The following is a 226,595-nucleotide window of genomic DNA, read 5'->3' as shown; positions in this document are numbered from 1 at the left end:
GCAGAGCACCGCAGCGAAGCGGTACCAGAAGCCGATTCTCCGGCGGGGCACGCGGACACCTTCCTCTTGGGCCTGGGGGGCCGCACAAGTGTCGCCCCAGGCCGCCGGTCTGTCGAGAACACCGTACGCCTCGGCGCCGCGACCGCCAGATGGCCGAGGTGACGGCTGAGTGACAATGGCCGCGACAAGAGAGGGACGGAACGCTCGTGCAGTGGACGTTGGTCATACCCCTGAAACCCCTGGCGCGGGCCAAGAGCAGGCTCTCGGACACCGCGCACGACGGGATGCGCCCGGGCCTCGCCCTCGCGTTCGCGCAGGACACCGTGGCAGCGGCGCTGGCCTGCCCGGTGGTCAAGGATGTGGCGGTAGTCACGGACGACGCCCTCGCGGGCCGTGAGCTGGCCGCGCTGGGCGCCCGCATCGTCGCCGACGAGCCCTCCGGCGGCCTGAACGCGGCGCTGGCGCACGGCGCGTCCGCGGTACGCGCCGAGCGCCCGGAATGCGCCGTAGCCGCCCTGAACGCCGACCTCCCGGCCCTGCGCCCGCTGGAATTGTCCCGGGTCCTGGACGCGGCCACGGAATTCCCCCGCGCTTTTCTCGCCGATGCGGCCGCAATCGGCACCACACTGCTGGCCGCGACCCCGGGCCGGGAATTGCTCCCGGCATTCGGCCCCGATTCCCGGACCCGCCATCGCGCGTCGGGTGCGGTGGAACTCCTGCTCGACGCGGTGGATTCGGTACGACAGGACGTGGACACCGGCGACGACCTGCGCGCGGCCCTTGCACTCGGGGTGGGCGCCCGGACGGCCGCCGTGGCCGCGCGGTTGCTGATCCCCGGGCAGTAGGCTGCCGGGCATGCAGGCGACCTCGTACACCTACGACCCCGAAACCCGCAGCGGACAGGTGCTCCTGGACGACGGCACACCCGTGCCCTTCGACGCGGCGGCGTTCGACGCGGGCGGTCTGCGGCTGCTCAGGCCGGGCCAACGGGTGCGTATCGAGACGGAGACCGAGGGCGGCGCCCTGCGGATCACCCTCGTAACCCTTCAAACCATGTAATTGCCCTTGCACACGCCGCGGGCCGGACTCCGATGCGGAGTCCGGCCCGGCGCGTGAGTGCCCCTGTGCGCTTACCTCTTGCGGGCGGTGGCCTTCTTGGCGGTGGTCGTGCGAGCCGTCGACTTCTTGGCGGGCGCCTTCTTGGCGGTCGCCTTCTTCGCCGGGGCCTTCTTGGCCGTCGCCTTCTTCGCGGTGGTCTTCTTCGCCGCGGTGGTCTTGGCGGCGCCCGTGGCCTTCTTGGCCGTGGTCTTCTTCGCGGTCGCCTTCTTGGCGGTGGCCGTGGTCTTCTTGGCCGTCGTCTTCTTGGCGGTGGTCTTCTTCGCCGCGGCCGTCGCCCGCTTCGCGGGGGCGGCCTTCTTCGCGGCCGCCTTCTTCACGGTCGCGGTGGCACCGCCGGTCAGGCTGCCCTTGGGCGCCTTCTTGACGGCGACCTCGCCGCCGCGCGGCAGCTTCTTCGAGCCGCTCACCAGGTCCTTGAAGCCCTGGCCCGCGCGGAAGCGCGGCACGGAGGTCTTCTTGACCCGAACCCGCTCGCCCGTCTGGGGGTTGCGGGCGTAGCGGGCCGGACGGTCGACCTTCTCGAACGAACCGAAGCCGGTGACCGAGACCCGGTCCCCCGCGACGGTCGCGCGGACGATGGCGTCCAGGACCGCGTCGACGGCCTCGGCGGCCTGCTGCCGGCCACCGACCTTGTCGGCAATCGCTTCTACGAGCTGCGCCTTGTTCACGTCTTCCCCTTCGGAGACATTGCCAGAACGAAAGTGTTCAAGCTTTTTCGCACGTTAGGCAGATATATACCGCAAATCAAACACGAAACGGGCTTATCACCCATGCGCCGCAACGAACTCGGCTGTCTCGGCTGCGTTCAGCGGTCCTCTTCGGGGAATCGACCCTCGTCGAGGTCTGTGCTGAACGCCTCCAGTCGCCTTGCCGCGTCGGCGAGATCGTGCTTGGCCGCGGCCGTAATGACCAGCAGCTTCCGGGTCAGCGCCATCCGTACGCCCTCCGGGACTTGCAGTGCGCGCACTCTTGTGTGCGCTTCCTTGAGTTGGACCGCGACCGCCGCATAGAGCTCGAGTTGGCCGTCGTGTTCCATGCACAGATTGTGCCATCTGGGGCGAGTTGTCGCCTGCGGGGGTCGCAACTGTGCCCTCAAACGGCCTTCCGGGCTCTGCCGGAAGTACCGCCCACAACCCACGGCTACCCCCACAACAGCCTTCGTAACGTGGGAAGTTGGGAGAACATCCGCGCGCCCGCAGGGCCGTTCGGGTGCAGACACGGCTGTACCCCCGATCGGGCTGATCGGGGGTACAGGAGGGGTGCTTCGGTGGCCGAAACCAGTCGCGTTCCGGCCGCGTGGGTCAGCTCTGGAGCGTCCGCGGCTTGTACGAGGGGCGCTTGGCCTCGTACGCGGAGATGTCGGCCTCGTTCTGGAGGGTGATGGAGATGTCGTCCAGCCCGTTCAGCAGCCGCCAGCGGGAGTTCTCGTCCAGCTCGAAGCTCGCGGTGACGCCCTCGGCGCGCACCTCGCGGGCCTCCAGGTCGACCGTGATCTCGGCCTCGGGGTCGTTCTCGCTCAGCTCCTGCAGCGCTTCCACGATCTTCTGGTCCAGAACGACCGTGAGCAGGCCGTTCTTCAGCGAGTTGCCGCGGAAGATGTCGGCGAAGCGGGAGGAGATCACGGTCTTGAAGCCGTAGTTCTGCAGCGCCCAGACGGCGTGCTCACGGGAGGAGCCGGTGCCGAAGTCGGGGCCGGCCACCAGGACCGTGGCGCCCTTGCGCTCGGGGCGGTTGAGGATGAAGTTCTCGTCCTTGCGCCAGGCCTCGAACAGCCCGTCCTCGAACCCGTCCCGCGTGACCTTCTTGAGCCAGTGAGCAGGGATGATCTGGTCGGTGTCGACGTTGGAGCGGCGCAGCGGGACGGCCCGGCCGGTGTGCGTGGTGAATGCTTCCATGACTCTCAGACTCCAGCGGCGACAGGGGCGTCGGACAGGTCGGCGGGCGAGGCCAGGTGGCCCAGCACGGCGGTCGCGGCGGCGACCTGCGGCGAGACCAGGTGCGTACGGCCACCCTTGCCCTGCCTGCCCTCGAAGTTGCGGTTGGAGGTGGACGCGGAGCGCTCACCCGGGGCCAGCTGGTCCGGGTTCATGCCCAGACACATCGAGCAGCCCGCGTGCCGCCATTCGGCGCCGGCCTCCTTGAAGACGACGTCCAGGCCCTCGGAGACGGCCTGGAGGCCCACCCGCGCGGAGCCCGGGACGACCAGCATCCGTACGCCGTCGGCGACTTTGCGGCCCTTGACGAGCTCGGCGGCGGCACGCAGGTCCTCGATACGGCCGTTGGTGCAGGAGCCTACGAAGACGGTGTCCACCTTGATGGAGCGCAGCGGCTGGCCGGCCTCCAACCCCATGTATTCCAGGGCCTTTTCGGCGGCGAGGCGCTCCGAAGCGTCTTCGTACGAAGCCGGGTCGGGGACGTCCGCCGAAAGGGGCGCGCCCTGACCGGGGTTGGTGCCCCAGGTGACGAACGGCGACAGTTCGGCGGCCTCGATGACGACCTCGGCGTCGAACTCGGCGTCCGCGTCCGTCTTCAGGGTCTTCCAGTACGCGACGGCCGCGTCCCAGTCCTCGCCCTTGGGCGCGTGCGGGCGGCCCTCCAGGTAGTCGAAGGTGGTCTGGTCGGGGGCGACCATGCCCGCGCGGGCGCCGGCCTCGATCGACATGTTGCAGATGGTCATCCGGGCCTCCATCGAGAGTTTCTCGATGGCCGAGCCCCGGTACTCCAGGACGTAGCCCTGGCCGCCGCCGGTGCCGATCCGGGCGATGATCGCCAGGATCAGGTCCTTGGCGGTGACGCCCTCGGGCAGTTCGCCGTTGACCGTGATGGCCATGGTCTTCGGGCGGACCAGCGGCAGCGTCTGGGTGGCCAGCACGTGCTCCACCTGGGAGGTGCCGATGCCGAAGGCCAGGCCGCCGAAGGCGCCGTGGGTGGAGGTGTGGGAGTCGCCGCAGACGACCGTCATACCGGGCTGGGTCAGACCCAGCTGCGGGCCGACCACGTGCACGACGCCCTGCTCGACGTCGCCCAGCGAGTGCAGGCGCACGCCGAACTCAGCGGCGTTCTTGCGCAGCGTCTCCAGCTGGACCCGGGAGACCGGGTCGGCGATCGGCTTGTCGATGTCGAGGGTCGGGGTGTTGTGGTCCTCGGTCGCGATGGTGAGGTCGAGACGGCGCACCGGGCGGCCGTTCTGGCGCAGGCCGTCGAAGGCCTGCGGGCTGGTCACCTCGTGCAGGAGGTGCAGATCGATGAAGAGGAGGTCGGGCTCGCCCTCGGCGCGCCGGACGACATGGTCGTCCCAGACCTTCTCCGCGAGTGTCCTACCCATCGCTTTCCCTCCGGCCGGCAAACGTCCACCGGCCCAACTAGAGATCTTGTGGAGGCGACGCCCTCGGCCCCTGTTCCCGGGCACCCGCCGCCAGGCCCGTCGGTCTGCGGGCCGCTGTGCATACAAGGGTTGCGCGTCTCACGGAAAAATGAACTTGCGTTTCACAGAGTGAGACGTGAGTATCGTTGCATGGACAACAGTAGCGGCGTCGGCGTTCTGGACAAGGCAGCCCTTGTCCTGAGCGCCCTGGAGTCCGGGCCCGCCACGCTCGCAGGATTGGTGGCGGCCACCGGACTGGCACGACCAACGGCCCACAGACTGGCCGTGGCCCTGGAACACCACCGCATGGTGGCACGTGACATGCAGGGCCGTTTCATTCTCGGCCCCCGTCTCGCGGAGCTGGCCGCGGCGGCCGGCGAGGACCGCCTCCTCGCGACCGCGGGCCCGGTGCTCACGCATCTGCGGGACATCACGGGCGAGAGCGCCCAGCTCTACCGCCGCCAGGGCGACATGCGCATCTGCGTCGCCGCGGCCGAGCGCCTGTCCGGCCTGCGGGACACGGTCCCGGTCGGCTCGACGCTCACCATGAAGGCCGGCTCCTCCGCGCAGATCCTGATGGCCTGGGAAGAGCCGGAGCGCCTGCACCGCGGCCTTCAGGGCGCCCGCTTCACGGCCACCGCGCTCTCGGGCGTACGGCGCCGCGGCTGGGCCCAGTCCATCGGCGAGCGGGAGCCGGGCGTCGCCTCCGTCTCCGCGCCCGTGCGGGGCCCCTCCAACCGCGTGGTGGCCGCCGTCTCGGTCTCCGGCCCCATCGAGCGGCTGACCCGGCACCCGGGCCGGATGCACGCCCAGGCGGTCATCGACGCCGCGGCCCGCCTCTCCGAGGCCCTGCGCCGCACCGGCTGACTTCCGGACCACACGGGAACGTCAGCGGGGAGGGCCCGCCCCAACGCCGCGGCAGGCCCTCCCCGCTCCCCCGATCCCCCCTGGTCACCCGGTCTTCTCGGCCGCCGCCTCCGGCTGCGAGCGGTGCGCGAACCGGTCCTTGGCGTACCGGCCCCGCTTCTCCAGCGGGATCTGCCCGTGCGCCGCCGCGAGGCCGAAGGCCGGCATGTCCCCGTAGATCGCCTCGTACGACCCCTCCGGCACCACGTACGCCTCGTGCCAGATCCCCACCTGCCCCCGCAGCTTCCCGTCGCGCTCCTTGCGGTTGAGCGCGCCCCAGGCCTTGTGGTGGAACGCGTCCGGCGCGGTCGCGTAGGCGTACAGCTTCTCCTTGGACTCCCAGTACTGCACGACGTAGTAGGTGCGCGGCGAAGCCGTCAGCAGGACCTTGCTGCGCAGCCCGCGCGCGGGGTCCTTCTCCAGCTCCCGCAGCATGCGGAGCATGCCGAGCATCACCGGCCCCCACAGATGGACGGCCCAGAAGCGGTTGATGCGCATGCCGATCAGCAGGACGACGACATCGCCCTTCGCGTCGGCGGTCGTACGGGACACCATGGCGACTTCCCCTTTGTTGGCGAGCGGCGCTATCCGAGCGGCGATGATGGGATAGTGCCGGTATCCGAGAAGGAGCGCAAGACATGCGGCTGGCCGAACTGAGCGAGCGCAGTGGGGTGTCCACCGCGACGATCAAGTACTACCTGCGCGAAGGCCTGTTGCCGCCGGGCCGCCAGATCAACACCACGACCGCCGAGTACGACGAGGAGCATCTGCGCCGGCTGAAACTGGTCCGCGCGATGATCCAGGTCGGGCGCGTGCCGGTGGCGACGGTCCGGGAGGTGCTGGGGCATGTGGACGACGACTCGCTGCCCCGGGTGATCCGCCTGGGCGCCGCCCTGTGGGCACTGCCACAGGTGCCGGAGCCGGACGAGGACGACGAGTACGTCCGGACCGCGCACCAGCAGGTCGACGCGCTGCTGGACCGGCTCGGCTGGGAGAACGCCAAGCAGCTCACGACGATCTCCCCCGCGTATCGCTCGCTGGTGGTGTCGGTGGCCGCGTTCCGTCGGCTCGGCTACGACTGGGGTGCCGAACTACTCGCCCCGTACGCCGAGTTGATGCACCGGACGGCCGTCCTCGACATGGACAACATGGAGACGCATCCGTCGGAGGAGGAGCGGATCGAGTTCGCGATCCTGGGGGCGATCATCAACGAGCCGATCCTCCAGTCGCTGCACCGGCTGGCACAGGAGGAGGAGTCGGCGCGGCGGTACGGCTTCGAGTGAGCGGGACATGCGAAAGGCCCTCCAGCTTCACGCTGGAGGGCCTTCGATCGAGTACCCCCGACCGGATTCGAACCGGCGCTACCGCCTTGAGAGGGCGGCGTGCTAGGCCGCTACACAACGGGGGCGTGGATCTTGCGAGCGTTTGACTTACAACGCCGCAGATCCGAGCTGGTCTACCTGGACTCGAACCAAGACTAACTGAACCAGAATCAGTCGTGCTGCCAATTACACCATAGACCAATGTGGTTTAGACCAGTTCGTACCCCCGACCGGATTCGAACCGGCGCTACCGCCTTGAGAGGGCGGCGTGCTAGGCCGCTACACAACGGGGGCCCTAGCGATCCCGAGTTGACCGGGACCAGTACCCCCGACCGGATTCGAACCGGCGCTACCGCCTTGAGAGGGCGGCGTGCTAGGCCGCTACACAACGGGGGCTTTGCGGATACTGCGTTTGATTCAAAGCATCCGCGGCGCAGATGAGCTCTGCGAGCTGGCCTACCTGGACTCGAACCAAGACTAACTGAACCAGAATCAGTCGTGCTGCCAATTACACCATAGGCCACTGGAACGCAAGCCCCTGCGGGGATCTTGTTCTAGTTCGCTCCCCCGGTTTCCGGCCTTTCGGCCCGCTCCCCGGCGGCGCAGGAAGAACATTACCTGAAGGTGGACGGGGCTCCAAAACGGGTATCAGCGCCGAGGATCGCGGGGAGTTCGGCGAGGGAGGCGATCCGGCGGGGGCCCGTGGGGGCGCCGTCACCGGTGTGGACGCCCAGGCGGTCGATCCACACCGACAGCAGTCCGGCGTCGGCGGCACCGCGCCCGTCGATCTCCGGGTGGTCGCCGACGTAGGCGACCTCGTGCGGTGCGAGGTCCAGGGCCTCGCAGGCGGCCAGGAAGGCGCCGGCCTCGGGCTTGGAGACGCCGAGTTCGGCGGCGCAGAGGATGACCTCGAAGCGGTCGTGCACGCCGAGCGCACGCAGCTTGCGGTCCTGGACGTGGATGCTGGAGTTGGACAGCACGGCGTGCCGGTGGCTGGCGGCGAGGGCGTCCAGGGCGGGCATGACGTCCGGGAAAAGGGCCCAGGCGGCCTCGTAGTACGCCTTGTAGCGCCGGAACCAGTCGTCGGCCTCGTCGTCGGTCAGCTCCCGCTCCAGGAACAGCCGCACCCGGTCCCGCCGCTGCCCCTCGAAGGAGACCTCGCCGGCCGAGAACCGCGCCCAGTTGACCTCGGTGGCCACCCGCCACCGCTCAAGCGCCTCCGGCACGGCCTCGTCCTGGTCGAGCAGCCCCTCGACGACCAGGTACTCCCGCATGGCCGCACGGTCCGCCCCGCTGTAGTCGAAGAGAGTGTCGTCAACGTCCCAGACCACGGCGCGAATACTCATGATCCGACGGTAACCCGGAGCGGGCGAACAGTGTGAGGGGCGGCACCCGGCTGTCCGGGTGCCGCCCCTCACACTGTTCGGCGTTACGCCGCGAGCTTCGCCAGTGCCGCGTCGATCCGGGCCAGGGTCTTCTCCTTGCCCAGGACCTCCAGGGACTCGAAGAGGGGCAGGCCGACCGTGCGGCCGGTGACCGCCACGCGGACCGGGGCCTGGGCCTTGCCGAGCTTGAGGCCGTGGGCCTCGCCCGCCGCCAGGACGGCCTCCTTCAGGGACTCCGCCGAGGTCCAGTCCGCGGAGTCCAGCTTCTCGCGGGCCGTGGTGAGGAGCGCGTCGCTGCCCTCCTTCATCGCCTTGGTCCAGGACGCCTCGTCGGAGACCGGCTCCGCCAGGAACAGGAAGTCGACGTTGTCGGTGATCTCCGAGAGGACCTTGAGGCGGGTCTGGGCGTGCGGGGCGATCGCGTGCCACTTCGACTCGTCGAAGTCCTCCGGGGCCCAGGGCGCGAACGGCGCCCGCAGCCAGGGGGCGCAGCGCTCCGTGAAGTCCTTCACGTCGAGCATCCGGATGTGGTCGCCGTTGATCGACTCGCACTTCTTCAGGTCGAAGCGGGCCGGGTTGGGCTGGACGTCCGCGATGTCGAAGGCCGCGATCATCTCGTCGATCGTGAAGATGTCCTGGTCGGCGGAGAGCGACCAGCCCAGCAGGGAGAGGTAGTTGAGCAGTCCCTCGGGCAGGAAGCCACGCTCGCGGTAGAGGTTGAGGGAGGACTCCGGGTCCCGCTTGGAGAGCTTCTTGTTGCCCTCGCCCATGACGTAGGGGAGGTGCCCGAAGTCCGGGGTCCGCTTGGCGATGCCGAGCTCGGTCAGCGCCTTGTAGAGCGCGATCTGCCGCGGGGTGGAGGAGAGCAGGTCCTCGCCGCGCAGGACGTGGGTGATCTCCATCAGGGCGTCGTCGACGGGGTTCACGAGCGTGTACAGGGGCGCCCCGTTCGCTCGTACGATCCCGTAGTCCGGCACGTTCTCCGGGGTGAAGGTCAGCTCGCCGCGGACCAGGTCGGTGAAGGTGATCGTCTCGTCGGGCATGCGGAAGCGGACGATCGGCGTACGGCCCTGGGCCCGGTACTCCTCGACCTGCCCGGCGCTCAGGTCGCGGCAGTGGCCGTCGTAACCGGACGGCTTGCCGGCGGCGCGGGCGGCGTCGCGGCGGGTGTCCAGCTCCTCCTGGGAGCAGTAGCAGTGGTACGCGTGACCGGCGTCGAGGAGCTTGGCGGCGACGTCCTTGTAGAGGTCCATGCGCTGCGACTGGCGGTACGGCGCGTGCGGGCCGCCGACCTCGGGGCCCTCGTCCCAGTCGAAGCCCAGCCAGCGCATCGCGTCGAGCAGCTGGTTGTACGACTCCTCGGAGTCGCGGGCGGCGTCGGTGTCCTCGATACGGAAGACGAGGGTGCCCTGGTGGTGGCGGGCGAACGCCCAGTTGAACAGGGCGGTGCGCACCAGGCCCACGTGGGGGTTGCCGGTGGGGGAAGGACAGAAACGGACGCGTACGGGTGCGCTAGCCACGCTTGACAACCTTGTTGGTGAGAGTGCCGATGCCTTCGATGGTGACGGCGACCTCGTCGCCGACGGTGAGCGGCCCGACGCCTGCCGGGGTGCCCGTGAGGATCACGTCGCCGGGGAGCAGCGTCATGGCCTCGGTGATGTTGACGATCAGGTCCTCGATCGGGTGGATCATCTCGCTGGTGCGGCCGAGCTGGCGCTGTTCGCCGTTGACCGTCAGCTGGACGGTCAGGTCGGACGCGGTGGCGAGGTCGAGGTCGGTCTCCACCCAGGGGCCGAGCGGGCAGGAGGTGTCGAAGCCCTTGGCCCGGGCCCACTGCTTCTCGCGCTTCTGGACGTCACGTGCGGTGACGTCGTTCGCGCAGGTGTAGCCGAAGATCACGTCCGCCACACGCTCGCGCGGGACCTCGCGGCACATCCGGCCGATCACCACGGCCAGCTCGGCCTCGTGGTGCAGTTCCTCGGAGAAGGAGGGGTACTGGATCTCGTCGCCGGAGCCGATCACCGAGGTGGAGGGCTTGAAGAAGGCGAAGGGTGCGTCGGGCACCTCGTTGCCCAGCTCGCGCGCGTGCTCCGCGTAGTTGCGGCCGTAGGCCACGACCTTGTTGGGGAGCACCGGCGGCAGCAGCCGGACCTTGCTCAGCGGGACCTTCGTACCGGAGAGCTCGAAGTCCGCGAACGGGATGCCCTTGATGATGTCGAGGACGAGCTCGTCCGGCCTGTCGCCCTCGACCGCGCCGAAGGCGACGTTCCCGTCGATGGAGAATCTGGCGATGCGCACGGGATCCTGGCGCCCCTCACTGAAGCCGGTGGAGTCTGACGCTCCAGGCTAACGCGGGAGGGGGCCGCCGACTTGCGCATTACCTGCTGCGGGCGGCTTGAGTGATCAGCGCGTCCGGCGCGTATCAGTCGGCGACGGAGGCGGTGACGGGGATGTCCATCAGTACGGTGCGCCTGGGGTTGGCGGTCTGGGCGGGGAGGTCGAGGGGGTGCTCCTGCTCGGGGGTCTGCAGTGCGTCGGCGTCCTCGAGGTGGGCCAGGGTCGTGCGCCGCGGGTTGGCTATGTTGTGGAACATCATCGTCGTCTTCACGGTTGTACTGACCCTGTCGTCTGTGTGTGGGTTGGCAGTTGCCGACTTCTTGTAAAGCGTCAGGCTAAACATCCAATTCCCATGCGAAGCCGTGAAGCCCCCTTGATCAGCATGTGAGTTTGCTCACTGAGCGGCAGGCAAACCGGTCAATTCCGGCCCGCAACTCACCCCAACGAAACGGACATTGACCCCCTGAAGCCATCATTCCGCTCCTGATCATGGCGACTGGGACACCGCCCGATCCCGTCCAACTCGCGCGGATACGCCCGTTATGGGGAAGATCCCTTTCTACGCCTGGTGACTCCGCACTCACGTGCTGTCACATAGGTCACGGCATGACCCGTGAGCCTTGTTGGAGATCCTGCACTGTGCTGGAATGCCACGGACCGCCGCAGGATCGAGCCGGCGCACAGGGGGCGCAACGAGCGCCGGGTGGCGGCGAGATAGGGGGAACCAGCGCCGGTCACTCAAGACCACCTGGGGGGCGCGTTCAGGGCGCTCCCCAAACGCCGACACCGTGTCTTTCCGTTCACGCGGAGGGGCGCCTGGTCCAGAGGTTGCGACGCTAGTGCAGGGACGTTTCAAGAGGGATGGCAGTGCTTCGGCGGAGCCGGAGCCGCACGGCGGGACTGGCCCCGTAAGCGGCAGTTCCTCGCCCCAGCACGCCCAGAACCCGGTTCCGGCCCCGACCGGCGACGGCGGTGAGCGCTCCGGGCGCCCCGGCGCGTCGGCATCCGCCGGTTCCCCGCCCCCCGCTCCGCCGGTGAAGCCGCCCAAGGGCCCGAGCGGCCCCGGGACGCGCCTGGCGCTGCGCAACTGGCGTATCTCCACGCGCCTGGTCTCGCTGCTCGCGCTCCCCGTGGTCGCCGCCACCTCGCTGGGCGCGCTGCGCATCAGCGACAACATGGACGACATCCAGCAGCTCGACAACATGAAGCTGCTGACGGAGATGACCAAGCAGGCCACCGAGCTGGCCGCCGCGCTCCAGGAGGAGCGCGACCAGTCCGCCGGTCCGCTGGCGCACGGCTCCAAGGCGAGCGACTACACGGTCAAGGGCTACCGGGACAAGACGGACCGGGCGAAGCAGAACTTCATCGACGCCGCCGAGGAGATCGACACCTCCAACAACGACGGTTCCCTCCAGGGCGTCCGGGAGAGCCTCGTCGGTGTGGTCAGCGACCTGGAGGGGCTCTCGAAGATCCGCTCCACCGCGTACGAGGCGAAGCTCAACTCCTCGCAGACGGTCGAGGCCTACCACCGGCTCATCACCCACCTGCTGGACCTCTCCCAGGACATGGCGGAGGCCACCAGCAACCCCGAGATGATCCAGCGCACGCGCTCGCTGTCCGCGTTCTCCTCCGCCAAGGAGTACGCGTCGATGCAGCGCGCGGTCCTGGCGGCGGCGCTGCCCGCGAACAACTCGACCTTCGGCAGCCTGTCGGAGAACGACCGCCTGTACGCCGACTCGGCGCTCGAGAGCCAGATCTCCGAGCTGCGCAGCTTCAAGAGCATCTACGGCACCGAGGGCGCCGCCTCTCTCCTCAAGCCCATCGAGGAGAACAACGCGACCATCAAGGCCACCGACACCTACGCCAGCCGCGCGCTGGCCGGCCAGGGCGGCCTTCAGGACCTGCAGAAGCGGTCCTACCAGGACTGGGTGGACGACAGCTCCACCAAGATCGACCAGATGAAGAAGATCGAGCACACGCTGCTCGAGGACATGGAGCAGAAGGCCCGCGAGCTGCGCTCCGCCTCCGAGCGCGAGGCGATCATCTCCGGTGCGCTGATCCTGCTCGTGCTCGGCGTCTCGCTCGTCGGCGCCTTCGTCATCGCCCGCTCCATGATCCGCTCGCTGCGCCGCCTCCAGGAGACCGCCAACAAGGTCGCCCAGGATCGCCTGCCCGAGCTGGTCAAGCAGCTGTCGGAGTCGGACCCGCAGGACGTCGACACCTCCGTCGAGTCGGTCGGTGTGCACTCCCGGGACGAGATCGGCCAGGTGGCCGCGGCCTTCGACGACGTGCACCGCGAGGCGGTCCGCCTCGCCGCCGAGCAGGCCCTTCTCCGGGGCAACGTCAACGCGATGTTCACCAACCTCTCGCGCCGCTCCCAGGGTCTTATCCAGCGCCAGCTCTCGCTCATCTCCGAGCTGGAGTCGCGCGAGGCCGACCCGGACCAGCTGTCCTCGCTCTTCAAGCTCGACCACCTCGCGACCCGTATGCGCCGGAACGGTGAAAACCTTCTGGTCCTCGCGGGTGAAGAGCCCGGCCGCCGCTGGACCCGCCCGGTCCCGCTGGTCGACGTGCTCCGCGCCGCCGCCTCCGAGGTGGAGCAGTACGAGCGCATCGAACTGGCCGCCGTGCCGACCACCGAAGTGGCCGGCCGCGTGGTCAACGACCTCGTGCACCTCCTCGCCGAGCTGCTCGAGAACGCGACCTCCTTCTCCTCGCCGCAGACCAAGGTCAAGGTCACCGGTCACGCGCTGCCCGACGGTCGCGTCCTGATCGAGATCCACGACACCGGTATCGGCCTCTCCCCCGAGGACCTCGCGGCGATCAACGAGCGGCTCGCCTCGCCGCCCACCGTGGACGTCTCGGTCTCCCGCCGCATGGGTCTGTTCGTGGTCGGCCGGCTGTCGCAGCGCCACGGCATCCGCATCCAGCTGCGCCCGTCCGACTCCGGTGGTACGACCGCGCTGGTCATGCTTCCCGTGGACGTCGCCCAGGGCGGCAAGAAGCCGCAGGGCAAGCCCGGTCAGGGCGCCGGCGGTGCCGGTGGTCCGGCCGCCGCGCAGGCCGCCGCCGGTGTGGCCGCTGCTCGCCGTCAGGCCGCCGGTGCCGGTGCGCCCGGTGGTCCCGCCCTCGGCGCCGGTGCGCCGGGCGGTGCTCCCGGTGGTGCCCTCGGTGCCGGTGCGCCCTCCGGGGGCGGTCGGCTTGGGGCCGGTCAGGGGCCGCGGGCCGCGCTTCCGGGCGCCGGCGGCGGCAACGGCCGTCCGGGTGCGCCGGGTGGCGCGCGTGGACCGCAGTCTCCGGGCGCCGCGCCGCAGGGCCGGCCGGCTCCCGCGGGCGCGGGTGCCTTCGGTCAGGCGCCGGGTGCGCCGCAGGGCCTCCAGGCCGCGGGCCAGGACGCCTTCGGCGGTCAGGACAGCTTCGGCGGCGCCCGTGGTGCCGTACCCCCGCAGTCCTCGAACAACTCCGAGCCGCCCAAGGAAGGCCGCGGGCGTCGCGGCCGTATCCCGCAGCTGCCGGGCCGCGGTGGGCCGCGGGCCGAGCTGCCGGGCGGCAACCAGCAGCCGCGCACGCCGAGCTGGAGCGACGAGAACGCGCAGCCGCCGGTGCCGCGGGCCTCGCTCGACACCCCGCGCGGTCACGACGAGACCTCCCGGATGCCGCGCATCGACGCGACCTCCGAGATGCCGGCGATCGGGCGCACCGACGAGCGCCAGGCGCCGGGCTCCACCTCCGAGTTCCCGCGCCCCGACTTCGGCGCGGTCAACAACCCGCAGCACACGGGCCAGTTCGCCCGTCCGGGCACGGACTCGCCGCAGAACACGGGGCAGTTCGCCCGCCCCGGCTCGGAGTCGCCGCAGAACTCGGGCCAGTTCGGCCGTCCCGGTGCGGACCCGGCGCAGAACACCGGGCAGTTCGGTGCTCAGGACTTCGCGGTTCCGCAGCCCGGTGCCAACGGTTCACAGAACTCGGGTCAGTTCGTCCGCTCGGACGTCTTCGGTTCGCCGAACGGCCAGAACGGTCAGAACAACCCGAACAACCCGGCGAACACCGGTCAGTTCGCGAGCCCGACGGCCTACGACCCCAGCTCCACGGGCCAGTTCGCCACGCCGGGCTACGACGGCAGCTCCACCGGACAGCACTCCCTGCCGGGCCGTCCGAACGGCAGCAGCAACGGCCAGTTCGAGCGTCCCCAGGGCGACTTCGGTGCCCAGCGCCCGCCGGTCCCGCCGCGTCCGCAGCAGCGGCCCGCCCGCCAGGAGCCCGAGGCGCTGCCGCCGGCCTCCGGCCCGGGCGACGGCCGTACCCCGCTGTACGACACCCTGGAGACCAACTGGTTCCACGGCGGACCGGGCGGTGGCCGGCCGGGCAACGGCAACGGCTCCGCTCCCGCCCCGCAGCAGTCGCAGGCTCCGGCCGCGCCCGCTGCCCCTCAGCGTCCCGCGACCTCCAGCTGGCGCAGCTCGCCGAACGACGACCTCGTCCGGCAGGCAGAGCGCGTACGGCAGCCGGCCGCGGGCGGCGTCACCACCTCCGGCCTGCCGCGCCGGGTGCCCCGGGCGAACCTCGTCCCGGGCACGGCTCAGCAGCAACAGCACCAAAGCGGTCCGGCTGTCTCGCGTGCGCCTGACGACGTACGCGGCCGGCTGACCAATCTCCGTCGGGGCATCGCGCAGGGTCGGCAGGCCGGTACCGGCCAGACCGGCAGCTTCCCGGGCCCCACTCACCAGCAGGAGCGTTAGTTGAGCCAGATGAGCCAGGCGGCACAGAACCTCAACTGGTTGATCACCAACTTCGTGGACAACACCCCCGGTGTGTCCCACACCGTCGTCGTCTCTGCCGACGGTCTCCTTCTGGCGATGTCGGAAGGCTTCCCGCGGGACCGCGCGGACCAGCTCGCGGCTGTCGCGTCCGGGCTCACCTCGCTGACCGCCGGGGCCTCCCGGATCTTCGAGGGTGGCAACGTGGCGCAGACGGTCGTCGAGATGGAGCGGGGATTCCTGTTCCTGATGTCCGTCTCGGACGGTTCGTCCCTGGCCGTGCTCGCGCACCCCGAGTGCGACATCGGCCTGGTCGGCTACGAGATGGCGCTGCTCGTCGACCGTGCAGGTGCGGTCCTCACACCGGACCTGCGTGCCGAACTACAGGGCAGTCTGCTCCACTGACCGGCTAGGATCCACCCCCCTCACGACATCACCGTCCGGCCGACACAATCCCCCACCGGCCCTGTCAGACGGCCAGCCCGACCGACTTGCTGTCCCGCCCGGAGGATTCATGACCCCGCCCACCGCCTCTCATGATCCGTACGCGGAGCCGTACGAGGATGAGGGCGACCAGCCGCTGGTACGTCCGTATGCGATGACCGGCGGCCGGACCCGGCCGCGCTATCAGCTCGCCATCGAGGCGCTGATCAGCACCACGGCCGACCCCGCAGCACTCATGGGGCTGCTCCCGGAGCACCAGCGCATCTGCCACCTGTGCCGTGAGGTCAAGTCGGTCGCCGAGGTGTCGGCGCTCCTGGCCATGCCGCTGGGCGTGGCCCGCATTCTCGTCGCGGACCTGGCCGAGGCCGGGCTCGTCGCCATCCACCAGCCGGGCGGCGACGAGACGACCGGTGCGCCGGACGTGACACTGCTCGAAAGGGTGCTCAGTGGACTTCGCAAGCTCTGACGGAGGGCGGGCCACCACCTCCGCGAAGATCGTGGTGGCGGGTGGTTTCGGCGTGGGCAAGACGACCTTCGTCGGCGCCGTCTCCGAGATCAACCCGCTGCGCACCGAGGCCGTCATGACGTCCGCGTCCGCGGGCATCGACGACCTCACCCACACCGGGGACAAGACCACCACCACGGTGGCCATGGACTTCGGCCGTATCACGCTCGACCAGGACCTGATCCTGTACCTGTTCGGTACGCCGGGTCAGGACCGCTTCTGGTTCATGTGGGACGACCTGGTACGAGGCGCGATCGGCGCGATCGTGCTCGTCGACACCCGGCGCCTGGCCGACTGCTTCCCCGCGGTCGACTACTTCGAGAACAGCGGACTGCCGTTCGTCGTCGCACTCAACGGCTTCGAAGGGCACCAGCCGTACGCTCCCGAGGAGGTGCGCGAGGCCCTGCAGATCGGCCCCGACACCCCCATCATCACCACCGACGCCCGCCACCGGGCCGATGCCAAGAGCGCGCTGATCACTCTGGTCGAGCACGCCCTCATGGCACGGCTGCGGTAGATCGTCACCAAGTCGGCAATGTCGTACGGCAGTTGTCGTAGAAGCACCGGAGCCGGCTGTGGCCTTTGACACGGTCGGCCCCGGTGTTCATAACGTTTCGGCAGAGGAATCGGGTGGTACGGCCACAGGTCGTTGCCAACTGGTGTCGCTGCGCACACGAAGGCCCCGTCTTTTGACGGGGCTCGCTCTTTATGACCGTTTTATCTGGGGCTTACATCACACGGAATCCTCGCTTTCCACTGTTTGGAAGAGCGCAGGTCGTCGTGCTGGAATGCCTGAACTGCCCAATAGTCAAAGACGTACTCAGTAGTACTGCGTACTCAGTGGCGAACTGGGCTCTGAGACACTGCGGCACAAGGTTCGTGCCCGCCGCCGAGAGGTTGTTGGTCGAGTGAGGCGAAGCAAGAACGGTCCCGAGCCGTCGGCCCGGGGCAACTTCACCCCGCCGCCGCGCGGAGCGGCGCCCGCCCCTGTGCCCGGATCGGAACCAACGGCCGCGCCGGCCCCCAGCGGCGGCCGTCTCTCCCCGCGCAACTGGCGCGTTCCGACCCGGCTGAACGCGATCCTGCTCATACCCGTGGCGGTCGGCCTGGTGATGGGCGGCTTCCAGGTGAAGGGCTCGATCGACACCTGGCAGGACGCCAAGGACGCCGAGAACACCGCCCGTCTGGTGCAGGCCGCCCTGACCTACAGCAACGCGGTGCTGGTCGAGCGTGACGGCACCGCCGCGCCGCTGCTCAAGGGCAAGAGCATGACCGCCGCCGACAAGGCGACCGTCGCCAAGCTGCGCAAGGACACCGACGAGGCCGCCGACGCCTTCGACGAGGCCGCCCAGAACATGCCGGACCGCCCCAACCTGGTCCGCCGCCTGGAGCGCTTCCGCAAGGTCGAGCCGGAGCTCGCGACCATCCGCGAGAAGGCCTACACCAACAAGTTCTCAGGTGTGGAGACCGAAGAGACCTACGTGGACATCGAGCACCCGCTGCTCGAGTTCTCCAACGAGCTCGGCCTCGGCACCGGAAACATCACCAGCTACGGCCGCTCCGTCTATGCGATCGCACTGGCCAAGGGCGCGCTCTCGCTGGAGCGCGCCATCGGCATGCACCTGCTGGTCAACCCGGGTCCCAAGGAGACCGACCTGGCCAAGCAGCGCGTCGCCCTGACCTCGTACGCCTATCTGGAGGGCATCGCGCTCCAGGAGTACCAGGCCGGTGGCACCGACGAGGACCTCGTCAAGCTGAACACCCTCACCACGCAGATCAAGGCGGACGGCGCTGCGCTGGCGAAGCAGGCGGCCGCGAAGGCCGCCGCCGCGGGCCAGAAGTACGTGCCGCCGCCGTCCGACCCGACCACCATGATCCAGGGCATGGCGTCGCTGCAGACCACGGCCCCCGCCGCGCGCGAGGCCCTGGCCGAGCAGGGCATCACCGCCGAGAACTGGTGGGCCGTCACGACCCTCAAGTTCGACGCCTACCGCAAGCTGGAGAAGGCCAAGGCCGACACCGCGGTGAGCGAGGCCTCGACCATCGCGGACAACGCCAAGCGTGACGCGCTGATCACCGGTGCCGTCGTCGTGGTCGCCCTGCTGCTCGCGTTCATCCTGGCCGGTGCCGTCGCCCGGCAGATGTCCCGCTCGATGCGCCAGCTGCGCAACGCCGCCTTCGGCATCGCCGAGCAGCGGCTGCCGATGCTGGTCGACCAGCTCTCGCGCACCGACCCCGGCCGGGTCGACACCCGGGTCGCGCCCATCCCGATCAACACCCGGGACGAGATCGGCGAGGTCGCCCGCGCCTTCGACCAGGTCCACCGCGAGGCGGTCCGACTGGCCGCCGAGCAGGCCCTGCTGCGGGGCAACATCAACGCGATCTTCACCAACCTGTCGCGCCGCAACCAGTCGCTGATCGAGGGCCAGCTGACCCTGATCACCGACCTGGAGAACAACGAGGCCGACCCGGACCAGCTGGAGAACCTCTTCCGCCTGGACCACCTCGCGACCCGCATGCGCCGCAACGGCGAGAACCTCCTGGTCCTCGCCGGCGAGGAGCCCGGCCGCCGCTGGGACCAGCCGGTCCCGCTGGTCGACGTGCTCCGTGCCGCCTCCTCCGAGGTGGAGCAGTACGAGCGCATCGAGCTCTCCGGCGTCCCGGAGGCCGAGATCCACGGCCGCGCGGTCACCGACCTCGTGCACCTGCTCGCCGAGCTCCTGGAGAACGCCACCACGTTCTCCTCGCCACAGACCAAGGTCCGCGTCACCGCGACCCGTCTCCCCGACGGCCGCGTGATGATCGAGATCCACGACAAGGGCATCGGCCTCACCGCCGAGGACTTCGCGGACATCAACCACAAGCTGGCCAACCCGCCGACCGTGGACGCCGCGATCTCCCAGCGCATGGGCCTCTTCGTGGTCGGCCGGCTGTCCGACCGGCACGGCATCCGGGTCCAGCTGCGCCCCTCGGGCGAGCAGGCCGGTACGACCTCCCTGGTCATGCTGCCGGACGCGATCACCCACGGTGGTGGCGGCGGCGAGCAGCAGCCCTCGCAGGACGAGTTCACGGTCTCGCAGATCATCCCGGAGCAGCAGTTCCAGGGCGAGGACTTCAACAACGGCCTGCCGATGCGCACGGCCGCGGAGCTCGGCTTCGACGACACCCGCTACGCCGAGGTCCCGGACGACATCCGGGAGCTGGACCCGGTCGGCCGCTCGCTGATGCGCGAGGAGCGCCGGGCGGCCCTGGAGGGCCGGCAGGAGCACGGCCAGCCCGGCCAGGACTCCCCCGAGATCCCGCCGTACGCCGACGCCTTCGACGGCCCGCAGGCATACGACAACGGCCGCGGCGGCTTCCAGGAGCAGAACACCGGCTCCTTCGACCCGCGCCCGGCGTACGAGGAGCAGCAGCAGACTCCGTACGAGGAGCAGCAGCGCCCGGCGTACGAGGAGCCGTACTTCGCGCCGAACGGCGGCCTGCCGCAGAACGACACGTTCTCGTCGAACGGCGGCTACCCCGAGCCCTCGTATGCGGAGCCGGTCCAGGAGGAGCCCGGGGTCGCCCGCGGTGGCGTACCGGAGTCCTTCCCGGCCTTCGAGGAGCGCCGCTACCAGGACGACTGGCCACAGCAGGACGGCTACCAGAACGGTTACCAGGACCAGTACGCTCCGGAAACGGAACCTGTGCAGGCCGCTGACGTCAGTGAGCGCGACCGCGTAGGCTTCGAGCGTCCGGGACCTGCTCCCTCCGCCGCCCACGCGCTGACCGACGCCGGGCTTCCCCGCCGCGGATCCTTCGCGGGTGGTACGAACGGTTCGAACGGCACCCGGCACGTGAACCAGGAGACGCCGGCACCGGCGCCCGCCGCCGCCACGCCGGAGACCAACGGCAGCGGCAACGGCGACTGGCGCTCGGCCAACGACGAGCGCTGGCAGCAGGCTTCCGCGCTCCGGAAGCCCAAGGCGGGCGGGGTCACCTCCTCCGGCCTGCCGCGGCGGGTACCCAAGGCCAACCTGGTCGAGGGAGCCGCCAGCAGCACCCCCCAGGGAGGCCCACAGGTCTCCCGCGCCCCGGAGGACGTCCGGGGCCGGCTGAGCAACCTGCGTCGCGGTGTACAGCGCGGACGCAACGCCAGCAGTGAAACGAACGGCCAGGGCTTCGGCTCTGACAGCACCTACAACCAGGAGCGTTAGTGTGAGCCCGATGAGCCAGGCGGCGCAGAACCTGAACTGGTTGATCACCAACTTCGTGGACAACACCCCGGGGGTGTCCCACACGGTGGTGGTCTCCGCCGACGGACTCCTTCTGGCGATGTCCGAAGGGTTCCCGCGTGACCGTGCCGATCAGCTTGCGGCCGTCGCGTCGGGTCTGACCTCGCTGACCGCCGGTGCCTCGCGCATCTTCGAGGGCGGCAGCGTGAACCAGACGGTTGTGGAGATGGAGCGGGGATTCCTCTTCATCATGTCCGTATCCGACGGTTCCTCCCTCGCGGTTCTCGCTCACCCCGAGGCGGACATCGGCCTCATTGGGTACGAGATGGCCCTTCTGGTGGACCGTGCCGGTACGGTCCTGACGCCGGATCTGCGTGCCGAACTCCAGGGCAGCCTGCTCAACTGACAGACAGACGGTGCGTTTTGGCGTCCCGGGGCCGTAAGGTTTCGGGACGCGGCTCCACAGGGATGGGTGCTCGGCACAGTCGGAGGAGGAGAAAGTGGCAACACCCCCAGGCGGTTCGAATTCGGGTAACTGGTCGTACGGCCCTGCCCAGGGCCCGAACGACGGTTCCCAGAACCCGAACCGTTACAACTTCCCCTCCGCCCCGAGCCAGCGGCGTCAGCAGCCGTACGCGCCCCAGGGTCCGCAGGGTCCCGGGCCGTCGCCGTACGACCAGCCGCCGGCGCCACGTATCCAGCCCGTGCAGCCGCAGCGACGCTCCCCTGAGCCTTCCCCCGCGGGAGGCGCCAGCAACCCCCTGGTGCGTCCGTACGCCATGACCGGCGGCCGGACCCGCCCGCGCTACCAGCTCGCCATCGAGGCACTGGTGCACACCACCGCGCAGCCGCACCAGATGCAGGGCCAGCTGCCCGAGCATCAGCGGATCTGCAACCTCTGCCGGGAGATCAAGTCGGTGGCCGAGATCTCGGCCCTCCTGACCATCCCTCTCGGCGTGGCCAGGATCCTCGTCGCCGACCTGGCGGAAGCAGGACTGGTCGCCATCCATCAGCCCGGCGGCGACGAGAACGCCGGCGGCCAGCCAGACGTGACACTGCTCGAAAGGGTGCTCAGTGGACTTCGCAAGCTCTAGCGGCGGTCCTTCCCGCTCCACCACCTCAGCGAAGATCGTGGTGGCGGGCGGCTTCGGCGTGGGCAAGACCACGTTCGTCGGCGCCGTCTCGGAGATCAACCCGCTGCGCACAGAGGCCGTGATGACGTCCGCGTCGGCCGGCATCGACGACCTCACCCACACCGGGGACAAGACCACCACCACGGTGGCCATGGACTTCGGCCGTATCACCCTGGACCAGGACCTCATCCTGTACCTGTTCGGCACCCCCGGTCAGGACCGCTTCTGGTTCATGTGGGACGACCTGGTACGAGGCGCGATCGGCGCGATCGTCCTGGTCGACACCCGGCGTCTCGCCGACTGCTTCCCCGCGGTCGACTACTTCGAGAACTCGGGCCTCCCCTTCGTCATCGCCCTCAACGGCTTCGACGGCAACCAGCCGTACAACCCCGACGAGGTCCGCGAGGCCCTGCAGATCGGTCCCGACACCCCGATCATCACCACCGACGCCCGCCACCGTGCGGACGCCAAGTCGGCCCTGATCACGCTGGTCGAGCACGCCCTGATGGCCCGCCTGCGCTAGCGACAACCGCCGTACGACGAAAGGGCCCCCTCTTCCCGAGGGGGCCCTTTCGCGTCAGCGACCGGCCGCGTTCCGCAGGATGTCCCGCATGGATCCCATCCCGAACCTGTCCTCGGCGCTGGAGAGTTCGGCGACCTCCAGCAGGATCGGCCGCAACTCGACCCCGGCCTCGCGGGCCTCCTCGCGCAGGTAGTGCAGGGTCACCAGCTCGTCCCGGGTGTCGTGCCCGTGATCCGCGACGGACATCTGGAGCAGCCGCAGCCGGAACCCCTCGGGGGTGGCCTCGAAGGGCAGCTGCGCCGCCCAGCGGAACGCCGTGTGCCGGCTCAACAGGGCCCGCACGGCGGCCCGTTCGGGCTCGCCCCCGCGCTCGTAGCATCGGACAAGGTCCCGCAGCGCGTCCTCGGCCTCCGTACGGACGCCCGCCTCGTCCAGCGGATGGCGCCGCTCCCGCATCCTCCGTTCCCAGTCGGGATCGGACGTGTCCACCGGCCGCTCCGCGATGGGCTTGAGCCGCGCGTCGACGAGCGCGACCCGGTCCCCTATCTCCGTCAACTCCGTCATGGTTCCCCATGATGCGCCACGGCCCCGCCCTCCCGGTGGGGAGGGCGGGGCCGTATGCGGGGCTGTGGGGCTCAGTGCCAGCTGTGCGGGGCCCGGAAGCCACCTTCGCGCTCCAGGCGGCGCCAGCCGGCCTTGGGGCCTCGGTGGGCCGGGGTCTCGGAGGGCTGGGCGGCCGCGCGGGCGAGGAGGACGGCCGTGATGGCGGCGACTTCCTCGGGGTCGGCGTGGCCCTTCTCGACGCGGATGTCAGGGGTGTTCATAGGTCTCAGTCTCCGTGAGAGAGGTTTCCGCGGGGGTAGCGCGGAGGGTCCGCTGGGTTACTGCGGGGGGTTGCCGTGCTTGCGCGAGGGCAGGTCGGCGTGCTTGGTCTGCAGCATGGCGAGGGAGCGGATCAGCACCTCGCGGGTTTCGGTCGGGTCGATGACGTCGTCGACCAGGCCGCGCTCGGCCGCGTAGTACGGGTGCATCAGCTCGGACTTGTACTCCTTGACCATGCGGGCCCGCATGGCCTCGGGGTCCTCGGCCTCGGCGATCTGCCGCCGGAAGATGACGTTGGCGGCACCCTCGGCGCCCATCACGGCGATCTCGTTCGTCGGCCAGGCGTAGGTGAGGTCGGCACCGATGGACTGGCTGTCCATGACGATGTACGCACCTCCGTAGGCCTTGCGCAGGATCAGGGAGATCCGCGGCACGGTCGCGTTGCAGTAGGCGTAGAGGAGCTTCGCGCCGTGGCGGATGATTCCGCCGTGCTCCTGGTCGACGCCCGGGAGGAACCCGGGGACGTCCAGGAAAGTGACGATCGGGATGTTAAAAGCGTCACACATCTGGACAAAGCGCGCAGCTTTTTCGCTGGCCTCGATGTCCAGGACGCCGGCGAGCGTCTGCGGCTGGTTGGCGACGATGCCGACGACCTGGCCGTCCAGCCGGCCCAGCGCGCAGATGATGTTCCGCGCCCAGCGCTCGTGGACCTCCAGGTACTCGCCGTCGTCGACGATCTCCTCGATGACCTTGGCCATGTCGTACGGGCGGTTGCCGTCCGCCGGGACCAGGTCGAGCAGGACGTCGCTGCGGCGGTCGGCCGCGTCGGCGGCCTCGACCCGCGGCGGGTTCTCCCGGTTGTTCTGGGGCAACAGGCTGAGCAGGTAGCGGACTTCGGCGATGCAGGTCTCTTCGTCGTCGTAGGCGAAGTGGCAGACGCCGGACGTCTCGGCGTGCACGTCGGCGCCGCCCAGGCCGTTCTGGGTGATCTCCTCGCCGGTCACCGCCTTGACCACGTCCGGGCCGGTGATGAACATCTGCGAGGTCTCGCGGACCATGAAGACGAAGTCGGTGAGGGCGGGCGAGTAGGCCGCGCCGCCGGCGCACGGGCCGAGCATCACGCTGATCTGCGGGATGACCCCGGACGCCTTGGTGTTGCGCTGGAAGATGCCGCCGTAGCCGGCGAGCGCCGAGACGCCCTCCTGGATACGGGCGCCCGCGCCGTCGTTCAGCGAGACCAGCGGGGCACCGGCCGCGATGGCCATGTCCATGATCTTGTGGATCTTCGTGGCGTGGGCCTCGCCCAGCGCGCCGCCGAAGATGCGGAAGTCGTGGGCGTAGACGAAGACCGTGCGGCCCTCCACCGTGCCCCAGCCGGTGATGACACCGTCGGTGTACGGCTTCTTGGCCTCCAGGCCGAACCCGACCGCCCGGTGCCGGCGCAGCTGCTCGACCTCCTGGAAGGAACCCGGGTCGAGGAGCAGCTCGATGCGCTCCCGGCCGGTCAGCTTGCCCTTGGCGTGCTGGGCCTCCGTCGCCTTCTCGCTCGGTCCGGCCAGCGCCTGCGCACGGATCTCGTGCAGCTCGGCGACTCGCCCGCGCGCGTCCGTCGGCTCACCCGTCGACTCACCCGGCGCCTCATCCAAAACGGTCATGTAGCGACCTTACGAAGCCCATCGAGGAAAGCGAGCCGTCGACTCCGCACAGTCTCCGGCCCGTTTTCCTGGTACCACTGAACAGAACCTCGGCGGCATGCAGCCTTTCCGACTGCTCAGGGGGCTTCCCCCTTGTCGGGGTCGCACAAAGACGTCACCCGAGAGACACCTCACATTGGTGAGTCGCACATGACACGCCTGGGGTAACCCGGACCGTCAGACGGCGTCCGACGGACAGCACCTCGACCGACGCGTCCGCCCGCACCACCCCGCGCACCGGCTGCTCCCAGGAGACCTCGACCGGCTCACCCGTGCGGCTCGGCTCGCTGACGCAGAGGGTAGCGGTACGTCCGTGCCGCCGGACCAGCACGCTCGCGGGCGCCGAGGCGGTGAGCGGACCCGCGCTGCCGGCCGCCCAGAAGTTGGCGGCCGTGAGCCCCAGGGAGGGGACACGGACGCCCTGGCGGGCGGAGTCGTTGGCGAGGACCGACAGCCAGTGCCGGTCGACGGCTCGGGCGACGACGGTACGAAGGGACGCTCCGGGCAGCAGGACATAGACGTACGTGGCGTCGACCGGGTCGGTGCCGTGGTCGAGCCAGAGGGTCTGCCAGCGCCGGGTGGCCCGTTCGGCCGTACTCGTGGTGTTGATGTCGGCCCAGGCGCCGGTGCGGTCCTCGCGGAGGGAGTGCAGGTCGCCTGCGACCAGCCAGCCGCCCTGGCCCTCCAGGTGGGCCCAGCCCCGCCCCCGTACGAACTCCTGGGTCCCGCCCTCCCCCAGGTTCCGGTTGTCGACGACCGTCTCCACCGGGACGCCGTCGGTGCAGGTGATGCCGGCGCCCAGGCAGATCACCGCGTCCGGCACGCAGAACCAGGACTTGCGGGCCTCCAGGGTCGAACCGAGGCCCTTGAGGTGCTGGCCGACGGCCGCGTACTCGCCGTCGGTGGTGCCGCCGACCCAGCGGACATCCGGCTTGGGGGCGCCCCACTCGCCGCCCGCGCGGTCGGGCAGGCGGACGGTGGAGACCGTCGTGCCCGGCAGGCGGTACCAGTCGACGGTCGGCCAGTACCAGTCCGTGTACTGGTCGCCACGGCCGCCCGTGGGCCACCAGGAGAGCAGCCCGGCGCCCGTGTGCCAGCCGCGCGGGTTCTCGCCGTTGCCGCATTCGTAGTACGTGATGCGGTCGCTGCACATCGAGATGCTCGCGGTGAAGGCGGGGCCGCGGTGGACGGCGCGGTCCATGGCCGGGAAGAGACGGTGGCCGAGGGGTTCGGGGGCGGCGGGGGTCGACGCGTCGGCGACCGCGTGCAGCCGGGCCAGGTCCGCCACGCCGAACTGAGGGGCCGTCAGGATCGGTGTCACCGTGTCCCGTTCGATCCAGCCCTTCACATACGACTGCCAGCGCTCGCGTTCCGCCGCGCTCGCGCCGCCGGCCAGCAGGGGGATCGCGGCGATGATGCCCTGGCCGTGGAAGTGGTCGCTGCGCATGACATGGAGGTCGTCGCTCTTGAGGTAACCCCGGCTGATGGCGCGGCCATTGACGCAGTCCATCACCAACCCGTCGTGGATCAGGGGCGCGTAGGCGTGCTCGACGCTGTCGAGGACGATCTGCCGGTTCGGATCGGTCACCTCCCATTCCGACCCCGCGAGGAGGGTGAAGAGGCGCCCGAGGCCGTCGAGCATGACCTGTCCGTACGTCCCCGAGTAGGCGACCCAGGTGTGCTGGACGAAGGAGCCGTCGGCGTAGAGCCCGTCCCCCTGGGTGACGTAGGGGAAGACCGGGGAGAGGGCGTCGCGGGCGAGGGCGATCTTCGCCGGGGTCCGCCCCAGGATGCCGCGGAGGGCGACGGAGCGGCACAGGTCGACGCGGTTGGCGCCGGTGGACGTACCGGAGTAGTCGGTGAGCATGGAGTCCGGGATGAAGTGGTCGACGGCGGCGCAGGCGGACTCCCGCTGGGCGTCGGTCAGTTGACCGTACAGGGCGGCCGTGATGTCCATGAGGAGACGGGGGCTGCCGATCTGCCATTCCCACCAGTTGCCGTAGCGGGTGGTGGCGGGGTTGTAGACGGTGGCGGCGAGGTGGTCGAGGCCGCGGAGCACGTCCGCGAGGAGCGCCGGGTCGCCGGTGGAGCCGGTGCCCTGCTGGAGGTGGGCCTGGGCCATGGTCCACAGGCGGCTGTAGCTCTGGGTGATGCCGGCGGGCGGGTCGTAGGGGTAGCCGGGCCAGAGGGAGGTCGGGGTGGGGGCCATGGCGGCCTGGGCGGCGCGGGCGAGTTCGCCGGTCCGGGCGAGGCGGGAGGCGTACGGCTCCGCCGTCGGGTCGTAGCCGGTGCCGAGGGCGAGGTCGAGCCAGCGCAGGCGGAGGGCGGTGTATGGATCGGGGTCGGGGTCGGGGTCGGCGGCGCGGGCGGCCGGGGTGGTCACGGCGAGGAGCGCGGCGGTGAGTAAGACGGCTCGGCGGGTGGGTCTCACAAGGGCCCTGCTGGGAGATTTCATGTCATGGGCATCTACCACCTCAGAGTGACCAGGCCAACACTCGCGGATGATGTTGAAACTTGAAAGGAATAGGTCTACGGTCATTCCCGTTGAGTAGTTCAACATTCAACATCACGCATTCCACGTCACTCCGAAGGAGCCTGTGATGACGACCCCCGACCTGACCGCACTGACCGGCGACTACACGATCGACGCGGCCCACTCCTCGATCGGCTTCACCGTCCGCCACGCCATGGTCACGAACGTCAAGGGCAAGTTCCTGGACTTCAGCGGAACGCTGCACCTGGACGGCGGCGACCCGTCCGCGTCCACGGCGTCCATCGACGTCAAGATGGACAGCATCGACACGGGGGCGCCGGACCGTGACGGTCACCTGAAGAGCGCGGACTTCTTCAAGATCGAGGAGTTCCCGACGATGACCTTCCGCTCCACCAAGGCGGAGGCGCTCGGCGACGAGGACTACCGGATCACCGGTGACCTGGAGATCCTCGGCACGACCAAGCCGATCACCATCGACCTGGAGTTCAACGGCGCCGCGAAGGACCCGTTCGGCAACGAGCGCGTGGGCTTCGAGGGCAAGGCCGAGATCAAGCGTTCCGAGTGGGGCCTGACCTGGAACGCGGCGCTGGAGACGGGCGGCGTGCTGGTCTCCGACAAGATCAAGCTGAACTTCGACATCTCGGCGATCAAGAACGCGTGACGTATCGCGACCAGTGACGTGTCGCCACGCATGATGTCTCGCGACTCGTGAGCGCCCGTCCCCTGAACAGGTGTTCCCTGTATCAGGAGGGCGGACGCTCGGTCATGTCCGTGAGGGCTTGAGACCCAGGGGGACACATGACCGAGAAGTCAGGACCACAGCACTATCCGCATGCCGACCGCACCCACTGGTACCAGCAACGCTTCCCGGGCGACGCCATGGAGGTCAACGTCGTCGTCCTGCACACCACCGAGGGCCGTACGCTGCCCGGTTACGACGGCGGCGCCATCGCGCCGAACCTCACGGCGGTGCCGGACCTCACCACGCGCAAGCTGAAGTGGTACCAGCACTTCGACATCGACATCTCCTCACGTGCGCTGCGGAACCTCTCCGGCGGCGTGGAGACGAACACCCTCAACGTCTGCCAGGCCGAACTGGTCGGCACCTGCTCCCCCGACACCCACCGGAAGTGGACGGACGCGGGCCACGCACACGTCTTCTGGCCCGAGGCCCCCGCGTGGGCGCTGCTCGAACTCGGCCGTTTCCTGGCCTGGATGCACGAGGAGCACGACGTGCCGCTGCGCGGTCCCGCGCTGTGGCCGCCGTACCCGAAGTCCTTCGGCAGCAAGGCCGGGCAGCGGATGAGCGGGCGGGAGTGGAACGGCTTCAAGGGCGTCTGCGGTCACACGCACGTGCCTGAGAACGACCACGGGGACCCCGGCGCGATCGACTTCAGCGGCCTACTGAAGGTCGCGCGGGAGGTACTGGACGACTGAGCCGGGCGAGGGCGGCGTCCAGCCGGGCGGCCCGGCCCTTGGTGGTACGGGCGGTGAGCAGCCCGTGGATCACCTGGTAGCGGTCGGTCCGCCCGAGGCGGTCGAAGGCGGCGCCGGCCTGCGGGTTCCGCTCCAGGGCGGCGGCCAGGTCGGGGGGTACGACGGCTTCGCTCTGGGACGCGTAGGCGGCGGCCCACCTGCCGTCCGCCTGCGCGGCGGCGACCTCCGCGAGCCCTGCGGGCCGCATCCGCCCCTCGGTGGTCAGCTCGGCCACGCGCCGCACATTCACCATCGACCAGACGCTCCCTCGCCTCCGCGGGGTGATCTTCTGGAGGTAGTACGACGCGTCAAGTGCCTTGCGCTGTCCGGTGATCCAGCCGTGGCAGAGAGCGACATCGTTGACCTCGTCCCACCCGACGGACGCGATCCCGGACCCCTTCTTGGCGACCTTGACCCACAGTCCGGGGTGGGGAACGGGGTGGGCTGCCAGCCAGGAGTGGAGTTCGGTGACGGTGGCGAAGGCCCGGGCTTCCAGGGCGTCGGAGGAGCTCATGGGGAGACCGTAGGAGACAAATAGGCCAGTTTCTGTCCTCTATCTCTCGCTCTACGCGTGCTCGGACGGCTACGGGCATCGGTCATAGACTTGAGCCGCCGGGAACGGGGGACGAGCTACCGACCCCAGGAGGACCGGATGTTGCGGCACACCCGACTGGCCGGAGAGTCGGCGGAGTACCTCGCCGCCCGCGAGGAGCTGCGCCTGGCCGAGATCGAGCTCATGCGTCACCGGGAGAAGGTCGCGGCGCGGCGACGGGCACTGCCGCCGGGGCCGCCGGTGGACGACTACGTCTTCCTCGAAGGCCCGGCCGACCTGGACGCGGGCGACACCCCGGTCCGCGAGGTGCGCCTGAGCGAACTGTTCGGCTCGGTCCAACGCCCGCTGATCGTCTACCAGTTCATGTACGGCAAGAAGCAGACCGACCCGTGCCCGATGTGCACGCTGTGGATCGACGGCTTCAGCGGAATCGCCCGACACGTCACCCGCAACGCCGACTTCGCGATCGCGGCGGCGGCCGACCCGGCGACGCTCAGGCAACACGCTCGCGCGCGGGGCTGGCACGGGCTGCGGCTGCTGAGCTGCGGGGACAGCACCTTCAAGTACGACACGGGCAGCGAGGACGAGGACGGCGAACAGGACTCAACGGTCTCGGTGTTCACCCGGGACGGCGACGGCACGGTCCGGCACTTCTACTCGGCGCATCCGCGAATGGCGGGCGACATCCAGGAACGCGGCATCGACCTGCTGGCACCGGTGTGGCATCTGCTGGACCTGACGCCGAGGGGGCGTGGGGACTGGTATCCGGACCTCGGCTATTGAAATCAGCTGAGGTCGTTTGAGGTCGATTGAGGTCAGTCACCGTCGTACAGACGCTCCAGGTCCACCAGCACGACGTCGCCCCGGTCCCCGGCCGCGCGCAGCTCGTCGGTGAACCCCGCTCCGCTGTAGCAGGCCAGTCGCACGGCCGACGTATCGATCCCGCGACCGGCCAGCAGCGCCTCCGCACGGCGCAGCCTCTCCAGGTGGGCCACGCCCATGATCTGATCCCACTTGGCCTCACCGAGGGAGAGCAGCACACCGTTGTCCTGGCCCACCGCACCTCGTACCACGACGTCGATCTCGTGCTGTGTGCGCTCCGCCTGGTCGGGGACCGTCCCGTACGAAACGTCGATCGGCATGCCTCCGAAGGTCTCCGGTGCCGCGAAATGGGCCACCCACTCACGACAGATCTGCTCGAAGTGCGGTCCGACGACGCCGGAGAGGAAGCGGGTCCGGGAGCTCTCCCAGACCTGTTCGGCCATTCCGCGGTCCAGCAGGGCGAGTCTGGGCCGTGAGATGGCGTGGTCGAACGCGATGAGCGGCTCACCGACGCGGTACACGCTCCGGTTCTTGCGGAAAGCGTCCACTTCCTTGCGTACGAGTCCGCAGTCTTGCAGGACAGTGAGGGGATGCGTGATGTCACTGATGGGACGCTCCAGACAGCCGGCGATCCGGCCGGCCGTGGCATTGCCGGACGCCAGCGCCGCAAGCACCGAGTGGTAGAGCGCCCGGTCCCGGAGGTCCGACTCGTCGGCCAGGAGGTAGCGGGCTTCGCGGTAGAGCGGCGATCGGGGCGAGAGGGCGGTACGGCAGACCCACGCGTCGAAGTCGCCGAGGTCTGCGGGACTGTCGTCGCGCACGAACTCCCTGCGGTAAGCGGGAGTTCCGCCGACCACGCTGTGTACGAGCAGCGCGAGCCGTGGGTCGTAGATGCCCCAGAAAGCCGCGGCCTGCCTGAAGTCGAGGGGATGAACGACGAGTTCGAGACCGGCGCGCCCGCGCAGGGGTGATGTGCCGCTCAGCAGCTTCCCCATGAAGGAGAGCGAACTACCGCACAGCAACAGGCGGGTACGCGAATCCAGCCGCTCCGGCCGCCTGGGGCCGTAGGCGACCTGGATGACGGAGGGCAGGGAGGGCGTGGCCCTGGCCAGGTACGGGAACTCGTCGATGACGACCGGGAGGGGGCGGTCCTTCCCGAGGGCGAGCAGCGCGTCGACGGCCTGCTCCCAACGATCGAACCGTACGGGTCCGACGCTCCCGGTGAACTGCCCCAGTTCCTCGCCGAACCGGCGCAGCGACTCGGCCTCGGTCGCCTCGTACGCACAGAAGTAGAACCCCCCGGCGGCCCGGGCGAGCGAGTCCAGAAGGAATGACTTCCCCTGCCGACGCCGCCCAGAGACGACGGCCATCGTCGCCTCGGGTCCTTCGTCGGCGGCGAAGGCGGTGAGTTCGCTCCATTCCCAGTCGCGGGCGAACATGTCGGCAGGCTTGGCGAGGTGGGGGCGGCGGCGAGGGCCGGGCATTGGACGCCTCCAGTGGTTAGGGAAGTACGTTTCCCGGAAGTACGTTTCCTCTAACGAGGATCGGGGGATCCGGTCACGGCGCCTGCCGGTTGAGCCACCATGGACCTGAGCGAGTGCGGCCTGGGGACGGGTGGGTGGGGCCAATGGTCGACGGGGATCACGTCAACCTTTCGCACGGTGAGTTCCACGGGAACGTCGTCGGCAAGGAGGTCCACATCCATGCGGCCCCGTCACCCACCGCGCTGTCCGCGCTGCCGGCGGCGCCCGCGGTCTTCACAGGTCGTGCGGCGGAGGTCGCCGAGCTGTCCCGGGCGCTCGATCCCGACATCGGCGATGGCTCCGAATCCGTCGTCATCTCCGCCGTCGCCGGCCTGGGCGGAGTCGGCAAGACCGCGCTCGCGCTGCACGTGGCGCACAAGGCGCGGGGGAAGGGATGGTTTCCCGGGGGTGCGCTCTTCGTCGATCTGCGGGGGTACGACAAGGTGCCGGTGACGGCCGAGCAGGCCGTGTCGTCGTTGCTGCAGGCGCTCGGGGTCGCGGATGCGGATCTGCCACCCACGCCCGAGGAGCAGTACGGACGCTATCGGGCCGAACTGAGTTCACGCGAGCCGGTGTTGATCGTGCTGGACAATGCCTGCGATCCCGCTCAGATCGCGCCGCTGCTGCCAGGAGAAGGGGCTGGACACCGAGTCCTCGTCACCTCCCGGGACGTCCAGGACTCCCTTCCCGTACGACAGTTCCGTGTCGACGCGCTCACGCCGGAGGCCTCCCGGGAACTCATCGACCGGTCGCTGCGCCGGAACGACCCCGACGACGACCGGGTCTCGAAGGAGCGCGCGGCCATCGATCGGCTCACGGAACTGTGCGGTCGCCTGCCCCTCGCCCTGCTGATCGCGTCCGCGCTGCTGCGGAAGCGCCGCCGGCGCCAGGCCTCGACCCTGACCGCCGAACTGCAGGGCGCGACGGATCGCGTGCTTGCACTGCACTTGGAGCGCGGCGTCGACCAGTACGGGAAACAGCTGAGCCTGCGCCCGGTGTTCGACCTGTCGTACGCCCGCCTTGAGCCTGAACTGGCCCGTGTCTTCCGACTGTTGGGGCTGGCACCGGGCGACGACATCGGGGCCGGTCCAGCGGCGGAACTGACCGAATTGCCTCCGGAACACCTGGAACCGCTCCTCGACGAACTCGTCGCCGCCTCGCTGCTCACCGCGCTCCCGGGTGGCGATCGCTGGCGAATGCATGACCTCGTCCGCGAGTTTGCCCGGGCCGTCGTCGCCGAGGAACCCGAGTTGCGCGATGAGGCCGATAAAGCTCGGATCAGGCTGCTGGGCCACTACTTCGTACGGACCTTCAATGCCACGGCCCTCTTCCCGCAACCGTCCGCCAACGCCCCCGACGACTACTTCGACGATCCGGCCCGGGCCGAGAGTTGGCTCGATTCCGAGATCACGGGCCTCGTGGCCGCCGCTCAGTGGACCGATACCGAAAACGATGTGCTGGCCTGGACAGCCATGCTGCTTGGCCTCCATCTGGACGGTTACCTCCGCCATCGACGCGCTTTCCGCGTCATGGCCACCGTGTCCGCAGTCGCATGCCACGCCGCTCACAGACTCGGCTACGCCGAGGGGGAGGCCCAGGCGTACAACGCTCACGGCAACGCCCTCCGTGGTCTGTGGCGATACGAAGAGGGAGCCGAGGCCTTCCGCCAAGCGCTGGCCCTCTACGAACAACTCGGCGACCTCGACGGGCAGGCCATGACGTGGAACAACCTGGGGCTCACGCTACGCGCGCTGGACCGGTACGACGACGCCATCGACGCCTATGGCAAAAGTGCACGCCTGTACGCCGAGTTGGGCGGACAAGCGCGAGCCAACGTCGTTCGAGGCAATCTCGGCCTCGCGCTGGAGGGCTCCGGGCGCCTTGACGAAGCGCACGCCGTGCTCCAGGCGGCCCTCGCCAGGCACTTGGAATCCGGTGACAGGAACGGCGAGGCAAGAGTTCAGGCGAGCTTTGGCGTCCTCTACGGCAGCTTGGGCCGCCACACGGAATCCCTGGATGCCATCATGCGCAGCCTGGCCCTCTACGAGGAACTCGGGGACTGGTACAGCAGGGCCCAAGCCTTGCCCTTGCTGGGGTTCGCCTTGTCGGACCTCAAAGCGCACGAAGAGGCTCTTGCCGCCCACACGTATGCCCGGGATTGGTTCAGGCGCTTCAACGACGGCCATAAGGAGGCCACGGCCTGGGACTGCATGGGCGCTGAGCTCATGCTTCTCCGCCGTATCCCGGAGGCGATGTCGGCTGCCCAGCGTGCCCTTCAGCTGTACGAAGCATGCGAGGACCTGGACAGTGCGGCGAGACTGCGGAACTACATCGACACCGTCCACGAGCTCCTGAGGATCGCCCAGGCCTAGCCCACCGCGAACTCGCACCACACCGTCTTGCCGGGGTTCCGCTCCCCCACCCCCCACTTGTCCGCGAGCAGCGTCACGAGCAGCAGCCCCCGGCCGTGTTCCGAGTCCGGGGACATGTCGCCGAAGCGGAGTTCGCCGGGGCCGCTGTCGTGGACCTCGGTTCGGAGGACTCCGTCGGGGTGGAGGGTGAGGCGCAGGGCGAAACCTCGGCCCGGGGGTGCGCCGTGGAGCAGGGCGTTGGTCGTCAGTTCGCTTACGCAGAGGAGTACGTCGTCCGTGCGGGCGTCCAGGCTCCAGGCCGTGAGGGTTTCGCGCGTGAACTCGCGGGCTCGGCGCACTGATCTGCGGTCCCTTCGATAGAACGCCTCGCGGGTTCGGGGGTGTTGGGGTTCCGGGTTCATGAGGTCAGTGTCACTGTGCGTGACTACAGTGGGTCAGTGAGTGAAGTCGTAGTTCTGATTACTACGAGTCCACTACGAGGGGTTCGGGCTCGCACGGGGGAAAGGGACACGCATGCACGTGGCGAAGAAGCCCAAGAAGTTCGGTTCGTGGCACGCGGTCGGGGCGCTCGTCGCCCACTATCGGAAACAGGCGCGGCTTACGCAGGAGCAGTTCGCCGAGTTGGCGAACCTGTCGGTCGACACGGTGGGGTCGATCGAGCAGGGGCGCATGGCGCTTCAGCCGGATCGGGCCGAGCAGTTCGACGAACTGCTGGGGACGGGTGGGGCGTTGTCGGTGCTGGTCGCCAAGATGCCCGTGCGGGAGCGCATCGTTCAGTTCGCGCAGGGGCTGGTGGATCATGAGCAGGAGGCGCTGAGCGTCCTCTCGTACCAGAGCCAGGTCGTCCCGGGGCTTCTTCAGACCAGGGACTACTGCCGTGCCGTATTCGGCTACCGGTATCCCGCGATCGGGAGCGAGACAGCCGAGCAGTGGGTGAACGCCCGCATGGAGCGGCAGTTGGTCTGGCAGCGGGACCGGCCGCCCGTGGGGCACTTCGTGCTGGAGGAGAGTGTGTTGCGGCGGGCAGTCGGCGGCACGGAAGTGATGCGCGAGCAGCTCCGCCAGATTCTGGAGTACACCGAGCCCGTCCACATGAGCTTTCAGATCATGCCTGAGGACCGGACCCCGCACGCTTGCCTCGATGGCCCCATGGTGCTGCTGGAGACGCCCGAACACGAACGGCTCGTCTACCTTGAGGTCCAGCGCGCCAGCTTCCTCGTCGATGATCCCGACGAGGTCAGCGATTACCACCTCCAGTATGGAATGCTGCGGTCACAGGCCCTCTCACCTGACGAGAGCGTGCGCCTCTTGAACGGACTGCTTGGAGAGTCATGAACACCGCAGCATTCACATGGTTCAAGTCGAGCTACAGCGGCAGCCAGGGCGGCGATTGCCTCGAAGTGGCGTGCGTCTGGCGCAAGTCCAGCTACAGCAGCAACGAGGGTGGCAACTGCGTCGAAGTCGCCCCGCACCCCTCCGCCATCCACATCCGCGACTCCAAGACCCCCGACGGCCCCATCCTCACCGTCTCCCCCGCCACCTGGTCCGGTTTCCTCGACTTCACGCGTCCCGCATCCTGAACAGCACTCCCCCGACCGCCAACAGGCCCCCCGCGTAAGCCGCCAGCACCCCCAGCCCCGGCCACGGGGCGATCGGCAGGCGGTCTAGGTTCTTCGTGGCCTGGATGGAGAGGGCCGCCGGGATGGGGGCCCAGCGCTGGAGACGGTGTTGCCAGGTCGGGGAGTTGATGATGTCCGTGAGGAGCGGGACCACGAAGAGGAGGCCCAGGCCCAGGGTGATGGCCGCTGCCGTGTCCCGGAGGGCCGTGGCCAGGGCCAGGCCGAGCAGGGCCACCAAGGTCAGGATCAGGATCGAGCCGACCGCGGCTCGGAGGGTGGGGGCGTCCGTCAGGGACGGGGCGTCGAAGCCGTTGCCGGGGAGGATCAGGCGGGCGGTGAGGAGTGCGATCGCCACCGCCACGAACCCCGTGCCTGCCGTCACGAGACACAGGGCCGTCGCCTTCGCCGACAGGGCCCGCCAGCGCAAGGGGATGGCTGCGAGAGTCGCGTGGATCGTGCCCGTGCCGTACTCCGCGCCCATCGACAGCGCGCCCAGGACCAGGCAGACCGCCTGGCTCAGCCACACCCCGGTCAGGCTCAGTTTCACCGTGTCCTCGTGACAGGCATCGGCGGACGGGCAGACGTGTGACGTGAGGGACGAGGTCGCCGCCGCTCCCACCGCCACCGTCAGCAGTACCGTCCCGGCGATCAGCCACCACGTGCTCGGCAGCGTGCGGAGTTTCGTCCACTCCGCGTGCAGGGACCTCATACGTCCCTCCGGCGCAGACGCCAGGCCGCCAGGAGGAGGGCGGCGACCGTGTAGGCGGCGAGGACGGACAGGCCGTTCCACGGGGTCAAGGGGTAACAGCCGCTCTCCGGGAGGCAGTTGTGCTGCACCTGGGGGTAGCGGGTCACGCCCTGTTGAATCGCGAAGGCCGCCGCCGGGGTCACCCGCAGCAGCCATTGCGCGGCCGGGAGCGGGAAGGCGAAGGACAGGATCTGCGGGAGGATCACGAGCACCACGACCGTCGCGATCGCGCCCGCGCTGTTGCGGAGGATCACGCCGATCGCCAGGGCCAGCACCGCCACCAGGGAGAGCAGGATCGCGCTGCCAACGACCGCGCGCAGGGCCGGATTGTCGAAGAGGGAAAGCTCCGGGAACTCGGGTGGGCTGAACCCGTTGGAGCGCAGGGCGCGTTGGGCGAAGGTGAAGCCGATGGCGACGGCGATCAGGGCCGTGGTGAAGGTGGCGGCCGCGATGACCGTCGTCTTCGCCGCCAGGACCTTCAGCCGGGACGGCGTCGCCGTGAACGTCGTGCGGATCAGGCCCCGTTTGTATTCGGCGGTCACGAAGAGCGCGCCGAGGGCGGTCATGAACAGGACGCCGACGAAGACTCCCTGGAAGCTCATCTGGAGCATGTCGGGGCCGTCCTCGACGGGTGCGATGTCGCCGTGACCGGTGAGGGTGTACGTGCCGTTCACGGAGACCGAACTGGTGCCGGGATTGGGAGTGTTGTGGGGTGCCGGGCCGCCCCCCTCGGTGCTCGCGCCGACGTCCGTGCTCTGCCAGGCAGTGGTGGCGGAGGTGCCCTGGAAGGTGAGGTGGTCGTAGGTGGCCTTCACCTCGCCGCCGCCGTACGTCTCGCTCGTACCGCCGAAGGCGCGGTGCACGTCCTGGTGGGGCGGGGTGCCGGCGATCAGGCCGACCTGGACGGTCCGCGGGAGGCCGGACAGCCGTACGTCCTTGATCTTGGACCAGGTACGGCCGTCAGCGGACTCGTAGCCGACGAGGTGGTCGCCGGTGCGGGTCAGGCGGAGCCAGAGGGGCGTGGTCGTGACGTCCGTGCTCGGACCCGCCGTGTCGTGGGTGAAGTTCCACTGCATACGGGTGCCGTGGCCGGGGGTGGCCAGGACCGCCGCATACGCGGAGCCCGGGGTGAGGCTCTTCTTCACCAGGAGCCCGGCCTTCGCCCAGGGTTCGACGCCCTGGCCGTCGTTGCTCCGCAGGCCGGTGACGCGGACCGTGACGGTGCCGTCGCCGGTCAGCGGGCGGTGGTAGTAGCGGAAGACGTCGTTGACCTGCTCGCCGCCGGGACCGTGGACGATCTCGGGGCCGCCGCCGCTGGTGGTGGAGCCGCTCGCGCCGAGCTCGCAGATCACCACGGTGACCACGGCGGCGACGGCCAGCACCAGCGGCCAGGCACGGACCGTACGGAACTTGGTCCACTCCGCGTGCAGCAGGCGGGCGAAGCCGGCGCGGGCCGGGTGGAGGCGGGAGCGGTACGGGGTCAGGGTCGGCGTCGTCACGAGGCCACCTCGTCGGGGTCGGCGGAGGACGTGAACTCGACGGCGTTGCGGGTGAGTTCCATGTACGCCTCCTCCAAGGTCGCGCGGTGGGCTCCCACTTCGGTGAACGGGATGTCGGCCGAGTTGAGGAGTTCGACGATCCGGCGGGCCGGGAGACCGTCGACCGAGAGGGTGTCGCGGTCGTTCACGGCGACGGTGGCGCCCTCGCGGGAGAGGAGTTCCATCGCCTCGGTACGGGCGTCGGTGCGCAGGCGGACACGGTCCCCGGAGGCGGCGGCGAGGAGGTCGGCGACCGCGGTGTCGGCGATCAGCCGGCCGCGCCCGATGACCACCAAGTGGTCGGCGGTGTCCTCCAGTTCGCTCATGAGGTGGCTGGAGACCAGGATCGCCCGGCCCTGCGAGGCCAGGTGGCGCAGGAGGCCGCGGATCCACTGGATGCCCTCGGGGTCGAGCCCGTTGACGGGCTCGTCGAGGAGGAGGACGGGTGGGTCGCCGAGCAACGCGGCGGCTATGCCGAGGCGTTGGCGCATGCCGAGGGAGTAGCCGCCGGCCCGGCGGCGGGCGGCGCTGTCCATGCCGACCTGTTCGAGGACGTCGTCCACGCGCCGTGCGGGCAGGCCGTGGGAGTGGGCCAGCCAGCGGAGGTGGTCGCGGCCGCGGCGGGCGGGGTGCAGGGCGGCGGCGTCCAGCAGGGCGCCGACCTCCAGGAGGGGGGTGCGCAGGGCGTGGTAGGGGCGGCCGCCGATGAGCGCCTCGCCCTCGTCGGGGGCGTCCAGGCCGAGGAGGGCGCGCATGGTGGTGGACTTGCCGGCGCCGTTGGGGCCGACGAAGCCGGTGACCGTGCCGGGATCGACCGTGAAAGTGAGGCCGTCGACCGCGAGGGTCCGGCCGAACCGTTTGCGCAGACCGCGGACTTCGATGGTTGCGTCGCTCATGTCGAGGGACGTTAGGGCGCGGCGGGTGCGGGTGTCGTCCCGCCGGGGGGGTCCCTCGCGGGAGGGACGCCGGGCAGGGCGGAGGTGGGGACAATGGCCAGGTGGGTGAGGAGAGATGGGTATCGGCCGGTTCGGCACCGCCGGACTCCGCCGTGGGGGTGCTCGCCGTCGCGGCGGGGCAAAGGTGGCGGACGGCCCTGAGGAGCGGCGTACGGTCGCCGGTCGTCGACTCCGTCGGCCTCGCCCTGCTCGCCGTCGCGGAAGGGCTCGTGCGGAGTGGGGATCCCGGGGCCAGTCTGGCCGTCGTGTTGCTGCTCGCTCTCGCCACCACCCTGCCGCTCGCCTTCGTGCTCGGGGGTGGGCGGAACGGCAGTCGGGGCCTGGCCGTCGTTGCCGTCAGCGCCGCCTGCGTGTTGGCACTCGTGCCGTTTCAGGCGCTCACCGTGGGGGCCGGATGCGCGCAGCTCGTGTGCGTGTACGTGTCGGCACGGGCCGGGCGGCCCCTGTTCGCCGGCGTGCTCGTCGTGCCGTACGTCGTCATCGCGCTGTTCACCCACGAGGACGTCACCCGGATCGTCGCCGTGCTGCTCGCCGCCTTCGCCTCCGCCGCCGCGGCCACCGGCATCAACCACCATGTGCGCAGCACCGCCCTCGCCCACAGCGCGACCGAGCGGGCGTTCGCGGACACCCTCCTCGAACATGCCGCCCGGGGTGAACGGGCCCGGATCGCCCGGGAGTTGCACGACGTCGTCGCGCATCACATCTCGATGATCGCCGTACAGGCCGAGAACGCCCGGCTGACCACCGCCGGTCTGCCGCCCGAGGGCGCCACCCGCTTCCTGGCCATCGGCGACACCGCGCGCACCGCCCTGACCGAGATGCGCCGGCTGCTCGGCGTGCTGCGCGAGGACGCGGACACCGGTGTGCAGCGCAGGCCGCAGCCGGGGCTCGGGCAGTTGCTGGAACTGCTGGACGAGGCGCGGGACGCGGCCGGTTCGGCGACGCGGCTGATCGTCAGCGGGCCGGTCGCCGCGCTCGACCCGGGCGTCGAGGTCACCGCGTACCGGATCGTCCAGGAGGCCCTGACCAATGCGCGCCGGCACGCGCCGGGGGCGGCCGTGGACGTGGAACTCCACTACGGGGAGGAGGAGTTGGCGGTGCGGGTGCGGGACAACGGGCCCGGTTCGGCCACCCCGGGCACCACCGGTCACGGCCTCCTCGGCATGCGCGAACGCGCGGCGACCGTCGGCGGCACCCTGCACACCGGCCCGGCCCCCGGCGGCGGCTTCCTGGTCGAGGCCCGCCTCCCGGTCCACGCGGAGGCCATCGCGTGAGCGCCGACGGCATTCGCATAGTCGTCGCCGACGACCACGAGATCGTGCGGGTCGGATACGCCGGACTCCTCGCCACGCAACCGGACTTCACCGTCGTGGGTACCGCGCGCGACGGCGCCGAGGCGGTGCGGGTCTGCCGGGAGCAGGGGCCCGACGTGGTCCTCATGGACGTACGCATGCCGGTCATGGACGGCATCCAGGCCACCGCGCGACTCCACAGCGACCCCGACGCACCGCGCGTCCTCGTGCTCACCACCTTCGACCTGGACGAGCACGTGTACGACGCGCTGGCCGCCGGGGCCAGCGGGTTCCTGCTCAAGGACGTGACCGCGGAACGGCTCTTCGAGGCGGTCCGGGTGGTCGCCGCGGGCGAGGCGCTGCTCGCGCCCGCGATCACGCGGCGGCTGATCGCCGAGTTCGCCCGGATCCGGCCGAAGGCCCCCGCCCGCGGCACGCTCGCCGCGCTCACCCCGCGCGAGACGGACGTCCTGCGGCTGCTCGCCCAGGGCCTGTCCAACCCGGAGCTCGCCCAGCGCCTGCACGTCGGCGAGCAGACCGTGAAGACGCACGTCAGCCGGATCCTGTCCAAGCTGGGGCTGCGCGATCGTACGCAGGCGGTCGTGATGGCGTACGAGACCGGGCTCGTCGTCCCGCGGACGGGGTGACGCGCCTCAGTTCGCGCAGGCCTGGCGCACCGCGCGAACGATGCTGTCGAACTGACCGGCGGTGGGCACCACTTGGGCCCGGCCCTCGCCGTGACCGTTGCGCAGGGTCACGAACAGGAGGGGTGTGCCGCGCGGCGGGAGCGGGGAGCGGCAGGTGCAGACGATGGCGCGGGCGTGCAGGGTGCGTGCCTCGCCGGCGGTCAGCGAGGTGCCGGGCACGGGTGAGACGTACAGGACGAGGTTGCCGTAACCCTCGCTCGTGCCCACGAAGGTCACGGGGGAGGTGGCTGCGGCGCGGAGGGTGATGTCGAAGTCCGAGGTGCCGTCGGGGATGCGCACGTCGGTGATGCGGATGCTGGTGGCCGCGACCGGGTCCGGCGGCGGGGGCGGCGGGCGGTTGGCGACGACGTAGCCGAGGGCGCCGGTGAGGGCGATCGCGCAGGCCGAGGCGGTGACGAGGACGCGGTTGCGGCGGGACAGCGCCCGCCAGCGCTCACGGAACAGGGGGCGCTCGGTGCCGAGGACCTCCACGGTGCTCCGGTCGTCCCCCTCGGGTGGACTCACCATGACGAGAGCGTAGGAGCCTGGGGCGGCCGGGCGACATCGGTCGATCGGCCCCTTTTCCCACCATCACATCGGCCCCTTTTCGGCCATCACCGCGGCCGTACGCCTGCGCGGCACCGGCAGCACCCACCAGGCCGACGCCACCGACAGGACCGCGCCGACCGCGATCCCCTCCAGGCGGGTCGGGAGGAGGTGCTGGGCGTTCTGGCCGAAGTAGCCGAGGAGGAGGGAGAGGGCGCAGGTCATGCCGGCTGCCCAGTAGGCGTAGCTGAGGGGGCGCAGCCACAGGGCCACGGCCAGGACGGTGAACATCAGGGCCACGGCGGTGTGCCCGGTGACGCCGGCGGCCGCCACGCCGGTGGCCAGCAGCGTGCCGACGGTGGCCCCGGCGAGCCGCTCGATCCCCTTGCGGAGTACGTCGGTCCGGCCGCGGTTGCCGCTGGCGGCGACGTACGCGGTGAGGACCACCCACGGCCAGTGGTCGTCGAAGAGGAGCCGCCCGAGGGCGAAGGCGACGGCGATGCCGGCCGCCATCTGGAGGGCCATGCGGGTGCTGGGGCGGGGGTGCAGGCGGGAGCGGCGGGGCGGCTGCTCGGCAGCCGGTGCCGCGCCGGGCCAGGGGCCGTAACGGTCCCCGGCTGCCTGCACCAGCCACACAAACCCGCACGCCAGCGCCCCGACCGTCGCCGACCAGAACCACGTCACCAGCCCGCTCTGCGCCTCCCGCGGCAGCGCGGGGCCGGGGACGACGAGCAGGGCGACGAGCGGGAGGGCCAGCAGGGTGCCGGCCTTGGTGGCGGCGGGGCCGTAGCGGCGGATCCAGATGGCGAACGCCATCCCGGCGGTGTAGACCGCGGCGCCGATCGCGTAGTGGGAGGCGATCAGCCGGCCGACGAAGATCGAGGCGCCGGCGGTGACCGGCAGCACCACGAGCGAGGTGAGGCGGCGGCGGGTGTCGGCGGTGCGCTGGGAGGAGGAGAGGGTGAGGGTCAGGGCGACGGCGAGGACGAGCACGTCGGTGTGGAGTCCGGCGGCTCCTTCGAGCGCGAGGGCGGCGGCCCAGGAGAGGAGGACGGCGGTCATAGTGAGGGCCGCTTCGTACGCGTTGCGTATTAGGTTGGCGGGCACTTGCCTGATGGTACGGCGATTTCCGACCGGTAGATAGTAAGCAACCCCTTATAATATGTCACATGACACAGGCCCTCCCCGAAGCCGCCCGCCTCCGGCACGCCATCGTCCGGCTCAACCGTCGGCTCCGGCACGAACGCGGCGACGGGGCCCTCAGCCCCACCCAGCTCTCGGTCCTCGGCCACCTGCACCGCAACGGCCCGTCCACCCCGGGCGAGGTGGCGACGGCGGAGCGACAGCGCCCGCAGTCCCTGACCCGCGTCTTCGCCGAACTGGAGGCGGAGGGCCTGATCCTGCGCTCACCGAGCACGACGGACCGACGCCAGTCGGTGCTGTCCCTGACGGAGGAGGCACGCCGGGCACTGGTACGCGACATGGCGGAGCGGGACGCCTGGCTGGCCGGCGCGCTCACCCTGCTCAGCCCGACGGAGCAGGGGGTGCTGGAGCTGGCGGCCGACATCATGGAACGGCTGGCGGACGCGGACGTACCGCAGGAAGCGGCTTCGGACGTACGGCGGGAAGGCGCCTGAACGCCTCAGAAACCTCCCCCGAAGTCCCCGCCGCCCCCGCCGAAGTCCCCGCCGCCTCCACCGCCGTCGCCGAAACCGCCGCCGAAGTCGCCGGCGTCGAAGTCCGCGCCGGACACGTCTCCGCCCTCGTAGCCGCCACCGAAGTCGCCGTATCCCGAGCCGTAGTCGGCCGCGTAGGTCGGGGTGGACATCATGCTGCCCAGGAGGGTGCCGACCAGGAGGCCGGGGAGGAGGCCGCCGCCGAAGTAGCCGCCCGCCCAGGGGCCGTAGGCCGGGCCCGCGTCCCAGTAGGGGCGGCGGCCGGCGTCCGTGTCGACCTCGCGGACGACCGGGTCGCGGCCGTCGGCGAGGCGGGTGGCGTCGGCCGCGCAGACCGGGACCTCGCGCGGGGCGCCGGCCGGCGGCGTCCAGGTGGCGTCGGCGACGGAGGGGCCGTGGCGGGGGTCGAAGAAGCAGGGCGGACGGCGTTCGGGCAGGGGACGGCCCTCGCGGCGGGCGCCGAGCTGGGCCAGGGAGAAGCGGCCGTCCTCCAGGGCCTGGGTGACGGCTCGGACGTCCTCGGGTTTCGTGGCGGCCGTCATGTACGACTTGGCCTGTTCGTAGGCGTCCAGCGCGCGTTCGTAGTCGGCTCGCATGGCGTCGTCGGCGCCCGCCTCGGCGGGGTGGAAGTCCAGGCGGTCCAGCTCCTCGCCGAAGGCCGTGATGTCCTCGTCGACGACGACCCGGAGCCGTTCCAGGGCCGCCCGCTGCTCCTCCGCGTGCCGGCGCCGGTTCCGTCGTACCAGCGTGAACGCGCCCGCGCCACCGGCCACCAGCACCGCGCCCACGGTGATCAGCGCGGTCGTCGAGACCCCGCCGGAGTCGCCGGTGGACCCCCAGCTCGACGGGGCCGAGCCGCCCATGTTGACGAGCGCGCGGTCGGTGAAGTCGGTGAGCTGGGCCGCCGCGTCCTCGCCCTGGACGCTGGTGACGAGGTTCTGCCGGGCCGTCGCGGACATCACCGAGGAGTCGGCGCGGGCGTCGAAACGGCTGCCGAGGCGCACTCCGTACAGGCCGGTGATGCCGGTCGCGGTGCGCAGGTCGGTGAAGAGGTTCGCGGTCGGGTAGTCGGCGGGCAGCACCGCGATGAACAGCGGCTTGTCGGCGTCCTTGATCTTCTTCGCCAGGGCGTCCGCGTCGGCGGCGGACAGCTGGGCGGAGGCCGCCGGGTCGACGTAGACGGGGCTCTCGCGCAGGGCCTCGGCGATCGTCGAGACGCTGGTGACGGCCTCGGCGCGGGGCGCGGTCAGGGCCAGGAGCGCGAGCGCCAGGGCCAGCAGCAGTCCTGGGAGGCTTCGGGTCCGTACGACGGCCTTCATGTATCGAAGCTACCCGAAGCCACCCAAAACTGGTCATCCAAGCAGGTCAGACATGCTCAGGCAGCCTTCCACGCCTCCAGGAGCCGCTGGACGGCCGCCCCGTACCGTCCGGTGAGGGAGAGGTGGTCCGCGTCAGCGAAGGGCTTCGCGTTCGCCGACGTGATGTTCTCCCCCACCTTCTGCTGGACGATCAGCCGCGCCTTGGTGACGAGTGCGCGGCCCGCTTCCCCTGCCCCCGCCTTCTCGGCCGCCTTGGCCGCGACCGCGAGCGCCTTCAACGTGGTCGCGCCGCCCTCCGGCACCTTGGTCAGGGTGGTCAGGCCCCAGCCGTACGGGAACTGCGGGTCGTACGAGGCGTCACCGACGTTGATCGGCAGCTGGGCCTCCGACTTGGGCCAGGTGACCGGGAGCCGGCCGGTGAAGGGCCGCTTGCCGTAGAGGACGTCGGCGACCCCGTCGCCCTCGGTGCCCGGCAGCCAGGAGGCCACCAGGGCGTCGATGCCGCCGAGCCGGTCGCCGATCAGCTGGGGCCGTCCGGAGACGATCAGCACCGCGCACTTCATGGCCGCGCACACCTTGTCGACGGCCGCCTTGTCGGCGTCGGTCGGCTGGAGGGTGTGCCCGTTGCCGACGTCTCCGACGCCCTCGGCGTACGGGGTCTCGCCGACCACGACCACGCCGACGTCGTAGCCGGTCGTGGGCGCGGAGGCGTCCTTGGAGTAGGTGACGTCCCCGTCCTTGCGCATCCCGGCGAGGATCGTCGTGCCCTGCGTGTGGGTGCCGGACGCGCCCTGCCAGGTGACTGTCCAGCCGCCGGTCTGGTTGCCGAGGTCGTCGGCGTTGGACCCGGCGACGTACACCTTCTGGCCCTTCCTGAGCGGGAGTACACCCCCGCTGTTCTTCAGCAGCACCTGCGACTCGGCGGCGGCCTGCCGGGCGACGGCCCGGTGTTCCGCGGAACCGATCGCCGCTGCTCCGCTGGTGTCGGCGTACGGCTTCTCGAAGAGGCCGAGCCGGAACTTCTGCGTGAGGATGCGCGATACGGCGTCGTCGACCCGCTTCTCGCTGATCCGACCCGCCTTCACCTCGTCGGTCAGGGTCGCGGTGAAGTCCTTGTAGGAGTACGGCACCATCATCATGTCGACGCCCGCGTTGACCGAGGTGTCCACATGTGCCTTGTAGTCGCCGGGGAGTTGGTCGATGGCGTTCCAGTCGCTGATGACGAAGCCGTCGAAGCCCATACGGCCCTTGAGCACGCCGTTGATCATGTCGGCGCGGGCGTGCATCTTCACCGGGCCCTGGCCGTCGCCGAGGATGTCGAGCGAGGAGTACGAGGGCATGACGGTGCCGATGCCCCGGTCGACGGCGGTCTGGTACGGCGCCAGGTGGACGGCCTCCAGCTGTTGCCGGGTGACCTTGGTGACGCCCTGGTCGATCGTGTACGTGCCGGTGGTGGAGGAGCCGTACTCGGTGCCGCCGTCGCCGACGAAGTGCTTGGCGGTGGCGAGGACCTTGTCGTTCCGGCTCAGGTCCCGTCCGTCCGCGCGGCCTTGGAGGCCCTGGATGACCGTCTCCATGTCCTGCACGAGGGCCGGGTCCTCGCCGAAGGACTCGTAGGAGCGGCCCCAGCGTTCGTCGCGGGTCACGCAGAGGCAGGGGGCGAAGTCCCAGGGGATGCCGGTGGCGCGGACCTCACTGGCCGTCACCGCGCCGGTCTTCTGGGCGAGTTGGGGGTCGCGGGTCGCGCCGATGCCGATGTTGTGCGGCATGATCGTGGCGCCGACCAGGTTGTTGTGGCCGTGGACGGCGTCGACGCCGTAGACGAGCGGGATCTGGAACCGCGTTGCCTGCGCCCGGAGTTGGAAGCCGTCGATCATCTTCGCCCAGGCCTCGGCGGTGTTGGGCGTGGGTGTCGAGCCGCCGCCGGAGAGGAGCGAGCCGAGACCGTAGGCCGCGACGTCGGCTCCTTCCCCGACCGCCCCGCGCTCGGCCTGGGTCATCTGGCCGGCCTTCTCCGCCAGGGACATCCGGGAGAGGAGGTCGGCGACCCGCTTCTTCACGGGCAGCTTCGGGTCCAGATACGGCAGTCCGTGCGCGTCGATGACGACCTGCGGGGTCTCGGCGGGGGACTTGGCGCCGGTGACCGTGAGCTTCAGCGGGATCGTCTCGGCGGACTCGGCGGACTTGTCGCGGAGGGTCGGGACCTGGATGGTCCGCGAGGCGCCGGAGGCCGTACCGGCCGGGAAGGTGAGGGTGCCGGAGACCGGGGTGTAGTCCTTGCCGGGGTCGGCGGTGCCGCCCGCGCTCTCGTAGGTGACGGTCACCGGGTCGTCGATCGGGGCGGCGCCGGTGGTGGCGACGGTGAGCTTCACCTTCGCCGTCCCGCCCTCTTTGACCGGGTAGACGGCCGAGTCGGTGGTGACGGAGGCGCGGAGCGACTGGTCGGCCTTGCCGTACAACTCGACGTCGTCCATGGCGAATTGGGCGTGCACGCCGACGGGGAGCGTGACGGCGTACCCCCACATCTGGGTCAGGCCGAGGACGTGGTCGATGCCGCCGACGGGCTGGTAGTCGGTGCGGTAGACGAAGTCCGTGAAGGGGATCTCGATCTGCTTCCAGCCGGTGAAGTCGTCGGTGAAGGAGGTCGTCCAGAGCTCGGAGGCCTCGCCGTTCGCGCCGCCGTCCTTGATCTCGAAGGCGGTCCGCCTGCCGTTGTTCCGGCCGTCCCACCAGAAGCGGATGCCCTTGTGGGCGGACCAGTCGTGGGCGGGTTCGGTCGCGGCGAAGTCGTGGGTGAAACCGCCGTAGCCGCTGATGTCGTAGGTGCCGGCGAGGACCTTCTCGCCCTCGGGGGCGTCGGGGCGGGCGGTCAGCTGGAGGGCGGGTGGGTCGTCACTGTCGCCGCCCCAGGTGAAGATGCCATCGGCGGGCTGGGCGGCGAAGGGGACCTCGCCCTCGAAGCGGTCGACGGGGGTGGGGGCCGGGTCGTCGGCGGCGTGCGCCGAGGACAGCGGCAGCGCGGCGGCCAGGAGGGCCGCGGTGACGAGCAGAGCGGTTCTTGGCACAGACCATCTTTCCCTTGGCATGGACCATCCCTCGACTCTCTGATTCACTCAGGACTTAGATCACGCCGTGAGTTAACTAACGGCCCACAGACCCGTCAAGACGCCACGTCAGACATTCCGGGAAGGGCCTTCGTTCCTGCGCAGTCCGACGGGGATCGCAGGCGAAGGTGCAGTTGTACGACTGCAACGGGACCGGTGCGCAACGGTGGTCGCGCAACGCGCCGACCGGTGATGTCGTGAACACGGCGGCGAAGGGCGGGCCGTGTCCCGCCGGTGAGGGGGCGGGGCATGAGACGTACGGGAGTCGCGGCGGTCGGGGCGGCGGTGGGGAGTCTGCTGCTCGCCGGGTGCAGTCCGGCCGAACTGCCCCTCGCCGCCGCGTCGTTGGACGAGGACGGGAAGCCCGTGGTGATCGTCCGCCCGTGCGGGGACGACCGGATCGGTCCGCTGCACCTGGTCAGCGGCGCCGGGGACGACGGCGTCGATCCGGGCACCTCGTGGTTCCAGACGACCGACGCCCGGGTCGGCAGGACGACGTTCCCGCTCTTCTCCCCTCCCGGCTCGCTCGGGGTGAGGGCGTACGGTCCCCAGCACCTGTCGACCGGGGCCGGTTACCACCTGGACATCTCCGGCGGCCGGGGCTGGGACGCGTACAACGTCTCGCTCTCCTTCACCGCCGAGGACCTGGCCGGCCTCAAGCCCGGTCAGGTCTGGGCCGACCGCCGGGCGATGAGCCGGGACGACTTCGACGACCTGGTGGGTGACAGGTGCTGAGGCGGATGGTGGTTTCCCTGGTGGGGGTCGTCGGCGGCGCGCTGACGCTTACCGGGTGCGGGGCCGTCGATCTGCCGCTGGCCGGGGTGCGGATGGGGGGCGACGGGGTGCCGTATGCCCTGATCCGGCCCTGCGGGGGCGACCCGTACATGAAGCCGTCGCTCGACGGGTGGGCCGGGGCCGCCGACGACGGGCCCTCCGTCACGGGGTGGGGGGTGAAGAAGGAGAACCTGAAGGGGGACGCCGACTTCCCGCTGTTCTCGCCGCCGACCGCGTGGCAGGCCCGGCAGCACGGCGCCCGGCGGCTGCTGCCGAAGCACCACTACACGCTGGTCTTCGCGCACTACGTCACCGGCGACTCCTACAACGGGGTCGTCGACTTCTCCACCGAGGACGTCGGGAAACTGAAGCCGGGGCAGGTCTGGGCCGACGGCCGGGTCATGAGCCCCGGCGAGTTCGAGGAACTCGCCGAGGACTCCTGCTGAAGCTGAACCACCCCTGAAACGCGCGGAGTTACTGCGCGGGCTGCACCCCGGCCCGCAGCAGGCCGTACGTGTACGCGTCCTCCAGGGCCTGCCAGGAGGCGGCGATGACGTTGTCCGCGACGCCCACCGTCGACCACTCCGCGGAGCCGTCGGACGTGGAGATCAGGACGCGGGTCGTGGACTGGGTGCCGTGCACGCCTTCGAGGATGCGGACCTTGTAGTCGACCAGGTCGAGCTTGGCGAGCTGGGGGTAGATCTTCTCCAGGGCGACGCGCAGGGCACGGTCGAGGGCGTTGACCGGGCCGTTGCCCTCCGCGGTGGCGACGATGCGCTCCCCCTTGGCGAAGAGCTTCACCGTGGCCTCGTTGGCGTGGCTGCCGTCGGGGCGGTCCTCGACGATGGCCCGCCAGGACTCGACCTGGAAGTAGCTGAGCGGCCTGCCCTCGACCTCGCCGCGCAGCAGCAGCTCGAAGGAGGCGTCGGCGGCCTCGTAGGTGTAGCCCTTGAGCTCGCGCTCCTTGACCCGCTCGACAACCCGGCCGACCAGCTCGCGGTCGCCGCCGAGGTCGACGCCGAGCTCCTTGCCCTTGAGCTCGACGGAGGCGCGGCCCGCCATGTCGGACACGAGCATCCGCATGGTGTTGCCGACCTGCTCGGGGTCGATGTGCTGGTACAGGTCCGGGTCGACCTTGATCGCGGAGGCGTGCAGGCCGGCCTTGTGCGCGAAGGCGGAGACACCGACGTACGGCTGGTGCGTGGACGGCGTGAGGTTGACGACCTCGGCGATGGCGTGCGAGATACGGGTCATCTCGCGGAGCTTGCCCTCGGGCAGGACCTGCTTGCCGTACTTGAGCTCCAGGGCGGCGACGACCGGGAAGAGGTTGGCGTTGCCGACGCGCTCGCCGTAGCCGTTGGCCGTGCACTGGACGTGGGTGGCGCCCGCGTCGACGGCGGCGAGGGTGTTGGCGACCGCGCAGCCCGTGTCGTCCTGGGTGTGGATGCCGAGCCGGGCGCCGGTGTCCGCGAGGACGGTCGACACGACGGCCTGGACCTGCGCCGGCAGCATGCCGCCGTTGGTGTCGCAGAGGATGACGACGGAGGCGCCGGCCTCGGAGGCGGCCCGTACGACGGCCTTCGCGTACTCCGGGTTGGCGCGGTAGCCGTCGAAGAAGTGCTCGCAGTCGACGAAGACGCGGCGGCCCTGCTCGCGCAGGAAGGAGACGGTGTCGCGGACCATCTCCAGGTTCTCGTCCAGCGTGGTGCGCAGGGCGAGCTCGACGTGCCGGTCGTGGGACTTGGCGACCAGCGTGATCACCTCGGCGCCCGAGTCCAGGAGCGCCTTGACCTGCGGGTCCTCGCTCGCCTTGGCGTTCGCCCGGCGGGTGGCGCCGAAGGCGACGAGCTGGGCGTGCTTGAAGTCGATCTCCTGCCGGGCGCGGGCGAAGAACTCGGTGTCCCGCGGGTTGGCGCCGGGCCAGCCGCCCTCGATGAAGCCCATCCCGAAGTCGTCCAGGTGCCGTGCGATCGCGAGCTTGTCGGCGACGGTGAGGTTGATGCCCTCGCGCTGCGCGCCGTCGCGCAGGGTGGTGTCGAAGACGTGGAACGAATCGTCGAGCTCGCTGGTTTCGGTCATGGTGTCAAGGCTCCTGTGTTGGATCTCGGTCTGTACCGGATTGACCGGCTCCACCGTCCTCCAATGATCCCTCGCGCTGCGCTCCCGGCTGAAGGTGGGCCAGAAAAGCGAAAAACCCCTCGCGGGTGCGAGAGGTCTGCGCGCGGGTCGAGGACGACGGTGTCCGCCCGTACCTGGTCGTACGTGGCGGTCACTGCGGACCGGCGCGCCTGCTGCCAATAATCATGGCGAACGAGAGCACGGGGGCAGTCTGGCACAACCCGCCCCCGCGCGAACCCTCGTCTCAGAATGCGAACCCTCCGGGGGTTCAGTGGATGTGGTCGAGGAACACGTCCGGGACCCCGTTGGTGTCGTCCGGCACCAGGGCGTCGGACGCGGAGGTGAAGGCGACGGCACGCCCGCCACGGGTGACCGAGCCGGGTACGGCGATGGAGCCCGCCGGGGCGACCGCCTCCCGCCGGCCGGTGCGGCGGTCTAGCAGGGTCAGGCCGTCATCGCCGCTCAGGAGGACGTGACGGAGGCCGGCATCGGCCGCCTCCGCCTCGACGTCGGCGACCCGGCGGTCCCGGCCGGTGCGCAGATCGTGCACGTAGGAGACGTAACCCCCTTCCTGTGCACGGGAGTTGTACAGCACCCGGCGTCCGTCGGCGGAGACCTGGACGACGACCGCCGACGTGCCCGTGGCCACGAGGCGGGTCTCGCCGGTGGTGCGGTCCTCGACGTACAGGGCGGAGTCGGTCGTGGTCTGCACGCCGTACGCCACGAACCGGCCGTCCGTGCTGAGCCGGCCGCCCGTGATCCAGCCCGGGTGGTCCACCGGGTCGATCATCTCGTCCGCGCCGGTGGTCAGGTCGCGGACGAACAGGTGCAGTGAGCCGTTGTTCCCGCTGCGGTTGCCGATGGTGTAGGCCGCGTGCTCGCCGTCGGCGCTGAGCGCGGTGAGGTCGCTGCGCTCGTAGCGGGTGTCCGTGGGCGGATTGGCCGGCCACAGCTCCTGGGTCGCGCCGCCGTGGCGGTCGTACACCATGGCGTGGAAGAAGTGGTAGACGCCGGAGGTGTAGCCGACGATCCGGCCGTCGGCGCTGATCGCCGGGCCGGTCACGTCCGCGTGCGCGTTGGGGAGGTGCTGTGTCCCGCCGGTGCGCAGGTCTTTGAGCAGGGCGCAGCTGAGGCCGTAGCCGGTGCAGGCGTCGCTGCGCGCCACGAAGACGGCGTACCGGCCGGTGGCGCTGACCACGCCGTCGGAGGACGGTGCGGTCAGCTGTGTGCCGTCCGCGGCGAGGCTCACCCGCTGGACGCCGGCCGGTGCGGCGTGCGCCGGGGTGGCGGCCAGGACGAACGCGCCGGTCAGGGCGGCGGCGACGCAGAGGAGCCGTCTCACCGCTTCGCCTCCGGCCGTCGTACGAAGATGTCGGCGACGCCGTTCGAGTCGCCGGGGACGAGGTTCGTGGCCGTGGAGGTGAAGGCGGCACGGCCGCCGGCGCTCAGGGACACGGGGCCGGCGGGGCCGTCGGACTGGGCGCCGTCGGCCGCGAGGCTGATCCGCTCGACGGCGCCGGTGCGCAGGTCCTTGAGGAAGACGTCGGCCACGCCGTTGGTGTCGCCCGGCACCAGGTTGTCGGCGGAGGAGACGAAGGCGACGCGGCTGCCGTCGGCGGTCAGGCTGACGCCGCCGCTCGGTCCGTCCGCCTGGGTGCCGTCGGCCGCGGTGCTCACCCGCTGCGTGGTCTTGAGCCGCCGGTCGAAGAGGAAGGCGTCGCCGGTCTTGTTGGTGTCGCCCGGGACGAGGCTGTCGACGTTGGAGGAGAAGGCGACATAGCGGGCGTCGGCGCTCATCGACGGGCCCCAGGAGCTGGACTTGTAGACGAACCGGGCGGGGATGCTGACCTGCTCGGTGGTGCCGGCGACGCGGTCGCGGACGTACACGTTGGTCGCGTGGGTCCAGTCGTGCGCCGGGTCCAGCTGGGCCGCGGTGGTGAAGGCGACGTAGCGGCCGTCCGCGCTGAACGAGGTGAGGAACGAGTCGCTGTCGCCGAGGGTGCCGTCGGTGGCGTAGGCGACCAGCTCGTCCTTGCCGGTGCGGCGGTCGTGGACGATCACGTCGTCGCGGCCGTTGGTGTCGCCGGGTGCGGCGTCCGGGGCGGCGGTGCTGTAGGCCACGTAGCGGCCGTTCGCGCTGATGGTGGGCTCGTAGTTGAGCGCGAAGGTCGGTGTGGTGACGGCGTGGCCGTGGCTGATGCGCTGGGTGTGGTGGGTTCTGCGGTCGACGAGGTAGATGTCGTCGAGGCCGTTGTCGTCGTCGCGGGTCAGGGCGGCCTTGGTGGCGAGGACGACGTAACGGCCGTCGGCGCTGAGCTGCGGGTCGGCGGCCGGGCCCGCGGCGACGCGCTCGGTGCGGCCGGTGCGCAGGTCCTTGACGAAGACGTCGGCCACGCCGTTCCGGTCGCCCTTGACAAGGTTGTCGGCGGACGAGACGAAGGCGACGTAACGGCCGTTGGCGCTGATCGAGGGCGTCGAGGAGGCACCGTCGGCCTCGTGCCCGCCTGTGCTGGTGCTGGCCCGGAAGGTCCGGGGCAGTGCGGAGTCGGTGTGGGCGGCGGCCGGGAGAGCGGTGGCCGAGAGCGCGGCGACCAAGGTGGCGGCGCCCAATATGGCTGTGCGGCTGGCGAGTTGCATGGAATGTCCCCCTGAAGTGTGCGGTTTCAGCGCATACGACGGACGAAGCCGTCCTGGTGACCGTTGGTGTCGTCCGTGACCAACTGGCCGGAGGAGCTGCCCAGTCCGATATGGCGGGCGCCCGCGCTCACCGAGTACAGCGACACGGACTCGTCCGTGACGGGGCCGCCGGTGGTCGACCGGCTGACCAGGCTGGTGGAGCCGGTGCGCAGGTCGCGGAGGTAGACGTTCGTCGGCCCGGTCCACCCGTCGGGCAGCCGCGGTGCGGCCTGGTACGCCACGTACCGTCCGTCCGGGCTGAGCAGCGGGAAGCCGGGCACCGACTCACCGGCTGGCCCGGGGTCGATGCGCCGGGTGACGTCGGTGCGCAGGTCGCGGACGTAGAGGTGGGTCTGGCCGTCGGGGGTCTCGCCCGGGACCAGGCCGTCGCCCCAGTACTGGAAGACGACGGTCCGACCGTCCGCGGAGAGCCTGGGCCCATTGGCGGCGTGGTCCACCGGGGTGCCGTCCGCCCCGACGTTGACGCGTTCCTCGGTGCCGGTGCGGCGGTCGTGCACCCAGGTCACGCCGTTCGCACTACGTGGCACGAGCTGCGTGTACGACACGTAGCGGCCGTCGGCGCTGATGTCGCCCAACAGCGCCGGGACGGTCGGTCGGTCCCGGTTGGCGACGCGCCGCACGGCGCCGGTGCGGCGGTCGAAGACGTACACCGCGCCGAAGAGGTCGCCCGGATTCCGCTCCATGCGGTCGGCCTTGGCGTTGAAGGCGACGAAGCGGGCGTCCGGTGTCATGACGGCGGCGGCGGTGAAGGCGGAGCCGCCGTCGAGGGCTGCGCTGATCCGCTTGGTGCTGCCGGTGCGGCGGTCGTGCAGGTAGATGTCCTGGGCCGATTCGCTGGTCGGCGGGTTGTCCCAGTGGACGAGGTTGTGGGCGTTGGAGCTGAACAGGACGTACCGCCCGTCGGCGCTGATCCCCCGTGCCTCCGACATGCCGCCGTCGGCCTGGGTGCCGTCCGAGGCGACGTCGACCCGCTCGACGGTCCCCTTGCGCAGGTCGCGCACGAAGACGTCGGAGCTCCCGTTGGTGTCCCCCGGCACCAGATTGGACGCGTCCGCGGTGAAGACCGCGAACCGCCCGTCGGCGCTGAGCTGAGGCCCGTACGCGTTGCCGTTCCCCTGCTCTCCCGTCGCCGACACCGTGACCCGCTCGGTCCGCGCCGGCCGCGGCGCCGGCAGCGCCGAGGTGGCCGTCAGCGCGACGACCGCCCCCGCGACCGCCACGACGGACACCCCACGCATGGCTTTGTGCACGATTCCCCCTGTGTTCCCCGTTGGGCGCTGGTCCCCCGGCCCCGCGCCGAGGGCTCCTTCGAGACAAGCGCACCGCTCGACACAGGGCAATCCCCCGAATTGAGTACAACCCGGGCGTGTGGTCAGTCGTCCGCGAGGAGGCTGTCGTCGAGGAACTCCCGTACGTGGCCGAGAACTTGCGTACGATCCGTGCCCCGCAGCCCGACCGCCACATGGATGGAGAAGCCGTCGAGCAGGGCGCGCAGGCGGGTCGCGAAGCGGTCCGGGTCGACCGGTCGGAACTCGCCCCGGGACACCCCTTCGGCGAGCAGCGCCACCAGGTCGCGGTGCCAGACGCCCTCGATCGCCGCCTGCCGTTCGCGGGCATCCTCATCGGCGTTCTGCGAGCGGTTCCAGACCTCCAGCCACAGGGTCCAGTGCGGGTCGCGGTGGCCGTCGGGGACGTACAGGTCGACGTACGAGTCGAGCCGTTCGCGCGCCGTGCCCGCGCGCGCCAGCAGCCGGCCGCGCTCGGCACCCAGCCGGCCCTCGCTCCACTCCAGGGTGCGCAGCAGCAGCTCGTCCTTGGTGCGGAAGTAGTAGAGCAGGTGCCCGCTGCTCATCCCGACCTCGCGGCCGAGCGCCGCCATGGTGACCTTCTCCAGACCGCGCTCGGCGATCATGTCCATGGCGGCGGCGAGGATGCGCTCCCGCGGCGGGGCCGGGGTGCGCCGGGACGTGCTCATACGGCGGCCACCCGCACCGCGTCGGGCAGGAAGTGGGTCGCGTACGGCGCGCTGCAGTCGGCGAACAGTGTGGCCACCACCGCCCCGCACCCGGCGCACACCATGTTGGGGCCCTCGCGTCCGGGCGGACCGCAGCATCCGATCTCCTGGAAGGCGGGGTTGCCGGACAGGTACCCACGTGCGTCCTCGGGGTGGACCACCAGGGTGTCGCGCGGCCCGGCGGACATCAGGAACCCCTGCCCGTCGGGGTCTCCCATGCACCCGTTGCCCGGGTGGGCGGCGTCGCACCAGTCCGGGTCGGGATGCGGCACGTACGGCGCCCCGCACGGCTCCGGGTCCACCGCGTACGTCCCGAGCGGCACGGTCGGCGGGGCGTGGCGCGAGCCGTCGGGGTTCTTGCGGCCGTCGAACTCCGGACAGGGCGGCAGCTCCGGCAGGACACGCAGCGGCTCGGTCAGCCGGGCTCCGCAGGCGGCGCACATCAGCACATTCACCCGTACGTTCTACCTGACGCCCGCCCGCGGCTGCTGTTGAGTAATGCAGTGAACGCCGCCCCCGCCCGCGAAGATCGTCCGGGCGTCCACCAGCGTCACCGTCCGCTCGGGGAAGAGGCGGCGGAAGATGCCGACCGCGATCTCGTCGTTCGGGTCGTCGAAGGCGCAGAGCACCACGCCGCCGTTGCAGAGGTAGTGGTTGATGTACGAGTAGTCGACCCATTCACCGTCCTCGTCCTGGAGGACCGTGGGGGCGGGGATCTCGACGACCTCCAGGCGGCGGCCCTTCGCATCCGTCTGACCGCGCAGGATCTCGACGTACTCGCGCGAGCGGGCGTGGTCGGGGTGGGCCGGGTTCCGCTGGCTGTGGACGACCACGGTGCCGGGCCCGGCGAAGGCCGCGACGATGTCGACGTGGCCCTGGGTGCCGTAGGTGCCGTAGTCACCGGTCAGACCGTGCGGGAGCCAGATCGCCTTGGTGGTGCCGAGTCTGGCGTGGATCTCGGCCTCGACCTGCTCGCGGGTCCAGCCGGGGTTGCGGCCCGCGCCGAGCTGGACGGTGTCGGTCAGCAGGACCGTGCCCTCGCCGTCGACGTGGATGGCGCCGCCCTCGTTCACCAGCGGTGACGACAGCACCGGCACCTCCACCAGGTCCGCGACCCGGCGGGCGATCTTGGAGTCGTGCTCCCAGCGGGCCCACTCCTGGGCACCCCAGCCGTTGAACGTCCAGTCCACGGCGGCCAGTTCACGTCCGTCGGTGACGAAGGTGGGGCCGATGTCCCGCATCCACGCGTCGTCGAGTTCGCGCTCCACCAACTCCACGTCCGGGCCGAGCAGTTCACGCGCCGACCCGCCCTGCCCGGGTCCGTGCACCATCGTCACCGGCTCGAAGCGGCGCACGGCACGGGCCACGTTCGCCCAGGCCGTACGGGCCGCCGCCAGCTCCTCGTCGTCGGTGAAGGTCGGGTTCGGCCCCGGCCAGGCCATCCAGGTGCGTTCGTGCGGGGCCCACTCGGGGGGCATGCGGTAGGTCATGCGAAGTCCTAGAGGAAGTAGAGGCGGTTGAGGGAGACGGAGTCGGCGGGCTCCGAGTGCAGCGGCTCTCCGTCGAGGGTGACCAGGCCGGTGCGCTGGTCCACGTCCACCGCTCCGGTACGGGAGTTGAGCCGCAGGTCGGCGGGGCCGATACCGCGCGTGCCACGGACGGCGACCCGCCTGCGCCGGGTCGGCATGGTGTCGTTGCCCTGGTCGAGGGCGGCCTGCGCGACGAAGGCGACGGAGATGTCGGCGGGCGTGGCGCCGTGCGCGCCGAACTGGGGCCCCAGGACCAGGGGTTCGCAGGTGTCCGTCGCCGCGTTCGGGTCGCCGACCACGCCGTACGCCGGGAACCCGGCCTTGAGGACGAGTTGCGGCTTGGCGCCGAAGTACTCCGGCAGCCACAGCACGATGTCGGCGAGCTTGCCGACCTCGATCGAGCCGACCTCGTGCGAAAGGCCGTGCGCGATGGCCGGGTTGACGGTCAGCTTGGCCATGTACCGCAGGACGCGCTCGTTGTCGTGGCCGACGTCCGGGGCGCCGAACTCGGCCTTCATCTTCCCGGCCATCGCGAAGGTACGGCGGACGGTCTCGCCCGCCCGGCCCATGCCCTGCGCGTCGGACGAGGTGATGCCGATCGCGCCCAGGTCGTGCAGCACGTCCTCGGCGCCCATCGTCCCGGCGCGGATCCGGTCGCGGGCCATGGCCGCGTCCCCGGGCAGGTCGGTCTTCAGGTCGTGGACGGAGACGATCATCCCGTAGTGCTCGGCGACCGCGTCCCGCCCGAAGGGCAGGGTGGGGTTGGTGGACGAGCCGATGACGTTCGGGACGCCGGCCATCTTGAGCACGTTCGGGACGTGCCCGCCGCCGCACCCCTCGATGTGGAAGGCGTGGATGGTCCGCCCCTCCAGCACCCGCAGGGTGTCCTCCACCGACAGGCACTCGTTCAACCCGTCGCTGTGCAGGGCGACTTGGACGTCGTGCTCCTCGGCGACGCGAAGTGCCGTGTCCAGGGCGCGGGTGTGGGCGCCCATGTCCTCGTGCACCTTGAAGCCGGACGCCCCGCCCTCGGCGAGGGCCTCCACCAGAGGCGCCTCGTGCGAGGACGAACCCCGGCCCAGGAAACCGATGTTGACCGGCCAGGCGTCGAAGGCGTCGAAGGCATGGCGCAGCGCCCAGGGCGAGTTGACGCCGACGCCCCACACCGGCCCGAACTCCTGCCCGATGACCGTGGTCACGCCGGAGGCCAGCGAGGCCTCCATGATCCGCGGCGACAGCAGATGGACATGGGTGTCGACGGCCCCGGCGGTGGCGATGAGCCCCTCGCCGGACACGATCGAGGTGCCTGTACCGACCACGACGTCGACCCCGTCGAGCGTGTCGGGATTCCCGGCCCGCCCGATCCCGCAGATCCGCCCCTCCCGGATCCCGATCGACACCTTGCGGATCCCCTGCACGGCGTCGATGACGACGACGTTGCTGATCACGACGTCACAGGTGTCCCGCACGGCGGCGGCCTTGAGGTGCAGCCCGTCGCGCGCGGTCTTCCCGAACCCGGCCAGGAACTCGTCGCCGTACCGCTGCGAGTCGGACTCGACCCGGACGACGAGCCCCGAGTCGCCGAGCCGGATACGGTCGCCGGCGCGGGGGCCGTGGGTGGCCGCGTACTCGTAAGGGCTGAGCCGCCGGGCTTCGGCGGGGTGCCCTCCTGGCCTGCTCATCGCAGCTCTCCTTCCGTTTCCGCGCCGACCCCCAGATATCCGCAGGCGGCGGCCCGGCGCAGCGCCTCGTCCTTCGCGCCCGGCGCGTCCAGCGCCCCGTCGACGAGCCCCGCGAACCCGACCGCGATCCGCTCGCCGCCGATCGGCACGAGCCCGACCTCGGCGCTCTCCCCCGGCCCGAAGCGCACGGACGACCCGGCGGGAACGGCGAGCCGCATCCCGTAGGCCGCTGCCCTGACGAAGTCCAGGCGCGGGTTGGCCTCGAAGAAGTGGAAGTGGGAGGTGACGGAGACGGGGACGGTCGCGGTGTTGGTGACCGTGAGCCTCAGGACCGCCTCCGGCTCGGCATGCTCGGGCCCCGGCAGCAGCGCACCCGGGGCATCCGCGCCCAGCCCGCCCCCGATGGGGTCGGAGACGACCGCGAGCCGTGAACCGTCGTCGAAAACGGCCTCGACATGCACCTCGGTGACGACGTCCGCGACGCCGGGCAGCACGTCGGCGGGCCCGAGCACGGAGCGTGCGGCCTCGACGGCCTCCGCGAGCCGCTTCCCGTCGCGGGCCGCCTCGCACACGGTGTCCGCGATGAGCGCGGTGGCCTCCGGCACGTTGAGCCGGAGACCGCGGGCCCGTCGGGCCCGGGCCAGCTCGGCGGCCCCGAAGAGCAGCAGCCGGTCGCGCTCCGTGGGAGTCAGCCTCATCTCACCCTCCTCATTTAGAGCAACACTCTAAACAATAGATCCGCGCCCCGAAAGTCTTGACGCGCGGCAATGAGCAAGGACACATTGGGTGTCGATCCAAGATATTGAGTGCCACTCCAAAAGAGGCAGAGCCCCAGCCATGCCGATGGAACAGCGCGGAGTGGACACCATCCCCGAGGAGGAACGCACCAGCGATCGGCGCGGTGCCGTCCACCTCGCCCTCACGGTGCGCGGGACAGCTTCCGGTACCCCTCCTCGTCGGCCTCGGGGCCGAGGACGACGAGGATGCCGGTGACGGTGTCCTGGAGGACGATGGGGCGTGCAGCGACGGCGGGGGTGGGGCGCCGGACGAGTTCGCGCAGCCGGCGGTACGCGTCCTCGGCCAGCCTGCCGCCGACGCCGCCGAGGAAGGCACGCTCGGGCAGGGCGACCGGGAACAGCCAGGCCTTGCCGCCGCCGACGGTGGCGAGGTGGGTGCCGTCGGGGCTGAAGTCGGCGGCGAGGACCATCGGGTGGTAGCGGATGCGCGGCCGCTGCTCGCCGGTGCCGATGTCCCACACGTGCACGAAGGAGTGGCCGGCCGTGCCCAGGCGGCGGCCCGCACAGCAGGGGGAAGGCGAAGCCCGCCGCGACGGGCGCGGCGGGCTTCGGGGCCTGGTGGGCTAGCCGAGCCTGTGCATCCAGCCGTGCTTGTCCTGTGCCGTGCCGCGCTGGATGTTCAGCAGCGCCTCGCGCAGCCTGAGAGTGACCTCGCCCGGCTCACCAGCCGTCTGCTGCCACTCCGCCCCCGTCCGCTTCACCGTCCCGACCGGCGTGATCACCGCCGCCGTACCGCAGGCGAAGACCTCGGTCAGGGAGCCGTTCTCGGAGTCGCGCTGCCACTGGTCGACGGAGATACGGCCCTCCTCGGCCTCGTAGCCGAGGTCGCGCGCGACCTTCAGCAGCGAGTCGCGGGTGACGCCCTCCAGGATGGAGCCGGTGAGGGTGGGGGTCACGATCACCGGCTTTTCACCGGGCGCGGCGCCGTACACGAAGTACAGGTTCATGCCGCCGAGTTCCTCGACCCACTTGCGCTCGACCGCGTCGAGGTAGCAGACCTGCGCGCAGCCCTCGGCCGCGGCCTCGGCCTGCGCCAGCAGCGACGCCGCGTAGTTGCCGCCGGTCTTCGCGTCGCCCATGCCGCCGGGGACCGCGCGGACGTGGTCCTCGGAGACCCAGATGGAGACGGGCTTGACGCCGCCGGGGAAGTACGCGCCGGCGGGGGACGCGATGACCATGAAGAGGTACTCGTTGGCCGGCTTCACGCCCAGCCCGACCTCGGTCGCGATCATGAAGGGGCGCAGGTAGAGCGACTCCTCGCCGCCGTGCGCGGGGACCCACGCCTCGTCCTGCTTCACCAGCACGTCGCAGGCCTCGACGAACGTCTCGACCGGCAGCTCCGGCATGCCGAGCCGGCGGGCGGAGGCCTGGAAGCGCTTGGCGTTGCGGTCCGGGCGGAAGCTGGCGACCGAGCCGTCGGGCTGGCGGTACGCCTTCAGGCCCTCGAAGATCTCCTGCGCGTAGTGCAGGACCATGGTGGCCGGGTCGAGGGAGATCGGCGCGTACGGGACGAGCTGGCCGTCGTGCCAGCCGCGGCCCTCCGTCCACTTGATGATCACCATGTGGTCGGTGAAGTGGCGGCCGAACCCGGGGTTCGCCAGGATCGCGTCGCGTTCCGCGGCGGAAAGTGGCGAGGCCGAGGGCTTGAGCTCGATCGTGGGCGTCGTCATGAGTGGTTGTCCTTCACCGGTTGTGTAGTGACGGGCCGCGCTCACGCCCGCTACTGCCAGTGGCCAGTGTTAGGACGTCCGAGCATTGCCTCATGCCGCGGCTCCGCGTTCGATTATCGCGCGCGCGGAGCCGTGGAGGAAAACGGCGTGAATGCGGTCCGGGGATGATGGTGGCACCCGGCGGGGACACAGGGGAAGCCGCCGGGTGCGGATGCGACCCGGCGGCTTCGAGGAGCAGCGGGGTCAGCCGGCTACTCGTACGGCCAGCGCGTCGCCGATCTCCGACGTGCTGCGGGCGGGCTTGCCGGTGCGCTCGGCGAGGTCGACCGAGACGGCCTCGTCGATGCGGGCGGCCTCGGCCTCGTAGCCGAGGTGGCGCAGGAGCAGGGCGACGGACAGGACCGTGGCGGTGGGGTCGGCCTTGCCCTGACCGGCGATGTCCGGGGCCGAACCGTGGACCGGCTCGAACATGGACGGGAACTCTCGGCCGGGGTTGATGTTCCCGGAGGCCGCGACGCCGATGCCGCCGGAGACGGCCGCGGCGAGGTCGGTGATGATGTCGCCGAAGAGGTTGTCGGTGACGATCACGTCGAAGCGGCCGGGGTCGGTGACCAGGTAGATGGTCGCGGCGTCGACGTGGATGTAGTCGGTGGTGACCTCGGGGAACTCCTCGGCCACCTTGTTGAAGGTGTTCGTCCACAGGTGACCGGCGAAGGTCAGGACGTTGTTCTTGTGGACGAGGGTGAGCTTCTTGCGCGGGCGGGCCTGGGCGCGGGCGAAGGCGTCCCGGACGACGCGCTCGACGCCGAAGGCCGTGTTCACGGAGACCTCGGTGGCGACCTCGTGCTCGGTGCCCTTGCGGATGGTGCCGCCGTTGCCGGTGTACGGCCCCTCGGTACCCTCACGGACCACGACGAAGTCGATCTGCGGCTCACCGGCGAGCGGGGTCGCCACACCCGGGAGCAGCTTCGAGGGACGCAGGTTGACGTGGTGGTCGAAGGCGAAGCGGAGCTTGAGCAGGAAGCCGCGCTCCAGGACGCCGGACGGGACGCTCGGGTCGCCGATGGCGCCGAGCAGGATCGCGTCGTGCTGCTTGAGGGAGTCGAGGTCGGCCTCGGTGAGGGTCTCACCGGTGGCGTGGTAGCGCTTGGCGCCGAAGTCGTACTCCTGGGTCTCCAGCTTCACATCCTGCGGAAGGACGGCGGAGAGGACCTTGAGACCTTCGGCCACGACTTCCTGACCGATGCCGTCACCGGGAATCACTGCGAGATTGATGCTGCGAGACATGTCGGCACCCTACTCCTCGTCCCATGGGATGACATGCGCTGTCCGCGATACGGACACGCCGTCGACCACCGGCGTCAACAAGTCGCCACCCGTTCACCCCTATGTATGGCGGCCGTTGGGATTCGCTGGGAACTTCACAGTCATGACCCTCCTTTCCAGGGGGACACCCCCCGGACCCCCCGTACCCGACTTCGGCATCCCCCCGCAGCTCGCGCGCCGGATGAGCATGGCCGAGCAGCACGAGTACCTGCGGACGAAGCTGATGCGCCGCCGCACGCTGGTGACGGCGGGCGCGGTGGCGGCGGGCGGGCTGCTGGCTGGCTGCGGGGGCAGCGGATCGGGCAGCGCGCGGGGTACGGCGACACAGTCGCCTGCGACCTCGAAGGTGCCCGGCTCGGCCGTCTCCCCCTTCGGCCGCCATCTCGCCTTCGGCGCCGACCCGAGGACGCAGATGCGGGTGTCCTGGCAGGTCCCGGCCGCGGTGAAGAAGCCGTACGTCCGGATCGGCCTGAAGCCGGACGACCTGAGCCGGAAGGCCGAGGCCGAGATCCGCGACCTGCACACCCCGGGCGTCACCGGCGTACGCCTGGCGCTGGAGCAGTACTACGTGCACGCGGCCGTGGACGGCCTCCGCCCCGGCACCACGTACTACTACGGCGTCGGCCACGAGGGCTTCGACCCCGCCTCCCCCGCTCACCGCTCGACGATCTCCAGCTTCCGCACCGCGCCGGCCACCGCCGAGAAGTTCGTCTTCACGGCCTTCGGCGACCAGGGCGTCAGCCAGGCGGCGGCCGCCAACGACCACGTCCTGCTGCGCCAGAACCCCGCCTTCCACCTCCACGCGGGCGACATCTGCTACGCCGACGGAAACGGCCGGGGCCAGAAGTCGGACGGCTACGACCCCTCGTACTGGGACCTGTTCCTCAAGCAGAACGAGTCGGTGGCGAGGACCGTCCCCTGGATGGTGACGACCGGCAACCACGACATGGAGGCCTGGTACTCGCCGGACGGCTACGGCGGCCAGCTGGCCCGCTGGTCCCTCCCGGACAGCGGCTTCGACGCGCGGACGGCGCCGGGGGTGTACGCCTTCACGTACGGCAACGTCGGTTTCGTGGCGCTGGACGCGAACGACGTGTCGTACGAGATCCCGGCGAACCTGGGCTACAGCGGCGGGCGCCAGACGAAGTGGCTGGACGGAAAGCTGGCCGAGCTGCGGTCGACCAAGGGGGTCGATTTCATCGTCGTCTTCTTCCACCACTGCGCGTACTCGACCTCCGCGCACGCCTCCGACGGCGGGGTGCGGGCTCAGTGGCTGCCGCTGCTCGAGAAGCACCAGGTGGATCTGGTGGTCAACGGCCACAACCATGTGTACGAGCGCACGGACGCGGTGAAGGCCGGCGGGGTCGGCAGGGCGGTGCCGGTCGGGGCGTCGACGGACCCGACGAAGGACGGGACCGTGTACGTCACGGCGGGCGGCGGCGGGAAGGACCTGTACGGCTTCCCGTCGGGCGTGCAGGAGAGCTACGAGGGTCACATCACGCGCCACGACACCATCAGGACCTCGCACTGGACGAAGGCCCAGTCGGCCGAGGCGGAGACGGCGGAGTGGTCGCGGGTGCGCTACCGGGGCTTCTCGCTGCTGTCGGTGGAGGCGGAGGGCGGCACTCGGCCGGTGCTCAAGGTGTCGGCGCTCACGGACAGCGGCAAGCGGATCGATCACTTCGAGGTGCGGCGCGGGGTGTGAGTCCGCCACTTCGAGGTGCGGCGCGGGGTGTGAGTCCGCGCCGCACCCCTGCGGGTGCGGCTCCCGGCTTGTAGGTGATGCCCGGCTCAGTGGCCGGTCGAACCGCCGTTGTCCCTGCGGTCCAGGGCGCGCTGGAGGGCGGCTGCGGCGTTCTTGCGGTCGGACTCGCTCGTGCGGGACGTGTGACGGACTCGGCGGCGTGCGGTCGTCTCGGCCATGGGAAATCGACTCCTTCGAAATCCGGGAGTGCGGAAAGGGGTTACGAGACGCCGGAGTGGGCGGGGAGCGGTGCCGCAGGGGTTGCCTGCACGGGGCCCGGCTCACGACCGCCATTCGCTTGGTCGAGCGAGACGTTCGGCTTCTACAAAGCTAAGGGAGGAGTCCGGGTCTGTCTCCACAATTACTCGGACTTCCTACTATCTGAGACGGTGGATTGGGTCACACACCTCTGAGCTGCGCTTTTATGGGGACGGTCCGAGGGCCACGGTCTATCGGAGCGCCACCGCGACCGCCTCACGGAAGCCCTTGGGATCCTCGGCCCACGGCAGGTGCCCGGCGCCGGGGAGCACCACCCGGCGCACCCGGGGCAGCGCACGCTCCAGCGAGTCGACGGCGGAGCGCGGGCGGATGTCGTGGGCGCCGTCGACGATCACCACGGGCACGTCGAGGGCGGCGCAGGCGTCGTACAACTCGGATGTGCCCCAGGTGCGCCGGGTCTCGTCGTTGAGTTCCCGGCTGCACTCCTGGTTTATCCCGAACCAGGGGTCGGCCATCCGCCCGGCCAGTTCCATGGCCCGCGCGCGTTCCTCGAACTCGGCGGACCACTGGATCACCGCCCGCTCCCGATCGTCCCTGCCCAACTCCCGCCAGCGAGCGAGCCGTTCAGGGTCCTCGCTCAGCCGGGCGAGGAGGTTCTCCTCGTAACCCCCGTGCCACTCCGCGACCGGCCCGATCCCCGTACCGGCCACGTACACCAGCGCCCGCACCCGCTGCGGATGGGCCAACGCATAGCTCAACGCCAGCTGCGCACCCCAGGAGTGCCCGAGCAACGCCACCCGTTCCACCCCGAAGTGCCGCCGCACGGCGTCCAGATCCCCCACGAACCGCTCGCTCGTCCACGGCCCGTCGGACCGCTCCGAACGCCCGCACCCCCGCTGGTCCCACCGCACGACGGACGTCACGTCGGCCAACAGCTCGGCGACGTCAGCGAACATGTCCCACAAGCCGGGCCCGCCGTGGCACAACACCAGTGGCTCGCCAGCCCCTTCGGACCGCGAGGCCCACAGTCGTACGCCGTCGTCCGCGATCACCGTCTCCATGGCGCCAGTCTGCCGGGGCGGGCATGCGAACGGGCCAGGTCGGCGAGACCTGGCCCGTTTCCGCGTCCGTGGGTGTCAGCCCATGTGCGGGTACGCGTAGTCGGTCGGGGCGACCAGGGTCTCCTTGATGGCGCGGGTCAGGGTCCAGCGCAGGAGGTTCTGCGGGGCGCCGGCCTTGTCGTTGGTGCCGGAGGCCCGGCCGCCGCCGAAGGGCTGCTGGCCGACGACGGCGCCGGTCGACTTGTCGTTGATGTAGAAGTTGCCGGCCGCGTAGCGCAGCTTCTCCATCGTGTACGCCGCCGCGGCACGGTCGTTGGAGACGACCGCGCCGGTGAGCGCGTAGTCGGAGACCGATTCCATCTGCGTCAGCATCTCGTCGTACTTCTCGTCCTCGTAGACGTGCACGGCGAGGAACGGGCCGAAGTACTCGGTGCGGAACACCTCGTTCTCCGGGTCGCTGCACTCGACGACCGTCGGGCGGACGAAGTAGCCGACCGAGTCGTCGTAGGAACCGCCCGCGACGATCGTGCAGGTCGGGTCCTGCTTGGCGCGGTCGATGGCGGCCTTGTTCTTGGCGAACGCGCGGTCGTCGATGACGGCCCCGATGAAGTTCGAGAGGTCGGTGACGTCGCCCATGGTGAGGTAGTCGACCTCGGCGGCGAACTCCTCGCGGAAGCCGTCGTTCCAGATGGACGCGGGGATGTAGGCGCGGGAGGTGGCGCTGCACTTCTGGCCCTGGTACTCGAAGGCACCGCGGGTGAGGGCGGTCTTCAGCACCGCGCGGTCGGCGCTCGGGTGCGCGACGAGGAAGTCCTTGCCGCCGGTCTCGCCGACCAGCCGAGGGTACGAGCGGTACTTCTCGATGTTGTTGCCGACCGTCTTCCACAGGTACTGGAAGGTCTTGGTGGAGCCGGTGAAGTGGATGCCGGCCAGGTCGCGGTGCTCGAGCGCCACCTTGGAGACCTCGATGCCGTCACCGGTCACGAGGTTGATGACGCCCTTGGGGAGACCGGCCTCCTCCAGCAGCTGCATGAGGAGGACGGCGGCGTGGGTCTGGGTCGGCGAAGGCTTCCACACCACCACATTGCCCATGAGCGCCGGAGCCGTCGGCAGGTTGCCCGCGATCGCGCTGAAGTTGAAGGGCGTGATCGCGTAGACGAAGCCCTCGAGCGGGCGGTGGTCCAGGCGGTTCCAGACGCCCGGGGAGTTGGCCGGGGGCTGCTCGGCCAGGATGCCTCGGGCGTAGTGGACGTTGAAGCGCCAGAAGTCGACGAGCTCGCAGGGGCTGTCGATCTCGGCCTGCTGGGCGGTCTTCGACTGGCCGAGCATGGTGGAGGCGGCGATCGTCTCGCGCCACGGGCCGGACAGCAGCTCGGCGGCGCGCAGGATGATGGCCGCGCGGTCGTCGAAGGCCATCGCGCGCCAGGCGGGGGCGGCGGCGAGGGCCGCGTCGATGGCGTCCTGCGCATCCTGCCGGGTGGCGTGCCGGCCGGTGCCGATGACGGCCTTGTGGTTGTGCGGCTGGACCACCTGGAAGGGCTCACCACCGCCCAGCCGCTTCTCGCCGCCGATGGTCATCGGCAGCTCGACCGGGTTCTCGGCCAGCTCCTTCAGCCTGGCCTCCAGCCGGGCGCGCTCGGGCGAGCCGGGGGCGTAGCCGTGCACCGGCTCGTTGACGGGGGTGGGGACCTGGGTCACAGCGTCCATGAGATCCGTAACTCCTTGTACGTGAGCGGGTGTTGAGGCCTGCTGGGGTTCAGCCCTTGCTGACCATGGAGCGGAGGAAGAACCGCAGGTTGGCGGGCTTTTCGGCGAGCCTCCGCATGAAGTAGCCGTACCAGTCGGTGCCGTAGGCGGTGTAGACGCGCATGCGGTGGCCCTCGGCCGCGAGCCGCAGGTGCTCGTCGCCGCGGATGCCGTACAGCATCTGGAACTCGTACTCGTCCGGCTTGCGCCCCGCCCGGTGGGCGAGTTCCTGGGCGATGGAGATGAGCCGCGGGTCGTGCGAGCCGACCATCGGATACCCCTCGCCCTCCATCAGAATCCGCAGGATCCGGACGTACGCCTTGTCGATCTCGTGTTTCTGCTGGTAGGCGACCTCGGCGGGCTCCTTGTACGCGCCCTTCACCAGCCGCACCCGGCTGCCGGCCGCGGCGAGCCGGCGGGCGTCGGCCTCGGTGCGGAAGAGGTAGGCCTGGATGACGCAGCCGGTCTGCGGGAAGTCGCGGCGCAGCTCCTCGTGGATGGCGAACATCGAGTCGAGGGTGGTGTGGTCCTCGGCGTCGAGCGTGACGGTGGTCCCGATCGCGGCGGCGGCCTCGACGACGGGCCGGACGTTGGCGAGCGCGAGCTCGTGCCCGCCCTCCAGCGCCTGCCCGAACATCGACAGCTTGACGGACATCTCGACGCGCTCGCCGAGCTCCAGGTCCTTCAGCCGGTCGATGAGCGCCAGATAGGCGTCACGGGCGGCCGCGGCCTGCTCCGGGGTGGTGATGTCCTCGCCGACGACGTCCATCGTCAGCTCCAGGCCCCTGGCCGTCAGGTCCTGGACGATCGGCACGATGTCGGCCACCGACTCGCCCGGGATGAAGCGGTCGACGACCTGCTTGGTCACCGGGGCCGCCGAGATCAGGCGTCGCATCCGGTCGCTGCGCGACGCGGCAAGAATCACGGGACCCAGCACGGGGCACCTCCACAAACCAGCAGATAGAACCACCGTGAAACCTAAGGATCCCTCCGATCGTCGGCCATCGACAGCTGTCACGCATCCGTGCCGCAGATCTCAGACAGATGTATGAAGGGGCCGGTGGGATGCGGGAGAATGCGACCGTGACGACGTCCGAGCACAGGTCCGACCACCAGGAACTCGTCGACGAGATCTCCGAGCTCCTCGGCGCACCGGCGACCCTGGAGAACCGCGACTTCGAGCTGATCGCCTTCGGGGCGTACGACAGTGAGGGCGACCTGGACGCGTCGGCCCTGGACCCGGTGCGCACCCGCTCGATCCTGACCCGGCGCTCCACGGCCGCGGTCCGCTCGTGGTTCGAGGGCTTCGGCATCACCAGGGCGACGGCCCCGGTCCGCATCCCGCCGACTCCGGAGGCCGGCGTCTACCGGGGCCGCATCTGCCTCCCGGTACGCCATCGGGGTGTCGTCCTGGGTTATGTCTGGCTGCTGGACTACGACCCCGGCCCCACCGAGGCCCAGCTGACGGCGGCGATGGAGGTGACGTCCCGCATCGGCGCGCTGCTGGCGGACGAGGCCCAGCACGGGGCGGACCTGAGCCGGGAACTCCGGGCGGTCCTGGTCGCGGACCGCGACTGGCAGCGCGACATGGCGGTGTCGGACCTCCGCACGGCCCTCGGCCCCCGCGCCGACGTCCCCCACACGCTGATCTGCGTCGCCCCCTGGCCCTCCGCCGACCCGGACGACGCCCCTTCCGTCCGTACGGTCCCGGGGGCGACGGCCCTGTGCACGGTCCCCTGGGGGCCGGCATCCCAGTCCCTGGCCCTGCTGGTCCGCCTCCGCTCGACGGACGTACTGACTCCGGCCGCTTCGGCGGCGGGGCGGCTGGTGGAGCGGGGGCGGTCGCTGGGCGGGGGCGGAGGCGAAGGCAACGCGACGGCCGCCGGGATCGCCGCCGCGCGGGCCGGCCTGGCCGAGCTGGGCACGGCCTGGCAGGAGGCATCGGCGGCGGCACGGGCCGCGCTGGCGGAACCACGCTTCGGCCCGGTGGCCGAGTGGTCAAGGATCGGCCCGTACCGCCTCCTGACGGCCCTCCCCCCGGACACGGCCCACGACCCCACCGTCCAGCCCCTCCTCTCCCCCACCCACCGCGAACTGGCCCGCACCGCCGAGACCTACCTGGACTGCGCCGGCCAGGCGGCCCGCACAGCCGCCGAACTCGGCATCCACCGCCAGACCCTCTACTACCGCCTGTCGAGAGTCGAACAACTGACAGGCCTCGACCTGGACGACGGAGAGGACCGCCTCCTGCTGCACATGGCCCTGAAGGGGGCACGGCTGTAGGCATGCCGCTGCTGATGATCGACCTCGACAACACACTCGTCGACAGGGACGCCGCGTTCAGGGAGGCGGCGTCGGCTTTCCTGGGGGCCCACGGGCTGCCCGCCGACGACCTCACCTGGCTCACGACTCTCGACGCGAGCGGCTACACGCCACGGCGGGAAGTCGCCGGGGCCATGGGCCAGCGTTACGGCAGCGCAGTCCCCGCGCCCGACATCCACACCCTGCTCGACCGGGGCGCCGCCGACCACGTCATCCTCCCCGGGCCCACGCGCAGCGCCCTCACCCGGGCCCGCGCCGACGGCTGGACCTGCGTGATCGTCACCAACGGCCGGGTCGCCCAACAGGAGACGAAGATCCGCCGTACCGGACTGGACCGGCTCGTGCACGGGTGGGTCGTATCCGAGGCGGTGGGGTACAAGAAGCCCGCACCGGAGGTCTTCGAGGCGGCGGCGGCCGCTGTGGGAGCGACGTTCGATGGCGCCTGGGTGGTCGGCGACTCGCCGCATGCCGACATCCAGGGCGCGGTCGGTATCGGCGTGCGGAGCGTCTGGGTGTCCGGGGGCCGGCCGTGGACCGAAGCCGCCTATCGCCCCACGCGGATCGCCTCCGACACCGCGTCCGCGCTCGGTCACGTGCCGGCGAACTAGCCCGCACCGCCCAGGAGATCCGCCACCGCAGCGATCCCCTCCACGATCGCACGCTCCGTCACATTGCCGAATCCCAGGATCAGTTGGGGCGGATTCGTCGCCCCTGAGGCGCGGCACGCGCTCATGCCGTACAGGCCGACTCCCCGGGTGCGGGCTTCCCGTACGACCGTCGGTTCGTCGGCGCCGGACGGAAGGTGGGCCACCGCGTGGAAGCCTGCCGCCAGGCCCGACAGGCTCACGGCGGGGGCGTGTTGGGTCAGGGACGTGAGCAGGGCGGTGCGGCGGGTGGCGTAGGTCGTGTGCATGCGGCGGAGGTGGCGGTCGTATCGGCCGGACTCGATCAGGCGGGCGAGGGCGAGCTGGTCGAGGGTGGGTGAGCCGCGGTCGGCGACGCGTTTCAGGTCGGTCAGGGGGGCGGCCAGTGCCGGTGGGGAGAGGAGCCAGCCGAGGCGTAGGGCTGGGGCCAGGGACTTGCTGACCGTGCCGATGGAGATCACCCGGTCCGCGGCCAACCCCTGGAGCGTGCCCACGGGTTCGCGGTCGTAGCGGAACTCGGCGTCGTAGTCGTCCTCGATGACGTACGCGTCCCGCTGCGCCGCCCAGTCGAGCAACGCGTGGCGACGGTCCGGGGCCAGGACGACTCCCGTCGGCCACTGGTGGGCCGGAGACACGATCGCCGCCCGGGCGCCGGTGGCGTCCAACGCCCGTACATCCACGCCGAGTTCGTCGACCGGCACCGGCACCGCCGTCAGGCCCGCCGCCTCCGCCGCCGCCGTCGCGGTGTCCGGGCCGCCCGGGTCCTCGTACGCCACCACCCGCACCCCGGCGCGGGCCAACGCCCGTAGCGCCAGGTGCAGTCCCTGCGCGTAGCCGGAGCAGATCACGGTGCGGACGGGGTCGGCGGCCGCCCCGCGGACCCGGCGCAGATAGCCGGCCACCACCTCGCGCAGGGCCGAACTCCCGCGCGGATCCCCGTAGTCGAACTCCGCGGTGGGCATGGCCCGCGCGGCCTCCCGCGTCGCCCACAGCCAGTCGGCGAGCGGGAAGGAGGTCAGGTCGGGGACGCCGTGCCGGAAGTCGGCGATCAGGTGCGGCCTGGTGTCCCCAGGAGGTGGTGCGGGGGCCTCCTCGACCTGCGCGCACGCCGCCACGCGGGTGGCCGAGCCGACCCGGGTGACCAGGTAGCCCTCGGCCTGGAGCTGGGCGTAACAGTCCTGGACGAGCCCGCGGGACAGGCCCAGGACGCGGGCGAGCTCACGGGAGGACGGAAGGCGTTCGCCGGCCCTCAGACGACCCGTGCGGATCGCGTCCCGCAGCTGCCGTTCCAGCTGGGCGCACAGACGGTCGCCGCTGTCCCGGTCGACCGTCAGAAGCAGCTCGGGTGACAAACCGGCCCACTGCACTGGCATGGAATTGGAGCTTAGCGGAGGGCCGGTCCATCTCTAGCGTCGTAACCATGACGACGACCACGACGAACTCGATGAACACGACGAACTCGACGAACTCGACGAACATCCCGAGCCCGGCCGGGAGGACATCCCTGCTGTCCCGCCCCCTGCTGCTCCGCTTCGTGAGCCTGGTCGGCGCGAGCCTGAGCTTCTTCCTGCTCCTGTCGGTGGTGCCCGCCTTCGCCGCCGAGGCGGGCGGCGGGGGCGCGGCGGGCCTCGCCACCGGCTCCCTGATGCTCTCCACGGTCCTCGGCGAACTGGCCACGCCCCGCCTCGTCGCCCGCTACGGCTACCGGACGACCCTGCTGGCCGGCCTGTTCCTGCTCGGCGCCCCGGCCCTGGTCCTCACCGTCTCCGGGGACGTCGTCTGGATCGTGGCCGTGTGCCTGGTGCGGGGCCTGGGCTTCGCGCTCACCATCGTCGCGGGCGGCGCACTGACCGCGACGCTGATCCCAGCCGAACGGCGGGGCGAGGGCCTGGCGTTGGTGGGCGTGGTGTCCGGCGTGCCGTCGCTGATCGCCCTGCCGCTGGGACTGTGGCTGGCCGGGCAGGCGGGGTACGGGACGGTCGCGGTGATCGGCGGCACGGCATCGCTGGCCGCGATCGTGTCGGTACTCGGGCTGCCGAACCACGGCACGGGGTCGGCGAAAGCAGAAACAGAACCAGGGGCAGGGGCAGAGGCAGGGGCAGGGGCAGGAACAGACGCAGAAGCTGGAGCTGGAGCTGGAGCACCGAAAGGCGCCCAGCCTCCGCTCGGCGTCCTCCGCGGCCTGCGCACCGGCCAACTCCTCCGCCCCATCGCCGTGTTCGCCACCACCGCGACCGCCGCCGGCATCCTCGTCACCTTCCTCCCGCTGGCCGTCCCCACCGCGTCCTCCGGCGTCGTAGCGGTCGCCCTGTTCGTGCAGCCCGCCGCCTCGACCGTGACCCGTTGGCTCGCCGGCCGCCACGGCGACCGGCACGGCAGCGCCCGCCTCGTCCTCCCCGGCCTGCTCCTCGTGGCCACCGGTGTACTGATCACCGCCGCGACCGCCGACCCGATCGCCGTCGTGACGGGAACCGCCCTCTTCGGAGCCGGCTTCGGCATCACCCAGAACGCCACGCTGACCCTGATGTACGCCAGGGTCTCCCCCTCCTCGTACGGCACCGTCAGCGCACTGTGGAATCTCGCTTACGACGGCGGCATGGGCGTCGGCGCCGCGGGCTTCGGCGTCCTGGCCGGCCTGACCGGCTACCCGTGGGCCTTCGCCACAACCGCCGCGCTGATGCTGGCCGCGCTGGCCCCGGCTCTCCGCGATCGCAACCGCATCAGCTGTCCTTGACGCCCGCGATGACGCGGCGCAGACCTTCGGTGAGCCGTTCCGCGCTCGTGGCCGAGTCGGGGTCGAAGAGCCACTGGACCATCAGGCCGTTGAGGAGGGTCTGGTAGAAGCGGCCTTCGGTGTCGACGGTCTCCTTGTCGAGCTCGTCCTCGGGGATGCCGTTGAACATGGGCACGATCCCCGAACGGCCCTGCTCCTGCGCCTCGGCCAGCAGCTTGCGCACCTCCGGTAGCCGGTCGCCCTGGAAGATGAGCTCGAAGCTCAGCATCCAGATGGCCCGCGTCTCGGGCAGTGAACCGATGATGTTCGCCCACACCTCCTGGAAGCGTTCCAGCGACCCGGGCGCCGCGGCCATCTCGCCACCCGCGCCCCAGCCGGGGTCGAAGTCGTCCCCGGCCCCCTCCACCAGGGAGACATAGGCCTGCACCAGCAGCGCGTCCTTCGACCCGTAGTGGTAGCCGATCGACGCGAGGTTGGTCCCCGACTCCTTGACGACGTCCCGCGCGGTCGTACGCAGGAACCCCTTCTCCAGCAGGCAGCGCTTGGCGCCCTCGAGCAGATCCTCACGGTGTCCCATACCCGCCACCCTACTCCCGATCCATACAACCGTCCTAGACGACCGACTTATACAATCGTTCTAGACAAGCGTTTAAGACGCGCGTACATTCCTCGGCATGACGAACTCGACGGGCACCACCACAACCACCCCGCCCGGCCTCGCAGGCCGTCGTGAATGGACCGCACTGGGCGTGCTGATGCTCCCGCTGCTGCTGGTCTCGATGGACGTCTCCGTCCTCTACTTCGCGATCCCCGCGATCAGCGCCGACCTGGAGCCGAGCGGCACCCAGCAGCTGTGGATCTTCGACATCTACGGCTTCGTCCTGGCCGGCCTGCTGATGACGATGGGCTCGCTCGGCGACCGCATAGGCCGCCGCAAGCTCCTCCTGATCGGCGCCGCGGCCTTCGGCGCCGCCTCCCTGACCGCGGCCTACGCCAACAGCGCCGAGACCCTGATCGCGGCCCGGGCGGTGCTCGGCATCGGCGGCGCGACCCTGATGCCGTCGACGATGGCACTGCTGCGCACGATGTTCACCGACCCCGGCCAGCGCGCGAAGGCGATCGGTCTGTGGTCCGGCGTGATGACGGCGGGCGTGGCACTCGGCTCGGTGATGAGCGGGGTCCTGGTCCAGTACTTCTGGTGGGGCTCGGTCTTCCTGGTCAACCTGCCCGCGATGGCCCTGCTCCTGGTCCTCGGCCCGTTCCTGCTCCCGGAGTCGAAGGACCCGAACCCCGGCCGCTTCGACTGGCCGAGCGTCCCGCTGTCGATGGCCGCCGTGCTCCCCGTCATCTACGGCCTCAAGGAGATCCCGTCCGAGGGCTGGCACGCGCAGTACGTCGTCTCGGTCACCGTCGGTCTGCTCTTCGCCGCGGCCTTCGTCCACCGCCAGCGCACCGCGGCCTCACCGATGATCTCCCCGGCCCTGTTCCGCGGCCGTGGCTTCGCCCCCTCGGTCGCGCTCAACCTGGTCGCCACGTTCGGCATGATGGGCTCGGCGTTCTTCACCACGCAGTACCTCCAGTCGGTGCTCGGCAAGAGCGCGATGGAGGCGGCCCTGTGGGCGCTGCTCCCCTCGGTGCCCATCGGCATGGCGGCCCCGCTGGCGACGGCCCTGGTCCAGAAGGGCGTCAACCGCGCCTACGTCGTCACCGCGGGCTTCGCGATCGCCGCGGCGGGCTACGCCCTGCTGGCCCTCGCCGGAACGGACTCGCTCTGGCTGGTCCTGGCCGCCTGCGGCGTCCTCGCCTCCGGCATCGTGATGGTCATCTCCCAGATCACCGACCTCGCGATGAGCAGCGCGCCGGTGGACCGGGCGGGTTCGGCATCGTCCCTGATGGAGACGGGCGCGGAGTTCGGCGGCGCGCTGGGGATGGCGGTACTCGGCTCCATCGGTACGGCGATCTACCGCCACGAGATCCCGGGTACGGCGCCGGCTCCGGCCCGCGAGACCCTGGGCGGCGCGCTGGCGGTCGCCGGTCAGCTGCCGGGGCGCACGGGAGACGCTCTGGCGGTGGCGGCACGGGAGGCGTTCACGAGCGGGATGCAGGGGGCGGCTGTTGCGGGGGCGGTGATTCTCGCGGGGGCGGGGGTGCTGGCGGCGAGGGCGCTGCGGGGGATCCGCGTCGACGCCGACAAGCCCAGTGGAATGTGACATATTACTGACGCTGCGTCAGAAAACCCGAACGCCGGCCGGACTGAGGTCTCTCAGCCCGGCCGGCGTTCACATGTTGCTTCTTCGCTCACCCCTCACCCGACCGAGTCGGGCGGGCGGGCGGGCAAGGAAGGTCAGACCAGGTTCACCGACCGGGCGAACGTCGCCCCGATCTCCACCTCGACCTCGGCCAGCACCCCGGACGGCACGGTGTCATCCACGGTCAGCACGGCCAACGCCTCGCCGCCCGCAACCGCCCGCGACACCTGCATCCCGGCGATGTTGATCCCCGCCTCGCCGAAGATACGGCCGACGGTGCCGACGACGCCCGGACGGTCCTCGTACCGCAGCACCACCATGTGGTCGGCGAGCGCGAGGTCGACGTCGTACTCCCCGACCGCGACGATCTTCTGCAGGTGCTTCGGACCGGCCAGCGTGCCGGAGACCGACACCTCCTCGCCGCCGGTGAGCGTGCCGCGCACGGTGACGACGTTGCGGTGGTCGCTCGCCTCGGAGCTGGTCGTCAGTCGCACCTCGACGCCGCGCTCCTGCGCGAAGAGCGGGGCGTTGACGTACGACACGGTCTCGTCGACGACGTCCTCGAAGACGCCCTTGAGGGCGGACAGCTCCAGCACCTTCACGTCGTGCTGGGTGATCTCGCCGTACACCTCGACGTCGAGGCGGACCGCGACCTCGCCGGCGAGCGCGGTGAAGATCCGGCCGAGGCGCTCGGCGAGCGGCAGACCCGGCTTGACGTCCTCGGCGATGACGCCGCCCTGGACGTTCACCGCGTCGGGGACGAGCTCACCGGCGAGGGCGAGGCGCACCGAGCGGGCGACGGCGATGCCCGCCTTCTCCTGGGCCTCGTCCGTCGAAGCGCCCAGGTGCGGAGTGGCCACCACCTGGTCGAACTCGAAGAGCGGGGAGTCCGTGCAGGGCTCCTTCGCGTACACGTCGAGGCCGGCGCCGGCGACGCGGCCTTCCTTGAGCGCCGAGTACAGCGCCTCCTCGTCGACGATCCCGCCACGCGCGGCGTTGACGATGCGCACGCTCGGCTTGACCTTGCGCAGCGCCTCGTCGCCGATGAGGCCGAGGGTCTCGGGGGTCTTCGGGAGGTGGACGGTGATGAAGTCGGAGACCTCGAGCAGCTCGTCCAGCGACAGCACCTTGACGCCCATCTGCGCGGCGCGGGCGGGCTGGATGTAGGGGTCGTAGGCGACGACCTTCATCCCGAAGGCGGACATGCGCTGAGCGACCAGCGCACCGATCCGCCCGAGGCCGACGACGCCCAGCGTCTTCTCGGCCAGCTCCACGCCCGTGTACTTGCTGCGCTTCCACTCGCCGTTCTTCAGCGCGGCGTTGGCCTGCGGGATGTGGCGGGCGGTGGCGACGAGCAGGCCGCAGGCCAGCTCGGCGGCGGTCACGATGTTCGAGGTGGGGGCGTTGACGACCATCACGCCGGCCTTGGTGGCGGCGGAGACGTCGACGTTGTCCAGGCCGACGCCGGCTCGTGCGACGACCTTCAGCTTGTTCGCGGCGGCGATCGCCTCGGCGTCGACCTTGGTGGCCGAGCGGATCAGGATGGCGTCGACGTCGGCGATGGCCGGGAGCAGTTCGGCTCGGTCCGCTCCGTTGCAGTGCCGGATCTCGAAGTCCGGGCCGAGCGCGTCCACGGTCGCGGGCGACAGCTCTTCAGCGATGAGTACGACAGGTTTCGAGCTCACGTGAGTCCTCACAAGTCCAATGCATGCGGACGGCCGTCCCGACGGCCGCAGGCGGTGGAGGGGTGTCGCGACCCAGAGGGCCGCTTGAGCCGCGTGGAAGACGCACGACGCTGTGGGCCTGACGCGTATGTAGTACGGCAGTGTAGTGGCGCGGCGACGGTCGTCTTGCGCCTCCGCGGAAGGATCACCCGTCCGTGACTCGACGGGTTGGACAAAGGGGCCGGAGCAGTCCGCTCCGGCCCCCGTGCCCGTAAGGCTTACGCCTCCTCGTCCACCCAGGACATCAGCTTGCGGAGCTGCTTGCCCGTGGTCTCCAGCAGGTGCTCGGAGTCGGCCGTCTTGTACTCGTTGTACTTCTTCAGGCCGCCGTGGTACTCGGCCATCCACTCGCGCGCGAAGGTGCCGTCCTGGATCTCGGCGAGGACCTTCTTCATCTCGGCCTTGGTGGCGTCCGTGATGATCCGCGGGCCGGTGACGTAGTCGCCCCACTCGGCGGTCTCGGAGACGGACCAGCGCATCTTCTCCAGGCCGCCCTCGTACATGAGGTCGACGATCAGCTTCAGCTCGTGGAGGCACTCGAAGTAGGCGATCTCCGGCTGGTAGCCCGCCTCGACCAGGGTCTCGAAGCCGGCCTTGACCAGGGCGGAGGTGCCACCGCAGAGGACGGCCTGCTCGCCGAAGAGGTCGGTCTCGGTCTCCTCGGTGAAGGTCGTCTTGATGACGCCGGCGCGGGTGCCGCCGATGCCCTTGGCGTACGACAGGGCGAGCGCGAAGCCGTTGCCGGTCGCGTCCTGCTCGACGGCCACGATGCAGGGAACGCCGCGGCCCTCCTCGTACTGACGACGGACGAGGTGGCCCGGGCCCTTGGGGGCGACCATGCACACGTCGACGCCCGCCGGGGGCTTGATGAAGTCGAAGCGGATGTTCAGGCCGTGGCCGAAGAACAGCGCGTCGCCGTCCTTGAGGTTGTCCTTGATGGACTCCTCGTAGACCTGGGCCTGGATCGGGTCCGGGACGAGGATCATGATGACGTCGGCCTCGGCGGCGGCCTCGGCCGGGGTCACCACACGCAGGCCCTGCTCCTCGGCCTTCGCCTTGGACTTGGAGCCCTCGTGCAGACCGACGCGGACGTCGACACCCGAGTCACGGAGCGACAGCGCGTGGGCGTGGCCCTGGCTGCCGTAACCGATGACCGCGACCTTGCGGCCCTGGATGATGGACAGGTCGGCGTCGGCGTCGTAGAACAGCTCGGCCACTTTGGGTTCTCTCCTTGTGTGCAGGTGTTGCGTCCCACCGTATGACGGCGGGCGGAAGTGGAGTCTCGGGGTCTCGGCATACGGGCGGCCGGTGACCGCCCGTACACAGGATTACGCGCTGCGGTCCAGGGCGCGCAGCGACCGGTCGGTGATGGAGCGGGCGCCGCGGCCGATCGCGATGGTGCCGGACTGGACCAGTTCCTTGATGCCGTACGGCTCCAGCATCTTGAGCATGGCGGACAGCTTGTCGCTGGAGCCGGTGGCCTCGATCGTCACGGCCTCCGGGGAGACGTCCACGGTCTTGGCGCGGAACAGCTGGACGATCTCGACGATCTGGGACCGCGTCTCGTTGTCGGCCTTCACCTTCACCAGAACGAGTTCGCGGTGCACGGCCTGGGCCGGCTCCAGCTCGACGATCTTCAGCACCTCGACGAGCTTGTTGAGCTGCTTGGTGACCTGCTCGAGCGGCAGGGCCTCGACGCTCACCACGATCGTGATGCGGGAGATGTCGGCGTGCTCGGTCACCCCGACGGCGAGCGAGTCGATGTTGAAGCCGCGGCGCGAGAAGAGGGCCGCGATCCGGGCGAGGATGCCCGGCTTGTTCTCCACCAGGACGGAGAGCGTGTGCTTGGACATGATCTTTTACGTCTCTCTCGCTCAGTCGTCTTCGTTGTCGCCGAAGTCGGGGCGGACGTCCCGGGCGGCCAGGATCTCGTCGTTGGAGGTGCCGGCGGCGACCATCGGCCACACCATCGCGTCCTCGTGGACGATGAAGTCGATCACGACCGGACGGTCGTTGATGGAGTTGGCCTCTTCGATGGCCTTGTCGAGGTCCTCCGGCCGCTCGCAGCGGATCGCGTAGCAGCCCATGGCCTCCGACAGCTTCACGAAGTCGGGGACGCGGGTGCCGCGGGCGTCCGGGTTGACGTCCTCGGGGCCCGAGTGCAGCACGGTGTTGGAGTACCGCTGGTTGTAGAAGAGGGTCTGCCACTGGCGGACCATCCCGAGGGCGCCGTTGTTGATGATGGCGACCTTGATCGGGATGTTGTTCAGGGCGCAGGTGGTGAGCTCCTGGTTGGTCATCTGGAAGCAGCCGTCGCCGTCGATCGCCCAGACCGTCTTGTCCGGCGCGCCGGCCTTGGCGCCCATCGCGGCCGGGACCGCGTAGCCCATCGTTCCGGCGCCGCCGGAGTTCAGCCAGGTCGCGGGCTTCTCGTACTGCACGAAGTGCGCGGCCCACATCTGGTGCTGGCCGACGCCCGCCGCGAAGATCGTGCCCTCGGGCGCGAGCTGTCCAATGCGCTCGATGACCTGCTGCGGGGAGAGCGTGCCGTCCTCGGGCAGGTCGTAGCCGAGCGGGTAGGTCTCGCGCCAGCGGGAGAGGTCCTTCCACCAGGCGGTGTAGTCGCCCTGCTGGCCCTCGCTGTGCTCCTTCTGCACGGCCTGGATCAGGTCGGCGATGACCTCGCGGGCGTCACCGACGATCGGCACGTCGGCGGCGCGGTTCTTGCCGATCTCCGCGGGGTCGATGTCGGCGTGGACGATCTTGGCGTGCGGGGCGAAGCTGTCCAGCTTGCCGGTGACGCGGTCGTCGAAGCGGGTTCCGAGGGCGACGATCAGGTCGGCCTTCTGCAGCGCGGTGACGGCGGTGACCGAACCGTGCATGCCCGGCATTCCCACGTGCAGCGGGTGGCTGTCGGGGAATGCGCCGAGCCCCATCAGGGTGGTGGTGACGGGCGCTCCGGTGAGCTCTGCGAGAACCTTCAGCTCGGCGGTGGCGCCGGCCTTGATGACACCGCCGCCGACGTACAGGACGGGCCGCTTCGCCTGGGTGATCAGCTTGGCGCCCTCGCGGATCTGCTTGGCGTGCGGCTTGGTCACCGGGCGGTAGCCGGGCAGGTCCATGACCGGCGGCCACTGGAAGACCGTCTTCGCCTGGAGGGCGTCCTTGGCGATGTCGACCAGGACCGGGCCCGGGCGGCCGGTGGAGGCGATGTGGAAGGCCTGCGCGATCACCCGCGGGATGTCCTCGGCCTTGGTGACCAGGAAGTTGTGCTTGGTGATCGGCATGGTGATGCCGACGATGTCCGCCTCCTGGAAGGCGTCCGTGCCGATCGCCTTGGAGGCCACCTGCCCGGTGATCGCCACGAGCGGCACCGAGTCCATGTGGGCGTCCGCGATCGGCGTGACCAGGTTGGTCGCGCCCGGTCCGGAGGTGGCCATGCAGACACCGACCTTGCCGGTGGCCTGCGCGTAACCGGTGGCCGCGTGGCCGGCGCCCTGCTCGTGCCGGACCAGCACGTGACGCACCCGGGTCGAGTCCATCAGGGGGTCGTACGCGGGAAGGATCGCACCGCCGGGGATGCCGAATACGGTGTCGGCCCCGACCTCCTCGAGAGAGCGGATGAGGGACTGCGCACCCGTGACGTGCTCGGGGGCGGACTGGTGTCCTCCGGATCGGGGCCGCGGCTGCGGATGGGCCCCGGTGGCCTGCTCGGTCATCGTCGGTCTCTTCTCGATGCTGAGGGTTTTTGCGAGTTTTGTGCGGGGTTCTGTTGCCGTTCGGCAGGTGCCTGTGCAACAAAAAACCCCTCGTGCCGTAAGGCAAGCGAGGGGAGCGCGCCGGGAGTGGTCGCTGGGAGTTCCGGGTCGGTCCGGACGTCACCAGCTTCAGCCGACGCGCTTTCCAAGTACGAGAATTCGGGTGCGCATGGCACTGACCCTCCCCCCGACGCGCACCACGTGTCAAGTGGGTGGGACGGGAGTCTCATTATGTGAGCGCAGTCCAGCTCCGCCTCCCAGGACGGCCGGTACACCACCTGTGTACACCGCCGCGCCGCCGCCCGCGAACGCGGGCTCGATCGGCCCGTGCGGCACCGGATAGTGGCCGGATCCGAGCGCCCGACGCAGCCGGTACTCGTCCAGCGGTGCGGAGAACGCCATGCCCTGCCCGTGCGTACAGCCCATCGCGCGCAGCGCCACGACCTGCTCGGGCAGGTCCACGCCCTCGGCCACGGACTGGAGCCCGAGGTCGGTCGCGATCCGCAGCAGCCCGCTGGTGATCTTGTGCAGCCGCGCGGACTCGACGACGCCCTCGACCAGACCGCGGTCGAGCTTCAGCACGTCGACGGGGAGCCTGCGCAGTGCGGTGATCGCCGCGAAGCCGCTGCCGAAGCCGTCCAGGGCGATCCGGACGCCGAGCCTGCGCAGGGCGCCCAGCCGCCGCTCCAGCTCGTCCAGGGAGACCCGGGGATCGGTGTCGGACAGCTCGATCACCAGCGCCCCGGACGGCAGCCCGTGCCGGGTCAGCAGGGCCTCGACCGAGCCGAGCGGCATCGACCGGTCCAGCAGCCGCCGGGCGCTCATCCGCACCGCGACGGGCACGGCGAGCCCCGTAGCGGTCCGCTCGGCTGCCTGCTCCACGGCCTCCTCGATGATCCAGCGGCCCAGCTCCTGCGTCTTGTCGCTGTCCTCGGCGACCCGCAGGAACTCGGCCGGGGTGAACAGCACCCCCTGCGACGACCGCCAGCGGGCCATGGCCTCGACCGACGTGATCCGGCCGTCCTGCAACCGGACCACGGGCTGGTGCAGCAGGGCGAACTCACCGTCGTGCAGTGCGGCCCGCAGCCGCGTGGCCAGCTCCGCCTTCCTTACGACGTCCTGCTGCATCTGTGGGGCGTACAGCTCGACGCGGCCCTTGCCGCCCGCCTTGGCGCGGTACATGGCGAGGTCGGCGTTGCGCAGCAGCTCGCCGGCCCCCAGGCCGGATTCGGCGAAGGCGACGCCGATGGACGCGGCCACCCGGACATCGTTGCCGTCGATGAGGTACGGCTGCGAGAGCGTGATCCTGAGGCGGTCGGCGAGCTCCAGGATGTGGCCTTCGCGGGCGGCGCGGTCACGGGTGCCGTCCCCGATGATCAGGGCCGCGAACTCGTCACCACCCAGCCGGGACGCGGTGTCGCCCTGCCGGACCGCGTCCTGGAGTCTGCGGGCGGCCTGGACGAGCAGCTCGTCCCCGGCCTGGTGCCCGATCGTGTCGTTGACGGCCTTGAAGCCGTCGAGGTCGATGAAGAGTACGGCCGTGCCGCGCAGGGCGGCACCGCGGTCGGAGACGCGGCGGCCGGACAGGGCCTGCTGCACCCGCCGGGTGAACAGGGCGCGGTTGGGCAGGTCGGTGAGCGGGTCGTGCTCGGCGTTGTGCTGCAACTGCGCCTGCAGGCGCACTCTTTCGGTCACGTCCCGGCTGTTGAAGATGAGGCCGCCGTGGTGGCGGCTGACGGTGGACTCGACGTTGAGCCAGCCGCCGTCGCCCGACCGGAAGCGGCATTCGATGCGGGTGGTGGGTTCCTCCCGGGGGCCGGCGGCGAGGAAGCGGCGTGCCTCGTGCACCACGCAGCCCAGGTCCTCCGGGTGGATGAGATGGGCCAGTTCGGTGCCGACCAGGTCCTCGGCGGGGCGTCCGTAGACCCCGGCGGCGGCCGGGGAGACGTACCGGAGGATGCCGTTGGGCGCGGCGATCATGATGACGTCGCTGGAGCCCTGCACCAGGGAGCGGAAGTGGTTCTCCTTCTGCGCCAGTTCCTGGGTGAGGGTGATGTTGTCGAGCAGCATGATGCCCTGGCGGACCAGGAGGGCGAGCATGACGGTGCCGCTGGTGGTCAGCACGACCTGGTCGTAACCGCGGCCGTTGAGGGGGCTGTACAGAGTCCCCAAGGTGCAGACGGCGGCGGCGAGATACGGCGCCAGTGTGGCCAACGAACCGGCGATGGGCCGGACCGCCGCGTACCGGCTGTGATCACCTCCCTGCGGGGGTGCGTGGTGCGGGTGGGTGTCGCCGCGCCGGCCCGGGAGGTGTTCGTGGACCACACGCGTGTGCCCGTCGTCCTCGCCGGGCTGCTGCGCGGTACGCGGTGCCGCCCAGGGGGCGTACACGAGGAGCAGCGAGGCGGCGAACCAGCCCGCGTCGAGCAGATGGCCCGACTTGTAGGTGCTCTGCACCAGCGGCGAGTGGAACAGGCCGTCGCACAGGACGGTCAGTGCGAGCGAGACGATGGCGGTGTCGATCGCCGCACGGTTGGCCGCCGAGCGCCGGAAGTGCAGCACGAGAACCACGCTGACCAGCGCGATGTCCAGCAGCGGGTACGCCTGCCGTGCGATGTGGGCCAGGTCGAGCTCGGCGGACCCGTCCGTCCTGCGGGGCACAAGGCTCCAGCAGAGCGTGAACAGCGAGCCGCCGATCAGCCATGCGTCCAGCCCAAGACAGACCCAACCGGCCTTGTTCACCGGCCGCTTGGCGAGCAGCAGCAGTCCCACGATGGCGGAGGGCGCGAAGCCCACGAAGAACAGGCTGGCGTAGCCGGCATCCGGCACGCCGTCTTTCAGTACGACCTCGTCCAGCCCCCAGGCCGCGTTGCCCAGGGCCGCCATGGCCGAGGAGAGGGCGAACAGCAGCCAGGCGGATCGAAAGCGGTCGTGGCGGCTGTGCGCGTAGAGGAAACAGGAGACGGCTGCTGCGGCTGCGGCCGCGCTGAGCCCGAAGTCGCCCATGATGACGGCGAGTTCGTTCGAACCCCAGTCGAGCACGGAACCGACGGTGTATCCCGCGCAGACCAGGGCCAGGACGACTTTGAGGACCAGACCGGCCCGGCCGCCGGTGGCCGGCGGACGGGGCGGCAGCGCCCCTGACGAGGACTGCGCCGGCAGCGCTCCCCCCAGCGTGGTCGTGGCAGGCGGGGAGTTCACCGGGCGCTCCCGGTCCGTGCGGCTCCCGGGTCCCTCGGGTCCCGGTGCGCTGGGTGGGCATGCCTCCGGCGGCCGCTGTGCCTGCGGTGGTGATGGCTGTGCCGGCAGCCGTGGCCGCCGTGGTGACCGCGTCTGCGCGCGGGTGTACGCCAGGGTCGCCGTCGGCGGCCCCGCCGCGTCGGATCGTTCGTCCATAGGCCGTGCATCGCCCGTCGCCCCCCTCACAGTCTGAAATATCCATCCCCGGCGCCGAACGGTGCGCGGCGCAGCCCCTGTCGGGACGATACACCAGTCTCGTCACTCAGGGACATAGTTCCTCTACGCTCCGTGACGACCAGCGGGGATGCGTACACGCAATGCGTCCGGAAGGTAGCGGAGGGTACCGGAAACGGATTGCGCGCCTGTTGCGCCCGTCCCGCGGATCGCGCGCCGGACGCTCAACTCATCGGTGTCACGCGCTGTTTGCGCCTGTCGTAAGGATCACGTTTCCGAGGGGCTCCTGGTTCACGAAACGTGTCAGCTGGTTCACAAGGAGTCGCTTCGCGCGCGGCAGGAAGGCGGACGTGGGTCCGCCGACGTGGGGGCTGATGAGCACTCCGGGCGCTCGCCACAGAGGGTGCTCGCGGGGCAGGGGTTCGGGGTCGGTGACGTCGAGGGCGGCGGTGATACGGCCGCTCTCCAGCTCGGCGAGCAGCGCCTTGGTGTCGACGACGGGGCCGCGGGAGACGTTCACCAGGAGCGCGCCGTCCTTCATGCGGGCGAGGAAGTCGGCGCCGGCCAGGCCTCGGGTGGACTCGGTGAGAGGCGTGATCAGGACGACGACGTCCGCCTCGGGGAGCAGCGCGGGCAGGTCGGTGAGTGGGTGCACGGGGCCGCGCGCCGTGGTGCGCCCGGAGCGCGCGACGCGCGCCACCCGCGCGACCTCGAACGGCGCGAGCCGGTCCTCGATCGCGGATCCGATCGAGCCGTATCCCACGATGAGCACGTTCTTGTCGGCGAGCGCGGGCCGGAACCCGCCCAGCCACTCCCCGCGCTCCTGTGCCCGCACGAAGTCGGGCACCCCGCGCAGCGAGGCGAGGATCAGCGTCAGCGCGAGCTCGGCGGTGCTGGCCTCGTGCACCCCGCGCGCGTTGCACACCTGAACGCCCGGACGCAGGTCCGAGAGGTTGGGCAGCAGGGCGTCGATCCCGGCCGACAGCGTCTGCACGACCTGTACGGAGGTCAGTTCGGGCAGCGGCCGCACGGCGATCTCGGCGGACTTCATGTAGGGGACGACGTAGTAGACGCAGTCGGCGGGGTCGGCGGGGAACTCCTCGGCACCGTCCCAGAAGCGGTAGTTCGGCCCCTCGGGAAGCCCCTCGATCTCCTCGGCCGGGATGGGAAGCCACACGTCAGCAGTCATGTAAGGAGGCTATGTCAGGTGGTCGGGGGTGCAGAGGTTAGGTTGGGGGCTCGGCAGAGGGAGGGTCACGGGCAGGTGGAGCGCAGGACGATCGGCGCGAGGGCACTCGCGGTGGGGGCCGTCGGGCTTGGGTGCATGCCGATGAGCTGGGCGTACAGCGGGTCACGGCAGCGGGGCGAGGAGTCGCTCAGGGCGGTGCACCGGGCGCTGGACGCGGGCTCGACGCTCCTCGACACGGCCGACATGTACGGCCCGTTCACCAACGAGCTGCTGGTGGGGCGGGTGTTGAAGGAGCGGCGCGCGGACGCCTTCGTGTCGACGAAGGTCGGCCTGCTGGTCGGCGAGCAGCACATCGTGGCCAACGGCCGCCCCGGCTATGTGAAGCGCGCCTGCGACGCCTCCCTGCGCCGGCTCCAGACCGAAGTCATCGACCTCTACCAGTTGCACCGGGCGGACCCGGAGGTCCCCGTCGAGGAGACGTGGGGCGCGATGGCGGAGCTCGTACAGGCCGGAAAGGTACGGTCGTTGGGGTTGTGCGCGGTCGGCGCACGCGGCGGCCGCCGCTCCGGCGGGCGGCTGCACGACGGAACGATCCGCCAGCTCCAGCGCGTCCAGCAGGTGTTCCCGGTGAGCGCGGTGGAGGCCGAGTTGTCGGTGTGGTCGCCGGAGGCGCTGGAGTCGCTGCTGCCGTGGTGCGAGGCGCGCGGCGTCGGCTTCCTCGCCGCGATGCCGCTCGGCAACGGCTTCCTGACCGGCACCCTCACCCCCGGCGAGGGCTTCGAGCCGGACGACCTGCGCGCCCGCCACCCCCGCTTCACCGCGGAGATGATGGCCGCGAACCAGCCGATCGTCGCGGGCCTGCGCCGCATCGCGTCCCGCCACGGCGAGGCCGTCACGGCCGCCCAGGTCGCGCTGGCCTGGGTACTGGCACAGGGCCGGCACGTGGTCCCGGTACCGGGCACCAAGCAGGAACGGTGGGCGGCCGAGAACGCCGCGGCGGCCGACCTGGGCCTCACGGCCCAGGAGCTGGCCGAGGTGGCGGAACTGCCGGGTGCGCGGGGATCCTGGGACTGAGAGCCGACGGCCCGCGTCCGGGATTCGCTGTCCGAGGATCGGGAACCTGCGCGGCGCGAGCGGTGTATGACAAGTAGAACCTGCCGCTGGACCGCCGCGCCGAAGGGACCAAGACCGTGCTACGACGAGCTGTGCCGGCCGTGCTGGCCGCGACCGCACTCCTGCTGACGGCCGGCTGCTCCTCCGACGGAGGAGGATCGCCGGGCGACGACGGCAGTACGCCACCGGGCAGTACGACCGCGAACTCCTCCCCTTCCGAACAGGCGGCCGAACAGGCACCGCCCGCCAAGGGCTCGGTGAAGGTGCTGCGCACGGTCACCACGGGCCTGAACACCCCCTGGGGCATGGCCCCGCTGCCCGACGACAGCGCCCTGCTCGTCGCCTCCCGGGACGAGGGGACCATCACCAAGGTCGACGCGACGACCGGCAAGAAGACCGAGCTGGGCAAGGTGTCCGGCGTCTCCCCGGCCGGCGAGGGCGGCCTCCTCGGCCTCGCCCTGTCCCCGGACTACGCCTCGGACCACATGATCTACGCGTACTTCACCTCGGCCTCGGACAACCGCATCGTCCGCATGCTGTACGACACCGAGAAGCCGGCCGGCGAGCAGCTGGGCGCCCCGGACACGATCTTCAAGGGCATCCCCAAGGGCTATATCCACAACGGCGGCCGGATCGCCTTCGGCCCGGACGGGATGCTTTATGCGGGCACGGGCGAGAGCGGCAACCGCGGCCTGGCCCAGGACAAGAAGTCCCTGGGCGGCAAGATCCTCCGTATGACCCCGGAGGGCGAGCCGGCCCCGGGCAACCCGTTCCCGGACTCCCCGGTCTACACCTACGGCCACCGGAACGTGCAGGGCCTGGCCTGGGACTCCAAACAGCGCCTGTTCGCCTCGGAGTTCGGCCAGGACACCTGGGACGAGCTGAACGCGATCAAGCCGGGCGACGACTACGGCTGGCCGGACGCCGAGGGCAAGTCGTCCGACGCCGAGTTCCACAACCCGATAGCCCAGTGGCACACGGACGACGCCTCCCCCAGCGGCATCGCCTACGCCGAGGGCTCCATATGGATGGCGGGCCTCAAGGGCCAGCGCCTGTGGCGCATCCCTCTCAAGGGCACGGTGGCCTCGGCGGCCCCGCAGGCCTTCCTGGAGGGCAAGTACGGCCGCCTGCGCACGGTGGTCCCGGCGGGCGGCGACAAGATCTGGGTGACGACCAGCAACACGGACGGCCGGGGCACACCGAAGAGCGGGGACGACCGGATCCTGGAGCTGGAGGTGAAGTAGAGGGCGCGCTCAGCCCTCGGCGGCATCGTCCTCGGCCGGGGGCGGCCGTCGTACGACGACCTTCCCGGACTCCAGGTCTATCGGCCCACGTCCGGGGTCGTTGTCCCCCACGTCCTCGCGGGTCAGCTCCAGTCGCTTCTTCTCCTCCCGGGTGTGTTTGCGGCTCGGTGCGAAGAGCTCCTCGAACATGTTGAACACGGTGCCTCCCTTGCGGGTCCCCTACCGGGCCGAGTCGAGGGCGTCGGCGGGAAACAGTCCGAGCCGGTGCGCCACCGCCGCGGCCTCTCCTCTACCTGAGACGCCGAGCTTGCCCAGAATGTTCGACACATGGACGCTGGCCGTCTTCGGGGAGATGAAGAGTTCCCCGGCGATCTGGCGGTTGGTGCGGCCGGCGGCGACCAGGCGCAGGACGTCGCGCTCCCGGCTGGTGAGGCCGAGGGCCTCGGCGGGGTCGGCGACCCTCTGGTCCGGGACGCGGGTCAGGGCCAGGCGGGCGCGCTGGGCGAGCAGGGCGACGGAGTCGGCGAGCGGGCGGGCGCCGAGGTGGTCGGCGACGGCGTGCGCGAGGCGCAGCAGCTCGGTGGCCCTGGCTCGCTCGTCGTCGTCGGCGGCGGCGGACGCCGTCAGCAGGGCTCCGGCCAGGCGGTGACGGAGGCGGGCGAGGTCGTAGGGGCGGTCCAGGCATTCGAAGGCGGTGACCACGTCCGACCAGGTGTCAGCAGTGTCGCGGCCCTCGGCGCGGGCGAGTTCGGCGCGGACCCACTGCTCGTGGGCGAGCCAGACGGGGGCGGCCGTGGCGAGCTGCTTGGCGGCCTCGCGGATGCGTTGGAGCGCCTCGGTGCGGCCCTGTCCGGCGACGGGCAGCAGCCGGGCGTCCGCCTCGGCGATCGCGGCACCGAGCAGCAGAGGCCAGCCGTAGCGGTGGGTGCCGGGCGGGAAGCCAGCGTCCAGAGCGTGCCGTACTTCGGCGCGGACGTCGAGGAGGCGGCCGTCGGTGGCGGCGACGCCGACGGCGATGGCGGCGAGCGGCAGGGACTGCTGGGGCATGGGGTCGTGTGTGCCGAAGTACCGCTCGGCGGCAGCCAGTCGGCGGGCCGCTTCGGGCACCTCGCCCCGGCCCAGGGCGACTTGGGCCAGTTTCAGGGCGCCCGCGCCCTGCGGTTTGGAGCTCTGGCCACGCCTCAGCGCCTGCTCCGCCGCCTCGACGGCCTCGTCCCAGCGACCCAGGGAGTACAGCGAGTCGGACAGGTTGGACCACACCCAGGCCTCGGTGTTCAGCAGGCCGTACTTCCGCGCGTGGGCGACGCCCTCTTCCAGGACGGGAACGGCCTCGGCGGAGCGGCCCACGGACTCCAGTTCCGAGGGCAGGTTGATGTGGCCGCGGCCGGCGACATAGTCGACACCCTCGGCCAGCGCCTGCTCCATGGCCGCACGCATCACCGTCAGTCCGGCCTCGATGTCTCCGGCGTCGACCATCAGGCCGCCGAGCGTGAGGCGGGCGTTCATCTCCGTCTCGCGGGCGCCCACCATCCGCGCGTACTCCACAGCGCGCTCCGCGGCGGACAGCGCGTCCGGCCCGGGTGCCCTCAGCATCGACCAGCCGGCGACGGCGGCCAGCACCTCAGCGTGCACCTCCGAGGGCGGCAGACCGCGCACCAGGTCCTGGGCGGTGGCGAGTTCCTTCCAGCCGTCGCCGCGGGCCTGGCTCTGCACCATCGTGGAGCGCTGCGTCCAGAACCAGGCGGCGCGCAGCGGATCGCCGTCGTCCTCCAGCAGGTGCAGGGCCCGCTTGGTGATCTTCAGGGCGCGTTCGCGTTCTCCGCAGAGCCGGCCGGCGACGGCGGCCTCGGCCATGAGGTCGAGGTAGCGCAGGGGGGTGGTGGCGGGGTCGCAGCCGCAGGGCGGGTAGACCTCGGTGTAGTCGATGGGGCGCAGTTGGTCCCGGACGGTCTCGGGGGCCGTGTCCCACAGCTCCATCGCCCGTTCCAGGAGCCGGAGTTGCTCGCTGTAGGCGTGCCGGCGGCGGGCCTCGACGGAGGCGTCGAGGACTGCGGGGAGGGCCTTGGCGGGGTCGTGGGCGTGGTACCAGTAGCTGGCCAGGCGCATGACGCGCTGGTCGGCGGGGACCAGCGTCGGGTCGGCCTCCAGGGCCTCGGCGTAGCGGCGGTTGAGGCGGGAGCGCTCGCCGGGCAGCAGGTCGTCGCTGACGGCCTCGCGGACCAGGGAGTGGCGGAAGCGGTAGCCGTCGGCGGCCGGGGTGGCGAGCAGGATGTTGGCGTTCACCGCGGCCCGCAGCGCCTCGATGAGGTCGTCCTCGGCGAGCCGGGCGACGGCGTCGAGCAGCCGGTACTCGACGGTGGAGCCGCCCTCGGCGACGATCCGGGCCACCCGCTGGGCGCTCTCCGGCATGCCCTCGACGCGGACCAGGAGCAGGTCGCGGAGGGAGTCGGTGAGGCCGGTGCCGCAGCCCTCGGTGGCGCAGACGGCGAGTTCCTCGACGAAGAAGGCGTTGCCGTCGGAGCGTTCGAAGATGTCGTCGACCTGGCCGGGGTCCGGTTCGGTGGCGAGGATGCCGGCTATCTGGCGGCCGACCTCCTCGCGGTTGAAGCGGCTCAGTTCGATACGGCGGACGGTGCGCAGCCGGTCGAGTTCGGCGAGGAGGGGGCGCAGCGGGTGGCGGCGGTGGATGTCGTCGGCGCGGTAGGTGGCGAGGACGACGAGGCGGCCGGTGCGCAGGGTGCGGAAGAGGTAGGCCAGGAGGTGGCGGGTGGAGGCGTCGGCCCAGTGCAGGTCCTCCAGGGCGACGACGACCGTGCGGTCGGCGGCGACGCGTTCCAGGACGCGGGCGGTGAGTTCGAAGAGGCGGGCCATGCCCTCCTCGTCGTGCCGTCCGCCGTTGGACTCGCCGATCTCGGGCAGCAGCCGGGTGAGCTCCTCCTCCTGACCGGCGGCCGCGGCGGCGAGCTCGTCCGGCAGTTCGCGGCGCAGGGCCCGCAGGGCGGTGGAGAAGGGGGCGAAGGGCAGGCCGTCCGCGCCGATCTCGACGCAGCCGCCGAGGGCGACGACGGCGCCCGCGCGGCAGGCCGCGGTGGCGAACTCCTCGACCAGCCGCGTCTTGCCGACCCCCGCCTCACCGCCGATCAGCAGGGCCTGGGGTTCGCCCGCGCCGGCCCGCGCGAGCGCCTCGTTCAACGTGTCGAGCTCCTCGCCTCGGCCGACGAACACGGGACTGACGGAATTGGTCTCCACGAGCCCGAGCATCGCACGGGGGTCCGACAGACGGGCACCGGTTTTCACCACGACGAGTCCCGCCCCAGCGGCGCCGGCCTGCACGACGGCGCTCCCTGCACCCCCTGCACCCGGATACCCGGCCGCCCCCGCCGCGGGCAGGTGCGGCGAGGGCGGAGGTGGGGTGAGTCTGGTTGCCGTACGGCTGCCGGGTTCCTGAGGGCGGCCCTCCCCCGCGGGGCCGCCCTCCCGGAGCCGGGGGCTCATGCGGCGCGGGAACGCAGCCGGCGGAGGCGAGGAGTATGGGACTCCTCCTCCCCGCTGTCGTGGCGGGCTGCCTCGCGGCGGGCGGCGCGGCGGGTGCGGGCGGCCTCGCGGGCCATGCGCTCCTGCTCGGCCTGCCGGATCAGCTCGGCGGAACGGATCTGCGAGATCTCGAACTCGTACATGGTGTGTCCCTCGTGAGAGTCGGTCTTCGGAGTCGCTTTCTGCGATGCCTCAACCTTCGTCTCCCAGGGGGGTGCGCCACATCGGGAGAGTTCCGCATCTTCCGAGGGGTGGGGGGCCTTAGACGCACCGAAGGGGCCCCAGGCGCTCCGTAAGGTGCTTACGGATGCCCTAAGGCCCCTCGTGACCTGCGGTGATTCAGCTCGCTGACGGCAGCGAGAGCAGGACGTCGGTGTACTTGAGGACGGCCAGGAGCAGGCCGAGGACGCCGAGGGCGACGCCGCCCCAGGAGACCGACTTGATCCAGGCGGCCTGCGGCTTGCCCGGGGCCCCGAAGGCGGGCCGGGCCAGCACCAGGACGCCGACGATCAGGCCGAGCAGGGCGAAGACCCCGCCCCAGAACGCGGTGGCGTGCCACGCCTGGCCGTAGCCCTCGTCGAGCAGCTTGGCGACGCTGGAGGACGAGGAGCTCTGGGCGTGCAGCTGGCCGACCAGCTGCTGGCGCTCGGACGCCAGGGTGCCGATCCAGCTGCCGGTCAGCGACACGAAGCCGAGCGCCGCGGAGACGACCGCTCCCGCGCCCTGGCCGACGCCGGCGGACTCGCCGGCGTCCTTGTCGACGCCGTTCTCCAGAAGCTCGGCCTCCGCGGCCTCGTCCTCGTCGATCTCCTCCTCGTTGGTCGTGTCGGCCGCCTCGGCTTCGGTGGCGTCCACCGTCTCCTCGTCGGGCTTCACTTCGGTGGCCTCGGTCACGGCCTCGTCATCAGTCTTGGTGGTTCCCATAACCTCGCACCGTACGGACGCTGGATGAGAGGTCTCTGAGTGATCGCGTGCGCGATCGCCGAGCCTCTGCTCTTACTGTTCTTCGTGATCGGCACGCACGCGGGCTGTACGCCACTCCGGGGCCAGAATCGACCACACCTCCGAGTCGTGCCGCACCCCACCATAGGGGTACGCCTCGCGGTGTACGCCATCGCGCTGGAATCCGAGCCTCCGGGCCACGTTCAGGCTGGGGAGGTTCCCCGAGGCGGCGATCCATTCGACGCGGTGGATGCCGCGTTCGTCCACCACCCAGTCGATCAGCACGCGCATCGCCCGGGTGATCAGCCCGCGTCCGGTCGCGGCGGGCTCCAGCCAGCAGCCGACCTCGGCGTTGCCGGCGGCCGCGTCGAAGTGCAGCGTCAGGACGCCGCCGACGAGCTTTCCGTCCAGCCAGATGCCGTGGGAGGAGCCGGTGTCGGCGGCGCGCATGTCGGCGTACCGCTGGAGTGTCGCGCGTGCGGAGGGCACGTCCACGGCCTGCTGCCCGAACGGGATGAACTGTCCGATGAACTCCCGTCCGCGCTCCAGGTTCGCCAGGAACTCCTCGGCGTGCCAGGGATCCAGCGGCCGCAGTTCGGCTCCGTCGTCACCCAGGGATATCGCGTACATCGCCCTGCTGCTCCTTCTCCAGTTCCGCCACGACGTCAGTGAGCCTCTCATGGCCGGCCCGGCACTCGGGCGGCTCGATGCTGATGCGGGGCAGCCGGGCGTCGAGCCAACGGGGCAGCCACCAGTTGGCGCCGCCGAGCATGTGCATGAGGGCCGGGACCAGGAGCGTGCGGAGGACGAAGGCGTCCAGGGCCACCGCGGAGGCGAGCGCGATGCCGAACATGGCGATCACGCGGTCGCCGCTGAGGACGAAGGCGAGGAAGACCGAGATCATGATGACCGCGGCGGAGTTGATGACGCGGCTGGTCTCGGCGAGGCCGACCCGTACGGCGCGCCGGTTGTCGCCGGTCTCCAGCCACTCCTCGTACATCCGGCTGACCAGGAAGACCTGGTAGTCCATGGAGAGCCCGAAGAGGACCGACACCATGATCACGGGGAGGAAGGGCTCGATCGGGCCCGCGCGGCCGAGGCCGAGCAGTTCGCTCCCCCAGCCCCACTGGAAGACCGCGACGACGATGCCGAAGGCGGCGGCGACCGCGGCGACGTTCATCGCGGCGGCCTTCACCGGGATGCCGATGGAGCGGAAGGCGAGCAGCAGGAGCAGACAGCCGAGGCCGATCACGACCCCGATGAACAGGGGCAGTTTGCCGACGATGACGTCCGCGAAGTCGTCGTACGAGGCCGTCACCCCGCCGACTTGCAGGTCCAGCGAGGTGCCGGTCTCGGCGCGCGCCAGCACCTCGGTGCGCAGCCGGTCGACGAGGTCACTGGTCTTCTGCGACTGGGGCGCGGACTCCGGGACGATCGTGAAGTACGCCGTGTCGCCGCCGGTGTTGTACGTCACCGGGGTCACCGAGGCGACGCCCTCGGTGGTGCGGATGGTGGCGTCGAGGTTGTCCAGGGCGAGCTTGTCCTCGGCGCCGTCGACGTGCGTGACGATCGTCAGCGGCCCGTTGACGCCGGGGCCGAAACCTTCCGCCAGGAGGTCGTAGGCCTGCCGGGTGGTGGACGACTTGGGGTCGTTGCCCTGGTCGGAGGTGCCGAGGTGGAGGGAGAGCGTGGGCAGCGCGAGGAGGGTCATGACGGCCAGCGCGACGATGCCGAGCACCTTGGGGTGGCGCTCCACGAACGCCGACCAGCGGTGCGCGAACCCGGTCGGGAGTTCGGGCTGCGGGCCGTGCTCGTCCAGCCGCCGCCGTTCACGTCGGCTGAGCGCGCGCATGCCGATGAAGGACAGCAGGGCGGGCAGCAGCGTCACGGAGGCGGCGACGGTCAGGACGACCGTCAACGAGGCGGCGATCGCCACCCCGTTGAGGAAGCTGAGCCGCAGGATCAGCATCCCCAGCAGGGCGATGCAAACCGTGGCACCCGCGAAGACCACGGCCCGTCCGGTCGTCGCCACGGCGCCCGTGGCCGCCTCGGTGACCGACAGCCCGCGTTTCAGCCCGCGCCGGTGTCGGGTCACGATGAACAGGGCGTAGTCGATGCCGACGCCGAGCCCGATCAGCATGCCGAGCATCGGTGCGAAGTCGGCGACGGTCATGGCGTGCCCGAGCAGCACGATCGCGCCGTAGGCGGTGCCGACGCTCACCAGCGCGGTGGCGATGGGCAGCACGGAGGCTGCGAGCGAGCCGAAGGCCAGGAACAGCACGGCGGCCGCGACGACCACACCGACGATCTCCGCCACATGCCCGCCGGCCGACTCGGTGAGAGCGACGGCGCTGCCGCCCAGCTCCACCTGGAGCCCGTCGGCCTCGGCGGCCTTGGCGGTGTGGACGACGGCCTCGGCCTCGGACTTGTCGATGTCCTCGGCGCTGTCCTCGAAGGTAACGGTGGCGTAGGCGGTGTGCCCGTCGGCGCTGATCCGGCCGGTGCCCTGGCCGTCGTAAGGACTGCTCACGGAGGCGACTCCGGGCAGGTCCGCGATCTTGTCGAGGGTGTCGGTCATCGTCTGTTCGACGTCGGCGGCGCGGACGGTGCCCGAGCCGGTGTGCCAGACAACGGTGTCGCTGTCGCCGCCGAGCCCCGGGAAGCCCTCCTGCAGCAGCTTGGTGGCGGCGCCGGACTCGGTGCCGGGGGCCTCGTAGTCGTTCGAGTAGGCGGAGCCGGTGACGGCGGCGGCCGTGCCGACTCCGACGAGGACGAGAAGCCACACCGCGACCGCGACGAGACGGTGCCGAACACACCAGCGTGCAAGGGCTGCCACGAACCAGCTCCCGGGGCGATATCTGGATCTTTGACCGGGAACAGCCCGCAAAGAACGCATGAGCAAGGTGAGAACACTCTTGCAGGCAGAAATGATCCTTTACGCCATTCGTGCGCCGATTCACAAGAGTGGGAGGCAGATCACAGGACAGTAACGACGACTCTGTCACCTCAGTCGAACTGGTCCCCCAGCGCCATCACCATCACTCCGACGATCAGCAGCCACAGCGCCCGCCGGGTGCGCCCCCGGGAGCCGAGCACGGCGGCCAGGGCACAGACGGCGGCGCCGAAGCCATAGGCACCGGGCACCACGGCGGGCGCCGACCCGGTCAGCCGGAGCAGGGACGCGGCCAGACCCGCCAGGGTCAGCAGCGTTCCCGTGCCGGCCGCCGTCCAGCGGGCCCGGCGGGCGTCGTAGGTCGTGTCCATGAAGTCCTCGACGTCCCGTATCTCGGAATCATCTCGTCCGCTCATGGCGCGGGAGCCTAGCGCGTCCTCCTGAGAAACCGGGTGCGGAGGCCCTCGTTTGAAGGTACGACGGACCTCCTACGTATCCCCTTGCGCTGCCCCGGATTCCAGGACCCAAGGAGCCCGCTCATCGTGACCGAACCCGCACTCGGCAAGTTGGACGCCCGCCTGAACCACCCGAGTTACCCGCGCAGCAGCCAGTACGACGCCCGCTGGGTCGTCGACAACCAGATGGGCCCGAACGCCCTGTGGCTGCTGGAATGGCTGGCCCCCGCCCTCGGTCTGGACACCCTGCGCCCCTGCGCACGCGTCCTCGACCTGGGCTGCGGCCGGGCCATGACCTCGGTCTTCCTGGCCCGGGAGTTCCACGCCCAGTCACCGCGGCCGACCTGTGGGTCAAGCCGGACGAGAACGCCGGGCGCATCGCCGAGGCCGGCTTCGCCGACCGGGTGCAGCCCGTGCACACCGAGGCGCACGACCTGCCCTTCGCGGAGGGCACCTTCGACGCGGTCGTGAGCATCGACGCGTACCAGTACTTCGGCACCGCCGACCTCTACCTGCCCACCCTCGCCCGCCTGCTCAAGCCGGGCGGCCGGATCGGCGTCGTCGTACCGGCCCTTCGGGAAGAGCCCGAGGGCGCCGAACCGCCGGAGCATCTCAAGCCCTGGTGGGAGCCCGACTTCTGGTGCTTCCACTCCGCGGACTGGTGGCGCCGCCACTGGACCCGCAGCGGTGCCGTGGAGGTCGAGGCGGCCGACTGGCAGCCGGACGGCTGGAAGGACTGGCTGCTGTGGTGCGAGATCGTCGCGGAGGAGAGCCCGGAGGAGTTCCACCGCACGATGGCCCGCCGGGTCGGCGAGATGGTCCGCAAGGACGCCGGCCGCACGCTGGGTTTCGTACGGGTCGTGGGACGCCGTAAGTAGACAGCCGTAAGGCGGACAGGGTTACGGCCCCGGAGGGCATCCCTCCGGGGCCGTACCGTCTGTCGCTGCTCAGCCCTCGCTGACGCCGAGCTTCTCCAGGATCAGCTCCTTGACGCGGGCCGCGTCGGCCTGGCCGCGGGTGGCCTTCATGACCGCGCCGACCAGGGCACCGGCCGCGGCGACCTTGCCGGAGCGGATCTTGTCGGCGATGCCCGGGTTGCCGGCGATGGCCTCGTCGACGGCCGTGCCGAGCGCCGAGTCGTCGGACACGACCTTGAGGCCGCGCTTCTCGACGACCTCGTCCGGGGAGCCCTCGCCCGCGAGGACGCCCTCGATGACCTGGCGGGCCAGCTTGTCGTTGAGGTCGCCCTTCGAGACGAGCTCGGAGACGCGGGCGACCTGCACCGGCGTGATGGCGAGCTCGTCCAGCGACGTGCCGGACTCGTTGGCGCTGCGCGCCAGTTCGCCCATCCACCACTTGCGGGCGGAGGCCGCGTCGGCACCGGCGTCGATGGTGGCGACGATCGGGTCCAGCGCACCGGCGTTGAGGATCGCCTGCATGTCGAGGGCCGTGATGCCCCACTCGGCGACGAGGCGGTTGCGGCGGGCCAGCGGCAGCTCGGGCAGACCGGCGCGGATCTCCTCGACCCACTCACGGGACGGGGCGACCGGCACCAGGTCCGGCTCCGGGAAGTACCGGTAGTCCTCGGCCTCCTCCTTCACGCGGCCCGAGGTCGTCGACCCGGTGTCCTCGTGGAAGTGCCGGGTCTCCTGGATGATCGTCCCGCCGCTGTTCAGCACGGCGGCGTGCCGCTGGATCTCGAAACGGGCGGCCCGCTCCACGGAGCGCAGCGAGTTGACGTTCTTGGTCTCGCTCCGCGTGCCGAACTTCTCGCGGCCGTGCGGGCGCAGCGACAGGTTCACGTCGCAGCGCATCTGGCCCATCTCCATGCGGGCTTCCGACACACCGAGCGCCTTGATGAGCTCGCGCAGTTCGGCGACGTACGCCTTCGCGACCTCGGGAGCGCGCTCGCCGGCACCCTCGATCGGCTTGGTGACGATCTCGATGAGCGGGATGCCGGCACGGTTGTAGTCGAGCAGCGAGTGCGAGGCGCCGTGGATACGGCCCGTCGCGCCGCCCACGTGGGTCGACTTGCCGGTGTCCTCCTCCATGTGGGCGCGCTCGATCTCCACGCGGAAGGTCTCGCCGTCCTCCAGCTGTACGTCGAGGTAGCCGTTGAAGGCGATCGGCTCGTCGTACTGGGAGGTCTGGAAGTTCTTCGGCATGTCCGGATAGAAGTAGTTCTTCCGGGCGAAGCGGCACCACTCGGCGATCTCGCAGTTCAGCGCGAGACCGATCTTGATCGCCGACTCGACGCCGGTCGCGTTGACGACCGGGAGCGCGCCGGGCAGGCCGAGGCAGGTGGGGCAGGTCTGCGTGTTGGCGTCCTGACCGAGCTCGGTCGAACAGCCGCAGAACATCTTGGTCTTGGTGCCGAGTTCGACATGGACCTCGAGGCCCATGACGGGGTCGTACGACGCGAGAGCGTCCTCGTACGACTCCAGGTCGGTCGTGGTGGTCACGGTGAAACTTCCCTCTCAGCCCAGCAGGACGTCGTCGTCGCCCAGTCGCTTCAGCTCGCGGTACAGGATGGCGAGGCCGGTGACGATCGCGACCGCGGAGACGGTGGCGTCGACCAGCCGGAGCGTGTCCTGCTCGGCGCGGGCCTTCTTGATCTGCTTGGCGACACCGACCGCGCCGAACACGGTGGTGGCCATCGACAGGTACGTACCGGACTTGGACTTCTTGAAGTCCTTCGCCTTGGTCAGCTTGCTCACAGCGACGGAGCCTCCTCGAGGAGCGGGTGCCCCCACTTTTCCACGAAGGCGGCCTCGACGGCGGCGCCGACCTTGTAAAGACGGTCGTCCTTCAGCGCCGGCGCGATGATCTGCAGCCCGACCGGGAGGTTGTCCTCCGGGGCGAGACCGCAGGGCAGCGACATGGCCGCGTTGCCCGCCAGGTTGGTCGGGATGGTGCACAGGTCGGCCAGGTACATCGCCATCGGGTCGTCGGCACGCTCGCCGATCGCGAAGGCGGTGGTCGGCGTCGTGGGCGACACGATGACGTCCACCTGCTCGAAGGCCTTCTCGAAGTCGCGCGTGATGAGCGTGCGGACCTTCTGGGCGGAGCCGTAGTAGGCGTCGTAGTAGCCGCTCGACAGCGCGTAGGTGCCGAGCATGATGCGGCGCTTGACCTCGGGTCCGAAGCCCGCCTCACGGGTGATCGAGGTGACCGCCTCGGCGGAGTTGGTGCCGTCGTCGCCGGCCCGGAGGCCGTAGCGGAGCCCGTCGAAACGGGCGAGGTTCGACGAACACTCGCTCGGCGCGATCAGGTAGTACGCCGACAGGGCCAGGTCGAAGGACGGGCAGTCCAGCTCGACGATCTCGGCGCCGAGGTCCTTCAGCAGGGCGACGGACTCGTCGAACCGCTGGATGACGCCGGCCTGGTAGCCCTCGCCGCGGAACTGCTTGACGACGCCGACGCGCATGCCCTCGACGCTGCCGTTGCGGGCGGCCTCGACGACCGCCGGGACGGGCGCGTCGATCGACGTGGAGTCGAGCGGGTCGTGCCCGGCGATGACCTCGTGGAGCAGCGCCGCGTCCAGGACGGTACGGGCGCAGGGCCCGCCTTGGTCGAGGGAGGAGGAGAAGGCGACCATGCCGAAGCGGGACACGGCCCCGTACGTTGGCTTGACGCCCACCGTGCCGGTGACGGCGGCCGGCTGGCGGATGGAACCGCCGGTGTCGGTGCCGATGGCGAGGGGAGCCTGGAAGGAGGCGAGCGCGGCACTCGACCCACCACCGGAACCGCCGGGGATCTTGGTCAGGTCCCAGGGGTTGCCGGTCGGGCCGTAGGCGCTGTTCTCGGTGGAGGACCCCATGGCGAACTCGTCCATGTTGGTCTTGCCGAGAATGACGACGTCGGCGGCCTTGAGGCGCTTGGTGAGGGTGGCGTCGTAGGGCGGGATCCACCCTTCGAGGATCTTCGAGCCGACGGTGGTCGGGATCCCCTCGGTGGTGAAGATGTCCTTGAGCGCGAGCGGGACACCGGCGAGGGGCCCGAGCTTCTCCCCTCGCTCCCGCTTCTCGTCGACGGCACGGGCCTGGGCGAGCGCACCCTCGCGGTCGACGTGGAGGAAGGCGTGCACCTTCTCGTCGACGGCCTCGATGCGGGCGAGGTGGGCCTCGGCGACCTGCACGGCCGTGAGTTCACCGGAAGCGATCTTCGCGGCGGTCTCGGCGGCGGTGAGCTTGATGATGTTGACGTGGTCCGTCATGGCTTCTTAGTCCTCCCCCAGGATCTGCGGCACCTTGAAACGCTGCTGCTCCTGGGCCGGGGCGCCGGAGAGCGCCTGCTCGGGGGTGAGCGACGGACGGACCTCGTCCGCCCGCATGACGTTGGTCAGCGGGAGCGGGTGCGAGGTCGGCGGTACGTCTTGGTCGGCGACCTCGCTGACGCGGGCCACCGCGCCGATGATGTCGTCCAGCTGTCCCGCGAAGTGTTCGAGCTCTTCGGGCTTCAGCTCCAGACGCGCCAGCCGGGCGAGGTGGGCGACCTCCTCGCGCGTGATGCCAGGCATGCAGCGTTCCTCTGGGGTGAGTGTGTGTGGTTTGGGCCCAATCCTAGGGGGCAGGGGCCTCCGGCCGTTAAACGGTTTCCTCTACGGCCGGAGGGTCAGGCCAGGAAGAGCAGCCCGGCGCTGATGAGTACCACCACCGCCGTGGCGAAGTGGATCCCGAAGGCCACTGCCTTCGTACCGCCGTTGCGCAGGACTATCAGGGTGTCGCCCAGGGGCACGAGCGCCACGCAGAGCATCATCCAGGCCGCGGCGTCCGCGCCGGCGAAGGCCAGCAGCGCGAGGCCCACGAGGCCGAGGGTGCCGTCCCGTGTGCCCTTGATCGTGAGGTAGGCGCCGGCGTCCCCCGCGGGGTCGGCCGGGACGCCGTAGCCGGTGGCGGCGGGGCGCGGCTGGAACAGGAACCGGTAGCCGAGGAACAGGCAGAACAGGTCGAGCAGGACGGCCAGGGTGTACGCGGTCGCAGTCATGTTCGTTTCTCCTCGCTAGCAACGCTAGGGACAAGAGCGAAGCTAGCAGAGCGCCGACAGATTGGCTAGCACTGCTAGAATCCCTCGTATGTCGATCCAGACGCGCCGCGAGCGCGAACGAGCGGACCGCGAACGGCTGATCGTCACGGCTGCGCGGGAACTGGCGGAGGCGGAGGGTTGGGACGCGGTGACGACCCGACGCCTGGCAGCGGAGATCGAGTACAGCCAGCCGGTCCTCTACAGCCACTTCAAGGGCAAGGACGCGATCATGACGGCGGTGGCGGTCCAGGGCTGCGCGGACCTGGCGGAAGAGCTGCGGGTGGCGCGGACGGCAGCGAAGGGCTCACGCGAGTCCCTGGCGGCAGTGGGCGGGGCCTACACGTCCTTCGGCCACCGCCGCCCGGCCCTGTACGACGCGATGTTCACCCACGCGGTTGACTTGCCGTTCGCCACACCTGAGGCGCCGGAGCCCCTCCAGGCGGCGTTCGGAGAACTGGCCCAGGCGGTGGAGCCGATCGCGGCGAAGGGCGAGGACGTAGGACTGCTGACGGAGACGTACTGGGCGGGCCTACATGGTCTGGTGACGCTGATGCGGAGTGGTCGACTGCCGGAGGAGGCGCACGAGCAGAGACTGGCCCTACTGATCGCCCACTTCACAACAACGCCGTAAAGGGGCGCGGGGCTGTATCGATACGAGCGACGCCCACCCCTCAGTTGGCTGTAACGGGCGGGCGCGGGTGGGAAAAACTACTCGGCGGCCGGCAACGCAGCCCGTGGCCGCTGCCAACCCCGAGACCCCCGCGCCCGCAACCACGCCGTGGTCTCCTCCGCCGGCATCGCGGCCGCGACCAGCCACCCCTGCACAGCGTCACACCCCAGATCCCGCAACCGCTCCCACGTCTCGTCGTCCTCCACACCCTCCGCGACGACGAGCAACCCCAACGAATGCGCCAGATCCACCGTGCACCGCACGATCTCCGCGTCCTCCGTGTCAACAGCCAGCCGAGCCACGAACGACCGGTCGATCTTCAGCTCACTCACCGGCAACCGCCGCAGATGCACCAGCGACGAATACCCCGTACCGAAGTCGTCCAGCGACATCTTCACGCCGTGCCCGGTCAACCCGGCCAAGGTGTCGGCGGCCCGCTGCGGATCCTCCAGCAGCACATGCTCGGTTATCTCCAACTGGAGCGCCCCCGCAGGAACCCCGTGCCGAGCGAGCCGCGCCGCCACCGACCCCGCGAAGCCCGGCGTGTGCACATCCCGCGGCGAGACATTGACCGCGACCGGCACATGCAGCCCCTGCGCCCGCCACTTGGCCACCTGCCCGAGCGCCGTCTCCAGCACGTACTCGGTCAGATGAGGCATCAGCCCGGACGACTCGGCGATCGCTATGAACTCGTCCGGCGGCACCTTCCCCCGCTCGGGATGCACCCACCGCACCAGCGCCTCGAGTCCGGCGACCTGTCCGTCGAAGCGGACCTTCGGCTGGTAGTGCAACTGCACCTCGTGCGCGTCCAGCGCCCGCCGTAGATCACCGAGCAGCCCCAGCCGGTCCGGCGTGTTCGAGTCCCGCTTGGACTCGTACACCTCGACGCCCGTACGGTCCCGCTTCGCCTGGTACATGGCGACGTCCGCCCGCCGCAGCAGCCCCTCCGCATCCAGCGCGTGGTCGGGGAAGACGGCGACGCCCGCACTCGCCTCCAGGACGAGCGTCAGCCCGTCGAGGTCGAGGGGGGAGCTGAGTTCGGCCACGAGACCGCGGGCCACCCGCGTCGCGGACGTCGTGGAGTCGGCGACGGGCAGTAAAACGGCGAACTCGTCGCCGCCGAGCCGCGCGGCCTCCGCCCCGCGCGGCAGCGCGACCCGCAGCCGGTCCGCTATCTGCAGCAGCAGCCGGTCGCCGGCGAGATGCCCGAGCGTGTCGTTGACGGACCGGAAGCGGTCCAGGTCGATGAGCATCAGGGCGGAGCGGGCACCGATCCGCTCGGCGTCGTCCAGCGCGGTCCAGATGCGCTCCAGCAGCCACTGCCGGTTGGGCAGCCCGGTCAGCGGGTCGCGCAGCTGCTCCTCGGCCCGGGCGCGGGCGATCCACAGCGTGGAGTCGAGGGCGATCAGCGGGATCGAGAACAGCGGCAGCAGCACCGGCTGGGCGACGGCGACCACGCAGACCAACGGGGCGATGCCGAGCAGCGCGACCGCGACCAGGCCGTGTCTGACCAGGGCGGTGCGGGCGACGGTGGGCAGTCCGCGGTGGCGCGGGGCGTGCACGTACCAGAGGAGGGTGCGGGTGACGAGGAGGTAGGCGGTGGCGACCAGCACCACTTCGGGGGCGGTGTAGATGGTCCAGGTGTCCGGGTTCCAGGGCTTCTCCACGGACGGCACCCGGCCGAAGACGCCGAGCACGAGGGCGCCGGCGCCGATGCCGAGGATGTCCACCGCGCCGTGCAGCACGCCCTGCCGCCAGCGGTTGCGCCGGGCTATGCCGACCAGCACGACGACGGTGAGGCTGACCATGCCGGCGGGGACCCAGCCGTAGAGCATCAGGACGGCGAGGGTGAGGGCGGCGCCGGAGCCCGTGCCGCCCCACCAGCGGGAGCGGCCGAGCATGACCAGGTGGCCGACGATGATGCCGGTGAGGACGGCGAGGGACCAGCCGACGGTGCCGGACGGGAAGAGCGCGTGGGTGCCGGTGAACGCTCGGTAGAAGCCGGCGCCGAGGACGAAGGAGGCCGCCCCGACGACGGCCGCGGGCAGCGCCGGCCAGGACGGGTGCTGTTCGTGTTCCGTGTCCGGCAGTCCGTGCGTGTGACCGGTGAGCGGTGGCACACCGCGGGTCTCCGTCACGGTGTACTGTCCGGTGCCGCGCCCCTCCGCGGCCGGACGCTCCGGGGGCCGCACGGCCCACCGGCTCGCCCGCCAGGCGCCGGTGGCCCGGAGCCGGCGCAGCCGTGAGTCCGGGGCGGCGCTCTCGGTCGGTTCCATTCCCGTCCCTCTCACAGCCGGCGGTGCCCACGCCACGCGGCCCGATGCCCGACATCCATCAACGGCGGCCGCGTTGGAAAACCCTTCCCCTTGCTCATCAGGAGCACGAGGATGCCCCAACCGCAGCTGGGCACGGCAGGCGCACACCTCAACAGTAGGCCGCAGAAGGCTTCCACGGGCAGCGGTCGTCCACGGTTGCCCGAATGCGACCCGGCCACCCGTATGCATCTGGTATGCGCCGATCGGGTGGCCTTCAACCGCTACTCCTCTGTGGGGAGTGCCACTTCGGCCGCCGCTTCCGGTCCCTGTTCCAACAGGACGTTGAACCCTTCCTCGTTCAGAACAGGCACCTTGAGCTGCATCGCCTTGTCGTACTTGGAACCAGGATTGTCACCCACGACCACGAAAGAAGTCTTCTTCGAAACCGAACCGGTCACTTTCGCTCCCCGGGTTTGCAGCGCCTCCTTGGCCCCGTCCCGCGTGAAGTGCTCCAGAGTGCCGGTGACGACGACGGTCATCCCTTCCAGCGGACGCGGGCCCTCGTCCTCGCCGGAGCCCTCCTCCTCCATACGCACGCCGGCCGCGCGCCACTTGCGGAGGATCTCCTGGTGCCACTCCTCGGCGAACCACTCCTTGAGGGAGGCGGCGATGATCCCGCCGACCCCGTCGGTGTTCGCCAGCTCCTCCTCCGTGGCCTGCTCGATGCGCTCGATCGAGCGGAACTCGCGGGCCAGCGCCTCCGCGGCGACCGGGCCGACATGACGGATCGACAGACCGGTGAGGACGCGGGCGAGCGGGCGTTCCTTGGCCGCGGCGATGTTCTCCAGCATGGCTACCGCGTTCTTCTTCGCCTCGCCCTGCTGGTTGGCGAAGACCGTGGCGATCTTCTCCTCGCCGGTCTTCGGGTCGCGCTTGGGCAGGCCGCTGTCCTGGTCGAGGACGTACGCCTTGATGGGCAGCAGCTGCTCGACGGTGAGGTCGAACAGGTCGCCCTCGTCGGTCAGCGGCGGGTCGGCCGGCTCCAGCGGCTTGGTCAGGGCGGCCGCGGCGACGTAACCGAAGTGCTCGATGTCCAGCGACTTGCGGCCCGCGAGGTAGAAGAGGCGCTCGCGCAACTGGGCCGGGCAGCTCTGCGCGTTGGGGCAGCGCAGATCGACGTCGGCCTCCTTCATCGGCTTCAGCGGAGTCTGGCATTCCGGACACTTCTCCGGCATGACGAAGGGCTTCTCGCTGCCGTCGCGCAGGTCGACGACCGGCCCGAGGATCTCCGGGATGACGTCACCGGCCTTGCGCAGCACGACGGTGTCGCCGATCAGGACGCCCTTCGCCTTGACGACGTCCTGGTTGTGCAGGGTGGCGAACTCGACCTCCGAGCCGGCCACCGTCACCGGCTCGACCTGGGCGTACGGCGTGACCCGGCCCGTACGCCCCACGCCGACGCGGATGTTGATGAGCTTGGTGTTGACCTCTTCCGGCGCGTACTTGTACGCGATCGCCCAGCGCGGGGCGCGGGAGGTGGAGCCGAGGCGGCCCTGGAGCGGGATCTCGTCGAGCTTGACGACCACGCCGTCGATCTCGTGCGCCACCGAGTGCCGGTTCTCGCCGTAGTACGCGATGAACTCCCGTACGCCGTCGAGTCCGTCGACCACCCTGTTGTGCCCGGAGGTGGGCAGGCCCCAGGTCTTGAGCAGGTCGTAGCCCTGGGACAGGCGGGTCAGGCCCTCGAAGCCCTCCAGGACGCCGATGCCGTGGACGACCATGTGGAGCGGGCGGGTGGCGGTGATGCGCGGGTCCTTCTGGCGCAGTGAACCCGCCGCCGCGTTGCGCGGGTTGGCGAAGGGCTTGTCGCCGGCCTCCACCAGGCGGGCGTTGAGCTCCTCGAACTTCTCCATCGGGAAGTAGACCTCGCCGCGGATCTCCACGAGGTCGGGAACCTTGTCGCCCTCAAGCCTGTCCGGAATCTCCTTGATTGTGCGGACATTTGGAGTGATGTCCTCGCCGGTGCGGCCGTCGCCGCGGGTCGCCGCACGGGTGAGGCGGCCGTGCTCGTAGGTGAGGTTGACGGCGAGGCCGTCGACCTTGAGCTCGCACAGGAGGTGGTAGACGGTGCCGCCGACGTCCTTGGCGACCCGCTCGGCCCAGGCGGCCAGCTCCTCGTCGCTGAACGCGTTGTCCAGGGAGAGCATCCGCGAGAGGTGCTGGACCGAGGTGAACTCGGTCTCGTACGCCCCCGCGACCTTCTGCGTCGGCGAGTCCGGCGTCCGCAGCTCCGGGTGCTTCTCCTCCAATGCCTCCAAAGAACGCAGGAGTTTGTCGAAGTCCGCGTCGCTGATGACCGGAGCGTCGTTCACGTAGTACCGGAAGCGGTGCTCCTCGATCTGCTCAGCGAGCTGCGCGTGCTGCTCCCGTGCCTCGGCGGGCACCGTCGTCTCCGCTTGCTTTTCGCCGGCCACCGTCATGTCCTCCCGTTACTCTGGGTTGTCCGCGAGTGATCTCGCCGCCCGGACGCAGTGGGCGAGGGCCCGGCGCGCGTAGTCGGGGGAAGCCCCCGCGAGTCCGCACGACGGCGTGAGGGTCACCGCTTCCGCGAGAAGTCCCGGTTGCAGCCCCAGCCTGCGCCACAGCGTCCTGACACCCATGACGCTACCGGCAGGGTCTGACAATCGGCCGTCCGTGCCCGGCACGACACCTGCGAAGAGCCGGGTACCCCCTTCCACCGCCTCGCCGATCGTGTCGTCGTCACGCTCGGTGAGGAGTGCGAAGTCGAAGGAGACCGCCGCCACGCCCGCCCGGCGAAGCAGGGCGAACGGGACGTCCGGTGCGCAGGAGTGGACCACGACGGGGCCGTCGCCGTGAACCCCCACGACGTCACGGAGGGCGGCCTCGACGAGCTGGCGGTCGACCGCGCGGTGGGTGCGGTAGCCGCTGGCGCTCTTCACCTGGCCGCGCAGGACCGCGGTGAGGGAGGGCTCGTCGAGCTGGAGCACCAGCTGGGCGCCGGGCACGCGGCGCTGCATCTCCGCCAGGTGCAGCCGCAGTCCCTCGGCGAGGGAGCCGGCGAGGTCGCGGCAGGCGCCGGGGTCGGAGAGGGCGACCTCGCCGTTCCGGAGCTCCAGGGCGGCGGCCAGCGTCCAGGGGCCCACCGCCTGCACCTTGAGCTGCCCCTCGTACCCCTGGGTGAACTCCTCCAGCGCGTCCAGGTCCTCACCGAGCCAGGACCGGGCGCGCTTGGTGTCGCGTCCCGGGCGGTCGCCGAGCCGCCAGCCGCTGGGCTCCACGCGCGCGTACAGTTCGACGAGCATCCCGGCGGTGCGCCCGACCATGTCGGCGCCGGGCCCGCGGGCGGGCAGTTCGGGCAGGTACGGAAAGTCCTCGAAGGTCCCGGTGACGGTCTTCGCGGCCTCGCGGGCGTCCCCGCCGGGCATGGAACCGACGCCCGTGGCGCCGCCGAAACGGAACTGGGTCACTTGCCCGGCCTCACCGTCAGGTCGTTGACCTCGGCGTCCCTGGGCAGGTCGACGGCCATGACGATCGTCGTGGCGACCGACTCCGGGTCGATCCACTTGGCGGCGTCGTACTCCTTGCCCTCCTGCTGGTGGACCTTGGCCTGCATCGGGCTCGCCGTGCGGCCCGGGTAGACCGAGGTGACGCGGACGCCGCCCGCGTGCTCCTCGTGGCGCAGGGAGTCGGCGAGGGCCTTGAGGCCGTGCTTGGAGGCGGCGTACGCGGACCAGTCGGCGTGGGCGTTCAGACCGGCGCCGGAGTTGACGAAGACCACGTGCCCGCGCGCGGCGCGCAGTTGGGGCAGGAAGTGGCGGGTCAGCTCGGCGGGCGCGATCAGGTTGACGTTCAGCTGGTGGCGCCAGGTCTTCGGGGTGAGCTCGCCGACCGGGCCCAGGTCGACCACACCGGCGATGTGCAGCAGGGAGTCCACCCGGTCCGGCAGCGTCTGGTGCGAGAAGGCCCAGGACAGCTTGTCGGGGTCGGCCAGGTCGCCGACGAGCGTCCGCGCGCCGGGGAACTCCGCCGCCAGCTCCTTGGCGCGGCCCGCGTCGCGCGCGTGCAGGACGAGTTCGTCCCCGCGCGCGTGGAGGCGGCGGGCGACGGCCGCGCCGATGCCGGAGCCGGCTCCGGTGATCACATGTGTAGCCATGCCGCCATGCTCGCACCCGCGAGCACCTGCCCGGCTCGCCAGGTCGGCTACTCCACCCCTCGGCTCTCTTCCAGGTACGCCAGCGCCCCCACCGGCTCCTCCGCGAAGAACACCAGGTCGGTCAGCGGGACGGGCAGGAAGCCCTCGTCCTCCATGCGCCGGAACTGCTCCTTGAGGCCGTCGTAGAAGCCCGCGGTGTTGAGCAGCACCACCGGCTTGTCCGTGTGCCCGTGCTTCTTCAGCTCCAGGATCTCGGTGGCCTCGTCGAGCGTTCCCGTACCGCCGACCATGACCACCACGGCGTCGGCCTTCTCCAGAAGCAGCTTCTTGCGCTCGGCGAGATCGGCGGCGATCACCATCTCGTCGACGCCCGGGCGGACCTTGGCGGCCAGGAACTCCACGGAGACCCCGACGAGCCGCCCGCCCGCCTCCTGCACACCGTCGGCGACGACCTTCATCAGCCCGACGTCCGAACCGCCCCACACGAGCGTGTGCCCGCCCTTGCCCAGCAGTTTCGCGAACTCGCGCGCGGGGCGCGTGTAACGGTCGTCGAGGTCGGCGGCGGAGAGGAAGACGCAGATACGCATGAGGCCACCGTACGCGGGAAGAACCGGGGCCCCGCGAACGCTTTTCCGGTATGGCCCAAGGACACACGATCACCATCGAGCAAGGCGACCAGCACGTGCGCGTGGTGCACGGCGACCAGATCCTCGCGGAGAGCGAACGGCCCCTCGTGCTCAGGGAGACGGGCAGTCCGGTGCGCTACTACATACCCGCCGAGGACGTACGACTCGATCTGCTGACCCCCTCCGAGACCCACACCTACTGCCCGTTCAAGGGCACCGCGTCCTACTGGTCGCTGCCGGACGCGCCGGACCTGGTGTGGTTCTATCCGGACCCGAAACCGGACGTCGCGGAGATCAAGGACCACCTCTGCTTCTACGAAGTCGAAGTCTCGTAGGCCGAAGTCCCGTAAACCGAAGTCCCGTAAGCCGAAGTGTCGTAAGCCGAAGTGTCGTGAGCGATTAAATCCGCGCCATGGGGGAGTCTCCTCAGGCATGGACAAGAAGACCCTTTCGCAGGACGGCACCCCCATCGCGTACCAGCGCACCGGTCAGGGCCCCGCGATCATCCTGGTGAGCGGGGCCATGTCGACGGGCGCCACCGTGGCACCCCTCGCCGGGCCCCTCGGCGGCCGTTTCAGCGTCGTCTCCTACGACCGCCGGGGCCGCGGCGCGAGCGGTGACACGGCCCCCTACGACGTGGCCCGCGAGGTCGAGGACCTCGCCGCGCTCATCGACGCGGTGGGCGGCGAGGCCTCGCTGTACGGCATCTCGTCCGGCGGCGCGCTCGTCCTGGAGGCGGCGGCGAGCGGACTGCCGCTGCGCTCCGTCGCCGTGTACGAGGTGCCGTTCACCCTCGACGACACCGCCGCCAAGGAGCGCGCCGAGTACACCCGGAACCTCACCGGGGCGCTCGCCGAGGGCCGCCCGGGCGACGCCGTCGCGCTCTTCCTGCGGCTGACCGGCATGGCCGAGGAGATGATCGAGGGCGCCCGCAACTCCCCCATGTGGCCCGGCATGGAGACGATCGCACCGAGTCTCGCCTACGACGACGCCGTGCTGGCGGGCGGCGCGGTGCCGCGGGAGCGGCTGGCCGCGATCGGCGTGCCCGTGCTGTCCGTCGCGGGCGGCGCGAGCCCGGAGTGGCTGCGCGAGGCCGCCCGGGCGGTGGCCGAAACAGCGCCCCAGGGGTCGTACCGAATGCTCGAAGGACAGACCCACATGGTCGATCCGAACGCCCTCGCGCCGGTGCTGGCGGACTTCTTCCGTAGCGGCACTTGAGGAACGGCCGAACCGACGGTGGGCGCCGGCCTTACGCCACCGAAGTCGTCGTCCTCGCGCGCGTGGTCGTCGCGATCGTCGCCGAGCCGACCACGCGCGTGCCGTCGTACAACACGATCGCCTGGCCGGGGGCGACGCCGCGGACCGGCTCCGTGAAGGTGACCTCCAGGGTGCCGTCGACCAGTTCGGCGGTGACCTCGGTCTCGCCGCCGTGGGCGCGGAGCTGGGCGGTGTAGGTGGCGAGGCCGGAGGGGGCGGTGCCGCACCAGCGGGGCCTGATCGCGGTGAGGGCGGTGACGTCGAGGGCGTCCGCCGGGCCGACCGTCACCGTGTTGTCCACCGGCGAGATGTCCAGGACATAGCGCGGCTTGCCGTCGGCGGCGGGGGTGCCGATGCGCAGGCCCTTGCGCTGGCCGATGGTGAAGCCGTACGCGCCCTCGTGCGTGCCCACCTTGGCTCCGGACTCGTCGACGATGTCGCCCTCGGCCTTGCCCAGCCGGTTCGCGAGGAAGCCCTGGGTGTCGCCGTCGGCGATGAAGCAGATGTCGTGCGAGTCGGGCTTCTTGGCGACCGCCAGGCCCCGGCGCTCGGCCTCGGCACGGATCTCGTCCTTGGTGGTGACCGTGTCGCCCAGCGGGAAGAGGGCGTGCGCGAGCTGCCGCTCGTCGAGGACGCCGAGGACGTACGACTGGTCCTTGGCCATGTCGGAGGCGCGGTGCAGCTCGCGGTTGCCGTCCTCGTCCACGATCACCTGGGCGTAGTGGCCGGTGCAGACGGCGTCGAAGCCGAGCGCGAGGGCCTTGTCGAGGAGCGCGGCGAACTTGATCTTCTCGTTGCAGCGCAGACAGGGGTTCGGGGTGCGGCCGGCCTCGTACTCGGCGACGAAGTCCTCGACCACGTCCTCCTTGAAGCGGTCGGCGAGGTCCCAGACGTAGAACGGGATCCCGATGACGTCGGCGGCGCGGCGGGCGTCGCGCGAGTCCTCGATGGTGCAACAGCCCCGCGCGCCCGTGCGGAAGGACTGCGGGTTCGCGGAGAGTGCGAGGTGGACGCCGGTGACGTCGTGGCCGGCTTCCGCGGCGCGGGCGGCGGCGACGGCGGAGTCCACCCCGCCGGACATGGCGGCGAGTACGCGAAGGGGGCGGGGGCGCTGCGGGGTGTCAGTCATAGCCCTTCAAGAGTAAGGGCCCGTGGGAACCGGAGCCCACGAGTATCCGTTGACGATCACATGGGGGACGAGCAGGACGGGAAGAAGGACCGGGAAGGCGACAAGCGGCTCGGGCGGCGGGCGCTGATCCTCGGCGGCGCGGCGGCGGCCGTCGGCTCGGCCGCGCTCGCCCGCGATGAGCTGGCCCACCTGTGGTGGCGGCTGCCCGGGGTGGAGCGACCACGGGTGGCGGGCGCGGTGGACTTCCGGGGCGCGCGCTGGATCGCCGCCTCGTCGGCGAACTACCGGCGGGCGGACCGCCCGGACGACTACGCGATAGACCGGGTGGTCGTCCATGTCACCCAGGGCGGCTACGCGAGCGCGGTCAAGGCCTTCGAGGACCCGGGCCACCGGGCCGCGGCCCACTACATCGTCCGCAAGGACGGCCGGGTCACCCAGATGATCCGCGAGCTGGACGTGGCCTTCCACGCGGGCAACCGGGGGTACAACGAGCGCAGCGTCGGCATCGAGCACGAGGGCTTCGTGGAGCGCAGGTCCTCGTTCACGGACGCGATGTACACCGCGTCGGCGCGGCTGACTGCGGGGATCTGCGCGCGGTACGGCATACCCGTCGACCGGGAGCACGTCATCGGGCATGTGGAGGTGCCGGGGACGGACCACACGGACCCCGGGCCGTACTGGGACTGGGACCGGTACATGGGTCTCGTACAGCATGCACGTACAAATTCAGGCAGCTGACTCAATTTGTTTGTCAACGAAGTTGCAAAACATCCGTGCAGACAGCATGTCCGATGCGTCCCACGCACCTCACGCGATCTGCACATCCTCAACTAAGCTTAATTTCAGGTGAGTTGAGGACGATGGGCATTCTGGGCCCACTCACAGCCTGCGCGGCGTGCTCCTAAATTCGCCTCAGTTTTCACACAGGCCTTAGGTCAAACATCCGGGCCATGACTCACACCACGGACCCCGCCTTCGAGGCGGGCAGAGAGAGCGAACACGATCGCGGCAAGGACCAGCACCGCAAGAACCGGCAGGACAAGGGCGAGCACCGCAAGGCGGCTCCCGCCAAGAGCGAGCACGGCAAGGCGAGCCAGGGAGGAGGACGCCGGGGCAAGGGCCTGCACCGGCGTCAGTTCCTCGGTGGCATGGCCGGGGCCGGGATCGGGGCGGTCGTCGCGGGCGGAGCGGTCTTCTCACTGCTGAGCGAGGCGGACAAGAACAAGGCGGGCGCGGCGACCAACACCGCGACCCTGACCATCCCGGACCTGCTGGAGGGCACCACCTCCGACAGCGTCACCACGTACACCCTGGAGGCCAAGACCGGCTCCCACGAGGTGCTCTCCGGGGTCACCAGCGACACGATGGGCTACAACCAGGACTTCCTCGGTCCGACCATGAAGTGGACCAACGGGGACGTGGTCCTGCTCAACATCACCAACAGCATCGGCGCGGACACCACCGTGCACTTCCACGGCGCCCACGTCCCGCCCAAGATGGACGGCGGCCCCCAGGTCGCCTTCGCCGACGGCGAGACCTGGTCCCCCACCTTCACCGTCAAGGACCCGGCGACCACCCTCTGGTACCACCCGCACGCCCTCGGCACCACAGCCCAGCAGGCCGTGCACGGCCTGGCCGGGATGATCATCGTCGAGGACGACACGGACACCTCCGCCGCGCTGCCCAGCGACTACGGCGTGGACGACGTGCCGCTCATCTTCCAGTGCCTCGCCGTGGACACCGACGGAGACATCAAGTACGACGCGGCCGGCTACCGCGAGTCCGACACCGCCTTCCCGCTGCTCCTCAACGGGACCAACGTCGACGACACGACACTCACCTTCACCGCCACGAAGACGCGGACCCGGTTCCGCTGTCTGAACGCCTCGCCGTCGGACATCATCACGATCCAGCGCAGCGACGGCGGCAACCTGACCCAGATCGCCACCGACCAGGGGTACCTCGCCGAGGCGGCCGACGTCACCACGATCCGCCTGGTCGCCGGCGCCCGCGCCGAGTTCGTGCTGGACCTCTCCGAGGACGTCACCCTTCAGGCGGTCGTCACCACGGGCTGGATCCGCGGCGGCTCCGGCACCTTCGACGTCCTCGCGGTCACGGCCAGTGGCACCGACACGGTGGACGACCTGCCCAGCACCCTCAACACCATCGACCGGTACGACACCAGCGACTTCACCGCCCGGACGATCACCCTCGGCAACAGCGGCGCGACCATGCTGATCAACGGCTCCGCGGGCACGAGCATGGACTCGATGGCCATGATCAGCACCACGCTGGGGTCCAAGGAGATCTGGACGATCAAGAACAGCACGCAGCTGGAGCACTCGTTCCATCTGCATGACGTTCCCTACCAGCTGATCTCCATCAACGGAGAGGATCCGACCGGCGTCCAGCTCGGCTGGTACGACACCTACGAGGTGGTCGGCGGCGGCTCCATCGTGATCGCGATGGAGTTCACCGACTTCGCCGACGACACCTACATGTACATGCTGCACTGCCACCTTCTGCAGCACGAGGACGAGGGCATGATGGCGTCCCTCATGATCACGGACGACGGTTCGACCAGTACGAGCACCAGTACCGACACGTCCGACAGCAGCGACTCCACGGCCACAGCCACGGCCAGCGCGAGCGCCTCGGCGTCCGCTACGGACGACTCGACCGCGACGGCGTCGGCGAGCGCCAGCGCGACGGACAGCTAGTCCCCCGGGTCCGGTGTCGGCCTCCCCCGTGGACGCCGGACCCCTCGTCAAGGGCCGGGGAGAGTCAACAGGCTCTCTCCGGCCCGCCGTCGGTTCGGCTCAGGTCAGTCCGGCCGCGCGCGCCCGCTCCACCGCCGGGCCGATCGCCTTGGCGACCGCCTCGACATCGGCCTCCGTGGAGGTGTGGCCGAGGGAGAAGCGGAGGGTGCCGCGGGCCAGGTCCGGATCCGTGCCGGTGGCCAGCAGGACGTGGCTGGGCTGGGCCACGCCGGCCGTGCAGGCGGAGCCGGTGGAGCACTCGATGCCCTGGGCGTCGAGGAGCAGGAGCAGGGAGTCGCCCTCGCAGCCGGGGAAGGTGAAGTGGGCGTTGGCCGGCAGCCGGTCCACCGGGTCGCCGCCGAGGATCGCGTCCGGCACCGCCGTACGCACCGCCTCGACCAGGCTGTCGCGCAGGGTGCCGATCTCGCGGGCGAACCATTCGCGCTGTTCGGCGGCGAGGCGGCCGGCGACCGCGAAGGATGCGACCGCGGGGACGTCGAGGGTGCCGGAGCGGACATGGCGCTCCTGGCCGCCGCCGTGCAGGACCGGTACGGGGGTGTACTCGCGGCCCAGGACCAGTGCGCCGATGCCGTACGGGCCGCCGACCTTGTGGCCGGAGACCGTCATCGCGGCGAGGCCGGACTCCGCGAAGTCGACCGGGACCTGACCGAAGGCCTGGACCGCGTCGGAGTGCAGGGGGACGCCGAACTCCTTTGCCACGTCGGCCAGTTCACGGACCGGCAGCACGGTGCCGATCTCGTTGTTGGCCCACATCACGGTGGCGAGCGCGACGTCGTCGGGGTTGCGGGCGATGGCCTCGCGCAGGGCGTCGGGGTGGACCCGGCCATGGGCGTCGACCGGGAGGTACTCGACGGTCGCGCCCTCGTGTTCGTCCAGCCAGTGCACGGCGTCGAGGACGGCGTGGTGCTCGACGGGGCTGGCCAGGACGCGGGTGCGGTTGGGGTCGGCGTCGCGGCGGGACCAGTACAGGCCCTTCACCGCGAGGTTGTCGGCCTCGGTGCCGCCGGAGGTGAACACGACCTCGCTGGGGCGGGCGCCGAGCGCTTCCGCGAGGGTCTCGCGGGATTCCTCGACCGTGCGGCGGGCCTTGCGACCGGATGCGTGGAGGGAGGAGGCGTTGCCCGTGATGTTCAGCTGGGCCGTCATCGCCTCGACTGCCTCGGGGAGCATCGGGGTGGTCGCGGCGTGGTCGAGGTATGCCATGGTGCGTCGATTGTACGGGGCCGAAGTAATCGGCCTCTCGGCCGTGCCCTGTCGTCCTCAGGGCCTTCGGCCGGCGTCGTTCACTGCGCTTTCCCCGGTGTCACAGGCTCCACGAAACGGTGTTGGACATCTGCATCACGATCACCAGGACCGCGAGGTCGGCGACGCCCAGGGTCAGGCCCAGGAAGGCGCGACCACGGCGCTTGGTGCCGCGCCACAGGGCCGCCGCGGCCAGGGCGATGGCGATCGGGCCGAGGAAGACGTTCAGCACGAGGAGGCCGAGGAGGCCGAGGATGAAGGACGCGACGGCCATGCCGTCGGCGTCGCGGCGGGTCGGGGCGGCGGTGGGGCGGGCGGTGGCGGGTGCGGTGAGTTGCATGACGGGTCAGCTCCTGGAGGTCGCTGGGTGGGTGGTCAGTGGGTGCGGCGGGCGTGGCGCTCGCGGAGCGCGAAGATGCCGAGCCAGGCGGCGATCAGGACGGCGGCGACGAGGGTGAAGGTGAACGGCGCGTGGGCCACGGTGCCGAGCACGGCACCGAAGAGCAGCAGTGCGGCGACGAGGAACAGCATGGGATTCGATCCCCCCTCCGAGATGCCCCGTGGACATCTCTCGTGACATCTGTCGTTACGGTTGGGTGAACAGTTGTAGTAACACTTGTTCACTGACTATGGAGTCTAGCGCGTCACGCGGCTTCCCAAATCCAGAGAACAGTTGTTAACTGGATGACATGAGTCACACCCTCGGCATCCGGCAGGCCCAGAAACAGAAGACCCGGCAGGCGCTGCTGGACGCGGCACTGGGCCTGCTGGAGGAGCAGAGCCTGAGCAGCCTGGGCCTGCGCGAGGTCACCCGCGCCGTGGGCGTCGCCCCCACCGCCTTCTACCGGCACTTCCGCTCCATCGCGGACCTCGGCGTCGCCCTGGTCGAGGAGGCGCTGGGCAGCCTGCACCCGATGATCCGCACGACGGTGACCACGGCGGACAGCAGCGAGGAACGCATAGCGCGTGCCATCGAGTTGATCGCCGGCCACGTGGACGCCTACCCGGCGCACGTCCGCTTCATCGCCCGGGAGCGGCACGGCGGGGTCCAGCCGGTGCGCGAGGCCATCCGGGACCAACTCGTGCGGTTCGCCGAGGAGGTGGGCACGGAGCTCGCCAAGGACCCCGAGTCCCAGGGCTGGAGCGAGGACGACCTGCTGATGCTGGCCCACCTCTACGTGGACCAGATGCTGATCACGGCCTCCCTCTTCCTGGAGGCCCTGGAGGGCACGGCGGCGGACCGGGAACACGTCACCCAGGTCGCGACCCGGCAGATGCGGCTGATCAGCATCGGACGCCATCACTGGCGGCACTGAGCCCACGCCGGACGGCAACACACAGGGGCGGCACCCCCGTTCACCGGGAGTGCCGCCCCTGTCGTACGACGGAACGCGTCAGCTCTTGGTCGACGCCGCCGACGGCTGGCCGCTCGGCGCGCCGCTGGGGGCCGCGCCGCCTCCGCCCGGGCCGCCCTGGCCGCCGCAGCCGCCGCCCATGCCGCCACCGCCGGGGCCACCCTGACCGCCCCCGGGGGCGCCGCTGGCCGCGCCGCTCGGCATACCGGAGGGGTTGCCGGTGGGCCGGTTGGTCGCGTTGCCGGTCGGGGCGCCCGAGGGGGCGCCGCTGGGCATTCCGGACGCGTTGCCGGACGGCGCCGAACAGGCCTGCTGCTGCCCGGAGTTGCCGTTGTTCGAGGACGACGAGGAGTCGCTCGAACCACAGGCCGCCAGGACCAGAGGCGAGAGCGCCAGCAGGGCCACTGCGGGGACGAGACGCACACGCTTCATGAGAAACAACTCCAAGGAAGATGAGGACTTCTTGAGGCGGGACTCAATCAACGGCGCTTAGGGCTTCCTTGGGGGCGGTCTGTCCCCGGCCTGTGATTCAGGTAAAGGGAATCCCAATAAACCCTTCTGACCTGCTACTTCAGGAATCCCTCAGGATTACTCGCTGGTACAAGCCCGTGACAGAAGCGGCCGCGGCGGCGAGTTCGGCACGCAGTTCGGGGGGTGTCAGGACCTCCACGCTGTCGGCGAACTGGAGGAGCCCGCGGGCCTCGCGGACGAAGCCGTACGACAGCTTCACGGTCACCCACTCCCCCTCGGCGTCCATGTCGCCCTCGATCTCCGGGAGTTCGGCGACCTGGGAGGCGGTCAGGCGCAGGAACATGTCGAGGCGGTCGCGCCGGACCCGGACCGTGACGTCGAGTCCGCCGGGCCGCTCCTCGACCTGCCGGCGCAACACCTCCCAGACGTCGGCGAGTTCGACGCCCGCCCGCCGCCGGACCGCCTCCTCGAGGACGGTGGCCGAGCGCACCCGGTCGGCGCGGAAGAGCTGCGGCCGCGTACGGCGGTCGGCGACCAGGTACCAGACGCCGGCCTTCGAGACGAGTCCGTACGGGTCGACGGTGTACGTCCGCGGGTCCTGTTCGCCGCTGTGCCGGTACCGCAGCCTCAGGCGCCGGTCGGCGAAGACCGCGTCCTGAAGCACGTCGAGGTCGACGGCCTTCTGCGGGCCGCCCTTCCAGCGGGTGGCGTCGACGAGGATACGGCGGCTGGTCACCTCGGCGGCCGGGCGGTACGGCGCCGGCAGCGCGGCCATCACCTTGCGCAGGGCCGAGCCGAGGGCCGCGTCCAGGCCGAGCGCGGCGTGCGCGCCCTGCGCGGCCAGGATGAACAGCGCGCGGGACTCGTCGGCGGTCAGTCCGGTGACGTCCGTACGGAAGCCGGCCAGCAGCTCGATGCCGCCGTGCCGCCCGCGCTCGGCGTAGACCGGTACCCCGGAGGCCGACAGGGCCTCGACGTCCCGGTAGATCGTCCGCACCGACACCTCGAGGCGGGCGGCGAGTTCGTGCGCGGGGACGCGGCCGCGGGTCTGCAGGAGCAGCAGGATCGAGAGCAGGCGGTCGGACTTCACGGCACCAGAGTCCCGCCGTGGGCGGGCCCGTCGCAAATGCTGACGGATACTGTCAGGTTATGCGGGGGAACCTCTGGGCGACGGATCACCGAGCAGAGAGGTCCACCATGGACGCCACGGATCCCCGCCCGATATACGCCCGTGCCACCGAGCAGACGGCCGCGCTGATCAAGACGGTGACGCCGGAGCGGCTCAACGGCCCTACGCCGTGCACCGAGTTCGACGTACGCACGCTGCTCGGGCACATCGTCGGCGGCACTCTGCGCATCGCGGTGGTCGGCGAGGAGGGTGACGGGGGCGATGTACGGGCGCTTGTCGAGGGTGTGGCCGACGACGGGTGGCCGGCCGCCTACGAAGAGGTGCGCGCCCGGGTGTTGAAGGCCTGGGAGAGCGATGAGCGGATGGTGGAGGCCGTGAAGGTGCCGTGGGGTGAGGCGCCCGGCCGGGTCGCCCTGTCGGCGTACGTCATGGAACTGGTCGTCCACACCTGGGACTTGTCGGAGGCGCTCGGCCACCCGGTCGAACTCGACCCGGAACTGGCGGAGTTCTCGCTCACGATGGCCCGGCAGGTGCTGCCGGAAGCGGTCCGTGAGGGTGCGGACCTGCCCTTCGCCTCCGCGCTGCCGGCCCCCGAAGGAGCCGACGGCTACGGGCAGTTGGCGGCCTGGCTCGGCAGGGCGCCGCTCAGCCCAGCCTGACCCGTGCCAGCTGGCGGGACTGGGCCACCAGCCTGTCCTCGCTGTCCCAGACCTCCGCGTCCTCCTCCAGGAAGCCGCCGGCCAGGTTGCGGGTGGTGATGGAGACGCGCAGGGGGCCGGGGGCCGGGCGGCAGCGGACGTGGACGGTGAGTTCCACCGTGGGGACCCAGCCCTTGAGGCCGATCTCGAAGGCGGTGGGCGGGAGCGCGTCCACCGCCAGCAGGAGGGAGAGCGGGTCCGCGTCCCGGCCGTCGGCCAGGCCGAACCAGGCCCGCATCTCGCCCTTGCCGGACGGCGCGCCGACCGCCCAGCCGAGGGTGGCCGGATCCAGCTTGAGCATCAGCCGGTCGGCGATGGCGGAGCTGCCGGAGACCGGGGCCGGTGCGTCCTGCGGACCGAAGCACTGGTCCATGGGCGGGATCACAGGCGGCGTCGCCGTCGTACGGACGTCGTCCGGGAGGGCGTCCAGGTCGCCGTAGGAGGCGAGGACGCGGATACGCTCCACCTCGCGGCCCTCGTCGTCGTACTGGAAGAGGGAGGCCTGGCCGGTGGAGAGGGTGCGGCCGGTGCGCACGACCTCGCTGCGGACGACCGCCGGGCCCGGCTGGGACGCGGTCAGGTAGTGCGCCGAGACGGTGAACGGGTCGGCGTGCGGCAGGGTGTCCGCGAGGGCGCGGCCGAGGACCGCCAGCAGATAGCCGCCGTTGACGGCGTTGATGATGGTCCAGCCGGCGGAGAGCTCGATGTCGTGGACGCCGGGCGCGCGCCGGGTGAGCGCGGTGTCCCGGTCGAACTCGCTGTCGCCGATCGTGGCCCGGGCGAGGTCCGGGGCGGTGGCTGCTTCTGGCATGGGTGAACGGTACAACAGTTGATTACTAAGCGGTAGCTTTTAGGATTACGGCCGTGTGAATCATGACCATCCCGGACCTGCCCCCGGGTGAGATCCCGGCAATTTCTTGGTAAGTGTCCGAACTCGTCCTCAACCTGAAGCCCTCCCCGCCCCTCTATGGGGACATGAGCCTCACCGGGACTCCGTTCCTCTACACGCTGATCGTGCTGTTCGCGATCGCCATCGTCGTGCCGCTGGTCCTGTGGTCACGGATGCGCGGGCCGAAAGCCCTGCGCCTGGCGGCCCGCATGCTGATGCTGCTGTTCGCCCAGGGGACGGCGGTCGCGCTGGTCTTCGTCCTCGTCAACAACGCCAACAGTCTCTACGACAACTGGGCCGACCTGCTCGGCACGGGCGACCACGTGCAGCAGGCGGCCAACCTGGGCGCCGACGGCACCGGCGGAATAGCGCTGAAACGGTTGCCCAAGGTGAAGCAGGACTTCACGGCGGCCAGCGGGCCGGGGATGCGCGGGGTGCGCGAGACCCAGCTCAAGGGCCGGGTCTCCGGAGTGAACGCCGAGGTCTACGTCTGGCTGCCGCCGCAGTACAGCGAGCCGAAGTACGCGCACCACAGGTTCCCGGTGGTCGAGTTGCTGCCCGGCTACCCCGGCTCGGCGAAGGCCTGGTTCGGGTCGATGCACGCGACCCAGCAGCTGGCCCCGCTGATGAGGAACGGCGAGGTGGCCCCCTTCATCCTGGTCGCGCCGCGCACCAACCTGCTGGCCGGTGTGGACACCGGCTGTGCCAACATCCCGGGCACGGTGAACGCCGACAGCTGGCTCAGCATCGACGTACCCAAGATGGTCATGGACAACTTCCGTGCCCTGCCCGCGCCCGACGGCTGGGCGGTGTCCGGCTATTCGGCCGGCGCGCACTGCGCGGTGAAGCTGGCCGTGGCGCACCCGGACCGGTACATGGCGGCGGTGAGCATGTCCGGGTACAACGACCCGATCGGCGAGCGCAACTCGCTGGCCGCGCAGAACCTGACCCTGCGCGAGGAGAACAACCCCTATCTGCTGCTGAAGAAGAAGCTCACCCCGCCGAAGATCGCGCTGTACCTCTCCGGCCAGCCGCACGACGGGTACGAGGCCGCCGTCGCCCTGGAGGAGACCGCGAAGGCACCGACGACCGTGCACGTGGTCTTCATCCCGAAGAGCGCGGGCGGGCACACCATGGCGCTGTGGCGGCCGCAGGTGGTCCCCTCCTTCCGCTGGCTCTCGGTGGAGATGGGCCAGCACCGGGCGCACGCCCGGAGTTCTACTCCTCTCGAACCGTCGACCGCCGGTTCCACGCACGCGGCGCTCGCCAGTGGTACTTCATCGCGAGCAGGCGCAGGGCGAAGGCGGTGACCACCGCGAGCCCGCTGGTGAACGGGGTGAGGGCGTCGTAACGGATGCACAGGACGACCATGGTGGCGCCGACGATCGCCGGGACCGCGTAGAGGTCGCGGTCCCAGCGCAGCAGGGACGGGACCTCGTTGGCCAGCACGTCCCTGAGCACACCGCCGCCGACCGCGGTGGCCAGGCCCAGGGTTGCCGAGGAGGTGAGGCTCAGCCCGTACTCGTACGCCTTCGTCGTGCCGGCGACGCAGAACAGGCCGAGGCCGGCCGCGTCGAAGACGTTCACCGCGATCTGGATGCGCTCCACCTGCGGGTGCAGGAAGACGACCAGGAGCGCGGCGAGCATCGGGGTGAGGAAGTAGCCGAGATCGGTGAAGGCGGCCGGCGGTACGGCGCCGATCACCAGGTCCCGGAACAGCCCTCCGCCCAGCGCGGTGACCTCGGCGAGCACGGCGATGCCGAAGACGTCGAAGTTCTTGCGGACGGCCAGCAGCGCGCCGGAGATGGCGAACACGAAGATGCCGACGAGGTCGAGCGTGTGCTGGACGGAGGGACTGAAGAGTTGCTGAAGCACCCCACATTCTTACGCGCGGGCTGCTGCCGAGCCGATCACAGGGCGGGCTTGCCCGTCGTGTAGATCCACGTCTGGAACAGGTCGTCCAGGTTCTGCCCGGAGATCTTCTCGGCGAGGCGGATGAAGTCGGCCGTGTTCGCGTTGCCGTACTTGTGGATCTTCGTCCAGGTGGGCAGCAGCTTGAAGAAGGCCGTGTCGCCGATCCGTTCGCGCAGCATCTGGAGGGTCATCGCGCCGCGCTGGTAGACCGCGGAGGCGAACATGGTGTCGCGCTGCGGGTCGGCGACGGTGATCTGCCAGAAGGGGTTGTCGGCGGCGCGGGCGTTGTAGGCGGCCAGGAACGAGTCGTGGGCGCTGCGGGTGCCCTGGTGCTCGGCCCACAGCCACTGGGCGTAGGTGGCGAAGCCCTCGTTGAGCCAGATGTCCTTCCAGCGCTCCACCGACACCGAGTCGCCGAACCACTGGTGGGCCAGCTCGTGCACGATCGTGGTCTCGCTGCGCACGGCCGAGTACGCCGGCTTGCTCTGCACCTCCAGCGAGAACCCGGCCTCCGGCATGTCGTCGACGATCGCGCCGGTCTCCTCGAAGGGGTACGGCCCGAAGACCTGCGACCAGTAGTCGGTGGCGGCGGCGGTGACGGCGTACACGTCGACGCTGTTGCTGTTCGCGAGCACTGGGTCGATGGCGACGTAGATGGGGGTCCCGGCGGGGGTCCTGCCGGTCTTGACGTCGAACTTGCCGATGGTGGCGGTCGCGAGATAGGTCGCCATGGGCTTGCTCTCGCGCCAGTGCGCGTACGACGAGTCGCCCTTGTCGTAGGACGAGACGAGCCGGCCGTTGGAGACTCCGGTCAGGCCCTTGGGGGCCTTGATGCGGATGTCGTAGGTGGCCTTGTCGTCGGGGTGGTCGCTGGACGGGAACCAGGTGGAGGCGGCGTTGGGTTCGCAGGCCACGAAGACGCCGTCGGTGGTCTTCATCCAGCCGTAGTCGGAGCCGAACACGATGGGGCCGTTGAGGGGTTCGGGGACACCGCCGTAGGTGACGGTGACCTTGAAGTCGCGACCCTTGGGGAGAACTCCCTTGGGGGTGATGCGCAGTTCGTCGCCGTCGCGCGTGAACTCGGCGCGTCTGCCGTCGACTTCGACTCTGGTGACCTCCAGTTTCTGCAGGTCCAGGTCGAAGGAGGTGAGGCTCTGGGTGGCGTGGGCGGTCAGGGTGGTACGGCCGTCCAGGCGGTCGGTGTCCGGGTTGTACGCCACGTCGAGGTCGTAGTGGCGGGCGTCGAAGCCGCCGTTGCCCAGGAGCGGGAAGTAGGGGTCGCCGAGGCCGGGGGCGCCGGGGCCCGGGGCGGAGGAGGCCGCGATGACCATGAAAGAAGCCGCCGCGGTGACGACGGCTCCTAAGCGTGCCGAACGGGAGAGTTTCACGGGTCGTCCCTTCGGTGTGCCGATAAGTCGGACACGGACGACTCTTTACCCTCCCGCTCGGGCATGTGCATGACTTTACCAACTCGTCATGCGCTACTTGTCGGTTGACTCCTGACGGTCGTCTTCCGCTTCAGCCGGTTCGTCGGTTGTCTGCGGGTCGGTGGGGGCTGGTCGCACCCCCGCGGCGGTAGCTGCAGATTCAATGCTGCCCCGCGCCCCTTGGTTGGCAGACTCACCCACCTCGGCAGCCACCGCCGCCGAAGTCGCCGCAGACTCGGCCAACACATCGTCGGCGACCAGTTCGGCCGCCTCCTTGGCCACGGTCAGCAGCACCGTGTCCTGCGGGGCCTGGTCCTCGAAGTTCTCCGGGTGGTGGCAGGCGACCTGCTGGCCGGGCTTCAGCTCCAGGAGCGGGGGCTCGGTCGTCTTGCAGATCTCCGTCGCCTTCCAGCACCGCGTGTGGAAGCGGCAGCCGCTCGGCGGGGAGATCGGCGAGGGCACGTCGCCGCGGAGCAGGATGCGCTCGCTCTTGGCCGAGCGGCGCTTCGGGTCCGGGATCGGCACCGCCGACATCAGGGCCTTGGTGTACGGGTGCATCGGCGCCTTGTACAGCGAGTCCCGGTCGGCCAGTTCGACGATCTTGCCGAGGTACATCACCGCGATGCGGTCCGAGACGTGCCGTACCACCGAGAGGTCGTGCGCGATGATCACGTACGTCAGGCCGAGCTCGTGCTGGAGGTCGTCCAGCAGGTTCACGACCTGGGCCTGGATCGACACGTCCAGCGCGGAGACCGGCTCGTCCGCCACGACCAGCTTCGGGTTCAGGGCGAGCGCACGCGCGATGCCGATGCGCTGGCGCTGACCGCCGGAGAACTCGTGCGGATAGCGGTTGTAGTGCTCGGGGTTGAGGCCCACCACCGACAGCAGCCGCTGGACCTCCTTCTTCACCCCGCCCTCGGGCTCGACGCCCTGGAGCTTGAAGGGAGCGCTGACGATCGTGCCGATCGTGTGCCGCGGGTTCAGCGAGGAGTACGGGTCCTGGAAGATCATCTGCACGTCACGGCGGAGCGGACGCATGCCGCCGACGCCGAGGTGCGTGATGTCCTTGCCCTCGAACTCGACCTTGCCGCCAGTCGGTTCGAGCAGCCGGGTGATCAGCCGGCCCATGGTCGACTTGCCGCAGCCGGACTCGCCCACGACACCGAGGGTCTCGCCCTTGCGGACCTCGAAGTCGAGGCCGTCGACGGCGCGCACCGCGCCGGTCTGCCGCCCCATCAGGCCCTTGCGGATCGGGAAGTGCTTCTGGAGCCCGGTCACCTTCAGCAGGGTCTCGCCGTCGGCCGCGCCCTTGGTGAGGGTGGCCGCGTCGCTCTGCGTGGGGATGCTCACTTCTTTGTCGTCGCTCACAGCTTCGGCGCAATCTCTTCGGTCCAGATACGCTCCCGCTGCTCCTGCGACATGTGGCAGGCCGCCCAGTGCCGGCTGCCCACCTCGGTCAGCTCGGGGCGGACCGTGCGGGTGACGTTGTCCTTGGGGATGTCGGCGTACGGGCAGCGCGGGTTGAAGGGGCAGCCGTCCGGGACGTTGATCAGCGAGGGCGGGGCGCCCTGGATCGGGGTCAGCCGGTCGGTGTCCTCGCGGTCGAGCCGCGGCATCGAACCGAGCAGGCCCCAGGTGTACGGGTGCCGGGGCTCGGCGAACACCGACTCGGCCGGACCGCGCTCCACGGGCCGCCCGGCGTACATCACGAGCAGGTCGTCGGCGATCTCGGCGACCACACCGAGGTCGTGCGTGATCATGATGACCGCGGAGCCGAACTCCTTCTGCAGGTCCCGGATCAGGTCCAGGATCTGCGCCTGCACGGTGACGTCCAGGGCGGTGGTCGGCTCGTCGGCGATGAGCAGCTCGGGGTTGTTCACCAGCGCCATCGCGATCATCGCGCGCTGGCGCATACCGCCGGAGAACTCGTGCGGGTAGCTGTCCACGCGCTGGTTCGGCTCCGGGATGCCCACCCGGTCCAGCATCTCGATCGCCCGGGTGCGGGCGATCTTCTTGTTGACGTCGTGGTGGACCCGGTAGGCCTCCACGATCTGCGCGCCGACCGTGTAGTACGGGTGCATCGAGGACAGCGGGTCCTGGAAGATCATCGCCATCTTGCGGCCGCGCAGCCGGCGGACGTCGTCCGGGTCGGCGCCGATCAGCTCCTGGCCGTCCAGCCAGACCTCACCGGTGACCTTGGCGTTGGCCGAGCGGTGCAGACCCATCACGCCGAGCGAGGTGACCGACTTGCCGGAGCCGGACTCGCCGACGATGCCCAGCGTCCTGCCGCGGTGCACGTCGAAGCTGACGCCGTCGACGGACTTGACCAGGCCGTCGTCGGTGTCGAAGTGGATGCGCAGATCGCGGACGGAGAGGAACGCGTCGGCGTCGGGCGGGGCGGCGTCGGTGGCGGGTTCGCCGAGGGCCGCCTTTTCGAGCTTGCTCACGAGTACCTCACGCGGGGGTCGATGGCGGCGTACACCAGGTCGACGATCAAGTTGCAGAAGACGATGAAGAACGCGGCGACGAGGGTCACGCCCATCACGATGGGCAGGTCGTTGTCGCGGATCGCCTGGATCGAGTACGCCCCGATGCCCTGCAGGGAGAAGACGGTCTCGGTCAGGACGGCGGTGCCGACGAGGGTGCCGAAGTCCATGCCGAAGATGGTGACGATGGGGGTGAGCGCGGCTCTGAGGCCGTGCTTCGACACGACCGTGGTCTCCTTCAGGCCCTTGGCCCGGGCCGTACGGATGTAGTCCTCGCCCATGGTCTCCAGCATGCCCGCCCGGGTGAGCCGGGCGTAGAGGGCGGAGAAGAGGAACGCGAGGCTGATCCAGGGCAGCAGCAGATGCCAGGCCCAGTCGGCCGGGTTCTGCGTGAAGGGGACGTAGTCGGTGCTCTCCCAGACGGGCCATTGATAGACGAAGAGCCCGCTCAGGATCTGACCGGTGAAGAAGATCGGGAGGGAGACGCCGGCCAGCGCGATGAACATCGAGATGCGGTCGATCGGCTTGCCCTTGCGCAGCGCGGAGACGACACCGGTGGTGACACCGAAGATCAGCCAGATCACGGCCGCCCCGACGGCCAGCGAGAAGGAGACCGGGATGCGCTGCGTGAGCTGCGGCCAGACCTCGATGTGACTCTTGAAGGAGTACCCGAAGCAGGGCGCGCTGCAGTGCGTCGCATCAGGGCCGAACTTGTAGTCGGCGCCGACGAAGAGCCCCTTGAGGTAGTCCCAGTACTGGATGTAGATGGGCTGGTCGAAGCCCAGGTTCTTCTTGATCGCGGCGATGGACTCGGGATTGGCGTCCTTGCCGACGTACTGGGTGGCCAGCTGGGTGGCCGTCTGTCCGCCCAGGCGGGGGACCAGGAAGAAGATGCCGAAGGTGACTGCGCTGACCACCAGCAGCAGTACCAAGGCGCCGAAGACGCGTCGGATGATGTACGCAGCCACAGCTGTCCGGCTCCGGGTGGCCGGGACGGAGTTGGTCCGTCCCGGCCACCCGGTGCCTTCACCTGCCTTTCAGGGGTATCCGGCCTGCTGCTACTTCGAGGAGCTGAGCAGCAGGTAGTCGTACATGCCGAGGTACGCCTGCGTCACCGTGACGTTCGTCGCGGACGCCGGCCTGTACAGCAGGTTCTTGCGGTAGAACAGCGGGACCACGGACGCGTTGTCCATGACCATCTTGTCGATGTCGCCCCACGCCTTGGTGCGGGCGGCGGTGTCGGTGTTGGCGATGGCGCTGGCCAGGGCCTTGTTGATGGCCGGGTCGTTCAGCTCCATCAGGTTGGTGCCACCGGAGGGCTTGATGGCGCCGCCGTCGACGATCTGCTCCAGGAAGCCGTAGCCGGTCGGCCAGTCGGCGCCCCAGGCCATCGACAGGATGCCGAGCTTGTGGTCGTGCACGTAGCTCGGGACACCGGCGAAGTTGGAGAAGTACTTGCCGGAGGGGTACTGCTTGATGTCGACGGTGATACCGACGGCCTTCAGCGAGTTCTGGACGGCCGTGGCGGCCGCGATCTCGGCGGGACGGTCCGAACGGGCCGTCATCGTGGTGGAGAAGCCGTTCGGCTTGCCGCACGCCTTCAGCGCGGCCTTGGCCTTCGCGACGTCGCCCTTGTTGCCGGCGGTCGGGTAGGTGTCGAACTTGGTGTAGCCGTTGACCGACGGCGGCAGCAGCGTCGAGGCCACGTCACCCTTGGGCGAGCCGCCCACGGCGTCGAGCACGGACTGCTTGTTCACCGCGTACTGCACGGCCTTGCGGCAGTCGGCGTTGTCGAACGGCTTCACGTTCACGTTCAGCGCCAGGTACTGGAGCGCGCCCGCGTACGAGTTGTCCGTCGACTTGGCGTTCTTGCCGGTCAGCACCTTCGGCTGGGTCTGCGGCTGCACACCGGTACCGGCCAGGTCGGCCGTGATCTTGTCGGCGAGCAGGTCGTTGTCGACCGTCACCGCGTTGACCTTGAACTTGACCGAGATCTTGTCCGGGTAGGCCTTGCGGACCGGGTCGGTCTTCTGGTCCCAGTTCTTGTTGCGGACCAGGACGGCGCTGGCGCCCTCCTCGTACGACTGGAACTGGTACGGGCCCGAGGACACGATGTGCTGGACGTACTTGGCGCCGTCGTCCTTCGCCTGCGGCACCGGGGCCGTCTGCGAGAAGGTCGCCAGGTAGTCGAAGTCGGCGAACGGCTGGTTCAGCTTGAAGACGATCGTCTGGTCGTCCGGGGTCTCGATGGACTTCAGGCCCTCGGCCGACTTGTCCTTGTAGGGACCCGTGTACTTGTCACCGCCGACCAGGTACTGCTTGAAGTACGTCGGGCCGTTGGAGAGGGCCTCGGGCGCGAAGTTGGAGCGCTCGATGGCGTACTTGACGTCCTTGGACGTGATCGGCGTGCCGTCCTGGTACTTCAGGCCGGAACGCAGGTGGTACGTCCAGGTCTTGGCGTCGGCGCTGGCCTTGCCGAGGGAGTCGGCGAGGTCCGGGACGACCGTGAGGCCGTCCTTGCCGGCGGCCGGCTTGAACGTCGTGAGCGTACGCGCGTAGAGGCGGGAGAAGTTCTGCACGAAGCCGTAGTACGTGTTGCCCGGGTCCAGCGAGTCCGGCACGTCCGACTCTTCGAGGTTGACAGTCCCCCCCTTCTTGCTCGTCGCGTTGACGATGGAGGTCAGCGCCGCGTCCTTCTTGGCGTTGCCACCACCACTGCTGTTGTTGCCGCCACCGCCGCCACATGCGGCGGCGCCCAGCGAGAGCGCCAGGACCGACGCAACGGCGGCGGTCACCCTTCTCGTCTTCACGTGAGGAAGCCCCTCTATCGGTGGATCACTTGCTGCGAGGGTCGAGTGCGTCACGCAGCCCGTCACCCAGCAGGTTGAATGCCAGGACGGTGATGAAGATCGCCAGACCGGGCACGAACATGTACTGCGGATCCGCTGTGTAGAGATCCACGGCGTTGCTGAGCATGCCGCCCCAGGAGGCCTGCGGCGGAGCGATGCCGACTCCGAGGAAGCTCAGCGACGCCTCGAAGAGGATGTTCGTCGGGATGATCAGCGTCGAGTAGACGAGGATCGGTGCGACGAGGTTGGGCAGCAACTCTCGGAACAGGACGTACGGGCCACGCGCCCCGAGGCTGTGGGCGGCCTCGATGAACTCCCGCCGGCGCAGGGTCATCGTCTGGGCGCGCACGATACGGCCGATGTACGGCCAGCTGAAGAAGCCGATCACGAAGATCAGGACGCTGATGCGCAGCGAGAGCCCGTCCAGGCCGAAGAAGCCGTCCTGCACCGAGGCCGAGATGGCGATGGCGAACAGGAGCAGCGGGAAGGCGAGGAAGGTGTCCATCAGGCGGCTGATGATGCTGTCGATCCAGCCGCCGTAGTAGCCGGCCATGACGCCGAGCACGGTGCCGATGATCACCGACAGCAGGGTGGCGCCGCCCGCGACCAGGAGCGACACCCAGGAGCCGTCGATGATGCGGGCGAGCATGTCGCGGCCGTACTGCGGGTCGATACCGAGCGGGTGGGACCAGCTCATGCCGCCCCAGCCGCCCTTGGGCGACAGCAGCGCCGGGTCGATGAGGTCCTGGTGGAACTTGTCGGGGTCGAGGTTGAAGACCCACTCGATCGGCTTGGCGAGGACCGCCATCAGCACCAGGCAGATGACGACGATGCCACCGGCGACGGCGACCTTGTCGCGCTTGAACCGGGTCCAGGCGATCTGGGTGAGCGAACGGCCCTCGATCTGGCTCTTCTTGGCCCCGGCGAGCACGGCTTCGGGCTGCGCTCCGGCTTCCGCCCCCGTGGTCTCGATCGGTGCGGTCACGATGACCTGACCCCTCTCGCCGGTGGTGACCGGCCTTTGTCCGCCGCGGTGGGCGGCTTGGTTCTCTTACCTGCTGGTCTCTGGATCGATACCGGTCGGTATCAGCTCACAGGAATCGTTGACCTCGCGTCTGGAGGGGAGTCTTCAACGCGCTCGCGATCACGCGCCAGGTCTGATGGAGAAAGTATGCGCAACCGTGATGACGACTGAGGGATTCCGTTATCCGGACGTCCATTTACGCGTGCCGGACGGAGACAGTGTGACCAGTGAGGCGCGAGCCGACTGTACCCGCCGAACGTCTACGCGCGAAGATCACGCCCGGACCGCAGATTTTCCTGCGATTTGACCTTGGCTCAGTAACCGCCGTGCACGGGCGGGTAGCCGTACCCGGCGACCGGGGCGGCCGGGGCGTGCGCCTCGCGGTCGTAGAAGGGGCGGGCGCCGGCCCGCATCCAGAGGGCGACCGGGTCGAACTCGTCGGACATCGCGACGGTCGACACGGGCAGTCCGTCCGGGACCGCGCCGATGGACTGCTGCATCATCGCGCGCACCGAGTCGACCGCCGGGGGGCTGGTGTCGTATACATCCAGACCGATCGCGAGATACGGCGCACCGAGCGCCGGCTGCACCCAGGCGCGGCGCAGGGAGCGGACCGCCGGGGTGCGGTGGGCGTTCTGCGTGAGCTGGGCGTAGAACTGCGGGATCTCGATGGCGGGTTCCGAGAGCCGCAGCGGGCCGGCGGGCTGACGCTCCAGGCCGGTGGCGATGCGCCGCAGGTCGAGCCAGGGGATGCCGACGCCGCCGCCCGGCGCGTGCGGGTTGAGCCAGAGGCCGAAGTGGTCGGGGTAGAGGGTGCGGGCCACGTCGAGTCCGTCGACCACTTCGTACGAGCGGTTCCAGCCGCTGGCGCTCAGCTCCTGGGCGGAGGTGACGCAGGGGGCGTAGCCGTAGCCGTCGACGTCCATGTTTCCGTACTGTGCGTCGGGCGAACCCGCCTGACCGTGCCACAGGAGCATCCAGACCTGGCCCTGGCCGGGGGTCGCGAGGGCGCGGAGGAGTGCCTCGTAGGCGTCGTAGCGCCCTGGCGTCACCTGGCGCAGCATGTGCTCGACCTGGCCGGTCGTGGTGCCGCTGGCGCTCACGTGTACCGCCCCTTCTTGTGGTTGCCCCGCGTATGGAACGAGTTTAAGCGCCCGGTTGCTCGAGCCCTGTTGCCGACGGCCCGGCGATCAGAAGTGGTCCCTCGTATAGAAAGGGCGTACCTGATCGCGCATCCAGTTCGCCACGGGGTCGTCCGTCACATCCAGCAGAACCAGGTTGACCGGCCACTGGGTGGGGATCCTGGTCACCGCCCGTTCCAGGGCCTGCAGCGGGAGGGCCCGCAGGTCGCCCTCGCGCAGGGAGAGTTCCACGCCGACGAACATCACCGGGTCCGCGGTCTCGATCGCGGCCAGGCAGCGGCGGGCCGTGGTGATCACGCCGGTCTCCGCGAACTCCGCCGACGCCGCGGCCAGGAAGTCGATCGGGTCGTCCTGCCAGTCCGGTTCGAAGAGCTTGACCCGGCCGCCGGAGGTGGGGCCGTCCAGGGCGGTACGGCCCACCCGGCAGAGTTCGGCGACCGCAGCGGGCGGCAGCGGCACGCCCACCACGCCGTCGGGGTTGATCGCCATGCCGACCTGCGGGGGCAGCCCGCGGGCGAACTCGACGGCCGGGGCGATCGTGTACGACATGTGGCCGCCGACGACCTGCCGGAACTGCTCCTCGGAGCTGAACACCGGGACGAAGGCCTGGCCCTCGATCTCCAGGGTGGGCAGGTCGAGGGGGCCGCTGTGCGGTCCGCCGCCACCGGGCAGCGGGATCCACACGTAACTGCGGCCGAGCACCTCGATGATCCGGCCGCCCGCGGCGGGTATGCCGAGGGAGGCCGACAGCACCTCCTCCAGCTCGTTGCCGGGCCATCCGCCGTGCGGATGGGGGTGCGCCTGCATGGGAAAGTCCGCGGGAAGATCCGCTGGGAAGTCCATCTGTCCGACCGCCTGCTGTGAACCACTGCTGTGAACCGCTGATGTGGCCAAAAGGCTAACGGGTAAGGAGGGACTGCGGTCAGCCCGTGAAGCCGATCCGGCGCAGCACGTCCGCCGCGTCCCGGTCGAGCAGCACCGCGGAGCCCACGCCGGCGGGCAGCTCACCCCGCTCGACCTGGCGGATCAGCCGGGCGGCCGCGTGCCGGTGGCGCAGGAACGCGTACCTCGACACACCCCGGCCGCGCTCGCGCTGCCCCGCCAGGGCGTCGCCGGCCGTGACGTCGAGCAGCAGCAGGTGGAGCGTGCCGCCGCGGCGGCGGGCCTCGCGGGCCAGCCAGTCGCGCACCCAGGCCTGCGTACCGCAGTCGTGCAGGACGACACCCCGGCCGCCGCGCAGGGCGCGGCGCAGTCCGGCGTAGTGGGCGAGGCGGACCAGGGGGCGGTAGACCGCGTACGGGAAGAAGCGGGGGGCGCGGGCGTCCCAGCGGTCGCGGGTGTCCTGGGAGTCGATGCGGACGCCGTTGACCGCTCGGTTCATCAGCGTGGACTTGCCGCTGCCGGGCAGCCCGGTGACGACGACGAGGTCGCGGGGGCCGAAGAGCAGGGCGTGCGGGCTGCGGCCCGAACGGTCGCGGAGGTCGCGGACCACCGGTGCCGGCCGTTCGCCGCACCGCTCGCGGGCCGGGGCCCCGGGCTGCTTGGGCAGCGCGAGAGCCGAGGTCGTGGCGTAGGCGGTGGTGGTCCTGTTCACCGTGATCGTCCTCCCCTGGGGCTTGGGTACGGAGTCCCATCCCCGTCGAGTGTAAAGAGAAGGTAATGCGCGGTGCCTCGCGTTTTCGTGATCGTCCTGCCACAGGCTGGTTACAGATGCGGCCCTGCCGTATGCCCCGGATGCGTGCAATGATGTGCGCGCCAACTGCATACCGGCCGTTTGAATCCGCGCGGGAGAGTCCCCAGGCGTACGCCGCCGGGGCGCCGAAGGAGCAAGTCCCTCCCTTGAATCTCTCAGGCCCCGTTACCGCGCGGGCGAGGCACATCTGAAAAGCGGGCCGCCTTCCCGGTGGTCCCACCCAAGGTGCAAGCCATGTCCCCCGTGGTCATGGCGAACCTCTCAGGTTCCGATGACAGATGGGGAGGAACGACCTCGCCGTGCCGTCATGCCTTGGGAGACATCCGTCCGATGAGCAGTACCGAAATCCGCCGTACCGCCCTCGATGCCCTGCATCGTTCGCTCGGCGCGACGATGACCGACTTCGCCGGCTGGGACATGCCGCTGCGCTACGGCTCCGAACGCGACGAGCACGTCGCCGTGCGGACCCGGGCCGGGCTCTTCGACCTCTCCCACATGGGCGAGATCACGGTGACCGGGCCGCAGGCGGCGCAGCTTCTCGACTACGCCCTCGTCGGCAACATCGCCTCCGTGGGCGTCGGCCGCGCCCGCTACACCATGATCTGCCGGGCCGACGGCGGCATCCTGGACGACCTGATCGTCTACCGGCTCGGTGAGACCGAATACATGGTCGTGGCCAACGCCTCCAACGCCCAGGTCGTCCTGGACGCCCTCGTCGAGCGTGCCCCCGGCTTCGACGCCGAGGTACGCGACGACCGGGACGCGTACGCCCTGATCGCCGTGCAGGGCCCGGAGTCCCCCGGGATCCTGAAGTCCCTCACCGACGCCGACCTCGACGGCCTCAAGTACTACGCCGGTCTGCCCGGCACGGTGGCCGGCGTCCCGGCCCTCATCGCCCGCACCGGGTACACCGGCGAGGACGGCTTCGAGCTCTTCGTGAAGCCCGAGCACGCCGTCGAGCTGTGGCAGGCGCTGACCAAGGCGGGCGAGGGCGCCGGCCTGGTCCCCTGCGGCCTGTCCTGCCGGGACACCCTGCGCCTGGAGGCGGGCATGCCGCTGTACGGGCACGAGCTGAGCACCGGGCTGACCCCCTTCGACGCCGGGCTCGGCCGGGTGGTGAAGTTCGAGAAGGAGGGCGACTTCGTGGGGCGCGAGGCGCTGGCGGAGGCCGCTTCCAGGGCTTCGGAAAACCCCCCGCGCGTCCTGGTCGGCCTGGTCGCCGAGGGGCGGCGGGTGCCGCGCGCCGGGTACCCGGTGGTGGCCGGCGGCGAGGTGATCGGCGAGGTCACCTCCGGGGCGCCCTCCCCGACGCTCGGCAAGCCGATCGCGATGGCGTACGTCGACGCGGCGCACTCGGCGCCGGGCACGGCGGGCGTCGGCGTGGACATCCGGGGCAGTCACGAACCGTACGAGGTCGTGGCGCTGCCGTTCTACAAGCGCCAGAAGTAATCCTTGGGCGTGAGCGCGGGCACATCACCGCTGCTCACGCACGTTTCCGGCAGTCACCCATTCACCACCACTCCCCCGCGTACAGGAGAATTCAGGCCATGAGCAACCCCCAGCAGCTGCGCTACAGCAAGGAGCACGAGTGGCTGTCGGCCGCCGAGGACGGCGTCTCGACGGTCGGCATCACCGAGTTCGCGGCGAACGCGCTCGGCGACGTCGTCTACGCCCAGCTTCCCGAGGTGGGCTCCGCCGTGACCGCGGGCGAGACCTGCGGCGAGCTGGAGTCGACCAAGTCGGTCAGCGACCTGTACTCCCCCGTCACCGGTGAGGTCACCGAGATCAACGAGGACGTCGTCAACGACCCGTCGCTCGTCAACTCAGCCCCCTTCGAGGGCGGTTGGCTCTTCAGGATCCGTGTCACGGAGGAGCCGGCCGACCTGCTCTCCGCCGACGAGTACACCGCCCAGAACGCCGGCTGAGGAGCCGTACACGCATGTCCGCACTGAACACGCCCCTGCACGAGCTCGACCCCGAGATCGCCGCCGCGGTCGACGCCGAGCTGAACCGCCAGCAGTCCACCCTGGAGATGATCGCCTCCGAGAACTTCGCACCCCTCGCGGTGATGGAGGCGCAGGGCTCGGTCCTCACCAACAAGTACGCGGAGGGGTACCCCGGCCGCCGCTACTACGGCGGCTGCGAGCACGTCGACGTCGCCGAACAGATCGCCATCGACCGGGTCAAGGAGCTGTTCGGCGCCGAGTACGCCAACGTGCAGCCGCACTCGGGCGCCTCCGCCAACCAGGCAGCCCTGTTCGCGCTGGCCCAGCCCGGCGACACGATCCTGGGCCTGGACCTGGCGCACGGCGGCCATCTCACCCACGGGATGCGGCTGAACTTCTCCGGCAAGCAGTTCGACGTCGTCGCCTACCACGTCGACCCGGCGACCGGCCTGGTCGACATGGCCGAGCTGGAGAAGCTCGCCAAGGAGCACCGGCCGAAGGTGATCATCGCCGGCTGGTCGGCGTACCCGCGGCAGCTGGACTTCGCCGAGTTCCGCCGGATCGCCGACGAGGTCGAGGCGTACCTGTGGGTCGACATGGCGCACTTCGCGGGGCTGGTGGCGGCCGGGCTGCACCCGAACCCGGTGCCGTACGCCGATGTCGTCACGTCGACCACCCACAAGACGCTGGGCGGCCCCCGCGGCGGCATCATCCTCGCCAAGCAGGACTTCGCGAAGAAGCTCAACTCGTCCGTCTTCCCGGGCTTCCAGGGCGGTCCCCTGGAGCACGTGATCGCGGCGAAGGCGGTCTCCTTCAAGGTCGCGGCGAGCGAGGAGTTCAAGGAGCGCCAGCGGCGTACGGTGGAGGGTGCGCGCATCCTCGCCGAGCGTCTGACGGCCGACGACGCCCGGGCGGCCGGGGTGAACGTGCTGTCCGGCGGTACGGACGTGCACCTGATCCTGGTCGACCTGCGCGAGTCCGAGCTGGACGGCCGGCAGGCCGAGGACCGACTCCACGAGGTCGGCATCACGGTCAACCGCAACGCCGTCCCGAACGACCCGCGCCCGCCGATGGTCACCTCGGGCCTCCGTATCGGCACGCCGGCGCTGGCGACCCGCGGCTTCACGGCCGAGGACTTCGCCGAGGTGGCGGACGTGATCGCGGAGACGCTGAAGCAGTCGTACGACGTGGACGCTCTGAAGGCCCGGGTCCAGGCCCTTGCCGACAGGCACCCGCTGTACCCCGGCCTGAACAAGTAATTCCCCGGTGGGGGCATCCGTGGACCGGTTGCCCCCACCATCCCGGCATTGAGGAGTCCCCGTGGCCATCTCGGTCTTCGACCTGTTCTCGATCGGCATCGGCCCGTCCAGCTCCCACACGGTCGGCCCGATGCGCGCGGCACGCATGTTCGCCCGCCGGCTGCGGCACGAGGAGCTGCTGGACTCCGTAGCGTCGATACGTGCCGAGCTCTACGGCTCCCTGGGCGCGACCGGCCACGGCCACGGCACCCCCAAGGCGGTGCTGCTCGGACTGGAGGGCGCCTCGCCGCGGACGGTGGACGTGGAGGGGGCGGACGAGCGGGTCGAGCAGATCAAGGCCGACCGGCGACTGCGGCTGCTCGGCGAGCACGAGATCCCGTTCTCCTTCGACGACGACCTGAAGCTGCACCGCCGTAAGGCCCTCCCGTACCACGCGAACGGCATGACCCTCTGGGCATACGACGCCTCGGGCACCGAACTCCTGTCGAAGACGTACTACTCGGTGGGCGGCGGGTTCGTCGTCGACGAGACCGTGCTTGATGAAGGCGCGGCCGGCGCGAACCGGATCAAGCTGGACGACACGGTCCTCAAGTACCCCTTCCGCACGGGCGACGAGCTGCTCCGCCTGACGAAGGAGACGGGCCTGTCGATCTCCGCGCTGATGCTGGAGAACGAGCGGGCCTGGCGCACCGAGGACGAGATCCGCTCCGGGCTCCTCGACATCTGGCGGGTCATGCAGGCCTGCGTGTCCCGCGGCCTGTCCCGCGAGGGCATCCTGCCGGGCGGGCTGCGGGTGAAACGCCGGGCGGCCGTGACCGCGCGCCAACTCCGCGCCGAGGGCGACCCGTTGGCCCGCTCGATGGAGTGGATCACGCTGTACGCGATGGCGGTGAACGAGGAGAACGCGGCGGGCGGCCGGGTGGTCACCGCCCCGACGAACGGCGCCGCGGGCATCATCCCGGCCGTCCTCCACTACTACATCAACTTCGTGCCGGGCGCCGACGAGGACGGGGTGGTCCGCTTCCTGCTGGCCGCGGGCGCGATCGGCATGCTCTTCAAGGAGAACGCGTCCATCTCCGGTGCCGAGGTCGGCTGCCAGGGCGAGGTCGGTTCGGCCTGCTCGATGGCGGCGGGCGCGCTGGCCGAGGTGCTGGGCGGCTCCCCCGAGCAGGTCGAGAACGCGGCCGAGATCGGCATGGAACACAACCTCGGCCTCACCTGCGACCCGGTCGGCGGCCTGGTCCAGATCCCCTGCATCGAGCGCAACGGTATGGCGGCGGTCAAGGCGGTCACGGCCGCGAAGATGGCGATGCGCGGCGACGGCTCGCACAAGGTGTCCCTGGACAAGGTCATCAAGACGATGAAGGACACGGGCGCCGACATGAGCGTGAAGTACAAGGAGACCGCGCGGGGTGGGCTGGCGGTGAACATCATCGAGTGCTGAGCCCGGCAGCCGCCGGAAGCTCGCGTCTCCTCACCGCCTCCCCCTCGATTCCACGCCGCTTCCACATCGTTTCCACGCAGCCCCGGATCCTCCGTGCCAAGGTGGGAGATACCTCAACTTCCGTCCCCACCCCGGCACTTCAGGGAGACCCCCATGCTGCGCGGCATAGACGTGAGCGCCTACCAGTCCTCGTCGTACGACACGGACGGCCTCTCCTTCGTCTTCATCAAGGCGACGGAGGGCCGTTCGTACGTCAACCCGAGACTGGCGGCGCAGACGAAACACGGCCGTGACGCCGGCCTGGTCGTCGGCTTCTACCACTTCCTGTGGCCCGGCAACCTGGAGGCCCAGGCGGAGTACTTCGTCAAACACGCCCCCGAGAAGGCGGGCGACATCCTCGCGGTCGACTGGGAGACGACGAGCTCCGGCACCCACGCGAGCAACGCGGAGAAGGACCTGTTCATCCGGAAAGTGAAGGAACTCCGGCCGAGCCACCAGGTGATCCTGTACGCGAACAGGGACTTCTGGCTGAACGTCGACACGACGTCGTACGCCGGCGACGGCCTGTGGATCGCCGACTACGTCACCGCCGGCAAGCCCCGCATCAAGGCCAAGTGGCGCTTCCACCAGTACAGCAGCGAACCCCACGACAAGGACGTCGCGGATTTCGAGGACAAGGCCGCGCTGAAGGAGTGGGCCAACGACGCCTAGGAGAGGGCCGGCCGACGGCGGTTCCGGCTAGCCGCGGAAGTCCGCCGGGCGTTCCGGGGACGCCTCCGACAAGGCCTTTGTCACGGCGTCCGTTCCTGCGCGGAGGCCGTACACCGGTGTGCCCGGCTGTTGGCGCCAGGAGTCGGCGAGGGTGCCTGTGTCGACCGTGTCGAAGCCGAGTTCGTCGATCAGGGACCGGACCTTCGCCTTGGCCTGCTCGTCGTCGCCCGCGACCGGGAGCGCCTGGCGGTCGGGGGTGCCGGGCGGCAGGGGGCGGTCGAGGATGTCCTGGGCGTAGGTGCCGTTGAAGGCCTTGATCACGGTGTGGCCGATCTCGCGTGCCGTCCAGGCGCTCTCCGTGAGGCCCTCGTCCTCGATGCCGGCGATCCTGCCGTCCCGCTGCGGGTAGTAGTTGCCGGTGTCGATCACCGCCACGTCCGCCGCGGCGCCGTCCAGTACGCCGGCCGGCAGATCGGGGATCGCCTTGAGGGGGATCGTGACGACCACGACCTCCGCGCCGCGCGCCGCCTCCTCCACCGGGACCGGTGTCGCACCGGTCTCCTTCGCCAAGTCGGTGAGCGTTTCGGGACCGCGGGAGTTGGCGACGGAGACGTCGTGACCGAGGGCGGTGAGCCGCCGGGTGAGGTTGCCGCCGATGTTGCCCGCGCCGATGATGCCGATCTTCATGACAGGACTGGCCTTTCAGGGTAGATGCACATGCATGCTTCTGACATGCGTCAACCCAGGCGGTTCCCGGTCTATTCCGTACGGCGGGCTCAACGGGTGAACACCGTCCGCACCTTCACACCCGTACGACGATCTTGCCCGTGTGCCGGTTCGACTCCATCAGGCGGTGGGCGTCCCGGATCCGGTCCAGTCCCTCGAAGACCTCGCCGACGACCGGGCGGAAGCCGCCGTCGGCCAGGCCCGCGTTCAGGAAGGCGGTGGAGCGGCGGCGGCCGTCCGGGGTGGCGGTGAGGATCATGTTGACGTAGGTGTGGATGGTGAAGGGCCAGTTCCGGGGATCTCGGCGGGACGGCGGTCCAGCCAGCCGTAGGCGAGCACCGAGCCGCCCGTCGCCAGGGCCTCCGCCAGCGCACGGAAGCCGGGGCCGCCGATCGCGTCGAAGATCACCTCGACGCCCCTGCCGCCGGTGAGCCGCCGCACCTCCTTGGCCACGGCCTCCGGCGCCGACTCCCCGGTGACGATCACCTCCGCCGCGCCCAGTTCCAGGAGCCCGCGCCGCTTCTCCTCCGTGCGCGTGGTCGCCAGGGGGACCGCGCCGATGCGGCGGGCGACCTGGATCGCCGCCGTGCCGACCCCGCTGGACGCGCCGGTGATCAGGACGTGGTCGCCGGGGCGGAGGCCGGCCGTCTCCAGCAGGCCGCCGTACGCGGTCGTGTACGTCAGCCAGGCCGCCGCGCCGGTCACCGCGTCGACGGAGCCGGGGCGGCGCAGGACGGCGGACTCGGGCAGGACGACCCGCTCGGCGTACACGCCCTGTGCGCTCATCTCGATGCCGGGGCCGGTCATCACCGGGTCGCCGACGGCGAGTTCGGTCACGCCCTCGCCGATCGCCTCGACGATGCCGGCGGCCTCGTAGCCGAGGCGGGAGGCGGGGAGGGCAGGCTGGTAGTAGTAAGTGCCGCTGCGGAAAAGGGCTTCGGCGCGGTTGAGGCCCAACGCCTCGACGCGGACGAGGACTTGGCCGGGGGCGGGGTGGTCGGGGACCGTCGCGTCCTCGATCCGCAGGACCTCGGGGCCGCCGATTTCATGAAAAAGCACGGTACGTGCGGTGGTTGGCATGCAGGAAACGCTACGAGGCGGTCGTGAGACGATCCATGTCCATCGGTCTCCGTTTCCTGTCCGCACGTCTTCTGCCCTGCCGCGCCGGTTACCGTTCGGACATGGACGTACTCAGCGATGCCGTGGGCGCGATGCGCACCGGGCGGCCGCACTCCTCGCTGCGGGACAAGTACGCGCCCTGGGGCATGCGGTTCGAGGCCTCGGCGGGGGCCGGGTTCCATGTGGTGCTGCGCGGGTCGGCGTTGCTGATCCCGGCGGAGGGCGAGCCGGTCGTCGTCGGTCCGGGCGACGTGGTGTTCCTGGCGCACGGGCGGGGGCACGCGCTGGCCAGCGGACTCGACGTACCGCTGGACCCGGTACGGCCCGGGCAGAACGGCCAGTGGCCCCAACCACCCTCTCCCCCAAGGGATTTGGCCCCGGACGCCGTCATGCTGTGCGGCTCCTACGGGCTGGACCACAGCCGCGCCCACCGGCTGCTGACCGAGCTGCCGGAGGTCGTGCACCTGCCCGCCCGGGTCGGCGCGGACCGTTCGCTGCGGGCGGCGGTGGAGCTGCTCGGCATGGAGCTGGAGGAGCGGCGGCCCGGCTCCGACGCCATCGTCACCTCGCTCCTGGACACGCTGCTGCTGTACATCCTGCGCGCCTGGTGGCAGCGGGAGCACCGGGGCACCGGCTGGTCGGCGGCGCTCGCCGACCCGGCCGTGGCGGCGGCCCTGCGCGCGATCCACGGCGACCCGGCCCACCCCTGGACGGTCGGGGAACTCGGCGCCGAGGGCGGCCTGTCCCGCGCGGCCTTCGCCCGCCGCTTCACCACGCTGGTCGGCGAACCGCCGCTCGCCTATCTCACCTGGTGGCGCATGACGACCGCCGGCCGGCTGCTCCGCGAGGAGGACCTCCCGCTCCGCCAGATCGCCCAACGGGCCGGTTACACCTCGGAGTTCGCGTTCGCCAAGGCGTTCAAGCGGGAGTACGGGGTGGCGCCGGGGCAGTACCGCAGACAGGCCTCCTGACGCGCCCCGGCGGACTTCCCGTCCGCCTCTTGGCCCGCCCCCGCCGGCCTGCCCCACATGACGAAGGGGGCGCCTCCTCGGGCGCCCCCCTTTTTCGCGTTCGCGACTTGGTTTCCGCGTCCGCTACTTGTTCAGGTAGGCCCAGAACTCGTCGAAGGACAGGACCTTGTCGCCGTTCAGGTCGCGGGACTTGATGATCACCTCGGCGACCGACTCGGTGACGTTCCAGTCGCCCTCCTGGGCGAGGGCGGACTTGAACTCGGCGGCCGTGATGAAGCCGTCTCCGTCGGTGTCGATCCGCTGGAATTCCTTGCGCGCTGCCTCGATGTCCGCCACCGATCCGCCCCTTTTCTCCATGACTGCGTGTCTTGCTGTGTTGCTGACGCAGGTCAGATTAGCTGGCCGTACGCGCCCGGAGCGCGGCGCCCACCCAGGAGAACTCCTCCGCGTAGGTGTGCATGGGCGTCCCCTTGAGGATCCCCAGCAGCTCGCGGTAGCGGGCGAGCCGGGGATTGTGGGTCGCGTCGATGCGTTCGAGGACCGCGGCGTGGTCGGTGTCACCGAACAGGTCCCGCAGCACCTCGTCGGCGGCCGACGACTCGGGGTCGATCCCGCGCTCACGCGCCTTCCCCACCAGCTCGACCATCCGTTTGGCGAACCACCTGGATGCCCCGGCGGGTGTGTCGGCCGCGCGGCCGGCGTGATTGAGCTCGGCCGCCCTGCGCATCTGCACCCGGAAAGCGGGGTCCTGCACCAGCTCCGCCAGCTCCACCCACGCGTCGACCTGCTCGGGCGTCGGGTCGTCCGGCAGGTTCACCGCGGTGTTCCGCATCCGTTCGCGGACGTCCGGGTCGGCCAGGTCGAGCCCGTGGAACATCTCCTCCACGAACTCCTCCATGATCCGCCTGCGCTCGGCCGCCGACAGCCGCGCCAGTTTGTTCATCAGGGTCATCTCCTCCGCACTCGAACCGCGTCGCGCCACGGTCGACAGCACCGCCCGGGTCACCCGCAGCGAGCGGATCTGCGCGTCCAGCGCCACCACGTGCGCCGCGGCCACCTCGGCGACCGTCCGCTCCCCGTCCAGCACCTTGCGCACGTCCGCGAGGCCGAGGCCCAGCTCGCGCAGGGTGCGGATCAGTTCCAGACGGGCGGCGGAACCGGCGTCGTAGAGCCGGTAACCGCCCGTGGAGCGGCCGACGGGAGTGAGTACGCCCTCGTCGGACCAGTAGCGGATGGTACGCACGGTCAGTCCGGTGGCCCTGGCCAGCTCGCCGATGGTGAAGAGTCCGGTGCCGTCTTCGATCATGTGTGTGAGTCTGGGCCTTCCAGTGGGTGGAGACTCAAGGCGTGCGGGGGCGGATCGATGGAGACCTTGCGGGACATTCTCGACTCGGCGGCCCGCGGTGTCTTCCCGCCCGCGGACGGCGGCACGACGGTCGTCCCGCAGGCCTGCGAACGGGACGCGGGGGTCCTCGCCTTCACCGCGCACGCCGTCGTCTTCACCGACGAGGACCCGGAGTGGGTGCGCGAGACGCTGAGCGCCGTGCGCTGCGACGCGCTCGCCGCCCCCATGAACCCGCGATTCCTGACCGCACTCCTCGACCGCACGGGCCGTACCACCGAAACCATCGACGCCATGCTGGTCGGCGCCCCGCTGCCGGGCGAACCGCCGGTCGCGCTCAGGGAGATCGAGGACGGCGGGCATCCGCGGATCGTGTACGCCCGCGGCCGCCGCGACGAGGTGCGCGCCTGGACGGCGGACGGCGGGGTGCTCGTCATGGGGCGCGGGATCGGTGGGCGGCTGGAGGTGTCGGTCGAGGTGGATGAGGGTGTACGGCACCGGGGGCTGGGGCGGCTGCTGGTGACCGCCGCCCGGCAGCTGGTCGCCGAACCGGTGTGGGCGCAGGTCGCGCCGGGGAACGCCCGCAGCTTGCGGGCGTTCCAGGCGGCCGGCTATCGGCCCGTCGGATCCGAGGCGCTGCTCAGTGCCAGGGCTCGTAGTACGGGTTGCTCTCGCAGTCGCTCATGATCTCGACCTTGGTCTTCTTGTCGACCGGGCAGACGCCGATGATGTACTGCCGGGCGATACCACCGGGGAAGGCCACCTCGACCTGGTCGGCCCATTTGTGGGTGTCGCCGATGGTCTTGTTGACGTCCACACCGCCCGGGGCGTCGATGTAGTAGTTGTAGCCGGCCTTCCACCACGTCTTGTAGAGGTCGTGGTCGTACGACGTCGAGACGTACGGGGAGGGCTGGTTGACCAGCACGTACTGCTCGATGTCGTACTGGCCGTCGATGACGTCCTTGGGGTAGAAGCCCTGCTCGAATACGGTCGCCGGGCCGCGGCCGTCGCTGCGGTAGAGGGTGCCGCAGGTCGTGCGCCAGACCGGCTCGGGCGTGATGCGGTCGACGTCGACCCGGCGGTCGGCGGCCGCCTTGACCGGGTCGTCGAACTGGGGGCAGGCGGGCGCGGCGGCCTTCGCGGGGGCGACGGTGACGAAGACGGCCGCGAGGGACAGGAGCGCGGCAGCGGCCCGCCGCCGGAGGGGAGTTGTGATCATGCTGAGCACGATTCCGGGTCCGCGGCGGCGGGTTGTGGATCATCACTCGATCGGCGGCGTGTCCAACTGCCGTGCTGTCAGCGGAAGATGCCGGTGTGCCCGAGGGAGTAGCGGCCCGGCTGGGGATAGACCGCGAGGCCGTGCGGGCCGCTGCCGACCTTGATGCGGGCCAGCTGCTTTCCGGTGTGCGTGTCGATGGCGTACACCTCGGAGTTGTAGCGGCCGGACAGCCACAGGACCTTGCCGTCGGCCGAGACGCCGCCCATGTCGGGGCTGCCGCCGTCCGGCAGATGCCACTTCTTGGTGACCTTGTTCTCGGCGAAGTCGAAGACGGAGATCGAGCCCTCGCCGCGGTTGGAGATGTACATCTCCCGCGAGTCGCGGCTGACGTAGAGGCCGTGGCAGCCCTTGCCGGTGGGCAGGAAGGCCGGCTTGGTGAACTTGTCGCCGTCGAGGATCCACACCCCGTCGGCCATCATGTCGGCGATGTAGAACTTCTTCCCGTCCGGCGAGATCTTGACGTCCTGCGGCATCGCGCCGTGGAACGGTAGCTTCTGCTGGCCGATCACCTTCATCTTCTCCGTGTCGACCTTCAGCAGCTCGCCGCTGAACTCGCAGGAGACGATGAAGTAGCGGCCGTCGAGGGAGAAGTCGGCGTGGTTGACGCCGTAGCAGCTGACCGGGACGGTCTTCTCGCGCTTCATGGTGTGCGCGTCGCGGAAGACCAGTTCGCGGTCGAGGGAGGCCATCACGATCGCGTACTTGCCGTTGGGCGTGAAGTAGAGGTTGTACGGGTCGTGCACGTCGACCGTCTTCCCCGCCTTGCCGGTCTTCGGGTCGATCGGGGTGAGGGTGTTGCCGCGGTCGTTGTTGACCCACAGCGTCTTCATGTCCCAGGACGGCACGACGTGCTGGGGCTGCGCGCCGACCGGGATCGTCTCGATGACCTCGTATGTCCTCGGGTCGATGACCGAGACGGTGTTGGAGTTGGTGTTGGGGACGTAGACGCGGGACGGGAAGTCCCGTACCACCGGGGAGAGTCGGTTCGGGCGGTCGGCCGCGTACACGTCCTTCGGGTTCAGCACCGGCGGCATGCCGGGCAGCCCCCGGACGACCGTCGTCTTCTTCCTGACCGGGGCGAGGGCGGCCTTGCTGCCGAGCGCCTCGTCCGTGCGGTGGTTCGATCCCGCGCCGCAGGCGGCCAGGGCGGCGAGGACGGTGGTCGCGAGGAGGGCGTGGGCGATTCGGGTGCGCTGCATCAGCTGAACAACTCCGTGGTGGTCACCGCGGACAGACCGCGACGGGCGAGTTCTTCCAGTACGGCGGGGAGCGCCAGGGCGGTGTCCGGATACCCGAAGTGCAGGCTCACCACGGACCCGGCGCGGGCCTCGGCGAGGACCTTGCGGGTGATGGCGGCGGCGCCGGGCCGGGTGTAGTCGAGGGAGTCGACGTCGTAGGACAGGACGTGCGGATAGCCGGCGGCCTGGGCCAGGCGGGCGACCAGCGGGGAGGCCTGCGGGGCGCGGGAGGGGCGGAACCAGGTGCCGATCGAGCCGGTCAGCCGCTTCAGCCGGTCGGCGCAGGCGGTGATCTCGGTGCGGGCGTCGGCCTCGGACATGGTGTTGATCGCGAGGTGGCGCTGGGTGTGGTTGCCGAGGTCGTGGCCGCCGTCGAGGATGCGGCGGGCCAGGTCCGGCTGCTCGTCGAGCCAGTTGCCGACGGCGAGCACGGTGACGTGGGCGCCGTGCCGCTCGGCCTCGGTGAGGATGCGGCGGGCCAGGGCCGGATCGCCCTGGCCGTGGAAGGTGAGGGCGACGCGGGGGTGGGTGCGGGGGCCGTGGGTGAGCTGGGCGGGTTGACCGGGGAGGCGGCGGGGGACGGGGGCCGCGGCGGAGGTCGTGCGGGTGGGCGTGGTCGGATGCGCGGAGGGGGCGGGGTGGGCGGCGACGGCACCGTGCGTACCGCATCCCGCGGTGAGGGCGCCGGCGGCGAGGAGCCCGGCACCGGTGCGCAGGGCCGTGCGGCGGTCGGTCTGGGTCACCCGCACCATTTAAGGGGCGGCGGGTAAGAAAAGGGGCGATTACCCCTATTGGGGGACACTGTTCGGGTCGCGGCCGATCCGCCCATGATCGGCCGGCGATCCGCTAACGGTCCGCCACCCGCATCTCGAACCACGTCGTCTTGCCGCGCGGCAGCAGGTCCACGCCCCAGCGGTCGGACAGCTTGTCGACCAGGAACAGGCCCCGCCCGCTGATGTCCGTCTCCTGGACCGGCATCAGACACGGCAGCCCGCGGGACGGGTCGCGGACCTCGATGCGGATCCAGCCCCGGCGGCGGCGCATCCGCAGGCCGAAGACCCGGGCGCCGGTGTGCCGTACGGCGTTGCCGACCAGCTCGGACACGAGCAGGACGGCGTCCTCGGTCATCTTGGGTGTCAGTCCCCAGTGCCGCAGCACGACGACCTGGGTGAGCCGGCGGGCCGTGGCCGCGGACTCGGGGCGGGACGGCAGCGGGACCTCGGCCTCCGTGGGATTGCCGAACAACTCCAGTGCCTTGAGCGCTCGTTCGTCCTCGACCGCAGGCGACCAGCGCGCCGCGGTCGCACGGCCCTGTCCCCGCGGCTGTTCGATGCCCTCCAGCCCCGCCATGCCCCCATCATGGCCGCACCGGGCGCCCTCCGGGGCCGTTCCGGAGGAATACGCCCCCCGGAATCCATCCTTCCGGATGGGCCGATCGGCATATGCCAGCGGCAGTTCGGAAGCTTCGGCACCCTGCCTGAGCTGCGACGACGACTCCTCTGGAGGCAATCGACGGACTCCCTCGACAAGCCAGACTTAAGGTTGCCTTAAGGCTCCCATAAACCGCCCCATCGAGGGACCCGGATCAGACATCGCGTCAATTGCAAGTGGTTCGGGGGTACTTCAGAGGAACTTCGCCTTGCCGGGGCCCTCCTCCACGAAGCTCCGCATCCCGCGCTCGCGGTCCTCCGTCGCGAACAGGCCCGCGAACCAGTTCCGTTCGACGGCCAGGCCCGTCTCGAGGTCCGTCTCCAGACCGGTGTCGATGGACTCCTTCGCGGCCCGCAGCGCGATCGCCGGCCCCTGCGCCAGCCTCGCCGCCCACTCGTGCGCGGCGGTGTACACCTCGGCGGCCGGCACGACGCGGTCCACCAGACCGAGCGTCAGCGCCTCGTCCGCCTTGACCATCCGGCCGGTGAAGATCAGGTCCTTGGCCTTGGACGGGCCGACCAGCCGGGCCAGCCGCTGGGTGCCGCCCGCGCCGGGGATCAGGCCGAGCAGGATCTCCGGCTGGCCCAGCTTGGCGTTGTCCGCGGCGATGCGGTAGTCCGCGCACAGCGCCAACTCGCAGCCGCCGCCGAGGGCGTAGCCGGTGATCGCCGCGACCACCGGCTTGGGGATGCGGGCCACCGCCGTGAACGAGTCCTGGAGGGCGCGGGCGCGCAGGACCATCGCGGTGTGGTCCATCGCCTGCATCTCCTTGATGTCCGCGCCGGCCGCGAACACCTTCTCCCCGCCGTACACGATCACGGCCCGGACGTCCTCGCGCCGGGTCGCCTCCTCGGCCAGCTCCTTGAGCCGGTCCTGGGTGGCCACGTCCAGGGCGTTCATGGGCGGCCGGTCGAGCCGGATGGTGCCGACGCCTTCGGCGACTTCGAGATTCACGGTCATGCAGGCAGGTTAACGTGCGCTAACGACAACGGCCCCGGTGCAGTAGCTCACACCGGGGCCGATCGTCAGGAGGCGGACGCAGGAGTCGTACGCCTGGAAGGTTCTACGACTTCCACTTGTCCCACGACATGTTCCAGCCGTTGAGGCCGTTGGCCGGGTCGACCGTCGCGTCGTCGGAGTTCTTCACGACCACCACGTCGCCGAGGATCGAGTGGCTGAAGAACCAGGCCGCCGGCGTGGTGCTGTCGTAGCCGCCGCGCACGTCCCGCAGACCGATGCAGCCGTGGCTGGCGTTGTAGTTGCCGAAGGCGCCGCCGCCCCAGTAGTTGCCGTGGGCGAAGGTGCCCGAGTCGGTCAGGCGGATGGCGTGCGGCACGTCCTTGATGTCGTACTCGCTGCCGTAGCCGACCGTCTCGCTGTTCATGCGGGTCTCGGTGAGCTTCTGGCTCATGACCATCTGGCCGTTCCAGGTGTCGTAGCCGGGCTTGCCGGTGGTGACCGGGATGGTCTTGATGGTCTTGCCGTCCTGGGTGACCTTCATGGTGTGCTTCTTGGCGTCCACGTAGGAGACCTGGTTGCGGCCGATGGTGAACTTCACCGTCTTGGCCTGCGAGCCGTAGACGCCCGGGCGGCCCTCGACGCCGTTCAGGTCGAGCTTGACGGTGACCTTGGTGCCGGACTTCCAGTACTGCTCGGGGCGGAAGTCGAGGCGGTCGTTGCCGAACCAGTGGCCCTCGACGTCGACGGCCGGCTCGGTGGTGATGCTGATGGCCTTCGCCACGTCCTCGGGGTGCGTGATGCCCCGGGTGAAGCGGATGGAGAACGGCATCCCGACGCCGACCGTGGAGCCGTCCTCGGGGGTGAAGGTGCCGATGAAGGTGTTCTTCGGGGTCAGCGTGGTGAAGCTGGAGTCCTCCGCCGCCTGACGGCCCTCGGAGTCCTTGGCGACCGCGTGCACCGAGTACTTGGTGGCAGCGGCCAGGTGCGTGTCCGGCGTCCAGCTCGCGCCGTCGGCGGCGATCTTGCCGGCCACCGCGTCGCCCTTGGCGTCCTTGACCTCGACGGTCGTCAACTTGCCCTTGCTGGCGCTGACCTTGAGCGCCCCGCTGGTGTCGACGGACTTCGCCCCGTCCTTGGGGGCGATGGCGACGACGGCCACGGACTGCTTGCTCTGGGCCGTGTCCGAATCCTTGCCCTTACTGTCTCCGGAGCCCGATCCGGACCCCGAGCCTCCCCCTCCGCACGCGGTGACCGCGAGCAGCAGGACGCCGAGAATCAGCGCCAACAACCCCTTGCGGCCACTCCTGCGTGCGTCAACCGACGCCCCCGATATCGGCCTGACGTTCAAGTCGTTCTCCCCTCCCGGGCCTGGTCGGGCCCCACCCCGGCGCAGCTCAAGCGCGCTTGGCGCATATTAACCGCCGGGTTTTGAGATTCGTGTCAGACGAAGGTCACCGTTCCGTCGCAACGTCAACTGCCCGCTTTCCACTCCTTCCACCCCATGTTCCACCCTCCGAGGCCGTTGTCAGGAGCGACCTTTTTGTCATTGCTGTGTACGACTTCGACCACGTCCCCGATCAGACTGCGGTCGAAGAACCAGCCCGCGGGGGTGTCGGAGCCGCCGCCCTTGACGTCCTTCAGGCCCACGCAGCCGTGACTGACGTTGACGCGGCCGGGGGCGGTCGGCGCCCAGTAGTTGCCGTGCAGGAAGGTGCCGGAGTCGGTCAGGCGCATGGCGTGCGGGACGTCCGGGATGTCGTACTCGCCGCCGAAGCCGACCGTGCGGCTGTTCATGCGGGTGACCTCGAGCATCTCCATCACCACCATCTTCCCGTTGTAGGTGGTGTGTTTGGGCGCCCCGGCGGTGATCGGGACGGTGGCGAGCAGGTCGCCGTCCCGGCGGACTTCCATGGTGTGCGCGGCCGCGTCGACCAGGGAGACCTGGCTGCGGCCGACGGTGAAGGAGAACGTCTTGTACTGGAGGCCGTAGACGCCGGGCGCGCCCTCCACGTCCCGGAGCTTGAGCGCGACCGTCACCTGGGTGCCGGGCTTCCAGTAGTTCTCGGGGCGGAAGTCGAGGCGGGAGCTGCCGAACCAGTGCGGGCGGATCTCGACGGCCGGCTTCGCGGTGACGTGGACGGCGCGTTCGACGGCGGCGCGGTTCTCGATCTCGCGGTTGAACTCCAGGGAGACGATCATGCCGGTGCCGACCGTGGAGCGGTTCTCGGGGGTGACGTAGCCGATGAAGCGCTCGTCGGGGACCTCCGTGGTGAACGTGGTGTGCCGGGCCGACCTGCGCCCGTGTCCGTCCAGGGCGACCGCGTCGACGGTGTACTTGGCGGCGAGCGCGAGCCTGCTGTCGTCGGGTTCCCAGCGCAGGCCGTCGTCGGAGAGGTGCCCGGGCACCACCGACTCCTGCGCGTCCTGGGACCGGACGACCTTCACGGACTCCAGGCGCCCGCTGGGCACCCGTACCTGGAGCCGCTGGTCCGGCTGGATGCCCTTGCTGCCGTCGTCCGGGGAGATCCGGATGACGTCCTCGGGCGCCGGGGCCTTGCCCAGCACCTCGTCGATCCCGCCGGAGCCGCCCGAAGTACAGCCGGCCAGCAGCCCCGCCCATGTCAGTACGGCGGCCAGTGCGGCCCCCGCGCGCCGCGCGCGCCCATGTCCATGCGTCACGAGGTGCACAACGACGGGGCCCGCCCCGGGGAAACGTGGGTCCGAACCCTGAGGGGCTCGCCACACCCCCACCTCCCTCGGGTCGTTTGGCCGAGCTCTGGGCAGAACAGTGGGGAGGACGACGCGCTGGGGAGCCGTGGCCGGGACGCCGTGCGCTCTCTTTTTCCGGTCGTCCCTTGAGCCGTGGGAGGCCGTGGTGTCCAGCGCAGCCGAGCAGGAGGCGGTGGCCGAGGAGGGTGTGCGGGCCGCCGCCGTGGTCAACGGCGTGCACCGCAGGGCGCCCGGCGTGCCCGTGCGGCCGGGTGCGCCGACGCCGCTGGGGGCCAGGTTCCGGGTCGGCCACGACGGGGTCGCGGGCACCAACTTCGCGCTGTGGGCGGGCGGGGCGGAGGCCGTCGAGCTGTGCCTGTTCGACGAGCGGGGCAAGGAGACCCGGGCCCGGCTGACCGAGCTGACGCACGAGATCTGGCACGGCTTCGTGCCCGGGGTCATGCCGGGCCAGCGGTACGGCTACCGGGTGCACGGCCGCTGGGACCCGTGGACCGGCAGCCGCTGGAACCCGGCGAAGCTGCTCCTCGACCCGTACGCCCGCGCGGTGGACGGCGACTTCAGCCTGCCGCCCGAGGTTTACGGGCATGTCCGCGACTGGCCGCAGCAGCAGGTCGCCGACACCGTCCGCGACGACCGCGACTCGGCGCCGTACGTCCCGAAGGGCGTCGTCGTCCACGATGACGACGACTGGTCCGACGACCGCCGCCCCAAGACCCCGTGGGCGGACTCGGTCATCTACGAACTGCACGTCAGGGGCTTCACCAAGCTGCACCCGGGGATACCGGAGGAACTGCGGGGCACTTACGCCGGCTTGGCGCACCCCGCCGCAATCGAGCACCTCGTCCAACTGGGCGTCACGGCCGTCGAGTTGCTCCCCGTCCACCAGTTCGCGCACGAGGACCACCTCCTGCGCCGCGGCCTGAAGAACTACTGGGGCTACAACTCCATCGGCTACTTCGCCCCGCACGCCGCGTACGCCGCCTCCGGTACGACGGGACAGCAGGTCGGCGAGTTCAAGCGGATGGTGCGCGCACTGCACGCGGCCGGTATCGAGGTGATCCTCGACGTGGTCTACAACCACACCGCGGAGGCGGGCGAGTTGGGCCCGACGCTCTCCCTGAAGGGCATCGACAACCGCGGCTACTACCGCCTCCAGTCGGACGCGCGTCGATACGCCGACTACACGGGCTGCGGAAACACCCTGCACGTGGTCCAGCCGCACGTGCTGCGGCTCATCACCGACTCCCTGCGCTACTGGGTGACCGAGATGGGCGTCGACGGCTTCCGCTTCGACCTGGCGGCGGCGCTGGCCCGCTCGATGCACGACGTCGACATGCTCTCCCCGTTCCTGGCGGTGATCGCGCAGGACCCGGTCCTGCGCCGGGTGAAGCTGATCGCCGAGCCGTGGGACGTGGGCTCCGGCGGCTACCAGGTGGGCTCCTTCCCACCCCTGTGGACGGAGTGGAACGACCGCTACCGCAACGCCGTACGGGACTTCTGGCGCGGCGCGCTGCCGGACGTACGGGACCTGGGCTACCGCCTCTCCGGCTCCAGCGACCTGTACGCCTGGGGCGGCCGCCGCCCGTACGCCTCCGTCAACTTCGTCACCGCGCACGACGGTTTCACGCTCCGCGACCTGGTGTCGTACGAACGCAAACACAACGAGGCCAACGGCGAGGGCAACCGGGACGGCACGGACGACAACCGCTCGTGGAACTGCGGGGCGGAGGGCGAGACGGAGGAGGAGCGGGTACGGGCCCTACGGCGACGCCAGTTGCGCAACCTCCTCACCACCCTGCTGCTGTCGACGGGCGTGCCGATGCTGGTCGCCGGCGACGAACTGGGCCGCACCCAGCGCGGCAGCAACAACGCGTACTGCCAGGACAACGAGATCAGCTGGCTGGACTGGAGCCTGCTGGAACAGCCGGGCTGGAAGGCCCTGTTCGACCTCACCTCCCGGCTGATCGCCCTGCGCCACCAGCACCCCGTGCTGCGCCGCCGCGCCTTCTTCTCCGGCCGCGCCCACTCCGCGGACGGCCTGCGCGACCTGGCCTGGTTCACGGCGCGGGGCACGGAGATGACGGAACGCGACTGGTACGCCCCCGCCGCCACCCTCGGCATGTACCTCTCCGGCAAGGACATCCCCGGCCGCGACGAACACGGCGACCCCATCCTCGACGACAGCTTCCTCGCCCTCCTGCACGCCGGCGACCGCCCGGAGACCTTCATGCTGCCGGGCCCACCGTGGGCGGCGGCCTACGAGGTCGTCGTGGACACCTCCCGGGAGACCCAGGCCGAGCAGCCGGGGGTGGTGCACCGGGCGGGGGCGGCGATCACGGTGCCGGCGCGTGCGGTGCTGCTGTTGAAGGTGGTCGACAGGGCCGCCATCGCAGCTCCGTGAACGCTGTAAGTGATCGCCGGTCATTACGTCGACCCGCTGAGTACGTAAGCCGGGACCACGGCACTCCCTGGCTGCTGAACCTCGACTTCACCACCCCGCACCGGCCCTGAGGTGCTCGCCGCGCTGCGTCACGCCGAACAGGAGGAGAACGCCGTTGTGGTGTTCGCCGGCGACAACGGCGGTGAGCGCTGGTCGTACCTGTGGCCGCTGAGCGGCGAGAAGTTCGTGGCCGATCTCGCCCGGGACAGGCCGGAGTTGCCGGCCGGGCTGAAGGCGGCCTGGGAGCGGACCGCCGCCCCCCTGCTCCCCTACCCGAGTTGGCCGAGGATCCCCCGCTGGTACGCCGTGGCGACCGCCGCCGCGCGGTCGCTGACGCCCAACTTGGCGTACAGGTGGGTGAGATGGGTCTTCACGGTCGCCTCGCTGATGAACAGCTGGCGGGCGATCTCCCGGTTGGACGTGCCCTTGGCGACCAGGGCCAGCACCTCGCGCTCGCGTGCGGAGAGCGGCTCGTTGCCGGGGGCGCGGACGGCCGACACCAGGCGGGAGGCGACCGCCGGGGACAACACCGTCCGGCCGTCGGCCGCCGCGCGGACCGCCGTGAACAGCTCGTCGCGCGGGGCGTCCTTGAGGAGATAGCCCGTCGCGCCCGCCTCGATCGCGGGGAGGGTGTCCGAGTCGGTGTCGTACGTCGTCAGCACGAGCACCTTCGCGCGGGCGGACCGGCGGGTCAGCTCCCGGATGGCGTCGACTCCGCCGCCGCCCGGCATGCGCAGGTCCATCAGGATCACGTCCGGGTCGAGCACCGACGCCTTCGCCACCGCCTCGACCCCGTCCGACGCCTCGCCGAGCACCGTGAACCCGGGCGCGGACTCGAACATGCCGCGCAGACCGTCCCGTACGACGGGATGATCGTCCACGATCAGGAGGCTGATCACCAGGTCATCGCTCATCGCGGACCAACGGTACGCGAGCCGACAGCGCCGTGCCGTGCCCCGGTTCGGACTCCACGGTGAGTGAGCCCGCGATGCGCTCGGCACGCGCGCGCATGCCGCCCAGGCCGAAGCCGCCGCTGGGGGTCCCCCCGCTCGAGCGAAGTCGAGAGTGGTGGAGGGTGCGGGCGGGCACGGCGAGGAGGTCGAAGCCGGTGCCGTCGTCGCGGATGTCGAGGATGACCTCGTCGCCCAGGTAGGAGAGGGTGACGCCGACGCGGGTGGCGTGGGCGTGCCGGGCGGCGTTGGAGAGGGCCTCCTGGACGATGCGCAGCAGGGTGGCGGAGACCTCCTCGTGGAGCTGTTCCGTGGTGCCGGTGACGGTGAACTCGGCGCGTACGCCCGTCCGTTCACCCCATTCGGCGACCGTCTTCTTCAGGGCCTCGGGGAGTCCGTCGTTCTCCAGGGCCACCGGCGCGAGGTTGTGCACCGAGCGGCGGGCCTCGCCGAGGCTGTGCCGGGCGAGGTCCATGGCGCGGCCCACGTGCTCGCGGGCCAGTTCCGGGTCGGGGGTGCCCGAGACGACCTGGAGCTGGGCGATGATGCCGGTCAGGCCCTGGGCGAGGGTGTCGTGGATCTCGGCGGCGAGCCGGCGGCGCTCGTCGGCGACCCCCGCCTCCCGTGCCTGGACGAGGAGTTGGGCGTGCAGCGCGGCGTTCTCGTCGAGGGCCTGCTTCAGGTCCGCGTTGGTGCGTTCGAGCTCGGCGATGGTCTCGTTGCGCTCGTGGGCCCGGTGCGTCTCCTGCTCGGTGAGGTGGGCGACCACCATCTGCAGACCGGAGTTGGCGATCAGGAGGGCGGCGAAGACGGCCCACTGGACCACGCTCCCGAACGGCATCCCGCCGGCCTGCGCACCGGCCACGGTGACCGCGCTCGCCAGCAGCCCGAGCCGCTGCCACCGCCTGCCGGGGATCGTCTCGTCGGCGTCCATGTAGCCGGTGGCGGCGTAGAACGCGAAGAACGGGTTGATCCAGGTGAGGGCGAAGGCGAGGGCCCAGCGGACGACGTAGTACACCGTCCCGGCCGGGGAAGGCGCACGACGGCGGTCGGGCCCGCCGGGGCGGGTGCTGTGCCACCACAGCTGGAGCACGACCGCGGCACCGAGCAGGGCCCAGGCGGTGTACCACTTGGCCAGGGGCGCGTGCGGGTCGGCGGTCGCGAGCGCGGGGACGACGCTGACGCCGAGCAGCCCGTACGGCCCCCAGGTGTGGAACTGCTCCCAGCGCCGCTCGATCTGCGTGTCCACCGCGGTCATGTCCCCAGTCTGCACGGCCGCGCCCCTACTCCCAGCGGAACCAGCGGCCGGCGGCACCCGTCAGCAGCAGGATCCACACCACCAGCACACCCAGGTGGGACCAGCCCGGCCAGTGCCCGGCCGCCGCCCGGTTCAGCGCCTCGGCCGCCGCCCCGAAGGGTGTGTACCCGACGATCCTGGCCATCAGGTGCGGCATGGACTGCACCGGCAGCCACACGCCCGCGCAGAACATCGACGGGAAGAACACGGCCGATCCGATCGCGCCCGCGATCTTCGTCGTACGGGACAGTGCCGACACCACCGATCCGAGGGCGAGGGCGACCAGGACGGCGAGGACGAGTGCGAGGCCGTATCCGAAGGGCTGCTTCGGCAGTCGTACGTCGAAGGCGAGCCGTCCGACCGCGAGGGCGAGCAGCGCGGACGCCAGGGCCGAGCCGCCGTACACCGCCATCTGCGCGGCGAGCAGGGCGCGGGGGCGGACCGGGGTGGTGGCCATGCGGCGCAGGATGCCGCGCTCGCGGTAGCCGGTGAGGGTCTGCGGCATCGACTGGAGCCCGCCGACGATCATGCCGAGGAGTACGGCCACCGGGACGTAGACGTCGATGGTGCGCAGGCCGCCGAGGTCGGCCTGGTGCTCCCGGAAGCCCGGGATGGAGCCGAGGATCACCAGGAGCAGGGTCGGGAAGAGCAGGATCCAGAAGATGGCGCCGGGTTCGCGGCGGAAGAGGCGGACCTCGGTCTTCAGAACGGCGGCGCTCGTGCCGCCGGTCCGCACTGCGGTGGCTGTGCTCATGACGCCGGCTCCTTGGTGTCGGTCTTCGTCAGGTCGAGGAAGGCGTCGTCGAGCGTGGCGTCCACGACGCGGAGCTGGTGGGCGGTGACGCGGTGGCGGGCGAGCAGGGTGATGACCGCGTTGACCGTCTCGTCGGTGCCGGCCAGCGTGATCCGGCCGTCCCGGTGCTCGACGGAGGCGAGCCCGGGTAGGGCCTGGAGGTCACGGTCGTCGAGCGCCGCGGACGGCGTGAAGCTGATGACGGTGGCGCCCGCCGAACGCCGGATCAGCCCGGCCGGGGTGTCCAGGGCGGCCACCCGCCCCTTGTCGATCACGGCGATCCGGTCGCACAGCCGCTGTGCCTCCTCCATGAAGTGCGTGACGAGGAGGACCGTCACTCCGCCGGCCCGGACGTCCTCGATCAGCGCCCAGGTGTCCCGGCGGGCCCGCGGGTCGAGCCCGGTGGTCAGCTCGTCCAGGACGACGACCCGGGGATTGCCGATGAGCGCGAGCGCGATGAACAGCCGCTGCTTCTGACCGCCGGACAGCTTCCCGAAACGCGTGCCGAGCTTCGCGCTCAGCCCCAGCCGCTCGGCCAACGGCCCCCAGTCCAGCGGATTCGGATAGAAGGAGGCGTACATCTCGAGCGCCTCCCGGACGGTGAGCTTGGGCTGGAGCTCGCTCTCCTGGAGCTGGGCACCCAGGACGCGAGTCACGCGCGCGTGGTCGGCGACGGGGTCGAGGCCGGTGACGCGCACCCGGCCGCCGTCGGGGACGCGCAGCCCCTCGACGCACTCCACGGTGGTGGTCTTGCCGGCGCCGTTCGGCCCGAGGATCCCGAAGATCTCCCCTTCCTCCACGCCGAAGGAGACGCCGTCGACGACGGCCCGGCCCCCGTAGGACTTGCGCAGTTCGCTGACTTCGATGACAGGCATGGCTTCACAGTCCCGGGAAGCCGGGTGCCGCCACATCGCCCGTCGCGCTCGAAGCGGCATCAACCGATCGGTTGATGCCGCCCTACAACCCGTGCCTCTCCTCCTGTACGGCTCCTCGAACGCGCAGGTCGTAGGTCCGAGGACGGATCCCGGTCCGGCCAAAACTCGGTGGGCGTTGTCAGTGCCGATCCGTAGGCTCACTGCTGATGCCCACGACACGTGCAACCACCAAGGACCGATCAGCCGTACGAACCCTGCTGCGCCTGTGGCCCTACGTCCGGCCGGTCCGGGCGCGGCTGTTCACCGCCGCGTCGGTCGCCGTGGTCGCCTCCTGTGTGGGCCTGGTCATCCCGCTCGTCCTGAAGTGGATGGTCGACGGCCCGGTGGCCGACCGGGACCCGGCCGGCGTGTGGCTCGGCGCGCTGTACCTCCTGCTGCTCGGCATCACCGAGGCCCTGCTCTTCGGACTGCGCCGCTGGCTGGTGGCCCGCCCGCTGTCGCACGTCGAGGCGGAGATGCGCGCGGACCTCTACCGCCACCTGCAACGCCTCCCGGTCGCCTTCCACGACCGCTGGGCCTCGGGCCAACTCCTCTCCCGCGGCACCACGGACCTGATGCTGCTACGCCAGTTCCTGGCCTTCCCCCTCACCTTCCTCCTGGTCAACGGCGTCACCATCCTGGTCGGCGTGACCATCATGCTGCTCCAGGACTGGACCCTGGGCCTGGTGATCCTGGTCCCCGCCGTCCCCGTGATGATCACCTGCGTGATCTTCGAGAAGCGCTACGCCCACGTGGCCCGCCTGGCCCAGGACCAGGTCGGCGACCTCACGACGGTGGTCGAGGAGAGCGTCCTGGGCATCCGCATCATCAAGGGCTTCGGCCGGCACAGGAGCCAGGCACGGGCGTTCCAGGACCTGTCACGGACACTGCGCGGGACGGAGCTGCGGAAGGCGAGCCTCCTGGCAGTGATCTGGGGCGTCATCGTGACGCTCCCCGAGGCCGCGATCGGGGCAGCCCTGGTGCTGGGCACGGTCCAGGTGGCGAACGGCGACTTGTCGGCGGGAACCCTGGTGGCCTTCCTGTCGACGGCACTTGCGCTGAGATGGCCGGTCGACTCAATCGGCTTCCTGCTGGCCATGAGCCAGGAGGCAGCGACTGCCACGGAACGGTACTTCGAGGTGATGGATGTCCCGCCGGAGGCGGACTCCAGGGGCGCGGGGCTGTGTCGATATGCGGCTCCGCCGCGGGGCGCGACAAGCCCCCACGCACCCGCACCCGACAACGAAGGCCTCCAGTTCCTCAACGTCCGATTCCGCTATCCCGACGCCCCCAGAGAGTCCCCACCCGTTCTCGACCAGATCGACCTGCACATCCGCCCAGGCGAATCCATGGCCCTCGTCGGAACCACCGGCAGCGGAAAGACCACCCTCACCGCTTTGGTCCCCCGCCTCCACGAGCTCACATCCGGCCGCATCACCCTCGACGGCGAGGACATCACCGCCATGTCCCGAGAAGAGCTGCGATCAAAGGTCGCCGTGGCTTTCGAAGAGCCCACCCTCTTCTCGGCCAGCGTCGGCGACAACGTCCTCATGGGCGCCGACGACGACGCGACCGCCGCCGACCTCGACCGCGCCCTCTCCGTCGCGCAGGCCGACTTCGCCCACGCCCTCCCGAACGGCACGGACACCCAGGTGGGCGAGCAGGGCCTCAGCCTCTCCGGCGGCCAGCGCCAACGCCTCGCCCTCGCGCGGGCAGTGGTCGGCCGCCCCCGTTTCCTCGTCCTCGACGACCCCCTGTCCGCCCTGGACGTCCACACAGAAGCCGCAGTCGAGGCCGCCCTCAGGGACGTACTCGCGGACACCACAGCCCTGATCGTGGCCCACCGCCCCTCCACGGTCCTCCTCGCCGACCGCGTCGCCCTCCTCTCCGGCGGCCGTATCACAGCCGTCGGCACGCACCACGAACTGCTGCGCACGAACGCCGAGTACGCCCACCTCATGTCCGGCGCCGGGGAAGCGGAGGACGACCGATGACGGCCCCCACCACATCCGCCCCGACCGCCGACGACGAGCCGGACCTCCCGCTCCCCAAGGAGTCGACGGACCCCTTCGACAAGGACGTCCTGCCCACTCCGCCGGGCGCCACGGCCGCCCTCCTGCGCTCGCTCCTCACCCCCCTGAAGGCCCGAGCCGCCCTCACCACGCTCCTCCTTCTCCTCCAGCAGGCGGCGGTCCAGGCGGGCCCGCTCCTCGTGGCGTACGCGATCGACAACGCCGTACCCGCGTTCCGCGACCACGACCACGGCCCGCTGATCGCGGTCGGCGTCGGCTATCTCCTGTGCGCGCTGGTCTCCGGCGGACTCCAGTACGCGTTCGTGCTGGCCTCGATCCGGGTCAGCCAGGACGTGCTGCTCGACCTGCGCGGCCGTATCTTCCGGCACGCCCAGGCGCTCAGCATCGACTTCCACGAGCGGTACACGAGCGGCCGTCTGATCTCCCGCTCCACCACGGACGTCGAGTCCCTGCGCGAGCTCCTGAACGAGGGCCTCCAGGAACTCGTCACGGTCGTCCTGTCCTTCGTCTACATCTCGGCGATGCTGCTCTGGCTGGACCTGGGCCTCGGGGCGGTGGCGGTGGCCTCCTTCGTGCCGCTGTATCTGCTGGTACGGCTCTACCAGCGGCGCGCGGTACGGGTGTACCGGGTCCGCTCCACCGCGATCGCGGCCGTGATCGTGAAGTTCGTCGAGACGATGAACGGCATCCGCCCGGTCCGCGCCTTCCGCCGCGAGGCGGTCAACGACGCCGAGTTCCGCAAGCTCAACCAACGGCACGAACGCGTGAACGGCGACGCCCTCCTGGAGATGGCCCGCTATGTCGTCGGCTCGCGGCTGGTCGCCAACACGGCCGTCGCGCTGATCGTGCTGTGGGGCGCCTACCGGGTGGCGAGCGGCTCACTCGAACTGGGCGTGCTCGCCGCCGCGGTCCTCTATCTCCGCCGCCTCTACGACCCCATCGACCGGCTCGGCATGTTCCTGAACGCGTACCAGTCCGCGGCGGCCTCCCTGGAGAAGATCGCCGGCCTGCTCGCCCAGACACCCTCCGTACCCGAGCCCTCGACTCCCGTGGAACTCCCGGCACTCGGGAGCGGGCACCCCGGCCGCGAGGTCGTCTTCGACGGCGTCCGCTTCGCCTACCGCACCGGCGGCGAGGTCCTGCCCCGCTTCGACCTCACCCTCCCGGCCGGGCAGACGGTCGCCGTCGTCGGCACCACCGGCGCCGGCAAGTCGACCCTGGCCAAGCTGCTCGCCCGCTTCTACGACCCCTCGGACGGCCGGGTCCTCCTGGACGGCGTGGACCTGCGCGAACTGGCCGTGCCCGAACTGCGGCGCGGGGTGGTGATGGTGACGCAGGAGGCGTTCCTGTTCTCCGGCACGGTCGCCGAGAACATCGCCATCGGCCGCCCGGACGCCACCCGGGAGGAGATCGAGCGGGCCGCGAAGGCGATCGGCGCGCACGAGTTCATCAGCGCGCTGCCGGACGGGTACGACACGGACGTACGCAAGCGGGGCGGCCGTATCTCCGCGGGGCAGCGCCAACTGGTGGCGTTCGCACGGGCGTTGCTCGCGGACCCGGCCGTCCTCATCCTCGACGAGGCGACCAGCTCGCTCGACGTCCCGGGCGAACAGGCAGTGCAGCGGGCGATGTCGACGGTCCTGCGCGGCCGTACCGCCGTGGTCATCGCGCACCGCCTCTCCACGGTCGAGATCGCCGACCGGGTGCTGGTCATGGAGCACGGCCGGGTCATGGAGGACGGCAGCCCGGCCGAACTCGTCGCGGGCACCGGCAGGTTCGCGGATCTGCACCGGGCGTGGCGGGACAGCCTGGCGTAACGACGGAACAGGACGGGGGCACATGATCGACGCGTACGAGGACCCGGGCACACCCGACCGCCGCGGCGGCTGGCACTACCTGTGGTGGCTGGTCCGCCGCCAGCTCGGCAGATGCACCGCCGGCGCGCTGCTGGCCAGCGTGTGGATGGTGCTGATGGCGGCGGCGCCGTACCTGATGTCCCGGGCGATCGACGACGGACTGGTTGCGGGGCACCTCGGCACGCTGGCCTGGTGGACCCTGGTGCTGTTCGTGGTCGGGGCGGTCAACGCGTGGCTGAGCATCATGCGCCACCGCACCATGACGCGGGTACGGCTGGACGCCAACCTCCGCACGGTCAAGGTGGTCGTGGGCCATGCGGTACGGCTCGGCGCCGCCCTGTCCCGCCGGGCCGGCGCCGGCGAGGTCGTGACGATCGGCGTGGGAGACGTCCAGACGATCTCCCAGGCCCTGACGGTGGTCGGCCCCGGCGCCGGCGCGGTCGTCGTCTACGCCTTCGTGGCGGGCCTCCTCCTGAACGTCTCGGCACAGCTCGCGGCGGTCGTCCTCCTGGGCGTACCCGTGATCGTGCTGTGCGCGGGCCCCCTGACCGTCCGCCTCCAGGGCGCGGAGACCGAGTACCGGCAACGCCAGGGCGTACTCACCGCCCGCATCGGCGACCTGGCGGGCGGCCTCCGGGTCCTCAACGGCCTGGGCGGCAAAGGCCTGTTCGCGGATGCCTTCCGCCGCGACTCCGGGCGCCTGCGCCGCCAGGGCTACCGGGTGGGCGCGGTGGCCAGCTGGATGCAGGCGCTCGGCGTAGGACTACCGACACTGTTCCTCGCCGTGGTGACCTGGCTGGCGGCCCGCCTGGCCGCGCAAGGGGAGATCAGCATCGGCGAGTTGGTGGCGGTGTACGGCTACGCGGCGGTCCTGGTGGGCCCGGTGGCGTTCTTCGTCCAGATGACGTACGACCTCAACAGGGGCGTGGTGGCGGCACGTCGAGTCGTACGCCTCCTGCACCTGCCCCCGGAACCGGACGAGGGCACGACCCCGGCCCCCACGGAACCGTCCACCCTCCACGACCCGGCGTCGGACGTACGGGTGTTGCCGGGCCGGCTCACTGCTCTGGTCTCCGCCCGCCCCGGCGACGCGGCCATCGTGATCGACCGCCTGGGCCGCTACACCCCGTCGGCGGCGACCTGGGGCGGAACACGACTGGACACAATCCCGCTGGCCGAGATCCGAGCACGCATCCTGGTGGCCGACAACGAGGCAACGCTTTTCGCAGGCCCCCTGCACGAAGTAATGGGCGCCGCGGAAACGTCTTTGTCTTTCAGGGGCGCGAGGAACTGCGCGACCAGCCACAACGAACCCGCACCCGCCACACAACACTCCGAGGCACTCTCCAAGGCGCTACACGCAGCCGCAGCCGAGGACATCGTCCAAGCACTCCCGGACGGAATCCACTCACCGATCGACGCCAACGCCCGCAACCTCTCCGGCGGCCAACGCCAACGCATCCGCCTGGCCCGAGCCCTGCTCGCCAACCCGGAAGTCCTCCTCGCCCCAGAACCCACCTCGGCACTGGACGCACACACCGAAGCGACAGTCGCGGAACGGCTCCGACACGCCCGTACCGGCCGCACCACCGTCGTAACCACAACGTCCCCCCTGCTCCTCGACCACGCGGACACCGTCCACTACCTGGTCGACGGCAAGGTCGAAGCCACCGGCACCCACCGCGAGCTCCTGTCCCAAGTCCCCGACTACCAGGCCCTCGTCGCCCGCGACAACGATGCCGAGGAGGCCGTACGGTGACCACCGCCCACCTCCCCGTCGCCGAACCCCAAGCCGTCCGCAAGGCCTCCCTCCGCCTGATCCGGGCCGACGGCAGGGCCTTCACCGCCGCGCTGACCCTCAACGCCCTCTCCGCAGCCGCAGGCCTCGGCGGCCCCTGGCTGCTCGGCCGCATCGTCGACGACGTCCGCGCCGGCCGCGGAGTGACCGCAGTGGACCACCTCGCCCTCGCCATCCTCGTCTGCTCCGTCGCCCAGCTCCTCCTCGCCCGCTGGGCCCGCTACGTGGGCCACCGCTTCGGCGAACGCACCCTCGCCCGAGTCCGCGAGGAGTTCGTGGACCGCGCCCTCGCCCTGCCCGCCTCCGTCGTGGAGCGGGCCGGCGCCGGCGACCTCACCGCCCGCGGCACCGCCGACGTCAGCACCGTCGGCTACACGCTGCGCGATGTCGGCCCCGAACTCCTGGTCAGCGGCGTACAGGCGCTGTTCGTCATGGGCGCCGTCTTCTTCATCGACCCCCTGCTCGGACTGTTCGGCGTGGTCGGCCTGACCCCGATCTGGTTCGCCCTGCGCTGGTATCTGCGCCGTGCCCGGGACGGCTACCTCGCCGAGGGCGCGGCCACCTCCGAGGTCGCCGAGATCCTCGCGGCGACGGCGTCGGGCGCCCGCACGGTGGAGGCGTTCCGGCTCCAGGAGCGGCGCACCACGGCGAGCCGCGACGCGCTGGACCAGTCCAGGCGGACCCGCCTGTACACGCTGTTCCTGCGGTCCGTGTTCTTCCCGGCGGTCGAGGTGTCGTACACGATCCCCGTGGCCGGCGTCCTCCTGGTCGGCGGCGTGCTGCACGCGCACGGCGCGGTCGGCGTCGGTGACGTCGTCGCTGCGGCCCTGTATCTGCGGCAGTTCACCGAACCGCTGGACCAGATCCTCATGCGGGTCGAGCAACTACAGAGCAGCAGCGCCTCGTTCGCCCGCGTGGAGGGCCTGGCCGCCGCCCCGCGGTCCGCACCCGACGGGGAGTCGCCCGCCCCCGCCGACGACCGGATCGACGTCGCCGGAGTGCGGTACGCCTACGACCGCGGCGGCGAGGTGCTGCACGGGGTCGACCTGACCGTGCGGCCCGGGGAGCGGCTGGCGGTCGTAGGGCCCTCGGGCGCCGGGAAGACCACCCTCAGCCGGCTCCTCGCCGGCGTCGACGCGCCGACCGAGGGCACGGTGACCGTTGGCGGCGTGCCCGTCGTCGGCCTGGATCCCGAGCAGCTGCGCCGTCAGGTCGTGCTGGTCACCCAGGAGCACCACGTGTTCCTCGGCACGGTCCGGGAGAACCTCCTCATCGCCGAACCGGCCGCCACGGACGAGGAGTTGTGGGCCGCCCTCACCGCGGTCGGCGCCGACGAGTGGGTGCGGGAGCTGTCCGACGGCCTCGACACCGCGCTGGGCGAGGGAGGTTGCCGTACCGACGGCTCGCAGGCCCAGCAACTCGCCCTCGCCCGGGTGGTGCTGGCCGACCCGCACACCCTGATCCTCGACGAGGCCACGGCGTTGCTCGACCCGACCACCGCCCGGCACACCGAGCGCGCCCTGGCCGCCGTACTCGAAGGGCGGACCGTCATCGCGATCGCGCACCGGCTGCACACCGCGCACGACGCGGACCGGGTGGCGGTCATGGAGGACGGGCTCCTCACCGAACTCGGCACGCACGAGGAGCTGGTGGGGGCGGACGGGGCGTACGCGGCGCTGTGGCACACCTGGCACGGGGACGAGCGCACACGTTCCAACAACGGGTCCGCATAACGAACACGAACAACCGGACAACGAACCATTTCCGGCCAACTTCCTGACGCGCTCCTGACAGGGGCCGAATCTCCTGCCACCCTTCCCACAGCTTCAACACAGCAACCCCACAGCTCCACCCGGTTCTGCCCGGACGGTCGACCCACCGTCCGGATCTCCCCTGGCCGCGAAACCCGTGGCCACGCAGAAGGAGTCAGTGTTGAGAAGCAGTTCCTCTCGCAGACGCACCTCCCACATAGTCGCCGTCGCCGGCGTCACCGCGCTGCTCGCCGCGGCCGTCCAGGCGGGCGCCGCGTCCGCCGCCCCGGCCTCCGGTACGAACAAGGCCCACGCGGCCGTCAAGCTCACCCCGTCGCAGCGCGCCGAGCTGATGCGCGACGCCGACGCGGCGAAGGCGGCCACCGCCAAGGACATCGGCCTGGGCGCCAAGGAGAAGCTGGTCGCCCGTGACGTCGTCAAGGACGCCGACGGGACCCTCCACACCCGCTACGAGCGCACCTACGCGGGCATCCCGGTGCTCGGCGGCGACCTGGTCGTCGACACCGCCAAGTCGGGTGCCACCAAGGGCGTGATCAAGGCGACGAACGCGGCCGTCAAGGTCTCGGACGTCACCCCGGACATCACGAAGGCGGCCGCCGAGAAGCAGGCCGTGACCCGCGCGAAGGCCCTCGGCGGGACCAAGGCGTCCGCCGACAGCGCCCGCAAGGTGATCTGGGCGGCGACCGGCAAGCCGACGCTCGCGTACGAGACGGTCATCGGCGGCTTCCAGGACGACGGCACGCCGAACCAGCTGCACGTCATCTCGGACGCGGCCACCGGCAAGAAGCTCTACGAGTTCCAGGGCATCGAGAACGCGACCGGCACCGGCAACACCCAGTACAGCGGCACGGTCTCGCTGACCACGACCCAGTCGGGCTCGAACTACAACCTGACCGACGGGGACCGCGGCAACCACAAGACGTACAACCTGAACCACGGTACGTCCGGCACCGGCACGCTGTTCTCGCAGACCAGCAACACCTGGGGCAACGGCACCACGTCGAACGCGGCCACCGCGGGCGCGGACGCCCACTACGGCGCCGCGGTCACCTGGGACTTCTACAAGAACACCTTCGGCCGCTCGGGCATCAAGAACAACGGCGTCGGCGCCTACTCCCGCGTGCACTACGGCAACTCGTACGTGAACGCGTTCTGGGACGACGGCTGCTTCTGCATGACGTACGGCGACGGCTCCGGCAACGCGGACCCGCTGACCTCGCTGGACGTGGCGGGCCACGAGATGAGCCACGGTGTCACCTCGAACACCGCGGGCCTCAACTACTCCGGTGAGTCGGGCGGGTTGAACGAGGCGACCTCCGACATCTTCGGCACGGGTGTGGAGTTCTACGCCAACAACTCCTCCGACGTCGGCGACTACCTCATCGGCGAGAAGATCGACATCAACGGCGACGGCACCCCGCTGCGCTACATGGACAAGCCCAGCAAGGACGGCTCGTCCAAGGACAGCTGGTACTCCGGCATCGGGTCGATCGACGTGCACTACTCGTCGGGTCCGGCGAACCACTTCTTCTACCTGCTGAGCGAGGGCAGCGGCGCCAAGGTCATCAACGGCGTCAGCTACAACTCGCCGACGGCGGACGGGCTTCCGGTCACCGGCATCGGCCGGGACAAGGCCCTGGCGATCTGGTACCGGGCGCTGACCACCAAGTTCACCTCCACCACCAACTACGCGGGCGCCCGCACCGGCACCCTCGCGGCCGCCGGTGAGCTGTACGGCACCACGTCGGCCGAGTACAAGGCGGTGCAGGACGCGTGGGCGGGCGTCGCGGTGGGCGCGCGCTCCGGCGGTGGCGGTGGCACCGGGACGTCGTACGAGTCCACCACGCCCGTGTCGATCCCGGACAACGGGCCGCAGGTGACCTCGTCGATCACCGTCTCCGGCCGGACCGGAAACGCACCCTCCAACTTGCAGGTGACGCCCAACATCACCCACACCTGGCGCGGTGACCTGGTCATCGATCTGATCGGCCCGTCGGGCACCGCGTACCGCCTGAAGAACTTCAGTTCCTCGGACTCGGCGGACAACGTGACGGACACCTACACGGTGAACGCCTCCTCCGAATCGGCCAACGGCACCTGGAAGCTGCGGGTGCAGGACCAGGCGGCGCAGGACGTCGGCACGATCAACAGCTGGAAGCTGACCTTCCCGTAGACCGCAGGGCCCGACCGGCCCCTCGGCCCCAATTCAGGGCGCCGCCCCGGTGGTTCGATCCCCCGGGGCGGCGCCCTCTTTTTGCCACCCTCTTACGTACCGATGATTGCCGCTTTACCCAGGTCAACTCGGTTTACATTGCGGAAATGTTCACCCGGGGGTCGTTTTTCAGCCAACATCACTTGAGGGTCCTGACATGTACGCGCCTTGATGTCACTCTTCCTCACAACCGCCGCACAACTTCACAGCAACCCCTTGCCCGGCAGCCCCACGCCGGGCCAGGACTCCCCCACCACAAGGAGCTTGTGTGACCCCCCTCTACGCGCGTCACAAGCGCTCGACTCTGGCCATCGCGACCGCTGTCGCCGCCGGAGCCCTGCTCGCCACCGGGCTGACCACCGGTGTGGCCACCGCCGCCCAGACCCAGGCGGACCCGGCCAGTGCTCGTCCGGCCGCCGCGGCCGCCGCGCTGTCGAACGCCAGCCGTGTCTCGCTCATCCAGAAGGCCGAGGCCGGCGTCGCCGAGACCGCCCAGAACATAGGCCTCGGCACCAAGGAGAAGCTGGTCGTCAAGGACGTCGTCAAGGACGCCGACGGCACGCTGCACACCCGCTACGAGCGTACCTACGCGGGCCTCCCGGTCCTCGGCGGCGACCTGGTCGTCGCGACGAAGGACGGCAAGACCGCCAGCGTGACCAAGGCGACGAAGGCGACCATCAAGGTGGCCTCGCTGAAGCCGGCCATCACCACCGCCAAGGCCGAGAAGCAGGCGCTGACCGCCGCCAAGGCCGCGGGCTCCGACAAGACCTCCGCGGACAAGGCCCGCAAGGTCATCTGGGCCGGCTCGGGCACCCCCGTCCTCGCCATCGAGACCGTCGTCGGCGGCTTCCAGGACGACGGCACCCCGAACGCGCTGCACGTCATCACCGACGCGGCCACCGGCAAGAAGCTCTACGAGTACCAGGCCATCGAGAACGCGGGCGCCGCGACCGGCACCGGCAAGACGCTGTACTCGGGCAACGTCACCCTGAACACCTACCTGTCGGGGTCGACGTACCAGCTGTACGACACCACCCGCGGTGGTCACAAGACGTACAACCTGAAGCACACCACGTCCTCCGGTACGGGCACGCTGTTCACCGACGCGGACAACACGTGGGGCACCGGCGCCGCCTCCAGCTCCACCACGGACCAGACGGCCGCCGCCGACGCCGCCTACGGCGCCCAGGTGACCTGGGACTTCTACAAGAACACCTTCGGTCGCTCCGGCATCAAGAACGACGGTGTCGCGGCCTACTCCCGGGTCCACTACGGCAGCTCGTACGTCAACGCCTTCTGGGACGACGACTGCTTCTGCATGACCTACGGCGACGGCGACAGCAACCTCGACCCGCTGACCTCGCTCGACGTGGCCGGCCACGAGATGAGCCACGGCGTCACCGCCAACACCGCGGGCCTCAACTACAGCGGTGAGTCCGGCGGCCTCAACGAGGCCACCTCCGACATCATGGGCACCGGCGTGGAGTTCTACGCGGCCAACTCGTCCGACCCGGGTGACTACCTCATCGGCGAGAAGATCGACATCAACGGCGACGGCACCCCGCTGCGCTACATGGACAAGCCCAGCAAGGACGGCGGCTCGGCGGACTACTGGTCCTCCTCCGTCGGCAACCTGGACGTCCACTACTCGTCCGGCGTCGCGAACCACTTCTTCTACCTCCTCTCCGAGGGCAGCGGTTCGAAGACGATCAACGGCGTGACCTACAACTCGCCGACGTACAACGGCTCCACGGTCACCGGCATCGGCCGCGCCAAGGCGCTGCAGATCTGGTACAAGGCGCTGACCTCGTACTTCACCTCCACCACGAAGTACTCGGGCGCCCGCACCGGCACCCTGAGCGCCGCCTCGGCCCTCTACGGCTCGACCAGCACCGAGTACGCCGCGGTGAAGGCGGCCTGGACGGCCGTGAACGTCAGCTAGCCCGAGGGGGGTTGGCGGGCGGTACCCGGGACGAAGGCATTCCCGGGTACCGCCCTACTCTTGTGTCCCATGCGCATGGAGGACTTCACGTACGACGACGTCGGCGGCACCCGCCGCGGCGGTTTCTGCCCGCCCGGCTTCCGCCCACTGCATGTGCGTACGCGCATCGGCGAGGGCGAGAAGGTCTTCCGCAGAGCGTCGGAGGCGGTGCTCACCTGGGAGATGCACCGCGAGCTGGGCGTCGGCATCGACGCCGGCGCACCGCGCGCCGCCGAGGACGTCGACGTCACCGTCACCCTCGCCGGAGTGATCAAGGCCCCGTGCCGCATCGTGTACACGGTCGAGGAGTCCCGCCGCGCCGGCTGGGCGTACGGCACGCTGACCGGACACCCGGAGTGCGGCGAGGAACGCTTCGTCGTGGAACGCACCGGCGACGGCACGGTCTGGCTGACGGTCTCGGCGTTCAGCCGCCCCGCGAAGTGGTACGCCCGAGCGGGCGGACCGGCCACGCGGGGCCTGCAGAACGCGTACGCACGACGCTGCGGGAAGGTGCTCCAGCAGCTGTGCGCTCCCCTGTCCGAGGACTAGTCCGACCAGTCCCTCACCGGAACAGCACCCCCGCCCCCTCCGCGGCGGCCTCCTCCGAAGGCACCGCCACCAGGCCCAACTCCGCGCTGGAGGCGAGGAGTCGGTGGTCCGGGAGGATGCGGACCGTGTAGCCGTAGGGCCCCGTACGCTCCAGGGAGAGCGGACCCTCGTAGACCCAGCGGCCCTCCAGGTCGGGGCCGCCCGCGGGCTTCAGCGGGACCGTCGTCGCGTCGGCGATGTGGTCCTCCGGATCGACCCGACCCGAGACGGCCTGCACCTCGACGTCGTCCGGGCTCAGTTCGCCGAGGCCCACCCGCACCCGCAGCCCGAGCGTCGTGCCGAGCTCCGCGGTGGCCGTGACCGCCGAGGTCTCCACGTGGTCGACGCTCACCCCGTGCCAGGCGGCCCGCACCCGCCCCTTCCACGCGGCGAGTTCGCGCGCGGAGTCGGCGTCCATGGCGCGGTGGGCATGCGCGGCCGGCGTGTAGAGGCGCTCGACGTACTCGCGGACCATGCGGCCGGCCAGCACCTTCGGGCCGAGGAAGGTCAGCGTCCGGCGGACCATCTCGATCCAGCGGTCGGGCAGACCGTGCTGTCCGCGCTCGTAGAAGCGGGGCGCCACCCGCTGTTCGAGGAGCTCGTAGAGGGCGTCGGCCTCCAGGTCGTCGCGGCGGTCGGGTTCGGTGCCCACGCCGTCGGCCGTGGGGATCGACCAGCCGAAGTCGGGCTGGAACCACTCGTCCCACCAGCCGTCCAGGACCGACAGGTTGAGGCAGCCGTTGAGCGCCGCCTTCATGCCGGAGGTGCCGCAGGCCTCCAGCGGGCGCAGCGGGTTGTTGAGCCAGATGTCGCAGCCGGGGTAGAGCTTCTGCGCCATCGCCATGCCGTAGTCGGGCAGGAAGACGATCCGGTGCCGTACCCGCGGATCGTCCGCGAACCGCACCAGCTCCTGCACCAGCCGTTTGCCCCCGTCGTCCGCCGGATGCGCCTTGCCGGCGACCACGATCTGGATGGGCCGCTCGGCGTGCAGCAGCAGGTCCATCAGCCGGTCCCGGTCGCGCAGCATCAGCGTCAGCCGTTTGTACGAGGGGACCCGCCGCGCGAACCCGATGGTGAGGACGTCCGGGTCGAGGACCCCGTCGATCCATCCCAACTCGGCCGTCCCCGCCCCGCGTTGCCGCCAGGAGGCGCGCAGCCGCTCGCGCACCTCGTCGACGAGCTGCTCGCGCAGACTGCGGCGCAGCTCCCAGATGTCCTGGTCGGGGATGTCCCCGACCGCGTCCCAGCGTTCCGAGCCGCCGACGGTCATCGCGTCCTCGGTGCGCTGGGCGCCGATCTGCCTGGCGCCGAGCCGGAACACCTCGGGGGCCACCCAGGTGGGTGCGTGGACGCCGTTCGTCACGGAGGTGATCGGCACCTCGTCCGGGTCGAAGCCCGGCCAGAGCCCGGCGAACATCTCCCGGCTGACCTGGCCGTGCAGCACCGAGACCCCGTTGGCGCGCTGGCCCAGGCGCAGGCCCATCACGGCCATGTTGAAGAGGTTGGGTTCGCCGCCGGGGTAGGTCTCCATGCCGAGCCGCAGGATGCGTTCGACGTCGATGCGCGGGAGTTCGGCGTCGGCACCGAAGTGGTGGGCGACGAGTTCACGGTCGAAGCGGTCGATGCCGGCCGGGACGGGGGTGTGCGTGGTGAACACGGTCCCGGCGCGCACCGCCTCGAGGGCGGAGTCGAAGTCCAGCCCCTGGTCGCCGAGTTCGGCGATCCGCTCCAGGCCGAGGAAGCCGGCGTGCCCCTCGTTGGTGTGGAAGACCTCGGGGGCGGGGTGCCCGGTGAGCCGGCAGTACGTCCGCACCGCCCGCACTCCCCCTATCCCGAGCAGCATCTCCTGGAGCAGCCGGTGCTCGCTGCCGCCGCCGTAGAGCCGGTCGGTCACCCCGCGTTCGCCGAGGTCGTTCTCCTCGACGTCGGAGTCGAGCATGAGCAGCGGGACGCGGCCGACCTGGGCCAGCCAGACGCGGGCGTGCAGCTGCCTGCCGCCGGGGAGGGCGAGGGAGACCTGGGCGGGGGTGCCGTCGGACTCCTTGAGGAGCGCCACCGGCAGCTCGTTGGGGTCGAGGACCGGGTAGTGCTCCTGCTGCCAGCCGTCCCTGGACAGGGACTGGCGGAAGTAGCCGTGCCGGTAGAGCAGGCCGACACCGATCAGCGGGACGCCCAGGTCGCTGGCCGACTTGAGATGGTCGCCGGCCAGGATGCCGAGGCCGCCGGAGTACTGCGGCAGGGCGGCGGTGATGCCGAACTCGGGCGAGAAGTAGGCGACGGCGGCCGGGAGTTCACCGGGCTGGGCCTGGTACCAGCGGTCGCCGGTGACGTAGTCACGGAGGTCGTCCGCCACCAGGGTCAGCCGGCGCAGGAAGCCGTGGTCCTCGGCGAGCTCGGCCAGCCGCGCCGGCGACACGCTGCCCAGGAGCCGTACGGGATCTCCGTCCGAGGCGGCCCAGTGCTCGGGGTCGACGGACTGGAACAGGTCGCGGGTCTCCGTGTGCCAGGACCAGCGCAGGTTGCGGGCCAGGTCGCTGAGCGGCAGGAGGGGTTCGGGCAGGACAGGTCGGACGGTAAAGCGACGGATAGCCTTCACTTGCCACCTCGTCAGGCGTGCGGAAGAGGACGCACCGCGGTGTGCGCCCTGTCGTCAACCTCGACGGTATCGGCCGGAGGGGCTTCTAACCACGGGACCCCGAACCCCACCGCACAGTCGTACACAGTCCAAAAACTGCCGCAACCTTCACCCATCCCCCATGGCCGACATGGCCGATTCCGCCCCCGTAGGCCCCCTTGTGGCGCTTCGCACCGCACGAGACGCTGCCAAACGGAGTCAAAGGGAGGGGAACTCACCATGACGCGGACGCGAACGCGGCGTCTGCGCTGGGCAGCGGGACTGACCGCGGTGGCCTGCGCCGCCACCCTGTCGGCCACCACCCTGCCCGCGCACGCCGCACCGGAGGGGCGGATACTCGGCGCCGGAGAACCCGGCTCCGTCGGCGGAAGTTACCTGGTGACGCTCAAGGGGGACGCGAAGGCTCCGTCGGCGGCCGGAAAAGGCATAGCCGAGAAGTACGGGGCGAAAATCAGCCACACCTACGGCACGGTCCTCAACGGCTACGCGATCACGGCGAACGAGAGACAGGCGAAGCGCCTCGCGGCGGACTCGCAGGTCGCCTCGGTCGTCCAGGACACCCGCGTCAGCCTCGACCACACGCAGCGGAACCCGCCGTCCTGGGGCCTGGACCGGATCGACCAGCCGGGCCTGCCGCTCGACAAGAGCTACACCTGGCCCGAGTCCGCGGGCGCCGGGGTGACCGCGTACGTCATCGACACCGGCATCCGGATCAGCCACAAGGACTTCGGCGGCCGGGCGAGCTACGGCTGGGACTTCGTCGGAAACGACAGGACCGCCGCCGACGGCAACGGCCATGGCACACACGTCGCCGGCACCATCGTCGGCAAGACGTACGGGGTGGCCAAGAAGGCCAAGGTCGTCGCCGTCCGGGTCCTGGACAACAACGGTTCCGGTACGACGTCCCAGGTCATCGCGGGCATCGACTGGGTGACCAAGCACGCGCACAAGCCCGCGGTCGCCAACCTCAGCCTGGGCGGCTACCACAACGCCCAGCTCGACACCGCCGTACGCAACTCGATCGCGTCCGGCGTCACCTACGCCGTCGCCGCCGGCAACGACGGCCTGCCCGCCGCGCTCTACTCCCCGGCGGACGTCAGGGAAGCGATCACGGTCGGCGCGACCGACAAGGCGGACGCGCGGGCGAGCTTCTCCAACTTCGGCTCGGCCGTCGACCTGTTCGCCCCCGGAGTCTCGATCACCTCCGCCTCGTACGCGAGCGACACCGGAAAGGCCACCTTCTCCGGTACGTCGATGGCGACCCCGCACGTCACCGGCACGGCCGCGCTCTACCTGGCCGACCATCCGACGGCCACCCCGGCCCAGGTCGCCAAGGCGCTGGTCAAGCTGGCGGTGTCCGGAAAGGTCTCCGGCCGCGGCCTCGGCTCGCCGGACGAACTTCTGCAGGTGCCGCCCTCGTAGGACGACACTCCTCAATACGGCCCCGTTCGTTCACGAACGGGGCCGGTCCGTGTGTAGACATACGCGCGAGTAGTTAACAAAGTGCCGGAATGCTCACCCGAATAGGGTGGGAAGGCTCCTCCGGTACGTTGCACGATAGACGCCACGCAGGACCCCCTCTCCCATAGCCATCCGCCCACCCACGTTGACGCGGACAGGAGCGGTCATGCCCGCCACGCACCACTCGTCGGCACCCCCGACACCCAGTACCGAAACGCCTTCCGCACAGCCCGATACGCCTTCCGCACAGCCCGATGCCGCCGGCATCGGGCGCATACCCGTCCTCGACGTCCGCCCGGTCGTCCAGCAGGGTCGCCGGCCCGCCAAGGCCGTCACCGGCGAGACGTTCGAGGTCTCGGCCACCGTGTTCCGCGAGGGGCATGACGCGGTCGCCGCCAACGTCGTCCTGACCGGCCCCGACGGCACCTCGGGCCCGTGGACGCCGATGCGTGAACTGGCCCCCGGCACCGACCGCTGGGGCGCCGAGGTCACGCCGACCTCCGAGGGCCACTGGACGTACCGCGTCGAGGCCTGGGGCGACCCGATCTCCACCTGGCGCCATCACGCCCAGATCAAGATCCCGGCGGGGATGGACACGGAGCTGGTGCTGGAGGAGGGGGCGCGGCTGTACGAGCGGGCGGCCGACGGGATGCCGTCAGTGGAATGTGACATAGCACTGGCCGCCGTGGCCGCCCTGCGGGACGAGGCCCGCCCCGCCGCATCGAGGCTGGCGGCGGCGTTGACGCCGGAGGTGGACGCGGTCCTGGCCGCGCATCCGCTACGGGAGTTCGTCACCGCCTCCGACACCCTCCCCCTCCTGGTCGAACGGGAACGCGCCCTGTACGGCGCCTGGTACGAGTTCTTCCCCCGCTCCGAAGGCACCCCCGAGCAGCCGCACGGCACCTTCCGCACCGCCGCCCGACGCCTCCCGGCGATCGCCGCGATGGGCTTCGACGTCGTCTACCTCCCCCCGATCCACCCCATCGGCACCACCTACCGCAAGGGCCGCAACAACACCCTCTCCGCCGGCCCCGACGACGTCGGCGTGCCCTGGGCCATCGGCTCCCCCGAAGGCGGCCACGACACCGTCCACCCCAACTGGGCACCATCGAGGACTTCGCCTGGTTCGTGCAGCAAGCCCGGGCACACGACCTGGAGATCGCCCTCGACTTCGCCCTCCAGTGCTCCCCCGACCACCCCTGGGTGCAAAAACACCCCGACTGGTTCCACCACCGCCCCGACGGCACCATCGCCTACGCCGAGAACCCGCCCAAGAAGTACCAGGACATCTACCCCATCGCCTTCGACACCGACCTCGACGGCCTCATCGCCGAAACCCTCCGCGTGCTGCGGCTGTGGATGTCGCACGGGGTACGGATCTTCCGCGTCGACAACCCGCACACCAAACCGGTCCTGTTCTGGCAACGCGTGATCGCCGAGATCAACCGCGCCGACCCCGACGTGATCTTCCTCGCCGAGGCCTTCACCCGCCCCGCGATGATGCGCACCCTCGCCCAGACCGGCTTCCAGCAGTCCTACACCTACTACACCTGGCGCACCGGCAAGCAGGAACTCACCGACTACCTCACCGAACTCTCCACCGAGACGGCCGCCTACATGCGGCCCAACTTCTTCGTCAACACCCCCGACATCCTGCACGAGTTCCTCCAGCACGGCGGCCGCCCCGCCTTCGAGGTCCGCGCCGTCCTCGCCGCCACCCTCTCCCCCACCTGGGGCGTCTACAGTGGATTCGAGCTGTGCGAGAACGTCCCGCTGCGCGACGGCAGCGAGGAGTACCTGGACTCGGAGAAGTACCAACTCCGCCCCCGTGACTGGGAGTCGGCCGACCGCGAAGGCCGTTCCATCACGCCCCTGATCACCAGGCTCAACGCCGTGCGGCGCGCGAGCCCCGCCCTCCGTCAGCTGCGCGATCTCCACTTCCACCACGCGGACCAGGACGCGGTGATCGCGTATTCGAAACGGAGCGGTTCGAACACGGTTCTGGTGGTCGCCAACCTCGACCCTCACCACACCCAGGAGGCCACGGTCTCGTTGGACATGCCGCAACTCGGCCTCGACTGGCACGAGTCGGTGCCGGTGCGCGACGAGCTCACCGGCGAGACCTATCACTGGGGCAGGGCGAACTACGTGCGCCTGGAACCGGGCACCCGTCCCGCGCACGTGTTCACCGTCCTGCGACCGTCCACCCCGCAGATCGGAGGGTCACCCACAACATGATCGTCAACGAACCCGTTCCGGACACCTTCGAGGACACCCCCGCCAAGGACCGCGACCCGGATTGGTTCAAGCGCGCGGTCTTCTACGAGGTCCTCGTCCGCTCCTTCCAGGACAGCAACGGCGACGGCGTCGGCGACCTCAAAGGCCTGACCGCGAAACTCGACTACCTCCAATGGCTCGGCGTCGACTGCCTCTGGCTCCCGCCGTTCTTCAAGTCACCGCTCAGGGACGGCGGTTACGACGTCTCCGACTACACCGCTGTACTGCCGGAGTTCGGCGACCTCGCCGACTTCGTCGAGTTCGTGGACGCCGCCCACCAGCGCGGCATGCGGGTCATCATCGACTTCGTCATGAACCACACCAGCGACCAGCACCCGTGGTTCCAGGAGTCCAGAAAGGACCCCGACGGGCCCTACGGCGACTACTACATGTGGGCCGACGACGACAAGCAGTACCCCGACGCCCGCATCATCTTCGTCGACACCGAGGCCTCCAACTGGACCTTCGACCCGGTCCGCAAGCAGTACTTCTTCCACCGCTTCTTCTCCCACCAGCCGGACCTCAACTACGAGAACCCGGCCGTGCAGGAGGAGATGATCTCCGCGCTGCGGTTCTGGCTGGACCTCGGCATCGACGGCTTCCGTCTCGACGCCGTGCCTTATCTGTACGCCGAGGAAGGCACCAACTGCGAGAACCTGCCCGCCACCCACGAGTTCCTCAAGGGGGTGCGCAAGCAGATCGACGCCCACTACCCGGACACGGTGATCCTCGCCGAGGCCAACCAGTGGCCGGAGGACGTCGTCGACTACTTCGGCGACTTCCAGAGCGGCGGCGACGAATGCCACATGGCGTTCCACTTCCCCGTCATGCCACGGATCTTCATGGCGGTGCGCCGCGAGTCCCGCTACCCGGTGTCGGAGATCCTCGCGAAGACCCCGGCCATCCCGTCCGGCTGCCAGTGGGGCATCTTCCTGCGCAACCACGACGAGCTCACCCTCGAAATGGTCACCGACGAGGAACGCGACTACATGTACGCGGAGTACGCCAAGGACCCGCGGATGCGGGCCAACATCGGCATCCGCAGGCGCCTCGCCCCGCTCCTGGACAACGACCGCAACCAGATCGAGCTGTTCACCGCCCTGCTCCTGTCGCTGCCCGGATCACCGATCCTCTACTACGGCGACGAGATCGGCATGGGCGACAACATCTGGCTCGGCGACCGCGACGCCGTACGCACCCCCATGCAGTGGACACCGGACCGCAACGCAGGTTTTTCCTCCTGTGACCCCGGGCGGCTGTATCTGCCGACCATCATGGACCCGGTCCACGGCTACCAGGTCACCAACGTCGAGGCGTCGATGGCGTCGCCCTCCTCGCTGCTGCACTGGACCCGCCGCATGATCGAGATCCGGAAGCAGAACGCCGCTTTCGGGCTCGGTTCCTACACGGAGCTCCAGTCGTCCAACCCGGCGGTGATCGCGTTCCTGCGTGAGTACGAGGACGATCTCGTCCTGTGCGTGCACAACTTCTCGCGGTTCGCGCAGCCCACCGAGCTGGACCTGAGGACCTTCAGCGGGCGGCACCCCGTGGAGCTGTTCGGCGGCGTGCGCTTTCCGGCCATCGGTGAGCTGCCGTACTTGCTGACCCTCGCGGGGCACGGCTTCTACTGGTTCCGGCTCCGCAAGGACCCCGTGTAGAGCCTCCGAGAACCCCGGATGGGGCGGTTTCCCCTGTCCCACCCGGGGCACGCATACGTAACACCCCGACCCCGGGGAAAGGACGCGACGCCATGTCGGAAGCCGTCACCCGTACCACCACGACAAGCCCCGGCCTCCTTGCGTCACTGGACCCCCTGTTGCGCGAGTGGCTGCCGCGGCAGCGCTGGTTCGCGGGCAAGGGCCGTCCGGTCACCGGGTTCTCGCTGGTCGGGGCCACCGAACTGCTGCCGGCCACCGCCAAACTGGGCCTGTACCACCTCCTCATCCGCGCCCACCAGCCGTCCGCGATCGGCGCCGAGCCGCACCCCGGCGACTGCTACCAGCTCCTCATAGGCGTGCGCGAGGCGCTGCCGCCGCGGCTGGCGCCCGCGCTGATCGGACACGTGGATCAGGGCCCGCTCACCGGCCGCACGGTGTACGACGCCCTGTACGACACCCGGCCCGCCGAGGTGCTCCTGGAGGCGATGCGCACCGGGGCCCGCATCGGCGGGCTGCGCTTCGAGCGCGAGCCAGGGCAGGAGATCCGTACCGGCCTCGTCCCGCGGGTGGTGACGGCCGAGCAGTCGAACTCCTCCGTCGTCTACGGAGATACGTTCATCCTGAAGCTGTTGCGCCGGGTCGTGCCCGGCGTCAACCCCGACCTGGAGCTGCCGCTGGCGCTGGCCCGCGAGGGCTGCCCGCGGGTGCCGGCGCCGACGGCGTGGCTGCGGGCGGAGGTGGCCGGTGAACCGTATGTCCTCGCCGTCCTCCAGCCGTTCCTCCAGGGCGCCACCGACGGGTGGGAGCTGGCCCTTCGCGAGCTGGCCAAGGGCGAGGACTTCGGCGCGGACGCGCGGGCGCTGGGGCGGGCCACCGCCGAGGTGCACCTGGCACTCGCCGAGGCGCTGCCGACGGTCACGCTGGGCCATGCCCAGCTGCGGTTCCTCGCCGACGGCATGATCGAACGCCTTGAGGCGGCCGCGCAGGCGGTGCCCGCGCTGCATCCGTACGTGCCCGCGCTGCACTCGGCGTTCAGCGCGCTGGCCGACCTGGCGGCGGAGGGCCGTACCTGGACCGCCCAGCGCGTCCACGGTGACCTGCACCTCGGGCAGTGTCTGCGCTCGCCGGGCGGCGAGTGGTTCCTGATCGACTTCGAGGGCGAGCCGGCCAGGCCGCTGGCCGAACGGCGGATGCCGCAGCCCGCGGTGCGGGACGTCGCCGGGATGCTGCGGTCCTTCGACTACGCGGCCCACTCGGCCGGACCTCCCGCAGAGGGGTGGGCGGAGAGGTGCCGGGCGGCCTACTGTTCCGGGTACGCGGAGGTCAGCGGCCACGATCCGCGCACCGACCCGGTACTCCTGCGCGCCTGCGAAACGGACAAGGCGATCTACGAGGTCGTCTACGAGGCCAGGCACCGCCCCGACTGGCTCCCCGTCCCGATGACGGCGATCGAGCGTTACGCCGACTCCGACCAGTTCTGACCCGCCCTGTTCTGACCGCCCAGTCGACTCACCTTCGCCGAGGAGGCGCCGCCCGTGACCCCCGCCCCACGCCCAGCGGTTCGGAACCGGAAAAGAAAGCTGCGAAGGCGGCGGACAAGGCGACCGCGAAGAAAGCGGCCGCGAAGAAAGCGACCGGCAAGAAAGCGGCGGCGAAGAAGGCAGCCGTGAAGAAGACCACCGAGAAGGCGGTGGCGAAGAAGGCCACGGCCAAGAAGGTCACGGCCAAGAAGGCCGCAGCCAAGAAGACGGCCGTGAAGGCGACGGCGGCGAAGACGACGGCGACGACGACAGCCGCGAAGTCCACGGGCGCGAAGTCCACGGCCGCGAAGAAGGCCGCGCCGAAGAAGTCCGCCGCCAAGAAGTCGACCGCCGTCGGCACAAAGAGCGTCGCCAAGAAAAGCACCGTCAAGACGGCCACCACCGCCGTAAAGGTCGCCGACCCCACTCCGGCTCAACCGCCGGAGGCAACCGTCTCGCCCGCCGTCGGCGCCGGTGACCGGGAGCGGTTGCTCGCCGGTGGGCATCACGACCCGCATACCGTGCTCGGCGCCCACCCGGTGCCCGGCGGTGTCGCCGTGCGGGCGTTCCGGCCGTACGCGCTGAGCGTGACCGTCGTCGCCGGGGAGCTGCGGGCGGAGCTGCACGACGACGGGGACGGGTTCTTCTCGGGGCTGCTGCCGCTGACGGAGGTCCCGGCCTATCGGTTCCTGGTGGCGTACGAGGGGTCGGTCCAGGAGGCCGAGGACGCGTACGGGTTCCTGCCGACGCTCGGCGATCTCGACCTGCATCTGATCGGCGAGGGCCGGCACGAGCACCTGTGGCAGGTGCTGGGCGCGCACCCGATGACGCACCAGGGCGTGACCGGCACCCGTTTCTCGGTGTGGGCGCCGAACGCGCGCGGTGTGCACGTGGCCGGCAGCTTCAACTTCTGGGACGGCACCGGCTATCCGATGCGCTCGCTCGGCTCCTCCGGCGTGTGGGAGCTGTTCGTGCCCGGCATCGGCGAGGGCGAGCTGTACAAGTTCGAGATCACCCGCCCGGACGGCTCCAAGACGCTCCGCGCCGACCCGCTGGCCCGCCGCACCCAGCCCCCGCCCGAGACCTCGTCGATCGTGACGGCCGCGCACCACGAGTGGCGGGACGAGGAGTGGCTGGCCAGGCGGGCCGACCTGCCCCCGCACGAGGCGCCCTTCTCCGTGTACGAGATCCATCTCCCGTCCTGGCGACCGGGGCTGACGTACCGTCAACTCGCCGAGCAGCTCCCCGCGTACGTCAAGGACCTGGGCTTCACCCACGTCGAGCTGATGCCGGTCGCCGAGCACCCCTTCGGCGGCTCCTGGGGCTACCAGGTCACCGGCTTCTACGCGCCGACCGCCCGCCTGGGCACCCCGGACGACTTCCGGTACCTGGTCGACGCCCTGCACCAGGCCGGCATCGGCGTGCTGATGGACTGGGTGCCGGCGCACTTCCCGCGCGACGACTGGGCGCTCGCGGAGTTCGACGGGCGGCCCCTGTACGAGCACGAGGACCCGCTGCGCTCGGCGCACCCCGACTGGGGCACCCTCGAGTTCGACTACGGCCGTCGCGAGGTGCGCAACTTCCTTGTCGCGAACGCCGTTTACTGGTGCGAGGAGTTCCACATCGACGGCCTGCGGGTCGACGCGGTGGCGTCCATGCTCTACCTCGACTACTCGCGCGAGCCGGGCCAGTGGGTCCCGAACGAGCACGGCGGCCGGGAGAACCTGGACGCGGTGGGCTTCCTCCAGGAGATGAACGCGACCGTGTACCGGCGGGCGCCGGGCGTGGTGACCATCGCCGAGGAGTCGACGGCCTGGGACGGCGTCACCCGGGCGACCCACCACCGCGGCCCGGGCGGCTTCGGCGGCCTCGGCTTCGGCCTGAAGTGGAACATGGGCTGGATGCACGACTCGCTCGACTACATGAGCCACGAGCCGGTGCACCGCAAGTACCACCACAACGAGATGACCTTCTCGATGGTGTACGCCTACAGCGAGAACTACGTCCTCCCCATCTCCCACGACGAAGTCGTGCACGGCAAGCGGTCGTTGGTGTCGAAGATGCCGGGCGACTGGTGGCAGCAGCGGGCCAACCTCCGGGCGTACCTGGCCTTCATGTGGGCGCACCCCGGCAAGCAACTCCTCTTCATGGGGCAGGAGTTCGCGCAGGGCGCGGAGTGGTCGGAGGCGCACGGCCCGGACTGGTGGCTGCTGGATCCGGCGTACGGCGCGGAAGCCGACCACCGAGGCGTCCGGGACCTGGTCCGGGACCTCAACACGGTCTACCGGCACACCCCGGCGCTGTGGCAGCAGGACACGGTCCCGGCCGGCTTCGAGTGGATCGTGGGCGACGCGTCCGAGGACAACGTCTTCGCGTTCCTCCGCTACGCCACCGACGGCACCCCGCTCCTCGCGGTCTCCAACCTCTCCCCGGTGATCCGCCACGACTACCGCCTGGGCGCCCCCGACGACGTCCCGGCCTGGCACGAGTCCCTCAACACCGACACGGCCAAGTACGGCGGCAGCGACGTGACCAACCCGGACGTCGTCAAGCCGGAACCCCAGCCCTGGCACGGCCGACCGGCCAGCATCCGGCTGACCCTGCCGCCGCTGGCGACGGTGTGGCTGCGGCCCGCGTGACGGGGAGGGCGGGCCCCGGCCGCGCGGCCGGGGCGGCGGTCACGAGATGGCGCGGAGCCGGCCGAGGGAGTGGCCGCGGAGTTCGTCGACCGCCCGGGCCGTGCTCTCGTCGGCGGGCAGGAGGACGACCAACTGCTGGGCGTCCGCGGGGAGTTCGAGTGTCTCGCGGTCCAGGCGCAGTTCGGGTCCGGCGGGATGGCGCAGCCTGAGCACTCCGCGTTCCGGGACGACGTGGCGGTTGAGCCGTCGGGTGAAGTCGGGGCCTGCGACGGGTGCGAGCTGTGCGGTGAACCACTCCGTGTTCTCGACGGACGGTCCGAGCCACAGGTCGAAGGCCTGCTCGTCGGCGACGTCCTCCCAGTCGGCGAAGAACGTCCGGGCGCGCGGGTCGGTGAAGACGTACCGGGTGAGGTTCGGGGCGTCGCCGTCGAGCAGCCCGGTCCCGCTCGTCACCGACTCGAAGGCGTCGGTGTGGGCGAGGAGGTCGCCCAGCCGGTTGGTCACCAGGGCGAGGCCGGGTTCGAGGAGGCGGAGCGTGCGCAGCACGGACGGCCGCACCTCCCGGGAGGGTGCCGCGGGCCGGTTGTGCGCGACGCACTCACCGCCGGTGATCTTCGCGAGGTAGCGCAGGTGGCCGCGTTCGGCCGGATCGAGGCTGAGGGCGTCGGCGAGGGCGTTCACCACCGCCACCGAGGGATTGCGGTCCCGGCCCTGCTCGATGCGGGTCAGGTACTCGACACTCACGCCGGCCCGCGTCGCGAGATCCAGCCGCCGCAGCCCCGGTGAGCGACGCCGGCCCCGGTCCGGCAGCCCCAGCGTCCCGGGCTGGATGCTGTCGCGCTTGGCCCGGACGAAGTCCCCCAACGGTGTCCCCATGGATCCGAGCATAGGTCGGCGCCCCGCGGCTCAGCGTGGCCCTGCGGGGGCCAGCCTGAGCGCGGCCTGGCTGCTGTCGCGGGGCGGCCCGAACGTGATGGGCATGGACAACAACAAGCACAGGCTCGTGATCGTCGTCGGCAGCGTCCGGGACGGGCGGTTCGGCCCGGTCGTGGCCTCGTGGGTGGCCGAACAGGCCGCGGAGCACGGTGGTTTCGAGGTGGAGGTCGTCGACCTGGCCGAGATCGACGTCCCGCTGGCGCTGCCCGCGGCCTCGCCGAAGTACGCCGGCGAGGACTATCCCCGCCCGGCCGGGATGGCGGCACTGACCTCCGCTCTGGAGCGCGCGGACGCGTTCGTCGTGGTCACTCCGGAGTACAACCACAGCTATCCGGCGTCCCTGAAGGCGGCGATCGACTGGCACTTCACCCAGTGGACGGCCAAACCCGTGGCCTTCGTCAGCTACGGCGGCGCGGCCGGCGGCCGGCACGCGGTGCTGCATCTGGAGAACGTGCTCACCGAGCTGCACGCGGTGACCATCCGCGACGGTCTCGCCTTCCCGAACTACTTCACCGCCTGGCAGGACGGCCACCCGCTCGACCCGGCCGCCCCCGGCTACGCCAAGACCCTGCTGGAACAGCTGTCCTGGTGGGCGGGGACACTGCGCTCGGCCCGCGAGACCGCTCCCTATCCGGCCTGAACCCCGGGAAGGCCGGGAGCACCGGTCAGAAGCCGCGGTCAGAAGCCGCGGCCAGGAGCCCCGACCAGGAGCCCCGACTAGGCGTCCTTCTTTCCCCCGAACATCAGCCGCCGCAGCGCCGACAGCAGGCCTCTCGCCTGGCTGTTGGCGCCGGTGGCCGCTGTGGCCTCGGGTCGCGCCGGCACATGCGGCTGCGGCCGCCCCGCGTTGAGCTCGTACCGCACCGGCAACACCTTCAGCCCCCGCACCACCGGCCCCGCCCGCCACGGCAACTGGTCCGGCGGCAGGGTCAGTTCGGCCCGCGCGAAGTGCTCGAACACCCGCCCCACGGCCGTCGCCACGATCAGCCCGCCCAACTCCCGCGCCGCGCTGGGGCACTGGTGCGGCCCTGCACCCCACCCCAGATGCGCCCGCGTGCTCACCGCCGACCCGACCATCGGCGAGGACCCGATGGCGAGCAGATCCTGATGCGCCGCCGCGGCCGACGGCGACACCGCATCCCCGGCCCGCACCCAGAAGTTGCCCAGCCGCACGTCCCGCGCCGCGAACCGGAAGCACATGTTGGCGACCGGCGGATTCGCCAGCGCCGCCCGGTTGACCGTCTCGCCGAGCTGCCCGGCCGACAGACTGCGCCGCACGGTCGCGTTGCCGCGCAACACCTCCAGCAGGGTGTTCATGACCATGTTGCCGGTGATGTCGTTCAGGTAGACGGCGTTCATGAACAGCTCCCGCCCGAGCTGCTCGTCGGACAGGTTCGGATCCGCCAGCAGCATGTACGAGGTGAGGTCGTCGCCCGGCCGGGCCCTGCGGTGGGCGGCCAGCCGGGTCATCGCCGCGGAGGCCCGCGCGGTGGCCGGACCGGCGTCCGGGCCGCCGTCGAGCATCCGCCACAGGTCCATGACCAGTTCGTCGCCGAGCTCCACCGGGCAGCCGAACAGCTTGGTGGTCACCATCAGCAGCAGGGGTCTGACGTACTGCGCGCCCAGGTCCGCGAACCCCGCCGTCCCCGACTCCGCGGCGAGCACCCCGACCAGTTCGTCGGCGTAACCCGCCACCGCCGCCCGCAGCTCCCAGCCCTGCGGACTGCGCGCCTCCTGGAAGGGCCGCAGCGCCGAGTGCAGGGTGCCGCGCGCCGCCCGGTGCTCCTCCTCGTCCATGAACATCGTCTGCCGCACCTCGTACCCGGCGAGCAGCGGCCAGTCCCGCGGCAGCCGCCCCTGGGCCCGGGCCCGCCAGTAGCGGATGTCCCGCCGCCACTGGCTCTCGTTCCGCAGCACCTCCAGCACCTCGCGGTAGTCGAGAACCAGCCACACCGGCACGCCCATCAGCCCCACGGGGGCGACCGGCCCGTACTGCTGCCGCAGCCGCCCGTACACCGCCCCCGGATCGGTGTCGAACTCCGCGGTGAGCAGCGGCTGGACGGGCAGCGACTCCAGCCAGGGGCTGTCGGTGGGCGCGGCCGGGTACGCGTGGGCTTCCATAACGCACACGCATACCGCACCAACCGTGCACAAGCGGTGACCGAGACGGGAACTGTTACGGCTTGGTGATACGAGTTAATCAGGGAGTGACCAGTGCCTTCGGCAGCCGCCCGGTGTGCAGCACCCCCAGTCGCTGGGTGGCCCGGGTCAGCGCCACGTACAGGTCGCTCGTCCCGTACAGGCCCGGCTCGACCACGAGCACGGAGTCGAATTCCAGCCCCTTCGACTGCCGGGGATCGAGGAGTACGACGGTCCGGGTGAGGTCGGGTTCGGCGCCCGCCGTCACCCCGTCCAGCTGCGCGGCGAGCCTGCGGTGCAGATGGCGCGGTGCGATGACCGCGAGCCGGCCCTCGGCGGGGGTGAGTTCCTCGACGGCCTTGGCGACCGCGCCGGGCAGGTCGTCGGTGGCGCGGACCCAGGGCCGTACACCTGTCGAACGGATCGAGCTCGGCGGTTCGAAGTCGGGGTGCTCGGCGCGTACGACGGCCGCCGCGAGGTCCATGATCTCGGCGGGGGTGCGGTAGTTGACGCCCAGGCGGGTGTGCTCCCAGCGGTCGCCGATGTACGGCTCCAGGATCTTCCGCCAGGAGCCGACGCCGGCCGCCTCCGCGGTCTGGGCCGGGTCGCCGACCAGGGTCATCGAGCGGGTCGGGCTGCGGCGCATGAGCAACCGCCAGGCCATCGGGGAGAGTTCCTGCGCCTCGTCGACGATGATGTGGCCGAAGGCCCAGGTCCGGTCGGCCGCCGCGCGCTCGGCCGCGCTGCGGTGGTCGTCCTCCTCCTGCCGTTCGGCGAACCGCTCGGCGTCGATGATGTCGTGCGCGGACAGCACCTCGGAGTCCTCCGCGTCCTTGTCCTCGAACTCGTAGGTGCGGGAGGCGTAGGACACGTCCAACACGCCCTGCGCGTACGCCACCTGCGTCTCCCGCTCCCGCTCGGCCAGCGCCCGCGCCACCCGCTCGTCCACGCCGAGCAGTTCGGCCGCCTCGTCGAGCAGGGGTACGTCCGACACCGTCCACGCGCGGGTCACCGGGCGCTGGATGGCGGCCGCGTCCTCGTCGGGGAGGTGGCCGACGGGGTCGGCGAGGAAGTCGGCGATCAGGCGCTGCGGGGTGAGGCGCGGCCACAACTGGTCGATGGCGGCCCACACTTCGCGGTTCTCGGCGATCTCGTCGCGGATCTGCGTGATGTCGCTCGCGTCGAGGAGACTGGAGCCGTCGTACGGGTCGGTGCCGACGCGCTCGGCGTACAGCTCGGTGAGGGTGTTGAGGATGTGGCCCTCGAAGTGCTCGCGGGCCACGTTGTGCGGCAGCCGGGCGGCGCGGGTCTTCTCGCGGGCGACCTTCACCAGGCCGTCGTCGAGCATGAGGACCTCCCGGTCGTGCTCGATCGCGATCACCGGGTCGGGCAGCGCCTGCCAGTCGCGTACGACGTCGGCGAGCACGTCCGCCATGTCGGCGCGGCCCTTCACCGCGGCCGCCTCCCGGGTGTCGGTGGCCGTCGCCTTCACGCCGGGGAACAGCTCCCCGACCGTCGCGAGCAGCACGCCCGTCTCGCCGAGCGAGGGCAGCACCTCGCCGATGTAGCCGAGGAAGGCGGGGTTGGGGCCGACGATGAGCACGGCGCGCTTGGCCAGCAGCTCCCGGTGCTCGTAGAGGAGATACGCGGCCCGGTGCAGGGCGACGGCGGTCTTCCCGGTCCCGGGGCCGCCCTCCACCACCAGCACTCCGCGGTGCGGGGCGCGGATGATCTCGTCCTGTTCGGCCTGGATGGTCTGCACGATGTCGTGCATGCGGCCGGTGCGGGCCGCGTCCAGGGCGGCGAGCAGCACGGCGTCCCCGGTCGGGTCCTCGTGGCCGGTGCGCTCCCGGTCGCCGAGGTCGAGGATCTCGTCGTGCAGCGCGGTCACCGCACGGCCGCTGGTGGTGATGTGCCGGCGTCGGCGCAGGCCCATCGGGGTGTGGCCGGTGGCCAGGTAGAAGGGGCGGGCGACGTCCGCACGCCAGTCGATCAGGATCGGCGTGCGCTCGGCGTCGTCCGTGCGCAGTCCGATCCGGCCGATGTGGTGGGTGCCGCCCTCGGTCAGGTCGATGCGCCCGAAGCAGAGCGAGCCGTCGACGGCGTTGAGCGCGGCGAGCAGCCCGGACCGCTCGGCCACCAGGATGTCCCGCTCCAGCCGGGCCTGCATGGGCGTGTTGCCCTGCGCGAGCGCGTCCGTGACACCGGCCTCGGTGCCGGCCCGCAGGCCGTCCACGCGGGCGTACAGCACGTCGATGAATTCCTGCTCACCGCGAATTTCATCGCTGTTTGACAATTCCACTCCCGGGCCGATATACTGTGCCTACTGAACTTCTCCGCGACGGAATTCCCGTGAAGTCGCGAACCATTGAATATACGCAAAGAAATCCCCCGAGCGCAATTGCTCGGGGGATTTCTTCGTATTACGTCAGGTCTTGCGTCAGCTCAGAGGGCGTCCTCGATCTCCGCCAGGAGCCGCCGCTTGGGCCGCGCCCCCACCATCGACCGCACCGGCTCACCGCCGCGGAAGACCATGAACGTCGGCATCGACAGGACCTGGTAGGCGTTCGTCGTCTCCGGGTTGGTGTCCACGTCCAGCTGGACCACCTTGAACCGCGCGCCCTCCTCCGCCGCGAGGGCGCTGAGCACCGGCCCCATCTGGCGGCACGGCGGGCACCAGTCGGCGGTGAACTCCACCAGCACCGGCAGGTCGGCGCCGATCACCTCCGCCGCGAAGTCCGCGTCCGTCACCTCGGCCACGCCCGCTGCCCTGATCATCCGTGCCCTCCCAGTTCGCACACCGGCTCCGGACCCCCCGGAACCCGCGCCTCGGCGGCCAGGCCGCCCATCGCTGCCTCAGCCTTCGCCAGCTGCGCCCCGACCGACGCCCGAACGGCCCCCAACTCGCCGATCAGCTCGTCGAGTTCGGCCAGCTTGCGCCGGTAGACCGCGAGCGAGGCCGGGCAGGAGTCGCCCTCGGGATGCCCGGCCCGCAGACACTCCACGAAGGGCCGCGTCTCCTCCAGGTCGAACCCGAAGTCCTGGAGCGTCCTGATCTGCCGGAGCAGCTTCAGGTCGCTCTCGTCGTAGGTCCGGTATCCGTTGCCGCCGCGCCGCGCGGGCAGCAGCCCGCGGGACTCGTAGTACCGCAGCGTCCGGGTCGTGGTGCCGGCCCGGGCGGCCAGTTCGCCGATGCGCATGCCTACGAACGTAATCCTTGACGCCGACGTCAAGGCAACAGCGGTTTCCGCTCGACCGGCGAGGTGAGCACGATCGAGGTCGTCGTACGGCCGAGCGCGGCGACCGCCTCCAGGACTTCTTCCAGGTGGACGGTGTCACGGACGGCGACCTTGAGGATCCAGCAGTCCTCGCCGACCATGTGGTGCACCTCGGTGATCTCCGGGCGGGCGATCAGCTCCAGGGTGCGCGGGCGCACCCGCTCGGTCACCGCGGCGGGGCTGAGCCGCACCCGGCGCCCCAGCTCGCTCAGCTTGATGCGGCCGTCCGTCTGGAGGTGCTCCAGGATCTGCCGGTCCACCGCGTCGAAGGCCACCGAGGTTTCGTTGGCGGCGGCTCGCGGATGCCGTGGTTCTTTCGATGCCGCGGCCTCGGCTCCCATGGTTCCCCCTTCAGGACGGACGGATACGCCGGGAGAATCATGGTCATGGAAAAGCGACACGACACAAAGGCCCGGGAGATATTGGCCATCGGCGGGAACCGCTATTTCGGAAAGCGGCTCATCGCCCGTCTGCCGGCCGCCGGGGACCGGGTGACGGTCCTGAATCGCGGCTCGTCACCACCACCCGCCGGCGCCCTCCACCTCGTCGCCGACCAGGTCTGCTACACACCGCGCCAGGCGGCCATCGCCCGCCGGGTGTTCGCGGACCGCACCCGGCGCTATGTGATGACGTCGACGGTCGAGGTGTACGAGTACGGCCGACCCCGAATTCCCTCATACGGCGGTCCGGGTGGCCCATGTCCTGGGCGGGGGTGACGACTTCACCGGACGGATGACCCTCCCCCGGGCCACCCGGCTCGGTTTCACCTTCGGCGACGCACGGCAGTGGCTGCCGCGGGCCGTCGCCGAGACGCTCGGGGAGGCCGACTGACATGCGGCACCGCACACTTGGCGACCTCCGGGTGAGCGCGATCGGTCTGGGCGCCACGCCCCTGTCTTACGAGGATGGCCGGCAAGGCAGGCCTCGGCGCCTTCCGCGCCGTGGCCGCCGAGCGCGGGGTGAGCCCCCAACAGGTGCGTCTGGCCTGGCTGTTGGCGAAGTCACCGAGCTCCGGGCGACCGGCCGGGCCGCGGCCCCAGCAGCCACTCCCCCGACGGAGGCCCCCCGTGGACCCCGATGTCGTCGTCCTCGTCCTCTTCCTCCGCGAGCCACTCCTCCTCGTCCCCGTCCCGCACGCCGAGCAGCCGCCGCGTCAGCCGGTCGCGGTCGGACAGGAGCTCGTCGAGGGCCTCGCGGAGGTCGGACGGCTCGGTGCGCTCGGACTCGCGCTCGGCGGCGATCAGCACCGCCCGTCGGACCAGCTCCTTGGTGAAGGAGGCCGTCGTGCCCTCGGTGCGGGTCACCACCTCGTCCGCGATGTCCTCGCCGAGGTCCAGGTTCGCGCCGTACAGGGCGAGCAGGGCCGCGCGGCCCGCCGTGTCCGGGAGCGGGATCTCGACGGCGAGGTCGACGCGGCCGGGGCGCTGGACGAGGGCCGGTTCGAGGAGGTCGGCGCGGTTGGTGGTGAGGAGGAAGGCGACGTCGGCGTCGTCGCCGAGGCCGTCCATCTCGTTCAGCACCTGGAAGAGCAGGGGCTGTTCGCCGTTGCCGTAGTCGCGGGCCTCGGCGATCAGGTCGCAGTCCTCCAGGACGACCAGGGCGGGCTGGAGCATGCGGGCCAGCGCGCAGGCCGGGCCGATGGCGTCGATGCTCTCGCCGGACAGGATGACGACCGTGAACTGCGGGAGGTGGGAGAGGAGATAGCGGATCGTGTGGGTCTTGCCGGTGCCGGGCGGGCCGTAGAGGAGGAGGCCGCGGCGCAGGTGCTGGCCGGCCGCGCGCAGCTGCTCGCGGCGCCGGGCCACGCCCACGACCTGGCGCTCGACGCGGTCCAGGAGCCCGGCCGGCAGGACGATGTCCTCGCGGGTCAGACCGGGCCGGCGGTGGAAGCGGAACGGGCCGAGGCCGTGCCCGAACTGGGAGCCCTCGAAGGAGAGCACCTGCCCGCGGAACACGTTGTGCTCACGGACCAGGGCGTCGATCTCGGCGAGCAGCCGGTCCGCGAACTCCTTGTCGGCGGCGAGGACTTCGAGCTCCACCTTGTTGCGCCCGTACTCGTCCGCCGGGCCGCGCAGCAGTACGGCGAAGCGCTCCTCGCCCTCCGCGCCGAGGTAGAACCCGCAGGAGACGCAGGCCAGTTCCTCGTCCGGGGAGACCGGCATGTGGGCGTAGTCGACGGCGCCGACGACGAAGCGGTCGTAGCGGTCGGCGGCCTCGATGATGTCGCCGAGGGTGAGCTCGCCGCGATGCTGGGCGCCGCGCATGCCGATGAGTTCGTGGCTGCGGCCGTCGGCGGCGAACCAGCGCTCCAGGGCGAGATGGACGTTGGGCAGGTCGTACGGCGCGTAGGCGGCCTTGACCACCGGGCGGTCCGTGGGCGCCGAACCCAGGTGCTCGCGCAGCCGCTTGGCCAGGTCGCGGCTGCCGTCGGCGTCGCCGCGCTTCGGCCGGGCGACCGCCATCAGGAACTCGTGGAACAGTTCGTTGATCCGCTCCAGCGGGAGCCCGGACGGCTCCCGGTCCGCGCCGTACTTCCGCTCGTACTCGTCCGTGCTGAGGATCTCCACGTCGCCGGGTTCCCCCATGTACGCCTCCGCGTGTTCGGTCGTGCGTCCCCCGAGCCTCTCCAGCCTGGGGCCCGACCGGCATGCGGGTCAAAGCATTTGGGGCAAGTGCCCCCATACGGTCGGCGTGTGCGCTATTGCCCGGCACCGGTCCGCTCGAACCACACCTTCGCCGCCTGCGGACGGCCGGTGAGCAGGAGGAGCAGAGCCTTGATCGGGCCCCTGACCTCCTCGCCCTCGCCGCGCGTCCACTCGATGTCGGTGGCGACCAGCCGGGACTTGGGGAGCGGCCACGGCCGGGGCGGGATGCACACACATCCGACCGAGGGCGAGGGCGATGTCCTGGCCGTGCACGAGGACGTCCAGCAGCGACTCGCGGGGCGCGGTCATCACCGCCGTACGCCTGGAGCCGACGATGGAGCGCAGGTCGGCGACGATGTCCGCCACCGGCAACCGCGCTTCGCGCAGCGCCGAGTCGTGGATCATGCGGTCGAAGTTCCCACGGGCCAGGGCGACTTCGCGCAGCACGGCCCGCAGCGGATATCGCGCCCCGACGGTCAGCTGCGCGGCGACATCCCGTACCCGCCGGTCCCCGCGTGGGCGCTGCGCCGGCGGAACGCAGTGAAGCGGAACGCAGTGAATACGTGAGCATCCTGCCGGCGCGGCCACGTGTGCGGGACTCGGCCGTGCCCCTCAGGGGCGCGGGGCTGTACCAAATTGCGGCTCCGCCGCGTGGGCGCGACAAGCCACAGCGGACCCGCGGCGTCGGACCCCACCGCAAGCCCCGACGGCACGCGGCTCACCGAACTCGCCGAGCAGGCGCAGGCCGCCAGGCAGACCGCCGGGTTCCTGGTCAACCAGCCGGAGAAGGCGGGCTATGTACGCCGGGAGCGGGACCCGACTGACAGGCGGGCCCGGCTCGTGTGCCTGGCGGAGAAGGCCTGGGCGGCGAAGGAGATCGCCGACGGGGTGGTCGCCGAGGTGGAGAAGGAGTGGGAGGCGCACCTCGGCAAGCGCCGGATGAAGCGGCTCCGGGACGCGCTGACGGCGCTGCGGGAGATCACCGATCCGTGGGCCTAGGCGGCCCCGGCGGGTACGCCCGCCGACTCCTCGACCTCCAGCAAGGAGGCGCTCTCCCGTTCCTCCTCGAAGGCCTTGCGGCCGCCGCGGAGCCCGAACAGGCGCTTGGCGAGGGCGATGTAGAGGACGGCGAGGATGTTGAGGACCAGGGTGGCGATCTTCAAGTAGCTGATGTGCTCGGTGAGTTCGTAGATCTCCAGCGGGAGGAAGGCCGCGGTGGCGACCACGGTCAGGTACTCCGCCCAGCGCTTGGCGTACCAGAGGCCGACCGCCTCGACGAGCTCGATCAGCGCGTAGGCGAGGAGCAGTGCGGCCACCAGCATCAGGGTGGAGTGCTTGTAGCCGAAGGTCTTCTGGATGGTGCCGACGACCGGCGAGTGGTTGAGGTCGTAGTGGAAGTGCTTGAAGACGGGCCGGAAGACGTCGAGGTACTCGTCGAAGAGCCGCCGCACCGAGTCCTGGCTGTTGCTGAACTTCCACACCGCGAGCGCCACCAGCACGATGAAGACACCGCGCACGGCCCGCTCGATCGCCAGGAAGCGCAGGATGAACAGGTCACGCAGGACCTTGCCGCGCGGAACGAGGGGCGCGTGGTCGGCCGGCCCCGAGCCGTGCGGCTCGCCCAGCACGAAGTCGCCACAGCGCAGACAGCGCCAGACGCCCCCGAGGGCGGTCTCCGCGTGCAGCCGCGCCCGCAGCCGGGCCTCGTCCGGCGCATAGGTGACATGGCCCTTACGGGCACAGGTCCGCCGGTCCCAGTCGATCTTCATCCCCCGTGCCTCCCAAACGTGCGCGCGGCCGTGCCGCACCGGTCGATCCGGCACGGCACGGTAGTGCATCGGGGTGTGAGACGACGGGCCGGGGGCTTCAGTTCGCCGCCGTGTCCACGAGTTCCTGGGCCGGCTCGGCCCGCTCCTCGGGCTCTTCCGCTACGACGTCCCGCTTGCGCGGCAGAAAAAGGCCGGGCGGCTGGGCGACGGGGGGACACCCAGCCGCCCGGCGGTCAGGGGCGGCGCATCGCGCCCCGAAGGGGCGCGGGGAACTGCGCGCTCGGCCACAGGCGGCCCGCAGATTCGGACCACCTGTGACCGGCGGAGCGTCAGGCCTTGGCCAGTTCCTTCTCGCCGCCCTGCTCGGGGACCTCGGCGTGCGGCTGGTCGTCCTCGTCGAGGAGCGTCGTCTCGTCGAAGGGCAGGTGGCCGGCGAGGACCTGCTGGACGCGGTCCTTGTCGATCTCCTTGGTCCAGGTGCCGACCAGGACGGTGGCGACCGCGTTGCCCGCGAAGTTGGTGAGGGCGCGGGCCTCGCTCATGAAGCGGTCGATGCCGACGATCAGGCCGACGCCGTCCACCAGGGCGGGCTTGTGCGACTGGAGACCACCGGCCAGGGTCGCGAGGCCGGCGCCGCTGACGCCCGCCGCGCCCTTGGAGGCGAGGAGCAGGAAGAGCAGGAGGGGGATCTGCTCACCGATGGACATCGGGGTGCCCAGGGCGTCGGCGATGTAGAGGGACGCCATGGTCATGTAGATCATGGTGCCGTCGAGGTTGAAGGAGTAACCGGTCGGGACGGTGATGCCGACGACGGACTTGCCGATGCCCAGGTGCTCCATCTTCGCGATGAGTCGCGGCAGCGCCGACTCGGAGGAGGAGGTGGAGAGGATCAGCAGGAACTCGCGGGCCAGGTACTTGAAGAGGACGAAGATGTTCAGCCCGGCGACGGTCCGCAGCAGGATGCCGAGGACGACGAAGACGAAGAGGAAGCAGGTCACGTAGAAGCCGAGCATCAGCACGGCGAGACTCTTCAGCGCGTCGAGACCGGCGGAGCCGACGACCGCGGCGATGGCGCCGAAGGCACCGATCGGGGCGGCCCACATCACCATGCCGAGGATGCGGAAGACGAGCCGCTGGATGTGCTCGACACCACGCAGGATCGGCTGGCCGGTCGAGCCCATGGCCTGCAGCGCGAAGCCGGCGAGCAGCGCGATGAGGAGGGTCTGCAGGATCTGGCCCTCGGTGAAGGCGGAGACGAAGGTGACCGGGATGATCGACAGCACGAAGTCGACCGGCGGCAGCGCGTCGGCGGACACCTGGTCGTGCCCGGAGGCCTTGATCGCGTTGGTGATGTGCAGGCCGTCGCCGGGGTGCAGGATGTTGCCGACGACGAGGCCGATGGTCAGCGCGACCAGCGACATCACCAGGAAGTAGCCGAGCGCGATACCGCCCACGGCGCCGACCTTGGCGGCCTTCCGTACCGAACCGATGCCGAGCACGATCGTGCAGAAGATGATCGGGGCGATCATCATCTTGATCAGGTTCACGAAGCCGGTACCGAGCGGCTTGAGCTCCACACCGGCGTCCGGCCAGATGAGCCCCACGGCGATGCCGAGCGCCACGGCGGCGATGACGGCGATGTACAGGTAATGGGTGCGGTCCCGCTTCACAACGGGTGCGGCAGGTGCCGTATCGGGGGTGCTGGCGGCCACGGCTGCCCTCCTTGACGTCTTCGTCGGCATCACCGGCGTGCGGCTCACGTCCGGATGGAGATGGGGAGTGGAGAAGGAAGGGGAAGCCTTGACCGGAGCCGGGTGTCTGGCCGGAACCGGGTGTGTCGCTTCCGCTCATTCCTCGATGCGGTGACTATGTCGTGCCCTGTGAGGGCGGTCACCCTTCCGTTCATTTAGTTCACGATTGACGTGCGAGGCACACTGACGACATGCGCATCCCCCGCCCGAGACCCCGCAGCCTGGCAGGCCAGCTCTTCGCGATGCAGGCCGTGCTGATAGCGGTGCTCGTGGCCGGATACGCACTGTTCACCTACGTCAGCGACCGGCGGCAGGCCGAGGACGCGGCGGGCCGCCAGGCGACGGCGGTGGCCCGCGCGGTGGCGGACGCGCCCTCGGTGCACGCGGCGATCCGCACCCCGAAGCCCACGACCGAGCTCCAGCCGTACGCACTGCGCGTGATGGCCGACACGGACGTCGACTTCGTCACGATCATGAACCCGAAGGGCATCCGCTGGACCCACCCCGACAAGAACCAGATCGGCAAGCACTTCCTGGGCAACACCGAGCGCGCTCTGAAGGGCGAGACCTTCACGGAGACGTACACGGGAACGCTCGGCGCGTCGGTCCGGGCGGTCACCCCGATCGAGGACGCGCGGCACCGCGTCATCGGCATGGTGAGCGCGGGCATCAAGGTGGAGGCGATCAGCAAGCGGGTACAGGGCCAGCTCACGGCACTGCTGGGCGTGGCCGGCGGGGCCCTCGCCCTGGGCGCGGTCGGCACCTACGTCATCAACGCGCGCCTACGCCGCCACACCCACGGCATGAACGCGGCCGAGCTCAGCCACATGCACGACTACCACCAGGCCGCGCTGCACGCCGTACGCGAAGGGCTGCTGATGCTCGACGGGCAGTACCGGGTGGCGCTGATCAACGACGGCGGCCGTGAGCTGCTGGGCCTGGCCGATGACGCGGTGGGGAAGTCGGTGGCGGAACTCGGCCTCCCGGCTCCGCTGACGGGTGCGCTGCTGGCATCGGAGCCGCGGGTGGACGAGGTGCACCTGACGGCGGACCGGGTGTTGGTCGTCAACACATCGCCGGTGTCGGGCGGCGAGCGGCGCGGGACGGTCGTAACCCTGCGGGATGTCACCGAACTCCAGTCGCTGATGGGCGAGTTGGACTCGGAGCGGGGCTTCACGCAGGCGCTGCGCTCACAGGCGCACGAGGCGGCGAACCGGCTCCACACAGTGGTCTCGCTGATCGAGCTGGGCCGGGCGGAGGAGGCGGTGGACTTCGCCACGGCCGAATTGGAGCTGGCCCAGGCGCTGACCGACCAGGTGGTGGCGGCGGTGGGTGAGCCGGTGCTGGCGGCGCTGCTGCTGGGGAAGACGGCGCAGGCGAACGAACGGGGTGTGGAGCTGGTGGTGTCGGAGGACAGCCGCCTGGACGACGGCCTGCTGCCGGCCTCGCTCCCCGCGCGGGACCTGGTCACCATCCTGGGCAACCTGATCGACAACGCGGTGGACGCGGCGCAGGGGAGCGTGGGGGCGCGGGTGACGGTGACGGCGTATGCGGAGGGGGCGGCCGGTGCAGAAGGTGTGGAAGGGCCGCTGGGGAGCGGGCTCGTTCTCCGGGTCGCGGACACGGGTGTCGGGGTGGATCCGGCCCACGCGGAGCTCGTCTTCCAGCGGGGGTTCTCGACGAAGCCGGCGGGGCCGGGGGGTCGGGGGCTGGGGCTCGCTCTGGTACGGCAGGCGGTGCATCGGCATGAAGGGACGCTGTCGGTGGTGGAGGCTGACAGGGGCGGGGCGGAGTTCGTGGTGAGGTTGCCGTTGCGGACGGCTGGGTCGGGGCCGGAGTCGACGTCGGCGGCTGTGGCGGGAGGTGCGGTGTGAGTGGTGAGCGGGGTGAGGGGCCGATTCGGGTACTGGTCGTCGAGGACGATCCGGTGGCTGCCGACGCGCATGTTATGTACGTGGGGCGGGTGCCGGGGTTCGTTGCGGTGGGGAAGGCGCATACGGGGGCGGAGGCGCGGCGGGTGCTGGACCGTACGGCGGTGGATCTGCTGTTGCTGGATCTGCATCTGCCGGATGTGCACGGCTTGCAGTTCGCGCGCTCGCTCCGGGCCGCCGGGCATCAGGCGGATGTGATCGCGGTGACTTCGGCGCGGGATCTGACGGTGGTGCGGGAGGGGGTGTCGTTGGGGGTCGTGCAGTACGTGCTGAAGCCGTTCACTTTCGCGACGCTTCGGGATCGGCTGGTGCGGTATGCGGAGTTTCGGGGGGCGGCCGGGGAGGCGAGCGGCCAGGACGAGGTGGACCGGGCGCTGGCGACGCTGCGAGCGCCTTCGCCTGCGGCGCTGCCGAAGGGGTTGAGCGGACCGACGTTGGAGCGGGTGACGGTCGCGCTGCGGGAGGCGGAGGAGGGGCTCACTGCGGCGGGGGTTGCGGAGGGGGTGGGGATTTCCCGGATCACGGCTCGGCGGTATCTGGAGCATCTGGTGGAGGCGGGGAGGGCGGCGCGGGCTCCGCAGTACGGGACTGTGGGGCGGCCTGAGTTGGTTTACCGGTGGGTGAAAGGCCCGTAAGCCCCATTGGCGCCCTCTAAGTGAACGGCCGTGCGTCGTACACCACCACCCCGACCGCTCGGAGGAGGCCGTCGAGCCGCCTGCCTCCAAGCCGCCGCAGACGCATTGACCTGACTAGACCACTCCACTTACGTTCACCGGGCAGCCATTCCCGCGCCACAACGAAGTGAAGCCGCTGGAGGTCATGCCCGTGCGCCCCACCGCCGCCCTCCCCGCCCTCCTCCTCACCACCACCCTCGCCGCGACGTCCCTCACCGCCTGCGGCACCGGCTCCGGCAGCAGTCCGGACACCGTGAAGGTCTCCTTCAAGCAGTCCACCGACAACTCCATCAAGGTGATGGACGTCTATCTGGCGGACATCAAGAAGCAGTTCGAGAAGAAGTACCCCGGCAAGAAGGTCGAACTCGTCCCCGTCAAGGCCCCGGACTCGGAGTACTACACCAAGGTCCAGCAGATGCTCCGCTCCCCCAAGACCGCACCGGACCTGGTCTACGAGGACACCTTCCTCATCAACTCCGACATCACCAGCGGGTACTTGAAGCCCCTCGACCCGTACCTCGCCAAGTGGGCGGACTGGGATCAATTCATCGACACCGCCAAGACCGCCGCCAAGGCCGAGGACGGGAAGACGTACGGCGTCCCGGACGGCACCGACACCCGGGGCCTGTGGTTCGACAAGGGAATCTTCAAGAAGGCCGGTCTGCCAGCCAATTGGCAGCCGAAGACCTGGGACGACGTCCTCGCCGCCGCCCGCACGATCAAGCAGAAGGTCCCCGGCGTCGCCCCGATCAACGTCTACACCGGCAAACCCGCCGGCGAGGCCGCCACGATGCAGACCTTCGAGATGCTGCTCTACGGCACGGGCGACGGGACCACGGACCCCCTCTACGACAAGTCGACGAAGAAGTGGATCGCGGGAAGCCAAGGCTTCGAGGACGCGCTGAAGTTCGTCGAGACGGTCTACAAGGAGAAGCTCGGCCCGGACGTCTCCCAGGCCCTCGACCCCAATATCCAGACCATCGTGGCAGGCGACCTGCTGCCCAAGGGCAAGCTCGGCATCGCCCTCGACGGCTCGTGGCTGCCGCAGGCCTGGCTGAAGGGCAGCGGTCACGAATGGCCGCAGTGGTCAAGTGAGTTGGGGCTGGCGTCCATGCCGACCCAGCACGGCCAGGCGCCCGGCAAGGTGAGCATGTCCGGCGGCTGGACCTGGGCGATCCCGTCCAAGGCCGGCAACCCCGACCTGGCCTTCGACTTCATCAAGACCATGCAGACGAAGGCGAACGCCGAGAAGTGGTACATCGCCAACTCCGGCATCGCGGTGCGCAAGGACGTCGCGAGCGACCCCTCGTACGCGACCGCCCAGCCCGGCATCAAGTTCTTCACCGACCTGGTCGCCAGCACGCACTACCGCCCCGCCTACCCCGCGTACCCGAAGGTCTCCACGGCCATCCAGGAGGCGATGGAGGGCGTCACGACGGGTGATCTCTCCGTCGACAAGGCGGCGAGCGGGTACGACGACGAGCTCAAGGACGCCACGGACAACCAGGTCGAGCAGAAGTGACGACGTCGATCCCGAGGGCGGCCAAGTCGCCCTCGCGCCAGCCCACTTCACCGACCCCGGAACCCCGCCGACGCGTCACCCGCACCCTCACCCGCCTCCTCCCCCTCTCCCCCGCCGTCGCCCTTCTCCTCCTCTTCCTCGCGGGCCCGATCGCGTACTGCGCCTACATCGCCTTCACCGACCTCCAGCTCACCGGCCAGGCCCACTCCTCCTTCGTCGGCTTCGCGAACTTCCGCAAGGCCTTCGGTGACGAGGAGTTCATCAACGCCGTATGGCTGACCCTGGTCTTCACGGTCATCTCGTCCCTCCTCGGCCAGAACACGCTCGGCCTGGCCCTGGCAGCCCTGATGCAGCGCGCCTCGAAACCGGTGCGCACCCTCACCGGCGGCATCGTCATCACGGCATGGGTGCTGCCGGAGGTCGTGGCGGGCTTCCTCCTCTACGCCTTCTTCCGTCGCGAGGGCACTCTGAACGCCATCCTGGACTGGCTCCATCTCCCGTCCCAGAACTGGCTGTTCACGCTTCCGATCCTCGCGGTGTCCTTCGCCAACGTCTGGCGCGGGACGGCGTTCTCGATGCTGGTCTACTCGGCCGCGCTGAATGAGATCCCGTCCGAGATCACCGAGGCCGCCGAGGTCGACGGCGCCGGCGGCTGGCGCCGTCTGTGGTACATCACCCTCCCGATGATCCGCCGTTCCATCGGCACGAACCTGATGCTCAACACCCTCCAGACGCTGTCCGTCTTCGGGCTGATCTGGGTGATGACGAGGGGCGGCCCGGGAGACAGGAGCCAGACGCTCCCGCTCTTCATGTACGAACAGGCCTTCCAGAACAGCATGATCGGCTACGGCACCGCGGTCGCCCTGCTGCTCCTGCTCGTCGGCTCCCTCTTCTCACTCGTCTATCTGCGCCTGCTGCGAACGGAGGTCTGATCACCGATGGCCACCGCCACGCCCCGCACCACGGTCGCCCGGGGCACCCCCACGCTCGCCACCCGCCGCCGTACCCGCCGACTCGCCGCGGACTCGGGCCTGTTGGTGGTCGCCGCGGCCTTCGTGCTGCCGCTCGCCTGGGTCCTGCTCTCCTCCGTGGACCCGCACGCCGATCTGCGGGTGAAGGTCCCCGACGGGCTCACCTTCGACAACTTCGACGCGATCCTGACCTCGGACATCACCTTCACGCCGCTCCTCAACAGCCTGATCCTGTGCGGCGGGGCGACGCTCCTCACGGTGGTGTGCGCGGCCCTGGCGGCGTACCCGCTCTCCCGCTTCCGCTCCCGCCTGAACCGCCCCTTCCTCCTGACGATCCTCTTCGCGACGAGCCTGCCGATCACGGCGATCATGGTGCCGGTCTACGCCCTGTTCGTCCGGGTGGATCTGATCGACACCGCTCAGGGCGTGGTCTTCTTCTTCACCGCCTCCCAACTCCCCTTCGCCATCTGGCTGATGAAGAACTTCATGGACGGCGTGCCGAAGGAACTGGAGGAGGCCGCCTGGACCGACGGGGCGAACTCCCTCCAGTCCCTGATCCGCATCGTCCTGCCCCTGATGGGACCCGGCGTCGCGGTCGTCACCGTCTTCTCGTTCGTCCTCATGTGGGGGAACTTCTTCGTCCCCTTCATGCTGCTGCTCACCCCCGACCAGATGCCGGCGAGCGTGAGCATCAACGAGTTCTTCGGAAACCGCGGCATGGTGGCGTACGGCCAGCTCGCCGCGTTCTCGATCGTCTACTCGACCCCGGTGATCCTGCTGTACCTGCTGATCGCCCGACGGTTGGGGGGTGGGTTCGCGCTGGGCGGGGCGGTCAAGGGGTAGGCGACGGCGGAACGTTCGGATTGAGCCGCAGGTTGTCGATCTTCACACGGCCGATCGACGTATCGTCCATGGCGAACTCGCCTTCGACGTCCGCCCACATCCGCGACACCTGAGGCACGCCGTCCGGCCCCACCGTCGCGAGCTGCCAGAGGTTCGGGGCCGGTAGACGCTCGCGAATATGCCTCCCGAGCTTGACGTTCACAAATTCGCCACCCTCCGGGCCGCTCGCCCGAACCGCCTCGCGCCACGCTCATGAGCGCATCCGCCCACCGGCAGACGATCTTCGGCCACCCGTGTGCACCCCGCGCACACCCCGCACATGTGGCCGAATCCGTACGTTCCTACAATCCGTGTTCCTGGCCGAACAGACCGTAGTCACCGCATCCCGACGCCCCTACGTTGTGCCCCGTGCGCCAACCACCTCCCCACCCGAACCGCCCGAGCCACCCCCACCGCCCCCCGCAGCCCGCCCCGCCCTTCGACGCCCCCGCCGCCCGCCGGCTGCGCTCCGCCCTGCGCATGGGCCCCGAGCACGTGGCCTACGGTCTGCGCACCTCGTACGGACTCCCCTACGTCACCCCTGATCTCGTCGTCGCCTGGGAACGCGGGCTGGCCTCCCCCACCAGTCCCGAACTCACCGCCCTCGCAGGCGTGTTGTGGTGTTCCCCCGCCGAACTCCTCGGCCGGCCGCGGACCTTGCGCGAGCACCGCATCGCCCGCGGCCTCGCCCCGGAGGACGTGGCCCGTACCGCCGGGCTCGAACTGCTCGCGTACCTGAACATGGAGGAGCACAACACCTGGCGCGGCAACGACCGTCAGTCCGCCGCCCTCGCCGAGCTCCTCGACCTATCGCTCCCGGACTTCGTGACCGTCACGGGACGCGAGGGCAGGCTCGCCGAGCTGCTGCGCAGCGCCGTGGGCACGCGCTGGCAGGCGTACGTGCGGCCCGTGGGCAAGATCGTGCCCCTGGACCGGCGGCTGCTGGAGGACACCCTCCAGCAGCTGCACCAGGACTACCAGGGGCAGATGGTCGCCTCGCTGAGCTGGGGCGACGGCAACGCGGCGAGCGATTCGAGCGACGCCGGGCGGGACTTCCTGGACCGGGTCGTCGACCACTTCTGGGCCGCGGTCCAGGACAACACCAGCTAGACCGGGGGCGGTTACCAGACCGGGGACGGTCAGAAGACCGACTCCGCCTCGTCCATCCGGTCCTTCGGGACCGTCTTCAGTTCGGTCACCGCCTCCGCCAGCGGCACCATCACGATGTCCGTGCCCTTGAGCGAGGTCATCTTGCCGAACTCGCCCCGGTGCGCCGCCTCCACCGCGTGCCAGCCGAAGCGGGTGGCGAGGACCCGGTCGTAGGCCGTCGGTACGCCACCGCGCTGCACGTGGCCGAGAATGACCGGCTTGGCCTCCTTGCCGAGACGGCGCTCCAGTTCGTACGCCAGTGCCGTGCCAATGCCCTGGAACCGCTCGTGGCCGAACTGGTCGATCTCGCCGTGGCCGTAGTCCATGGAGCCCTCGGCGGGGTGCGCGCCCTCGGCGACGCAGACGACGGCGAACTTCTTGCCGCGGGCGAAGCGCTCCTCGACCATCTTGACCAGGTCGGCCGGGTCGAAGGGGCGTTCGGGGAGGCAGATGCCGTGGGCGCCGGCCGCCATGCCGGACTCCAGCGCGATCCAGCCCGCGTGGCGGCCCATGACCTCGACCACCATCACCCGCTGGTGGGACTCGGCCGTCGTCTTCAGGCGGTCCATCGCCTCGGTGGCGACGCCGACCGCGGTGTCGAAGCCGAAGGTGCGGTCCGTGGAGGAGATGTCGTTGTCGATCGTCTTCGGGACGCCGACGACCGGCAGGCCCGCGTCGGACAGCATCCGGGCCGCCGTCAGCGTGCCCTCGCCGCCGATCGGGATCAGCGCGTCGATGCCGAAGGCCTCGACCATGTCCTCGGCCCGCTCACAGGCCTCGCGCAGGCGGTCGCGCTCCAGGCGGGAGGAGCCGAGGATGGTGCCGCCGCGGGCCAGGATGCCGCTGACCGACTCCAGGTCGAGGGTCCGGTAGTGACCGTCCAGGAGGCCCGCGTAGCCGTCCTCGAAGCCGATGACCTCGTCGCCGTAATTGTCGATGGCGCGGTGTACGACCGAACGGATCACGGCGTTCAGGCCGGGGCAGTCGCCGCCTGCGGTGAGAACTCCGATGCGCATCTGGCTGTGTCTCCTGCTCGGGGGTCGGTACCGGTGAGCCAGTGCGATTGTTTCATGCCGCGCAAGGCGATGTCGCATCTGCGGCCTATAACCCGATTGCCCCTATCGGAGCAACTGGTCCGCCCCGGTCTGCCCCGATGCTGACGGGCGCCCTAACCACCGCCAGGGGTACTGTCAAGAGGGTTCTGCTCACCTCGGTGGGCGATTTTTGTGACGCCGCAAGCCCGAGAGAACGTCGAGAACGCGAAACGGAGAGCACACGTGACGCGCAGCGTATACGTGACCGGAATCGACCGCGGCGACGGCCGCCAGGTCGTCGAGCTGGGAGTCATGGAACTCCTGACCCGCCAGGTCGACCGGGTGGGGGTGTTCCGGCCGCTCGTCCACCATCAGCCCGACCGGCTGTTCGAGCTGCTGCGCGCCCGCTACCGGCTGTCCCAGGACCCGGCCACCGTCTACGGCATGGACTACCACGAGGCCTCCGCACTCCAGGCCGAGCGCGGCAGCGACGAGCTGGTGTCCACGCTCGTCGACCGGTTCCATGTGGTGGCACGGGACTACGACGTCGTCCTCGTCCTCGGGACGGACTTCGCGGACACCCAGCTGCCCGACGAGCTCGCCCTCAACGCCCGGCTCGCCAACGAGTTCGGCGCCTCCGTGATCCCGGTGGTGGGCGGCCGCAAGCAGCCCGCCGAGTCCGTGCTCGCCGAGACGCGCAACGCCTTCCGCGCCTACGACGGCCTCGGCTGCGACGTCCTCGCCATGGTCACCAACCGGGTCGCCCGCGAGGACCGCGACGAGATAGCGCAGCGGCTCGACTCCCGGCTGCCGGTGCCCTGTTACGTCGTACCCGACGAGCCGGCGCTCTCCGCGCCGACCGTCTCCCAGATCGCCCAGGCGCTGAACGCCAAGGTCGTGCTGGGCGACGACTCGGGGCTGGCGCGGGACGCGCTCGACTTCGTCTTCGGCGGCGCGATGCTGCCGAAGTTCCTGTCCGCCCTGACCCCGGGCTGCCTGGTCGTCACCCCCGGCGACCGCGCCGACCTGGTGATCGGGTCGCTCGCCGCGCACAGCGCCGGCACCCCGCCGATAGCCGGCGTGCTGCTCACCCTGGGCGAGGCCCCCGGCGACGACGTCCTCACCCTCGCCGCCCGGCTCGCCCCCGGCACCCCGGTGCTCTCGGTGCCCGGCATGAGCTTCCCGACGGCGGAGCAACTCTTCGCGCTGGAAGGGAAGTTGAACGCGGCCACGCCCAGGAAGGCGGAGACCGCGCTCGGCCTCTTCGAGCGGTACGTCGACACCGGCGACCTGATCAAGCGGGTCTCGGCGCCGAGCAGCGACCGCCTCACCCCGATGATGTTCGAGCACCAGCTCCTCGAACAGGCCCGCTCCGACAAGCGCCGGGTCGTCCTCCCGGAGGGCACCGAGGAGCGCATCCTGCACGCGGCCGAGGTGCTGCTGCGCCGCGGCATCTGCGACCTCACCCTGCTCGGGCCCGTCGACCAGATCCGCAAGAAGGCCGCCGACCTCGGCATCGACCTGGGCGACTCCCAGCTGATCGACCCCGCCACCAGCGAGCTGCGCGACTCCTTCGCCGAGCGGTACGCCACCTTCCGCGCCCACAAGGGCGTCACCGTCGAGCTGGCCTACGACGTCGTGAGCGACGTCAACTACTTCGGCACGCTGATGGTCCAGGAGGGGCTGGCCGACGGCATGGTGTCGGGTTCGGTGCACTCGACGGCCGCGACCATCCGCCCGGCCTTCGAGATCATCAAGACCAGGCCGGACGCCGGCATCGTCTCGTCCGTCTTCTTCATGTGCCTCGCCGACAAGGTCCTCGTCTACGGCGACTGCGCGGTGAACCCCGACCCGGACGCCCGGCAGCTCGCCGACATCGCCATCCAGTCGGCCGCCACCGCCGAGCAGTTCGGCGTGGAGCCGCGGATCGCGATGCTGTCGTACTCCACCGGTACGTCGGGCTCGGGCGCCGACGTCGACAAGGTGCGGGAGGCCACCGAGCTGGTGCGCGACCGGCGGCCCGACCTGAAGACCGAGGGGCCGATCCAGTACGACGCCGCGGTGGAGCCGACGGTCGCCCAGACCAAGCTGCCGGAATCCGAAGTGGCGGGACAGGCAACGGTTCTGATCTTTCCGGACCTCAATACAGGTAACAACACGTACAAGGCCGTGCAGCGTTCGGCCGGCGCGATCGCCGTCGGCCCGGTGCTGCAGGGCCTGCGCAAGCCGGTCAACGACCTGTCCCGGGGCGCCCTGGTCTCGGACATCGTCAACACGGTCGCCATCACGGCGATCCAGGCCCAGTCCCCGTCCGAGAACCCGTCCGCCCCGTCCCCGAGCGCCCCGTCCCCGACCGAGAAGGCATCCGTCCAGTGAGCGCGACCCGAGTCCTCGTCCTCAACTCCGGCTCCTCGTCGGTGAAGTACCAGCTGCTCGACATGGCGGACGGCGGCCGGCTCGCCATGGGCCTGGTCGAGCGGATCGGCGAGGAGACCTCCCGGCTGAAGCACACGCCGCTCGTGACGGGCGGGGAGTCCCGGGAGTGGAGCGGGACGATCGCCGACCACGAGGCCGCCCTGCAGGCCGTATCGGAAGAGCTGGCCAAGGACGGGCTGGGCCTCGACTCCCCGGAGCTGGCCGCGATCGGCCACCGGGTCGTGCACGGCGGACAGGCCTTCACCGAGCCGACCGTCGTCGACGGCGCCGTGCTCGCCGAGATCGAGCGGCTGATCCCGGTCGCCCCGCTGCACAACCCGGCCAACCTCACCGGCATCCGCACGGCCATGGCCCTGCGCCCCGACCTCCCCCAGGTCGCCGTCTTCGACACCGCGTTCCACACCACGATGCCGGAGTCGGCCGCGCGCTACGCGATCGACGTCAAGACCGCCGACGAGCACCGAATCCGGCGGTACGGCTTCCACGGCACCTCGCACGCCTACGTCTCCCGGGCCACCGCCGAGCTGCTGGGCAGGGCGCCGGAGGAGGTGAACGTGATCGTGCTGCACCTGGGCAACGGCGCGTCCGCGTCGGCGGTCCGGGGCGGCCGGTGCGTGGACACCTCCATGGGGCTGACCCCGCTGGAGGGACTCGTGATGGGGACCCGGTCCGGAGACCTGGATCCGGCCGTCATCTTCCATTTGGCGCGAGTTGGCGGAATGTCCATCGCTGAAATCGACACTCTTCTCAACAAGAAGAGCGGGCTCGTCGGCCTGTGCGGCGACAACGACATGCGGGAGATACGGCGCCGCGTCGACGAGGGCGACGAGGCCGCACGGCTCGCCTTCGACATCTACATTCACCGCCTGAAGAAGTACATCGGCGCCTATTACGCCGTGCTCGGTACGGTGGACGCGATCGCGTTCACGGCCGGGGTCGGCGAGAACGCGGCGCCGGTGCGGGAGGCGGCCGTCGCGGGCCTGGAGACCCTGGGCCTGGCGGTGGACGGCGCGCTGAACGCCGTACGCAGTGACGAACCGCGACTGATCTCGCCCGCGGACGCACGGGTGAAGGTCGCCGTGGTGCCGACCGACGAAGAACTGGAAATCGCGACGCAGACCTACGCCCTCGTCAAAAAGATCGACTGAGCGGTAACGCAGCTGAGCGTCGACCCGCCCATTTGTATCTTCCGCCAGACGGAATATTCCGCGGCGAAACAAACCGATAGGATCGCCCCATGCGCCGTTCGAAAATCGTCTGTACTCTCGGCCCCGCGGTCGACTCCCACGAAATGCTGGTCTCGATGATCGAGGCCGGAATGAACGTGGCCCGTTTCAACTTCAGCCACGGCACCCACGCCGAGCACCAGGGGCGGTACGACCGCGTCCGTGCCGCGGCCAAGGAGACCGGCCGGGCCATCGGTGTCCTCGCCGACCTCCAGGGCCCGAAGATCCGCCTGGAGACCTTCGCCGAGGGTCCGGTCGAGCTCGAGCGCGGTGACGAGTTCGTCATCACCATCGAGGACGTCCCGGGTGACAAGACCATCTGCGGTACGACCTACAAGGGTCTGCCGGGTGACGTCGACCGCGGCGACCAGATCCTGATCAACGACGGCAACGTCGAGCTGAAGGTGCTGGACGTCGAGGGCCCCCGGGTCAAGACGATCGTCATCGAGGGCGGTGTCGTCTCCGACCACAAGGGCATCAACCTGCCCGGCGCCGCGGTCAACGTGCCGGCGCTGTCCGAGAAGGACGTCGAGGACCTCCGCTTCGCGCTGCGCATGGGCTGCGACATGGTCGCGCTGTCCTTCGTCCGCGACGCCAAGGACGTGGCCGACGTCCACCGCGTGATGGACGAGGAGGGGCGCCGCGTCCCGGTCATCGCCAAGGTGGAGAAGCCGCAGGCGGTGGAGAACATGGAGGCCGTCGTGATGGCCTTCGACGCCGTCATGGTGGCCCGTGGCGACCTGGCCGTCGAGTACCCGCTCGAGAAGGTCCCGATGGTGCAGAAGCGCCTCATCGAGCTGTGCCGCCGCAACGCCAAGCCGGTGATCGTGGCGACCCAGATGATGGAGTCGATGATCACCAACTCCCGCCCGACCCGCGCCGAGGCCTCCGACGTGGCCAACGCGATCCTGGACGGCGCGGACGCGGTCATGCTGTCCGCGGAGTCCTCCGTCGGCGCCTACCCGGTCGAGACCGTGAAGACGATGTCGAAGATCGTCGCCGCGGCCGAGCAGGAGCTGATGAGCAAGGGCCTGCAGCCGCTGGTGCCGGGCAAGAAGCCGCGTACGCAGGGTGGTTCGGTCGCGCGCGCCGCGTGCGAGATCGCGGACTTCCTCGGTGGCCGCGGCCTGGTGGCCTTCACCCAGTCCGGCGACACCGCCCGCCGGCTCTCGCGCTACCGCGCCGAGCAGCCGATCATCGCCTTCACCACCGACGAGGGCACCCGCAACCAGCTGACGCTCAGCTGGGGCGTGGAGTCGCACGTGGTGCCGTTCGTGAACACCACGGACGAAATGGTCGACATGGTCGACCAGGAGATCGCCAAGATCAACCGGTTCAACCCGGGCGACATCGTCATCATCACGGCCGGCTCGCCCCCCGGCGTCCCCGGCACCACCAACATGCTCCGCGTCCACCACATGGGCGGCGGCAACAACTGACCGCTCCGCAAAGGCTCTTGAAGCCTCCGGTACGGCGCTGAGGGCGCCCCCTGTCGAAGGGGGCGCCCTCAGGCGTTGTGCGGCTCCCGAACGGGTCTGTGGCGGCGCTCAGCCGGTGCCGTCGGTGGTGTACACATGCATGCCGGGCACGTGCAGGGTGCCGCCGAACTGCGCGGCCTGGACGACCTTCACGTTGGTGAAGTAGATCAACGGGATGTTCAGCGGCGGCGGGTTGTCGGGGCTGAACGTGATCGGGATCAGCCCGAACAGGTTCCCGGAGATGGACTCCGTGTACATCGTGGTGGCGCCGTCGGTGATCGTGGACGTCGAACCCGACGCGGCCTGCACGTGGTACGTCTTGTCGACGTCGGTGTCCTTGACCGTCTGGTGCAGGTCGCCGATGTCGGTACCGCCGGAGATGACGTACTTCAGCACCTTCTTCTTGGTGCCGTTGGCCGTCTTCACCTCGACCACGCCCTGGTAGTCGGCGCTCTTCAGCGTCAGCGAGCTGGCGCTGAGGTACCAGGGGTCGTCCGCCACCGCCACCTTGTTGTCGACGCCGCTCTCGTCGTCGGTCGCGGCCGGGCAGTCCTCCGCGTCCGTGCTCGAACTCGCCGAGGGGCTCGCGGAGGAGGTGGCCGCGTCGGCCGCCTCCTCGACCGCCTTGGTGGCGCTGTCCGCCGCCTTGGTCGCCGTGTCGGTGGTGTCCTCGACGGTGTCGGTGACCTTCTTGGTCGTGTCCTTGACCGTGTCGGAGACGCTGGAGTCCGACGAGTCCTCGGTGGCGCTCGCCGAGGGCGAGGCGGAGGCGGACGGCGTCGCGCTCGCGCTCGACGTCGAACTGCTGCTGCCACCGGTGAGGATGTCGCTGATCGTGTTGCCGATGTCGTCCAGCAGACCGCCGCTGGTGCTGCTCGCCGACGCCGAAGGGGTCGACGTGGCGGTGCTGTCGGACGACTTGCTCGCCGAAGCCGACGGCGAGGGCGTCGCCTCGTCGGAACCTGAATCCGACGAGGAGGACGTGTCCGAGTCCGACGACGAGTCCGAGGAGTCCTTCGACGTGTCCGCGGAGGCGGACGGCGAGGGCGTGGCCTCGTCGGCCGACGAGCTGGAGCTCGCCGAGGCGGACGGCGAGGCCGAGGAGTCGGCCAGCGCCGTGACGCAGTCCTTGTACTCGTCGGCGGTCAGGCTCTTCGAGGACGAGGAGCCACCGCTGTCGGCGAGGGCGAGCGAGGACGTGAAGCCCATGCCCATGAGGACCGCGGTGGGCATCGCCACCGTGGCTATCGCCTTGCCGGCCGGCATGTGGAACCTGGTGAACAGCGGCTTCTTGGGTGCCGCGTGGCGCGGCCCGGTTCTCACACGGGACTCGTCCACATCAGTCCCGTGGGTCACCTCGTCAGCCGGCACTGTGCCTCCCGTTCGCCCCGTTCGCCGGGCTCGTTCCTGACAGATCGTTCGGCTCGCCCACCACGGGCTTGAGGATGGTGGTGTCCGGGTCCGGGGCCGCGGCCTCCGGGGTACCGCCCGCGGCGGGCGGCTCCTCCTGCGCGGCCTCGGCCGGCGGCTCGCCCGGCGCCCAGGCCACGGCCATCGCGCCGCCGACCAGGGCGAGCAGGAAGCCCATCAGGAAGCCGCCGAGGTTGGACACGGGGATGGACACCAGCCCCAGCAGGATCGCCGCGACGCCCGCGAAGGTACGGACGTGCTTCTGGAACCAGAGGCTGAAGCCCAGTACGACGAGCAGCACGCCGATGATCAGGGACCCGGCGCCCGCCGTGGTGGCCATCGCCAGCGTCAGATGGCCCACCTGGAGGTGGGCGTAGGGGAAGTACGCGATGGGGAGACCGGCGAGCATGACGAAGAGGCCGGCCCAGAACGGCCGTGCGCCCCGCCAGGCGCGGAACTGCGTCCTCCGGCTGTCGAACTGGCCGGGGGACACGGCAGGAGTCTCGGCGCTCATGGAAAACAGCTCCCTGGTGCGGCTTTGCTGTGGCGGTGGTGCTGGTGGTGATGCTGTGGTGGTGAGTTGTACTCGGTGTGAAGAAAGTGCTGGAAGGGGGACGGGCGGGGGCGCCATAGGCTCCCCCGCCCGTCATGGAGTGCTTAGTAGCACTCCTTGACGCCCGTCGAGACGGACATCTTCAGCCCGCTGAGCTTGAAGGTTCCGGCAGTGGTGGCCCACGCCGTCTGCTTCACGCCGGTCAGCGTGGCCGACTCGGCCTGCTGCGCGAATCCGTACGGGTTCGCGGTGTCACCGCTCTTGATGCCGGGGCCCTTGCTGGCGCTTCCGGCGGCCACACCGATGTCGATGTTCTTGAACGTCGCGTCGGCGCTCAGGTCATCGAGGTCGATGTAGAGGTTGTCGGCCTCGACCGGCGTGTCGCCGCCGCCCGCCTTCAGGATCAGGCTGACGCTGCCGATGATCGGGATGTCCGGGGTGACCACGGACTGGCACAGGCCCTTGATGGTCGCGGACTTGAACGCCGAGACCGCGACCGGGTGGGCCGTCTTCTTGCCGTCGAGGGTGTACCCCGAGTCAACGGCACCGTACTGAGCGAAGCCGGTACCCGTCAGCTGGTCGGCCGTGACCTTGAACTGCTGACCGGACACGCTGAACGACGCGGCGAGAGCGCCCTGCGCGAGGGCGACACCTATCGCGGCCGTAGCGGCGACGCTGGGCACCATGACCACAGCGAACCGCTTCCATCTGGTCCCGCCACGCACCTGGGACTCCATATTTCCTCCTTCTCGGACGTACATCTCCTGACCCTGACTGCCCCCTATTGGCGGCTCAGCCGGGCAGGGATGGGAGAAGTGCTACGTCCTCGGGAAGGAGAGCGCCTGCTGCTCGGAGGCGCTGAAACCGCGCACCGATCACCGGCGATCACCCCCGAGCGACAACCACTGGTCGCGCCTGACACGCATCACGCACAACCTTGCTGGACAGGCTTCGCCGGATGAGCGAAGACCCCCCTGCCCAAGAGCCGGCGCCAGGGACGCCGTCTCTGCTCGGTGGGGACCCAGGAACTCCAGCGACCCGACCGGCTGTCGGGGTACGGGAATGGACCGAGCGTCGCCGATCGTGGTGCATTCTCGCCGCCCGCACAAGGGGCTTCGTTACTGGGTAGTAACGGCCGGATAACCGAACAACGACCCACAGGTCTCGGGTGGCGACGCAGGGTGCAGCCGAGGGGGAGGACAAAGCCGTTGATGAATGGACAGAATCCGACAGATCAACGGCCGTAACTTACTCGCAGTAACAGCGGCCGCGATTACCAAGATTTGGTAAAGCGCGGCCGCACTGACGTTCCGTCGGCAAATCTTTCACTCGGGCATCACATGCAGTGGCGTTTAGTCACTGGTCAGAACCGGGCTGCCGCCCCGCTCAGAACAGCGCGCGCGCAAGGGCTCTGCGGGCCGCCGCCACCCGCGGATCATCCGCCCCGACCACCTCGAAGAGCTCCAGCAGTCGCAAACGTACGGTGTCCCGGTCGTCACCCGCCGTGCGTCGCACGGTGTCGATGAGCCGCCCGAAGGCGTCCTCCACATGACCGCCGACCAGATCGAGGTCCGCCGCGACGATCTGCGCGTCGACGTCGGCCGGCTTCTCCGCCGCGTCCTTGCGCACCCGCTGCGGGTCGAGCCCCTGCACACGCTGGAGCAACTCGGCCTGCGCGAGCCCGAGTTTGGCCTCCGGGTTGCCCGGGTCGTCGGCCAGCACGTTCTTGTACGCCTGGACCGCACCGCCCAGATCCCCCGAGTCCAGGGCCTGCACGGCCGCTTCGAGGAGGGCGTCGTACGGGCCGACCTGCTCCGCCGCGACCGCCTCGCGGGCGGCACCGGGCTCGGCGTCGGGGTCGACCGTCAGACCGGTCAGACCGAAGCGCTGCTCGGCGACCTGCACCAGCTGGTCGAGGGTCTCGCGGATCTGCTGTTCGCCCGCGGCCCCCTGGAAGAGCGGCAGCGCCTGTCCCGCGACCACGGCGAAGACGGCCGGGATCCCCTGGATCTGGAACTGCTGCATCAACATCTGGTTGGCGTCGACGTCGACCTTGGCGAGCAGGAAGCGCCCGGCGTACTCGACGGCGAGCCGCTCCAGGACCGGGCTCAGCTGCTTGCAGGGCTCGCACCACTCGGCCCAGAAGTCGATGACGACGGGCACCTCGGTGGACCGCTGCAGGATGTCGCGCTCGAACCCGGCCTCGTCTACGTCGATCACCAGGTCGGCCGGGGAGACGGCGCCCGTGCCGCCGCCCTGCCGGGCGGCTTCGGCGCGCGCCTGCTCCGCCTTCGTCTTGGCCTCCTGGGCCGCCTTCACCGCGGCGAGGTCGACGACTCCGCTCATGGACATGTTCCGTGGCTGCATGCGTCTATCCTCCCCCGATCCCGCGCGCAAGTGAAAAGCGTTGTGAAAGCCGGTCGTGCTGTTCGCTGTTGGACGTCATGAGCTTTCGCTACGAGTCGTAGCGTAATGGCATCGGGTGCCTCTCCGGTACCACCCCCCAGTGATCTCCCTCACGGCCTCACAGGAAACGCCGGTTATGGTCATGGGATGCAGAGCCGCACTCCCGCCCCACGCGCCGCAGGACGCCCGCGCAGCGCCGAGGCCGACGCCGCGATCCTGGCGGCGACCCGGGAGGCGCTGGTGGAGCTGGGCTGGTCCAAGCTCACCCTGGGAGACGTGGCGACGCGGGCCGGGGTTGCGAAAACGACCCTGTACCGCCGCTGGGCCGGCAAGAACGAGCTGGTCGTCGACGCGGTCGCCGAACTCTTCGACGAACTGCGGCTGCCCGACCGCGGCACGCTGGCCGCCGACATCGAGGGCGTGGTGCTCCAGTTCGCGGCGATCCTGGCCCGCCCGGAGGCCCGGAGCGGCCTGATGGCGGTGGTCGCGGAGTCGACCCGCGACGAGGCGCTGCGGGAGCGGATCCGGGAGTCGATCGTGGACCGGCAGAAGCGCCTGGTCCTGGAGGGCCGGGCCCGGGCCCAGACGCGCGGCGAGCTGCCGCCGGAGACCGACCCCGGGGAGACGGCCCGTACGGTCGACCTGATCTTCGACGTGGTGGCGGGCGCGGTCGTACACCGCACGCTGGTGAGCGCGGAACCGGCGGACGAGGAATGGGTACGCAGCTTCACCCGGGTCCTGCTGCTGGGGCTGTCGGGGGCGTCGCAGGCCCTGTAGCGGCCCGGCGGTTCAGAAGCCCGGGGGCTCGGTGTACACGCCCCACTCGTCCCGGAGCACCCCGCAGATCTCCCCCAGCGTCGCCTCGGCCCGGACCGCCTCCAGCATCGGCCCGATCATGTTGGCGCCACCGCGCGCCGCGGCGAGCATCCCGCCGAGCGCGCCCCGCACAGCGGCCTCGTCCCGCGAGCCCTTCCGCTCCCGAAGCAGCCGTACCTGCTCCCGCTCCACCTCGTGGCCGACCCGCAGGATCTCCAGGTCGCCGGTGACCGACCCGGTGTGGACGTTCACCCCCACGACCCTCTTCTCCCCCTTCTCCAGCGCCTGTTGGTACCGGAAGGCGGACTCGGCGATCTCGCCGGTGAACCAGCCGTCCTCGATCCCGCGCAGGATCCCGGAGGTGACCGGCCCGATCGGGTGCCGCCCGTCCGGATGCGCCCTGAGCCCCCGCTCCTTGATCCGCTCGAAGATCTTCTCGGCGTCGGCCTCGATCCGGTCGGTCAGCTGCTCCACGAACCACGAACCACCCAGCGGATCCGCCACGTTGGCGACCCCGGTCTCCTCCATCAGCACCTGCTGGGTCCGCAGCGCGATCTCCGCGGCCCGCTCGCTCGGCAGCGCGAGGGTCTCGTCCAGGGCGTTGGTGTGCAGCGAGTTGGTCCCGCCGAGCACGGCGGCGAGCGCCTCGACGGCCGTACGCACGACGTTGTTGTACGGCTGCTGGGCAGTGAGCGAGACGCCGGCGGTCTGCGTGTGGAAACGCAGCCACTGCGCCTTCTCGCTCCTCGCCCCGTACACGTCCCGCATCCACCGCGCCCAGATCCTGCGCGCCGCGCGGAACTTGGCGATCTCCTCGAAGAAGTCGACGTGCGCGTCGAAGAAGAAGGAGAGCCCCGGCGCGAACACGTCCACGTCCAGCCCGCGGCTCAACCCCAGCTCCACGTACCCGAATCCGTCGGCGAGCGTGTAGGCGAGCTCCTGCGCGGCCGTCGCCCCCGCCTCCCGGATGTGGTAGCCGGAGACGGACAGCGGCTTGTAGGCAGGAATCCCGGTCGCGCAGTACTCCATCAGATCGCCGATCAGCCGCAGATGGGGCTCCGGCCGGAAGAGCCACTCCTTCTGGGCGATGTACTCCTTGAAGATGTCGGTCTGGAGGGTCCCGTTGAGGACACCGGGGTCCACCCCCTGCCGCTCGGCGGCGACCAGGTACATGCAGAAGACGGGCACGGCGGGCCCGCTGATGGTCATGGAGGTGGTGACGTCCCCCAGCGGGATGTCCCGGAACAGCACCTCCATGTCGGCGGCGGAGTCGACGGCGACACCACAGTGCCCGACCTCCCCGAGCGACCGGGGATCGTCGCTGTCCCGCCCCATGAGCGTGGGCATGTCGAAAGCGACGGACAATCCCCCTCCCCCGTTCCGGAGGATCGTCCGGTACCGCTCATTGGTCTGCCCGGCGCTCCCGAACCCGGCGAACTGCCGGATGGTCCAGGTCCGCCCGCGGTACCCGGTGGCATACAGCCCCCGGGTGTACGGATACTCCCCCGGCCACCCGATCCGCTCGAACCCCTCGTACACGTCCCCGGGCCGGGGCCCGTACACGGCCTCCACCGGATCCCCGGAGACCGTACCGAAGTCCGCCTCCCGCTTCCGCGAGGCGTCGTACCGGGCCTGCCAACGAAGGCGGCCCTCCTCGATGGCGTCAGCGTCCATACCACCGAATTTACTAGGACGTCCAAGTAAATGCCGATGGCGGACCGCCGTACGCGACTCGTACGGCGGTGGGGGTTACGCCTTCACGGCGGCCGGAGAGGGGTCGACGACCGCGCCCTCCAGCTCGTGGGTGATCTTGCGCTCGACGAAGAAGGCGGCCGTGGGAATCGTCCCTGCAAGCAGCACCCAGAGCTGCTTGCCGACCGGCCACTTCGCCTTGGAGCCCAGGTCGAAGGCGAAGACCAGGTAGACGACGTAGAGCCAGCCATGGGCGATGGCGACGACGCGGGTGAAGTCCGCCGCACCGTCGATGTCCAGGCCGTACTTGGCGATCATGCTCAGGCACAGCAGGACCAGCAGGACACCCGTGACGTAGGCCAGGACGCGGTAGCGGGTCAGCACGCTCTTCTTCATGCCGTCGAGCGTAACCGTCCGTTCCGGGAGATCTTGGGCCGGGTCGTCAGTCCTCGTCGAAGTCGCTCGCCGCCACCCGCAACGGGCGCAGCATCGCGAAGATCTCCGCGCACTCCTCGGCGTCGTAGACGCCCAGGCCGAAGTCCATCGCCATCAGGTCGCGGGTGGCCGCCTCGACGACCTCGCGGCCCTTGTCGGTGATGACGGCCAGGGTGCCGCGGCCGTCGTTCGGGTTGGGCCGTTTGGCGACCAGGCCGGACTTGACCAGGCGGTCGACCGTGTTCGTGACCGAGGTCGGGTGCACCATCAGCCGCTCGCCGATCTTCGACATGGTCAGCTCACCCTCCTTGGAGAAGGTGAGCAGCACCAGCGCCTCGTACCGCGCGAACGTGAGCCCGTACGGCTTGACCACCGCGTCGACCTCGGCCAGCAGGATCTGGTGCGCGCGCATGATCGAGGTGATGGCCGCCATCGACGGCACGTTTCCCCAGCGCCGTTTCCAGAGTTCGTCGGCGCGGGCGATGGGATCGAAGGGGAGACTGAGCGGCTTCGGCACGCCAACGACCTTACCGGCCGGTCACATGGTGGTCAGCCCCGTCTCGCCTTTCGGGCCGAGCGGTCCACCGAGCCTTCACCGCAGCCGTGTCACGGCCATGTCGGTTCCGGCCGCCCCCACTCCCTTGTGTAACGATTTGTCATGATTGGCTACAAATAGTCACTCACCGTCATCTCCGCCCAAGGGAGCAGCATGTCCCGGCTGATCCACACCTTCGCGGCTCTCGCGGTCCTCGGGCTCGCGGCGGGCTGCTCGTCCGGGTCCGGCGTCGACGAGGCCTCCGTGGCGGGCGCCGCCTCCGCGAGCCCGGACACCTCGACCCCCTTCTGGGTCGACCCGGCGAGCAACGCCGCCGAGCAGATCCAGATGTGGCAGCGGGACGGCCGTAAGAAGGACGCCCAACTGCTCGCGAAGATCGCCGACGAACCGGCCGCCCTGTGGCCGGCCGGCGAGATCGACCCCGGCCCCGCCATCCGCGCGGCGACCGCGTCCGCCACCTCCGAGGGGCGTACGGCGCTCTTCGTGGCGTACGACATCCCGCACCGCGACTGCGGTCAGCACTCGGCGGGCGGGGCGGCGGACGCGGACGCCTACCGGGCCTGGATCGGGAAGTTCGCGGCGGCGCTCGGGGACAGCAGGGCGCTGGTCGTCCTGGAGCCGGACGCCGTGGCCCACATCGTGGACGGCTGCACGCCCGGCGAGTACCACGACGAGCGCGAGCAACTGCTGAGCGAGGCGATCGACCGGCTGAAGCAGCAGCCGAAAACGAAGGTGTACCTGGACGCGGGCAACCCGTCCTGGATCCGCGAGCCGTGGAAGCTGGTCGACCCGCTGAAGCGGGCCGGCATCGAGAAGGCCGACGGCTTCTCGCTCAACGTCTCCAACTTCCAGACGAACGAGCGGACCAAGGAGTACGGCCTCCACCTCTCCGGCGACCTCGGCGGCAAGCACTTCGTCATCGACACCAGCCGCAACGGCAAGGGCCCGCTCCCGGGCGCGTGGTGCAACCCGCCCGGCCGGGCGCTGGGCACCCGCCCGACCACCGACACCGGCACGCCCGCCCTGGACGCCTACCTGTGGATCAAGCGGCCCGGCGAGTCCGACGGCACCTGCGCGGGCGGCCCCGACGCGGGCCAGTGGTGGCCGGAGTACGCCCTGGAGCTGGCCCGCAACTCCAGCAACTCCAGGACGTAGCAACTCCGGCGCGTGGCACGGGACTTCAGGGCCTCACTTCACCTGGATCCACTTCGCCTCCGACGGCGTGCCCTGCGCGTCCGTCACGAACAGCATGTACCAGCCGGGCGGCACCAGGGCCCGGTCCTTCGGTACGTCGACGGTCACCGAGTGGGCGTCCTTGGTCAGGCCGAGCTCGATGGAGCGCTGCTCGACGTCGGTGGTGTGGGTGACCGCGCTCGGCCGCATCAGGCGGGCCTTGACCACCCGGTCGGGGTGGTCCGTGCGGTACGTCGCCCGGTGGTGACGGTCGAGCAGCTGCGGGCCGTCCTCCAGTACGGGTCTGCTCTTGCCGTTCTTGTGCAGCAGGGGCGGGGTGAAGATCTCCATGCGCTGCTCGAAGTGGCCCAGCTTGGTGTTCTGCTGGTCGTCGAAGAGCGGGTCGGAGCCGAAGGTGGCGACCCGGCCGTCGGGCAGCAGCAGCGCCTCGGAGTGGTAGTTGCGGCCGACCGCGGGCGCGGCCGCCTCGCGGAAGACGTTGCCCTTCGGGTCGTAGAACTGCGCCTTGAGGATGTTGCTGGCGCTGCGGCCGCGGTAGTCCTCGGAGCCGTTCGTGGTGAAGACCGAGTCGTCCGGCATGATCACGCTGTTCAGGTAGCGCGTGCCCTGGGGGAGGTTGGGGCCGTCCTCGAAGACGGGGTTGTCCTTCTTCAGGTCGACGACGGCCGTGCGCGGGGTCGACCTCTTGGACTCGCCGACGCCTCCGCCGCCCAGGATCATCACCTTCTGGTCCTGCGCGGGCGGCAGCAGGAGTGAGGAGGAGGTCTCGGTCTCGTCGGGGTCGCGCAGGCCGTTCACCTTCTGGAAGGTGTTGGTCTTCAGGTCCCACAGACCCGGTTCACGACCCTTGTCGGCAGGGCCGTAACCGGCGTTGGAGGCCGGGTAGAAGAGCTTGCCGCCCTTGGTGAGGAAGAGGGCGGGGTACGTGGGGAAGTACCGCTTGGGGCCCATGGACCACTTCTTGGTCTTCGGGTCGTAGATCTCGTTGTCACCGGGATCGATCACCCCGACGTCGTCCAGGCCGGAGACCGCGAGTACGCGTCCGTCGTCGAGGCCGACCAGCGTCGGGTACCAACGGGCCTTGTTCATGGGGTCGACCGGGATGTACCGCTCGGCCCTCGGGTCGAACTCGTAGGCGGCGCGGATGCCTTGGAAGTCCTGCTTGTCGAGGGTGATCTTCTCGCTCAGGCCGTAGGTGTTGTCGGCGTCCTTGCCGGTCAGGCCCTCGATGTCGTACTGCGACTGCTTCTCGGTGACCGACATCGGGCCGGTCTCCGCGGCCTCGACGAAGACCCGCACCTCGCTCGCGGTCACCCGGGTCTGCCAGGGCTGCATCACACCGCGGGCGTTGTAGGTGACCTTGAAGCCGCGCTTGGCCTTGGGGACGGTGACGTCGAACTTGCTGACGTACTCGACCCCGGCGGGCGAACGGAACCGGGTGCCCTTCTTCAGGAAGACCGCCTTGTCGGGGCTCTCGTTCTTGACCCGCATACCGCCGCCGGCCCGCTTGACCTCGCCGTCGAGCCGCTCGTAACGGGCGGTGCCGCCGGCCACCAGCAGTCTGCCGTCGGGGAGTTGGGAGTGTCCGGAGCAGAAGAAGTCCTCCGGGGTGGGGATCTTCTTGAACGTGTCGGCCTTCGGATCCCACAGGATCGTGTCGAAGGACCCGGCGTCGAACTTCCGCTGCTCGTTGCCCGATCCGGCGACGATCAGCACCTTGCCGGTGTGCAGGAGCGCCGCGTGGATGGCGTTGGTGCGGTACTGCTCCGGGATGTCGATCTGGGTCCAGGAGCCGTACTTCGCCTGGTACTCGGGCTGGGCGATCTTGTACTCGTGGTACTTCTCGCTCGCGAAGTCGAAGGCTGCGGGGGCGTTGAGACCCGCGAGGATCGCGATGCCGCCGATCCCGAGGACGGTTTTTCTGGTCTTTTGCGACGGCTGGTAGGCCATGGCTCAGTTGCCTCCTGTCGTGGAGCCGGAGACCGGGGAGCCGGCACCGCTGGTGGCCAGGGCGGGTTCCGCGCCGTCGACGGTTCGTGGGGCGCGGTGCGGTGCCTGCCGCTCCCGTCGCTCCTTGAGCTGTGTGGAGCACCACACCCCGACCGGTGCCAGGGCTATCGCCATGGCCAGGACCGCCCAGGTGCGCATGGCCGCGTGGGTGTGGTCGAGGACGACCGAGGCGGCCAGGGAGGTCGCCAGGAGGATCGCCCAGAAGATGTGGATACGGAAGGTGAGCAGCCGGTCGGGGCTGGCGTCGGCGCCCTTGGGGGTGACGACGAAGCGGGAGGGCCGGCGGATCAGGGCCTCGCCGAAGGACTTGAGGTAGATGGGGGCGGAGAGGGCCGACATCGCCATGCCGGCGAGGCCGCCGGAGCCCTCGGGTTCGTGCGGGGAGACGTTGTGCCTGCGGTTCCAGAGGTAGAGGCCGATCTGGAGCGCCGCCGCGTCGCTGTAGAGCATCAGCCAGACCGAGGCCGCCACCTGGGTGCCGGACGCGCCGAACCAGAGGAACAGGACGCAGCTGAGGATGCCGAGGAGCCAGTTGACCGCCGTCATCGGGTAGTAGACGAGCATCAGGGTGTACGAGAACAGCCGCCCGGGAGGCATCGTGAACGGCGCCTTCCAGTACTGCTTGAGCAACGTCTCGTAGGTGCCGCGCGACCAGCGCATCTGCTGGGTGAAGAAGTCGGTCCAAGACGCGGGGCCCTCGCCCACGGCCAGTACGTCCGGTGTGTAGACGGACCGCCAGTGGTGGCGGGTCTGCGGGTTGCGGTGCCGGTGCAACTCGAAGCCGGTGGCCATGTCCTCGGTGATGGAGTCGTAGAGGCCGCCGATCTGTTTCACGGCCGAGATGCGTACGACGTTGTTGGTGCCGACGAACATGGGTGAGCGGTAGCGGTTGCCGGCTCTTTGGATCAGGGCGTGGAAGAGGAACTGCTGGGACTCGGCGGCCTTGGTGACGGGGTTGTGGTAGTTGCCGTACACCTGCGGGCCGACGACGAAGGCGACGTCCGGGTCCCGGAAGTAACCCATCATCCGCTCCAGGAAGTTGGGGAGCGGGACGTGGTCGGTGTCGACGGAGGCGAAGAACTCGTACTCGCCGCCGTGCATGGCGATCCAGGCGTTGTAGTTCCCGTGTTTGGTACGGGCCTTGTGGACGCCCTTGGGGCGGTTCCACTCGGGGACGCCGTGCCGGGTGAAGTGGCGTACGCCCAGTTCGGCGCAGAGCGCCTTGGCCTGCTCGTCGTCGCCCTCGTCGAGGAGCCAGACGTCCAGCGGGCCGGTGTGGGTGATCCGCACGGCGCCTTCGAGGGTGGCGCGGACCATGGCCAGGGGTTCCTTGCCCGGGACGTACGTCGTGAGGAAGGCGACGCGGGTGCCGGGTTCCGGGACGACCGGGACGGGGTCGCGGGCGACCAGGGTGGCGTGGGCGACCGAGGCGACGTTGACGACCATGAACAGCTCGATGAGGCCGATGGCTATGAGCATCGCGATGTCCAGGCCGACCATCCACTCGTCGCCGCCCTCGCGCTCCACCCAGTGGGTTGGCCAGACGAGGTAGACGAGCAGGGCGGCCGTGAGCACCGGCGCCAGGCCCATCAGGAGGATCGCGCGTATTCGGTGGGGCTCGCTGGAGAGGAGCGAGGTGTACTGCACCCGGTACGGGTCGGCGGACGGCTCGGTGAGCGGTCCGGCCAGCCTGCTGTGGGTGTCGTAGTCGTAGCCCTCCGGCCGCACAGCGCCCTCCAAGAGGTGAGGAATGATCGGCGATCAAGGCCGATAAGCACACACAAGTGGAGATTTGTGGGCGTGTCGAACCGGGCGCGTCCAGGTGGGTGGGCGGTTCCGCCGACGGTGGTGGTGGGATGCCTGCGGCGCCTGTGCGGGTTCGGTGGGGGCTCGTGTAGCGCCTGCGGTTCGGTGGGGGGTCGGGGCCGGGGCGGGGGTGTCCGTCCTCGGAACGGCGCGGAATCGGTTGGTCGGATGGGGGACGGTGTTGACGCGCCAACCGCTGCGGGCGGACACCCCCGCCCCGTCCCCTTCTCGCCGTACGCGGGTGCGGGCGCTTGGTGGCCCGCGGCCCTCAGCGGCGCGTCGTGCGGCGCAGGTGGTGGCGGACCGCCCGTTGGGCCACGGGGCCCAGGTCCTCCAGGGCGGCCACCAGGGCGCCCAGTTGCTCCAGCGCGTCCAGGGCCGCGGTCGCGCCGGCCTGGTCGACGCCCTCGTACAGCTCGATGCCCACGAAGGACGCGGCCACCGCGCGGGCCAGGCCGGTGGGGTCGGCGAACTCGCCGAAGGGGGTCTGGGCCAGCACGCGGGTGAGGACCTTCTCGATCTCCGCGATCCAGGTGTCGAGCCCGGCGGCGGTGGCGGGGGCGAGTGGGGGGTTCGTCTGCGCGCCGGCGAGGAGTTGGCCCAGGACGGCCACATGGCCTGCGGCCTTCTCTTCCTCGTGCATCTCCCGGCCGAACGTGAGGAGTTCGGTGAGTGAGCCGATGCGGTCGAGTCGGTCCCGGTAGCGCTCGACGCGCTGCTCGGTGCCGTATCGGCAGGCCGCCGCGAGGAGTTCGTCCACCGAGCCGAAGTGGTAGAAGACCAGGGCCTGGTTGACCCCGGCCGTCGCCGCGATGGAACGGGCCGAGGTCTTCGCGATGCCCTGCTCGGTGAGCGTGCGCAGGGCGCCCTGGAGGAGCTTGGTCTTCGTCTCCAGTGACTTGGCGGTCTCGGGGCTCACGCGCGCGACTCCTCGCGGACGGGGCGTAGGCCGCGGCGCACGCCGCAGGTGCGGATGTCCGTGTACGTCGCCTCGAAGGAACCCTCGTAGCCGAAGAGCGGGCCGAAGTACCGGTTCGTCACCTGGACTTGGATGCGGAAGCAGGCCGATCTGTCGTCGTACGACTCGCGTACCTCGGCTGTGGCGCCGATCAGTTCGGGGACGCGGGCGTCCACCATGCCCTCGCGGAAACGGTGTTCGCCGGAGCGGATCAGCAGCGAGCCGTCGGTCTCGGCGCTGAAGTGCAGGTCGCTGGCCAGGTGCTGGTGGGTGCCCAGGTAGTCGAGGATTCGGTCGCCCTTGGGGCTCAGCACCATCTGGGCGTCGAAGCGGCGGGGGCGGCCGGGCAGGTCGAAGGTGCGCACGAAGCTCACCGTCTCACGGCCGTAGGTGTCCGTGTACGGGACGTTCTCAATGACGAAGGGGACCTGGCGGCCCGGTCTCGGGATGAGGATGTTGCGGGTGGCGCCGAGGGCGAGGAACGGCTTCACGAAGGGGCCGCCGTGCCAGATGCGGTCCATCACGCCCCGGCCGGTGCATGCCTCGCCGCTCGTCAGGCCGACCGAGAAGCGGCGCTGCAGGTGGGGGTGGAGGCGGTCGAAGTCGGCGCCCATCACGGTGCGGAAGATCGAGGTCATCGCGGGTTCTCCAGGGTGCGCAGCAGGCGGGGGGCGCGCACGCGGGTGGGTGGCGTGCGCAGGCAGCGGCGGGCGGCGGGGGTGCAGGGCAGGGGTGCCTTGAACAGGGCCAGCGAGACGGCGACCACCAGGAGGAGGGGCCAGAGGTACGCCATCGGCGCGGCGAGTGGGCCGAAGAGGCTCAGCAGGCTCTCCTCGCCGAAGCCGGTGCAGCCGGCGGTGATCACGAGGGTGCGGACCAGGAGTTCGGCCAGCCAGTTGCGCAGGGCCCGGTCGGGGGTGATGCCGCGCTCCAGCCATAGCCGCAGGCGGTCGAAGGACCAGGCTGTTGCCCAGCCCATCAGCGGGCGGAAGAGCAGTCGGTCGGCGAAGGCGCCGAACGCGCCCCAGCGGGGGCGGTAGTCGTAGCCGGTGAGGAAGCGGACGCCGTCGCCGTCGGGGACGTAGCGCCAGTAGCCGCTGCCCTCGGCGAGGAGGGAGAGGGGGTGCGGGGAGGAGAAGCGGAGGGCGGAGGTGCGGGTGCCGTCGGGGCGTTCCCGCTCCCCCGCCGAGACGCCGGTGCCGGCGATGGTGAGGAAGGGCAGCACGCGCGTGGCGTAGCGGAAGCGCTGCGGTCCGTCCTCCGTGCGCGGGAGGTACGTGATCTCGGTGAAGCGGAGGTCCCAACGGTGGTGGAGGGAGGGCTCCTGGGTGCGGTGCCAGAGGTCGTCGAGGTCGGCGCGGATGCGCGCCTCAATGTAGAGCCCGGGCTTGGTGTGCCCCATGCGATTCCCCCAGGTCAGCATCATTGTCGAGCAACGATTTGAGCGAATGCTCAAACGGCCTGGAGGAGAAGGTACACCTGTTTGAGCGAGTGCTCAAACAGGTGGGACGAGAAAACCCCGGCCCGCGCGGGCCGGGGTTGTTCGTCTTTCGGGCCGGGGTTCGCCTTTCGGGCCGGCAACCGACTACTCGGCGAGGTGCCGCTCCACCGTCTCCACCTTCGAGGTGAGTCCGTCGGTCACGCCGGGGCGGATGTCCGCCTTGAGGACCAAGGACACGCGGGGCGCCCGGGCCTCGACGGCGGCGACGGCGCGCTTGACTACGTCCATGACCTGGTCCCACTCGCCCTCGACGCTGGTGAACATCGCGTCGGTGCGGTTGGGCAGGCCGGACTCGCGGACTACGCGGACGGCGTCGGCGACGTACTCCCCCACGTCCTCGCCGACCCCGAGGGGAGTCACGGAGAAGGCGACGATCATGCGTTCACCACCCCTTCCTTACGGGCGCGGGAGGCGATGACCTCGTCCTCGGCGGCCCGCTTGAGCTTGCGCTCGGCGAAGAAGCCGCCGGTGGGCAGGACGGAGAGGATGAAGTAGAAGGCGGCGGTCCTCGGGTTCCACTTGGTGCGGTTCCAGGCGTCGGCCCAGAAGATCACGTACAGGATGAACAGGACGCCGTGGACCATGCCCATCACCGGCACCGCGTTGAAGTCCGTGGTCCGCTTCAGTACGGAGCAGACCAGGAGGAGGAGGAAGGACACCGCCTCGGGGGCCGAGACGAGTCGGAGGCGGCGGAGGGCGGTGGCGGTCTTGAGGTCCACGGGTCACCTTCGGTGGGAGACAGGTCGCTCTTTGTGAACGGAAGCACAAGCGTTCGCCCATTGTGACAAACAGTCCACCTAAGGGTGCGGTCAGGGTCCCTCTCCACCCACGGGCCCTGTTCGGCCCACCCGCCCGGCGGCTACCTTCGCAGCGTGGCGATGTTCCGACTTCAAGGCAGCAAGGTGCTCGCCGTCGACATGACCGGGGACGCCGTGAAGGCGAAGAACGGCTCGATGGTCGCGTACGACGGTCAGATGGCGTTCAAGAAGCTGAGCGGTGGGGGTGAGGGACTGCGTCGGATGGTGACGCGGCGGATCACCGGCGAGCAGATGACCGTGATGGAGGTGAGGGGGCAGGGGACCTGCTGGTTCGCGGACCGGGCCTCCGAGATCAACCTCGTGAGTCTCCAGGGGGACAAGCTGTACGTGGAGTCGAGCAACCTGCTCGCGACCGACGCGGGGCTGCGGACCGGCACGACCTTCACCGGCCTGCGCGGGGCCTCGCAGGGCAACGGGCTGTTCACGACGACCGTCGAGGGGCACGGTCAGGCCGCGATCATGTCGGACGGGCCGGCGGTGGTGTTGCGGGTGAGCGCGCAGTATCCGCTGACCGTCGACCCCGGCGCCTACATCGCGCACCAGGGGAATCTGCGGCAGTCCTTCCAGTCCGGTGTGACCTTCCGCACCTTCCTCGGGGAGGGCGGCGGCGAGGCCTTCCAGATCCGCTTCGAGGGGGACGGGCTGGTGTACGTACAGCCGAGCGAGCGGAACACGATCGCGGGTGATGTGTGACATGGCACTGCGCGAGATCAACTCCAAGATGGTCGAGGCGACGGTCCTGCCCGGTCAGCGGTGGTACAGCCAGCGCGGCGCGATGCTCGCCTACAAGGGCGAGGTGTCCTTCACGCCCAACATGCAGGGCGGCCAGGGCGGGGTCATGTCGATGATCGGCCGCCGGGTCGCGGGCGAGGCGACGCCCCTGATGAGCGTCGAGGGAAGCGGCACGGTCCTGTTCGGGCACGGCGGCCACCACGTCCAGGTCATCAACCTCACCGGGGACACGCTTTACGTCGAGGCGGACCGGCTGCTCGCCTTCGAGGGCACGCTCCAGCAGGGGACGATGTTCATGGGCTCGCAGGGCGGGGTCATGGGCATGGTGCGCGGCCAGGTCACCGGGCAGGGTCTGTTCACGACCACCCTCCAGGGCCATGGCTCGGTCGCCGTGATGGCCCATGGTGGCGTCTTCGAGGTCCCGATCACCCCCGGGCGGTCCGTGCACGTCGACCCGCAGGCGTACGTCGCCCACCACGGCGACGTACGCAACAAGCTGTCGACCGCGCTCGGCTGGCGCGACATGGTGGGCCGCGGCTCCGGCGAGGCCTTCCAGCTGGAGCTCAGCGGCAGCGGCACGGTCTACGTCCAGGCCTCGGAGGAGAAGCTGTGAGCGGCGGGTACGGAACTCCGGGCGGGCCGACGGTCTTCGACCCCATGACGCTGCCCGTCGACGACAACGTGAACAAGTACACCTTCTGCGTGGAGCTCAAGGGGAGCCAGTGGTTCCTGCAGAAGGGGAAGATGATCGCCTACTACGGCTCGATGGAGTTCAACGGCATCGGGCACGGGCGACTCGACCGTCTTGTCCGTACGTCCTTTCATTCGCCACTGCACGCGAGCGACTGGGTGGTGGCGGAGGGCTCGGGCAAGATGCTCCTCGCCGACCGGGCCTTCGACGTCAATTCGTACGACCTCGAAGACGGCAACCTGACCATTCGCTCGGGCAATCTGCTCGCTTTTCAGCCAAGTCTCGCGCTCAAGCAGTCGATCGTGCCGGGATTTCTGACGCTGATCGGAACCGGAAAGTTCGTGGCTGCATCTAACGGGCCGGTGGTGTTCATGGAACCCCCGATCCGGGTGGACCCGCAGGCGCTTGTCGGCTGGGCCGACTGCCCGTCGCCCTGCCATCACTACGACCACGGGTACATGACGGGCCTGATGGGCGGTCTACGTGCGATGACGGGTCTCGGCGGGGCCTCCGGGGAGGAGCACCAGTTCGAGTTCGTCGGAGCCGGAACGGTCCTGCTCCAGTCGTCCGAGACCCTCATGGCCGAGCAGGCCACGGGGGCCGTTCCGCAGCAGGCCGGCGTGCCCGGCGGCGGGGCTCACACAGGCCCCGCACAGCAAACGGGCACACCGCGCCTTCCCGGACAGCTGGGGGACCTCCAGCGTCGCTTCGGGCTGTGAGCGGTAGTCTGCGGAGTGTGACGTCGAACGTGTGCGCGCCGTCACGGAAAATCCCTCACTAGTTCGCCTTTCAACTTCTTAGGTAGACTTCATTCATGGAGACCGAGACGGCCACCCGCTGGCTGACCGATGCGGAGCAGTGCGCCTGGCGCACCCACCTGGAGGTCAACAGGCTGTTGACGTACCAGCTCGAGAGGGACCTCCAGCCGTTCGGCCTGACAATGAACGACTACGAGATCCTGGTGAACCTCTCCGAGTCGGAGGAGGTGCGGATGCGGATGAGCGACCTCGCGTCCGCCACCCTCCAGTCCAAGAGCCGCCTCTCCCACCAGATCACCCGCATGGAGAACGCGAACCTGGTCAGGCGCGAGAACTGCGAGTCCGACCGGCGCGGTCTGTACGCGGTCCTGACCGAGCACGGCATGGAGACGATGAAGAAGGTCTCGCCGCATCATGTGGCGTCCGTGCGGAGGCACTTCATCGATCTGCTGTCCCCCGAGGCCCTGTCGGAACTCGACAAGGCCCTGAAGCCCATCGCGGAGCATCTGCGCGGGCAGCGCGGGCGCCCCTAGGGATCTCCTGGGGGACCTGGACGGCGCCGGGCAACCGGCGCGGCTTCAGGCCTGCGTCAGCCCCGCCACCAGCTCGTCCGCCGCCCGGTAAGGGTCCAGGTCGCCGCCCACGATCCGCTCGGCCAGTGCGCTGAGGCGGCGGTCGCCGTGCAGGTCGCCGATGCGTTCGCGCAGGGCCGTGACGGCGATCGTCTCGACCTCGCGGGACGCGCGGGCCAGGCGGCGCTCGGCCAGGACGCCGTGCTCCTCCATCCACGCCCGGTGCTTCTCCAGCGCCTCGACGACCTCGTCGATCCCCTCGGCGCGGGAGGCGACCGTCTTGACGATCGGCGGCCGCCAGTCGCCGGGCCTGCGGGACTCGCCAAGACCCAGCATGTGGTTCAGTTCGCGGGCGGTGGAGTCGGCGCCGTCCCGGTCCGCCTTGTTGACGACGTAGACATCGCCGATCTCGAGGATCCCCGCCTTCGCCGCCTGGATGCCGTCGCCCATGCCGGGGGCCAGCAGGACGACCGAGGTGTCGGCCTGGGAGGCGATCTCCACCTCCGACTGGCCCACGCCCACCGTCTCGACCAGGACCACCTCGCAGCCCGCCGCGTCCAGGACTCGGATCGCCTGCGGGGCGGACCAGGCGAGGCCGCCGAGGTGGCCTCGGGTCGCCATCGAGCGGATGTAGACGCCGGGGTCGGAGGAGTGCTCCGACATGCGGACGCGGTCGCCGAGCAGGGCGCCGCCGGAGAAGGGGGAGGACGGGTCGACGGCCAGGACGCCGACCCGCCTGCCCTGCTTGCGGTACGCCGTGACCAAGGCGGACGTGGACGTCGACTTGCCGACACCCGGAGAGCCCGTCAGACCGACCACGTACGCGTTGCCGGTCAGCGGGGCCAGTGCCGCCATGACCTCACGGAGCTGTGGGGACGCCCCCTCCACCAGGGAGATCAGCCGGGCCACGGCCCGCGGCCGGCCCTCCCTCGCCTGGGCGACGAGCGTGGAGACGTCCTGCATCACAGCTCCGTTCCGAGATCGACGCGCGGAAGGCTCAGGCCTTGGATACCCGAACGATCAGCGCGTCACCCTGACCGCCACCGCCACACAGGGCCGCCGCACCCACGCCGCCGCCCCTGCGCTTCAGCTCAAGGGCCAGGTGCAGGACGAGACGGGCGCCGGACATGCCGATCGGGTGGCCCAGGGCGATGGCGCCACCGTTGACGTTCACCCTTTCCGTGGACACCCCGAGGTCCTTGATTGACTGGACCGCGACCGCGGCGAAGGCCTCGTTGATCTCGATGAGGTCGAGGTCCTCGACCTCCAGGCCCTCCTTCTTGAGGGCGTGCAGGATCGCGTTGGACGGCTGCGACTGGAGGCTGTTGTCCGGGCCCGCGACATTGCCGTGCGCGCCGATCTCGGCGATCCACTCCAGGCCCAGCTCCTGCGCCTTGGCCTTGCTCATCACGACCACGGCCGCCGCACCGTCCGAGATCTGCGAGCTGGTGCCGGCCGTGATCGTGCCGTCCTTGGTGAAGGCCGGGCGCAGCTTGCCGAGCGACTCCGCCGTGGTGTCGGCGCGGATGCCCTCGTCCTTGCTGAAGACGACCGGCTCGCCCTTGCGCTGCGGGATCTCGATCGGGGTGATCTCGGCCTCGAAGACGCCGTTCTTCTGGGCGGCCGCGGCGCGCTGGTGGGAGAGCGCGGCGATCTCGTCCTGCTCGGGGCGGAGGATGCCCAGGCGGGTGTTGTGCGTCTCGGTCGACTGGCCCATCGGGATGTTCTCCCACGGGTCGGTCAGACCGTCGTACGCCATCGCGTCGAGCATCTCGATCGCCCCGTACTTGAAGCCCTCGCGGGACTTCGGCAGCAGGTGGGGGGCGTTGGTCATGGACTCCTGGCCGCCGGCCACGACCACGTCGAACTCGCCGGCGCGGATCAGCTGGTCGGCCAGCGCGATGGCGTCGAGGCCGGAGAGGCACACCTTGTTGATGGTGAGCGCCGGGACGTTCATCGGGATGCCGCCCTTGACGGCGGCCTGGCGGGCCGGGATCTGGCCCGCGCCGGCCTGGAGGACCTGGCCCATGATGACGTACTGCACCTGGTCGCCACCGATCCCCGCACGGTCGAGGGCGGCCTTGATCGCGAAGCCGCCGAGGTCGGCTCCGGAGAAGGACTTGAGGGAGCCCAGCAGCCGTCCCATGGGCGTACGAGCGCCCGCGACGATCACCGAGGTCGTGCTGTTCGATCCAGACATGCGCTGCGATCCCCTTCCGGCTGCACTGCCGAGGAGTGAACGAGGGTTTACCTCGAATGTACTGAGTGGCACTCCGTGCCGTCACCGGGCCGTCGGTGTGATCGCTCGCACGTTGCGCAACCACCTCCGGAGCGCTGCACTAACAGCATGCTGACGCGAATCGACCACATCGGAATCGCCTGTTTCGACCTCGACAAGACCGTCGAGTTCTATCGGGCCACCTACGGCTTCGAGGTGTTCCACTCCGAGGTCAACGAGGAGCAGGGCGTCCGCGAGGCCATGCTCAAGATCAACGATACGTCCGACGGCGGCGCCTCGTACCTGCAGCTCCTGGAGCCGACCCGGCCGGACTCGACGGTCGCGAAGTGGCTGGACAAGAACGGGGAGGGCGTCCACCACATCGCTTTCGGTACGGCGGATGTGGATGCGGACGCGGCCGACATCAAGGACAAGGGCGTACGCGTTCTGTACGAAGAGCCGCGACGCGGCTCCATGGGGTCACGAATCACCTTCCTGCACCCCAAGGATTGCCACGGCGTACTGACAGAACTGGTCACTTCGGCGCCTGTTGAGTCACCTGAGCACTGACCCTCGTACATATGGGCCGGTA

203 protein-coding genes, 5 tRNA genes, 5 pseudogenes and 2 riboswitches (1 of these 215 running past the window's edge) are annotated in these 226,595 nt (G+C 70.3%); of the genes and pseudogenes, 82 read left to right on the top strand and 131 right to left on the bottom strand.

From position 1 onward, the window contains the following. Window positions 1-51 carry the start of a lysophospholipid acyltransferase family protein gene (locus ACQEWB_RS34775; protein ID WP_432838120.1) on the bottom strand. Its footprint begins 726 nt before the window's first position, so 51 of the gene's 777 nt are visible here — the first part of the coding sequence; its start codon is at window positions 49-51; its stop codon lies beyond the left edge, outside the window. A gap of 155 nt (window positions 52-206) precedes the next feature. On the opposite strand from ACQEWB_RS34775, the gene cofC reads away from it, so the two are divergent. Both cofC and ACQEWB_RS34765 read left to right on the top strand, forming a co-directional pair. Next, a complete protein-coding gene (gene cofC / locus ACQEWB_RS34770) occupies window positions 207-845 on the top strand; it encodes a 2-phospho-L-lactate guanylyltransferase (protein ID WP_432838118.1) in 639 nt (212 codons plus the stop codon). A gap of 10 nt (window positions 846-855) precedes the next feature. Then, entirely contained in the window at window positions 856-1,059 is a 204-nt protein-coding gene (locus ACQEWB_RS34765; RefSeq protein ID WP_432838116.1) for a hypothetical protein, read from the top strand. A 71-nt stretch (window positions 1,060-1,130) separates the two neighbouring features. Here ACQEWB_RS34765 and ACQEWB_RS34760 read toward each other — a convergent pair whose 3' ends face one another. The 4 genes from ACQEWB_RS34760 to leuC all read right to left on the bottom strand — a co-directional run bounded on the left by ACQEWB_RS34760 (window position 1,131) and on the right by leuC (window position 4,444). Beyond that, the gene (locus tag ACQEWB_RS34760; protein ID WP_432838114.1) at window positions 1,131-1,787 is read right to left on the bottom strand and encodes an HU family DNA-binding protein; all 657 of its coding nucleotides are present in this window, start codon (window positions 1,785-1,787) and stop codon (window positions 1,131-1,133) included. A gap of 137 nt (window positions 1,788-1,924) precedes the next feature. After that, window positions 1,925-2,155 carry a hypothetical protein gene (locus ACQEWB_RS34755; protein WP_432838112.1) on the bottom strand — a complete coding sequence of 77 codons (231 nt, stop codon included), beginning with the start codon at window positions 2,153-2,155 and terminating at the stop codon, window positions 1,925-1,927. 265 nt (window positions 2,156-2,420) lie between these two features. Continuing rightward, complete coding sequence (gene leuD / locus ACQEWB_RS34750) at window positions 2,421-3,014, bottom strand: 3-isopropylmalate dehydratase small subunit (protein ID WP_432838110.1); 594 nt, start codon at window positions 3,012-3,014, stop codon at window positions 2,421-2,423. A gap of 5 nt (window positions 3,015-3,019) precedes the next feature. Then, complete coding sequence (gene leuC, locus ACQEWB_RS34745) at window positions 3,020-4,444, bottom strand: 3-isopropylmalate dehydratase large subunit (protein WP_432838108.1); 1,425 nt, start codon at window positions 4,442-4,444, stop codon at window positions 3,020-3,022. A gap of 189 nt (window positions 4,445-4,633) precedes the next feature. On the opposite strand from leuC, the gene ndgR reads away from it, so the two are divergent. Then, window positions 4,634-5,350: an IclR family transcriptional regulator NdgR gene (gene ndgR, locus ACQEWB_RS34740; RefSeq protein ID WP_007384919.1), complete on the top strand. Its 717-nt coding sequence runs from the start codon at window positions 4,634-4,636 to the stop codon at window positions 5,348-5,350. Between the two features lie 84 nt (window positions 5,351-5,434). Here the strand turns inward: ndgR and ACQEWB_RS34735 are convergent, their stop codons facing one another. Beyond that, window positions 5,435-5,944 (bottom strand): DUF4188 domain-containing protein, encoded by a 510-nt coding sequence (locus tag ACQEWB_RS34735; RefSeq protein ID WP_432838105.1) that lies wholly within the window; start codon window positions 5,942-5,944, stop codon window positions 5,435-5,437. Between the two features lie 83 nt (window positions 5,945-6,027). Between ACQEWB_RS34735 and ACQEWB_RS34730 the strand changes: the two genes are divergently transcribed. After that, window positions 6,028-6,672 carry a MerR family transcriptional regulator gene (locus tag ACQEWB_RS34730; protein ID WP_432838103.1) on the top strand — a complete coding sequence of 215 codons (645 nt, stop codon included), beginning with the start codon at window positions 6,028-6,030 and terminating at the stop codon, window positions 6,670-6,672. 52 nt (window positions 6,673-6,724) lie between these two features. On the opposite strand, the gene ACQEWB_RS34725 is transcribed toward ACQEWB_RS34730, so the two are convergent. The 9 genes from ACQEWB_RS34725 to ACQEWB_RS34685 all read right to left on the bottom strand — a co-directional run bounded on the left by ACQEWB_RS34725 (window position 6,725) and on the right by ACQEWB_RS34685 (window position 10,704). Then, window positions 6,725-6,797: transfer RNA gene (locus ACQEWB_RS34725), tRNA-Glu, on the bottom strand. Window positions 6,798-6,840: 43 nt separating this feature from the next. Continuing rightward, window positions 6,841-6,912, bottom strand: a tRNA-Gln gene (locus ACQEWB_RS34720). Window positions 6,913-6,932: 20 nt separating this feature from the next. Further along, window positions 6,933-7,005, bottom strand: a tRNA-Glu gene (locus tag ACQEWB_RS34715). A 29-nt stretch (window positions 7,006-7,034) separates the two neighbouring features. Next, window positions 7,035-7,107, bottom strand: a tRNA-Glu gene (locus ACQEWB_RS34710). A gap of 55 nt (window positions 7,108-7,162) precedes the next feature. Then, a tRNA-Gln gene (locus ACQEWB_RS34705) sits at window positions 7,163-7,234 on the bottom strand. A 91-nt stretch (window positions 7,235-7,325) separates the two neighbouring features. Next, window positions 7,326-8,057 carry an HAD family hydrolase gene (locus tag ACQEWB_RS34700; RefSeq protein ID WP_432838101.1) on the bottom strand — a complete coding sequence of 244 codons (732 nt, stop codon included), beginning with the start codon at window positions 8,055-8,057 and terminating at the stop codon, window positions 7,326-7,328. 83 nt (window positions 8,058-8,140) lie between these two features. After that, window positions 8,141-9,625 carry a glutamate--tRNA ligase gene (gene gltX / locus ACQEWB_RS34695; protein ID WP_432838099.1) on the bottom strand — a complete coding sequence of 495 codons (1,485 nt, stop codon included), beginning with the start codon at window positions 9,623-9,625 and terminating at the stop codon, window positions 8,141-8,143. Then, window positions 9,609-10,394: a fumarylacetoacetate hydrolase family protein gene (locus tag ACQEWB_RS34690; RefSeq protein WP_432838097.1), complete on the bottom strand. Its 786-nt coding sequence runs from the start codon at window positions 10,392-10,394 to the stop codon at window positions 9,609-9,611. The genes gltX and ACQEWB_RS34690 overlap by 17 nt, the downstream gene beginning before the upstream one ends. 124 nt (window positions 10,395-10,518) lie before the next feature. Beyond that, complete coding sequence (locus tag ACQEWB_RS34685; protein ID WP_432838095.1) at window positions 10,519-10,704, bottom strand: hypothetical protein; 186 nt, start codon at window positions 10,702-10,704, stop codon at window positions 10,519-10,521. A gap of 568 nt (window positions 10,705-11,272) precedes the next feature. Here ACQEWB_RS34685 and ACQEWB_RS34680 point away from each other — a divergent pair. From ACQEWB_RS34680 to ACQEWB_RS34645, 8 genes are all read left to right on the top strand, one after another. Then, window positions 11,273-15,172: a nitrate- and nitrite sensing domain-containing protein gene (locus tag ACQEWB_RS34680; RefSeq protein ID WP_432838093.1), complete on the top strand. Its 3,900-nt coding sequence runs from the start codon at window positions 11,273-11,275 to the stop codon at window positions 15,170-15,172. Window positions 15,173-15,181: 9 nt separating this feature from the next. Continuing rightward, the gene (locus tag ACQEWB_RS34675) at window positions 15,182-15,595 is read left to right on the top strand and encodes a roadblock/LC7 domain-containing protein (protein ID WP_003973453.1); all 414 of its coding nucleotides are present in this window, start codon (window positions 15,182-15,184) and stop codon (window positions 15,593-15,595) included. A gap of 109 nt (window positions 15,596-15,704) precedes the next feature. Continuing rightward, complete coding sequence (locus ACQEWB_RS34670) at window positions 15,705-16,100, top strand: DUF742 domain-containing protein (protein ID WP_016432454.1); 396 nt, start codon at window positions 15,705-15,707, stop codon at window positions 16,098-16,100. Then, a complete protein-coding gene (locus tag ACQEWB_RS34665; protein WP_432838091.1) occupies window positions 16,081-16,656 on the top strand; it encodes a GTP-binding protein in 576 nt (191 codons plus the stop codon). Before ACQEWB_RS34670 ends, ACQEWB_RS34665 begins: the two co-directional genes overlap by 20 nt. Window positions 16,657-17,047: 391 nt before the next feature. Continuing rightward, window positions 17,048-20,335: a nitrate- and nitrite sensing domain-containing protein gene (locus tag ACQEWB_RS34660; RefSeq protein ID WP_432838089.1), complete on the top strand. Its 3,288-nt coding sequence runs from the start codon at window positions 17,048-17,050 to the stop codon at window positions 20,333-20,335. A gap of 10 nt (window positions 20,336-20,345) precedes the next feature. Then, window positions 20,346-20,759 carry a roadblock/LC7 domain-containing protein gene (locus ACQEWB_RS34655; RefSeq protein ID WP_005479603.1) on the top strand — a complete coding sequence of 138 codons (414 nt, stop codon included), beginning with the start codon at window positions 20,346-20,348 and terminating at the stop codon, window positions 20,757-20,759. A gap of 94 nt (window positions 20,760-20,853) precedes the next feature. Beyond that, entirely contained in the window at window positions 20,854-21,447 is a 594-nt protein-coding gene (locus ACQEWB_RS34650; protein ID WP_432838086.1) for a DUF742 domain-containing protein, read from the top strand. After that, entirely contained in the window at window positions 21,428-22,009 is a 582-nt protein-coding gene (locus tag ACQEWB_RS34645; protein WP_026248371.1) for a GTP-binding protein, read from the top strand. Before ACQEWB_RS34650 ends, ACQEWB_RS34645 begins: the two co-directional genes overlap by 20 nt. A 54-nt stretch (window positions 22,010-22,063) precedes the next feature. Here ACQEWB_RS34645 and ACQEWB_RS34640 read toward each other — a convergent pair whose 3' ends face one another. The 4 genes from ACQEWB_RS34640 to ACQEWB_RS34625 form a co-directional block, all read right to left on the bottom strand. After that, window positions 22,064-22,573 (bottom strand): hypothetical protein, encoded by a 510-nt coding sequence (locus tag ACQEWB_RS34640; protein ID WP_432838083.1) that lies wholly within the window; start codon window positions 22,571-22,573, stop codon window positions 22,064-22,066. Window positions 22,574-22,644: 71 nt separating this feature from the next. Continuing rightward, complete coding sequence (locus ACQEWB_RS34635) at window positions 22,645-22,833, bottom strand: acyl-CoA carboxylase subunit epsilon (protein ID WP_432838081.1); 189 nt, start codon at window positions 22,831-22,833, stop codon at window positions 22,645-22,647. A gap of 57 nt (window positions 22,834-22,890) precedes the next feature. Continuing rightward, window positions 22,891-24,486, bottom strand: coding sequence for an acyl-CoA carboxylase subunit beta (locus ACQEWB_RS34630; RefSeq protein WP_432838079.1), 1,596 nt, complete (start codon window positions 24,484-24,486; stop codon window positions 22,891-22,893). 154 nt (window positions 24,487-24,640) lie between these two features. Further along, window positions 24,641-26,980, bottom strand: coding sequence for a polysaccharide lyase 8 family protein (locus tag ACQEWB_RS34625; RefSeq protein WP_432838077.1), 2,340 nt, complete (start codon window positions 26,978-26,980; stop codon window positions 24,641-24,643). Window positions 26,981-27,125: 145 nt separating this feature from the next. Between ACQEWB_RS34625 and ACQEWB_RS34620 the strand changes: the two genes are divergently transcribed. Beyond that, on the top strand, window positions 27,126-27,680 hold the full coding sequence (locus ACQEWB_RS34620) for a YceI family protein (protein ID WP_432838075.1): 555 nt from the start codon (window positions 27,126-27,128) through the stop codon (window positions 27,678-27,680). A gap of 137 nt (window positions 27,681-27,817) precedes the next feature. Further along, complete coding sequence (locus ACQEWB_RS34615) at window positions 27,818-28,456, top strand: hypothetical protein (protein ID WP_432838073.1); 639 nt, start codon at window positions 27,818-27,820, stop codon at window positions 28,454-28,456. Here the strand turns inward: ACQEWB_RS34615 and ACQEWB_RS34610 are convergent. Continuing rightward, window positions 28,413-29,009 carry a YdeI/OmpD-associated family protein gene (locus ACQEWB_RS34610; protein WP_432838071.1) on the bottom strand — a complete coding sequence of 199 codons (597 nt, stop codon included), beginning with the start codon at window positions 29,007-29,009 and terminating at the stop codon, window positions 28,413-28,415. The two genes, ACQEWB_RS34615 and ACQEWB_RS34610, sit on opposite strands and share 44 nt — an antisense overlap. 138 nt (window positions 29,010-29,147) lie before the next feature. Between ACQEWB_RS34610 and ACQEWB_RS34605 the strand changes: the two genes are divergently transcribed. Beyond that, window positions 29,148-29,831, top strand: coding sequence for a DUF899 family protein (locus ACQEWB_RS34605; RefSeq protein WP_432838069.1), 684 nt, complete (start codon window positions 29,148-29,150; stop codon window positions 29,829-29,831). A gap of 32 nt (window positions 29,832-29,863) precedes the next feature. On the opposite strand, the gene ACQEWB_RS34600 is transcribed toward ACQEWB_RS34605, so the two are convergent. Next, window positions 29,864-31,354 (bottom strand): ATP-binding protein, encoded by a 1,491-nt coding sequence (locus ACQEWB_RS34600; RefSeq protein ID WP_432838067.1) that lies wholly within the window; start codon window positions 31,352-31,354, stop codon window positions 29,864-29,866. 143 nt (window positions 31,355-31,497) lie between these two features. Here ACQEWB_RS34600 and ACQEWB_RS34595 point away from each other — a divergent pair, with 143 nt between their 5' ends. After that, entirely contained in the window at window positions 31,498-33,765 is a 2,268-nt protein-coding gene (locus ACQEWB_RS34595; protein ID WP_432838065.1) for a tetratricopeptide repeat protein, read from the top strand. Here the strand turns inward: ACQEWB_RS34595 and ACQEWB_RS34590 are convergent. After that, complete coding sequence (locus tag ACQEWB_RS34590) at window positions 33,762-34,166, bottom strand: ATP-binding protein (RefSeq protein WP_432838063.1); 405 nt, start codon at window positions 34,164-34,166, stop codon at window positions 33,762-33,764. The genes ACQEWB_RS34595 and ACQEWB_RS34590 overlap by 4 nt on opposite strands. A 112-nt stretch (window positions 34,167-34,278) precedes the next feature. Here ACQEWB_RS34590 and ACQEWB_RS34585 point away from each other — a divergent pair, with 112 nt between their 5' ends. Together ACQEWB_RS34585 and ACQEWB_RS34580 are read left to right on the top strand one after the other, a co-directional pair. Then, window positions 34,279-35,100 carry a helix-turn-helix domain-containing protein gene (locus ACQEWB_RS34585; RefSeq protein ID WP_432838061.1) on the top strand — a complete coding sequence of 274 codons (822 nt, stop codon included), beginning with the start codon at window positions 34,279-34,281 and terminating at the stop codon, window positions 35,098-35,100. Further along, window positions 35,097-35,345, top strand: coding sequence for a DUF397 domain-containing protein (locus ACQEWB_RS34580; protein WP_432838059.1), 249 nt, complete (start codon window positions 35,097-35,099; stop codon window positions 35,343-35,345). The genes ACQEWB_RS34585 and ACQEWB_RS34580 overlap by 4 nt, the downstream gene beginning before the upstream one ends. Here ACQEWB_RS34580 and ACQEWB_RS34575 read toward each other — a convergent pair. From ACQEWB_RS34575 to ACQEWB_RS34565, 3 genes are read right to left on the bottom strand one after another with little or no spacing between them, the layout of a single operon-like run. Continuing rightward, complete coding sequence (locus ACQEWB_RS34575) at window positions 35,326-36,093, bottom strand: ABC transporter permease (protein WP_432838057.1); 768 nt, start codon at window positions 36,091-36,093, stop codon at window positions 35,326-35,328. The genes ACQEWB_RS34580 and ACQEWB_RS34575 overlap by 20 nt on opposite strands. After that, the gene (locus tag ACQEWB_RS34570) at window positions 36,090-37,631 is read right to left on the bottom strand and encodes an ABC transporter permease subunit (RefSeq protein WP_432838055.1); all 1,542 of its coding nucleotides are present in this window, start codon (window positions 37,629-37,631) and stop codon (window positions 36,090-36,092) included. The genes ACQEWB_RS34575 and ACQEWB_RS34570 overlap by 4 nt, the downstream gene beginning before the upstream one ends. Further along, window positions 37,628-38,566, bottom strand: a complete 939-nt coding sequence (locus ACQEWB_RS34565) for an ABC transporter ATP-binding protein (RefSeq protein WP_432838053.1) — start codon at window positions 38,564-38,566, stop codon at window positions 37,628-37,630. The genes ACQEWB_RS34570 and ACQEWB_RS34565 overlap by 4 nt, the downstream gene beginning before the upstream one ends. Before the next feature lie 197 nt (window positions 38,567-38,763). Between ACQEWB_RS34565 and ACQEWB_RS34560 the strand changes: the two genes are divergently transcribed. Together ACQEWB_RS34560 and ACQEWB_RS34555 are read left to right on the top strand one after the other, a co-directional pair. Continuing rightward, a complete protein-coding gene (locus ACQEWB_RS34560) occupies window positions 38,764-39,900 on the top strand; it encodes a sensor histidine kinase (protein WP_432844177.1) in 1,137 nt (378 codons plus the stop codon). Continuing rightward, entirely contained in the window at window positions 39,897-40,565 is a 669-nt protein-coding gene (locus tag ACQEWB_RS34555) for a response regulator (RefSeq protein ID WP_432838051.1), read from the top strand. The genes ACQEWB_RS34560 and ACQEWB_RS34555 overlap by 4 nt, the downstream gene beginning before the upstream one ends. Before the next feature lie 6 nt (window positions 40,566-40,571). On the opposite strand, the gene ACQEWB_RS34550 is transcribed toward ACQEWB_RS34555, so the two are convergent. Both ACQEWB_RS34550 and ACQEWB_RS34545 read right to left on the bottom strand, forming a co-directional pair. After that, on the bottom strand, window positions 40,572-41,132 hold the full coding sequence (locus tag ACQEWB_RS34550) for a hypothetical protein (RefSeq protein ID WP_432838049.1): 561 nt from the start codon (window positions 41,130-41,132) through the stop codon (window positions 40,572-40,574). Window positions 41,133-41,195: 63 nt separating this feature from the next. Beyond that, window positions 41,196-42,257, bottom strand: coding sequence for an FUSC family protein (locus ACQEWB_RS34545; RefSeq protein ID WP_432838047.1), 1,062 nt, complete (start codon window positions 42,255-42,257; stop codon window positions 41,196-41,198). A gap of 62 nt (window positions 42,258-42,319) precedes the next feature. On the opposite strand from ACQEWB_RS34545, the gene ACQEWB_RS34540 reads away from it, so the two are divergent. Then, window positions 42,320-42,787 (top strand): MarR family winged helix-turn-helix transcriptional regulator, encoded by a 468-nt coding sequence (locus ACQEWB_RS34540; protein WP_432838045.1) that lies wholly within the window; start codon window positions 42,320-42,322, stop codon window positions 42,785-42,787. A 5-nt stretch (window positions 42,788-42,792) separates the two neighbouring features. Here ACQEWB_RS34540 and ACQEWB_RS34535 read toward each other — a convergent pair whose 3' ends face one another. Together ACQEWB_RS34535 and ACQEWB_RS34530 are read right to left on the bottom strand one after the other, a co-directional pair. Further along, the gene (locus ACQEWB_RS34535) at window positions 42,793-44,145 is read right to left on the bottom strand and encodes a hypothetical protein (protein WP_432838044.1); all 1,353 of its coding nucleotides are present in this window, start codon (window positions 44,143-44,145) and stop codon (window positions 42,793-42,795) included. Window positions 44,146-44,201: 56 nt separating this feature from the next. Further along, window positions 44,202-47,210 carry a glycoside hydrolase family 3 protein gene (locus tag ACQEWB_RS34530; protein ID WP_432838043.1) on the bottom strand — a complete coding sequence of 1,003 codons (3,009 nt, stop codon included), beginning with the start codon at window positions 47,208-47,210 and terminating at the stop codon, window positions 44,202-44,204. 107 nt (window positions 47,211-47,317) lie between these two features. Between ACQEWB_RS34530 and ACQEWB_RS34525 the strand changes: the two are divergent. From ACQEWB_RS34525 to ACQEWB_RS34515, 3 genes and pseudogenes are all read left to right on the top strand, one after another. Then, window positions 47,318-47,461: pseudogene (locus ACQEWB_RS34525) on the top strand (1,3-beta-glucanase); the annotation flags it as partial. 37 nt (window positions 47,462-47,498) lie between these two features. After that, window positions 47,499-47,984, top strand: coding sequence for a hypothetical protein (locus ACQEWB_RS34520; RefSeq protein WP_432838041.1), 486 nt, complete (start codon window positions 47,499-47,501; stop codon window positions 47,982-47,984). Between the two features lie 5 nt (window positions 47,985-47,989). Next, the gene (locus tag ACQEWB_RS34515) at window positions 47,990-48,469 is read left to right on the top strand and encodes a hypothetical protein (protein WP_432838039.1); all 480 of its coding nucleotides are present in this window, start codon (window positions 47,990-47,992) and stop codon (window positions 48,467-48,469) included. A 28-nt stretch (window positions 48,470-48,497) separates the two neighbouring features. Here ACQEWB_RS34515 and cimA read toward each other — a convergent pair whose 3' ends face one another. The 12 genes from cimA to ACQEWB_RS34455 all read right to left on the bottom strand — a co-directional run bounded on the left by cimA (window position 48,498) and on the right by ACQEWB_RS34455 (window position 61,817). Next, on the bottom strand, window positions 48,498-50,102 hold the full coding sequence (gene cimA, locus ACQEWB_RS34510) for a citramalate synthase (RefSeq protein ID WP_432838037.1): 1,605 nt from the start codon (window positions 50,100-50,102) through the stop codon (window positions 48,498-48,500). 307 nt (window positions 50,103-50,409) lie between these two features. Further along, window positions 50,410-51,483, bottom strand: a complete 1,074-nt coding sequence (locus ACQEWB_RS34505) for a TolB family protein (protein ID WP_432838035.1) — start codon at window positions 51,481-51,483, stop codon at window positions 50,410-50,412. Next, a complete protein-coding gene (locus ACQEWB_RS34500) occupies window positions 51,480-52,778 on the bottom strand; it encodes a TolB family protein (protein ID WP_432838033.1) in 1,299 nt (432 codons plus the stop codon). Before ACQEWB_RS34500 ends, ACQEWB_RS34505 begins: the two co-directional genes overlap by 4 nt. A gap of 26 nt (window positions 52,779-52,804) precedes the next feature. Beyond that, window positions 52,805-54,088 carry a TolB family protein gene (locus tag ACQEWB_RS34495; RefSeq protein ID WP_432838031.1) on the bottom strand — a complete coding sequence of 428 codons (1,284 nt, stop codon included), beginning with the start codon at window positions 54,086-54,088 and terminating at the stop codon, window positions 52,805-52,807. 122 nt (window positions 54,089-54,210) lie between these two features. After that, complete coding sequence (locus ACQEWB_RS34490; protein WP_432838029.1) at window positions 54,211-54,813, bottom strand: TetR/AcrR family transcriptional regulator; 603 nt, start codon at window positions 54,811-54,813, stop codon at window positions 54,211-54,213. Next, window positions 54,810-55,307 carry a hypothetical protein gene (locus tag ACQEWB_RS34485; protein WP_432838027.1) on the bottom strand — a complete coding sequence of 166 codons (498 nt, stop codon included), beginning with the start codon at window positions 55,305-55,307 and terminating at the stop codon, window positions 54,810-54,812. Before ACQEWB_RS34485 ends, ACQEWB_RS34490 begins: the two co-directional genes overlap by 4 nt. A gap of 9 nt (window positions 55,308-55,316) precedes the next feature. Next, window positions 55,317-56,342, bottom strand: a complete 1,026-nt coding sequence (locus tag ACQEWB_RS34480; protein WP_432838025.1) for an agmatine deiminase family protein — start codon at window positions 56,340-56,342, stop codon at window positions 55,317-55,319. Between the two features lie 8 nt (window positions 56,343-56,350). After that, window positions 56,351-58,063, bottom strand: a complete 1,713-nt coding sequence (locus tag ACQEWB_RS34475) for an urease subunit alpha (protein ID WP_432838023.1) — start codon at window positions 58,061-58,063, stop codon at window positions 56,351-56,353. Beyond that, window positions 58,060-58,761: an urease subunit gamma gene (gene ureA / locus ACQEWB_RS34470; protein ID WP_432838021.1), complete on the bottom strand. Its 702-nt coding sequence runs from the start codon at window positions 58,759-58,761 to the stop codon at window positions 58,060-58,062. Before ureA ends, ACQEWB_RS34475 begins: the two co-directional genes overlap by 4 nt. A gap of 221 nt (window positions 58,762-58,982) precedes the next feature. Further along, window positions 58,983-59,327: a hypothetical protein gene (locus tag ACQEWB_RS34465; RefSeq protein WP_432838019.1), complete on the bottom strand. Its 345-nt coding sequence runs from the start codon at window positions 59,325-59,327 to the stop codon at window positions 58,983-58,985. A 96-nt stretch (window positions 59,328-59,423) separates the two neighbouring features. After that, entirely contained in the window at window positions 59,424-60,530 is a 1,107-nt protein-coding gene (locus ACQEWB_RS34460) for a branched-chain amino acid aminotransferase (RefSeq protein ID WP_432838017.1), read from the bottom strand. Window positions 60,531-60,773: 243 nt separating this feature from the next. Then, window positions 60,774-61,817, bottom strand: coding sequence for a 3-isopropylmalate dehydrogenase (locus ACQEWB_RS34455; protein WP_432838015.1), 1,044 nt, complete (start codon window positions 61,815-61,817; stop codon window positions 60,774-60,776). A gap of 142 nt (window positions 61,818-61,959) precedes the next feature. On the opposite strand from ACQEWB_RS34455, the gene ACQEWB_RS34450 reads away from it, so the two are divergent. After that, on the top strand, window positions 61,960-63,561 hold the full coding sequence (locus ACQEWB_RS34450; protein ID WP_432838013.1) for a purple acid phosphatase family protein: 1,602 nt from the start codon (window positions 61,960-61,962) through the stop codon (window positions 63,559-63,561). Between the two features lie 86 nt (window positions 63,562-63,647). On the opposite strand, the gene ACQEWB_RS34445 is transcribed toward ACQEWB_RS34450, so the two are convergent. The 4 genes from ACQEWB_RS34445 to ACQEWB_RS34430 all read right to left on the bottom strand — a co-directional run bounded on the left by ACQEWB_RS34445 (window position 63,648) and on the right by ACQEWB_RS34430 (window position 67,563). After that, a complete protein-coding gene (locus tag ACQEWB_RS34445; RefSeq protein WP_020121043.1) occupies window positions 63,648-63,779 on the bottom strand; it encodes a hypothetical protein in 132 nt (43 codons plus the stop codon). Between the two features lie 270 nt (window positions 63,780-64,049). Further along, the gene (locus ACQEWB_RS34440) at window positions 64,050-64,880 is read right to left on the bottom strand and encodes an alpha/beta fold hydrolase (RefSeq protein ID WP_432838010.1); all 831 of its coding nucleotides are present in this window, start codon (window positions 64,878-64,880) and stop codon (window positions 64,050-64,052) included. A gap of 75 nt (window positions 64,881-64,955) precedes the next feature. Then, window positions 64,956-66,587 (bottom strand): L-glutamate gamma-semialdehyde dehydrogenase, encoded by a 1,632-nt coding sequence (gene pruA, locus ACQEWB_RS34435; RefSeq protein WP_432838008.1) that lies wholly within the window; start codon window positions 66,585-66,587, stop codon window positions 64,956-64,958. Between the two features lie 49 nt (window positions 66,588-66,636). Then, a complete protein-coding gene (locus tag ACQEWB_RS34430; RefSeq protein WP_432838006.1) occupies window positions 66,637-67,563 on the bottom strand; it encodes a proline dehydrogenase family protein in 927 nt (308 codons plus the stop codon). A gap of 128 nt (window positions 67,564-67,691) precedes the next feature. On the opposite strand from ACQEWB_RS34430, the gene ACQEWB_RS34425 reads away from it, so the two are divergent. Beyond that, window positions 67,692-68,909: a PucR family transcriptional regulator gene (locus tag ACQEWB_RS34425; protein WP_432838004.1), complete on the top strand. Its 1,218-nt coding sequence runs from the start codon at window positions 67,692-67,694 to the stop codon at window positions 68,907-68,909. A gap of 2 nt (window positions 68,910-68,911) precedes the next feature. Then, on the top strand, window positions 68,912-69,556 hold the full coding sequence (locus tag ACQEWB_RS34420) for an HAD family hydrolase (protein WP_432838001.1): 645 nt from the start codon (window positions 68,912-68,914) through the stop codon (window positions 69,554-69,556). On the opposite strand, the gene ACQEWB_RS34415 is transcribed toward ACQEWB_RS34420, so the two are convergent. Beyond that, complete coding sequence (locus ACQEWB_RS34415; protein ID WP_432837999.1) at window positions 69,553-70,965, bottom strand: PLP-dependent aminotransferase family protein; 1,413 nt, start codon at window positions 70,963-70,965, stop codon at window positions 69,553-69,555. The genes ACQEWB_RS34420 and ACQEWB_RS34415 overlap by 4 nt on opposite strands. 47 nt (window positions 70,966-71,012) lie before the next feature. Between ACQEWB_RS34415 and ACQEWB_RS34410 the strand changes: the two genes are divergently transcribed. Continuing rightward, a complete protein-coding gene (locus ACQEWB_RS34410; RefSeq protein WP_432837997.1) occupies window positions 71,013-72,326 on the top strand; it encodes an MFS transporter in 1,314 nt (437 codons plus the stop codon). Here ACQEWB_RS34410 and ACQEWB_RS34405 read toward each other — a convergent pair. Beyond that, window positions 72,313-72,903: a TetR/AcrR family transcriptional regulator gene (locus ACQEWB_RS34405; protein ID WP_432837995.1), complete on the bottom strand. Its 591-nt coding sequence runs from the start codon at window positions 72,901-72,903 to the stop codon at window positions 72,313-72,315. The two genes, ACQEWB_RS34410 and ACQEWB_RS34405, sit on opposite strands and share 14 nt — an antisense overlap. 97 nt (window positions 72,904-73,000) lie before the next feature. On the opposite strand from ACQEWB_RS34405, the gene ACQEWB_RS34400 reads away from it, so the two are divergent. Then, a complete protein-coding gene (locus ACQEWB_RS34400) occupies window positions 73,001-74,536 on the top strand; it encodes an MFS transporter (protein WP_432837993.1) in 1,536 nt (511 codons plus the stop codon). 134 nt (window positions 74,537-74,670) lie between these two features. Here the strand turns inward: ACQEWB_RS34400 and serA are convergent, their stop codons facing one another. The 6 genes from serA to ACQEWB_RS34370 all read right to left on the bottom strand — a co-directional run bounded on the left by serA (window position 74,671) and on the right by ACQEWB_RS34370 (window position 84,660). After that, window positions 74,671-76,260 (bottom strand): phosphoglycerate dehydrogenase, encoded by a 1,590-nt coding sequence (gene serA, locus ACQEWB_RS34395; protein WP_432837991.1) that lies wholly within the window; start codon window positions 76,258-76,260, stop codon window positions 74,671-74,673. Window positions 76,261-76,517: 257 nt separating this feature from the next. Then, the gene (gene ilvC / locus ACQEWB_RS34390; protein ID WP_432837989.1) at window positions 76,518-77,516 is read right to left on the bottom strand and encodes a ketol-acid reductoisomerase; all 999 of its coding nucleotides are present in this window, start codon (window positions 77,514-77,516) and stop codon (window positions 76,518-76,520) included. 111 nt (window positions 77,517-77,627) lie between these two features. Continuing rightward, window positions 77,628-78,152 carry an acetolactate synthase small subunit gene (gene ilvN, locus ACQEWB_RS34385; RefSeq protein WP_432837987.1) on the bottom strand — a complete coding sequence of 175 codons (525 nt, stop codon included), beginning with the start codon at window positions 78,150-78,152 and terminating at the stop codon, window positions 77,628-77,630. Between the two features lie 21 nt (window positions 78,153-78,173). Then, the gene (locus ACQEWB_RS34380; protein WP_432837985.1) at window positions 78,174-80,018 is read right to left on the bottom strand and encodes an acetolactate synthase large subunit; all 1,845 of its coding nucleotides are present in this window, start codon (window positions 80,016-80,018) and stop codon (window positions 78,174-78,176) included. Window positions 80,019-80,261: 243 nt separating this feature from the next. Further along, on the bottom strand, window positions 80,262-83,258 hold the full coding sequence (locus tag ACQEWB_RS34375; RefSeq protein ID WP_432837983.1) for a putative bifunctional diguanylate cyclase/phosphodiesterase: 2,997 nt from the start codon (window positions 83,256-83,258) through the stop codon (window positions 80,262-80,264). 451 nt (window positions 83,259-83,709) lie between these two features. After that, complete coding sequence (locus ACQEWB_RS34370; protein ID WP_432837981.1) at window positions 83,710-84,660, bottom strand: 2-hydroxyacid dehydrogenase; 951 nt, start codon at window positions 84,658-84,660, stop codon at window positions 83,710-83,712. Between the two features lie 75 nt (window positions 84,661-84,735). Here ACQEWB_RS34370 and ACQEWB_RS34365 point away from each other — a divergent pair, with 75 nt between their 5' ends. Then, window positions 84,736-85,734: an aldo/keto reductase gene (locus tag ACQEWB_RS34365; RefSeq protein WP_432837979.1), complete on the top strand. Its 999-nt coding sequence runs from the start codon at window positions 84,736-84,738 to the stop codon at window positions 85,732-85,734. Window positions 85,735-85,850: 116 nt separating this feature from the next. Then, window positions 85,851-87,017 (top strand): PQQ-dependent sugar dehydrogenase, encoded by a 1,167-nt coding sequence (locus ACQEWB_RS34360; protein WP_432837977.1) that lies wholly within the window; start codon window positions 85,851-85,853, stop codon window positions 87,015-87,017. A gap of 9 nt (window positions 87,018-87,026) precedes the next feature. Here ACQEWB_RS34360 and ACQEWB_RS34355 read toward each other — a convergent pair whose 3' ends face one another. From ACQEWB_RS34355 to ACQEWB_RS34325, 7 genes are all read right to left on the bottom strand, one after another. Continuing rightward, window positions 87,027-87,215: a DUF6191 domain-containing protein gene (locus ACQEWB_RS34355; protein WP_432837975.1), complete on the bottom strand. Its 189-nt coding sequence runs from the start codon at window positions 87,213-87,215 to the stop codon at window positions 87,027-87,029. Between the two features lie 21 nt (window positions 87,216-87,236). Then, window positions 87,237-90,278, bottom strand: a complete 3,042-nt coding sequence (locus tag ACQEWB_RS34350) for a helix-turn-helix transcriptional regulator (RefSeq protein WP_432844175.1) — start codon at window positions 90,276-90,278, stop codon at window positions 87,237-87,239. Between the two features lie 230 nt (window positions 90,279-90,508). After that, a complete protein-coding gene (locus tag ACQEWB_RS34345) occupies window positions 90,509-90,694 on the bottom strand; it encodes a hypothetical protein (RefSeq protein WP_432837973.1) in 186 nt (61 codons plus the stop codon). A 196-nt stretch (window positions 90,695-90,890) separates the two neighbouring features. After that, window positions 90,891-91,475, bottom strand: a complete 585-nt coding sequence (locus ACQEWB_RS34340; RefSeq protein ID WP_432837971.1) for a hypothetical protein — start codon at window positions 91,473-91,475, stop codon at window positions 90,891-90,893. A gap of 72 nt (window positions 91,476-91,547) precedes the next feature. Continuing rightward, window positions 91,548-92,123, bottom strand: a complete 576-nt coding sequence (locus ACQEWB_RS34335; protein ID WP_432837969.1) for a GNAT family N-acetyltransferase — start codon at window positions 92,121-92,123, stop codon at window positions 91,548-91,550. Continuing rightward, on the bottom strand, window positions 92,101-94,329 hold the full coding sequence (locus ACQEWB_RS34330) for an MMPL family transporter (protein WP_432837967.1): 2,229 nt from the start codon (window positions 94,327-94,329) through the stop codon (window positions 92,101-92,103). The genes ACQEWB_RS34335 and ACQEWB_RS34330 overlap by 23 nt, the downstream gene beginning before the upstream one ends. Before the next feature lie 170 nt (window positions 94,330-94,499). Then, window positions 94,500-94,802 (bottom strand): hypothetical protein, encoded by a 303-nt coding sequence (locus ACQEWB_RS34325; RefSeq protein ID WP_432837965.1) that lies wholly within the window; start codon window positions 94,800-94,802, stop codon window positions 94,500-94,502. Window positions 94,803-94,925: 123 nt separating this feature from the next. Here ACQEWB_RS34325 and ACQEWB_RS34320 point away from each other — a divergent pair. After that, window positions 94,926-95,719, top strand: a pseudogene (locus ACQEWB_RS34320) (SAM-dependent methyltransferase). A gap of 69 nt (window positions 95,720-95,788) precedes the next feature. Here the strand turns inward: ACQEWB_RS34320 and gatB are convergent. The 5 genes from gatB to ACQEWB_RS34295 all read right to left on the bottom strand — a co-directional run bounded on the left by gatB (window position 95,789) and on the right by ACQEWB_RS34295 (window position 99,827). Next, on the bottom strand, window positions 95,789-97,303 hold the full coding sequence (gatB, locus tag ACQEWB_RS34315) for an Asp-tRNA(Asn)/Glu-tRNA(Gln) amidotransferase subunit GatB (protein ID WP_432837963.1): 1,515 nt from the start codon (window positions 97,301-97,303) through the stop codon (window positions 95,789-95,791). 15 nt (window positions 97,304-97,318) lie between these two features. After that, the gene (locus ACQEWB_RS34310) at window positions 97,319-97,558 is read right to left on the bottom strand and encodes a hypothetical protein (protein WP_432837961.1); all 240 of its coding nucleotides are present in this window, start codon (window positions 97,556-97,558) and stop codon (window positions 97,319-97,321) included. Beyond that, a complete protein-coding gene (gene gatA / locus ACQEWB_RS34305) occupies window positions 97,555-99,057 on the bottom strand; it encodes an Asp-tRNA(Asn)/Glu-tRNA(Gln) amidotransferase subunit GatA (RefSeq protein WP_432837959.1) in 1,503 nt (500 codons plus the stop codon). The genes ACQEWB_RS34310 and gatA overlap by 4 nt, the downstream gene beginning before the upstream one ends. Window positions 99,058-99,063: 6 nt before the next feature. Then, window positions 99,064-99,360: an Asp-tRNA(Asn)/Glu-tRNA(Gln) amidotransferase subunit GatC gene (gene gatC, locus ACQEWB_RS34300; RefSeq protein ID WP_007384860.1), complete on the bottom strand. Its 297-nt coding sequence runs from the start codon at window positions 99,358-99,360 to the stop codon at window positions 99,064-99,066. Between the two features lie 95 nt (window positions 99,361-99,455). Next, window positions 99,456-99,827 carry a DUF4267 domain-containing protein gene (locus ACQEWB_RS34295; protein WP_432837956.1) on the bottom strand — a complete coding sequence of 124 codons (372 nt, stop codon included), beginning with the start codon at window positions 99,825-99,827 and terminating at the stop codon, window positions 99,456-99,458. An 88-nt stretch (window positions 99,828-99,915) separates the two neighbouring features. Between ACQEWB_RS34295 and ACQEWB_RS34290 the strand changes: the two genes are divergently transcribed. Further along, window positions 99,916-100,497, top strand: coding sequence for a TetR/AcrR family transcriptional regulator (locus tag ACQEWB_RS34290; RefSeq protein ID WP_432837954.1), 582 nt, complete (start codon window positions 99,916-99,918; stop codon window positions 100,495-100,497). 77 nt (window positions 100,498-100,574) lie between these two features. On the opposite strand, the gene ACQEWB_RS34285 is transcribed toward ACQEWB_RS34290, so the two are convergent. From ACQEWB_RS34285 to ACQEWB_RS34265, 5 genes are all read right to left on the bottom strand, one after another. Further along, on the bottom strand, window positions 100,575-102,812 hold the full coding sequence (locus ACQEWB_RS34285; RefSeq protein ID WP_432837952.1) for a putative bifunctional diguanylate cyclase/phosphodiesterase: 2,238 nt from the start codon (window positions 102,810-102,812) through the stop codon (window positions 100,575-100,577). Between the two features lie 260 nt (window positions 102,813-103,072). Next, entirely contained in the window at window positions 103,073-105,265 is a 2,193-nt protein-coding gene (gene ligA / locus ACQEWB_RS34280; RefSeq protein ID WP_432837950.1) for an NAD-dependent DNA ligase LigA, read from the bottom strand. A gap of 15 nt (window positions 105,266-105,280) precedes the next feature. Next, complete coding sequence (locus tag ACQEWB_RS34275; protein WP_432844173.1) at window positions 105,281-106,237, bottom strand: methionine synthase; 957 nt, start codon at window positions 106,235-106,237, stop codon at window positions 105,281-105,283. 38 nt (window positions 106,238-106,275) lie between these two features. Further along, on the bottom strand, window positions 106,276-106,965 hold the full coding sequence (locus tag ACQEWB_RS34270; RefSeq protein WP_432837948.1) for an SDR family oxidoreductase: 690 nt from the start codon (window positions 106,963-106,965) through the stop codon (window positions 106,276-106,278). 47 nt (window positions 106,966-107,012) lie between these two features. Further along, entirely contained in the window at window positions 107,013-107,552 is a 540-nt protein-coding gene (locus ACQEWB_RS34265) for a TIGR00730 family Rossman fold protein (protein ID WP_432837946.1), read from the bottom strand. Between the two features lie 50 nt (window positions 107,553-107,602). Between ACQEWB_RS34265 and ACQEWB_RS34260 the strand changes: the two genes are divergently transcribed. Together ACQEWB_RS34260 and ACQEWB_RS34255 are read left to right on the top strand one after the other, a co-directional pair. Further along, on the top strand, window positions 107,603-107,926 hold the full coding sequence (locus ACQEWB_RS34260) for a DUF427 domain-containing protein (protein WP_432837944.1): 324 nt from the start codon (window positions 107,603-107,605) through the stop codon (window positions 107,924-107,926). Window positions 107,927-108,023: 97 nt separating this feature from the next. Continuing rightward, window positions 108,024-108,809 (top strand): alpha/beta fold hydrolase, encoded by a 786-nt coding sequence (locus tag ACQEWB_RS34255; protein ID WP_432837942.1) that lies wholly within the window; start codon window positions 108,024-108,026, stop codon window positions 108,807-108,809. A gap of 31 nt (window positions 108,810-108,840) precedes the next feature. Here ACQEWB_RS34255 and mnmA read toward each other — a convergent pair whose 3' ends face one another. After that, on the bottom strand, window positions 108,841-109,977 hold the full coding sequence (gene mnmA / locus ACQEWB_RS34250) for a tRNA 2-thiouridine(34) synthase MnmA (RefSeq protein WP_432837940.1): 1,137 nt from the start codon (window positions 109,975-109,977) through the stop codon (window positions 108,841-108,843). Window positions 109,978-110,037: 60 nt separating this feature from the next. Between mnmA and ACQEWB_RS34245 the strand changes: the two genes are divergently transcribed. Next, the gene (locus tag ACQEWB_RS34245; RefSeq protein ID WP_432837938.1) at window positions 110,038-110,715 is read left to right on the top strand and encodes an N-acetylmuramoyl-L-alanine amidase; all 678 of its coding nucleotides are present in this window, start codon (window positions 110,038-110,040) and stop codon (window positions 110,713-110,715) included. Window positions 110,716-110,927: 212 nt separating this feature from the next. After that, on the top strand, window positions 110,928-112,697 hold the full coding sequence (locus ACQEWB_RS34240; RefSeq protein ID WP_432837936.1) for a multicopper oxidase family protein: 1,770 nt from the start codon (window positions 110,928-110,930) through the stop codon (window positions 112,695-112,697). Between the two features lie 99 nt (window positions 112,698-112,796). On the opposite strand, the gene ACQEWB_RS34235 is transcribed toward ACQEWB_RS34240, so the two are convergent. The 3 genes from ACQEWB_RS34235 to ACQEWB_RS34225 form a co-directional block, all read right to left on the bottom strand. Next, on the bottom strand, window positions 112,797-113,960 hold the full coding sequence (locus ACQEWB_RS34235) for a cysteine desulfurase family protein (RefSeq protein ID WP_432837934.1): 1,164 nt from the start codon (window positions 113,958-113,960) through the stop codon (window positions 112,797-112,799). Between the two features lie 100 nt (window positions 113,961-114,060). Continuing rightward, window positions 114,061-114,339: a DUF4190 domain-containing protein gene (locus ACQEWB_RS34230; protein ID WP_432837932.1), complete on the bottom strand. Its 279-nt coding sequence runs from the start codon at window positions 114,337-114,339 to the stop codon at window positions 114,061-114,063. A 35-nt stretch (window positions 114,340-114,374) separates the two neighbouring features. Then, window positions 114,375-114,530 carry a hypothetical protein gene (locus ACQEWB_RS34225; protein ID WP_432837930.1) on the bottom strand — a complete coding sequence of 52 codons (156 nt, stop codon included), beginning with the start codon at window positions 114,528-114,530 and terminating at the stop codon, window positions 114,375-114,377. A 158-nt stretch (window positions 114,531-114,688) separates the two neighbouring features. Here ACQEWB_RS34225 and ACQEWB_RS34220 point away from each other — a divergent pair, with 158 nt between their 5' ends. Then, window positions 114,689-115,315: a TetR family transcriptional regulator gene (locus tag ACQEWB_RS34220; RefSeq protein WP_432837928.1), complete on the top strand. Its 627-nt coding sequence runs from the start codon at window positions 114,689-114,691 to the stop codon at window positions 115,313-115,315. Between the two features lie 78 nt (window positions 115,316-115,393). On the opposite strand, the gene ACQEWB_RS34215 is transcribed toward ACQEWB_RS34220, so the two are convergent. After that, window positions 115,394-115,786: a hypothetical protein gene (locus ACQEWB_RS34215; protein WP_432837926.1), complete on the bottom strand. Its 393-nt coding sequence runs from the start codon at window positions 115,784-115,786 to the stop codon at window positions 115,394-115,396. A gap of 139 nt (window positions 115,787-115,925) precedes the next feature. Then, window positions 115,926-116,915, bottom strand: a complete 990-nt coding sequence (locus ACQEWB_RS34210) for a helix-turn-helix transcriptional regulator (RefSeq protein WP_432837924.1) — start codon at window positions 116,913-116,915, stop codon at window positions 115,926-115,928. A 107-nt stretch (window positions 116,916-117,022) separates the two neighbouring features. Here ACQEWB_RS34210 and ACQEWB_RS34205 point away from each other — a divergent pair, with 107 nt between their 5' ends. Further along, complete coding sequence (locus tag ACQEWB_RS34205; RefSeq protein ID WP_432837921.1) at window positions 117,023-117,613, top strand: TIGR03086 family metal-binding protein; 591 nt, start codon at window positions 117,023-117,025, stop codon at window positions 117,611-117,613. Here the strand turns inward: ACQEWB_RS34205 and ACQEWB_RS34200 are convergent. Beyond that, the gene (locus ACQEWB_RS34200) at window positions 117,600-118,463 is read right to left on the bottom strand and encodes a thioesterase family protein (RefSeq protein ID WP_432837919.1); all 864 of its coding nucleotides are present in this window, start codon (window positions 118,461-118,463) and stop codon (window positions 117,600-117,602) included. The genes ACQEWB_RS34205 and ACQEWB_RS34200 overlap by 14 nt on opposite strands. 164 nt (window positions 118,464-118,627) lie before the next feature. On the opposite strand from ACQEWB_RS34200, the gene ACQEWB_RS34195 reads away from it, so the two are divergent. Then, on the top strand, window positions 118,628-119,851 hold the full coding sequence (locus ACQEWB_RS34195) for an alpha/beta hydrolase (protein WP_432844171.1): 1,224 nt from the start codon (window positions 118,628-118,630) through the stop codon (window positions 119,849-119,851). Here ACQEWB_RS34195 and ACQEWB_RS34190 read toward each other — a convergent pair. From ACQEWB_RS34190 to ACQEWB_RS34145, 10 genes are all read right to left on the bottom strand, one after another. Next, window positions 119,760-120,416, bottom strand: a complete 657-nt coding sequence (locus ACQEWB_RS34190) for a trimeric intracellular cation channel family protein (protein WP_432837917.1) — start codon at window positions 120,414-120,416, stop codon at window positions 119,760-119,762. The two genes, ACQEWB_RS34195 and ACQEWB_RS34190, sit on opposite strands and share 92 nt — an antisense overlap. 35 nt (window positions 120,417-120,451) lie before the next feature. Then, entirely contained in the window at window positions 120,452-121,843 is a 1,392-nt protein-coding gene (locus ACQEWB_RS34185; RefSeq protein ID WP_432837915.1) for a M1 family metallopeptidase, read from the bottom strand. Window positions 121,844-121,936: 93 nt separating this feature from the next. Then, the gene (locus ACQEWB_RS34180) at window positions 121,937-123,232 is read right to left on the bottom strand and encodes an ABC transporter ATP-binding protein (RefSeq protein ID WP_432837913.1); all 1,296 of its coding nucleotides are present in this window, start codon (window positions 123,230-123,232) and stop codon (window positions 121,937-121,939) included. A gap of 14 nt (window positions 123,233-123,246) precedes the next feature. Further along, entirely contained in the window at window positions 123,247-124,329 is a 1,083-nt protein-coding gene (locus tag ACQEWB_RS34175) for an ABC transporter ATP-binding protein (RefSeq protein WP_432837911.1), read from the bottom strand. Beyond that, window positions 124,326-125,336, bottom strand: a complete 1,011-nt coding sequence (locus ACQEWB_RS34170) for an ABC transporter permease (protein WP_432837909.1) — start codon at window positions 125,334-125,336, stop codon at window positions 124,326-124,328. The genes ACQEWB_RS34175 and ACQEWB_RS34170 overlap by 4 nt, the downstream gene beginning before the upstream one ends. 90 nt (window positions 125,337-125,426) lie before the next feature. Further along, complete coding sequence (locus ACQEWB_RS34165; protein WP_432837907.1) at window positions 125,427-127,178, bottom strand: ABC transporter substrate-binding protein; 1,752 nt, start codon at window positions 127,176-127,178, stop codon at window positions 125,427-125,429. Window positions 127,179-127,203: 25 nt separating this feature from the next. Further along, window positions 127,204-128,202 (bottom strand): ABC transporter permease, encoded by a 999-nt coding sequence (locus ACQEWB_RS34160; RefSeq protein WP_432837905.1) that lies wholly within the window; start codon window positions 128,200-128,202, stop codon window positions 127,204-127,206. A gap of 353 nt (window positions 128,203-128,555) precedes the next feature. Beyond that, window positions 128,556-129,344: an enhanced serine sensitivity protein SseB C-terminal domain-containing protein gene (locus ACQEWB_RS34155; protein WP_432837903.1), complete on the bottom strand. Its 789-nt coding sequence runs from the start codon at window positions 129,342-129,344 to the stop codon at window positions 128,556-128,558. An 87-nt stretch (window positions 129,345-129,431) separates the two neighbouring features. Then, entirely contained in the window at window positions 129,432-130,226 is a 795-nt protein-coding gene (locus ACQEWB_RS34150; protein ID WP_432837901.1) for an enhanced serine sensitivity protein SseB, read from the bottom strand. A gap of 79 nt (window positions 130,227-130,305) precedes the next feature. After that, window positions 130,306-130,977 (bottom strand): AAA family ATPase, encoded by a 672-nt coding sequence (locus ACQEWB_RS34145; protein WP_432837899.1) that lies wholly within the window; start codon window positions 130,975-130,977, stop codon window positions 130,306-130,308. Window positions 130,978-131,158: 181 nt separating this feature from the next. After that, a riboswitch (glycine riboswitch) is annotated at window positions 131,159-131,257 on the top strand. Continuing rightward, window positions 131,258-131,364: riboswitch (glycine riboswitch) on the top strand. Between the two features lie 42 nt (window positions 131,365-131,406). Here ACQEWB_RS34145 and gcvT point away from each other — a divergent pair. From gcvT to ACQEWB_RS34120, 5 genes are all read left to right on the top strand, one after another. Continuing rightward, complete coding sequence (gene gcvT / locus ACQEWB_RS34140; RefSeq protein WP_432837897.1) at window positions 131,407-132,525, top strand: glycine cleavage system aminomethyltransferase GcvT; 1,119 nt, start codon at window positions 131,407-131,409, stop codon at window positions 132,523-132,525. Window positions 132,526-132,623: 98 nt separating this feature from the next. Beyond that, the gene (gene gcvH / locus ACQEWB_RS34135) at window positions 132,624-133,001 is read left to right on the top strand and encodes a glycine cleavage system protein GcvH (RefSeq protein ID WP_432837895.1); all 378 of its coding nucleotides are present in this window, start codon (window positions 132,624-132,626) and stop codon (window positions 132,999-133,001) included. 14 nt (window positions 133,002-133,015) lie between these two features. Further along, window positions 133,016-134,281 carry a serine hydroxymethyltransferase gene (gene glyA, locus ACQEWB_RS34130; RefSeq protein ID WP_432837893.1) on the top strand — a complete coding sequence of 422 codons (1,266 nt, stop codon included), beginning with the start codon at window positions 133,016-133,018 and terminating at the stop codon, window positions 134,279-134,281. A gap of 61 nt (window positions 134,282-134,342) precedes the next feature. Further along, window positions 134,343-135,725, top strand: a complete 1,383-nt coding sequence (locus ACQEWB_RS34125) for an L-serine ammonia-lyase (RefSeq protein ID WP_432837890.1) — start codon at window positions 134,343-134,345, stop codon at window positions 135,723-135,725. 153 nt (window positions 135,726-135,878) lie between these two features. Beyond that, a complete protein-coding gene (locus tag ACQEWB_RS34120) occupies window positions 135,879-136,436 on the top strand; it encodes a glycoside hydrolase family 25 protein (RefSeq protein WP_432837888.1) in 558 nt (185 codons plus the stop codon). 27 nt (window positions 136,437-136,463) lie between these two features. Here ACQEWB_RS34120 and ACQEWB_RS34115 read toward each other — a convergent pair whose 3' ends face one another. After that, window positions 136,464-137,123, bottom strand: a complete 660-nt coding sequence (locus tag ACQEWB_RS34115) for an NADPH-dependent F420 reductase (RefSeq protein WP_432837886.1) — start codon at window positions 137,121-137,123, stop codon at window positions 136,464-136,466. 115 nt (window positions 137,124-137,238) lie between these two features. Next, window positions 137,239-138,242 (bottom strand): annotated as a pseudogene (locus tag ACQEWB_RS34110) (zinc-dependent alcohol dehydrogenase family protein). Between the two features lie 101 nt (window positions 138,243-138,343). On the opposite strand from ACQEWB_RS34110, the gene ACQEWB_RS34105 reads away from it, so the two are divergent. Continuing rightward, on the top strand, window positions 138,344-139,252 hold the full coding sequence (locus tag ACQEWB_RS34105; RefSeq protein WP_432837884.1) for an AraC family transcriptional regulator: 909 nt from the start codon (window positions 138,344-138,346) through the stop codon (window positions 139,250-139,252). Window positions 139,253-139,375: 123 nt separating this feature from the next. On the opposite strand, the gene ACQEWB_RS34100 is transcribed toward ACQEWB_RS34105, so the two are convergent. Together ACQEWB_RS34100 and ACQEWB_RS34095 are read right to left on the bottom strand one after the other, a co-directional pair. After that, window positions 139,376-139,588, bottom strand: coding sequence for an EF-hand domain-containing protein (locus ACQEWB_RS34100; RefSeq protein ID WP_432837882.1), 213 nt, complete (start codon window positions 139,586-139,588; stop codon window positions 139,376-139,378). A 58-nt stretch (window positions 139,589-139,646) separates the two neighbouring features. Next, the gene (locus ACQEWB_RS34095; protein WP_432837880.1) at window positions 139,647-140,558 is read right to left on the bottom strand and encodes a MerR family transcriptional regulator; all 912 of its coding nucleotides are present in this window, start codon (window positions 140,556-140,558) and stop codon (window positions 139,647-139,649) included. A 57-nt stretch (window positions 140,559-140,615) separates the two neighbouring features. On the opposite strand from ACQEWB_RS34095, the gene ACQEWB_RS34090 reads away from it, so the two are divergent. After that, on the top strand, window positions 140,616-141,281 hold the full coding sequence (locus ACQEWB_RS34090; protein WP_432837877.1) for an N-acetyltransferase family protein: 666 nt from the start codon (window positions 140,616-140,618) through the stop codon (window positions 141,279-141,281). On the opposite strand, the gene ACQEWB_RS34085 is transcribed toward ACQEWB_RS34090, so the two are convergent. The 7 genes from ACQEWB_RS34085 to ACQEWB_RS34055 all read right to left on the bottom strand — a co-directional run bounded on the left by ACQEWB_RS34085 (window position 141,235) and on the right by ACQEWB_RS34055 (window position 148,181). Continuing rightward, the gene (locus ACQEWB_RS34085) at window positions 141,235-141,813 is read right to left on the bottom strand and encodes an ADP-ribosyltransferase (RefSeq protein WP_432837875.1); all 579 of its coding nucleotides are present in this window, start codon (window positions 141,811-141,813) and stop codon (window positions 141,235-141,237) included. The genes ACQEWB_RS34090 and ACQEWB_RS34085 overlap by 47 nt on opposite strands. A 77-nt stretch (window positions 141,814-141,890) precedes the next feature. Beyond that, window positions 141,891-143,072 (bottom strand): YncE family protein, encoded by a 1,182-nt coding sequence (locus tag ACQEWB_RS34080; RefSeq protein ID WP_432837873.1) that lies wholly within the window; start codon window positions 143,070-143,072, stop codon window positions 141,891-141,893. Then, the gene (locus tag ACQEWB_RS34075; RefSeq protein WP_432837871.1) at window positions 143,072-143,863 is read right to left on the bottom strand and encodes a polysaccharide deacetylase family protein; all 792 of its coding nucleotides are present in this window, start codon (window positions 143,861-143,863) and stop codon (window positions 143,072-143,074) included. Before ACQEWB_RS34075 ends, ACQEWB_RS34080 begins: the two co-directional genes overlap by 1 nt. 94 nt (window positions 143,864-143,957) lie before the next feature. Continuing rightward, on the bottom strand, window positions 143,958-144,566 hold the full coding sequence (locus tag ACQEWB_RS34070; protein WP_432844169.1) for an ATP-binding protein: 609 nt from the start codon (window positions 144,564-144,566) through the stop codon (window positions 143,958-143,960). 168 nt (window positions 144,567-144,734) lie between these two features. Continuing rightward, complete coding sequence (locus ACQEWB_RS34065; protein ID WP_432837869.1) at window positions 144,735-145,502, bottom strand: enoyl-CoA hydratase/isomerase family protein; 768 nt, start codon at window positions 145,500-145,502, stop codon at window positions 144,735-144,737. A 103-nt stretch (window positions 145,503-145,605) separates the two neighbouring features. Then, window positions 145,606-146,850 (bottom strand): L,D-transpeptidase, encoded by a 1,245-nt coding sequence (locus tag ACQEWB_RS34060; RefSeq protein ID WP_432837866.1) that lies wholly within the window; start codon window positions 146,848-146,850, stop codon window positions 145,606-145,608. Between the two features lie 122 nt (window positions 146,851-146,972). Further along, window positions 146,973-148,181 carry an Ig-like domain-containing protein gene (locus ACQEWB_RS34055; RefSeq protein WP_432837864.1) on the bottom strand — a complete coding sequence of 403 codons (1,209 nt, stop codon included), beginning with the start codon at window positions 148,179-148,181 and terminating at the stop codon, window positions 146,973-146,975. A gap of 196 nt (window positions 148,182-148,377) precedes the next feature. On the opposite strand from ACQEWB_RS34055, the gene glgX reads away from it, so the two are divergent. Then, a complete protein-coding gene (glgX, locus tag ACQEWB_RS34050; RefSeq protein ID WP_432837862.1) occupies window positions 148,378-150,633 on the top strand; it encodes a glycogen debranching protein GlgX in 2,256 nt (751 codons plus the stop codon). Between the two features lie 29 nt (window positions 150,634-150,662). Then, a pseudogene (locus ACQEWB_RS34045) lies at window positions 150,663-150,861 on the top strand (twin-arginine translocation pathway signal protein); the annotation flags it as partial. Between the two features lie 80 nt (window positions 150,862-150,941). Here ACQEWB_RS34045 and ACQEWB_RS34040 read toward each other — a convergent pair. From ACQEWB_RS34040 to ACQEWB_RS34025, 4 genes are read right to left on the bottom strand one after another with little or no spacing between them, the layout of a single operon-like run. Next, a complete protein-coding gene (locus tag ACQEWB_RS34040; protein ID WP_432837860.1) occupies window positions 150,942-151,586 on the bottom strand; it encodes a response regulator in 645 nt (214 codons plus the stop codon). Next, a complete protein-coding gene (locus ACQEWB_RS34035; RefSeq protein WP_432837858.1) occupies window positions 151,576-152,880 on the bottom strand; it encodes a sensor histidine kinase in 1,305 nt (434 codons plus the stop codon). The genes ACQEWB_RS34040 and ACQEWB_RS34035 overlap by 11 nt, the downstream gene beginning before the upstream one ends. A 25-nt stretch (window positions 152,881-152,905) precedes the next feature. Next, window positions 152,906-153,673: an ABC transporter permease gene (locus ACQEWB_RS34030; protein ID WP_432837856.1), complete on the bottom strand. Its 768-nt coding sequence runs from the start codon at window positions 153,671-153,673 to the stop codon at window positions 152,906-152,908. Further along, the gene (locus ACQEWB_RS34025; RefSeq protein ID WP_432837854.1) at window positions 153,670-154,587 is read right to left on the bottom strand and encodes an ATP-binding cassette domain-containing protein; all 918 of its coding nucleotides are present in this window, start codon (window positions 154,585-154,587) and stop codon (window positions 153,670-153,672) included. Before ACQEWB_RS34025 ends, ACQEWB_RS34030 begins: the two co-directional genes overlap by 4 nt. A gap of 206 nt (window positions 154,588-154,793) precedes the next feature. Between ACQEWB_RS34025 and ACQEWB_RS34020 the strand changes: the two genes are divergently transcribed. The 7 genes from ACQEWB_RS34020 (at window position 154,794) to ACQEWB_RS33990 (ending at window position 166,827) form a co-directional block, all read left to right on the top strand. Then, a complete protein-coding gene (locus ACQEWB_RS34020; RefSeq protein ID WP_432837851.1) occupies window positions 154,794-156,620 on the top strand; it encodes an ABC transporter ATP-binding protein in 1,827 nt (608 codons plus the stop codon). After that, on the top strand, window positions 156,617-158,476 hold the full coding sequence (locus tag ACQEWB_RS34015; RefSeq protein ID WP_432837849.1) for an ABC transporter ATP-binding protein: 1,860 nt from the start codon (window positions 156,617-156,619) through the stop codon (window positions 158,474-158,476). Before ACQEWB_RS34020 ends, ACQEWB_RS34015 begins: the two co-directional genes overlap by 4 nt. A gap of 22 nt (window positions 158,477-158,498) precedes the next feature. Next, the gene (locus ACQEWB_RS34010; RefSeq protein ID WP_432837847.1) at window positions 158,499-160,274 is read left to right on the top strand and encodes an ABC transporter ATP-binding protein; all 1,776 of its coding nucleotides are present in this window, start codon (window positions 158,499-158,501) and stop codon (window positions 160,272-160,274) included. Beyond that, a complete protein-coding gene (locus ACQEWB_RS34005) occupies window positions 160,271-162,046 on the top strand; it encodes an ABC transporter ATP-binding protein (protein ID WP_432837844.1) in 1,776 nt (591 codons plus the stop codon). The genes ACQEWB_RS34010 and ACQEWB_RS34005 overlap by 4 nt, the downstream gene beginning before the upstream one ends. Window positions 162,047-162,245: 199 nt before the next feature. After that, window positions 162,246-164,258 (top strand): M4 family metallopeptidase, encoded by a 2,013-nt coding sequence (locus ACQEWB_RS34000; protein WP_432837842.1) that lies wholly within the window; start codon window positions 162,246-162,248, stop codon window positions 164,256-164,258. Window positions 164,259-164,565: 307 nt separating this feature from the next. Then, a complete protein-coding gene (locus ACQEWB_RS33995; RefSeq protein ID WP_432837840.1) occupies window positions 164,566-166,239 on the top strand; it encodes a M4 family metallopeptidase in 1,674 nt (557 codons plus the stop codon). A 69-nt stretch (window positions 166,240-166,308) separates the two neighbouring features. After that, complete coding sequence (locus tag ACQEWB_RS33990; protein WP_432837838.1) at window positions 166,309-166,827, top strand: DUF1990 domain-containing protein; 519 nt, start codon at window positions 166,309-166,311, stop codon at window positions 166,825-166,827. 13 nt (window positions 166,828-166,840) lie between these two features. Here the strand turns inward: ACQEWB_RS33990 and ACQEWB_RS33985 are convergent, their stop codons facing one another. Beyond that, complete coding sequence (locus ACQEWB_RS33985; protein ID WP_432837836.1) at window positions 166,841-169,462, bottom strand: glycosyltransferase family 1 protein; 2,622 nt, start codon at window positions 169,460-169,462, stop codon at window positions 166,841-166,843. Between the two features lie 258 nt (window positions 169,463-169,720). Here ACQEWB_RS33985 and ACQEWB_RS33980 point away from each other — a divergent pair, with 258 nt between their 5' ends. The 5 genes and pseudogenes from ACQEWB_RS33980 to glgB all read left to right on the top strand — a co-directional run bounded on the left by ACQEWB_RS33980 (window position 169,721) and on the right by glgB (window position 179,056). Then, window positions 169,721-170,923, top strand: a complete 1,203-nt coding sequence (locus ACQEWB_RS33980; RefSeq protein WP_432837834.1) for a S8 family peptidase — start codon at window positions 169,721-169,723, stop codon at window positions 170,921-170,923. Between the two features lie 205 nt (window positions 170,924-171,128). Further along, window positions 171,129-173,200: pseudogene (locus tag ACQEWB_RS33975) on the top strand (alpha-1,4-glucan--maltose-1-phosphate maltosyltransferase). Continuing rightward, window positions 173,197-174,897: a maltose alpha-D-glucosyltransferase gene (treS, locus tag ACQEWB_RS33970; RefSeq protein ID WP_432837832.1), complete on the top strand. Its 1,701-nt coding sequence runs from the start codon at window positions 173,197-173,199 to the stop codon at window positions 174,895-174,897. Before ACQEWB_RS33975 ends, treS begins: the two are co-directional and overlap by 4 nt. Before the next feature lie 92 nt (window positions 174,898-174,989). Further along, complete coding sequence (locus tag ACQEWB_RS33965) at window positions 174,990-176,378, top strand: maltokinase N-terminal cap-like domain-containing protein (protein WP_432837830.1); 1,389 nt, start codon at window positions 174,990-174,992, stop codon at window positions 176,376-176,378. 11 nt (window positions 176,379-176,389) lie between these two features. Continuing rightward, entirely contained in the window at window positions 176,390-179,056 is a 2,667-nt protein-coding gene (gene glgB / locus ACQEWB_RS33960; RefSeq protein WP_432844167.1) for a 1,4-alpha-glucan branching enzyme, read from the top strand. A 39-nt stretch (window positions 179,057-179,095) separates the two neighbouring features. On the opposite strand, the gene ACQEWB_RS33955 is transcribed toward glgB, so the two are convergent. Then, window positions 179,096-179,932, bottom strand: a complete 837-nt coding sequence (locus ACQEWB_RS33955) for a helix-turn-helix domain-containing protein (RefSeq protein ID WP_432837828.1) — start codon at window positions 179,930-179,932, stop codon at window positions 179,096-179,098. 103 nt (window positions 179,933-180,035) lie between these two features. Between ACQEWB_RS33955 and ACQEWB_RS33950 the strand changes: the two genes are divergently transcribed. Then, on the top strand, window positions 180,036-180,632 hold the full coding sequence (locus ACQEWB_RS33950) for an NADPH-dependent FMN reductase (protein ID WP_432844165.1): 597 nt from the start codon (window positions 180,036-180,038) through the stop codon (window positions 180,630-180,632). A 77-nt stretch (window positions 180,633-180,709) separates the two neighbouring features. On the opposite strand, the gene ACQEWB_RS33945 is transcribed toward ACQEWB_RS33950, so the two are convergent. The 5 genes from ACQEWB_RS33945 to ACQEWB_RS33925 all read right to left on the bottom strand — a co-directional run bounded on the left by ACQEWB_RS33945 (window position 180,710) and on the right by ACQEWB_RS33925 (window position 185,750). After that, window positions 180,710-182,113 (bottom strand): cytochrome, encoded by a 1,404-nt coding sequence (locus tag ACQEWB_RS33945; RefSeq protein ID WP_432837813.1) that lies wholly within the window; start codon window positions 182,111-182,113, stop codon window positions 180,710-180,712. A gap of 79 nt (window positions 182,114-182,192) precedes the next feature. After that, the gene (locus ACQEWB_RS33940; protein ID WP_432844163.1) at window positions 182,193-184,409 is read right to left on the bottom strand and encodes a HelD family protein; all 2,217 of its coding nucleotides are present in this window, start codon (window positions 184,407-184,409) and stop codon (window positions 182,193-182,195) included. Between the two features lie 167 nt (window positions 184,410-184,576). Then, a complete protein-coding gene (locus tag ACQEWB_RS33935) occupies window positions 184,577-184,909 on the bottom strand; it encodes a thioredoxin family protein (RefSeq protein ID WP_432837804.1) in 333 nt (110 codons plus the stop codon). Further along, window positions 184,906-185,331: a MerR family transcriptional regulator gene (locus ACQEWB_RS33930; protein ID WP_432837802.1), complete on the bottom strand. Its 426-nt coding sequence runs from the start codon at window positions 185,329-185,331 to the stop codon at window positions 184,906-184,908. Before ACQEWB_RS33930 ends, ACQEWB_RS33935 begins: the two co-directional genes overlap by 4 nt. A 29-nt stretch (window positions 185,332-185,360) precedes the next feature. Continuing rightward, entirely contained in the window at window positions 185,361-185,750 is a 390-nt protein-coding gene (locus tag ACQEWB_RS33925) for an Lrp/AsnC family transcriptional regulator (protein WP_432837800.1), read from the bottom strand. Window positions 185,751-185,795: 45 nt separating this feature from the next. Here ACQEWB_RS33925 and ACQEWB_RS33920 point away from each other — a divergent pair, with 45 nt between their 5' ends. Next, complete coding sequence (locus ACQEWB_RS33920; RefSeq protein ID WP_432837798.1) at window positions 185,796-186,125, top strand: hypothetical protein; 330 nt, start codon at window positions 185,796-185,798, stop codon at window positions 186,123-186,125. Further along, the gene (locus ACQEWB_RS33915) at window positions 186,100-186,240 is read left to right on the top strand and encodes a hypothetical protein (RefSeq protein ID WP_432837796.1); all 141 of its coding nucleotides are present in this window, start codon (window positions 186,100-186,102) and stop codon (window positions 186,238-186,240) included. The genes ACQEWB_RS33920 and ACQEWB_RS33915 overlap by 26 nt, the downstream gene beginning before the upstream one ends. Before the next feature lie 170 nt (window positions 186,241-186,410). On the opposite strand, the gene ACQEWB_RS33910 is transcribed toward ACQEWB_RS33915, so the two are convergent. Next, window positions 186,411-187,994: an AAA family ATPase gene (locus tag ACQEWB_RS33910; protein ID WP_432837794.1), complete on the bottom strand. Its 1,584-nt coding sequence runs from the start codon at window positions 187,992-187,994 to the stop codon at window positions 186,411-186,413. A gap of 113 nt (window positions 187,995-188,107) precedes the next feature. Continuing rightward, window positions 188,108-188,287 carry a hypothetical protein gene (locus tag ACQEWB_RS33905; protein WP_432837791.1) on the bottom strand — a complete coding sequence of 60 codons (180 nt, stop codon included), beginning with the start codon at window positions 188,285-188,287 and terminating at the stop codon, window positions 188,108-188,110. On the opposite strand from ACQEWB_RS33905, the gene ACQEWB_RS33900 reads away from it, so the two are divergent. Both ACQEWB_RS33900 and ACQEWB_RS33895 read left to right on the top strand, forming a co-directional pair. Next, window positions 188,280-188,621 (top strand): hypothetical protein, encoded by a 342-nt coding sequence (locus ACQEWB_RS33900; RefSeq protein ID WP_432837789.1) that lies wholly within the window; start codon window positions 188,280-188,282, stop codon window positions 188,619-188,621. The genes ACQEWB_RS33905 and ACQEWB_RS33900 overlap by 8 nt on opposite strands. Before the next feature lie 84 nt (window positions 188,622-188,705). Continuing rightward, on the top strand, window positions 188,706-189,053 hold the full coding sequence (locus tag ACQEWB_RS33895) for a MarR family winged helix-turn-helix transcriptional regulator (RefSeq protein ID WP_432837787.1): 348 nt from the start codon (window positions 188,706-188,708) through the stop codon (window positions 189,051-189,053). On the opposite strand, the gene ACQEWB_RS33890 is transcribed toward ACQEWB_RS33895, so the two are convergent. Both ACQEWB_RS33890 and ACQEWB_RS33885 read right to left on the bottom strand, forming a co-directional pair. Next, window positions 189,050-189,823 carry a DUF2127 domain-containing protein gene (locus ACQEWB_RS33890; RefSeq protein WP_432837785.1) on the bottom strand — a complete coding sequence of 258 codons (774 nt, stop codon included), beginning with the start codon at window positions 189,821-189,823 and terminating at the stop codon, window positions 189,050-189,052. The genes ACQEWB_RS33895 and ACQEWB_RS33890 overlap by 4 nt on opposite strands. 329 nt (window positions 189,824-190,152) lie before the next feature. Beyond that, window positions 190,153-191,535, bottom strand: a complete 1,383-nt coding sequence (locus ACQEWB_RS33885) for a cation:dicarboxylate symporter family transporter (RefSeq protein WP_432837783.1) — start codon at window positions 191,533-191,535, stop codon at window positions 190,153-190,155. Window positions 191,536-191,765: 230 nt separating this feature from the next. Between ACQEWB_RS33885 and ACQEWB_RS33880 the strand changes: the two genes are divergently transcribed. The 5 genes from ACQEWB_RS33880 (at window position 191,766) to ACQEWB_RS33860 (ending at window position 197,515) form a co-directional block, all read left to right on the top strand. Beyond that, entirely contained in the window at window positions 191,766-193,448 is a 1,683-nt protein-coding gene (locus ACQEWB_RS33880; RefSeq protein ID WP_432837781.1) for an ATP-binding protein, read from the top strand. Beyond that, window positions 193,445-194,140 (top strand): response regulator, encoded by a 696-nt coding sequence (locus ACQEWB_RS33875; RefSeq protein WP_432837779.1) that lies wholly within the window; start codon window positions 193,445-193,447, stop codon window positions 194,138-194,140. The genes ACQEWB_RS33880 and ACQEWB_RS33875 overlap by 4 nt, the downstream gene beginning before the upstream one ends. 184 nt (window positions 194,141-194,324) lie before the next feature. Then, on the top strand, window positions 194,325-195,701 hold the full coding sequence (locus tag ACQEWB_RS33870; protein WP_432837777.1) for an extracellular solute-binding protein: 1,377 nt from the start codon (window positions 194,325-194,327) through the stop codon (window positions 195,699-195,701). Further along, window positions 195,698-196,633, top strand: a complete 936-nt coding sequence (locus tag ACQEWB_RS33865; protein WP_432837774.1) for a carbohydrate ABC transporter permease — start codon at window positions 195,698-195,700, stop codon at window positions 196,631-196,633. Before ACQEWB_RS33870 ends, ACQEWB_RS33865 begins: the two co-directional genes overlap by 4 nt. Window positions 196,634-196,639: 6 nt before the next feature. Next, window positions 196,640-197,515, top strand: a complete 876-nt coding sequence (locus ACQEWB_RS33860; RefSeq protein ID WP_432837772.1) for a carbohydrate ABC transporter permease — start codon at window positions 196,640-196,642, stop codon at window positions 197,513-197,515. Here ACQEWB_RS33860 and ACQEWB_RS33855 read toward each other — a convergent pair. Then, window positions 197,505-197,717: a pyridoxamine 5'-phosphate oxidase family protein gene (locus ACQEWB_RS33855; protein WP_432837770.1), complete on the bottom strand. Its 213-nt coding sequence runs from the start codon at window positions 197,715-197,717 to the stop codon at window positions 197,505-197,507. The two genes, ACQEWB_RS33860 and ACQEWB_RS33855, sit on opposite strands and share 11 nt — an antisense overlap. A 206-nt stretch (window positions 197,718-197,923) precedes the next feature. On the opposite strand from ACQEWB_RS33855, the gene ACQEWB_RS33850 reads away from it, so the two are divergent. Continuing rightward, complete coding sequence (locus ACQEWB_RS33850; protein WP_432837768.1) at window positions 197,924-198,664, top strand: helix-turn-helix domain-containing protein; 741 nt, start codon at window positions 197,924-197,926, stop codon at window positions 198,662-198,664. A 29-nt stretch (window positions 198,665-198,693) separates the two neighbouring features. On the opposite strand, the gene ACQEWB_RS33845 is transcribed toward ACQEWB_RS33850, so the two are convergent. Beyond that, the gene (locus ACQEWB_RS33845) at window positions 198,694-199,719 is read right to left on the bottom strand and encodes an ATP-dependent 6-phosphofructokinase (protein WP_432837766.1); all 1,026 of its coding nucleotides are present in this window, start codon (window positions 199,717-199,719) and stop codon (window positions 198,694-198,696) included. A gap of 261 nt (window positions 199,720-199,980) precedes the next feature. Between ACQEWB_RS33845 and pta the strand changes: the two genes are divergently transcribed. The 3 genes from pta to pyk all read left to right on the top strand — a co-directional run bounded on the left by pta (window position 199,981) and on the right by pyk (window position 204,838). Next, a complete protein-coding gene (gene pta, locus ACQEWB_RS33840; protein WP_432837764.1) occupies window positions 199,981-202,113 on the top strand; it encodes a phosphate acetyltransferase in 2,133 nt (710 codons plus the stop codon). Continuing rightward, window positions 202,110-203,321 carry an acetate kinase gene (locus ACQEWB_RS33835; RefSeq protein ID WP_432837762.1) on the top strand — a complete coding sequence of 404 codons (1,212 nt, stop codon included), beginning with the start codon at window positions 202,110-202,112 and terminating at the stop codon, window positions 203,319-203,321. The genes pta and ACQEWB_RS33835 overlap by 4 nt, the downstream gene beginning before the upstream one ends. Before the next feature lie 89 nt (window positions 203,322-203,410). Further along, window positions 203,411-204,838 carry a pyruvate kinase gene (gene pyk / locus ACQEWB_RS33830; protein WP_432837760.1) on the top strand — a complete coding sequence of 476 codons (1,428 nt, stop codon included), beginning with the start codon at window positions 203,411-203,413 and terminating at the stop codon, window positions 204,836-204,838. A gap of 108 nt (window positions 204,839-204,946) precedes the next feature. Here pyk and ACQEWB_RS33825 read toward each other — a convergent pair whose 3' ends face one another. The 4 genes from ACQEWB_RS33825 to ACQEWB_RS33810 all read right to left on the bottom strand — a co-directional run bounded on the left by ACQEWB_RS33825 (window position 204,947) and on the right by ACQEWB_RS33810 (window position 209,207). Continuing rightward, window positions 204,947-206,248: a hypothetical protein gene (locus tag ACQEWB_RS33825; protein ID WP_432837758.1), complete on the bottom strand. Its 1,302-nt coding sequence runs from the start codon at window positions 206,246-206,248 to the stop codon at window positions 204,947-204,949. Continuing rightward, window positions 206,238-206,801, bottom strand: a complete 564-nt coding sequence (locus ACQEWB_RS33820; RefSeq protein ID WP_432837756.1) for a DUF6114 domain-containing protein — start codon at window positions 206,799-206,801, stop codon at window positions 206,238-206,240. The genes ACQEWB_RS33825 and ACQEWB_RS33820 overlap by 11 nt, the downstream gene beginning before the upstream one ends. Window positions 206,802-206,944: 143 nt before the next feature. Further along, window positions 206,945-207,577 (bottom strand): DUF6230 family protein, encoded by a 633-nt coding sequence (locus ACQEWB_RS33815; RefSeq protein WP_432837754.1) that lies wholly within the window; start codon window positions 207,575-207,577, stop codon window positions 206,945-206,947. A gap of 649 nt (window positions 207,578-208,226) precedes the next feature. After that, entirely contained in the window at window positions 208,227-209,207 is a 981-nt protein-coding gene (locus tag ACQEWB_RS33810; protein WP_432837752.1) for a tetratricopeptide repeat protein, read from the bottom strand. Between the two features lie 186 nt (window positions 209,208-209,393). Here ACQEWB_RS33810 and ACQEWB_RS33805 point away from each other — a divergent pair, with 186 nt between their 5' ends. Further along, window positions 209,394-210,023 (top strand): TetR/AcrR family transcriptional regulator, encoded by a 630-nt coding sequence (locus ACQEWB_RS33805; RefSeq protein WP_432837750.1) that lies wholly within the window; start codon window positions 209,394-209,396, stop codon window positions 210,021-210,023. Between the two features lie 12 nt (window positions 210,024-210,035). Here ACQEWB_RS33805 and ACQEWB_RS33800 read toward each other — a convergent pair whose 3' ends face one another. From ACQEWB_RS33800 to ACQEWB_RS33790, 3 genes are all read right to left on the bottom strand, one after another. Continuing rightward, entirely contained in the window at window positions 210,036-211,736 is a 1,701-nt protein-coding gene (locus ACQEWB_RS33800; RefSeq protein ID WP_432837747.1) for an acyl-CoA mutase large subunit family protein, read from the bottom strand. A gap of 75 nt (window positions 211,737-211,811) precedes the next feature. Then, window positions 211,812-212,150, bottom strand: coding sequence for a DUF3817 domain-containing protein (locus ACQEWB_RS33795; protein ID WP_432837745.1), 339 nt, complete (start codon window positions 212,148-212,150; stop codon window positions 211,812-211,814). Window positions 212,151-212,196: 46 nt separating this feature from the next. Beyond that, window positions 212,197-212,706, bottom strand: a complete 510-nt coding sequence (locus ACQEWB_RS33790; RefSeq protein ID WP_432837743.1) for a MarR family winged helix-turn-helix transcriptional regulator — start codon at window positions 212,704-212,706, stop codon at window positions 212,197-212,199. Window positions 212,707-212,898: 192 nt separating this feature from the next. Between ACQEWB_RS33790 and ACQEWB_RS33785 the strand changes: the two genes are divergently transcribed. Further along, window positions 212,899-213,900: a glycoside hydrolase family 6 protein gene (locus ACQEWB_RS33785; RefSeq protein ID WP_432837741.1), complete on the top strand. Its 1,002-nt coding sequence runs from the start codon at window positions 212,899-212,901 to the stop codon at window positions 213,898-213,900. A gap of 33 nt (window positions 213,901-213,933) precedes the next feature. Here ACQEWB_RS33785 and ACQEWB_RS33780 read toward each other — a convergent pair whose 3' ends face one another. The 7 genes from ACQEWB_RS33780 to ACQEWB_RS33750 form a co-directional block, all read right to left on the bottom strand. Further along, entirely contained in the window at window positions 213,934-215,889 is a 1,956-nt protein-coding gene (locus tag ACQEWB_RS33780) for a galactose oxidase-like domain-containing protein (protein ID WP_432837739.1), read from the bottom strand. Window positions 215,890-215,892: 3 nt separating this feature from the next. After that, on the bottom strand, window positions 215,893-217,677 hold the full coding sequence (locus ACQEWB_RS33775) for a glycosyltransferase family 2 protein (RefSeq protein WP_432844161.1): 1,785 nt from the start codon (window positions 217,675-217,677) through the stop codon (window positions 215,893-215,895). Between the two features lie 346 nt (window positions 217,678-218,023). Next, window positions 218,024-218,674: a TetR/AcrR family transcriptional regulator gene (locus ACQEWB_RS33770; RefSeq protein WP_432837737.1), complete on the bottom strand. Its 651-nt coding sequence runs from the start codon at window positions 218,672-218,674 to the stop codon at window positions 218,024-218,026. Next, window positions 218,671-219,351 (bottom strand): DUF4166 domain-containing protein, encoded by a 681-nt coding sequence (locus tag ACQEWB_RS33765; RefSeq protein ID WP_432837735.1) that lies wholly within the window; start codon window positions 219,349-219,351, stop codon window positions 218,671-218,673. The genes ACQEWB_RS33770 and ACQEWB_RS33765 overlap by 4 nt, the downstream gene beginning before the upstream one ends. Beyond that, window positions 219,348-220,115, bottom strand: a complete 768-nt coding sequence (locus ACQEWB_RS33760) for a hypothetical protein (RefSeq protein WP_432837733.1) — start codon at window positions 220,113-220,115, stop codon at window positions 219,348-219,350. The genes ACQEWB_RS33765 and ACQEWB_RS33760 overlap by 4 nt, the downstream gene beginning before the upstream one ends. Window positions 220,116-220,298: 183 nt before the next feature. Then, window positions 220,299-220,592, bottom strand: coding sequence for an MTH1187 family thiamine-binding protein (locus tag ACQEWB_RS33755; RefSeq protein WP_432837731.1), 294 nt, complete (start codon window positions 220,590-220,592; stop codon window positions 220,299-220,301). Then, window positions 220,589-220,933 (bottom strand): DUF3817 domain-containing protein, encoded by a 345-nt coding sequence (locus ACQEWB_RS33750; RefSeq protein WP_432837729.1) that lies wholly within the window; start codon window positions 220,931-220,933, stop codon window positions 220,589-220,591. Before ACQEWB_RS33750 ends, ACQEWB_RS33755 begins: the two co-directional genes overlap by 4 nt. Window positions 220,934-221,092: 159 nt before the next feature. On the opposite strand from ACQEWB_RS33750, the gene ACQEWB_RS33745 reads away from it, so the two are divergent. The 4 genes from ACQEWB_RS33745 (at window position 221,093) to ACQEWB_RS33730 (ending at window position 223,746) form a co-directional block, all read left to right on the top strand. Continuing rightward, on the top strand, window positions 221,093-221,725 hold the full coding sequence (locus ACQEWB_RS33745; protein WP_432844159.1) for an AIM24 family protein: 633 nt from the start codon (window positions 221,093-221,095) through the stop codon (window positions 221,723-221,725). A gap of 1 nt (window position 221,726) precedes the next feature. Then, on the top strand, window positions 221,727-222,377 hold the full coding sequence (locus ACQEWB_RS33740) for an AIM24 family protein (RefSeq protein ID WP_432844157.1): 651 nt from the start codon (window positions 221,727-221,729) through the stop codon (window positions 222,375-222,377). Window positions 222,378-222,421: 44 nt separating this feature from the next. After that, complete coding sequence (locus ACQEWB_RS33735) at window positions 222,422-223,174, top strand: AIM24 family protein (RefSeq protein WP_432837727.1); 753 nt, start codon at window positions 222,422-222,424, stop codon at window positions 223,172-223,174. 95 nt (window positions 223,175-223,269) lie between these two features. Next, complete coding sequence (locus ACQEWB_RS33730) at window positions 223,270-223,746, top strand: MarR family winged helix-turn-helix transcriptional regulator (RefSeq protein ID WP_432837724.1); 477 nt, start codon at window positions 223,270-223,272, stop codon at window positions 223,744-223,746. A gap of 45 nt (window positions 223,747-223,791) precedes the next feature. Here the strand turns inward: ACQEWB_RS33730 and meaB are convergent, their stop codons facing one another. Together meaB and ACQEWB_RS33720 are read right to left on the bottom strand one after the other, a co-directional pair. Then, window positions 223,792-224,748, bottom strand: coding sequence for a methylmalonyl Co-A mutase-associated GTPase MeaB (gene meaB / locus ACQEWB_RS33725; RefSeq protein WP_432837722.1), 957 nt, complete (start codon window positions 224,746-224,748; stop codon window positions 223,792-223,794). Between the two features lie 34 nt (window positions 224,749-224,782). After that, a complete protein-coding gene (locus tag ACQEWB_RS33720; protein WP_432837720.1) occupies window positions 224,783-225,985 on the bottom strand; it encodes an acetyl-CoA C-acetyltransferase in 1,203 nt (400 codons plus the stop codon). A gap of 147 nt (window positions 225,986-226,132) precedes the next feature. Between ACQEWB_RS33720 and mce the strand changes: the two genes are divergently transcribed. Further along, window positions 226,133-226,573 carry a methylmalonyl-CoA epimerase gene (gene mce / locus ACQEWB_RS33715; RefSeq protein ID WP_126274402.1) on the top strand — a complete coding sequence of 147 codons (441 nt, stop codon included), beginning with the start codon at window positions 226,133-226,135 and terminating at the stop codon, window positions 226,571-226,573. Window positions 226,574-226,595: the final 22 nt, after the last annotated feature.

This window comes from Streptomyces sp. CA-249302 (assembly GCF_050936785.1).
In the GTDB taxonomy this organism is placed as follows: domain Bacteria; phylum Actinomycetota; class Actinomycetes; order Streptomycetales; family Streptomycetaceae; genus Streptomyces.
The sequence above is the reverse complement of the archived record's forward strand: the minus strand, read 5'-3'. Positions and strand labels throughout refer to the sequence as shown.

What these genes read in the sequence shown, in the direction of transcription:
- ACQEWB_RS34765 (WP_432838116.1), top strand. Translation starts at nt 856, where the DNA reads ATGCAGGCGACCTCGTACACCTACGACCCCGAAACCCGCAGCGGACAG.
- ACQEWB_RS34755 (WP_432838112.1), bottom strand. Translation starts at nt 2,155, where the DNA reads ATGGAACACGACGGCCAACTCGAGCTCTATGCGGCGGTCGCGGTCCAA.
- leuD (WP_432838110.1), bottom strand. Translation starts at nt 3,014, where the DNA reads ATGGAAGCATTCACCACGCACACCGGCCGGGCCGTCCCGCTGCGCCGC.
- leuC (WP_432838108.1), bottom strand. Translation starts at nt 4,444, where the DNA reads ATGGGTAGGACACTCGCGGAGAAGGTCTGGGACGACCATGTCGTCCGG.
- ndgR (WP_007384919.1), top strand. Translation starts at nt 4,634, where the DNA reads ATGGACAACAGTAGCGGCGTCGGCGTTCTGGACAAGGCAGCCCTTGTC.
- ACQEWB_RS34735 (WP_432838105.1), bottom strand. Translation starts at nt 5,944, where the DNA reads ATGGTGTCCCGTACGACCGCCGACGCGAAGGGCGATGTCGTCGTCCTG.
- ACQEWB_RS34730 (WP_432838103.1), top strand. Translation starts at nt 6,028, where the DNA reads ATGCGGCTGGCCGAACTGAGCGAGCGCAGTGGGGTGTCCACCGCGACG.
- ACQEWB_RS34700 (WP_432838101.1), bottom strand. Translation starts at nt 8,057, where the DNA reads ATGAGTATTCGCGCCGTGGTCTGGGACGTTGACGACACTCTCTTCGAC.
- ACQEWB_RS34675 (WP_003973453.1), top strand. Translation starts at nt 15,182, where the DNA reads ATGAGCCAGGCGGCACAGAACCTCAACTGGTTGATCACCAACTTCGTG.
- ACQEWB_RS34670 (WP_016432454.1), top strand. Translation starts at nt 15,705, where the DNA reads ATGACCCCGCCCACCGCCTCTCATGATCCGTACGCGGAGCCGTACGAG.
- ACQEWB_RS34655 (WP_005479603.1), top strand. Translation starts at nt 20,346, where the DNA reads ATGAGCCAGGCGGCGCAGAACCTGAACTGGTTGATCACCAACTTCGTG.
- ACQEWB_RS34640 (WP_432838083.1), bottom strand. Translation starts at nt 22,573, where the DNA reads ATGACGGAGTTGACGGAGATAGGGGACCGGGTCGCGCTCGTCGACGCG.
- ACQEWB_RS34635 (WP_432838081.1), bottom strand. Translation starts at nt 22,833, where the DNA reads ATGAACACCCCTGACATCCGCGTCGAGAAGGGCCACGCCGACCCCGAG.
- ACQEWB_RS34630 (WP_432838079.1), bottom strand. Translation starts at nt 24,486, where the DNA reads ATGACCGTTTTGGATGAGGCGCCGGGTGAGTCGACGGGTGAGCCGACG.
- ACQEWB_RS34625 (WP_432838077.1), bottom strand. Translation starts at nt 26,980, where the DNA reads ATGAAATCTCCCAGCAGGGCCCTTGTGAGACCCACCCGCCGAGCCGTC.
- ACQEWB_RS34620 (WP_432838075.1), top strand. Translation starts at nt 27,126, where the DNA reads ATGACGACCCCCGACCTGACCGCACTGACCGGCGACTACACGATCGAC.
- ACQEWB_RS34615 (WP_432838073.1), top strand. Translation starts at nt 27,818, where the DNA reads ATGACCGAGAAGTCAGGACCACAGCACTATCCGCATGCCGACCGCACC.
- ACQEWB_RS34610 (WP_432838071.1), bottom strand. Translation starts at nt 29,009, where the DNA reads ATGAGCTCCTCCGACGCCCTGGAAGCCCGGGCCTTCGCCACCGTCACC.
- ACQEWB_RS34605 (WP_432838069.1), top strand. Translation starts at nt 29,148, where the DNA reads ATGTTGCGGCACACCCGACTGGCCGGAGAGTCGGCGGAGTACCTCGCC.
- ACQEWB_RS34600 (WP_432838067.1), bottom strand. Translation starts at nt 31,354, where the DNA reads ATGCCCGGCCCTCGCCGCCGCCCCCACCTCGCCAAGCCTGCCGACATG.
- ACQEWB_RS34595 (WP_432838065.1), top strand. Translation starts at nt 31,498, where the DNA reads ATGGTCGACGGGGATCACGTCAACCTTTCGCACGGTGAGTTCCACGGG.
- ACQEWB_RS34590 (WP_432838063.1), bottom strand. Translation starts at nt 34,166, where the DNA reads ATGAACCCGGAACCCCAACACCCCCGAACCCGCGAGGCGTTCTATCGA.
- ACQEWB_RS34585 (WP_432838061.1), top strand. Translation starts at nt 34,279, where the DNA reads ATGCACGTGGCGAAGAAGCCCAAGAAGTTCGGTTCGTGGCACGCGGTC.
- ACQEWB_RS34580 (WP_432838059.1), top strand. Translation starts at nt 35,097, where the DNA reads ATGAACACCGCAGCATTCACATGGTTCAAGTCGAGCTACAGCGGCAGC.
- ACQEWB_RS34575 (WP_432838057.1), bottom strand. Translation starts at nt 36,093, where the DNA reads ATGAGGTCCCTGCACGCGGAGTGGACGAAACTCCGCACGCTGCCGAGC.
- ACQEWB_RS34565 (WP_432838053.1), bottom strand. Translation starts at nt 38,566, where the DNA reads ATGAGCGACGCAACCATCGAAGTCCGCGGTCTGCGCAAACGGTTCGGC.
- ACQEWB_RS34550 (WP_432838049.1), bottom strand. Translation starts at nt 41,132, where the DNA reads ATGGTGAGTCCACCCGAGGGGGACGACCGGAGCACCGTGGAGGTCCTC.
- ACQEWB_RS34540 (WP_432838045.1), top strand. Translation starts at nt 42,320, where the DNA reads ATGACACAGGCCCTCCCCGAAGCCGCCCGCCTCCGGCACGCCATCGTC.
- ACQEWB_RS34535 (WP_432838044.1), bottom strand. Translation starts at nt 44,145, where the DNA reads ATGAAGGCCGTCGTACGGACCCGAAGCCTCCCAGGACTGCTGCTGGCC.
- ACQEWB_RS34520 (WP_432838041.1), top strand. Translation starts at nt 47,499, where the DNA reads ATGAGACGTACGGGAGTCGCGGCGGTCGGGGCGGCGGTGGGGAGTCTG.
- ACQEWB_RS34515 (WP_432838039.1), top strand. Translation starts at nt 47,990, where the DNA reads ATGGTGGTTTCCCTGGTGGGGGTCGTCGGCGGCGCGCTGACGCTTACC.
- cimA (WP_432838037.1), bottom strand. Translation starts at nt 50,102, where the DNA reads ATGACCGAAACCAGCGAGCTCGACGATTCGTTCCACGTCTTCGACACC.
- ACQEWB_RS34500 (WP_432838033.1), bottom strand. Translation starts at nt 52,778, where the DNA reads ATGCAACTCGCCAGCCGCACAGCCATATTGGGCGCCGCCACCTTGGTC.
- ACQEWB_RS34490 (WP_432838029.1), bottom strand. Translation starts at nt 54,813, where the DNA reads ATGAGCACGTCCCGGCGCACCCCGGCCCCGCCGCGGGAGCGCATCCTC.
- ACQEWB_RS34480 (WP_432838025.1), bottom strand. Translation starts at nt 56,342, where the DNA reads ATGACCTACCGCATGCCCCCCGAGTGGGCCCCGCACGAACGCACCTGG.
- ACQEWB_RS34475 (WP_432838023.1), bottom strand. Translation starts at nt 58,063, where the DNA reads ATGAGCAGGCCAGGAGGGCACCCCGCCGAAGCCCGGCGGCTCAGCCCT.
- ureA (WP_432838021.1), bottom strand. Translation starts at nt 58,761, where the DNA reads ATGAGGCTGACTCCCACGGAGCGCGACCGGCTGCTGCTCTTCGGGGCC.
- ACQEWB_RS34460 (WP_432838017.1), bottom strand. Translation starts at nt 60,530, where the DNA reads ATGACGACGCCCACGATCGAGCTCAAGCCCTCGGCCTCGCCACTTTCC.
- ACQEWB_RS34455 (WP_432838015.1), bottom strand. Translation starts at nt 61,817, where the DNA reads ATGTCTCGCAGCATCAATCTCGCAGTGATTCCCGGTGACGGCATCGGT.
- ACQEWB_RS34450 (WP_432838013.1), top strand. Translation starts at nt 61,960, where the DNA reads ATGACCCTCCTTTCCAGGGGGACACCCCCCGGACCCCCCGTACCCGAC.
- ACQEWB_RS34445 (WP_020121043.1), bottom strand. Translation starts at nt 63,779, where the DNA reads ATGGCCGAGACGACCGCACGCCGCCGAGTCCGTCACACGTCCCGCACG.
- ACQEWB_RS34440 (WP_432838010.1), bottom strand. Translation starts at nt 64,880, where the DNA reads ATGGAGACGGTGATCGCGGACGACGGCGTACGACTGTGGGCCTCGCGG.
- pruA (WP_432838008.1), bottom strand. Translation starts at nt 66,587, where the DNA reads ATGGACGCTGTGACCCAGGTCCCCACCCCCGTCAACGAGCCGGTGCAC.
- ACQEWB_RS34425 (WP_432838004.1), top strand. Translation starts at nt 67,692, where the DNA reads ATGCGGGAGAATGCGACCGTGACGACGTCCGAGCACAGGTCCGACCAC.
- ACQEWB_RS34420 (WP_432838001.1), top strand. Translation starts at nt 68,912, where the DNA reads ATGCCGCTGCTGATGATCGACCTCGACAACACACTCGTCGACAGGGAC.
- ACQEWB_RS34415 (WP_432837999.1), bottom strand. Translation starts at nt 70,965, where the DNA reads ATGCCAGTGCAGTGGGCCGGTTTGTCACCCGAGCTGCTTCTGACGGTC.
- ACQEWB_RS34410 (WP_432837997.1), top strand. Translation starts at nt 71,013, where the DNA reads ATGACGACGACCACGACGAACTCGATGAACACGACGAACTCGACGAAC.
- ACQEWB_RS34405 (WP_432837995.1), bottom strand. Translation starts at nt 72,903, where the DNA reads ATGGGACACCGTGAGGATCTGCTCGAGGGCGCCAAGCGCTGCCTGCTG.
- ACQEWB_RS34400 (WP_432837993.1), top strand. Translation starts at nt 73,001, where the DNA reads ATGACGAACTCGACGGGCACCACCACAACCACCCCGCCCGGCCTCGCA.
- ilvN (WP_432837987.1), bottom strand. Translation starts at nt 78,152, where the DNA reads ATGTCCAAGCACACGCTCTCCGTCCTGGTGGAGAACAAGCCGGGCATC.
- ACQEWB_RS34380 (WP_432837985.1), bottom strand. Translation starts at nt 80,018, where the DNA reads ATGACCGAGCAGGCCACCGGGGCCCATCCGCAGCCGCGGCCCCGATCC.
- ACQEWB_RS34370 (WP_432837981.1), bottom strand. Translation starts at nt 84,660, where the DNA reads ATGACTGCTGACGTGTGGCTTCCCATCCCGGCCGAGGAGATCGAGGGG.
- ACQEWB_RS34350 (WP_432844175.1), bottom strand. Translation starts at nt 90,278, where the DNA reads ATGCTCGGGCTCGTGGAGACCAATTCCGTCAGTCCCGTGTTCGTCGGC.
- ACQEWB_RS34345 (WP_432837973.1), bottom strand. Translation starts at nt 90,694, where the DNA reads ATGTACGAGTTCGAGATCTCGCAGATCCGTTCCGCCGAGCTGATCCGG.
- ACQEWB_RS34340 (WP_432837971.1), bottom strand. Translation starts at nt 91,475, where the DNA reads ATGGGAACCACCAAGACTGATGACGAGGCCGTGACCGAGGCCACCGAA.
- ACQEWB_RS34335 (WP_432837969.1), bottom strand. Translation starts at nt 92,123, where the DNA reads ATGTACGCGATATCCCTGGGTGACGACGGAGCCGAACTGCGGCCGCTG.
- ACQEWB_RS34325 (WP_432837965.1), bottom strand. Translation starts at nt 94,802, where the DNA reads ATGAGCGGACGAGATGATTCCGAGATACGGGACGTCGAGGACTTCATG.
- gatA (WP_432837959.1), bottom strand. Translation starts at nt 99,057, where the DNA reads ATGACGGACCACGTCAACATCATCAAGCTCACCGCCGCCGAGACCGCC.
- gatC (WP_007384860.1), bottom strand. Translation starts at nt 99,360, where the DNA reads ATGCCTGGCATCACGCGCGAGGAGGTCGCCCACCTCGCCCGGCTGGCG.
- ACQEWB_RS34295 (WP_432837956.1), bottom strand. Translation starts at nt 99,827, where the DNA reads ATGACTGCGACCGCGTACACCCTGGCCGTCCTGCTCGACCTGTTCTGC.
- ACQEWB_RS34290 (WP_432837954.1), top strand. Translation starts at nt 99,916, where the DNA reads ATGTCGATCCAGACGCGCCGCGAGCGCGAACGAGCGGACCGCGAACGG.
- ACQEWB_RS34285 (WP_432837952.1), bottom strand. Translation starts at nt 102,812, where the DNA reads ATGGAACCGACCGAGAGCGCCGCCCCGGACTCACGGCTGCGCCGGCTC.
- ACQEWB_RS34275 (WP_432844173.1), bottom strand. Translation starts at nt 106,237, where the DNA reads ATGCCCGGCGGGGACGCCCGCGAGGCCGCGAAGACCGTCACCGGGACC.
- ACQEWB_RS34270 (WP_432837948.1), bottom strand. Translation starts at nt 106,965, where the DNA reads ATGGCTACACATGTGATCACCGGAGCCGGCTCCGGCATCGGCGCGGCC.
- ACQEWB_RS34265 (WP_432837946.1), bottom strand. Translation starts at nt 107,552, where the DNA reads ATGCGTATCTGCGTCTTCCTCTCCGCCGCCGACCTCGACGACCGTTAC.
- ACQEWB_RS34260 (WP_432837944.1), top strand. Translation starts at nt 107,603, where the DNA reads ATGGCCCAAGGACACACGATCACCATCGAGCAAGGCGACCAGCACGTG.
- ACQEWB_RS34255 (WP_432837942.1), top strand. Translation starts at nt 108,024, where the DNA reads ATGGACAAGAAGACCCTTTCGCAGGACGGCACCCCCATCGCGTACCAG.
- mnmA (WP_432837940.1), bottom strand. Translation starts at nt 109,977, where the DNA reads ATGACTGACACCCCGCAGCGCCCCCGCCCCCTTCGCGTACTCGCCGCC.
- ACQEWB_RS34245 (WP_432837938.1), top strand. Translation starts at nt 110,038, where the DNA reads ATGGGGGACGAGCAGGACGGGAAGAAGGACCGGGAAGGCGACAAGCGG.
- ACQEWB_RS34240 (WP_432837936.1), top strand. Translation starts at nt 110,928, where the DNA reads ATGACTCACACCACGGACCCCGCCTTCGAGGCGGGCAGAGAGAGCGAA.
- ACQEWB_RS34235 (WP_432837934.1), bottom strand. Translation starts at nt 113,960, where the DNA reads ATGGCATACCTCGACCACGCCGCGACCACCCCGATGCTCCCCGAGGCA.
- ACQEWB_RS34230 (WP_432837932.1), bottom strand. Translation starts at nt 114,339, where the DNA reads ATGCAACTCACCGCACCCGCCACCGCCCGCCCCACCGCCGCCCCGACC.
- ACQEWB_RS34225 (WP_432837930.1), bottom strand. Translation starts at nt 114,530, where the DNA reads ATGCTGTTCCTCGTCGCCGCACTGCTGCTCTTCGGTGCCGTGCTCGGC.
- ACQEWB_RS34220 (WP_432837928.1), top strand. Translation starts at nt 114,689, where the DNA reads ATGAGTCACACCCTCGGCATCCGGCAGGCCCAGAAACAGAAGACCCGG.
- ACQEWB_RS34215 (WP_432837926.1), bottom strand. Translation starts at nt 115,786, where the DNA reads ATGAAGCGTGTGCGTCTCGTCCCCGCAGTGGCCCTGCTGGCGCTCTCG.
- ACQEWB_RS34205 (WP_432837921.1), top strand. Translation starts at nt 117,023, where the DNA reads ATGGACGCCACGGATCCCCGCCCGATATACGCCCGTGCCACCGAGCAG.
- ACQEWB_RS34200 (WP_432837919.1), bottom strand. Translation starts at nt 118,463, where the DNA reads ATGCCAGAAGCAGCCACCGCCCCGGACCTCGCCCGGGCCACGATCGGC.
- ACQEWB_RS34195 (WP_432844171.1), top strand. Translation starts at nt 118,628, where the DNA reads ATGAGCCTCACCGGGACTCCGTTCCTCTACACGCTGATCGTGCTGTTC.
- ACQEWB_RS34150 (WP_432837901.1), bottom strand. Translation starts at nt 130,226, where the DNA reads ATGGACTTCCCAGCGGATCTTCCCGCGGACTTTCCCATGCAGGCGCAC.
- gcvT (WP_432837897.1), top strand. Translation starts at nt 131,407, where the DNA reads ATGAGCAGTACCGAAATCCGCCGTACCGCCCTCGATGCCCTGCATCGT.
- gcvH (WP_432837895.1), top strand. Translation starts at nt 132,624, where the DNA reads ATGAGCAACCCCCAGCAGCTGCGCTACAGCAAGGAGCACGAGTGGCTG.
- glyA (WP_432837893.1), top strand. Translation starts at nt 133,016, where the DNA reads ATGTCCGCACTGAACACGCCCCTGCACGAGCTCGACCCCGAGATCGCC.
- ACQEWB_RS34120 (WP_432837888.1), top strand. Translation starts at nt 135,879, where the DNA reads ATGCTGCGCGGCATAGACGTGAGCGCCTACCAGTCCTCGTCGTACGAC.
- ACQEWB_RS34115 (WP_432837886.1), bottom strand. Translation starts at nt 137,123, where the DNA reads ATGAAGATCGGCATCATCGGCGCGGGCAACATCGGCGGCAACCTCACC.
- ACQEWB_RS34105 (WP_432837884.1), top strand. Translation starts at nt 138,344, where the DNA reads ATGGACGTACTCAGCGATGCCGTGGGCGCGATGCGCACCGGGCGGCCG.
- ACQEWB_RS34095 (WP_432837880.1), bottom strand. Translation starts at nt 140,558, where the DNA reads ATGATCGAAGACGGCACCGGACTCTTCACCATCGGCGAGCTGGCCAGG.
- ACQEWB_RS34090 (WP_432837877.1), top strand. Translation starts at nt 140,616, where the DNA reads ATGGAGACCTTGCGGGACATTCTCGACTCGGCGGCCCGCGGTGTCTTC.
- ACQEWB_RS34085 (WP_432837875.1), bottom strand. Translation starts at nt 141,813, where the DNA reads ATGATCACAACTCCCCTCCGGCGGCGGGCCGCTGCCGCGCTCCTGTCC.
- ACQEWB_RS34080 (WP_432837873.1), bottom strand. Translation starts at nt 143,072, where the DNA reads ATGCAGCGCACCCGAATCGCCCACGCCCTCCTCGCGACCACCGTCCTC.
- ACQEWB_RS34075 (WP_432837871.1), bottom strand. Translation starts at nt 143,863, where the DNA reads ATGGTGCGGGTGACCCAGACCGACCGCCGCACGGCCCTGCGCACCGGT.
- ACQEWB_RS34065 (WP_432837869.1), bottom strand. Translation starts at nt 145,502, where the DNA reads ATGACCGTGAATCTCGAAGTCGCCGAAGGCGTCGGCACCATCCGGCTC.
- ACQEWB_RS34040 (WP_432837860.1), bottom strand. Translation starts at nt 151,586, where the DNA reads ATGAGCGATGACCTGGTGATCAGCCTCCTGATCGTGGACGATCATCCC.
- ACQEWB_RS34035 (WP_432837858.1), bottom strand. Translation starts at nt 152,880, where the DNA reads ATGACCGCGGTGGACACGCAGATCGAGCGGCGCTGGGAGCAGTTCCAC.
- ACQEWB_RS34030 (WP_432837856.1), bottom strand. Translation starts at nt 153,673, where the DNA reads ATGAGCACAGCCACCGCAGTGCGGACCGGCGGCACGAGCGCCGCCGTT.
- ACQEWB_RS34025 (WP_432837854.1), bottom strand. Translation starts at nt 154,587, where the DNA reads ATGCCTGTCATCGAAGTCAGCGAACTGCGCAAGTCCTACGGGGGCCGG.
- ACQEWB_RS34020 (WP_432837851.1), top strand. Translation starts at nt 154,794, where the DNA reads ATGCCCACGACACGTGCAACCACCAAGGACCGATCAGCCGTACGAACC.
- ACQEWB_RS34015 (WP_432837849.1), top strand. Translation starts at nt 156,617, where the DNA reads ATGACGGCCCCCACCACATCCGCCCCGACCGCCGACGACGAGCCGGAC.
- ACQEWB_RS34010 (WP_432837847.1), top strand. Translation starts at nt 158,499, where the DNA reads ATGATCGACGCGTACGAGGACCCGGGCACACCCGACCGCCGCGGCGGC.
- ACQEWB_RS33990 (WP_432837838.1), top strand. Translation starts at nt 166,309, where the DNA reads ATGCGCATGGAGGACTTCACGTACGACGACGTCGGCGGCACCCGCCGC.
- ACQEWB_RS33980 (WP_432837834.1), top strand. Translation starts at nt 169,721, where the DNA reads ATGACGCGGACGCGAACGCGGCGTCTGCGCTGGGCAGCGGGACTGACC.
- treS (WP_432837832.1), top strand. Translation starts at nt 173,197, where the DNA reads ATGATCGTCAACGAACCCGTTCCGGACACCTTCGAGGACACCCCCGCC.
- ACQEWB_RS33965 (WP_432837830.1), top strand. Translation starts at nt 174,990, where the DNA reads ATGTCGGAAGCCGTCACCCGTACCACCACGACAAGCCCCGGCCTCCTT.
- ACQEWB_RS33955 (WP_432837828.1), bottom strand. Translation starts at nt 179,932, where the DNA reads ATGGGGACACCGTTGGGGGACTTCGTCCGGGCCAAGCGCGACAGCATC.
- ACQEWB_RS33950 (WP_432844165.1), top strand. Translation starts at nt 180,036, where the DNA reads ATGGACAACAACAAGCACAGGCTCGTGATCGTCGTCGGCAGCGTCCGG.
- ACQEWB_RS33945 (WP_432837813.1), bottom strand. Translation starts at nt 182,113, where the DNA reads ATGGAAGCCCACGCGTACCCGGCCGCGCCCACCGACAGCCCCTGGCTG.
- ACQEWB_RS33935 (WP_432837804.1), bottom strand. Translation starts at nt 184,909, where the DNA reads ATGATCAGGGCAGCGGGCGTGGCCGAGGTGACGGACGCGGACTTCGCG.
- ACQEWB_RS33930 (WP_432837802.1), bottom strand. Translation starts at nt 185,331, where the DNA reads ATGCGCATCGGCGAACTGGCCGCCCGGGCCGGCACCACGACCCGGACG.
- ACQEWB_RS33925 (WP_432837800.1), bottom strand. Translation starts at nt 185,750, where the DNA reads ATGGGAGCCGAGGCCGCGGCATCGAAAGAACCACGGCATCCGCGAGCC.
- ACQEWB_RS33920 (WP_432837798.1), top strand. Translation starts at nt 185,796, where the DNA reads ATGGAAAAGCGACACGACACAAAGGCCCGGGAGATATTGGCCATCGGC.
- ACQEWB_RS33910 (WP_432837794.1), bottom strand. Translation starts at nt 187,994, where the DNA reads ATGGGGGAACCCGGCGACGTGGAGATCCTCAGCACGGACGAGTACGAG.
- ACQEWB_RS33900 (WP_432837789.1), top strand. Translation starts at nt 188,280, where the DNA reads ATGCACACACATCCGACCGAGGGCGAGGGCGATGTCCTGGCCGTGCAC.
- ACQEWB_RS33890 (WP_432837785.1), bottom strand. Translation starts at nt 189,823, where the DNA reads ATGAAGATCGACTGGGACCGGCGGACCTGTGCCCGTAAGGGCCATGTC.
- ACQEWB_RS33880 (WP_432837781.1), top strand. Translation starts at nt 191,766, where the DNA reads ATGCGCATCCCCCGCCCGAGACCCCGCAGCCTGGCAGGCCAGCTCTTC.
- ACQEWB_RS33870 (WP_432837777.1), top strand. Translation starts at nt 194,325, where the DNA reads ATGCCCGTGCGCCCCACCGCCGCCCTCCCCGCCCTCCTCCTCACCACC.
- ACQEWB_RS33860 (WP_432837772.1), top strand. Translation starts at nt 196,640, where the DNA reads ATGGCCACCGCCACGCCCCGCACCACGGTCGCCCGGGGCACCCCCACG.
- ACQEWB_RS33845 (WP_432837766.1), bottom strand. Translation starts at nt 199,719, where the DNA reads ATGCGCATCGGAGTTCTCACCGCAGGCGGCGACTGCCCCGGCCTGAAC.
- pyk (WP_432837760.1), top strand. Translation starts at nt 203,411, where the DNA reads ATGCGCCGTTCGAAAATCGTCTGTACTCTCGGCCCCGCGGTCGACTCC.
- ACQEWB_RS33820 (WP_432837756.1), bottom strand. Translation starts at nt 206,801, where the DNA reads ATGAGCGCCGAGACTCCTGCCGTGTCCCCCGGCCAGTTCGACAGCCGG.
- ACQEWB_RS33815 (WP_432837754.1), bottom strand. Translation starts at nt 207,577, where the DNA reads ATGGAGTCCCAGGTGCGTGGCGGGACCAGATGGAAGCGGTTCGCTGTG.
- ACQEWB_RS33810 (WP_432837752.1), bottom strand. Translation starts at nt 209,207, where the DNA reads ATGCAGCCACGGAACATGTCCATGAGCGGAGTCGTCGACCTCGCCGCG.
- ACQEWB_RS33805 (WP_432837750.1), top strand. Translation starts at nt 209,394, where the DNA reads ATGCAGAGCCGCACTCCCGCCCCACGCGCCGCAGGACGCCCGCGCAGC.
- ACQEWB_RS33800 (WP_432837747.1), bottom strand. Translation starts at nt 211,736, where the DNA reads ATGGACGCTGACGCCATCGAGGAGGGCCGCCTTCGTTGGCAGGCCCGG.
- ACQEWB_RS33795 (WP_432837745.1), bottom strand. Translation starts at nt 212,150, where the DNA reads ATGAAGAAGAGCGTGCTGACCCGCTACCGCGTCCTGGCCTACGTCACG.
- ACQEWB_RS33785 (WP_432837741.1), top strand. Translation starts at nt 212,899, where the DNA reads ATGTCCCGGCTGATCCACACCTTCGCGGCTCTCGCGGTCCTCGGGCTC.
- ACQEWB_RS33780 (WP_432837739.1), bottom strand. Translation starts at nt 215,889, where the DNA reads ATGGCCTACCAGCCGTCGCAAAAGACCAGAAAAACCGTCCTCGGGATC.
- ACQEWB_RS33765 (WP_432837735.1), bottom strand. Translation starts at nt 219,351, where the DNA reads ATGACCTCGATCTTCCGCACCGTGATGGGCGCCGACTTCGACCGCCTC.
- ACQEWB_RS33760 (WP_432837733.1), bottom strand. Translation starts at nt 220,115, where the DNA reads ATGGGGCACACCAAGCCCGGGCTCTACATTGAGGCGCGCATCCGCGCC.
- ACQEWB_RS33755 (WP_432837731.1), bottom strand. Translation starts at nt 220,592, where the DNA reads ATGATCGTCGCCTTCTCCGTGACTCCCCTCGGGGTCGGCGAGGACGTG.
- ACQEWB_RS33745 (WP_432844159.1), top strand. Translation starts at nt 221,093, where the DNA reads ATGTTCCGACTTCAAGGCAGCAAGGTGCTCGCCGTCGACATGACCGGG.
- ACQEWB_RS33740 (WP_432844157.1), top strand. Translation starts at nt 221,727, where the DNA reads ATGGCACTGCGCGAGATCAACTCCAAGATGGTCGAGGCGACGGTCCTG.
- ACQEWB_RS33735 (WP_432837727.1), top strand. Translation starts at nt 222,422, where the DNA reads ATGACGCTGCCCGTCGACGACAACGTGAACAAGTACACCTTCTGCGTG.
- ACQEWB_RS33730 (WP_432837724.1), top strand. Translation starts at nt 223,270, where the DNA reads ATGGAGACCGAGACGGCCACCCGCTGGCTGACCGATGCGGAGCAGTGC.
- meaB (WP_432837722.1), bottom strand. Translation starts at nt 224,748, where the DNA reads ATGCAGGACGTCTCCACGCTCGTCGCCCAGGCGAGGGAGGGCCGGCCG.
- ACQEWB_RS33720 (WP_432837720.1), bottom strand. Translation starts at nt 225,985, where the DNA reads ATGTCTGGATCGAACAGCACGACCTCGGTGATCGTCGCGGGCGCTCGT.
- mce (WP_126274402.1), top strand. Translation starts at nt 226,133, where the DNA reads ATGCTGACGCGAATCGACCACATCGGAATCGCCTGTTTCGACCTCGAC.